The sequence below is a fragment of the Rhizobium sp. SRDI943 genome, assembly GCF_057653695.1.
Genome location: NZ_JBYGKN010000002.1, coordinates 740576 through 966092 on the forward strand (window position 1 = coordinate 740576; position 225517 = coordinate 966092).

The following is a 225517-nucleotide window of genomic DNA, read 5'->3' on the forward strand; positions in this document are numbered from 1 at the left end:
CCCCCATCCTCGATGTGCTACGCGTTCACGGCCGCGACATCCTGATCGGCGCCTTCGTGCCGCTCGCGAGTTTTGCCATGTTCCACCTCGTCACCATCTTCCCGCTCGGCTGGATGAGCCTTTACGGCAACCAGCCGATCGGCGCCTTCATGGTGGTGCAGGTGGTCGGCGCCGCGGTCGGCATCATCACCATCATCGCCTCGGGCCTGATCGCCGACCGTATCGGCCGGCGCGCCCAGCTTGCAATCTGCGCCGTCATCATCGCCGTCTTCAGCTTTATCGGGCCGAGCCTGATTGCATCCGGCAATAGCGGCCATGACGCTTTCGTCATCATCGGCTTCGGCGTGCTCGGCCTTTCCTTCGGCCAGGCGACGGGCTCGATCTCGTCCCGCTTTGGCCGCGGCTATCGCTATACGGGTGCAGCCTTCACCTCGGATCTTGCCTGGTTGATCGGCGCCGGTTTTGCGCCGCTGGTGGCGCTCAGCCTTTCCAGCCGCTTCGGCCTGACCTTCGTCGGCTACTACCTGCTGTCCGGCGCCATCTGCACGCTTGCAGCCCTCGCCTTCAGCAGGGCACTGGAACAGCGCGAATAGACGGACTTGCATACCGGCCTGCATGGAAAAACATGCAGGCTTTCGTTTTCGGGCAGCGCGGTTCTAATTATTGAATGCATTGCAATCTATAATTAAATGCATATCCTTATCGGCCTGAACGAGGATATGCCATGACCGCGGAAACCATCGATCATTCGACCCTTTCGCGCCTTGTCGAAGCAGGATCGGTCGATGCCGTGCATGTCGTTGGCAAGACCGGCGGCTGGTCCGTCGTCATCCGATACGGCAAGGCCGAGCGCCCGCTTGCCGCCCAACGCAGCCGGCAGGTGCGCGTGTTCAAGCGCATGGATACCTTGGTGTCTTATCTCAAGGATGTCGGCATCTCGCGGTTCGATGTCGACGCGGCCGATTATGCTCCGGGGATTGCATCGCGGCCGGATCGGGCCGCGGCTCTGCGTCGTACTCATAAGGCGGCGGAATACGACAAGTGGTTCCGCAAACAGGTCGAGGAGGCGATCCGGGAAGCCGATGATCCGAACGCTGTCTGGATAAGTGCGCAGGAGGCCGAAGAGCGAATGGACAAGCTTCGGGCCGAACTGTTCGCGCAGTTGGAATCCGGAGATAAGGCTTCTTGATCGTCAAATGGCTGCAGCAGGCTCTCCTGGATCGGGAAGGTCAGATCCGGCACATCTTTGCTGAAAATCCAAAGGCTGCAATCGCATTGGATGATGTCATCCGACATCAAGCCCAAATACTTGGCGATCATCCCGAAGCAGGACGCGGTGGCCGTCTCGACGGAACGCGGGAATTGGTCATTCCGCGCACTGCATTTCTGCTGATCCATCGCATCGACAGAAACGCACAGAAGGTAGAAATTTTGCGCCTTCTCCATGGTGCCGAGCAATGGCCGCCGAAACGCTGAATGCGTTTTTACTGCGCCATTTGCGGCTGTTTCGCCGCCCGGGCCGCGGTCAGTTCCGCCGTGGTGTGGTTCAGACGGTCGGCCAGCACCCGCATGATTTCCACGGCCATCTCCGGAAAATCGCTGAGCAGCTTCAGAAAGTGCTCCTTGCTGATGCGCAGCACTTCGAGCGGCGAGGTGGCGCGCACCGTTGCCGTGCGCGAGACATCGCAGAGAATGGCGATTTCGCCGACGATGGAATTGGGTTCGACATCTGCGACCTTGATCTCGCCCGCCGGCGAGGCGACGACGATATCGGCCGTACCCGTGAGGATGACATAGGCGGCATCACCGACATCGCCCTGATGGAAGAGGTCCTGTCCGGCCTTGTAGGTCATGCGATCGGAGGTAAAGGCCAAAAGCTTGAGCTTTGCTGGCGCGATCCTTGAAAAGATCGGCACCCTTCGCAGCATTTCGACTTCGTCTCTCAACAGCATGAGCGTTTCAATCCCCTGATGCAGGGTCCACAGGACCAGGCACCTTCAAACTCCGAGGCGTTCCCATCGGGAACACCCACCATCGCCGCCCCTATAGAATATTACGATAACAGTTCCTTGAACATCCCGTTTTTCTCGGAAAGTTCCGGAAAGTTTCCGGCTTCCGCCAATCCGCCGCGGTCGAAGAGCAGGATCCGGTCGAACATCTCCGCCAGCCGGGCATTGGAGAGCACCCAGATGATCGCCGGCCGATGGCCTTCCTCGTGCAGGTTCTCGATGATGTTGCGGGTGATCTGATCCTGAACGCGCTGGTCGAGCGCCGACAGCGGCCGGTTGAAGATGAAATAATCCGAGCGCTTCAACAGTGCGCGGGCCAGGTTCAGCTTCTGCCGCTGCACCATGGTCAGCCGTTTGCCGCCGGAGCCGACGTCGAATTCGAGGCCGATCGACAGCACGTCGTCATAAAGATCGAGCGCATCGAAGAGTTCGCCCATGATGCCGCGGAGGCGGTCGGAGGCGTCAGCCTGCTGATAGGCGATACGGCCGAACAGCACATTGTCCATTAGGCTTGCCGACGGGGTGAAACGCTCGGCATCGTAGCGCTCGATCAGCTCGGCAAGATCGGCCGGAATATGCTCGTGGAACTGCTTGCGGGCGCTGACGATCTTGTCCATCAGCTCGTTCGTCAGCAAGCCGAAGCGGTGGCGCGGCTCGATATAGGCAAAACTCAGCCGGATGATGGCCGAACGCTCCTCGGGCGTGGCGTCCTCGAAGCGGCGGCTTTGCAGCTTCTGCAGCAGCGCCTGGTAGGTCGGAATGTCGTCGGCCGTCATGAAGGTCAGCTGCTGGAAGAAAGGATGGTCCGGTGGCAGGTCGTGGAAGAGTTCCACCGCGTTCTCGGCGATCTCGAGGCCCATGTCGTAGAGATCGGTGCTAAGCCCGGTCTCACGGAAGAGCTGCTGGAAATAGGGATGCGCGGCAAGCCTGCGGTTGGTCATCAAAGGCCGCTTCATCGTGCCGAAGAGCAGGTTCTCGCCGACCGTCGCCTGGGCGTTATAGGCATCGAAATCGAATGGCACGACGATGGTGTCGAGCCCCTCGTCGCGCAGCCGGTCCCTGAGCGAGGCGCGTAGCGCCACGACGTGGTCGCCGAGCGCCACATGCACGTCGGTGTTGACGGTCGAGCGCAGCGCCAGATCGAGGATGTCCTGCGAGATCAGCACGGCGTCGAGCACCGGGCGGATCGCTTTTAGAATGTCCTCGGGCCCGCTGGCGCCGGCGGCCTTGTAGTCCACCCAGTCGCTGTTGAGGTCGAGCGTCGGGTTGCCGGCCTTCTCCGCCTCGGCGGAATGCCATTTATACTCCAGCGCTTCCCGCTCGTCGTAAACGGGATCGGTCATCGGCGCATGCTTCAGGCCGTAGAGCAGATTGCTGGCGAGCGTGCCGTGGAAGAAGAAGGTGTCGGACGAGGCATAGGAGATGCGCCGGCCGGTGATCGATTCCGGCATCTCGAGGAGATCGCGGCCGTCGATGGTGATGCGGCCGGAGTCCGGCCAGACCATGCGGCCGAGCGCTTCGGCGAAGGCTTCCGCGCCGCTGCCGTTCGGCCCGACGATCGCCACCGTCTCGTTCGGCTTGATCTCGACGGAAACGTGGTCGACGAGGCGGGCGCCGCTGTCGTCGGAGAGCGACAGGTTGGTGACCACGAACGCGCCCGTCAGCGCGCCGACCGGGGCGGTTGCGAGTTCCTGGATGCGGCTGTCGATCAGCGGCTCGACATTGAACTGCTCGTAGACCTGCTGGTACTTCACCTGCACGTCCTGGCGCATCTGGTCCCAATCGATCAGTTCCTTCAGCGGACCGGGCAGGTCCTTGTAGGCTGATATGACGGCGACCAGCTGGCCGATGTCGAGCCGGCCCTGCAGCGCCAGATAGCCGCCGATCGCGTAAAACAGGAAAGGCGTGACCTGGGCGAGGAAATTGTTGATGAATTTTACCAGGAACTTCCACTGGTAAAGGTCGTAGCGGATCGAGAAGATCCGGCCGAGCCGCGAGGCGATGTCGGCGCGTTCGAGGTTGGATGTGTCGTTGCCGTGGATCGTGCCGATGCCCTCGACGATTTCGCCGACGCGGCCGGAGAGTTCGCGCGCCGTCAGCTGCCGCTGGCGGCCGAGTTCGAGCAGGCGCTTGCGCATGCGCGGAATGACGATCGCCTGCACGCCGACAATGCCCGCGGCGATCATGCCGAGCCAGAAATTCTGGACGATGATGAAGGCGAGCGCCGTGATCGCCTGGCCGCCGAGAAGGGCAGGGGAGACGAAGGCATCGCCGGTGAAGCCGCCCATCGGCTCCACCTCGTCCTTGATCATGGTGGCGATTTCGGCCGATTTTACCCGCTTGAAGTGAATGGGCGGAAAACGCAGCACCCGGTCGATCAGCTCGAAGCGGATACGGCGCAGCATGCGCTCGCCGAGCCGGCCCTTATAGGTGTTGATGTAGAATTTGAAGAGGCCGTTCAGCACCACCAGCGCCAGAAACACCAGGCTGAGGGCCATCAACATCTGGAAGCGGTTGAGCTGCAACCCTTGAAAGAATTCGACATGGCCGATCAGAGGCAGGTCGTAGGCAATATGCATGAAGGTCTGCGTGGCGCCCGGGCCCTCGAAGCCGTCACCCTGGATCGGTCCGTTGACGATCTGCTTCGGCAGGTCGAAGGACAGGAAGTAGGGCACCATCGAGGCGGCGACGACAGCCAGAATCCACAGCTGCTGCAGCCGCGTGTTCTTCCAGATGTAGCGGGCGAGGCTTTTTTCCATGGCTAACCGTCAGCTTGCTGGGAAATTCCGGGGGCGCGATCCGGGCGCCGGGACGGGGAGGAATTCTAAGGACAGGATCATGCAGCCGGACCGCCGATATCGCAATGAAAACAAGGCGAAAGGACCGGCTGCAAAAGTGCCGATTCTCGCCGGAACATTGCTTATACCACAGGAATTTTGGATTAGGCGAGGGATTCGGCAATCATGGAGCGAATGATGGAGGCGGTTTTCTCCGCCCCGTCGAGGTCGAGCGAGACCGGCCCCCGTGGCTGAGCGGCGAGCGCCTTTTCGACCGCCTCTTTCACATGGCCCGCCGTCAGGCCGGTTTCCGGCAGGATATCGGCAAGGCCGAGCGCCTGCAGCCGTTCGGCACGCACCGTCTGCTCGGTCTCGCCGCCGGCGACGAAGGGAATGAGGATCGCCCGGCATTGGGTGCGCAGGAGATCGCCGACCGTGTTGTAGCCTGCCTGTGAGATCGACACCTTGGCGCCGCGAAGCAGCGAGGGAAAATCCCTGCGGAAGCGCACCAGCGTCACATTCGGGCCCACGCCCTCCAGCAGCGCGGCGAAATCGGCCTCAGGCAGGTTCGGGCCCGCGACCAGCAGCCAGCGAAGATCGTCGGGCAGCAGCGCTGCCGCCTCTTTTGCCGCGCCGATCAGCGCGGCGCCGACCGCGCCGCCACCCGCCGATGCGATGATGTCGAATGTCTCGGTCGGTTCGGGTGCCGGCGGGGCTGCGACGAGGCCGGTATAACGCAGCCTGTCGGCGATCTCTGACGTCAGCGGGAAGGTGTCCTCAAGCCTGACGAAATCCGGATCGCCGTGGACGAGCACGGCATCGAAATGATCCTTGACCAGCGTGGCGGTCTCCGCGTCGCGGCCGGCCTTGCGGTTTTCCTGCAGGATGTCGCGCACCGAGCTTAGAAGTTTCGGCCGCGGTTCTGCCTTGTCGATCGCCTCGAGCAGCGGCAGCAGTTCGAAGCGCATCTGTCGCCGGCCAAACGGGAAGGCTTCGATGATGACGACATCGGGCCTTGCGGCATGAAAGGCATCGAGTAGCAGCTGGCGGCGGGCATGGAGGAAATCCTCGTCGGCCGGCCGGCCATCGGCATCGGCGAGACCGGAGAAACCGGCATTGCTGGCAACGACCGCCGGCAATGCCACGGTCTTTACGCCTTCGCCCGGAAAGCCCGGCACCGGCAGGCCGCCAGTCACGACCGTGACGTCGAAACCGTCCTTGATCAGCGCGTTGGCGATGCGGCTGGCGCGGGCGATGTGACCGATGCCGAGCAGGTGCTGGACGTAGAAGAAGATACGCGGTGCCGTCATGACGCCTTCTGCCATTCGGCCTCGAACAGGCCGGTGAGCTGTCTGATGCTGGAGTGATAGTCGAAATATTGGCGCACCTGGCGTTCGGCGGCATCGCCGAGCCGCTTGCGCAGTGCCGGGTCGCGGATCGCCGCCTCCAGCGCTACGGCGAGCTTCGCCGGGTCGTCTGGCGGGACGACGAGGCCGTTTTCACCGTTCTTCAGCAGTTCCGGCACACCGGATACTTCGGTCGACAGGGAGACGAGCCGCTGGCTCGAGGCCTCGACCAGGACGTTCGGCAGGCCGTCGCGGTCGCCGTTGGCGGCGATCCGGCACGCAAGCGCGAAGAGGTCGGCGCGGCGGTAATGATCGAGCACGTCTTCCTGGGCCATGGCGCCCTTCCAGACGATGCGGCCGGAGATCCCGAGGTCGGCGGCCAGCGCCTTCAGTTTCGCAAGCTCCTCGCCGCCGCCAATATGGTCCATGCGCCAGTGAAGCTCGGCGGGCAACAGCGCCAGTGCGCGCAGCAGCACGTCGTAACCCTTCTTTTCGACGGCGCGGCCGACGCTGAGGATGAAGGCCGGATCGTCCGGGTCGCTGCCGGTCCGGTCCGAACGCTCGCCGGCAAAGTGGCCGAAGCGGGCGAGATCGAGACCGTGGTAACTCAAATGCACGGCGTCCTTGCGTGACGTCAGCGTGCGCATATGGTCGTAGCCCGTCCTGGTGCAGGTGACGGTCCAGCGGGCGCTGCCGAGTTTCTCGTTCAGCTCCCAGTCTGGCGACGTCCATATGTCCTTGGCATGCGCCGAACAGGTCCAGGGCGTTCCCGTGAGGATGCTGGCATATTCCGTCACCGAGGCCGGCGTGTGGATGAAATGGGCATGCAGCCATTCGCCCCTATCCGGCCATTCGCGCCCCAGCACCAGCGCCTGGCCGAGGCGGCGGAAGCGGTTGCGGGAGACGTCGCGCACGAGGTCGGCGAGGAAGCGTTTCATCAGTGCCTTGAAGCCGGGTTTGGAGAGGCCGGCGATGAGGCCCTTCAGCACGCGGATCGGCTCCTCGTGCAGATATTCCGGCAGATAGACGACACGCGCCCGGATCTCCTCATGCACGGGATGGCGCTTCTTGTCGGTCGGCCGGCGCATGGAAATCAGCGTCAGGTCGAAGCCGGCCTTTTCGAGGCCGAGCAGCTCCTGGGCAATGAAGGTTTCCGAAAGGCGGGGATAGCCCTTCAGCACGACGAGGATCTTGCGGCGTGGCGGCAAGGCCGTGCCCTATTCCGCGCCGACGAGGGAAAGGTGGCTGCCGCGGCCGTCGATCCAACGGCCGACGGTCTGGGAGATATGGTCCAGCCCTTCGAGACGCATATTGCCGCCGCTCTTCGACGGCGGCTGGCGCGAAGGCAGACGCTTCAGCGCTTCGGCCATGATCGTGGGGTCGACCGACTGATCCGGCAGCAGCATGTCGACGAGGCCGAGCTCGCTTGCCCGCAGGGCGCGCAGCAGCTGCTCTTCGCGCGGCTTGACGCGCGGCACGATGAGGGCCGGCTTGTCGAAGGAGAGGATCTCGCAATAGGTGTTATAACCGCCCATGGCAACGACGCCGGTCGCGCCGTCGATCAGCTCTTCCATGTGGTTGTCGAACTCGATCACCTCGATATAGGAGATGGCTTCGCCCTTCTGCACCAGCTTGGCGCGCTCGGCGGCCGGCATATAGGGCCCGAGCACGACGAGCGCCTTTTGCGTCAGCGTCGGATCGGCCTCGTAGGCGTTCATGACGTCATGAACGAGATCGGAGCCGTCGCCGCCGCCGCCTGTGGTGACGAGGATGTAATTGTCCTTGCGGGCGTTGATCGAGGTCTTGCCCTTGGAGACGCTGCGCTGCAGGAAGCCGACGAAATCCATCTTCCGGCGCAGGCTGGCCGGGACGTCGAGGCCGATCAGCGGATCGTAGAAATCCGGCGGACCATAGACCCAGACGCTGTCGTAATACTGGTCGATCTTCTGCATGACGCTGTTCTTCTTCCACTCGGCCTCGAGCAGATGCGGCGCGTCCATGATCTCGCGCAGCCCCAGCACCAGGACGGTGCCGCGGGCCTTGAGATAGGCGAGCGTATCCTCGACCTCACCCTTCAGTCCCATCGGCTCCTTGTCGACGATGAAGATATCGGGCTGGAAGGTCTCGGCCGTGTGGCGAATGCTCGATTCGCGCATCTTCAGCGTCTCGTGCAGGTCGATATGGCTGGCGAGCGAGGTATATTCGCCGTTGCGGAGCTTGATGACGCTCGGGATCTTCACGAAGTCTACACGGGCGCGGTAGTCGAAGGCGCCGGCGATGGTGGCACCGGAAATGATCAGAATATTGAGGCCGCGATAATCCTCGACCAGCGCATGGGCAATGGCGCGACAGCGGCGCAGATGGCCGAGACCGAAGGTGTCGTGGCTGTACATGAGGATGCGCGCATCTTCGAGACGTCTGGACATGGGCATCCCTTCTGGGGTCAGCAACATAGTTAGTAACCCCACCGTCCGGAGGCCAAGAGGTGGGGGCGGTGCGGTGATGCGCCGCCGCGTTTCCTGCTATTTGTAGGGATCTGCCGCGTCACGCAAGCCGTCTCCCAGAAAGTTGAACGCCAAAATGACAAGAACAACAGGAATGATCGGATAGAGCAGCCAGGGATAGAAGGCGATGACGCTGACGCTTTTTGCCTCGGTCAGCAGAATGCCCCAGCTGGTGATCGGCGGACGAAGGCCGAGGCCGAGGAAGGAGAGCGCGGTCTCCCCAAGGATCATGCCGGGGATTGAAATCGTCGCCGAAGCAATGAGATGCGACATGAAGCCCGGCACCAGATGCCGGCCGATGATGCGCGGCGTGCTGGCGCCCATCAGCTGTGCGGCCTGGACATAATCCTCCTCGCGCAGCGCCAGAAGTTTGGAGCGCACGGCGCGCGCGAGCCCCGTCCAGTCGATGATGCCGAGGATGACGGTGATGCCGAAATAGATGACGATCGGGCTCCAGGTCACCGGCATGATGGCAGCCAGCGCCATCCACAGCGGCAGGCTCGGCAGCGATTGCAGCACTTCGATCAGGCGCTGGACGATGAGATCGAAGACGCCGCCGCGGTAGCCGGCAAGGCCGCCGATGACGATGCCGAGCACGAAGCTGATCGAAATGCCGATCAGGCCGATCGTCAACGATATGCGCGCGCCGTAGAGGATGCGCGAGAGCACGTCACGGCCGAGCCGGTCGGTGCCGAGCAGGAACATCTGGCCGCCGATCGCCGGGCAGACCAGATGATAGTTCGACGTGACGAGACCCCAGAATTTATAGGCATCGCCGCGGCAGAAGAAACGGATCGGCTGCACGTCGTTCGGCCTGTCGGAATAGACGCGGTGCAGCGTGTCGAGATCGAGCGTCATGCCGCGGCCGTAGACGAAGGGACCGACGAAGCTGCCCTTGTCGAAGAAATGGACGGCCTGCGGCGGCGCGTGGATGAAATCGACGTTACGCGTGTGCAGGCCGTAGGGCGCCAGGAACTCGACGATCAGGATCATCAGGTAGACGGCGGCGAGAAAGATGCCGGAGATCAAGGCGAGCTTGTGCTGCTTGAATTTCCACCACATCAGCTGCTTTTGCGAGGCGAGATGGATGCGCGATTGCGCCGACGTCATCGATTCGGTCGCAAGCGGATCGAAAGGAGCGGTCGAGACGTAGTGCGGAAGCGGCGCGCCGGGTGCGGGAAGGGGCGACATTATTTGGTGCTCCTGCCTTGCAGACGGATGCGGGGATCAAGGAAGCCCAGCGCGATGTCGGAGATCAGCACGCCGATGACGTTGAGGAAGGCCAGGAACATCAGGAAGGAGCCGGCCAGATACATGTCCTGGCTCTGCAGCGCCTTGATGAGCATCGGCCCCGTCGTTTCCAGCGACAGCACGATCGCGACGATCTCGGCGCCCGAGATGATCGACGGCAGGATCGAGCCGATATCGGCGACGAAGAAGTTGAGCGCCATGCGCAGCGGATATTTGACCAGCGCCTTCAGCGGCGGCAGGCCCTTGGCGCGGGCGGTGACGACATACTGCTTCTGCATCTCGTCGAGCAGGTTGGCGCGCAGCCGCCGGATCATGCCGGCCGTGCCGGCCGTGCCGACGATGATCACGGGGATCCACAGGTGAGAGAGGATCGACCGCGCCTTCTCCCAGCTCATCGGCGCCGAGATATATTGCTGGTCCATCAGATGGCCGATCGAGATGCCGAACCAGATATTGGCGAAATACATCAGGATCAGCGCCAGCATGAAGTTCGGAACGGCGATCCCGAGCAGGCCAAGGAACGTCAGCCCGTAATCACCCCAGCTGTACTGGTGCGTGGCCGAATAGATGCCGATCGGAAAGGCGATCAGCCAGGTGAGCAGGATCGTCGTGAAGGAGACGAGCATCGTCAGCCAGAGACGATCGCCGACCACGTCGGAGACCGGCAGCTGGTATTCGAAGGAATAGCCGAAATCGCCGTGCAGCATGCCGCCGACCCAGTAGAAATAGCGCACGATCTCCGGCTTGTCGAAGCCGTATTGTTGGCGCATCTCCTCGATTTCCTGGAGGTTGGCGGTCTCGCCGGAGGCACGCAGCTCGGCGATCTGGCTCTCGAAGAAGTCGCCGGGCGGCAGTTCGATGATGGTGAAGACCAGCGCCGAAATGACGAAGAGTGTCGGCACCATGGCGGCGATGCGCCAGAGAATGTATCTGAGCACGCCTCAGGCCTCCTTGTACCAGAATGCATCCGGCATATAGACGCCGAGATAGGAGGTGGGATCGAAGCCGTAGAGCGCTTTCTCCGGCAGGTTCTGCAGTTTGGCGGCGCAAAGAACGGGCTGCAGCGTGCTGTTGATGAGACCGATCGAGAACACCTGCTGCGTATAGAGCGCCAGCATCTTGTGCCAGATCACCTGGCGCTCCTCGAATTTCGCCGTCGAGCCCCATTGGCTGAGCAGGTCGACCAATTCCGCAGCCTCAGGCAGATCCGGTGCGACCCCCTCCTGGCCGGCGGAAAGGTAATGCATGCCCCAGAGCGGCCATTGCAGCTGATCGTCGAGCGTCGGCGCAAGGCCGGCCGGCGACATGTCGGCCGTCGGCACGCCATTGTCGAGGCCGTACCAGATCGACATCATGATCGAACCGCTCATGGCGCGGTTGCGGAAGACGTCGCGCTGCGAGGTCCGGGTATAAAGCGCCAGGCCGATATTGGCCCAGTGGTCGTGCACCAGCTCCAGCACGTCGGTGTCGAGATTGCTCTCGCCGGCGGTCTCGACGGTGATCTCGGCGCGCCGCCCGTCGGGCAGAAGCCGCATGCCGTCGTCGCCGCGTTTGGTCAAGCCGAGCTCGTCGAGCAGACGGTTGGCTTCGTCGGGATCGAACTTCACGAAGGCGTCGGCATATTCCTGCTTGAAGAGCGGGCTGTCGGGCAGGACGGTGTCGGCGCTTGGCGTGCCGAGGCCGTAAAAGGCCACCATGTTGACCTCGTGCCGGTCGATCGCCAGCGACAAAGCCCGGCGCAGTCGCACGTCGCGGAAGAGGCCGCGCCATACCTCGTCGGCGCAGTTGAGGTTCGGCAGCAGCGTGATGCGCGAGCCGCGCGCGAGCTTCCAGAGATTGACCTTCACCGGGAAGCGCTTCTCGGCCTCCTTCAGGAAGGTATAGTCGTTGAAATCGATGCCGGTTACCTGCAGGTCGGCTTCGCCCGCACCGGCCTTGGCGGCGATGATCGACGAGGAAGAGACGTTGAGGATGAAACGGTCGAGATAGGGAAGCTGCCTGCCGGTCTCGTCGACGCGGTGGAAGAACGGGTTACGCTCGAAGACGAACTGCTCGGACGGCAGCGGCGTCGTATTGCGCCAGGGATCGAGCGTCGGCAGGTTCGGATTTTCCGGACGGTAGGAACGCGCCATCTTGATGTGCAGATCCTGCCATTTCTTGACGCGGTAGGTCTTCATCATCTCGTCCATCTTCGCCTGGTCGGGCTGGAATTTCTTGTGGAACTGCTTGAGATAATGACCGGGGCCGAAGATGACGAGCGGCTGCGGGCCGGCCAGCGTCGGCAGGAACATCGGGTTGGGTTTTTCCCAGGTGTAGCGCACGGTCAGCGGATCGAGCATTTCGAAGCGCGGCAGGCTGCCGTGCGGACGAAGCTCCAGCGCGCCGCCGCCGGGCGTCAGCTTGTCGTTCAGAATGACGTCTTCCCACCAGTAGCGGAAATCGTCGGCCGTGAACGGCTGGCCGTCGGACCATTTATGGCCCTCGCGTAGCGTGAAGGTGAAGACGGTGTCGTCCTCGGACTGGAAGGAAGCCAGGATGTCCGGCTGGAACTGCAGGTGCTTGTTGTAGCCGACCAGGCGGGCATAGCCGTAGATCGTCATGAAGCGGATGTCGCGCTGGCTGCCGATGATGGTGCGCACCGTGCCGCCGTAGGCACCGGGTTCGAGCCCCATCTCCTTGAGATTGACGATACGCGGGCGGGCGGGAATGCGCTCGGCCATCGGCGGCAGGCTGCCTGATGTCAGCCGCTCCTCGAGGAATTCCGGCTCGCTGGCCTGTCCGGCGCGAAGCGCAGCTGGCGCGATCGCAGCACCGACGAGGCCGCCGAGAAAGACGCGACGCGTCACCATCAGCGCAACTCCCTGATATCGGCGCCCTTGCGGGCGCGCACCAGATGGCCGTCGCCGAGGTCGGCATAGGCAAGCTCGGAAGCGTCGTCGTGCTCGGCGGTGAAGGTCACGCCCCAGTTCTGCTTGTCGGCGGCGCCGTTTTCCCTGAGCGCCTTGAAATCGAGCGGCCGGTCGAGATCGGGGAAGGGGACGGCGGCGAGCAGCGATTTCGTATAGGGGTGCACCGGATCGCGCAGGATGATCTCGCGCGGCGCGATCTCGACGATGCGGCCCTTGCACATCACCGCGATGCGGTCGGCCATGTAATCGACGACGGCGAGATTGTGCGAAATGAACAGATAGGTAAGCCCCAGTTCCTTCTGCAGGTCCTTCAACAGATTGAGGATCTGCGCCTGCACGGAGACGTCGAGCGCCGAGACCGGCTCGTCGAGAATGACGAGCTTCGGGCCGAGCGCGAGTGCGCGCGCGATACCGATGCGCTGGCGCTGGCCGCCCGAAAAACTGTGCGGGTAACGGCTGAGATAACGCTTGTCGAGGCCGATTGCCGCCATCAGCCCCTCGACCTTGCGCTTGCGCTCGTCGCTGTCGCCGCGGTCATGGATCTCGAGCGGTTCACTCAGGATGTTGCGCACCGTCATGCGCGGCGAGAGCGAGGAGACCGGATCCTGGAACACCATCTGGATCTTGGTGCGCATGTCCTGCAGTTCGGAGCCCCTGACGGAGAGGACGTCGACGACCTCCTTGCCGTCGTTAAACACCACCGCGCCGCTATCCGGCGTGATGGCGCGCATCAGGATCTTGCTGAGCGTCGTCTTGCCGCAACCGGACTCGCCGACCAGACCAAGACATTCGCCGCGGCGGATGTCGAAGCTGACGTCGTCGACGGCCCGCAGGACGGTGGCTTCGTGCTTGCCGAAGAAACTGCGCTTGCGCGTCTTGTAGGTCTTCGAGAGGTTGGCGACGGATAGCAGGATGCCCGGCGCCTCCGCCTGCAGCGGCTTCTTCTTGCCGACCAGGGCTTCGAGATTGACCGTTACATCGCGCAGCGCTTTCAGCCGCTCGCCGGGTTTCATGTCGAAATGCGGAACGGCGGCCATCAGGCCCTTGAGATAGGGATGCTGCGGATTGCGGAAGATCGCCTCGACCGGTCCCGCTTCCATGATCTCGCCGTGATAGATGACGACCACCTCGTCGGCCATGTTGGCGACGATGCCGAGATCGTGGGTGATGAGCAGCATCGCCATGCCGAGCTTGGCCTGCAGCTCGCGGAGCAATTCGAGGATCTGCGCCTGGATCGTCACGTCGAGCGCCGTCGTCGGCTCGTCGGCGATCAGCAGCGCCGGCTTGCAGATCAGCGCCATGGCGATCATCGCGCGCTGGCGCATGCCGCCGGACAGTTCGAACGGATACATGTCGTAGGTGCGATGGGGGTTGGAAAAGCCGACCAGGCCGAGCATCTCCTCGGTCTTTTCACGGGCTTCCCGCTTGTCGGCTTCGGTGTGGATCAGCAGCACTTCGCTGATCTGGTTGCCGATCGTATGCAGCGGCGAGAGCGAGGTCATCGGCTCCTGGAAGATCGTCGCCATGCGCCGGCCGCGCAGGTCGCGCATTTCCTCGCTGTCGCGCGGAAAGGACAGGATATCGGTCGTGGAGCCGTCGAGCGGATCGGTGAACAGGATGCTGCCCGTGGCCTTGGCCGGATTGGGCAGGATCCCCATGATCGACTGGCTGATCACCGATTTTCCCGAGCCGGATTCACCGACGAGAGCGGTGACCTTACCCGGAAGAATGCGAAGATTGGCTTGTTTTACGACCCGTAACCGGTCACCGAAAACCGAGAAGGAGACGTCGAGATTTTCAATACGCAACAGATCCGCTGCAGACGCCATGCCAATGAAATTCCCCAGTCTTCTATGTTCCCGTTAAGTCACACTATCGTACCGCAAACGGGGTGTCTAGCTGATGACAATCATAGAAAAACCCCCACGTCCCGCCGAAGTTCCCAAGGCGTGACGCGCGGATTATGACAAGGGTTCTAGGCTGTTACTGGATGAATTTCTCCATGCTGGTGCGCTCGACATGTTTCTTGGCGTCGCGATGCAGGAGAATGACCTGCTCGGCTTCCGAAAGTCCGTTCTGCACGGCCTCGCGGAAGCTCTCGTCGACGTTGATCGCCGGCGCCGGCGCGCGCGGCTGCAGCACCGTCACCTTCTGGCGGATGCCGCGCAGCTTCTCTTCGCCGAGCGTCGTCCACTCGCCGCCGCAATAGCCGGCGAAGGCCTGGCTGGCGACGACCTCGCGGCCATATTTCTTGGTCAGGATCTGCAGACGTTGGACCTCGTTGACCGCCGAGCCGAAGGCCGAGAAGGTCAGGCGGTCCTTGAGGCCGACATTGCCGAACATGACGTTGCCGACATGCAGGCCGATGCCGTAGCCGACCCTGGTCAGGCCCTTCTGCTCGCGGTCCCTGTTGAGTTCGGCGACCCGCGCCTGCGCCTGATGCACGGCCGAAAGCGCCGCCTCGCAGGCAATTTTCGATGGGTCCTTATGGCGTCCGCAAGGATAGACGGCGAGAAAGCCGTCGCCGAGGAAACTCAGGATCTCGCCGCCATTGCGGTTGAAGGGGGCGGCGATCGCGTCGAAGAACTGGTTCAGCGTGTCGATATAGGCCTGCCGGCCTTCCTTTTCGGCATAGACGGTGGATTCGCGCATGTCGCCCATGACGAGGGCTGCGCGGATCGTCTCACCGTCGCCGCGGCGGATTTGGCCGTTCAGCACCCGCTTGCCGGCGTCGCCGCCGAGATAGGTGGTCAGCATGTTGTTGGCGAGCTTGCCGAGCACCGCCATCTTGGCGGCGACCGCCAGATGGTTCTGCATCCTGAGCAGCGCATCGATCATGTCGTCGGAAAAGCCGGTGTTGTGGTCCGTCGACCAGGAACCCATCATGCCCTGCACCGAGCCGTCGCCGAAGGGCTGCACGAAGGCGAGGTAATCGGTGATGCCGTCCTTGCGCAGGTCCTCGAAAATCGGAAATTCGTTCGGCCCATCCTGGATCAGCCGGCGTCGGATGTGCTGCAGATTGTTGTCGAGCAGGTAATAATACGGGCTCTGCAGGAAGCGGTCCGGCTTTTGCCCCGCGGGCATGCGAAAGCCCTCGATGGTGACGCCGCTGGCGCGCCGCCAGGTGAAGCTCAGCGCATCGTAGAGCGGGTGCAGCATCGAAAAGGAAAGATGCACGCGCGCGAGCGGCAGGCCCGCGGCAGTCAGCCTTTCGCAAAAACCGCGGACAATGTTTTCAAGCTCGTCTCCGGCCAGCGAAGAGTTCGTCAGCCATTCAGCGACCCGGTCCAACAGGATGGACGACACGCTGGATTCGATCGTGCTCATTCTCGGTATGATCCTCATAAGGCACGCCATCCCCAAGAGCCAAAAGTCCCCCCGGCCGGCCCATTTTCATGCGCAGGTCACAAGGAAATCAGGATGTACGAGCGGTATTACTGTGTCAACGGATCCGCCGAAAGCCCGGCGGCGGCGCCCCTCGACTCCCCATGGCGGGATCGGACGGGTAATCCTTTCCAGGTGGTTCAATATCGAAAGTCAAAATAGGGATGCTGCAAGTGCGAAACAATGGGATCTATATTTTTTTGTGCGCTGAAGTTGCAGCAAACAGCATGGCCTGAGTCATTTCCGCAACACCCGACCAAGGGCGTTGTGCTGTTAGGAGATCGGCTGACGAGGGGCAGTCATCGACGCGAACAGGACAGCAGCACCGCCAGCGTGAGAGGAAGATCCGCGCCTGGGTTTAATTTGCCTGGATCATGCATTAGATCAACCTTCTCTTCCCCGTTTGAAAGATCCCGCCTTGGCCAGCTCCTCCTTCGATACGCTTTTGCAGAAGATCGAAACTCGCACGGCTCGCGCCGGCATCATCGGGCTTGGCTATGTCGGCCTGCCGCTGGCGATGGCGGTGGCGCGCAGCGGCTTTGCTGTCACCGGCTTCGACATCGACCCGGGCAAGATGGTGGCGCTCGATGCCCGCCGCTCCTATATCGACTCGGTGACCGACGCAGCACTTTCGGCCGAGATCGATGCCGGCCGCTTCAAGGCGACGAACGATTTCGCCGGACTTGCCGAGTGCGACGTTGTCATCATCTGCGTGCCGACGCCGCTCACCAAGCATCGCGATCCCGACCTTTCCTTCGTCGAGGCGACGTCGCGCTCGATCGCCGCGCATTTGCGCCCCGGTCAGCTCGTCGTGTTGGAATCGACCACCTATCCCGGCACGACCGATGACGTGGTGAAGGTCATTCTCGAAGGCACCGGGCTGAAATCCGGCTCGGACTTCTTCGTCGGCTTCTCGCCGGAGCGCGAGGATCCCGGCAACCAGCATTATCATACCGCCACGATCCCGAAGGTCGTCGCCGGCGACGGGCCCGAGGCGCTGGCGCTGATGAAGGCATTCTATGGTGCGGCGGTATCCTCGGTCGTTCCCGTCTCTTCGAATGCGACGGCCGAGGCCGTGAAGCTCACCGAAAACATCTTCCGCTCGGTCAATATCGCTCTCGTCAACGAACTGAAGACCGTCTACGCGGCCATGGGCATCGACGTCTGGGAAGTCATCGACGCCGCCAAGACCAAGCCCTTCGGCTACATGCCGTTTTATCCCGGCCCCGGCCTTGGCGGTCATTGCATCCCGATCGATCCCTTCTACCTCACCTGGAAATCGCGCGAATACGAGCTGCCGACCCGCTTCATCGAGCTCGCCGGCGAGATCAATTCGGCAATGCCGCGTTATATCGTCGGCAAACTTGCCGAAGCACTCGACATCCGCGCCGGCAAGGCGCTGAGCCGCAGCAGGGTGCTGGTGCTCGGGCTTGCCTATAAGAAGAACGTCGCCGATATCCGCGAGAGCCCGTCGCTGCGGCTGATCGAGATCATCGAGGAGCGTGGCGGACACGCGGACTACCATGATCCCTTCGTCGCCGAGATACCGCCGACGCGCGAATACCAGGCGCTGAAAGGCCGCAAGTCGGTCACGCTGACGCCTGATACCATTGCCGGCTATGATGCGGTGCTGGTCTCGACCGATCACGACAGGGTGGATTATACGGCGCTCGCAAATAGCGCCCCGCTGATCATCGACACGCGCAACGTATTCAACCGGCTCGGACTTTCGGCCGATCACGTCATCAAGGCATGATGGAAACGCCTTTGCTCGGAATCAATTCAAGGGCGAAAGATCCGAGCCAAACAAGCGAGCAGAGCGGAAAGGGCGAACCGGAAGTCTTTCCGTTGTCGATGGTTTTGCGGGGCCTGCCCCGAGATAACCGCATATGGGCCAGGCGGCTCGATCAGTAGCGGGCGGGACATGATGGCGGCTGCCGTCACCATCCGGCAAATGTTGGGGTCAGCCCATCGGCCTACGAGGAGGCCTGTGAAGCCCCCGGGCAAGTCGGGGCGGCGAACGCAATCGCCTGCATCCACGAACGGGCGGGCCACATCAATTCGGCTGGCGGCCACCTTCGGGATTTGACAGCGAAGGCGCGGCGAGTTTTCGCAAGAGCCGATGTGTTTACGCAGCCAAGGCATCGCAATTCAAAACGTCTCCCGTTGGCAGGCGTCTGATCATCTCGGCGCCAGCCTCTGTCCTGAGGTTCCGTTCCGCCTTCTCTGCCATCCGCGGCCGACGGCCGTCTCATTCAACGCTTCGCCACTGCCCATGGCGACCCAGCGCAATCGATCCGGGAACATTTCGGACAGGATTGCGATCAGGTGAGCCAGCACCAGCTTCCCGGTATGGCGAGGCTCCCGAACGGGACTGTTGTTTTCGCCATGACTGCGCCGAGCGGGGCCCAGTTATTCCCGGAATTCCCCTGCCTCGAGCTCCACGGCGCAAGGTGATCCGAGGTTATCACAGCCTGAAATCCGGCCCCCTCCGCTGCCTGGACGCGCTCCAGGAGCTGCCTAGGAGAGAATTGCTCGTGCGAAGCGTGGTAGCCGATCAGCATAGCTTGACGAAGAAAAAGCCCCCGCCATACTAGGACTAATCGACATTCACCGCAGCCAGATCATTGCGGCGAGGAGATAGACGAATCCTTCGAAATGGATTGTTCTGCGGTCGTATCGAGTGGCGAAACGTCGGAAGTGCTTCATACGGTTGAAGCATCGTTCGATGCGGTTACGATCTTTGTAGGCGGCTTCGTCGTGGGGGATGATGATCTTGCGCGAGCGGTTTGACGGGATGACTGCTTCGGCTCCCATGCTGGTGATTGTTTCCCGCAAGGCATTGCTGTCATAAGCTTTATCAGCCAGCACGGCATCGCCGCTCTGTCCCTTCAGAAGAGCCGGCGCTTGCGTGATGTCGCCCACCTGACCGGCGGTTACGATGAAACGCAGCGGTCGGCCAAGGGCATCAACCAGCATATGGATCTTGGTGGTCAGTCCGCCTCGGGAACGCCCCAACGCCTGATCCTTGGCCCCCCTTTTCCGGAGGCGGCTTGCTGATGGGCGCGAACGATCGTGCTGTCGATCATCAGATACTGGTTGTTGCGGTCTGCTGTCAGCGCCTCGAACACCCGCTCCCATACGCCGGCATGGCACCAGCGGCTGAAACGCTTATGCACCGTCTTCCATTTGCCATAGCGCTCCGGCAGGTCGCGCCAATGTGCGCCGGAGCGCAAAACCCACAGGCAACCATTGATGAACAGACGGTTGTCCGAGCCGCTACGCCCCGGGTCGCCAATCTTACCAGGCAATAAGGATGCAATCTTGAGCCACTGAGCGTCGCTCAGTTCATACCGCCTAATCGACATCATCGACCTCCGTGACTAACACGGTGCTCTATGAATCAGCGATCAAGCGATTTGGGAATCCTGAATGTCGATTGGACCTAGCGGGGGCGGGTACACGATTACTTGTTCAGCTCCGTTGCCATCTGAAGATGATGCTCCAAAGCCGGCCGGGTTTTTGCCGCCCAAGCCTTCAGCTCGGCATTTTCACCCTCGTCGCCGTAACGCTTGAATAGATCGACCGCGTCCTCATGCACGTCTTCCTGGTCAGAATGATACTGCTTGGTGAAGTCATCGCCCTGAAGTTTCGCCAGATCGTCCAGCATTCCCTGATGAGAAGAGGACATGGCTGCGGGGATCGTCCCCTTCACCTTTCCGGATGTGACCATAGCCTTCAACTCGTCCGACGTCTTCTGGTGGTCGGTCAGCATCTGCTGTGCAAATGCCTTGGTCTTGTCGTCCGACCGTTCCAGGGCGAGCTTGCTGGATTCAATCTCGAACATGTCGCTGCTGGCCGCCTCGACGACGAAATCTTCGGTCTTCGGTGCGACACCCATGACGGAGTTGACGCCGGTTTTCTCGGCTGTGGACTGGGCGAAGGTAGCGGATCCGGCGGTTGCCATGAGGATAGATGCCAGAATGAGGGTTTTTTTCATGCAGGATGCTCCCGTTGTCGATCGCCCCATAAACTTTCGCGACGCAATCGAGTTCCGAAAGAAGGAACAATTTCATATCCCCATGGTTTGCAGCGCAAGCAGGGAGAGCAGTAATGGTAGCCAATGACATTTTGAACGAGGACGTTTCGGATTTCGCGACCCGGCTTGAGGCGATGACGAGCGATGAGGTTTTTGCTGCCATGAGCTCGCTGGAAAAGCATAGCGAGCATGACATCAGGGATAGGGAGGAAACCCTGTCACGGATTACGCTCGTGGAAGAAGAGATCGAGCGGCGCTTTCCTGGGCAAATGCTGACCCCTTACCGGGACTGGAAGAAAGAGCAGCCTCTGCTGTCCTGAGTTACCTCGGCAGATAACGATAAGCCAAACAGGCTACGGATCAAATGGACCAAGACCAGCTGTCAATATCTCGGACACTCGGGGTCACCGCCGATTTCGATGCGGCGCTTGAGGTTCGGCGTCGCATCGATTTCCTGGGCCGTTATCTGCGCCAGGCTTCCTGCCGAACTTTCGTTCTTGGGATAAGCGGTGGCGTCGACTCGCTTGTCGCCGGTCTACTCGCGCAAGCCGCAGTCTCGGAAGTTCGAGCGGATGGATGCGATGCGCAGTTCATTGCAGTTCGACTGCCGTATGGTGTCCAGGCCGACGAGACAGACGCGCAAAAGTCGCTAGACGTCATTGGCCCGGATCGTGTCGTCACGGTCGATATACAGCCAGCAGCAGACGCCATGCTCGACGCGGTCATGGCCGAGGGAGAAGATCTGGTGGAGCCGGCTCGCAAACATTTCCATCTCGGCAACATCAAAGCACGCCAGCGAATGGTCGCGCAGTACGCGCTGGCTGGGTCAACCAGAGGATTGGTGATCGGGACTGATCAAGCGGCCGAAGCTCTCATGGGGTTCTTCACGAAGTTCGGCGATGGAGCAGCTGACATATTGCCGCTTGCCGGCCTGACCAAGCGACGGGTGAGGGCCATGGCCGAGCATATGGGCGCTCCGCGGGAACTGGTATTCAAGGTGCCGACTGCGGACCTTGAATCTGACGCGCCTCTTCGTCCCGATGAAGATGTCTATGGCGTCACCTACGACAACATTGATGATTTTCTCGAGGGGAAGGCGATCGCCGAGCCAGCAAGGAAGCGTATTCTCAAAACTTACTGGGCAAGTGCGCACAAACGCGCGCTGCCCGTGGCGCCGATCGACGAAAGAGCGGGGTGAAAAGCGTCGGCCGCCGTTGGGAACCGCAGTCTGTGATGTTGGTTCGTGTTGGAGGGAGGAGACGATGAACGACAGCCACTGGATTCACTTGTGCATCGATATGCAGCGGATGTTCGCGGAAAACACGCCCTGGCATGTGCCGTGGATGAAGGAGGTCTCGCCTCGGATCCAGGAAATTTCGCAGCGCTATCCGCAGCGCACGGTGTTCACGCGCTTCGTGCCGCCCAAGCGGGCAGAGGACATGCATGGCATGTGGCGGAGCTACTACGAGAAATGGGACACCATGACCCTCGAACGACTGGGACCAGACATGGTCGATCTCGTCCCGTCACTCAAGGCGTTGGTTCCACCCGCCCGGATCTTCGACAAGATGACCTATTCTCCGTGGACCACCGGCGAGCTTCACCGCGTCCTGGCAGGGGAAGGGGTTCAGACCCTTGCGATCTCGGGCGGGGAGACGGACGTATGTGTGCTGGCCGCAGCCCTTGGAGCTATTGACCTTGGCTATCGTGTCATCCTTCTGAAGGACGCCGTTTGTAGCGGTGCCGATGATACTCATGACGCCTCGCTCGAATTGTTGGGGGATAGGTTCTCGGTGCAGTTGGAAATCTCGTCGACGGAGGACGTTCTCCGCCAGTTATGAACAAGCGCTGGAATCTTCCGGCGCGCAGCTACCTTCTCTTGCCGGACAGCGAAGTCAGATCTCCCATCCCTACAAGGACCGTAGATTCGCGGCGCGTCGCGGACTTTTTGACACGGGAACTCACCATGTTCAGTCACATCATGATCGGCGCTCGCGACCTTGAGACAATGGTTTCATTTTTCGACGATGTCTTGGCACCACTCGATCCGCGGCGAGTCGTCGAGTTAGAAGACGTGGCAGGTGTCATCCGGCGTAAACGCGAAAGGCGTTGGCCGCGGTTCGCTCTTCGGCGCCCGATCAATGGTTTGCGGGCGACATGCTACCTTGACAACACGCACGACCGTCGTCTGTCCGGTATCGTCAACACCGGCCTTTCGACCAGCCACCACCTTAATCAAATCACGAAGCTTTCTGGCAAGCCTATAGCTACGACGCCAACCGCAATCTTCTCCGAGGGTGAGCGGACTTACTCCCTTTCTGTTGTTAAGGCAGATTTCATCACCGCGCTCTAAGCTGCTGATCTTGCCACAACCATTTCGGGGGCGGATTGGATGAGTTCTAAGGGAGGACTATCTTGAAGAGTTTTGTTGCCGCGGCTATCGCAATCGGTGTCATGTGCTCCTGCGCTTCTGTCGCATCCGCGCAGACCAAAGGCGACTGGGTTCTCGGAAACTACAAGGGGGCCGGTTATTGGTTCCCTGGCGTTATCGACAGCGCCTTGGGCGGGAAGGTCACGATCCGATATGATGACGGCGATAAGGAAACTGTTTCCTTGAGCGATGTGCGTCCTTACGACTGGGTCATCGGGATGAAGGTAGAGTGCAACTACAAGGGTGCTGGCGATTGGTATGCGGGCAAGATCACCTCGCTTGGCGGCGAGAAGATCGGTATTGCCTATGATGAGGGCGACAAGGAAACCACGCGGACCGGTCGCTGCCGTTCACGATAAAGTCTTTGCTTGAACCAATGCGAGATCAGCCCGTCGCCGTCAAAGCGATGGGTTTATTTTTCTTCGGGCGATCACGTTTGATGCGGCGCCGTCGCAAGCACCTTGCCGGTCATCCGGCTTGCGGCCACCGCATAACCGCCGGCCGCGCCGTCGATGAAATGCATGTGGTCGCGTGAGATCGGCGTCGGCACGAAGCAGGTCATCAGCGCCGAGGCCTGCCGATGCAGGCCGTAGCGGGCAATGCCCTTGGCGCGTGCCGCTTCCAGCAGCGTCTCGATCCGCTTCAGATGTTCGGCGTCGACGTCGATCGTCATCTTCAGCCCGTCATCGAACTTGCGGAAATCGGAATTGCCGGCGACGTCGCGCTTGTAGCGGCGGGCGTCGAAGCGGCCGAGCGGAATGCCGAGCTTGTAGAACACGACGGTGATGGCGAGCTGCAGGAAGATGATGAGCTTCTGTCGCAATCGCCGCCCAGCCGGCGCGGTGGCCTCGGCCTCGCGGTTGATGCCGTGCAGCGAGAAGGCAAGGTCCGGACCATCCGCCGGCACCGGGTGGCTGTCCCGGTTCTGCTCGGTGGTGATGGCGACGATGCCGTTGACGAGGTCCCGGAATTCCTGCCCTGGCCGGCCTTCGCCGGGCACCGCGATGATCGAGACGATCTCGCCGTGCCTGGCGTCGATCGGGCTCCAGCGGCAGGAAAGGCCGGTCAGATCCGGGCGCGTCCCCGGCGCCGCGCGGGCAATGCCGTACCGGTCGAGCTTCATCTGTCTTTCGGCCCAGCTGGTGCCGCCGCCCCAGAACATCGCATAGGTGACATAAGGGCTTACGGAGTAACGGGCGACGCGAACGTCGAGGCCCTCGGCGCGGGTATCGGCGACCGGCACGATGGCGATGCGCAGCATCAGGCCCAGATCCTCCTCGACCCAGGTCTGCACGGCGGCAAGGGCGTCGCGCGCCTGCTTTTCCAATGATCCCGGAAGCGCAATCAGCGCGCCGTCGCCGCCGAAGACGAAGGGATAATCGCCCTTACCGACGGAATTCAACACCGCTGAAATGACGCTGGCGCCCGCCATGTTGACGTCCTTGTAACGGCCGGCGGCGATCGCCGGCGTCGAGCCGACGATGTCGGCCAGCGCCAGCACCCAACCATCCGGCAGCGGCCGGTAGTTGGCGGCGTCGGTGACGCCCTCGAATTGGCTGAAGAGCGGCACTTCGGCAAAGAAGGTTTCGTCGGTCACGGTTTTCATATCGTCCAGCTTAGCACAGACCCATGTCGCCACTGCAACGCCAATTCCCATTTACGGCAATCGACGTGGCAAGGTTTCATGTGCTAGAGCATTTCGTGCTTTTTCGGACCCACGGAAACGCTCTATCTTTTTGTTTTTACGCAATTCCGGACGCAAAACCGCTCTCGCACTTTTGCTGGAATTCCACCAGGACCGCCGATGATTTCATGACGGATATAGATTAGATGAGCCGCCTAGACAGCTTCATTCGCCGGTTGACGGCCCAGCGAGACATTTTGAACTCGATCATCGATCTGGTGGGGGAAACGCCAGGCCCGGTGCTGGAGTTCGGACTTGGCAACGGCCGCACCTATGATCATCTGCGCGAGAACTTTCCTGGCCGGCGCATCGTCGCTTTCGACTGGGAAGTCCGTTCCTATTCGGCCTCGACACCAGCGGCAGAAGACATGGTGACCGGCAATATCCGCGAGTCCGGCCAGGCCTTCGTCGGCATCGGCGCGGCCCTTGCCCATGCCGATATCGGCACCGGCCATGACGAGATCGACGCGGTGACGCTGACCTGGCTGCCGCAACTGATGGCCGGCGTGCTTGCCCATAACGGCATCGCCGTCAGCGGGCTGCCGCTGGAGCATCCGGAGCTGGTGGGGCTGCCGCTGCCTGACGGCATCAAGGAAGGCCGTTATTTCCTTTACCGGAAGACGTAAAGGACAGCATCGGCCTGACTTGCATGATCCCTGAAATCGCCATCGATTGAGGGATAAAATCATGCAGCCATTCAAAGTACTACAGCGCCGCGGCTCTCGAAAAGACGCGGCGCTCTCGCGTTTTGGTTCACGCCACCAGACCCTTGGTCAGTTCCAGCGCCTGGCGCTCGAACAGCCGGCGATAGATACCGTTATTGAGCCTGATCAGCGCCTGGTGGTCGCCTTCTTCAACAATCTTTCCCTTGTCGAAGACCAGCAGCCGGTCGAGCGCCCGCACCGTGGACAGCCGATGGGCGATCACCAGCGTCGTGCGGCCGTTCATCAGGCGTTCCATGGCCTGCTGGATCTGCACTTCGCTTTCGCTGTCGAGGCTAGATGTCGCCTCGTCCAGGATCAGCACCGGTGCATCGGCCAGGAAGGCACGGGCAATGGCGACACGCTGCCGCTCGCCGCCCGACAGCTTGACGCCGCGTTCGCCCACCATCGTCTCATAGCCCTTGGGAAGGTCCATGATGAAGTCGTGGGCGCTCGCCTGTTTTGCCGCCTGTTCGATCTCGCGCCGCGAGGCGTTCGGCCTGGAATAGGCGATGTTTTCCGCCAGCGTACGGTGAAACAGGATGGGCTCCTGCTGCACGATCGCGATCTGGCCGCGCAGGCTTGATTGCCTGACCGCTGCGATATCCTGTCCGTCGATGCGGATTTGGCCCGAGTTGACGTCATAGAGGCGCTGGATGAGCTTGACGAAGGTCGTCTTGCCGGAACCCGAATGTCCCACCAGGCCGACGCGCTCACCCGGCTTGATGGTGACCGAAAAGTCGTCATAAAGCGGCGTGGGATGGGCGCCATACTGGAAGGTGATGCGATCGAAGACGATCTCGCCCTCGCCAATCCTGATCGGCGTGGCGTTGGGCTTGTCCTCGATGCCGAGCGGCATCTTGTCGAGCAGCACCAGTTCTTCCATGTCGTTGACGGCACGCTGCAGATTGCGGATGTCCTGGCCGACATTGCGCAGATAGCCCTGCAGAACGAAGAACATCGCCAGCACGAAGGTGATGTCGCCAGGCGTCGCCAGCCCCTGCCGCCACATGACCAGGCCCGTTCCCAGAATACCTGCCTGCATGGAAACCATCAGGAAGCCCTGGATCGTGCCGCTCAGCGTGCCGCGCTTCCATGTCCGACGCGTCCGGCTGTCCCATCTGGCCATCACCTGGCGCAGGCGTGCCTCTTCGCGGGTCTCGGCGCCGAAGGCCTTGACCACCGAATTGCAGCTGATCGCATCCGCCAGCGCGCCGCCAAGCTTGGTGTCCCAGGCATTGGCAAGCCGTGCCGCCGGCGACACGAAGCCCATGGAAAGCGCCACGGTCACGCCGATATAGATCAGCGAGCCCGCAGCCACGATCAGGCCCATGATCGGCCAGTAGCTGCCGAGCACGATACTGGCGCCAACCAGCATGACGATGGAGGGCAAAAGGGCCACCAGCAGCAGGTCGTTGAGCTGGTCGAGTGCCCACATGCCGCGGGTGATCTTGCGCACTGTCGAACCGGCAAAGCTGTTGGCGTGCCAGTCGGTCGAAAACCGCTGCACCTTGTGGAAACCGTTATTCGTCACATCCGCCATGGTGCGCAGCGTCAGCCGGATGATGCCGTTGAAGATGAACCAGCGCAGTGCCACGCTGGTCAGGGCGAGCGCCACGACAACGACGAAGGCGCGCAGCGCCCGCTCAGCCGCATTGCCGCCGGCGATGGCATCGACGATCTGGCCGGAAAACACCGGCACCATGACTTCGGCCAGCGTGCTGGCAATGACCAGCACGATGATGATGCCCACCAGTACAGGCCGATGGCGCCAATGATGGAAAACAAAGCCGAGCACATGGCGATAGGCATCGGCGCGGAAATCGAGCTTCTTGCGAGTCATTTTAATCGCTCGGCGCCGTGTCGGCAGCCGGTCCTCAGGATAGAGAGTTGGATGGCACGGCCCAAGCGGGAGACGAAATAACCCCGTCAGATCAATCGGGCTATGAATTAAGGGAAAACCGCATGTCGGGCGCGCTTGCGGCGGGCCGCGAATGGAAATGACCTAGTGTCGGGACATTCCGCAAGGGAAGGTTTCGATGATTGCTGGCATGCAACGCCTCCCTATGTTTGAACTAAAGCGGTGAGCGTTTTGTACCGAAGCATTTCGCCCTTGCCAAGCGGATATTTGCAACCTTACAGAAAGTGATGCGGAAACGACACAGCTTGTGCGCTTGCAAGATGACGGTGCGGCCGGCCCGTTCGCCCAAAACGGCATCGACAAAGACCGTTATTCCACTACCGCAGGACGTAATCGCCGCTTAGGAAGCGCAGGAATAGGATGTGGCCGGGCGCGCGGACAGTTTTGCCTCGAAGTCGGCGGCGATCTTGTCCAGCGTGACGCTGTCCAATCGCTGCAGCAGCAGGGCCTGGGCCTCCTTCATCGCGTCGCCGAGAACGACATTCACCGCCTGTTCCACCAGGCATTCCGGCTGGTCGTCGGCCGGGCCGATGGCGAAGAGGTGCGGTTCGCCGATGGCACGGTAGACGTCGAGCAGGGTGATCTCGGACAGCGGACGCACCAGCGTCCAGCCGCCGCCATGGCCCTTTTCGGAGCGGACGTAGCCCTGTTCGCGAAGGCCGGCCATGGTGCGGCGGACGACGACGGGATTGGTGTTCAGCATCTTGGCTATCATGTCCGAGGTCGCCGAATGCTGGTGCTTATCCATGTGGATCAGCACGTGTAGCATGCGTGAAAGGCGGCTGTCATTGCGCATGATTCTCTTCCTGTCGATCGGGCGGGTCATTATCGCAAGCCGATCGTAACAAGACAAGTAACATGATGCTTGACGGCGTCATGTCATGTAACTTATGTTGAGTCATGAGTTCAATATCCAAGGAGAGCCCCATGTCGTTCGACGCCATCATCATCGGCGGAAACTTCGCCGGCCTTTCGGCCGCGATGCAGCTCGCCCGGGCGCGGCGGCGGGTTCTGCTCGTTGATGCCGGCGCGCCGCGCAATCGGTTTTCTGAAGCCTCGCACGGGTTCTTGGGCCAGGACGGCCAGACGCCGGCGGCGATCATGCGGGAGGGCAAACGGCAGCTTTCGCTTTATCCGACGATCACCATCCGCCAGGGGAACGTCGTCCGGGCGCGGGGCGATGGTGACGCCTTCATTGTCGGCACCGAAGACGGCGGCGAAGAACGAGCCGCGCGCATCGTGCTTGCAACCGGCGTCAGCGACACGCTGCCCGAAATCGCCGGCCTGCAGGAGCGATGGGGCCGCTCCGCGCTGCACTGCCCTTATTGCCACGGTTTTGAGGTCAGCGGCGGCAAGCTCGGTGTCCTTGCAAACCATCCGCATTCGGCCCATTCGGCCGTAATGATCCCGGACTGGGGAGCGACGACCTTTTTCACTCAAGGGCTGTTCGAGCCCGATGAAGAGCAGTTGGTGAAGTTGACTGGCCGTGGCGTCCGGATCGAGCGCAGCCCAATCGTGGACCTGTTGGGCGACGATCCGAAGCTTGAGGCCGTTCGCCTCGCCGATGGCCGCATCCTGCCGCTCGACGCCGTATTCGTCGCGCCAAAAACGACGATGGCGAGCCCGGTTGCCGAACAGCTTGGCTGCGCCTTCGACGACGGCCCGTTTGGGCCGGTCATTCGCACCGGTGAGAATAAGGAAACCACTATCAAGGGTGTCTTCGCCGCCGGCGATGCGGCAAGCGCCATGCACAATGCCACACTCGCCTCCGCCTCAGGCGTGCTGGCCGGCGTGCATTGCCATCAATCGCTTGTCATGCAGTCGGTCGCATAGGGCGCAAACATCACGTTCGGGCGGCTCGGGCAGTTGGCCGGTCGAGAGGCCATTCGTGCCAAGCGGGCAAGTTCGGGAGAGGGTGATAAACCGCAGCAATGCCGCAATGTGCGTACGCGAAAGACATGCTGGCCTGCCTTCCGCTCGCCGCGCTCTTAGGCGCGGTCTTTTATGCATTGACATGGCGAGGCGTTCGCCTGTTCCAGCAGCGAGGAAAGCGGCGGAGAAGGTGGGATCCAAAGAGGCGAGGCGCGCAGACCCCTGCGAAGATCTTAATGTCCACGAGTGCCGTCGCCGCGAACTCGTAGATGACTACGACCGGCTGCTTTTCCGCCGGCTCGCCATCAGAACCGCGGATCCGGCCACGCCAGAGATCGCCGAACCGAGCAGAATGCCGATCTTGACCTTGTCCTGTACGGCTGGGTCATCGAAAGCGAGAAGACCGATAAAGAGACTCATCGTGAAGCCGATGCCGCAAAGAAGCGCGACACCGGTCATCTGCGTCCAGTTCGCCATTGCCGGAAGCTGCGCAAAACGTAGCTTCACCAGGAGACCAACGACGGAGAGAACCCCAAGCAACTTGCCAGCAAACAGTCCGGCGGCGACGCCAATTGTATGAGGGTCTCCCAAACTCGAGATGGACGTGCCGCGAAGGGAAACGCCGGCGTTGGCCAAGCCAAAGAGTGGGACGATGATGAATGCCACTGGTCGATGAAGCAGGTGTTCGAGCCGGTGCAGCGGAGATTCTTCGTCGCTAGCCTCCGGAGCGCCGGGAGAAAGCTTAACCGGTATCGTCAAGGCCAGCAGCACGCCCGCAAGCGTGGCGTGGATCCCGGAGGTGAACATCAACACCCACAAGGCGACGCCAAGGCCGAGATAAAGCGTCAGCGTCTTCACGCCGGCTCGGTTCATGAAAAACAGCAGGGCAAGGACCGCGGCGGCTCCGGCAAGGGCCAGGAGGTTGAGACCGTTTGTATAGAAGAGTGCGATGACGAGGACGGCGCCGAGGTCGTCGATAATGGCAAGCGCCGCCAGAAAGATTTTCAGGGACGCCGGAACCCGGTTGCCAAAGAGCGACAGCACTCCGAGCGCGAAGGCAATGTCGGTGGCCGTCGGGATCGCCCAGCCGCGGAGGCTTGCTGGCGTCCCGGCATTGAAAGCCAGATAGACGAGGGCTGGGGCGAGCATTCCTCCGGCCGCGGCGGCACCCGGAAGGATTCGCCTGCTCCAGGTCGAGAGCTGGCCGTCGAGCATCTCCCGTTTGATCTCCAGACCGACAAGCAGGAAGAACACGGCCATCAGGGCGTCATTGATCCAGTGCTGCAAGCTCAGTGGCCCGAGGTAAAGATGGAGGGCATGAAAATATGCGCCCGCCAGCGGCGAGTTCGCCACCGCAAGCGCCATCGCCGCGGCAGCCATAAGAACGAGGCCACCAGATGCCTCGCTATCAAGAAATCCGCGCAGAGTGGATTGAATGCGACCGGTCGTGATCGGCAAGGACATGGTTCGCGCTCCCTTCTGGAAGGTTGATCTTCGTCTCCGTCGATTTCGGGGAAGCCCGCGGCGCACGCAGCACACGCCATCCGGAAAGGGATACCTAAAAGCAGCAGGGATTTCCAGGGGCCCCCCGACATCGTTCCAGTGTCGTAACGTTCGACGATGATGGACATCCAGTGTCGATGAGCGCTTCTCATAATAGGCGATGGAGCTTGGGATGCCGCGTCTATCACTGCCTTATATCGTCAGTTCTTCCGAGATGATCGGCAGAAAAAAACCCGCTCCAGCGGGGGAACCACGGAGCGAGCCAGGTGCCCTTGGCGTTCAAACGCCTCAGGAGAGCATCCTCAGATTACACCCACGGTCATGCGAAGTAAAATTATCGGCGGCTCTGATAGGTCCGAAAGCTCCCTCGAGAGATGAACATGGCTTGCCGCGATCGTCATTGGATCCGTTGACGAAAATGTAGGCTGGCTGCCTGCTCTCATGCGACGAGGTCCGACCTAGGGAAGCCTGGACGGAGGCGGTTGAACGTGAGCCTCCGTGCTCGGCGCGCGCGCCCGCAGTCGTGCCCGCGATCGACCTGCTGCAAAGGGGGTGATCTTCGGGCGCGATAGCGCTAGTAAAGGACAACCCCGCCCCGCATCGCCGAGCCCGACATGCCGCCATCCTATCGATATTCCAAGCTCTTTCGCCGCTCCCGCGTCTTATGGGGCTCTTTCTCAATTTGGCGGCCAAGACTGGTGTTTTGGTGCGGGGCCTTGGCAATCGGGGTGATCAGCGTCGGCTTTGCGAAGCTTGCGGATCTGGCGCAGAAGGGCTTCGGGTCTCTCACCTCGTCCGGTGAATGGGCCTTCCTGCTGCCACTTGCGCTGACCCCGCTTGGCTTCATGCTCTCGGCCTATCTGGCGGCGAGGCTGTTTCCGAACTCGCAGGGCAGCGGCATTCCGCAGGCGATTGCCGCCAGGCACCTGAGGGACGACGAAGACCGGACGCGGCTGCTGTCGCTGAAGATCGCCTGCGGTAAGATCGTACTGACGGTGCTCGGGCTCTTCTCCGGCGCCTCGATCGGCCGCGAGGGACCGACTGTCCAGGTCGGCGCGTCGATCATGCTCGCGGTTGCCCGGTTCAGTGGCATGGCGCAGGCGCGCGGGCTGATCCTAGCCGGATCGGCGGCGGGCATTGCGGCCGCCTTCAACACGCCGCTCGCCGGCATCGTCTTCGCGATCGAGGAAATGAGTCGGACCTACGAGTCTCGGGCCAACGGACTGGTGCTGACCGCCGTCATCCTCTCCGGCCTTGCAGCGCTCGGGATTTCGGGAAGCTACAATTACTTCGGCATGGCATCGGCTGCACCCACGGAGCTTCGCGACTGGGGACTGGTTCTGATCTGCGGCGTCGGCGGCGGCGCGCTCGGGGCAGCCTTCAGCGGTTTCGCGCTGCACTTTGGCCAGAAGATCCGCCGCTGGGCGCAGCCACAGCCGCTGAAGCGCATGCTGGCTCTTGCAGGCACCTGCGGACTGACGATCGCAGTTATCGGAGTGGCATCAGGTGGCACGACCTTCGGTACCGGCTATGAGCAGGCACGAACTGCGGTCGAAGGCAACGCCCTGCCTCTGCTCTTCTTCGTCGAGAAGTTCGCCGCAAGCTTCCTGTCGATGCTGTCAGGTATTCCGGGCGGCATCTTTGCGCCGTCGCTCGCCGTCGGCGCCGGTTTCGGCAGCACCGTCGGCTCCCTGCTCGGCACCAGCGTCGCGCTGGCGGCCATCCTCGGCATGGCCGGCTATTTCGCGGGCGTCGTGCAGGCCCCGATGACGGCCTTCGTCATCATCCTGGAAATGACCGGCGACCACCAGGCAGTCATCCCGATCATGGCGGTGTCCATGATCGGTTACGTGACTTCGCGCATTCTTTCGCGCGAACCGCTTTATCATGGCCTTTCGCGCGTCTTCATCGCCGCGGCTATCCGGGCGCGGCGTGCGGTCGAAAGGGAGTCGGAGTAACCTTTAGTTCTGCACGGACGACCCGGCGAATACGCGCGATCATCTGCCGAGTAGTTTGCTGCATGGACCTGACACCTGATGGCACTGTTCGATCTGTCCGGCGGCCTGGCGGCGGCATCCAAAACAGCTACCAGGTGCGTGCGGTTGCTTTCGCGGACATCATTTTAGTGGAGCACGGGAATGAAACGAGCAGCCAGTTGTTCATGCGGCCAGCTTTCGATCACCGCCGACGGAGAACCTGTCAAAATCTCCGCCTGCCATTGCCGGGCCTGCCAACGTCGCACCGGCAGCGCGTTCGGAGTAGCCGTCTTCTTCCACGCCGATCAAATGGAGACGTCCGGGGTGTCGACCAGCTACGTCCGATGGGGCGACAGCGGCAAATCGGTCGAATTCAGCTTCTGCCCGGCATGCGGGTCGACAGTTTTCTGGATTCCGGAATTCAGGAAAGAGCTGGTAGCCGTCGCATTGGGATGCTTCGCCGATCCCTCATCGCTCGCGCCAACGCAAAGCGTCTACGAGGAAAGTCGTCTGGAATGGGTGTCGTTCGATTTGACCTAGATGCCGAATACGGAATGACACGTTAACAGATACTGCCCCGAATGCCGGTAACAAGCAGCCTCTAAGGCAGAAACAGCACGTTGTACTGATCGAATTCGCCCGGCAGGTCGCGGACCTTCATTTCCTCTTCGCGATCCTCGAAGATGACGAGGCAATTCTCGTAGAAGCCTGATAGCATTGATATGAAGGCCTTCGTTCCCTCCGGGCCGTAAAAAAGCGGCGTGAACTCCATGTAGAGCGGCACGCGGCGGGCAAGCAGTGGCCGCATCGACCGGCAGGCGACCGGCTCGTATCCCTCGATGTCCATCCAGACGAGGCCGATCGCGGCCGGGTCGATCGAAAGTCCGGCAAGGATCTCGGAAACCGGCTTCACCGGCACGCTGATCTTCTTGTCTGTCGGGCTTTGACGGATGGCGCTGCTCTTGCCGTGATTGTTGAGGTTGAGAAAGAAGTCGATCTCGCCTTCGTGCTCGCCGGCAGCGCAGTTGACGAGGCGGACCTTCTCCTCCAGCCGATTCTGGCGGATGTTGAGGGCAAGCAGCGGGAAATTGCGCGGATCGGGCTCGATGCTGACGACGTGGGCATAGGTGTCGCTGAGGGCGAAATAGACGGTCTGGGTGCCGATATTGCCACCGATCTCGAGCAGCGTTGCGTCCTTTCGCAAAAGGCCGCGCTCGCGCAGGATGAAGATCAGCCGGTCGACGGCCTCGCGTTCGAAATGGCCCTTCCGGAAGACCTTGCGGCCGATATAGTCCGAAGGCGAGAAAGTCATCAGATGGTCGCCGGCGTCGACCGTCATCGAGACCACCCGCGTGCCGATATTTTCGATCAGCAGACGGCGGCCGAAGCGGGTGTCGAAGAAGCGCGAAGCGGCGGAATTGCGCGCCTTGCGCAGGCGGCGGTTCCAGTATTTGGCGGTCAGCCAGGGCTTGCCGGGCATCAGGCTTTTCCTTCGAGCGGCTCTGCCGCTTTCTCTCTTGGAATGACGTAGACTTTCAAGGGCAGGGCCCGGCCGCGCACGCTGATTTCACGGCTTTCGATGCCGGAAAGGTTAGCACCCGAAAGGCTCGCCACCGGTTCGGAGATGACGATCGCCGCTTCGAATTCCTTGGCAGCTGTTTCCAAACGGCTCGCAACATTGACGGTATCGCCTATCGCCGTCATGCTGCGCACCCGGCCGTATCCCATCGTGCCGACGACGGCCGGGCCGGTGTGAATGCCGATCGCGATCCGCAGCGGCAGCGCCAGTTCGTCGGCGAGTTCCGCTGCGAGTTTCTCGATCTCGGCGACGATCGCTGCTGCAGCATTGAGCGCCTGGCGGCAGGCTTCCTCCGGCGCGGTGTTGAGCCCGAAGAGCGCCATGGCGCCGTCGCCGATGAACTTGTCGAGCCGCCCGCCGGACTGCTCCACCGCCTTGCCGATGATGGCGAAATAGCGGTTCAGCAGGAAGACGACGTCGAAGGGCAGGCGGGTTTCCGTCATTGTGGTGAAATGGCGAATATCGACGAAGAGCACGGCGATCTCGCGCTCGCGGCCGGGGCTCGTCTCCTGGCTGTTTGCGGGAAGGGCCGTCTCGATCGCCGGCACGAGAAGTGGCGCGACGGCAACGTCGCGGTTCGGACGAAGCTGGCAGGCGAGCCGGACATCCGGGCCGGCATTGATGCGCTTCAGCGTCGTCTGCTCCATCTTGTCGGGGATCGGCAGGCTGTCGTAGTCGCCAAGGATCTGCACGCGGCAGGTGGAGCACTGGCCCTTGCCGCCACAGACGGCATAATGCGGCAGGCCGCCGAGCCGGCTCGCTTCCAGTACCGAGAAGCCGCGCGGCACGCGGATCACCTCGCCGCCCGGATAGTTCACGGCGACCTGGTCAAGCCGCTCCTTCAGCTTGCGCCGGGCACGCGCGATGACGACGATGAGCAGCGAGGCCGAGAAGGCGCCGTAGAGCCCGGCGCGGATCATGGCGACCTCGCGGTGAACTTGCGGGTTCGAGGCGTAACGGGTGTTGACGCCCTCCTTGTAGGCGCTGACCGTCATTGACTGCTGGTAGGAAGGGTCGGCGAGTGTCCGGCCCATCTCGACGAAGCCGAGCAGCGAGAGCACCGGCACGAGGATCGCAATCGCCAGCAGCAGCGGCGCGAAGTCCGGATACCAGGAGCGATAGCGCAGCCAGAAATGGATGCCGATACAGCCGTGGATCCAGACGGCGACGACGGCGAGCGCCTGCCGCATGCCGTTCGCCGGGTTCTTGATCCAGAGCATGCCGACAACCGTCTCGTAGTCATCGATGTAGCCGTAGAATTCGTGGGCGATGCGTGTGCCGATGACATGATCCATAAGCAACAGCGGGATCATCAGGCCGAGCACGATCTGGGCCATTTCCCCATTTGGCATGACCAGGCTGCGGCGCATGTGGATGGCGCGCAGCACCAGCGCGATATGGATGAGCACCGATGAATAGAAGATGGCGGTCCCCAGAGGATTGCGCCAGATCGCCAGAAAGAGGTGGGCGGCTTTATCGGCGGCGGCGACTGAAATCAGGCCAATCGCATGGTTCGACAAATGCAAGAGGACGAAGATGAAAATGACGAGGCCGGAACCGAGCCTCGCCCTTCTGATCGTACGTTCCGAAAAAATCCCTGTGGCCGAGACCGTCGTCATTCATTCCCGTTCTTGTCGATGTAACCGCAGGCCCATAGAGATTGAGAAAGAGGCGGAATTGCTTCGATCGCGATCACATTCCATATGCTTATGCGCAAGTTTTCGGCAAAGGGACAATAGCGGAATTTTCCCGACAGGCGTGAAAGTTGTAAACAGTGTGGTCTTACCTGAGGTGTCCCAATGCGGGTGGCTTTCTACGCGCCGATGAAATCGCCGAACCATCCGGTGCCGTCAGGCGATAGGCTGATGGCGCGGCTGTTGATCCGGGCACTGGAGCTTGGTGGGCATCAGGTCGACATCGCCTCAGAATTCCGCACCTATGCCTCGACACCGCAAGCCGCAGCGGCGCTTGAACCCGCCATCGGCGCCGAGCTGGAGCGGCTGCGGCTAAGATGGAAATCCGCGCCGCGGCCGGACCTCTGGTTCTGCTACCACCCCTATTATAAATCGCCCGATCCCTTCGGGCCGGCGATATCTGCCGAATTCGCCATTCCCTACGTCACCGCCGAAGCCTCCTATGCGGCAAAACGCGATCGAACCGGCTGGGCAGCTTCGCAGAAGCTGGTGGGCGAGGCGATCATGGGGGCGGCGGTCAATATTAGCTTCACCGGGCGCGACCAGGACGGGCTTGCCGCCGCCTTTGCGCAGGCGCGCCTTGCCAGGCTTAACCCGTTCATCGACACGGCGATGTTCGAGAAGGTGTCGCCGGCGCCTGATCCGCGCCGGCTGATGACGGTCGCGATGATGCGAGCCGGCGACAAGATGGACAGTTATGTCATGCTTGCAAATGCGTTGCGGCTGATCGAAGACCGGCCCTGGACCCTGGCCGTCATCGGCGATGGTCCGATGCGGCAAGAGGTGCAGGTGCTCTTTGCCGACTTTCCCGGCCGCATCGAATGGTTGGGCGAGCGCAATGCCATCGAGATCGCCGAATTGCTCGGACGCGGCGGCCTCTATGTCTGGCCCGGCTGCGGCGAGGCCTACGGTCTTGCCTATCTGGAAGCCCAGGCCGCCGGCCTGCCTGTCGTTGCGCAGGAAACGGCAGGCGTGCCAGCGGTGGTCGAGGCTGGCGTGACCGGGCTGTTGACGCCGGAGGGCGATTTTGCCGGCTATGCCGAGGCCGTGGCCGCCCTGCTTGACGACGGGCAAAGGCGCGACGCCATGGGGCAGGCGGCGCGGCGCTTGGTGCTTGGGCAACGCTCGCTTGCGATGGCGGCGCAGCGATTGGACGGAATTTTGCGCGACAGCGCAGCAACAGGAGTGACGTGATGACCGACGCGATAGCCTGGGACCCCCTGCGCCGCGAGCTTGACCGCTGGCAGGCCGCCGGCCGCGTGGCACGGTTCTGGCTGCGAGATGACGACGCCGTCGAGCCGACGCAGGCGCTGGAGACGCTGATGGCGCTGGCCGGTGAAAACAATGTTCCGCTGATGCTCGCGGTCATTCCCGGCCTGACCGGTGAGGCGTTGGCCGTGCGGCTGGGGGAGGAAACATCCGTCGCTGTCGCCGTGCATGGCTGGTCTCATACCAACCATGCGGGGCCGCAAGGCAAGAAGCAGGAACTCGGCGGCGAGCGGCCGGGGGAGGCCGTGCTCGGCGAGTTGGGTGAGGGGTTCCGACTGCTGCAGCGGCTGCATCCGGCCCGCTTCCTGCCGGTGCTGGTGCCGCCGTGGAACCGGATCGACGCCGCCCTCATCCCGGCGCTGCCAGCGCTCGGATTTGCAGCCCTTTCGGTCTATGGGCGAGCAAAGCAGGACGGCCCGATGCCGCTCCTCAACACCCATGTCGACATCATCGACTGGCATGGCACGCGCGGCGGACGGGGCGAGGCGGAATTGGTGGCCGAACTGGTGGCCGAGCTTTCCGACCGGTTTGCCGGCAGCGACGAGCCTGTCGGCGTGCTCACCCACCATCTGGTGCATGACGTAGCGGCATGGGATTTCCTGTCGGCGTTGTTTGCGGTGACGACCCGACATCCGGCCGTCCGCTGGTCATCGGCGTCGGAACTGCTAGAGCATATCGCGTGAAACTGTGCCGCGGTGTTGCGATAGCGCATGCGCAAAAGCAAGACCTGAAGCGCGAGGAGCGAATCTCAAAGATCGCGACACGATTTAGGGCATTAGACATTGTCGATCAGGTGGCATGAACGCGCCCGAGGAAGTCTCGCATGAGTGCGACGACCTCTTCGAGATGTGTCTCGAGCAGCCAGTGGCCGCCGCCGAGCAGATGCAGTTCGGCGTCCGGCAGATCCCGCAGGTAGGCTCGCGCCGATTTTTCCGGCATGTAGTGGTCGTTCGGACCCCAGACGATCAAGGTCGGAGGCTGGTATTCCTGGAGGTATTTCCGGTGTTCCGGGAACCAGGCCCGGTTCTCCTTCAGTCCAACGATCAGGTCTCTGGCGATGTCCTTGCGCCGTGGCGTGATCAGCGACCAATGCAGCTTCCAGAGGTCTGGCGGGATCGCATCGGCCAGAGGAGGCGGCAGATCGTTGAGGAATTCCTCCTTGAAAGTCTCCTCGCTGACCGCCTCCGCCAGCACCTTCCTCATCTCCGATCTCGGAAGCGTCCAGGTCGCCTCGATATCCGCATATTTTGGTCCGAGGGCATCTTCATAGGGAATGTCGCCATTCTGGATGATCAGCGCCACGATGCGTTGAGGGGCTCTGATCGCCAAGCGGGTACCGATTGGCGAGCCGAAGTCGTGGAGGTAGGGGACGAACCGGTCGACACCTAGGGCGTCGACGAAGGCCTCCAGCCAGGCAGCGTATCCATCGAAACTGTAGTCGAAATCTTCAGGCGTGCCACTATAGCCCGCGCCCGGGAAATCCGGCGCGATCAGGCGCCACTGGTCGGCAAGGCGCGGCATGAGATTGCGAAATTCATGGGACGAGCAGGGATATCCGTGCGGCAGCAACAAGACCGGAGCATCTTCCCGGCCGGCCTCGCGGTAAAAAGTCTCGACGCCTGCAACCGTCATCCAGCGATGTCGGACGAGAGTGGTCATGGACAAGCTCCTCGGAACCGTTCTTCACGTTCGGTCTTCGTCATACTGCTTTGCGCCTTCGACCGGTCGCAGCCAGGGCTCGCGGCGTTTGATCCAGAGTTCGTAGCTCGGCACAAGAGGCGTCGGGGCCTCGGAAAGGATGCCGAGCTTGATTTCGGCCTCCTGGTCATCGGCGGAAAACAGCCGCGAGCCGCAACCGGTGCAGAAATGTCGACCCTGGAACTCGCCGGTTTTCCCTGAATGTTCGAACTGGCCGGCGGGCCAGATCCCATAGAAGGTAAAGGCCGAACCGCTTTCTTGCCGGCAGTCGGTGCAATGACAGATTCCAACGCGCAAGGGTTCGCCCCGGACAGAAACATGCACCTGCCCGCAAAGACACTTTCCGGAAAGCGCGGTCATGACGGATCCCTGTTTCGTTGATTTTTCGCTGCCGGGAAAACGGTCCGGCCGGGCAACTGTTCCGTCGTGACGTCGCAGGCCTGCTCGGCTCGACGAATAGGATACTCTGTCGAAGAGCGTCAGACTGGACAAGATGAAGGCGGCTTCAGCGGCCTGCTAGATCATCACGATCTGATTGTCGCGCGCGGCAAAGGATTCAGGGAAGGCCGCCTGCGCCTGCGTTTCCATCTGCGCCAGCTGTTCGTCGGTGCGGGAGGGAGCGTGGTGGAAGAGCGCGAAGCGCTTGGCGCCCGCGATCTTCGCGAGCTCGGTGCCGTGCTGCCAGGTCGAATGGCCGAAGCCCTTGAAACGCTGCATCTCGTCTTCATTGTAGGTGCAGTCGTAGACGACGAGATCGGCGTCCTGCATCATTTCGAGCGAGACTGGATCGTAGTTGCCGGGATCATGTTCGATATCGTAGATAAGCGCGACCGAACGGCCCTGCCATTCGATGCGGTAGCCTATGGCGCCGCCCGGATGGTTCAGCATGAAGGTCTTGATCTTGACGCCCGGGCGCGGGTTCAGCACCTGGCCGGCATGGAAATCGCTGAAATTCATCGTCGCCTGACAGATGTCGGTCTTGACGGGAAACCAGGGCGGGCTGATGAACTGCTCGACCATTTCCCGCGTGCTCATCTTGCCATCGAGATGGCCGGACCAGATGTTGACGTTGATCGAGGGATAATAGATCGCCTTGAAGAAGGGCAGGCCGATGATGTGGTCGTAATGGCAGTGACTGAAGAACAGGTCGACGTCGGTGACGCTGTCGGCGAGCAACGACAGCCCCGCCTCGCGCAGGCCGGAGCCAGCGTCGAAGATCATCCGATGTTCTCCGCAGCGAATCTCGATGCAGGAAGTGTTACCGCCGTAGCGATCGAACTCGGGGCCAGACACGGGAATACTGCCGCGGACGCCCCAAAATTTTACCTGAAACAGTTCTGTCGTCATCGTTCTTCAAACCGGCCTTCCCGCATCGCCATCGTAGTCATAGTTCGTCCCGATGCGAAGCAGCAGAATTCCACGGGTTTGTCTGTTCCCCTTTGTATTCTCCCAACCGATAGCGGAAGAAGAAGTAGATTTTCCTAAGCAATCGGCTTTCGGTTCGGAAAGCAAGCCGGTATGGTTGGTTTTCGGTATACGCGCTGCTCAGGGCGGGGACATTTTCCCGTAAGTCATGCCTATTAGATGGTTGCGCGCGATTGAAAAAACAATTGCCGCCCTGTCGAGCCGAAAATCCAGTTCCGAAGGTTGGGGGGACCGCTATATCCGACGACGGCTGACTGGGCTCTGACAATCAGCCTTCTTTCATTTTGCATCTCGCGGCTTTGTCTGGAACGTCTGGTCTAAGTTCAACTATAGGGCGGGCCGCTCTGCGCTATCGTGGAATCCTTCGGGCGGTCGTGTAGGCCGGTGCTGACCTTCGACATCGTCACTCGCGGTTTGCCGTCTGCGGCGCGGGGATGCGCGTCTTCGCATCGGACCGACCAGTCTCTGGTTCGGCGTCGGCGACGCCGTCACCGGCCTCGCGGCTGTTGCCCATGTTCACGGGCGGGGCGCGCTGTTCGTCGACGTTGATCTCTGGAAGCTCGTCGTCCTGCGTGTCTTCGTTCAGCGACTTTGGAGGAAGCTTGGCGGAACTGGGGATTGAGTTCGTCGTCATGTTGGTTCTCCTTCTGGAGAAGGAACTCGCAGACGCCGACGCGGTTCCACCCGCCGCCGTCGTGATCCTGCCATCCTTTTTCGCGATCAACAGCCGCCACGCCGAGGCGTGATTCTGAATGAAATGAGGAGTTTGATATGCTGAAGACCACATTGGTCGCGACGACAACGTTGCTTGCCCTTACCCAGTTCGCCAGTGCTTCCAGCGACAGCGCATGGAACGCACTGTTCGCGAAGGCGAACGGGACCTGCATCGGTCAGTCGCGAATGGTGTCACCGGAAGCGACCGCGCCGGTGGTCTTCGACGATGCGACTGGCAAGGTAGCAGTTCTTCTCCGCGAGAAGAGCTCGAAGTCGAAGAAGCTAGTGAACCTCATCTGTCTGTACGACAAGAAGTCGGGCAAGGCGTCCATTGCCGAGTATCAGTGGCTCGGACAGTAGGGACCGGCGGCCAGGGCGATGTCAAAGCGGCGGTTGAACGCTCAGGTGATCTGTAGAGTATAGCGGGGGCCTGGCTTACCTACCGTGCTGTTCTGTTTAACGATTGCGGGGACTATCATGGGCGGCAATATTCGCGCATGCGTTTCCACCTTACGATCGGCAAACGAGGCCGATTCACGATGGTTATGGTTGCGAAGAAAATCAAAGGCGTTCGATTTCAATCACGCGAATGACGATCTCCTCCTGACGGAACCGCGCCTCCAGTTTCTTGCGGTAGGACGACCACCAGGCGCGGTCGAGATCAGGGGTCATTAACTCGGCGACAACGATGCGGTCCTGCTCGATTTCGCCGTCGTCGCGCCACAGTCCTTCGGCGGGTGAGTCGACGTGAAGGGTGACCCCGCCGAACTTCGCCATGAGTTCGTCCCGGACAAGGTTGACGTTCGGCCGGCTCCCACGAGGGTGTGAAACTGGAAGGAGGATTTCGACGAGATACGGCATCCTGGTTAACCGGCGTCGCGACCGGAAGTTCCTGGTTGCCGGCGCCGTCGGCGATCCATCCTGAAAGTGTGAATCGAGCGCCGCCATCGGCGAACATGCGGTAGAATGACGCTGGACGACATCAACTCGGCTGTCTTATGAGATTGATCAAGGCGTCAGCCGGTCAAACCTGAATGTCTTGGTGCCTGGTTTTCTCTCGCCGCAGCGTCCAGCTTTTTCAGTAAGTCCCCGAAAACATCTTCGCAGTCGGTGGGCAATGAGAATTCTGGCAGCCCACGCAAACGTGGTCCCAAGCGCTTCAAGGTATCGCGCTGGATGATTCCTGCTGTAGTTGTTTCAGACGTTTCAGACATGATGGCACAACGAGGGCGCCAGTGTTAGGTTCCGCAATATTTGTATTACTATTTGATGACTCGCGGGGGCAGACGCCGTCTCCATGCAAAGCTTTCACCGCCAGTCCGCGGTAATTCTCAGATATTCCCGGTTAGTGCCACTTGCGGGTTACGCAAAGAGCCTAGCCGAAACGACTTATGGCGCGTGTATTAGCGTTTTCCACCGTTTGCCTGGTTCTCCGGTTAAACCACCATCATATGAGAAAATTGTGCATCCCATTGTGGGAATGCTTCCTTGCTTTAGGGTGCCAGAAAGCGATATATCCGACGATACGGGAAATATAAGAGACTCGCGATGTTGCAGCCGGTTATCAACGAGACCATTGCCGAAAGCAGCTACAGGCGCATTCGGGCCGACATCATTTTTGGCCGGCTGGCTCCCGGGCAAAAGCTAAAACTGGAAAGCCTGAAGGAGTCCTACGAGACCAGCATCAGCACACTTCGGGAAGTGCTGAACCGGCTCTCCTCCGAGGGGCTTGTCGTCGCCGAGGGGCAAAAAGGTTTCGAAGTGTCTCCGGTGTCGGTTTCAGACCTCAAGGAGACGGCGGCGCTGAGGCTTCTCTTGGAAACACATGCGCTGGAGCAGTCGTTCGCGCATGGCGACGTGGAGTGGGAAGCTCCGCTGGTATCGGCGCATTACAAATTGGCGCGGATGGAACAGGTGATGGCAACCGGCGACACCAGCAGGGCTGAGGACTGGAAGCGCTACGACTGGGAGTTCCACCAAGCCCTGATATCTGCCTGCGGGTCGAAACTGCTGATGGAGACGCATTCGGTGATCTTCGACAGATATCTCAGATATCAGATGGTTGCCTTGTCCTATCGAGGCGATGTCGCAGCCAATGAACATCAGCAGCTTTTGGATGCGGCATTGCGACGGGACGCGGTGACGGCCAAGCGGGTGCTTGCCCTGCATATTCAAGGCGGGGTCGAACATGCGCTGGCGAGAGGGACGCTGAGATAGAAATTGTCCGGACGTTCCTCTTCGAGCTTTAGGTCCACCACGTAAATTGCATTTCGGCGAAACCAGGAAAAGCCATGCTCAAGCAAGTCCACGACCCGGCTGAAACAGTAAGCGATGTCGTCTTCCGGCAGATCCGCGAGGATATCATATCGGGGACATTGCCGCCGGGGGCCAAGATCAAGCTGGAGCAGGCCAAGGAGCGTTACTCCATCGGCATTTCATCGCTGCGCGAAATCCTGAGCCGTCTGACCACGGAAAACCTCGTCGTTGCCGAGGGGCAGCGCGGTTTTGAAGTCAGCCCTGCTTCGCGCCGCGAACTTCTGGAGCTCGCCGACCTCAGGATTGTTCTTGAAACACATGCGATCGGCCTTGCCTTCGCTGCGGGAAATCTTGAATGGGAGGGGCGCATCGTCGCCGCCCATCACCGGCTGGCTGCCGCGGAACGCAAGCTCCTTGCCGGCGACGTCTCACGGACGGTCGACTGGGTTCGATACGACTGGGAGTTCCATCAGGCGATCGTCTCGGCCTGCAATTCAGCGACGCTGATGGCGACATTGTCGTCCGTCTTCGACCGCTTTCTCCGCTACCATATGCTGGCCGAAAGTTTTCGCGGAAAGCCCGTCGTCGATGACCATAAGCTTTTGTTTGAACTTTCCATTCGGCGCGACGTCGCTGGCGCGACCGACGTCGTCAAACGGCACGTTCAAAGCGGCGTGGACCATGTGCTGAATAGCGGCCGGATTACATAGAGAAATTCCAGCAAAAAGTGCGACGCGGTTTTCCGTCCGGAAGCGCAAAAGAAAAGGTTAGCGCGCGGCTCTGCGCTTTCATGAAAAGCTGAGCCGCCCCTAACCATGGCTCAAAAGGCGTCTTTCGGAATTCCTTCCGGACGCATGTGTTTCTTCAGGGCGGCGATCCGGAAAATCGCGTTCGGGGCGCCGTAGCCGCGGTAGCCGCGGCGCTCGACGATCTCGAAGAAGAACCCCTCTCCATAGGTTCCGCTATAGAGCTGGAAATATTCGCCATGCTCGTCGCGGTCATAGAGGATGTTTTCCGCCTTCAACCGCTCGGTCAGGGCCGGATCGAGGCCGAAGCGTGCTTCGACGTCGTCGTAGTAGTTCGGCGAAATGTGCAGCGATCTGAAACCGCAAACACGAAGGCTTTCTGCGGTTGCAAAGATGTCGTCGGTCAAAAACGCCAGGTGCTGGATGCCGGCCCCGAATTTTTCAGCAATGAAATGGCCCGCCAGAGTGCGGCGATTCTCGGCGCCGTTCATGGTAATGCGCAGCGCCCCGGTGTCGTTCTCGACGACTTGGCTGCGCACCACTCCGGCCGGATCGATGATATCGACCATTGGGGTCTTCCGCGTCTCGAAAATCGACGTGTAAAACAGAAGCCAGGTGAGCATTTCATCGTAACCGACCGTCTGGGCGACGTGATCAATGCGCAACAGCCCTGCAGACGGCGCGTCGGTATCGTCGGTGACCGGCTGAAAGTCGATTTCGGAGAAGCGACCCAATGCGCTCTTGTCGTCGATGAGATAGACGATCCCGCCCCCAACACCCCGAATGGCAGGCAGCTCGAGTTCACCGTCTGCGACAGGCTGGGTGAATGGCTCGGCATCCAAGGCGAGCGCGCGCTCATAGGCCTTTGCGGCATCGTCGACGACCAGCGCCATGGCATAGGCAAAAGTGCCGTGAACGGCGTAAGCGGCGTTCGCGAATCCTGCCTGATCAACATTGACGAGGATGCGGATCTCGCCCTGCTCGAAAAAAGAGACTTTCTTCGTGCGGTGGATTGCCGTCCTTTTGAAGCCGAGGGTGCGCAGCAATGCAACCAGCTCGACCTCGTCTTCCTCGTCCGTGGCAAACTCGACGAAACCGACGCCCTTGACGGAGGGCCTTTCCGGCATCGCCGCTCCGGTCATGCTGGCGATGCCGAGATGGCGTCGGACCTGATCGCCAAGATAGATCAGCGAGCGGTGGCCATCGGCGGCAATCGCCCGCGACAGACCGCCTCGAAACTGGTCGTTGAAGATCTCCAGGGAGAAATAGCCATCATAACCTGTTGCCGCGACGGCTTCGGTAAACGCCGTGACGGGAAGATCGCCTTCCCCTGGCATGTTTCGGAAGTGGCGGCTCCAATAAAGCAGGTCCATATCGATCAGCGGGGCGTCGGCAAGCTGGACGATGAAGATTTTCTCTTTGGGAATTGAGCGGATCGAATTGACGTCGATCTTGCGCGACAAAGTGTGGAAGCTGTCGAGGATAAGACCGATATTCGGATGATCGGCGCGACGGACGATCTCCCAGGCGTCGCGGTGGTCGCTGATATGGCGGCCCCAGGCAAGCGCCTCGTAGCCCACCCTCAGTCCCCGCCGGGCGGCACGCTCGCCGAGTTCGTGAAAGTCCGCCGCCGCCCGGTCGATGCCGCCGATGGCTGCCGGCGAGACGTTGGAGCAGACCAGCACCAGATCCGTTCCGAGCTGCTGCATCACGTCGAACTTCCGTTCCGCACGATCAAACGTTCGGCTTCGCAGCGGCTCCGGCATGCCCTCGAAATCACGAAACGGCTGAAACAGGGTGATCTCCAGGCCATGATCGCGGACGAGTTTTCCGACATCAGCCGGGCTTCCGTCGAAGGCGAGGAAATCATTTTCGAAGATCTCGACGCCGTCGAAGCCCGCTCGGGCGATCGCCTCGAGCTTCTCGGGAAGTTCGCCGCTGATCGTTACAGTCGCAATCGAGGTCCTCATGTCAAAGCCCTTCCGATATCGGTGCGAGATAAAACGAGCGCCGAACACGATGATGCGTTCCAGAAAACCGCTCGCTACTATTATGGCAAATGTCGTGAGGAATTCAAATAGCGTGTCTTATTATAAATTCTCATATGATTTTGAAAAACTCTGTTGATTTGCGCGTCCGTCTCTGGCAATCATTCCTCTCACAGTCAAAAGGTGAGGTTGGCTGTCCGGTCCATGGACCGTTCCAAGGAGGAGAAATTACATGTTCAAGTCTATGCTAACGCGTCGAAACGCGATGCTCGGAGCCGCCGCCCTCGTGGCAGCCGTCACCCTGGCGCAGCCGGCCGCCGCCGTCACGCCCGATGAAATCAAGGCTCGTGGCAAGATCATCGTCGGAATTCAGGGCGACAATCCGCCTTGGGGCTTTGTGACCAGCGGCGGCAAGCAGGACGGCCTCGACGCCGACATCGCAACGCTGTTTGCCAAGGAACTCGGCGTTTCCGTCGAGTTCGTGCCGCTTGAAGTCAACAACCGCATTCCGGCACTGACGGCCGGCCGAGTCGACGTTCTGTTCGCAACGATGGCGATGTTGCCGGATCGCGCAAAAGCCGTGCAGTTCAGCAAGCCCTATGTTGCCAATGCCATCGTCCTGATCGGTCCGAAAAAGGCTGAGATCAAAACCAATGCCGACATGGCCAAGTTCACGGTCGGCGTCGCCAAGGGAGCTGCTCAGGACACGCAGGTCACCAAGAACGCGCCGCCGAGCACCACCATCCGCCGCTATGACGGAGACGCCGCAAGCGTCCAGGCGCTGGTGTCCGGCCAGGTCGAGACGCTTGGCGGCAACATCTTCTACATGGACCGGCTGGAGAAGGCCCGTCCGGGCGAATTCGAAAACAAGCTTGAATTCCAGAAGCTCTATAACGGTGCTTGCACGCGTCTCGGCGAAAAGGAAATCAATGCGGCGCTGAACACCTTCATCGACAAGATCAAGGCCAACGGCGAGCTCAAGGCCGTCTACGACAAGTGGATGAAGGTTCCGGTTCCGGAATTCCCGGAAACGCTGGAAGGCATTCCGTTCGCGGCGAAGTGAAAGCTCATAAATCGAGCGTTTAGTCGAGGAGGTGGGCATCCCTGGGGATGCCCACCAACGCTACCATCATGTTTCGAGACCGGCTTCGGCCCGCGTCCGGGAGCGCGATCATGAACAAGCCAATTTTTGTGCTCAATGGGCCGAATCTCAATCTTCTCGGTCAGCGCGAGCCGGCAATCTACGGGACCACGACGCTGGCCGACATCAACAAACGATGCGTCGCCAAGGCAAAGTCTTTGGGGTTCGACGTCGAGTTTCGGCAGACCAATTTCGAGGGCGAACTGGTTGAGAGCGTGCACCAGGCCCGGACCGATGCTTGTGGCATCATCATCAATCCTGCCGGTTATACCTTCACATCGATCGCTCTTCTCGATGCCTTGAAAATGTTCGATCCGCCGAAGATCGAACTGCACATCTCCAATGTCCATGCGCGCGAGAGCATCTACCACAATTCGCTGATCTCGCGCGTTGCCACGGCGATCATGATCGGCTTTGGGGCCGATGGCTACGAACTGGCTATCCAGGCGATGGCTGGAATGGTCAAGCGGGACTGAATTTTCAGGAAGACGGACCGGAAGGATCGCCATGAATTATAAGTTGGATTTCACCCCGGTCATAGATGGCCTGCCGAACCTTCTGCTCGGCTGCCTTGGGACATTCCTGCTTGCCATTTGTGGGATGCTGCTGGCGATCGTCATCGGAATTGGCGGTGTTGCGCTGCGCGACTCTGCCCTGAAGCCAGCACGATGGCTGGTCATCGCCTTCGTCGAATTGATCCGCAACACGCCGTTTCTGGTGCAGATCTTCTTCATCTACTTCGCGCTTCCGCTGACGGGCATCAGACTGGATCCGACGCCAACGGCGATTATCGCGCTTGGCATCAACGGCGGCGCCTACGCAATCGAGATCATCCGCGGCGGCGTCCAGTCGATCCCGAAGGGTCAGATGGAAGCGGGTCTGGCGCTTGGTCTGCACAAGGCCAAGGTTTTCCGGCTGATCATCCTCAAGCCGGCACTGCGGGCGATCTATCCGTCCTTGACCAGCCAGTTCGTCCTGTTGACGCTGACCACCAGCATCGCGTCGGCGATCTCGGCCTACGAGCTGACGTCCGTTTCGCAGCGCATCGAATCGGAGAGCTTCCGCAGCTTCGAGGTCTACTTCACCGTCACGGTTTTCTATTTCGTGATCTCCTGGCTGATGATGCGCATCTTCGCGCTGTTTTCGGCGCGCTACTTCAAATATCCGGTCAAGTAGGAGGAATTCCATGGGTCAAGAAGAATTCGTCTTCCTCCTGATCGGCCTGAAATGGACCGTGCTCCTGTCGGCCGTCGGCTTTGTCTGCGGCGGCATTGCAGGGCTCGGCGTCGCTCTTGCGCGCGCCTCGGGCATCCCGCTGCTGGAACGTCTGACGGCCGGCTATATCGCCGTCTTCCAGGGAACCCCGCTGCTGATGCAGCTTTTCGTCGTCTATTACGGCCTGGCGCTGGTGGGGCTGATGCTCGATTCCTGGGTGGCCGTCGCCATCGGACTGACGCTGCATGCCAGTGCCTATCTCGGCGAGATCTGGCGCGGATCGATCGAAGCGGTTCCGCGCGGCCAGACGGAAGCGGCAAAGGCTCTCAGCCTCAGATACATCTCGCGCATGAAGGATGTCATCCTGCCGCAGGCGCTGCGCATTTCGCTGCCAGCCACGATCGGCTTCCTGGTGCAACTGATCAAGGGCACCTCGCTTGCGTCGATCGTCGGCTTCACCGAGCTGACGCGGGCCGGCAACATCATCTCCAACCAGATCTTCCAACCGCTGACGGTCTTCGGCGTCGTCGGCATTCTCTATTTCCTGATGTGCTGCCCACTGACGATTCTTGGTGCTCGCCTCGAACGAAGGTTCGCCGCCTCCGCGCGCTGATCCGCATCCCTCGTCTTCGATGCGGTCCAGCCCGCCAATATGGAGTTCTACCGATGACCAGTCCCAGTCCCGCTCAAGGCGCGGAAACCATGATCACCATGGAGCGGGTGGAGAAGTGGTATGGCGCTTTTCAAGCCCTGCGCGACATCAACATATCGGTTCGCAGCGGCGAGAGGATCGTCCTGTGCGGGCCCTCCGGCAGCGGCAAGTCGACGCTCATTCGCTGCATCAACCATCTCGAGACCTACGAGAAAGGTGAAATCCGCGTCGGCGGGATTCTTCTCGGCAATCAGGCCAAGACCATCGACGCGATCCGTCGCGAGGTCGGCATGGTCTTCCAGCAGTTCAATCTGTTTCCGCATATGACCGTGCTGCAGAACTGCATGCTGGCGCCGATGAAGGCAGCCGGCATCAGTAGGGCGGAGGCCGAGGAACGGGCACGCGGGCTGCTCGAGCGGGTCAAGATCCTGGAGCAGGCCGACAAATATCCGGTGCAGCTTTCGGGTGGCCAGCAGCAGCGCGTCGCCATCGCCCGCGCGCTTTGCATGCGGCCGAAAGTGATGCTGTTCGATGAGCCGACCTCGGCGCTTGACCCGGAGATGGTCAAGGAGGTGCTGGATACGATGATCGGGCTGGCCGATGAGGGCATGACGATGATCTGCGTCACCCACGAAATGGGCTTTGCCCGCCAGGTCGCCGATCGCGTGATCTTCATGGCCAGCGGCGCGATCGTCGAGGAAGCCCCGCCGGCCGAGTTCTTCACAAACCCACAGCATGAGCGAACCAGGAAATTCCTCGGAGAGATCCTGCGGAAATAAGGGGCTCAAGGTCGATGCGTCAAACAAATATACCTCTGGCAGATTCCAGGAGCCGGCAATGAAGCCGCTGGAGATTGCAGTCATGGGAGCCGGCCTGATCGGCAGGCGCCACATCGAGCGCGTCGTGTCCGAGCCCGGAACCGTTCTCTCGGCGGTGATCGATCCTTCTGCCGCCGGTCGCGACTTTGCCGAGACTGTCGGCGCGCGATGGTACCAAAGCTTCTTAGACATCCGCGTCGAAGACAGGCCTGACGGCGTGATCGTCGCAACGCCGAACCAGCTCCACGTCCAGCATGGAATGGAGATCGTCGCTGCGGGCATCCCTGTCCTGATCGAGAAACCGATCGCCGACGATGTCGATGCTGCCGCAGGACTGGTTGCCGCCGGCGAGAAGGCGGGCATACCGCTTCTGATTGGCCATCACAGGCGCCACAATCCGATGATCCAGGAGGTCAAGCAAATCGTCGACGGCGGAAGGCTTGGCCGGATCATCACGGTGCACGGCACGTTCTGGGTCGCCAAGCCCGACGACTATTTCGACATCCCCTGGCGGCGCGAAGCAGGCGCCGGCCCGGTCTTCGTCAACCTGATCCACGATGTCGATCTCTTCCGATATCTCTTCGGCGAGGTCGAAGCCGTCCATGCGATGGAATCGCGTGCCGTACGGAACCATGCCGTCGAGGATACGGCCGTCGTCACGCTGCGTTTCGCAAACGGAGTGCTTGCCACCCTTAACGGTAGTGATGCCGTGGCCGCGCCCTGGAGCTGGGAGACGACCACCGGCGAAAACCCCGCTTTTCCCCATTACGATCAATTCTGCTACCAGATCGGCGGCACCAAGGGTTCTCTCGGAATTCCAGATCTGACGCTGTGGACAAGCCTTTCGAGGCCCGATTGGCTGGAGCCGCTCGCCGAGGCGCGCGTGCCCTACGCAGCTGCCGATCCCCTTTGCGTTCAGCTCAGACATTTTTGCGAGGTCATTCGTGGCGATGCCCCGCCTCTGGTGAGTGGCCGCGAGGGCCTTGCCACGCTCAGGGTCGTCGAGGCGATCAAGAGATCGGCGGGCGCGGGACAGATGATCCACCTCTCCAACGCCAGCGCCTCTTCCGATCCCCAGAAAGTCTGACCACATGATCACCGGGACGACCAAACTCATCGCGCACCTCGGCTATCCGACGGAGTCCTTCAAGGCCCCGCTGATCTACAATCCTTACTTTCAGAAGAACGGAATTGATGCCGTCGTCGTGCCGATGGGCTGCAGGCCGGCGGACTATCCAGTATTTTTGAAACTTCTGTTCCGACTATCCAATATCCACGGCGCTCTGATCACCATGCCGCACAAGATTTCGACGATGGCGCTGCTCGACGAAACGTCGACCAACGCCAAAGTCGCCGGTTCGTGCAATGCAGTGCGTCTCGGTTCGGACGGCAGGCTGGTCGGTGACATGTTCGATGGCGAGGGCTTCGTTCGGGGCGTCTTGCGCAAGGGTAAAAAGGTTGAAGGAGCGCGCGCGCTCATCGCAGGCGCCGGCGGCGTCGGCTCGGCAATCGCGGCGTCCTTGGCGCAGGCGGGCGTGGAGCATCTGGCGATCTTCGACGCCAATGAGGCGACCGCGACCGCGCTGCTGGACAGGCTGAGGAAATATTATCCGCAGCTTGAGGTGACAGTCGGCTCCGCCGATCCTGAAGGTTTTGACATCGTCGTCAACGCGACACCTCTCGGCATGCGGCGCGGTGACCCGCTGCCGATCGATATCGACCGCATCTCGCCCTCGACCTTCGTCGGCGAAGTCGTGATGACCAAGGAGATAACCCCTTTTCTCGAGGCCGTGCGGGCGCGCGGCTGTGCATTTCAGGTTGGGACGGACATGTTGTTCGAACAGATCCCCGCCTATCTCGAATTCTTCGAATTCCCGACGACGACGGCCGACAATCTGCGGGCGATCGCCAAACTCGGATGATGCGAATTCAGCACGATGCCAGGTGTGAGCGGTTTTCGGACGACAGCCTGTTCTAGAGCGAGACGGTGATGCCGCCATCGACGGTCAGCATGTGTCCGTTGACGAAGGAGGAGGCATCCGAGGCGAGGAAGACGGCGGCGCCGACAAGCTCCTTGACCTCGCCCCAGCGGCCGGCCGGCGTGCGGGTTTCCAGCCAGCCAGAAAACTTGGGATCGTCGACAAGCGCCTGGTTGAGCGGCGTGCGGAAATAGCCGGGCGCGATCGCATTGACCTGGAGGCCGTGTTTCGCCCAATCGGTCGCCATGCCGCGCGTCAGGTTCTTCACCGCGCCCTTGGTCGCGGTATAGGGCGCGATGCCGGGACGGGCGAGTTCGGCCTGGACGGAAGCGATGTTGATGATCTTGCCGCGGCCGCGCGATATCATCGCCTGGGCGGCCGGCTGACTGACATAGAACAGGCTGGAGACGTTGGTCTTGAAGATCTCGTCCCATTTGTCGACCGGGAAGTTCTCCAGCGGTGCGCGGAATTGCATGCCGGCATTGTTGATGAGGATGTCGATCGGGCCGATCTCCGCCTCGATATAGGCGATGGCGGTTCGGCTGGCCTCCGCATCGGTGACGTCGAAGGCGGCGCTGACGGCATGGCGATGGCTGCGACGGATATCTTCAGCGGCGGCCTCGGCCTTCTGCGCGTTGCGGCCGTTGATGATGATCGAAGCGCCATGCTCGGCAAGCCCGACCGCCAATGCGCGGCCGATGCCCTGGCTGGAGCCGGTGACGAGGGCGCGGCGGCCGGAGAGGTCGAAGAGGGGAAAGGTCACGAGGCTGCTCTCATCGTAGGAGGTCAACTTGAAGAACATAGCACCAGGTGCTACTTAGAGGCACGGCGGAACGGCTTTCAAAACCGGCTGGATTATCAAGGCAGCTCGCAAAGCGCGGATATCGGATTCCGAATTATTGAAAGCTATCAGGCAGGTTGCGGAAGGCAAGGCCGATGATCTGGGCGGCGTCTGGAGATCGAACATGGCAAAAAGCATTCAGTACAAGAGCGATGCGTTTGAGGCGATTCACACGTCCGCGGAGGCTATGCATAAAATAGGAACGATCGACAAGGAAACGATGCGGTCCTTCGATGAAAGCTGTCTGGTTTCGCCGCACGCGCTTGGTCCCGAGGCCATCAAGGCATTGCGGGAAAGCAATCGCGTCAGCCAGCCGGTTTTCGCCCGATATCTGAATACCAGCGAATCCACCGTGCAGAAGTGGGAAAGCGGCGCCAAAAGGCCAAGCGGGATGGCGTTGAAGCTGCTCTCGATCGTGCAGAAGCACGGACTTCAGGTTCTGAGCTAGGCCGTTCCAAGCCTCTTGATATTTCCCGTGAGCTCCTTGGCCAGACGCAGGCTGGCGGCGGTTGCCATCGCCATTTGCGGCAGCAGTAGCCATTCGAGCGTCCAGGCAGCACCCGAGCGTTCCTGTTCGTGGATGAGGGACTGGTGGATGCCCGATAGGAGAGTGGCGTTGAAGCGGGCGAGCGAGATAAGGACCTCGGCGGAAACGGGGTTTTGCTTGTGCGCCATCGCCGACGAAGTGCCGCCGCCTGAGATTTCGATTTCATCGCCGGCCTGTGCAAGAAGCGCGATATCCTGGCCTATCTTGCCGAGACTGCCCGATATCGACGCGAACAGGCCGGCAATATCGGCGATCGGCAGACGCCCGCTCTGCCATTGGGGTGCATCGGTGAGGCCGAGTTCCTGGGCGAGAGAGGCACGGATGGCGGCAGCCTGCGATCCGAAGTTGTCCAGCGTGCCGGCCGCACCACCGAACTGGACGGGAAAACCCTGCTCGGTCAGGCGGTCGCGATAGGTCGCCAGCGGTGCGCGCCACGCGTTGAGGCGATCGGATACGGTGATCGGGATCGCCGCCTGCATGCGGGTATGACCCATCAGCTGGTTCCGGCCGAACTGGCCGTCCAGCGCATCGAGCCCCGCGGCAATGGTGGAAAGCCGGCCGGCAAACAGGAAGACGACGGCCTTCAGGCGGATCATCAGGCTGGTATCGATGACGTCCTGGCTGGTCGCGCCGAGATGCAGGCTCTTGGCCGCTTCCTCGCCGACGTCAGCGCGCAGCTGCTTGACGAGGTCGGGAACGACGACACCGTCCCTTGCCGTTGCCGATCGAAGACCGGACATATCGGGCGAGAAGGCGGCACAGCTGTCAGTGATGCGCCTTGCGGCTTCGGTGGGAATGAGGCCATGAGCGGCTTCAGCCTTGGCGAGCGCGGCCTCGAAGGAGAGCATGGCCCGGATATCCGCCTCGGCGGAGAAATAGGGCGTGATTTCGTCGTCGCCGAGCAGGCCGGAAAGGAAGGGGTGGTCGAAGGGCGATGCGGTCATGAGCGTCTCGGTTTGTGGTGGCGGCCCGTCATCCGGCTGCCGCCACCTTCTCCCCACCGGGGAGAAGAGACTCGAGGCGGCGTCCGCGCTTTATGGGCAGGTGATCTCGTGGCACGTCCCCCGCCACGGGGAGAGGGTAGGGTGAGCAGGAGGCTACTTGCACGAAGCCCTGTGAACAAGCGACTTGCGCGGCCGCCCTCAGATATCGAGAAACACCGTCTCCTTCGGACCCTGCAGATGGATGTCGAAATGACAGGTTGCGCCATCGCGGGTGGCGATCATCGTTGCGACGCGCTCGCGATGTTCGATGCGCGAAAGCAGTGGGTCGGCGGCATTGGCCTCCGTCTCTTCCGGGAAATACATGCGCGTGTGCAGGCCGATATTAATGCCGCGGGCGACGATCCAGAAGGTGATGTGCGGGGCTTGTCTGCGACCGTCCTTGAACGGAACGCGGCCGGGCTTGATCGTCTCGAATCTGTAGACGCCGTCCTCGGCGCGGGTCGGGCAGCGGCCCCAGCCGGTGAAATTGGGATCGGCAGCACCGCGCATTTCCGACGGGCTGTTGTAGAGGCCGGCACTGTCGGCCTGCCAGATCTCGATGACCGCATCGCGCACCAGCGCGCCAGCACCATCGAAGATCCGGCCGGTGACGGTGATGCGTTCGCCGAGCGTCTTGTCGTTGACCATCGCGATGCCGAGATCGCTGTCGTAGACGCCGGATATGTCGCAGAAATTCGGCGTCAGGCCGATATGGACATAGGGGCCCGCCGTCTGCGACGGGGTTTCCTTGAGATAGCCGAGCTGCTGCATGGTCAGTTGCCCTCCGGTCTGTTTTCGAACATCGTCGAGCGGCGGCCGCGCAGGACGATATCGAATTTATAGGCGCGTGAATCCATCGGGATGGTGTTGCCCCAGTCGAGCGGCGCGATCAACTGCTCGATCGCTGCCTTGTCGGGGATGGTGCCGACGATCGGACATTTCCAGATCATCGGATCGCCTTCGAAATACATCTGGGTGATCAGGCGCTGGGCAAAGCCATGGCCGAAGATCGAGAAATGGATATGGGCGGGACGCCAATCGTTGATGCCGTTCGGCCAGGGATAGGCGCCGGGGCGGACGGTGCGGAAGTGATAACGGCCATCCTCGTCGGTGATGGCGCGGCCGCAGCCCCCGAAATTCGGGTCGATCGCCGCCAGATAGGTTTCCTTCTTGTGGCGATAGCGGCCGCCTGCATTGGCCTGCCAGAACTCGACCAAGGCGCCTGCAACCGGCCTGGCGCGCTCGTCAAGCACGCGGCCATGGACGATGATGCGCTCGCCGATCGCGCTTTCGCCGGGCTGCGCGTAGTTCAGGATCAGGTCGTTGTCGAGTTCGCCGATCATCGAATGGCCGAAGACCGGGCCGGTGGTCTCGGAAATCGTGCCGTCGAGCGACAGCAGCGCGCGCTGCGGCGCACGTAGCACCGAGGTCTTGTAGCCAGGCGTCAGCGCCGGCGCATGCCAGGCGCGGTCGCGGGCGAAGAAGCCGCCGGTCTCGGGCTTGCGGTTCGGTCGTTCGGACATGTTCCTCCCTCAGGCCGCCTTTTCCGCGTCCATCTGTTCAAAAGCCTGCTTTGCGATCTTGATCGCGTGATTGGCGGCGGGAACGCCGGCATAGATCGCCACATGCAGCAGCGCCTCGCAGATATCCTCGCGGGTCGCCCCGGTATTGGCGGTGGCACGCACATGCATGGCGACTTCGTCGTCCTGGCCGAGAGCCGCGAGCAGAGCGATCGTGACGATCGAGCGCTCGCGCTTCGTCAGCGCCGGGCGCGACCAGACATGGCCCCAGGCGGCTTCGGTGATCAGCTCCTGGAAGGGACGGTCGAACTCCGTCGATGTAGTGGCGGCGCGGTCGACATGGGCGTCGCCGAGCACGGCGCGGCGGGTCGCCATGCCCTGGCGATAGCGCTCGGAAGTGGACGCGGTTTCATTCATGGGCTGACTTCTCCGGGCGGAATGGATGTGAGGAAGGCGCGGATGATCGCCGTCAGTGCCTCCGGCTGCTCGACGCAGGGAATGTGCGCGCAATCGGGGATGATCTCGTAGCGGCTACCCGATATCAACTTGGCGGTCGAAAGCACGAGATCGGGCGGCGTCGACCCATCCTGGTCGCCGACGATGCAGATCGTCGGCACGGTGATCGTCTTTGCGACCTCGGTGAAGTCGGCATCGCGGATCGCGGCGCAGGCGGCGAGATAGCCTTCGACTGGCTGGCGCGTCAGCATGTTGCAATAGCCGGCATAGGCGGTACTCTCGGGCCGGCGGAAGGCGGGCGTGAACCAACGCTCCATGACCGCGTCGACGATGCTGGCGATGCCGTTTTGCTCGACGGCGGCGATGCGGGCGTTCCAGCTCTCCGCCGTGCCGATCTTGTGGGCGGTGTCGCAGAGGATGAGCGCACGAACCAGGTCCGGCCGGCGGTGATAGAGCGACTGGGCGATGAGACCGCCAACGGAGAGGCCGCAGATGACGGCATCCTTGACTGATAGCAGATCGAGAAGTCCGGCGAGATCCGTCGCATGGTCCTCGATTGATGAGGGAAGCTGGCCGACATCGGAAAGGCCGTGGCCGCGCTTGTCGTAAAGCACGATGGCGAATTCACCGGCAAGCTGAACCACGACATCACGCCAGATGCGGAAATCCGTGCCCAGCGAATTGGCAAAGACGATTACCGGCCTATCGGCAGGAGCACCAATGATCTGATAATGGATCGTCACGTCGTTTATGCGGGCGAATTGCACGTCACTCTCCTCCTGAATGGTGAAATTGACTGGTTGATCCGGTTAAGTAAAATGATATTTATTGGCGTTTCGATAACCCTGGAGTTATGCGAGCGATGATCGACAGCCGGGTCAAGTTCCGCCATCTGCAAACCTTTGTCGAGGTGGCGCGGCAGAAGAGCGTCATGAAGGCCGCCGAACTGCTGCATGTCAGCCAGCCGGCGGTCACCAAGACGATCCGCGAACTGGAACAGGTGCTGGGTGTCGATGTCTTCGAACGCGATGGCCGCGGCATCAAGATCACCCGCTACGGCGAGGTCTTCCTGCGCCACGCTGGTGCGGCGCTGACGGCGCTGCGCCAGGGTCTCGATTCCGTCTCGCAGGAGCAGTTTTCCGATGCGCCGCCGATCCGGATCGGCGCGCTGCCGACGGTGTCATCGCGCATCATGCCGCGGGCGATGGAACTCTTCCTCAAGGAAAAGACCTGGAGCCGGGTGAAGATCGTCACCGGCGAGAACGCCGTGCTCCTTGAACAGCTCCGCGTCGGTGATCTCGACCTCGTCGTCGGACGTCTGGCCGGCGCCGAGAATATGGCGGGCTTTTCCTTCGAGCATCTTTATTCCGAGCAGGTGGTGTTTGCCGTGCGCGCCGGCCATCCGCTGCTCGACGGCCGGCAATCGCCGTTCGCCGGCTTCGGCAACTATACGGTGCTGATGCCGACGCGGGGTTCGATCATCCGGCCGGTGGTCGAAAATTTCTTGATCGCCAACGGCGTCTCCAGCCTGCCGAACCAGATCGAGACGGTGTCGGATTCCTTCGGCCGCGCATTCCTCAGGGCAAGTAACGCGATCTGGATCATTTCCAACGGCGTCGTTGCCGGCGATGTCACCGACGGGCGGCTGGCGCTTCTGCCGATCGATACCGGCGAGACCAAGGGGCCGGTCGGCTTGACGATGCGCGCCGATGCGGTGCCCTCTCTGCCGCAATCGATCCTGATGCAGACGATCCGGGAGGCGGCAGGCGAGGTGGCCTGAAGCAGCGAAGGTCGGATCGATGGAGGATCAGAATAAGGATCTGGGCCGGCGCGCAACGGACGCGACGGCGAAATTCGTCGTGACGCTTTCGGTCTGGGTGAATAAAGCGCATGCTGCAAAACAATGCGTCCGAGCCGTCATGGTGAATGACGCCGGACGATCGTTCCACAGGGCGAGAAGATACCAGGCTCTGGAAGGTCGGTTCGCGACCGCAATAACTTGGTACTCGTCCGGCTTTCAGGCCATGGCGTGCGATGAGGTCCGGCTCGATCGGGATGGCCTGCATGGTCATCAGCTCTCGAAAGCCCCGAGCGCGGGTTCCGCTCTTTAGCCTTTGTCGGGAAGGCGCGCGGCAGGAAAATGCTCGCCATCAACTGCGGGCTGGCAACTACTCAGCTCGGGAAAAGCAGCTGTGCTTAGAACTTGTAGCCGACCTGCAAACCGGCGCGCGTCATGCCGTCGTTCGGCCCGCCGCAGAGATTGGCGTGCGATGAATGGGCGACCTGGGCCATGACATTCCAGTGCGGGTTGAAACGGTAGCCGGCGCCCAGATATTCGTGGAAAAGGACGCGACAGCCGAGTTCCGGACCGTCATCATCGCCGTCGAGCTCGCCGGTGTGAATGACGCCGCCGAAGCCGGCTTCGGCAAAAAGCTTCTCGTTGAAATCGACCGTCCAGGTGAATCCGGTGAAGAACTGGTTGGCCTCGCCTGACGTGCCGATCGAGGTGCCGAGATGCACACGAGGATGCAGCAGCTGTTGCTGCCAGCCGACCGCCGTATCGTAGCCGAAGGGATCGAAGAGAGCGGTAATCTCCGGAAAGACGCCGTCTTCCCTGGAATGGCCCGATTGTACCGAGGCCGAGACGCCGAAGCGCAGTTCATCGAATATCTGCTCGCCGGCAGTCGCCGAGCCCGCGACCGAGATGGCGGCTGCCGCTGCCAATGATGCCATACCCAAAAAACGCAACGCGATCTTTCCGAAGTCGACCCTCATTTGCTGTCCTTTGATTCGCGTCGGGCGGGAATAAGGAAGAGGTAACATTGGCGCTACGGTTTGCCAAAGACGTTTTGGGGGAAAAGGCGTGGTGATTTGCCAACTTATATTCCGCCACGGGCTGCTGCTTGGACTATACGAGCCATCGGAGCCATCAGCAGGGGCGTTTGATCAGATGCGCTTGAAAAAAGACCAGATCTGGACTAAGTCTAGTTCAAGACAGGAGACTTATCATGCGGCATGCGCCAAGGGTGCAACGAGAGGGCGGGGAAGAACAGCGGTTGGAACCGGAGCGGTTCGCTCCGGTCAACCGCAAGAGGCTGAGCGCCCCGGCACTGCGGACCTTTCTGGCGATCGCCGATCTCTGGGGGCTGACCGAGGAGCAGCGTCTGCTCGTGCTGGGTTACCCCTCGCGCTCGACTTACCATAATTGGGCCAAGCAGGCGCGCGAGCACGGCTCCTTCACGCTCGATGTCGATACGCTGACCCGGATCTCGGCCGTGCTCGGCATCCATCAGGCGCTCGGCGTGCTGTTTTCCGATGAACGCGCCGGCGTCGCCTGGCTGCGCGCACTACATCATGCGCCGGTATTCGGCGGCCGCCCGCCGCTTGATATCGTGACCAACGGGACCCAGGACGGGTTGATGACCGTCCGTCGGTTTCTCGATGGCGCGCGAGGTGGTCTCTACATGCAGCCAAATATCCTCGACGACGCGTTCACGCCTTACGAAGATGCGGACATCGTCTTCCGGTGAGAGATCGTTTTGGCGAGGCGCCGCGTCCGTCGTTCCGGCTGATTCCGTCGCAATTTCCGCCGATCGGACTTTTTGAGACGGTGACGAGGGCGGCCGATCTCGAAGCCGTGATGGAGTTGGTCGGCTGGACCAACGACCGTCTTGTCGCCGACCGCATCCGGCGGCTTCCCGAGGCAGAGTGGGTTTATGGCACACCCAACTCCAGTATAGTGATGGCGGCGTTCCTGCATGTCGCATCCGGCGGAATGCGCTTCAATGGCCCGGATCTCGGCGCCTGGTATGCCGCCGACAATCTGAAAGCAGCCGCCGCGGAGGTCGGCCATCACCTGAGGCGCGAGGCCGTCGCGCGCGGAGTTACCACGATGGCGCGCATCTATCGAAGCTATTCGGCCAATCTAGCTGGTGATTACCTCGATATTCGCGGAGAGCAGACGCTAAGGCCCGATGTCTATGACGGCACCAGCTATGCGGCCTCGCAAGTGCTGGGAGAAGAGGTGCGCTCGAGGGGCGGCGCCGGTATCCTCTATGACAGTGTCCGGCTGAGAGGCGGCGTCAACATTGTCGCTCACCGGCCGCGCAATATTCGCGACGTGGTGCAGGTCGACCACTTCGAAATCACGGTCTCCGCCACCGACCGGCGCATCGATGTGAGGAAGCTTGCAAGTAGGCGGCGACCAAGAGGCAACGCCTAGACTGGGAGACGCTCGGCCCATGCCTTCACCGCCTTCGCCATCGTGGCGAGGTGGTCGGCAGTGGAGAAGCCGGAGATCGTCTTGCGCGGCTTGAGATCGTGGTCGCCATCCTCGAGCCAGAGGATCTCGATCCTATCGGACAGATCGTAGCCCGGCACTTCATCCCGCGTACCGAATTCGTCGCGGGTTCCCTGGCAGATCAGCGCCGGCGTCGTCAGTCTCCTAAGATGGCCGGTGCGCAGCTTCCTAGGCTGGCCGGGCGGATGGAAGGGATAGCCGAGGCAGAGCAGGCCGGCGATCTTTCCTCGACGATGGAGATCGTCGGCCACCATGCTGGCGACCCGGCCACCCATCGACTTGCCGCCGATGATCAGCGGGCCGCTAGCGCCGAGCTCGGCAATCGCCCCCTCGTATTCGGGATTGAGTGTTTCGGCCCGCGGCGGTGGTTTACGACCTTCCGAGGTACGGCGGGCCGCCATGTAGGCGAATTCGAAACGGGCGACACGGAAGCCGACGCCGGCGAGCGCATTTGCCGCTGATGTCATCGATGCCGAATCCATCGGCGCGCCGGCGCCATGCGCGAGAAGGATCGTGAAGCGCGCGTCCTCGGGCCCCAGCAGCAAAAACCTGTCAAGCATCAGTAATCCTCCATCCCATCACCGGAACCATGTCGATGGTCGTGACTTCCTCCTGGAAAGGAGACAGACAATGTCGACGAATGATCAAAACGTAAAGCCCGAGCAGCGGCGACCCAAGGATGTCGGGGCCGTTCCCGAGAAACCGGAGCCGGCCGACGCGGAATCGATGGCGCCGCCGGTGGTGCAGCCGGCTGGGGTCAGGGACAAAAGCGAACGACCCGTGGTCAATCCGATCACTGGTGTCGCCTCCTGATCGACCGCGGTCGATTATCGTGTGGAACCGCCGAACCGCCTCTTGAAACCTCGGAGGAAAGGGTCCATATACCCGTCCTGCCTGAAAAATGGATGCGCGTGGTATCGACGTCGTCGAGCTGCTCGTGTCCGACAGGATAAGGGCGCTCCCCGCAAGGGTCGAGCGCCCTTTTTGCTCTACAGCCATTGTGCTCATCGCCGCTACTTGCGTTCGCCTTGTCCGCCCAGTCTGGAGGGAACGGTGTTTAAGGCGTCAGCCCGCCTCGCGCGACCTCAGTGCGCTTCTTCGACCGATTTCCGTCATACCGATTGAGTTTTGCCTGAAGTCGCGCAATTTTCTCAATCAACGTTCTCGACGGAGAGCTTTTAGGCTTTCAGAGAGAGACCTGATGAGTCGGATGTTTTCCTTGATCGCCATTCCCTTGGTGTGAGAATGCTGGTGACGTGCTCTGCGTCCAGTTCTTAATGGCAACCCGCTTCATCGATGACGGCTCGCATCGACAACAAAATGCAAACGCGGTATTCGCAGGCTCCGACGCGGGAGCCGAGCATTGGGCGACAAACTCCTCCCCTGGCCGCCATAAACACTATCGTGAAATGATTACTTCCGCCTGGGGGTATTCCCGCTCTTCCTTGTAAAGAATAATGTAGCCGGGCAAGGCCGTGGCTTGCCACCCGCCGGGCAGGTGGCTCACGATGCTTTTGATCGCCTCTCGTGGTGTCATCGGCCCGCCCTTGGCGGGGAGGGACACGGATGCTAGGTCCATATGGGGTTTTCGGCTCCCACCGCCCTTTCCTTGATATCGGAAAGTGTAAGGCAGGGCATCCTTCAGCCGTGCGAGCGCGCTCGCCGCGGTCTCATTCTGATCGATGGCGAACGCCATCTCCCTATCGATGTCGATTGGGAACTTTGCGTCGAAGTTCCTTGGATCGACCCTGGTTGTGTCTCGCTCGCGGCCCGGATCGTTCGATCCGAAGCCACTACCATTCCAATCAATAGCCTTGACGCCGCCGTAATGACGGATCAGGTCAGATTCCAGATCCACGGCGGTAAACACGAACACGCGCACCGCCTTAAAGCTTACACGAGCAGGGTCGAGGCCGACGCGATGCATCACCTTGCGCGCATGGCGCGACAGGCGCTTGTGAAGGCCGGCGTCGGCATCGGTTTTGCCGATGTAAACAAGCTGATCGTCCAGAAAAAGCTGATAAACGCCTTGTTCTTCCGGAATGGCGGCGAGGTTGGTGGTGTTCAAGGGCACGGCACCCAAGCCGTCCAAAACTTCGATCAGTCGAACAAGCAGGGCTCCAGGAAGATCGAACTCAAATTCGACATAACCTGTCATGCGGCGATTCCGGAAGCCTTGAACTGCAAATGCGCGTTTACGCTCGACGCCACGACATGCGCTAGCTCAACCGGCACGGCATTACCAAGCTGACGCATGGCCTCGGACCATGATCCATGCAAACGGAAGTCGTCGGGGAAAGTTTGAAGCCGCGCGCTTTCGCGCACGGTGAAATATCGGACGCTGCCATCGGGACGCAGCAGCATGTTTTCGCCACCAGGCACGCCATGGACGCCCGCCTTGAGCGTCTTCGCCGGCTCGTCGAGCGGACTGCCCGTATGCCCCGGATATGATCTGGCTCCGGGCTGGAAACGGTGATTGAGGTAGGTCATGGATTGCTTTGGCTCGCGCTCCGGATCCGGCAGGTCGGCGATCGCGTCGCGCGTGGTCCGCCACGGCAGGGTATCCGGCTCCCGACCCAATCGCGCCACGCGTTGACGATAGCGGTCCCCTATATCCCGATCGGCCTTTCGAACTCGATGCCGATCCCAATAATCACCGTGAACCTGGTCCCACAGAAGGGCGTCCAGGGAATGAGTTTCCGCGGGAAATGCCCACTTGATATCAAGGTCCGACCGGAAGCCCACGAAGACGACGCGCTCCCGGCGCTGCGGCACACCATGGTTGGCGGCGTTGAGCACGCGATACACGACGCGGTATTCTAGCCCGGCGACCCGCCGGCGGCTGGTATGGTGGCGCTCTAGCCGCTGAAGGTGACCTTCCCAGCCCTCCTCGGATTTCGCGACAATGTCCGGGTAGGTCATTTGCAGCACGATGTGAGAGACGTAGGTCGCGAAACTCTCGCGGGTTAGGCCCTTGACATTCTCGAAGATGAAGGCGCGCGGCCGGGTCTCCCGGACCGCGCGGACGGCCTCTGGCCACATATCGCGGCGATCGGCGTGAGCCTGGTGCTTTCCCCCCAGGGAAAACGGCTGACATGGCGGACCGCCAGTCACAAGATCAAGCTTGCCCTCGAACCCGCGGAAGTCGACGCTACGGACGTCGCCCTCGATCGGCATGGGCCAGCTTGCGAGAGAAGCGATCCCTTTCTCGCGATTCTCGCGGATCGTGTCGCAGCACCAGCGATCCCATTCAACGACGGCTTGCGGGGTGAAACCAGCGCGGCTCACCCCCATGCCTAGGCCGCCCGCGCCGGCGAAAAGTTCGATTGCCCGCATTATCCCTCCAGGAATTGCCTTAGTTTGTTCTCTAATGGTTCACTATTCCGCAATTCACATTCCCAGACAACTAAAACCTGCCAACCCCGGCCCTGAAGATTGGCTTCCGCCCTGGCATCTCGCGCCACGGTCGCCTCGAATTTCGGTTCCCAAAACTCCAACCGCGACTTCGGCAGTCGCGCGAGGCGGCAGGTGGGATCGTCGTGACGATGCCAAAAGCAGCCATGAATGAAAATGACCTTGCGACGTTTTCCAAAGACAATATCGGGCTTTCCGGGCAATCCCTTGCCATGCAAGCGATATCGATATCCCATCCGATGGAGGAGGCGTCGGACGACCATTTCCGGCTTGGTGTCCCGGCCACGCACCAATCCCATTCGTAAACTGCGTTCTTCTGGTGTCAGGCTGTCCATGCGACGGCGACTCTCATCTGCTTGCCCGTTCAAAATCGGTCTTCAAATTTTACCTGCCGAACTAGCGAGATAACGCCAGTGAGTGCAAGGCAGTGAACCCGCACGCCGAGGTTCTATCCCACCTTGTCGTTCCTAGGCACGGATCACCGCTCCCGAGTGACGGGTGCAATCGCGGCGATTAAGCAAATCGTTGAAAAAATGCATTATGAGCAATGGCGGAGAGGGTGGGATTCAACCCACGACACCCTCTTAGGTATGCCACATTTCGAGTGCGGCGCATTTCAACCACTCTGCTTCCTCTCAGTTCGGATCTTTAAACCTAACGCCCACTCCCCCACCGTTCCTGGTGATGAACTGAATCCCGGCGTTTTCCAGTGTCATTCGGATTAATTTCGAATTTGCAGCTGTGATCGATGGCGGACCGTCCTCCGCTTCAGCACGCCGTATCGTCGACAACCCTACGCTGGCCGACTCTGCAAGATCTTCAGCTGTCCATCGTAGTAGAGCCCTCGCCGCCCGAATCTGAGCCCCGGTTAATTCGCTCATTATTTTCGATTTCTCATTGAAACTTTTTAGTTCATGTGCAATATTTTGGTTCATATCAGCCGCATCCGGTGTTTGAGCCACCGAACACGGCCTGACCACAACCTAAGCTGTCAGGAGCTCGGATCATGGCTGATTCCGACAATAGCAGAACTTTGTCTGGCGTCACGCTGGGTGAAGTCCATACACGGTTGTGAGATAGGGGAGCTCTCCACATGGAACTACGCCAGCTCTCCTACTTCGTCGCGGTGGCCGAGGAACTGCATTTCGGCCGGGCGGCCGCCAAGGTGCGCATCGCCCAGCCGGCGTTGTCCAATCATGTGCAGGCGCTGGAGCGCGAACTTGGCTGCGCGCTGTTCATCCGCTCGACCAGACGGGTGGAACTGACCAGGGCAGGGGAGATCTTCCACGAGCGCTGCGTCGGGATCCTCAGCGAAGTCGATCTGTCTGCCGAGATCACCAGGGCGGTGGCCGGCAAGACGATAAGGCAGATCAGGATCGGCACCGTCTATCCGGCCACCACCGGCGTGCTGCCGGCGTTTCTGGCAAAGATCGCCCGCAAGTATCCGGATATCCGCATCCATATATCAAGCGGCAATACCGGCGACATCATCCGCGGCCTGGAGAACGGCCAGATCAATCTCGGCTTCATCCGGCCGGTGGAAAGCATCGGCTCCTTGCGCTTCTCCTCGATCGCCCATGAGCGCTATCTGCTGGCGGTGGCGAGGAGCAACCCACTGGCGGAGCAGGCGGAGATTGGTATCGACGATCTGCGCGGGGAGAAGATCATCGCCTTCAATCGCAAGAACCTCTCCTACACCGAGCGGTACTTCAACGAGAAGTTCGAGGAATATGACCTGACCCGCAACATCGCCTATAGCTGCGACGACACCTATTCGCTGGTGTCGCTGGTCTCGGCCGGGCTTGGCATCGGCTTTGCGCCGGAATGGACCGAGGGCCTGCCGAACCGCGCCTTCGAGCTGAAGGCGGTGAGGGGCATCGATTTCCGGATCGGGCTTGGTGTTGCCTGGAGCAAGGACGACCCGACCGCCTCGCGCGATGACATCGTCGATATCGCCCGCTCACTGGCACGCGCCTCCAAGTAAGGCGAGGGGCACCCAGGGGTGGCGGGGCGCTGAGCGGGAGACGCGCAACAGAGCATTGCGCGAGCAGTTTTAAACTAAAAGTCTGCATTTGCGGGGCAATGACAAACGGAGCCGCGGAGTGCTATAGCCCTACCGCCTTCCGCAGTGTCTCATTTATCCGGCTTTGCCAGCCTTCGTCTTTGGCCGTGAAAGCATCGACCACTTGTGGATCGAGCCGAATGCTCACGGCGACCCGTCCGAGCTTCTTTTCCTGGTGATCGCGCGGTAACGATGAGGGTCTCCGCGACCGATTGAGTGGACGGAGGTCTGGATATCGAACAGTCGGTCGCCTTTGCCCAGGCGATGGAAGGCAAGGGGTGCGATGCAATCCACGTATCAAGTGGCGGTCTTTCACCCGCGCAGTCCATTCCGATAAGCCCGAGTTACCAGGTACCGCTCGCACGGACTATCAAAGCTGCCGTCAACATTCCTGTCGTGGCGGTTGGGCTTATAACAGAGCCAACGCAGGCGGAAACTATTGTTGCGACGGGCGACGCCGATCTCGTCGCTCTCGCCCGTGCGATATACTCTACGATCCGCGCTGGCCATGGCATGCAGCGGCGGAACTTGGCGGGCAGGTCACCGCACCGAACCAATATCTTCGGTCGCAGCCGTCCAAGTATAAGAGCTTGTTCGCGCCATGCGCGCGAAAAGGCTCCGTTCCTATCGAAGGTGATTGGCCCGCCACTCCGCTAGTTCCAGCGTAAGCGGGACTTCGCTCAGCAATGCGGTCGGCCACCAAGTTCCTCCGCATGCTTGATCGTCGAGCGAAAGCGATATCCGGCCGCCGTGGATGGCGTTGCCCGTCGAGTTAAAGCCGCGTTGGAGCCCGCCGACGGTTTAGCAGCCAAGCGCAATGCATTTCCAATGCCGGGTGACTGATGAAGTGCAACTTTCAGACTTGACGCGGCTTACTCGCATCGTGACGCGATCTATTGCAGGGCTGCAAGCGATCGCTTTGCTCTTGTTTCCCACACTACCGCTCCTTGGAAAGCGGCGTATTCGAGAGCTTCTTGCATCATCTTTCCGGCTTCAAAGCGAAGGCCGGCTCTGGCAAGAACCTCACCGCGGAGGCGCATCAGCTCGGCCGTGTAGTAATGCTCCCCGGTGCGGGTACCGAGTGTCATGCCCTTTCCGACTGCGCCAGTTGCTTCGGAGAGATCGCCGACTTGAAGCAGACTGTCCGCCAATACGCCGAGGTAACAGGTCTTATCGACCTCCTGATCGCCCATATCGTCGCAGATGTTTTGCATCTGTGCGATGCCGGAGGGGTCATGTGATTCCGTCACCTTCAGCCAGCCCGAAAAGAAAATTGCCATCTTGAGCCAGAGCTGAAACCCGTTACGGGTAGCAAGCGGGACAAGTTCGTCTACCAATCGGTTAAGCGTCGCGGTATCCTGTCTAAGGGACATCAGAATGCAGCCATTGCCGAGACACGCGGCAACTCGATAGTCGCTCTGGCTTCGAGCATCTTCCTCTGCCGCAAGGAAGAGCTCAAAAGCACGTTTATCTTCGCCGAGCATCTGGAGCGTCCACGACAGATACACCATCGTCATGCTCGGAAAGTCGCTGCCGATCCTGTTGGCGCTGGAATTGTGTGATAGGGCTCGTTCCAACGCCTCCCGAGCCTGCGAGAATCGACCGCGGACAAACGCACACATGCCCGCAAATTGCAGCCCAAGCACCAGCGCCTTGAGATTGTTTTCTCGGACGCCGATCTCCTTCAACTGGTCGCTCGCCCATTCCGCGTCCTGAAAGCGCCCCGAATTGAAGGCTATTCCGAAAAGGCCGTCCAACGCGTTGATCGCCGCTTCGGGGTCGCGGACGGTTTCGCTCAGGCGCATGACGTTGCGGTAGGCGGAGTTGCTGTCCGCTATTAGGTAGCCGTACGCGGCGTAGAGGACATCGCCTCTTTCCAATTCTAAGGCGAGTTCCTTTCTATCACGAGTGGTCGAGGCAGGCATCCGTCGAACGCACTCAACGCCCTTGAGGAACATATTTGCGGCTTCCACCTTGGCCCATGTCGCTGCAAGCTTCCTAGCCGCGCTGAGCCAATAGTCGGCGGCGCGCTCGAACAGGCTGGCCTCGTCGTAGTGTTGTGCAAGCACCTCCGGATGCTCGACCACTGTGCGCGGTTCAGTAAGTTCGATCGCTTGCGCCACCAGGGCATGAAGCTGCCGTCGTCTGTCGCGCAGCAGCGCGCCGCGCGCCGCCTCCTGGAGCAGACTGTGGGAAAAAGTATAACGTGGCCAATTGCTGAAGGGCTGCGGCGCAACCAAGCCTACGTCTACCAGCTGCTCGATCTGGGGCCGGAGGACATCCGTCGACACTCCGACAACATGGGCAAGCGTGTTCAAGTCGAACTCCCGTCCGATCACGGCCGCCGTCTGGGCGACGACCTTTACTCCCCCGAGCTTGTCAAGTCGGGAAAGCAGGGCGGACTGCAGCGAAGCTGGAATGGTTGCCCGCCTGTCGCCATTTTGAAAGCTGTCCTCGCGCGCTTCCGCCGCGTCTTCGAGTGTCGAACGCGCGAGTTCCTCGAGAAACAAGGGAACACCTTCGGCCTTTGCCAGGAGCCTGTTGACAACCTCTGGATCAAGCTCGGTCTCGCATGTCAGGCTTCCAATCACGTTTCCGGCTTCTTCCCGGGAAAGCCTTGTCAGCTTTAGGTGGTCGAATTTCCCGTTAAGCACCGGAATATTGCGAGATGTCACGAGAAAGAGGATAAAAGCTTCCGACGAGGCTCCCACGAGCGCCTGCAAGAGCCTTCGTGAAGACGGGTCGATCCATTGTTCATCCTCGACGACGCATAGTATCGGTTCCTCGCTCGCCAGATGCTTGAGCCAGCCGACAAAAGCAGCCGTGATCGTCTGCTCCTGTTGGGCGGAGTCGAGTTCGGACGGTGGGAACGAGGGATGCTCCAGGGCCAGCAATCGCGCGAAGATTGGGTAGCTGACCGACAGTGGTACTCCCGTCAAAGACAGGAACGAGGTCAGTTTCTCGGACGCCAAGTTCGGGGGTTCGCCATCAGCGAGGCCGGCCTCCTGCTTGAGCAGCCGGAGGAACGGATAAAGGGCGCTGTTCGAAAAAGCCGGAGAACATTGCGCTATCAAAGTCTTTCTCTGTTGAAGCCCTCTTCGCAATTCGAAAACGAGCCTGGACTTGCCAATACCGGGCTCGCCGCTGATGGCGGTCACCCCGCCGGTTTCGGCGAGTTCCACTGATCGCCAGCTAGTCAGCAGCCGTTGCAGTTCGGAGTCCCGGCCTACCAGAGGAGTCAGTCGTGATTGCGCGCTAAATCGGTACGTACCAGACAACTCCTTGATCGCACGGCGGACGTGGATCGCGCGAGTGAAACCCTTCAGGCTTTTCGGCCCGAGATCCACGAACTCGAAATTGGTAGCCGTTGCTTCGTACGTATTCTGATCAACGAGTATGGTGTCTGGCTCTGCTAGCGTCTCCAGCCTTTGTGCAAGGTTCGGAACGGGACCGAAGGCAACGGTGGAAACGCCAGCCGGAGCTCCTTCGATATCACCAACAACAACGAGGCCCGTGGCAATTCCTATACGCACGTGCAGGGGTGTTCCATCAGGAGACTCCAACTGCGCGACGGCAGCCTGAACATCGAATGCTAGCTGCAACGCGCGCTCGGCGTTGTTTTCTTCCGAGGTCGGATAGCCAAACAGAACTTGAAACGCATCACCCACATAGTTTGCTACGTATCCTCCATGGGAACGGGCTATGGCGCTGCAACGCGCAAGGTAAAGCTGGGTTAACTGACTGAAATCCTCCGGATCGAGACGCGCCGCGAATTCCGTGGATCCGACCATGTCACAAAAAAGGATGGTCAGCTGACGTCGCTCGACAGGATTTTTCTCTTCCCTCGCCATGGGCGTCTTCATTGCCGCAATCGCGGCAAGTAGGGTGCGTCGCGGACCCACGCGCACGCCCATTTCGATTAAATCATGTTCCGTGATCAATGGCAGATTGTTCAGATCGATTTGGGCATAGGTGAACTGTTCCGCAAGATGCTCTAGTCCGATTTTCGCCAGCCAATGCCCGACATCACTCATCGCCGCCCCGTATAATGTTTAACCGCCGGCTACTACTAGAACTTGCGCATTATTTTAGTTGAAGCTACAATAGCACAGGGCAATATTCAACAATCGAACGATTTTCACTGTATTGTCAGCTTCGGCGGACAAGGACGTCTTTATAGACGAGGCTTCGGTTTGGTCCGCAAATGATGAAAGCTTATGCCAACGGTCCGAACCCCCTGTAATCATCAAGGAGGGACCTATGACTGCGCTTGTTAAAATTGCGACGTTGGCATTTGCCATAAGCATCGGCTTTTCAGTAAGCGCGTTCGCCCAAACTCCGCAATGCCCCGCAGACATAGCGGGGGACGGAGACGAATTCTTCAAAAAATCCAGAAGCTATGCCGTCCCGACCCCAGAAGAACGGCATGAAGTGGAGGATTTCATATCGCATTACGCATGGCTGATGGACAACAAAAATGCGGTTGGGGTGCGGGAGCTTTTCGAGCCGGGAGCCACCTATTTGCTGTGTCAGACGGGATCGAGCGATGAAAAAGATTCTGGGAAAGACGAAACACTCGAAGACTTGCTCAGGATGTCATTCACCGGGTTAGGTGACAAACGCGCGCGCCGTTTGTTCAGCAACATTCTCATCCGAAAGAACACCGCAAATCAAACGTACGAAGCGCTGATTTCGTCTGTCGTATTCACCCAGGGTCCGTCAACCAGTATGGAGCCACCAAAAGTCGATTACATGGCGAGTCTCTACGCGACCATCGTCAGGGACTCTTTTGGCAACACCTTGAAGTTCGGGTCCCTGGTCGTTCTGACGGATCAGAACGGAATTAGTATCAGAGCTCGCTGAACCTTGATACCTAATTCGAAAAGGCCGCGTCCATGACGCACTTGGGGCGACTGTTCGCAATTCCGTTGATCGGACTGGCGGTCCAATTCGGCTCAGTAAGACTGGGGTTCCAGGATGCGTATACGTCGCAAACAAACGTCTTCGCCGTCACCTCGGGATCATTGTCGGCGAGATTGACGTTGCCCGGCGACGCGGCGCTCTTCGATGACCTCGTGCTCAAGTGGAATGGTGACTATTCTTGGGGCCCGGCGACGGGCGGCAGCGATCCCGTGACCAGGTTCGGAGATGAGGCGAGATCCGTGTTCGGACCCATACCCGACGGTGCCTGCGCGGGACCGCAATCGAGATCACTCGGCCTCGAGGTCGACGGAAACTCGGTCGGAGTGGAACCAAATGTCGCCAAGCCCGGATCCCCGCTTGAGTTCGCCCACCGGGAAGCGGGTGGCCAGATAGTTAAATGGACAAGCGCTGTGGCCAAGTGCGACAAACCCTCCCTCGCTGGCGGCGTGACATTCTGTGGGCTGAACTCCCGCATCGCCAGAGTAAAACGGAACCGTGTAGAATGGCTGTTCCTTTGCAGGAAGTCCTCCGACGATCTCGAAGTCCATGCGCAACCCTATTGGACGCAGACCGATCCGCGTTTCTCGCGCTACAGCGCGATCGGCTACAACGAGATAACAGGCGAGATAGCCTTTATCGACGGGCGCAAGGACCGCGGCGTCTTCGATTGGTCAGAGCGCTTTCCGCCGCCGGGCGGACAATCGTATCAGGACGAAATGGGAAGGCGGGAGGCGGAAGAGCTTTACGACAAGACGTTTGAGGTTAACTGCGTATCCTGCCATGACAACAAGAAACCCGCGATCATCGACCCGCATATGCAACAGGCACGAGTGGGGTTCTCGGGCGACAGGCATGATGCGCGGACCACCGCGTTCAGTCTCGGAAGTTTTTTCCCGGGCAGAGTAGCCAACGTTGACGCGCCGTTTCGCGTGATCGGCTCGGGCTATGCCTTCGCCCATAGGGGAGCGATGCGAAACGCGAATGCCTTCGCGATAAAGGGTCACCCGTGCTTTGCCTGTCATAGTCTGACCACGCTGGAGTCCGGAAGGCGTTTCGCCGCGGATGCAACAGGGATGTCCCCCAAGGTCAGAGACCCGACAATAGGGCAGACCGTAGCGATCGCACAGGAAAAGGCGGCTCTTCAAATGGTCCGAGATCACCGGACAAAATGGGCATCCGAGTTCGGTGAGGGAGGGATCATGCCGTGGATGTTACCAAATCACGGCGGAAGACTCTCAGAGGGGTCGGGGCAACTAAGTGCTTCGGAATGGGAACAGCTCAGTGCATGCGCATGGGGAAGCGGCGGCGATATCTGCGGCTTCCGCCCCCTGTTCACAAGCTGCCCGATACCAGGCGAGAGCATCGACACGTTCGTACCCTTCGACTTCTCTGTCGCTTCCCAGCCGACGGTGAACGGCAACGAGCATAGCGCAATTAGGCTGACTTGGAGATATTTGAACGGATACGGAGCGGTCCCCGAAAGGGACGATGTACGGTTCGACGTGGCGCTGAAGCTGGAAGACATACCGTCTTCGAGAGTTTCGCCCGACATCAGCGACTACCCGGGCGTGGACGAATCCAAATCCGCCATTGCTTTAGGCCCTGGCGTAGTTGTCAGTCGCACAGCAGAAAATTACCTGTTGATACGCAACGTGTCGTTTGAGGGGCACCGCAGATGGACCGATGCTCCAGCAACGAGTGAAACGCGCCGCTACTCGATTGCCATCCCGGATGTTTGTGGGAAACGCTACCTTTTTCGCATCTTGCCGAAACGCTTTTGTTTCGAGAACTCTGGAGTCGTTTCCGGCAAACGGGACTATCTAGCCTTTTACGATTCCGGCTGCGGCGAATAATCTCATTAAGTTGAGTGGGGTATCACGTGCCGCTAGAGCAACGCGACAAGATTTCCGTTCTGCGTCGGATTGGAGGGGAGAAGCCTTCGCCAGCTAATGCCGGGTGTCCAGAAGCGGTTCGTCGTCGTCGAAATTGCCGTTGCTGACGGCTTCGCATGAGTTGAAGCTACGGCCCCCACCTCCGGTTCCGTATGCGGTCAACTGCACCATCACGGCCTTCGCTCTTTCAAGGGCTTCATCAGCGCTGACTGCGTGCTCGTCGGCGACCTTGTCAGAGACGGCGTCGCCGTCATCTCCGATGAAATCGATCTTCCAACCGCCAGCTTCGTGCTCGATCCTCGTATCCGCCAGATGCATGTCATCCAGCCTTCTTGTTCTTGCGTGATGCGGCCATCGAGCTCTACAACGAGGACTGTCGCTCGGTAGAGGAGATGGCGACCGTTCTGATCGGCACTTACGTCGGGCTTGCCGCCACGCGCGTAAACGCGCCTTCTTCGAGCTCAGTGCATTGACAGGCCAATTCAGATCGGGCTGAACTCGACGAATTCGCACTGCATGTGATCCGACCGCGTCTTCATCCAGTCGTAGACATTTTCCCCCTGGTCGATTGCCGAGCAGCTTATTCCAGGCAACACGGTACCGGATGGATTGGTCGCCGCTTTCCGAGCGATGTACCGCCATAACATGCCCGAGGTATCGGACCGGTCCTTCTCGATACGAGAGAGTTGGACGACACCGCATGGATCTTCGGGCTGGGATGATACGACCCAAGCACCACCATTCGCGAAGTCGGAGACCCAGACGAACTCCTGCGTGAACGGGTTCGAGCTGACCTGGCAGGTCCGAAGATGCTTCGCGTGGTCGGCCCTGGTAATCTTCAGGGGCGATGATCAACATTCCCGTTCCATCGTGACAGGTGCATGCACCAATCTCCTAAAGCGGCTGTGGCAACCTTATTCATGAGCCGTTTCGGGCAAGAAGTAGTTCCTCTCCCTTCACAAACAGCTGATTTTCATCGGAAGGTCTTCTCGTTGTGTCCGTTCCTGACGACCGTGGCTTAAAGGCTTGCCTTTCTTTTCCGTGCACTAGGTTTGGCTTGGATATCAAACGCTGATTGGACCCCAAATGTCTGTTTCCGACGATCTCACGCTACAAGTTGCAAATACTCGGCCCCAAGATGCGGGAACGGGGATAGCCAGGCTCTCAGCGGCAGCGATGAACAAAATCGGAGTGAGCGAAGGGGAATTAATCGAGTTGGTTGGCAAGCGTCACACGGCTGCTGTGGCCGTGCGACCGTACCCCGAAGACGAGGGACTGAACATCATCCGTCTCGACGGTCTCCAGCGGGTGAACGCTGGTGCCACGAGTGGAGACCACATTGAAGTTCGAAAAGCTGAGGCCCGACCAGCCGCGAGGATTGTACTGGCACCAGCTCAGAAGAACCTTGTGCTTCAAGGATCGGGCGATGCTCTGCAGCGCGTCTTTTTGCGTCAGCCGATGGTCGCGGGGGATGTGGTCTCGACCTCGGTCCAGCAGAGGAGCCGAGATCCCCGAATGCTTCAGGCCTATGGCCTCCAGGAAATCCGGCTGGTGGTTGTCTCGACACATCCCCGCGGCGTTGTGCAAGTCAACGAGCAGACCGTTGTGGAACTGCGACCACAGTACGAGGAGCCCAAGGAGGCGCGGCGGGCGGATGTAACATACGACGATATTGGCGGGCTAGGCTCCTCGGTTGAGCAAGTCCGCGAGATGGTGGAGCTTCCATTGCGCCACCCCGAGCTCTTTCAACGCCTTGGCATCGATCCGCCGAAGGGTGTCCTGCTTTACGGGCCGCCCGGCACCGGAAAGACGCTGCTCGCTCGCGCGGTCGCCAATGAAACTGAGGCGAATTTCTTTCACATCGCCGGCCCTGAGATTATGGGGAGCAAATACGGGGAATCCGAAGAACGTCTTCGGCAGGTCTTTCAGGAAGCATCACAAAACGCACCATCAATCATCTTTATCGACGAAATCGACTCCATTGCTCCGAAGAGGGAACAGGTCACAGGAGAGGTCGAGCGACGGATCGTTGCGCAATTGCTGACGTTGATGGACGGCCTGGAACCGCGTCAGAATATCGTTGTCATTGGTGCAACGAACCGGCGCGACGCCATTGACGAGGCTCTACGCAGGCCGGGTCGCTTCGACCGGGAAATCGTCATCGGTGTGCCGGACCAAAATGGCAGGAGGGAAGTCCTCGCAATCCACACACGCGGCATGCCGCTCACCGAAGATGCGGATCTTGATGAAATAGCACGGACGACATATGGTTTCGTCGGCGCAGATCTCGGTGCTCTCGTGCGAGAGGCCGCAATGGATGCCCTACGGCGGGTCTTGCCCGATATAAATCTCAAGGAAGGCATCCCGCCTGAGATCCTTGAAAAGCTTATCGTCTCGCACGACGACTTCATGTCTGCAATGAAGCGAATTCAGCCGTCTGCGTTGCGCGAGATCATGATCCAGGCACCGAATGTGCGCTGGGAGGATGTCGGCGGTCTAGATGACGCACAAATGAAGTTGCGGGAAGGGGTGGAGCTTCCCCTCCGCGCCCCACAGTCATTCAAACGGATGGGTATTCGACCCGCCAAGGGCTTTCTGCTGTTTGGTCCTCCGGGCACGGGCAAGACGCTGCTCGCAAAGGCGGTTGCCCGCGAGGCCGAGGCAAATTTCGTCGCGACCAAATCCTCGGATTTGCTGTCAAAGTGGTACGGCGAGTCCGAGCAGCAGGTGTCGCGCCTCTTCGAACGAGCACGTCAGGTCGCTCCGACGGTAATTTTCATTGACGAGATCGATTCCCTAGCCCCTGCAAGAGGAGGTGGCCTCGGAGAGCCTGCGGTCACAGAGCGTGTGGTGAATACGCTATTGGCGGAAATGGACGGCTTGGAAGACATGCAGGGGGTCGTGGTCATGGCCGCCACCAACCGTCCCAACCTATTGGATCCAGCCCTGCTGCGGCCAGGCCGGTTCGATGAGCTTGTGTATGTGCCCGTGCCTGATACCAAGGCTAGATTGAAAATCCTTGGAATTCACACCAAGAAGATGCCTCTCGCCGCTGACGTGGACCTGGATGACCTTGCGGCGAAGACTGAACGCTTTACTGGCGCTGATCTGGAAGACTTGACACGTAGGGCCGGCCTGATCGCGCTTCGTCAGTCCCTGGACGCCGAGATCGTGACAAGTGCGAACTTCGCTAAAGCACTCGAAGAAGTTCGGCCGTCCGTAACACCCGAGGTCGAGCGCGAATACGAGGAAATGCTTCGGACTCTGAGACAGGAAAACCCCCAGCGAATGCAGATCGGATTTACACCGTTGAAGATTTCAGGAAAATAGCACGCAGACGACAACAAGCCGGCATTCGCGTTGCTGTTGCCGCCTGAACTGGCGACCGTTTGTAGTCAAAGGTTTGGGAAGCTTCGTCACCTGGCTATGAAAACCGGGCGCGAAAAACTGGTAGGAGGCACTTCGAGGCTTGCCCGACGTTGGGAAACGAGGATGCGGACGCCAGCAAAAACCAACAGGAGCAACCAGGGCATTTAGTATAACGGCTGGGATAGTAATTCACCTGACCTTGCCCCGTTGAAATAATCCATTTTGAAGTAAGCTCTGGCCCTTGAGAGGACCAGAGGATGAAGCGCAATCGTTTCACAGACGAACAGATCATCGGCATAGGAGCACGAGGCAGGCACGCCGGTCTCGGAGCTTTGCCGCAAGCATGGCGTCAGCGATGCCAGCATCTATAAATGGAAGGCCAAGTAGGGCGGCATGGAGGTGTCCGAGGCCAAGCGGCTGAAGACGCTTGAGGACGAGAACACGAAGCTGAAGCGGCTTCTGGCGGATGCGATGCTCGACAATGCTGCCTTGAAAGACCTTTTGGGAAAGAAGTGGTGACGCCCGCGGCCAACGGAAAGCTGTCGCGCATCTGATGAGCCATCATGAGATGAGCGAACGGCGGGCGTGTAAAGCCATTGGTTTTTGCCGAATGACGGTCCGTTACGAGACCTGGCGCGACGATGATCATGAGCTTCGCGAGCGAATGAAGGCGTTGGCGCATGAACGTCGCCGTTTCGGATATCGACGCATTCACCGGTGAGCGGCTGATGTCGACTTCCGCGCGTGTTCCGCATGATAACCGGCAGCCGCTTGCTGAAGCTTTGATGGCGCGGCAGGCAGGGCAGGGCGAGCGGCTTGCGAACAATCTCGCGGAAGGCTTCGATACGGGAAGCGACAAACGTCGCCATCTCGACGACCTCGGCACTCTTGGCGATTTCGGTACCCAATGGTGCGAAAGTCGAGGCGAAAATCCGACTGATGTTTTCATCTAGCGCCACGACCAACTCCGCTCTCGTCCATGACCCGGCCAAAGGTGTGCTTGTCGCTGGTGGCAATGACTCGGGTGGAAACGTGGGCACTATGCAGGTCGCAAGCGGCTTTGCGGTCGGGGGAGGCGATGTCTGGACGAACACCAGCAGGCAGGTTCGATACGTGGCAGGTGCTGGTGGCAGTATCTGGGTTTGGAATGTGTTTAAGCATGGAATGTTGACCCCTCTGGCGGGGTAATACTTATCCAATTTTGACCCCCCTTGGATTTCATCCGACCATCCGGCTTTTGCCAGTGGATGGGGTGGGGAGTTGAAGAGAGTGGATACGATTGCCCGTGTCCGACGAGCCTTCCATGTTCAGGGCTGGTCGGTGAAGAAGATCACCAGAGAGCTGAATGTTTCGCGTAATACGGTTCGCAAAATCCTGCGTTCTGATGCGACTGATTTTGTCTACAAACGAGAACATCAACCGTTGCCCAGGATCGGAGCCTGGAAGGGTGATATTGAACGGTTCCTCATTGCCAACGAAGGCAAGGCATCGCGCGAACGGCTGACGCTGATCCGGATTTACGAGGAGGTCCGGGCACTTGGCTACGACGGCAGTTATGACGCGATCCGGCGATATGCCAAGACCTGGGCGATGAACCGGGGAGCCGTGACGGCGGAAGCCTATGTGCCCCTCTATTACGCGCCAGGCGAAGCCTACCAGTTCGACTGGAGCCACGAGATCATTCTGGTCAACGGGGTGACTACGACCGTGAAGGTCGCGCATGTCCGGCTCTGCCACAGCCGGATGATGTTCGCCCGAGCCTATATGCGTGAGAGCCAGGAGATGGTGTTCGATGCCCATGACAAGGCCTTCGCCTTCTTCCGTGGCACCTGCACGCGCGGCATCTACGATAACATGAAGACTGCGGTCGAGGCGGTGTTCGTCGGCAAGGAGCGACAATACAATCGCCGCTTCCTGCAGATGTGCAGCCACTATCTGGTCCATCCCGTTGCCTGCACGCCCGCATCCGGATGGGAGAAGGGACAGGTCGAGAACCAGGTCGGACTGGTTCGAGAACGCTTCTTCACACCACGTCTTCGGGTTAAAAGCCTGGATGAGCTGAATGTCTGGTTGCTCGATAAGTGCATCGCTTACGCCAAGGCACACCGTCATCCTGAACAGACCGAGCGAATGATCTGGCAGGTGTTCGAGGAGGAACGCGGCAGCCTCGTGCATTACGTCGGGCCGTTCGATGGTTTCCACAGCGTCCCGGCCTCGGTGTCGAAGACCTGCACGGTCCGTTTCGACAACAACAAATACTCCGTCCTCTCGACTGCGGTCGGCCGCCCTGTTGAGGTTCACGCCTATGCCGAGAAGATCGTCATCAGGCAGGACGGCGTGAACGTCGGTGAGCATCCGCGTTGCTTTGGCCGTGGCGAGACGATCTACGATCCCTGGCATTATGTCCCCGTTCTGGCTCGCAAACCCGGCGCTTTGCGCAACGGCGCACCGTTCAGGGACTGGGTGTTGCCAGCGGCGATGGAGAAGGTCCGCAAGCGCCTGAAGAGCGTCCACGACGGTGATCGGCAAATGGTCACAATCCTTGCATGCGTTCCCACCGATGGTCTGACGGCCGTCGATGCGGCCTGTCAGGAGGCGCTGGACCAGGGCGTCTGCTCGGCCTCGGTGATCATCAACATTCTGGCTCGTAGTCGTGACCCGGCTCCGGCCGCAACCCTGCAAACCCCGGATGCGCTGCGGCTGACCCATGAACCGGTCGCCGACTGCGCACGCTATGACAGCCTCAGGAGGGCAAGCTGATGGAACGCACACAGGTTCTCGAACTGATGAGCACGCTGAAGCTCTATGGAATGCGCAGCGCCTACGACGAGGTCATGGGCAACGGCATCAAACGGCAGCACGAGCCGCCGCGCATTGTCGGTGATCTCTTGCAGTCGGAGATCGCCGAGAAGCAGGCCCGCTCCATTCGCTACCAACTCAGCATCGCCAAGCTGCCGCTGGCCAAGGACATCGACGATTTCGACTTCACCGATACGCCGGTCAATGAATCCCTGGTGCGGGAGCTGGCTACCGGCACCTTCGTCGCCGATCAGCGTAACGTCGTCCTCGTCGGCGGCACGGGAACCGGAAAGAGCCATCTCGCCATCGCGATTGCCCGTGCACTGATCCGCAACGGAACACGCGGGCGCTTCTTCAACGTCGTCGATCTGGTCAATCGGCTGGAAACGGAAACGCGCAGCGGCAAGCAAGGGCGGACGGCCGACTATCTCAATCGTCTCGACTTCATCATCCTCGACGAACTCGGATACCTGCCTTTCGCCCTGGCCGGCGGCCAACTCCTGTTCCATCTGATCAGCAGGCTCTACGAGCGCACGTCGATCATTGTCACCACGAACCTGGCGTTCGGTGAATGGCCGACGGTGTTCGGCGATGCCAAGATGACGACGGCACTTCTCGACCGCCTGACCCATCACTGCGAGATTGTCGAGACCGGCAACGAGTCCTGGCGCTTCAAGAACCGCTCTCAAAGCTAAAAGCCGAAGAAGATCATCACCCGCACTTGGCCTACCCTCTGCAACCCCGGCCAGCGCCGGGCAGGCCAAGCGCTGATCTACAGCACAGGGGGGTCAAAATTGGATAAGCAAAAGGGGTCAATGTTCGGTGCTGATTGACACCGATTTTCTCGGTGCGTGCTTCGTCGGTCAGTTTCCGGGGCGCAGAAGTAGGCGTTCAGCGCCGCGACGCTCCTACTTGCTCCTTACCCGTCGTTCCGCACCTCGATTATGTGAAATCGAAGAAGTCCGCCAGTATTCGAACGTTTCCTGCCTCAACGGGATGGGTGCTCTTTCGAGCATCGATGGTAAGCAGTTCCACGTCGAGGGCGCGAAGACGATCTACCTCGTCATTATTCAGTTGCGCCGTCCTTAGATCCCAGACATTGGGCGCCAGCAGCACTACTCTGATACGTTCTGGCCAGAACTCCCTATGCAGCACGTCACAAACATCGGCGATATCCGGCATGTTATTGGCTGCGCGGGGCTGCACTGCCGACACGTAGTTCAGGCGCCAGAACCCATCTTCCCAAGCGTTTTCAGTGGCCTTGTCTATCTTTTGGACGAACTCGGCGGGGGTTTCGCCCATCTCATGAGGAGAAGTAACTCGCACCGCCAGACGTCTCTCGCGCGATAGCGCTCGGGGAGGAATGACTGAAGAGGTGGGCAGATTTCCGCCAAGGCGGAGATCACTAAGCATGTGCCTGATCAGGCGACTCTTGCCCGCATTTTGTTCGCCGCAGACCAGCAGAACCCGCTCAATATGTGCCCGTTTCCGTGTCGCTTGCTCCAAAAGTCCTGTCCCCCAAAATGCGACCAGCAATTAGATCGCGACAACTTACCGGACTTATCTGCCGGGATCATACCCCAATGCTCTCAAAGGCGGTCTGCAAATACCTGATGCTCGCTCCGGAGCCATATTCCCCCGTTAGCCGCGTGACCATCTCGTTTGATCGCAAGCGCGTTTCGAAGGGTAGTCGACGAGGCGTCCAAGCGCTCTGACACCAATTCCGATCATAAAATTGTCATCCGCCCGCGCAAAATTTGCCCCGGCTGCGGTAACCGCGATCGTTAGAGCGAAATATTGAGCCGCGTGTTTCATCTGCGTGCGCGATTTTAACTAGCAAACGAACAGTAAAGCAGCATTTTTAGGTTTTACAATTCGTCAACATCACAGGCGATTGGCATATTCAACCAACGTTACTGTCCCTTGATTGCCGCCGCGACTGCACTGCCGATCTGTGCCGCGAGTTGCGCGTTGAGTGCCGCTTGCGAGGGTCCACTTACCACGGAGGATTTTCCGGTCTTGTCTTTTTCGAGTTGGAAGGAGCCCGGACCCACCGTGATGATCAGTTCGTGGGTTTTCGTTCGATTCAGATCCAAGAGGGCCGCGTTGTTAGCCGTTACCCTAACAAGTGTCCAAGTCGGTGTGATGTTGCCACTCGTGACTATGACGAACTTATTGCTGTAGGTGGCGCTATCGGAAGTGTCCGGCCCAAGCGCTTTACCTTCACCATTCTCGGCGGCTCGAGAGGATCGGCGAAAGTTAACGACGGCGACTGCTCCGGGCAGCCACTCCTTGACCCCCAGTCCCGCGCCATTCACGAAAGGAGAACTTCTACTTTTCGGTCCCAGCAGTTCCTTCGGCATGGGATTGCACTTTTCTCCTCCAGCAGTCAGCTGCGCGGCCGTCCAGTAGAAGTCATACTTATCGTAATTGACATTCTGGGTGGAGAGAGTGCCGCCGAAGCCGAAGTTAAAGCTCCTGCCAACTGCTCCCGCGTTCGATACGCCGGGGACGCGTGGGTAGTTCAACGTCACGCCGGGTGTCAGGGTTGATGTTTCATCAGTCGTCAGGTTGAAACTGACTTGAGCACCCCAAGTATCCGGAAAAGGCCCGTCGTCAGGCGAGGTCACCTCGGATTGTTGATGAAAACGCCTCACACTATTCTCTGTTCGCGCGTCGAAAGCGCCTTTTTTTAATTCACAAAATATCGCTTGCTTGATTTGGAGTTCCAGGTGCGTCCTGGCTTTAGGATCGCTCCGATCGATAATATCGGCGACCTCGGCTACACCAAAGCCGCAACCCGACTGTAGCCCCGCGACTACAACTGTGATCGCGATATTTAGAATCCTGCCCATCGCGAACTCCGGTTACTTCTTTTGTTCGAGAAGTTCTTGGATCTTTCTCGCGGTTTCGGGCGGCATATTTGAAATATGCAGGTCAAACGGCGCCGACTTTATAGCCGCGTCAATGTTTGGCACTTGTAGGGACGCGCAGTACGCGCTGCATTCATTGCCAAAACGCTGGATTGCGCACAGACCTTGTGGGCAATTTGTTGGACACTCCACGTTCGCGCATGGATCTTGAGCGAAAGCATTGGAAGCAGTTAAAAGCGAAGTCGTAATTGCGACCGAAGCCAATAATGCACGCATGCCGCCAACCCCCTCAGCGATATACTTATGTTGTCCGCCTATAAATCCACACTTCACGTCTGGTTGCAATATCATACCTTCGCCACCTTGAATAAAGCGCTCACCAATAAGAAAGCCGTGTGAAGTTGCGACAGTTCCGTCTGGCGCGTTGCGATGATAGATCAGCGAATTACGAATCGCAGGGGAAGAGCATGCCGTTTTACAGAGTGACTTCTCGTACCTTGCTCATTGAGGCTGACGATCCTGTCGAAGCTGCGATGACCGCCTACAGGATGTTCGAGGATCGGACGCCCACTGAATTTGAGGTTGTTGGCCCCGATGCGGAGGTCAACGACGTTCATCTGTCCGCCGAGCAGCAAGAGCGAGCGATCACGATAGCATCTCAACCGTCCGACGCCCTAGCCAGCGAAGCCCACTCCGATAGAAGCTAGGCACTAGCTAGGCGACGCTATCTGACGCAAGTTGCGTTTCTTGACGGCCCCAAATCGAGAGGATCATTAATGAGCAGGCAGCATGCGACACCGCTTATCATTTCCGCAGACGGTGGGACGGTATCTCGGGCAGTGCCTCTCGGGCTTGGACTGGGCGGCCACGGGATGAGCGAAGGCGACATACAAGAGCTTATCCATCGCCATCCACTCTGCCTGCCGATAGGCGAAATAGATCCCATGTTCGCTGGCGCGATTGCTATCTGTCGGGAGCTTACGACACCGGCCGGACCAATCGACAATTTCCTCATTACACCGTCCGGACTGCCGGTTATCGTCGAATGTAAGTTGTGGCGTAATCCGGAGGGCCGCCGTGAGGTGATTGGCCAGATCCTAGATTACTCGAAGGAACTGACAAAATGGTCTTCGTCCGATGTGCAGAGGGAGGTCAGTAAGCGAACAGGTCGAAAGGGCAATGTCGTACTCGATCTCGTACGTGAGGCCGGATACGAAGTGGATGAAATCGCGTTCAATGACGCGTTGACGTTCAACCTGCGTCGCGGTCGGTTCCTCCTTCTCATAGTTGGAGATGGCATCCGCGAGGGAGTGGAGGCAATCGCGGATTACCTTCAGACACACGCGGGCCTTCATTTCACATTGGGCTTGGTAGAAATGCCGGTGTATTCGACCCCATCGGGAGAGAAGCTTGTCGTTCCGCGTGTGCTGGCGAGGACGCAGACGATTTTGCGGACGGTCATCAGTGTTCCAGATGGGGCAGCTATAGCCGACCCCGACGATGATGAGGGGGAAACAGCGTTCAACTCGGCTGAAACACCGGAAAGGCGCGAGGCGCGAGAGCGACGCCGAGATGTTCGGTACTCGTTCTGGACCGAGTTCCTTGGTGGACTGGAGCTTGACGATCCCGAACAGATGTTGCCTTCGCCCTCACTAGGTGGCCACGTTGTTTTCAAACTAGGTGCACCGGGTGGGTCGAGCTGGATCACGGTCTACCGCGACGTCCGCTACAACGCTGTTGGGGTGACGTTGTCGTCAAACGCAAATTCACCGGGCGAGCGAGCGTCTAGGTTGTTGTCAGACCAGGCTGATGAAATATCGAAAGAACTCGGTGGCGCAACTGTGGATTTTTCGGGGGATCGCCCAGATATCTCGCAGCGCCTGGTTCTGCGCGATCTCAATAATGCAGACGATCGAGGAAAAGCCATCAAGTGGCTTCGAGAGCGAACGAATGCTTTTGTGAATAGCTTGAGACCCCGGATTCGTTCTGCCCTCAGTGAAATTGAAAGGGGTTAGTATCGTAGGTCGTGAGAAGCTCCAATGTAGTCTCCATGGAGAAACTCCCGTTGCTCGTCCATGGATGCGATCAAAGATTAGGATCAGCAAGACAACGTGGGAGCGGAACACCGGTTACGATGAAATGTCGCTGGGGCGACAATTTTATGAAGCGTAACAGGAGCCGGTGAGCCAAAGAGAAACTGGGGTTCCGATTTCGTTTCCACTTAACGACGACGCCTCGTAGCGACTGGTTTCGATGTAGGCGAAACCCGTTCGAACGCTGAACCCGTCTTTTTTGTTGCGGTTCCTATTTTCGTAGCAGGCGAGTAGCGCCCCTACCGAAAGACCTTTGCTTGATAGCGGGGAGAGGATGAATCGCACACCGCCGAGTTCAGCAAGACTATCCTCATAGCGTTCCATCGCCGCGAGCAAATTCCGATAAAGCTGGAACGGATTGTCTTCGGTTGCGTATATCAGGTCGCGTGGGTCGACCCTAAACCGGTCGAAAAGGAGTTCGCCAATTTCACCTACAATGTTGTCTGCACGTCGCGCATCGCGTGTCTGAAGCGGAAGTATCGGGCACACGTCAGCTGGATTAACTTGCATGTGGATCCGCTCGAGTGCCTCGCGATTGCCTTCCCCTAAAACAGGAAACCAAATCTTTGGCCAAGCATCAGCCGCTTCCTCGTCGAGGCGGATGGACAGTCCTTGGATTGTTGCAAGCTCTGGCTCCAATTCTTTTTTGACGATCTTGGCATCCAAAGACGCGGATTCCGCGAAGATGACATGCAGATTGGTGGAAGAGGCAAGCGGCCTTCGGCCGCTCGGATGGACGAGCCGACCAAGGAAATTGTTCAGGATAGTGAGGTAAATGATCCGCGGAAGTGAACTTATGTCGACTACAACGTCTGAAAAATCTGCCAAATTGATGTCGCTGAGCAAAGTAATCGTGTTCCTAGAAATACTCCGCATGCCATCGCTGTCATTCGGAAGAAGATCGCGAACGTCCAGTCTTTGACCGAAAAGCTCTTCCAGGCCGACTTTGTTTTTGCTCCGAAGGACTGCCGATTGTTCATCGCCCGTGAAGCCGCTTTCGAAATTGATGGCAACGCAAGCAAGGGATGCTGATGTTGCTTGGACAACGATGGTTCCTAGCGGCTGGAGTGCCCGAGGATCAAAACCTAGACCGACAATAAAGAGCACCTTGCGATCGGGGGCAAGGTGGTCACCCCAAAACTCGGAAAATGCATCGCCACTGAAGCGATTGTAATCGTGCCACCAGTTCATCTAAAGCCTACAAAAGTTTTCGGAAGTCAGAAGCGGTGCCTCGACCATTTGCCCAATTGATGAGTGTCCGAAGGGGCACGCGCTGCCATCCACCGTAATGATAGACAAGGTCAAAATGTGCGCACAGCATGCGGTTGAGGTAGAACACGGTAAAGGTTCGACTGCCCTGTCGCACCTCGCGCATGTCGAGGATATTCTGGGCGACACAAGCGGTGATCACTTGAGCCAAGTCATGATATACAGCCGAGCTTCCTGCAGCCACGGCTCCTGCTAGCTGCACACGTTCCTCAGGAGATATGGCAAAACCGGTCACACCCGGTGCGTATGGCGCGGTTGCCGAATAGGTCTTTTCTTTAGCCATCATGCCGACAGCCTCCACAAGACGTTGGGCAAGCTCTCCATAACGAACTCCCCGTGAAAGCTCTTTGTAGCGCCGTTCAGCGAGCTTTTTTATCACGCTGTGCTGTGCGCTTGCTGACACGGCGGAAGAGGTGTTTCCCCTGATGACGCGGTTCGCATGAATGGTTTCAAAAAGACCGGCGCAGATCTGGAGAAACTCTTCGATGTTGAAAGTGGCGAGGCGTGCGATCCGTTCGACGCCATAATAGTAGGGCAGACCATAGTCCCTGGTGACAAAGCGCTCTGCTGCCTGCGAAACACCCGACGGAATGGGATCAGGGCCAATGATCGCCTCAAACTCCATCGACGCCGTAGACTTCCTGCTATCTCTGGCAATCAATATTCGTGTTTTTCCAAGCTCCACCGCGAGACGGAACGGATCGTCATTGTCCGCTTCTAAGACCGAGTCGATCCATGCCTCGTATTTTGGGATGGAGGAGGGGCCGTCGAGCAGATATCCTTTTAGCGCAGCAACGGCGTTTTCAATATCCGGCAAGAGTTCGCGATCAAGGGGAGTTGAACTTAGCACCGCATCGAATTGAACTTCGATTCCAGCCTGACGAAGCCGCCGGTCGGCGATCGCCATAGCGAACTGATGGAACTTGGATGTCCTGTCTGCCCAGACTCGTTCCAACTGGATGACTTGGTGATCACGCTCGTGTCGGCTGGCAGTGAGCATGCCACTGGGGTCAAGGACCTTTGTCTGTTCAGCAATCCACAGAATAAGAGTCGTCCGATGCTCCATGCTCTCGGAAAACAGAGCGTCGCGCTGCCAAGGTCTCAATCGCTGTACATCGTCGATCATGAGCAGCGGACTGCAGGCAAGAGGTGCATCGTCAACGAAAATGCTCGCCGACGCGAGCCATTGTATCGCATCAATTCCAATATGAGCAGGAAGATCAGAATCACCAGCTTCCGCCGTCAACGTATCGAGATAGCGAAGGCAACGCATCTCAATGTCTTCTGCCCAAGCTCGAAACTCCGGCGCCAAACCCTTCGCTGGGATCTGTCCTTGCTCTCGTAAAGAGTGTTTTGACCCGATCCGAATACGGGCAAGCGACCCTTGATCGTCGTAATCGATCCCCGCCAGGCGCGAGACCGCCCGAAGGGTACGCAGGATAATCCGGGCGTTGAGCAAAGCTTTAAACAGCCCGGCCGCTGCTTCTTTCGAAAGCGGCGGGCCGATTTCAGGGTACCCACCATTCGACGAAATGTAGACGCCCAGGAGCTTGGGTTTTGCGCTCCCGACAGCCCCGATTTCCTCCAGCCGCTGATAGATTTCATTGAAAGGAGCGTGGGTCCTGTTTCGCGTAGCTTGCTCAAGAGGACCGGGCGTGAACATTCTCAGCAGAGACGTCTTTCCGCCCCCTGGTGCGCTTCGAATGATAAGCGCTCCCGGACCGAATGCGTTTCCTGGCAGAACCTGCAATGCATCCGCAGCAAAATTCTGCGCGAACTCTTCGTCGGGAGACGATAGTTCGGAGTTGCGCGTAGCAAAGACGTTCTGCACCAACTTCAAGCGTCCTTATGTCGTGTAATCCTTGGGAACAGACCCCTTACAGATTTTGGCTCGTTTGCCCATAGCAGATACAGAGAGTTGTTCGGCGTATTATGGACTAGCACTACGGGGAGGGAGCATCCGGCATACCCTAGCTTCATATCTGTGGTCTTACCCTTGAGTTCATGAGAATCCATTGGCCGCTCGCGATAATATTTATCGCCCAGGACGAGATTCATAAAAGCCTGATCAAATTCTTGGTCGGCCTCGACAACGGTTTCCTCAGCGAGAGTATAGACAGCTATCGGGATTGGTGGCCTCCTGCCCATGCTCTCAAAATAGGGGGTCAGCTCTGTCTGGAGATAGTCCAGCGACCTCTGCGTGGCTACGTACAAGATCAGGTAGAACTGACAGTCGGCCGTCGTGAAGTTTGCCTGCTCGTGCTTGCGGACCTGATCGATCGCTTTGAAGACCTTGCCTTTCGGCTTCCCGTCCTCCATCCGGAAATAGGAGGTACCGCTGGCCGTGAAATCGTCGATCAGGAACACGTTTTCGAAGCTTGCCGTGTCGTCCTCTTCCGCTTTCCGCAAGTCCTCAAGGAAACTTGCCGCCTTGAAGTCTCCAATCTCGTACGCTTGCCAGACCTGTTCATTATCAAGCCCTGCGGATCGTCTGAAAGTATCCATTCGCGATCCGTCGCTCAAACCAAGGAACAGACTTCGGCGCTTGGCGCTTTTAAACTCGGGACTTCCGGCAATCTTCCCTACCTCGAACGAACGGCAGCCAATTTTCGCCGCGGCAGCGTCGATTAGCCTTGGTCTTGCAAAGTCGTGGTAGCTCGACTCCACCAATTGTCGCATTTCGATGCTTGAGATGAAAACGAGACGGCCGATCATCCACTCGTAGGCCACGTCTCTTTCGCCCGCCGTCTCGAATTGACGTAGCCAAAGACTTAAGCTCTCGATGAATTTTCGGCCGGGGGAGAATTGCTGATACTCGTCGTATTTGAGAAGTGCGAGGCGGTTTAGCCGAGCATACTCCTCACCAAACTTGACAGTATCCCAGTCCATAACCTTCGCGAGAAGGCTCTCGGCTAACTCTTGGCGCATGAATCATCCACTGGCGCGTCTATTTCGACGCCAAAGTGCACGAGTCACCCGCTAACGTAAAGTTGTGATTTAGGGAGATCTTACGCCCATCAGGGAAGGGCCGATCCGGCCAGTTCGAACTAAGATATCAGGTTGTCCGCCGGACCTCGTTGACGACACCGAGCAGGCGTGTGATGCGCTCGGCATCAACACTGGTGCCATCCCACAAATTTAGTACAGCTTCTTGAATTCGGACGAAGTCGGCAGGCTCGTCGAGTTTCGCATCCACGCCCAGCATCATGCAAATTTGCATGACATTACCGCTCGCAGTTTTAAATTGCCCGCGGCATATGCGACTGACTTGCCCTTGGTTCACCGCCGAGATACGCGCAATATCGCTGTAGCTGTAGCCTGACGCGAGGCGTTTAGCTTCGATGCGATTAGCGAGACTCTCGATGTCTTCGGGCTTGAGTTTCATGCTAATTTGCATAGAATAGTTTCTAAGGGATGACAAGGAGCAATGGTGATGACCAGTGAGACGGACATTCGGTTTTACCGAGCGAGCGAAAAGCCCTATGGAGCATTCAGCAATCTTTACCGGCGCGAGATCGAATTCGAGGGTGAGTTGTTCCAGACGTCGGAGCATGCTTACCAGGCAGGCAAGGCTCGGAAGCCCGACGTGAAGAAATGGCTGATGCAGGCGCCATCGCCATCGCTCCTCGCGATGGCGGCCCACGGCCTATACTATTGGGACGTCGCTCCGGGCTGGTCGAGAACAAAGTTCGACCGCATGCGGGGCGTCCTGAGAGCGAAGTTCACCCAGCACCTAGACCTTCAGAATATGTTGCTCTCGACCGGTGACGCTCGGCTTGTCGAATGCGCTACCGTGGACAATGAGGTCAACAGACTGTGGGGAGAGGTGAACGGCGTTGGGAAAAACATGCTCGGGGTCCTTTTGATGGAACTCCGAAGTCAGCTTCGTGAAGAACACGCTGACTGGACGCCTATGGAAGCCGCCGAGTAAGGGGGCTTAGTTCACTGCTTCGTGCAGAATGCTACGAGCAAGTTGCGGGCTCGCTTGCTCGAACAGGCCGCGGGCGCCCAGGAACGAGCAATTGGCAGCGGCCAGCCTCTGGCCAGCGCGAACTCCCTTAAGTACGGCGTGCAAGCCTACGGTCGCTGCTGTCTGTCCGGTTTCCACCAAATGATTGATGAGCCCTACGCTCACCATGTCGCCCGATCCGGAAGTGTCTTTGACCTCTGGAATTGAGATCGCTTCCGACCAGACGTGATTGGAGCCTTGGATCACCTCAAGGCCTTTAGCTCCATGTGTCATGATCGCAATGGAGTTCTTGCTACTGAGCGTAGGCAGTAGCTCACTGCCAAGCCGATCGCTGGAGAACTTGATTATCGTGGCGCATTCCACGGCTCGATTGAAAAGAGTCCGGTCTGAAACTGCAGATGGCTCGAAGAACACGATGCCATTCTGCTTTGCGACGGTCTCCATCGCCGAAACGATCGCTGGGCTCAACCTGTCTGCGTAAAACACAGAACAACCTTCGATAACCGTCGCAGCGGCTTCAACCTCTTGGTGATCTATTGGCTGATATCGAGGGAATTCGGCTTTCGTGTCGGGACACATGAAGCTGAATGAATGAGTACCCAGCTGGGTGTCCGTGAACTGGACCAATATGGGTGACGATATACTGTCATTCTTTGCGATGAAACGAGTGTCCGCCCCCGCGCACTTGAATTCAGCGATCAGGTGTTCGCCAACCGCGTCGGCGCCAAGTCGGAGAACAGGGATCACTTGGCGATCAAGCATCGCGAGCGACCAGAGAACGTTCGCGCAAGAGCCGCCAAGAGCCTCAAATGCCTTGCGGTCATTTTCATAAACGCGATCGAGGACCACAAACCCAGTGCCCACGACATCAGTCTTTGCTGCTCGGTTCACCATCGTTTTGTTCCTTCAGGCCGTCTCAGTTCTCAGTCAGGCCCAATTTTTGCACATCGAGTTGAAAGATCCCATCACTAACTACGGTTAATGCCCGCAAAATCGTGTGCAAGGCATCTGGACCATCGATCACGGCATCAAACATCGACCAGCAGACGTCTTGCCGATGGCAAACGTCCCGAACACTGACACCATGAGCGTGACCAAGAAGCTCAAAATCATTGCCATGAGGGGCACCGCTATCGCCAATGCAAAGGATATGCGAGGGATCGCTGGAAGTAGACGCACCAAGCGCGGACACGACATTGAGTTTACTATTCCCTGGCAAGCCAATATCGACTGAATGCTCAGAGAAAACGATGCCGACTTCTTTCGACAGAATAAGTGGAGCGTTTTTCAGTTCGTCCACAAACTGCTGTGAATTCTCTGAGTCGTCAATCGATATCGAGATCTGAACTTTGTTGTCAGGCTTTATCGGTTTGATCAGCAGGCGGCTTCTCTCGTTCACCCATTGGGTCATCTGCCTGATGGGCGGCGCCTCCGGTGGCGGATACTCCTCGATATTGTCATCCAGCGGCCGCAGATATCCCCCGTTGTAGTACCCAACCATTATGGACGGATGGAACCTTTCATCGATGGCTTCGCGAAGCATATCTCCCACAGAACCGCCTCGTCCTGTGGCGAATCCAAGCTTCAGACCGCCATCCATGAGACGTTCGAGTTCGTCTATGAGCTTCCTCGCCGGACGGTCAAGCCGCGCAACCGTTGACACTACCGTACCGTCGTAGTCTAGGACAAGGCCGTGAAATCGCGCTGAGCGCAGTCGCTCAGAGAAGCTTTGGAACCCCGTGATCGGATCCCATTCTACATCGGAAGTACCAAACTTCCTTAATGCCCTGAGTTTCGCTCTGATCGGGCGCGTGAACTCGCTCGCAGCAGTCTTCAGCGCGGAGCCGTCATAGATTGCTCGTGCAAATGGTCCGACACCAGGTTTTGCGGGATCAACATCGCTGCCAGATCCGATGGCCTCGACGATCATCAGCGCGTCGATTATCGAAACGGCCTGCTGGAGGCGTCCCGTATTGCCGTACGCGATCTGATGGCGCCTCAAACCGTCTGGGAGATTGATCTCGATCTCAGACCAACTTGCGGCGGATTGGCGACCTGTCAAAGCAAGCACGAACGTTTCGTTGGGGCGCTTGTGGAGCCAGACGTGTCGACCGTGCGCAAAATTTCTGAAATCCGTGAGCTGGACCGGGCAAAGCGCCGTCTCCCAGAGTGAGGTTTCCAAGGCAACTGCCGCCGCTTTAAGCCGAGGATCCGCCAGTACGATCAAAGTGTCATCGGAGGCTACTTGTCCAAAAGCCTGGGTATATTCCTGGACGCGCGAGGGCTCGCGACGCAACCTCAGTTCGTTGGCGAAGTCAGTTAAAGGCGAATATTCCGCCTGGACCCCGTGCAGATAGTGATGACTCGATTGCAGGAGTGCCGCGATGACTGCGATCAGCGAATGGGTTGAAAGAAAGCCATCCTTCTCATCGAAGGTCCGAAGGACGTGCTTCCGAAACGACCGGTCAGGAATCTGCTCGAAAACTGACGCTTGCGCGTTACTCGTAACAATCTGGATATCCAGACATCCTCGAGTTCGGGCTGCGATCGCTACGGCGTGGGCGTCGGCGTTCTCCCCTCGACCGGAGAATAACCAGACCTGGCTCCCTGCCAAGTCTCGGTCATCCAAGACGAACTCCATAGGCGTTTGGACAATTGTCGGCTGATCCATAATGTCCGACCGGCAGCTTGCGAAGAACTGGGCGCTGATCATCGAGCCGCCTGATCCGATCGTGTATGCCGTCTTTTTGGCACCCAACCGCAGAGCCCGCGTCAAACTGGAAAGGTCGACATTTCTGATGATCTCAACAGTGTTGCCGAGCGCATCGAGCTTATTTGAGAAAATTGAGTTCTGAACCATTTCGGCCCTCACTGCTGTGCGTAGCCGTTATAAATTGGACCATCCAGCCAAACGTGTACGATATCCATTTTGGGTGCTTTAGGAGCCGTTTCGTCGATCTCATACCGAAGAACCTCGACATATTGAACTGTCAGATCGTATTTGATCGCAGCCATCATAGCCCCAGCTGCCATAACCTTGCTCCCCACTGGTGAGAGGATTAGCTGCGGATCGAAAGTGTCTTTCACGGTCTTGTCGTATCGCTTCTTGAGCATTTCAATCGATCTGAATGAGTCCAAAGGGTTCTTCTCAGAGGCGTAGATGAAATCTCTGGGGTCGACCTCCCACTCCTCTCTGATCTCTTCTCCGAATTCCTCAATCAACCGATCTGCGCGTCTTGGGTCTCGTGCGGGAAACGGCAGAATTGGGCAAACCTTGTAAAGATCAGTCAGAGAGGCTTTGATGCGTTCGAGAGCAGCCCCGCGCTTCTTCGCCAGCTGCGGGAGCCATATACGGGCTTTTGGAAGCGTCGTTTCTCGACCTGCGTTACCGGCGAACCCGCGAACGGCTTGTACCTTTTCACCCGGTTCACCGACGATACTGACGTCCATTTCTGGATTTGAAGCGATCATCAAATGAAGGTTCAGGCCTTCCGACCGTTCAGCGATCTCAAGCAGAATTCTTGCAGCAGGAAATGCTATGCCCATCGATAGGGCGCTCATATCCAATACGATATCTGTCGTGCCATCGGGAAGCGCCATTCCCCGCAGCAATGCCACAAGGCGATTGCCGCCGACGGGTGCATTGTCGGCCGGGTCAAATATTGTAATCGGCTCTACGCGAGAATTAGGAATGCCCTTGCGCAGCTCGGCTTCATTCTGATCCGCGGACTCGCGCAAGAACTCGTCCGTTGTTTCCCCTCGCTCCTCCCGTATGAAGAGGGCGTGAAGGTTGTCGCGAAGTGCCGTGGAAAGTAGGTTCGGAATGATTGGTGAGCGCGGATCAAACCCGGCCGCTGCCATTAGGAAGCACCGACGTTGTCCATCTCCAAAATACTCATCGATGAAGCGCGTCGCATCCTGATCGAAGTGCGTGACACAGTTGTCCCAGTGGTCACGCATCCTGTGGCTCCGCGATAATGGCCTGCAGATCGCTCACCTTTCGTTCTAAAAAGTTTCCGCGGTCGAAACCCAGCCCATATTTGATGCGAACCGGACCCGACAGCTCTAATAGGCACCAGGACTTCCCACCTTGACCGTAGTCGCGAACGGCGTTCATCGCACCATAGGCGATCGCGTACTTCAAAATAAGCGCCAGTTCGTCGTTGCTCGTCAGCAAAGATTTCATCTCGCTCTCGAGAACGCCAATCGTGTTCGCCCCCTCCTTCAATGGGGCGTTTGGCAGTAAAGCGTTCTCGACGCATTTAGAGGCTAGCTCGTCCACAAGGCGTGTCACCTTCCTGGCGTATGGGAAAGACCACTTCTTGATGATCTCTTTGGCCTTGTTGCGCAACTCGTCCTGTTGCTGACTAGGGGTCAACGTCGGATCCTGGTTTCGGATGGTTTTGGTTTCCATCCGGCTGACAAGTGAACCGGCTAATTGAAGAAAAAGCTCCGCGTTTTCGCCACTGGCGTCGCACAAAGCGTCCATACCGTAGTGAAGCGGGCGGTCGAACCGATGATGAAGGTGGACACGGGCGCCATCGGCAACACCACTGCTCGCCTTAACCGGTTGGGCGGGCTCTGGGTCACCGAAAAGTTCGAGGGTTTGGGTGGAAACGCGGTTTGCATATCGGTGCATGAGGATCCGTACCATTGCGAGGCGCATGTCCTGGCTCAGATCGTAAGACTTTGCACCTTTCGCGTACGATTCAACCTCTTGTTCGAGAGCGATACGGCGCGAGGCTGATATGGACAGCTGTCGCTGTTCACGGGCAATTGTCGTTTCCAGCTCTTTGAGTTTTCCTTCCGGAAACGAAGGCAACACCTCTCCAAGCAAACTATGCATGGTCTGGTGGCCACGGTCATTCAGGGAATCAACAAGCTTGAGATACCGGTTGGCCATATCGTTGGCCAATTTACGGAAGAGCTTGCGATCATCCTTCCTGCTTGTCGTGCCTTCCATCACAACATCGATAAAATCTCTGTCATGTTTCAGCCCGGGCAACGCTTCGTCGTCCGATGTCCGAAATACCGCGCTCGGGCTAAGCGCATCCATTCGCATCATCATCCACCGGCCGATGCGGATTTCTCTCTTAGATAAAGCCCTGAACAATGCGGCATACTGTTCCGGATGAAGACTGTGGACATCATCGAGGATCACGAGGGGCCGGAGCCTAATCCGCTCGCCGCGCCATGTGATCTCGATCTCCCTTATCGTTTCAAAGGGTTGGTAGGGTTTTTGAACTTCGTCGGGAATTTGATCTAGGCTGGGGGGAATAAGGCTCGCACCGATGTTATAAACAAGGGTTTCCACCTCACGAGCCCGCTCTCGAATTTCTAGGCTGTCATCGCCGCCAATCTGCGTTTTCTGGGCTTCCGCTTCTGGACGAGTGATGAACTGAACATCCTCAATTTCGCGCTGCTTATTCGCAGTGAGAGTCCGAACAAGCCCAAGAACGGCACGAGCTTGGATCAATGACAGTACGAGCTTTGTCTTCACGGCGGGTTCGTAGGGAAGTTCCCAAAACTCTCTGTATTCCGACTCCATCGGAAGCCGGATCGCCGCCACGAGGGGTTTTTCCCCGTCCGAAAATTTCGCGGCAGCCAACGCCGCGGCTAATGTACGATTGCCTTGACTGCTCTGGTCTTGGAGGATCGCTTCGATCAGGCGAAACTCTACGAGCGACGCCATCATCGTCTTCCCTGTACCTGGACTGCCTATGATCCGGACAGGAAAATCAAACAGATCATTCACACGCCTATGGTTGGCGATAAACGTCTTGATTGGTTCGGGACTCGTGATGGCGAGAAACGCCGTCGTGTCGCGAATGTATTCGGTCGCTCGGCGAAGAAAAGGATTCATGACGTCATCTACCCGTGACGATCTCGGCGTCGAAAAAGAGGTTGCATGGAGTGGTTGCCGGGCAGGGCTTCAGTTTCTGCCCAAAGCAAGGGAATGCTGTTGTTGGGTGTATTGTGATCCAGAATCAACGGAAGAGCGCAGTCGGCGAACCCAAGCTTGACTGTCGTCTTTCCCGCGGCAGCCAGATGTTCCTTCAGTCGCTCATCAAGGCCGGGATCGTGATAGCGCTCACAAAGGTCGAGTATGCTGCCGTCCGCGTCTGGATCCAACTTAAGTTCGGGCGGAAGGCGAATACCTTCAGTGACGGTGACACTTCCGAACACCTTGTCGTCCCAATTGCTCTCGGCGAACGCGATGCGCTCATCAAGGCTCACGCGAGCCTGGTCACTCGATATATAGTGGTGGATGTGAAGGTCAAAATCCTTCGCTAACGGAAATTTTTTGCCCAGTCTTTCCCTGGCAAGTAGTACAGCCTCGTTGAATTTCGCCAACTTCCCGTCCCACTTCCCGTCGCTTTCTTGGCGGATGAAGGTAGTTCCGGAGCCTGTGAAATCCTCGATCAGGTATACGCTGTCGAAAGAGGCCTCCGAGCCAAGTTTCTTGCGAAGCTTTTCGCCCAGGCTTTTCCATTTCGCATCATCGACAGTCAGAGTGGTAATGACTTGTTCTTGATTTACCTTCCCGACGTTGGCTCGACGAAACACGTCCATCCTGCTGCCGTCGCTCATGCCAACGAAAAGTGTGGAGCGAAGGCGATTAGAAAAGCACTCCATGCCCTTCTTGGTGCTCCATACTTCATAGGGTTTGATGCCCAATTGTCGTGCGACAACCTGACGAAGGTGAGGGGTAACCACCTCGGGAACAAAAATCTCGATCAGGCACTGCAGCTCGGCGGGTGAGATGTACACCAAACGCTCTTTGAAGAATGCATACGCGGTCTGTCGGTCAGCTGTGTCGAACTGCCTGAGCCATATCGCGAGACTCTCAATGAAGCGGACACCCGCACGGAAATCCGCGTAGCCATCGTACTTGATGGAAGACATCATCTTCAGCCATGCAAATTCCCGATTTGCGATGCTGGATTCCCCTTCTTCCCTCCATCCCATCACTTCCGCGATGAGATTCAATGCCATGCTGTTTGCCAATCGACCCTCATCATCTCAGACACCAAACGAAGAATCGCTGATGCGTCCCGACTCCAAGCTATAATCTGCAACTAAAAAGCGCACTATGAATTCGGAACCACGCGCGGATTTTTTGCATTGCAGCTTCCATCGGCCGCTCGGCCACCCAGCCAACCGAAGGTTTTGGTGCCAGCTCTCATCTAGCACCTTTATATGAGTGTGCCCGAACTCTAGCGCCCGTAATGTTGAGCCTGCGGGACTGGGGTGAGCGGTACAGGCTTGAGCAGCAAAAGCTGCCCCCGCTCGAACCTCACTGTCAGGCCTGAACACAGTCCGGCATTCTTATAAGTGTAGCGCGGATTCCACATGGGCGAGGAGCGCCTTGACGTCGACGGGCTTGCCGAGAAATGCAAATGCTCCGGCTTCCATTGCCTGAGCTTTCGTTCGCCCGTCATGATACGACGTGACGAAAATGATCGGCGGCCGCTTTTGATCGGTGCTTAGGATCTTCTGCAAATCTAAGCCGCTCAAGCCGCCGGGCATGTCGACATCCAGAAGCATACAATCAACATTCTCGCGATCAGGCGCCGCCAGATAGTCCTCGGCTGATGAAAATAACCGGCTCTTGTATCCACAGGACACCATGAGGTCGTCGAGTGCCTCGCGGATGGCAATATCGTCGTCAACGACCGCGATGGTTTTGGACTTGGACAATTTCGGAAGCCTGAATGCAAAGGTTGGACACGGATTGAGTTATGCGCTCTCGCCGAGCGCTTCGATACCACACCTGGGTCTAGGTTCCGGTGAGTTGGTGCATCTTTTTAAGCAGATCGGGAAGTGTTCGGACCTGCATCTTCCTCATAACGTTCCCGCGATGCAGTTTCACCGTCACCTCACTGATGCCCAGCTGGTAAGCGATTTGTTTGTTCATGAATCCCTTGTTCACTGCTGTTAAAACCTCGCGTTCTCGCGGTGTCAGACTTTCCAGCAGCCGCCGGACATCCTGGGTGGCGGCGACCGCTTTTCGAGCTGCCGCATCCCTCGCCAATGCGACGGTCACCGCGTCAAGGACGTCCTGGTCGCGGAATGGCTTGGTGAGGAAGTCGACGGCTCCGTCCTTCATTGCCTGGATGCCCATCGGAATATCGCCGTACCCGGTGAGGAAAATCACGGGTAGCTTGCTACCAATGCGATTGAGTTCGCGATAAAAATCCAGACCGCTGACCCCAGGAAGTCGGACATCAAGCAGGATGCAGCCAGGCGCTGCGACGTCTGCCCCCTCAAGGAATTCCTTAGAAGATCCAAAACTTCGGGCAGGGATGCCTACGGATAGAAACAGGTCGCTCAAAGATTCACGTATCGAGTGGTCGTCATCCAACAAATAGACCGTCGGTGCGACCTGTTCATGCGTATTGCGTTTCATGCTTTTTAGCTCCGACCAGTGGAAGAGAAAGTTCGAACACCGCGCCGCCCGAAGCGTTGTTTCGAGCGGTCAATCTTCCGCCTATCGCCTCTACGAAGGTCTTGCAGACAGACAAGCCAATTCCCATCCCTGTCTCTTTGGTGGTGAAGAAGGGCGCGAAGAGCTTATCAACGGCGTCTTCCGCGATGCCGGGACCATTGTCGGCAACCGAGATCACGACCTGATCGCCATCCCCGGGGCGGACCTCGATATTCACCTGCGGATTTGCCTGCCGGGAGTTGGCAAGAGCCTGGATCGCATTCGTTACGAGGTTTATCAGAACCTGCTGGAGCTCGATCCGCATGGCGATGACCTGCGGAACGGACTTGGAAGCGATGATCTTGTGCTTCACCCGATGCCCGTCAAACTCCGCGTCCATAATCGCGCATGTCTCCTCGACTAGATGCACGAGGTCCACGCTCGTTGGTTCGCTCTGTGTCTGTTCGATCCTGTTCCGTGTTTGCTTTATGATCTCGCTTGCTCGCTCGCCATCTCGAACAATCCGGTCCGTTGCCCGCTTTGCGGCGGCAAGATCGGGTGGATCGCGGTCCAGCCATCTGACCAGCGTTTGTGCACTCACAATTATCGCGCCAAGCGGCTGGTTAAGCTCGTGGGCCAAAGATGTCGAGAGAGCGCCGATCGCGGCTGTTCTCGACGATGCCGCAAGTTCTGCTCGCGCATCCTGCAACGCCTTTTGAGCAAGCTCACGCTGTGTGATGTCTACCATGCCCGTGACCACGCGGTTGAACGCGGTGGCATCCTCCGGAAAGCTGACCGTTAGAAGAACAAGCTTCCTTTCGCCATCGTCACCGACCACGGTCACGCTGTCGGAAAATGAACGGCGGCCCAGGAATATTGCTTCCATCAGGTCAAGGAAGGTCTCATCGCCGGGCGGCAGGATCCGTCGTAGCGAACCCGGCGTCTGATCAATTGCATTTCGACCCAATAGTTCGACCGCCGCCTCGTTCGCCGCCACGGTACGAACCGCGGCGACGCATCTATCGACGATTTCTGGCTGTTGTCGCGCATATTCTCGAATGTCGTCGACCCCCTGCGCCTTCAGCGAGAGCAAAATCTCTCGAACAGAGGAGTAGTCGCGTTCCCAGAGTGCAACTTTCGTGCGGTCAAAGATAGCTCGATATCTACTCTCGCTCTCGCGAAGTGCGGCGTTAGTGGCGATTAGCTCGGACCGTGACGCTTCATTTCGCATCAGCAGAGACGTCGTGATGACAAGTGCGGCCAGAGCGACGCTCAGCCGAAGCAACGATTGCAGGTCGATAAGCGCGTCGCTGTGAGCGTAGACGTACGACGCGGCGGCAAGCCCAACTGCCACCGCGCATGCGGTCACATGGCCGCGGGGAGTTAGGATATCCCCAAGCAGAAGGAGGGCGATTACATAGAGGACCGCGATTGCGCCCTCGATGTTGGTGAATGTGTCAATGTAAAAGATGGTCCCAGCAAGAGCCAGCGCCACAGCAGCAAGAACCGTGCTGTGGCCGTTGTCCGTTCGACCATTAAAAAAATGTGCTGATGTCATCCCGATCGCAAAGCCCCCAGTGCGCAAAAACCGTACCACCCTCAACAGCGATGTCACCTGTACTCTGGTCTAAGGTAACGTTTCGACGTCGCGATCGGTGGATCGGTAATGGGCCGTCTCTCGGGGTATTGTAAGATCCGGCAGTCATCAATCACGGTGTGGTGTCCTCTCAAGTCTTTGGATGCGCAGAACGTCATGAAGGAAGCTGATAGATTATTTAAGCCCGCCCTTGTAGTTTTGATCTCGGGTGTGCTTGGGAGAAACGACGTTGCCCAATGATAGAAAGTAACCGCCCGATTGCTACCGCGGCGATTTTGCTTTGATGCGAGCGACGAGCAGCTCGTCGTCAACAAAGCTGTCGAGGAAGTCGTTCCATTCTTGGGGTGAGCGGCGGGCGTCTTTGAGCATCTGCTCCAATTCGTCCATGCCGTCGTCCGTCAGTGCGGTCACGGATTCGTCGTCTCCGGTGTACACGGAGATGATGCTGCCGTAGCTCAGATTATCATCGTTGGAGACGATTGCCTGAAGAAGTTCCGGGTCCTCTTCGAGAATTTCGGCAACAAATTTGATCGTACGGACGTAGGTGACTGTCGCCATCAGGCTGCCTTTGCGTCGATTGCGGTGATCGTCGACCAGTTCCACGGAAGGAGTTCGTCGAGTCGATTGATCTTGTGATCGTGGATGCGATCGAGCACGTCAGTCAGATAGGCTTGCGGGTCAAGACCATTCATCTTTGCCGTCTCGATGATCGTCATGGCGCGTGCCAAGGTCTCCGCTCCCGTATCGGCTCCCGCGAAGAGCCAGTTCCGTCTTCCCACGCCTATCGGCCGCAGTGCCCGCTCGGCGGCATTGTTGTCGATCGCAACGCGACCGTCTTCGAGGAACAGACAGAGCGAAGACCATCGGCTCAATCCGTAGCGGAAAGCTGTCGCCAGATCGCTTTTGCCCGGAATGCGCGTGAGTTGAGCTTCAGCCCAGTGGCGGAATGCATCGACCTTAGGCTTGCTCTGGGTCTGACGCGCGGCAAGCCGGATCTCAGGAGGCTGCCCATTGATGCCACGCTCGATGTCGTAAAGCGCTCCGATGCGATCGAGAGCCTCTCGCGCGATCTCGGACTTGTTTGATGTCCAGATATCGTGGAAGTCTCGTCGCCAATGAGCCCAGCAGGCGGCTTCCTTGAAGCGAGATGTTCCATTCTCTCCAGGCGAGTATAGCTTGCCATATCCTTTGTAGCCGTCAGCCTGAAGGATGCCGCTTGATTGCTTGAGGTGGCGGTGGACGTGCTCTTCTTTCCAGTCAGGAGCAAAATAGTAGACTGCACCGGGCGGGGAAGTCCCCACCCATGGACGTTGATCCCGGACATACGTCCAGATCCTGCCCTTCTTCACACCCTTGCCCAACCCCTTGTCTCGCAGCGAGCGATCCAGCACTCGGATCGGGGTGTCGTCGGCATGAAGGAGGTCACTTGCCATAATCGCCGTTTCGATCCGCTCGATGAGAGGCTGAAGCACCTGCATGGCGCGACCACACCAATCAACCATCGTGCTGTCGGGAATGTCGGCGCCCATGCGGGCGAAGATCTCGTTCAGACGGTACAGTGGCAAATGGTCGTCGAACTTCGAGACCAGAATGTACGCCAAGAGGCCAGCGCCGGCCATGCTGCCCGGTATCGGGCGGCTGGGTGCTGCCACCTGCACCATTTTCTCGCAGCAGCGGCAGGACTTCTTCAGTCGAGAAACTTCGATGACTTTCATCTGCGCGGCGATCATGTCGAGGATTTCGCTGACGTCCTCACCGACAAGACGCAATTCACCTCCGCATTCCGGGCAGCAGGAGCCAGGATCGAGCTCTCGGCGCTCGCGAACCGCCTTGTCCGAGACGCGTGGGCGCCGGCGCATGATCTTTTCAGATGTATCCGCCAAGGGAACAACAGACGCCGCCTCATCAGGTTCATCGATTGGCGCCGTACTGCCTTCAGCGGCGGCGATCAACAGATCCTCAAGCGCTAGTTCCAACTGCTCGATTTCACGCTCAATCTTTTCGGAGGACTTGCCGAAGACCTGTTTCTTCAGCTTGGCAATGCGCAGCCGCAGCGTTTGGATTAACTGATCATGCGCTTGCAATGTGGCCGACATCTTCGCGTTTTCCGCCTGCAAAGCGGCAATCATTGCCTTGAGAAAGGCTGGATCGTCCGGAAGATTTGTCGTCGCGCTAGACATGATCCTGACTACCACGAGCCAGGATAAATTTCCATAAAAACCAGTGGTTTCAGTGGGATAAAATCACCCGACACGGGCCGGTGGCGCACCCCAATCAGGTCGACGCCAATCGATCCCTTCCCACAACATCGCCAGTTGGGCCGACGTCAGCCGGGCAGTCCCGTCGGATGCCGAAGGCCAAGGAAACCGCCCCTTCTGCAAGATCTTGTAATACAGGCAGAAGCCCTGGCCATCAAAATACAGCAGCTTCAAACGATCGCCACGCTTGCCGCGAAAGGCGAAGACCGCGCCGCCAGTCGGCTTCTGACGCAAAACATCCTGCGCAAGCGCGGCAAGGCCTTCTACTCCCTTGCGCATGTCCGTGATCCCGCACGCAAGATACACCCGAACGCCGGTCCCAGGCCCAATCATGCTGCTTCCACTGCCCGGATAATCTGCGTCAGGACATCGGGAGCCATAGAACTCTCGAAACGAAGCGTGCGGCCGCAGATCAATCGTAGCTCAATCATCCCGGAGCAGCTCTCCCTCAATTCAGGGGCATCGTTCTGCACGGCATTCAGATCGACGGGAATGAACAATGCATTCGAAGACACCGGGAGCAGCCCCTTCTTCTTGAGCTCGCTACGCCAGGCGTATATCTGCTGCCGCGTTACATCATGACGATGAGCAATCTCTGTGATCGTGGCTCCAGAAACCCCAACCGACATGACAATCGCAAGCTTGTCGTCTTCGCGCCACCGCCGTCGACGTTCCTGCCCAAGAATTTCAACGCGCATCGCAATCCTCGCCTAAGACACGTCGCTAACGACGTCGTTAAACACGTGTCTTAGGCCATCAGGGCGCTAGGCGGCAGGCGGTGCCAATCGGGCGGTTACGATAGAAACTCACACGAAGTCATGATGCGCGAACGGCTCTTACGGGCAATCGATAGACGGGACCCGTGGAACGCTGCCGATTTAATGGACTGGTTGCGCTTTCATTTTCCCGAGTATCTAATGCGGGGGGACGAACGCCGAGCGGCAGCCGATTTTGCTGAAGAGCTTGCCAGTGACTTGGCTAACGATCCTGCTTTCCCACTTGTTGTACGCAACCTGCGCGATATCTCCGCTGAATTAAGTCGATGACTACCGGATCTGTAATGTCAGCGTACCCTTGCCGACGCCAAGAACTTCGTGCGGTAGATTGACCCTTTTTAAGCCGCGAGAGTTCGGAAACAAGCGGGTCCGGGTTGAGTTTTCACTGCACTGCTACGACAAGGGGGAGGGTCTATCTCCGGGCTTGTGTCTACACGGCTACAGCTCAAAGCTGGCGCCCCAGCTTTTGACTGGCCAATGGTTTTCGGCGCCATGGCCGACGTTGAAATGGAAGTTGTTCAGGAGTTTCTGGCTAAAGAGCCACACCATTTCGGTAAATTGCTGCCTTGTGACCTCAAGCCCAAGGTTGAAGGACGGCATGTTTTCTGACTTGAACATAAACCCAGCTTCGACGCGCTGCGGCGTCAGCGGAGTGCGTACCCAGAACGAAACGACCGCAGGCCACAGCATTTTTGTGCGAGGCGAGATCACGCCCGCGCCCACTATGAGGTATGTAAATTCGACTGACATCTCCGGAGGTCCAGGTTGAACGTGCTGGCCGATCGATCCGGATGGACGTTGGGCAAATTCTCCAGCCCAATCTCCCACTTCGACCTCCGTCCAAGCAAATTTCGGCAGCTCCTTTTTTGTGCTTTTTGGCATCGGGAACCTCTCCGGCAATCAACGTCAGCAGACAAAGGACAAAGTGCGGCGACTCTTCGCCAAGAAGGCCCAAGGTCCTGCATCCGGATCGATGGGTTATGGCGTCGGTTCATGTCGACGGCCCCAGCCTTTTCTCAGCCGCGATCGGAGTGCCCTCCTGAGATAAAATAGTCGTCGAGCCACCTGTGAGTTAGGCGAATGCCTTCAATGCAGCGTGGATTTGGGATACGACGGCTGCGCCTTCACCGACAGCGGCAGCGACGCGCTTCGTTGAACCGGACCTGACGTCGCCAATCGCGAAAAGATTTCGAAGGCTAGTTTCGAGAGATGTGCGTTGACCGTCGTCAGCGCCGGTAGTCTCGGGGCCTGTGAGAATAAAGCCAGAGCGATCCCGCTTCACATGCTCGACGAGCCACGCGGCGTTGGGATCTGCCCCGATAAAAAGGAACATATGGCGCAACTCGAGATTTCGTTTTTCACCCGTTGCGTTGTTCCTGACGACGGCTCCTGAAAGCTCAGAGCGGGTGTCGCCGGAGACAGCATCGATCTCGCAACCCATATGGATTTCGACATTTGGTAGCTGGCCTATTCGGTCCACCAAATACTGAGACATTGTTTCTTCCAGGGGGCGGCGGGCAACCAGATGCAGCTTCTTTACCTGCGGCGCCAGGTAGGCGACCGCCTGTCCCGCGGAATTGCCGCCGCCAACGAGCGCGATCTCTTCACCTTGGCAGAGGCGGGCTTCAACAGATGTGGCCCAGTAGGAAATCCCCGATCCCTCGAATTTATCAATGTCCGCGACGGCTGGTCGGCGGTACCGAGCACCTGACGCGATTACGACAGTTTTGGCCCGAACGGACCGACCGTCATCCAGTTCCAAGGAGTGATAACCATCTGACGCGGGCACGAATTTTCGAACTTCGATTGGCAGCGCGATCTCTGCACCAAACTTGAGGGCTTGGTTGAACGCTCTGCCAGCGAGAGCTTGTCCCGATATTCCCGTTGGAAAGCCAAGGTAGTTCTCGATCCGAGCCGACGCCCCGGCTTGGCCGCCGACAGCTCGTTCATCCAAGACTATCACTTTCAAGCCTTCGGATGCGGCGTAGACCGATGTAGCCAATCCAGCGGGGCCTGCCCCGACGACTGCGACGTCGTACAGAACGTCCGTGTTGATGTCCGGTGTGATCCCAAGGCAAAGAGCGGCTTCCTGATTGCTTGGATTGTTAAGCACGCTGCCGCTAGGGCAAACCATGACAGGCAAGGCGTCGGCCGAGACGCCAAGCTTTTTGACGAGTTCACGGCCACTCTCGTCGGCGGAGGCGTCGAGAACCAAGTGGGGATAGCCGCTGCGCGTGAGAAATCCCTGCAGACGAGTGATTGCGGCACTTCCAGGGGTGCCAATTAGGATCGAACCAGCACCTCCGGTGTCGATCAAAGCAACTCGACGAAGGATAAAGGCTCGCATCACCAATTCGCCAATGTCGGCTGAACCAATAACCAACGCCCGGAGGTGTGATCCGTCGTAGGGTAGCGCAATGCATCCCTCCGCACCGGCGACGCCTCTCACCAATGAAGGTCGGCCTGCAAGTTGACTGACCTCGCCTGTGAACTGGCCGGGCGAATGGGTCACCACATTCAGTTCATGCGCAAGGCCGTCGTGTCGAAAGACGTCCAAGCTTCCTTCAAGCACGAGCCAGACTGGCGCGTCTTTTTCACCGAAATGCACCACTATCTCGCCTGCAGAGAAGTGGTGAGGTTCCCCGCTGGCGAACCTCCGGGCCGATATCATCTGCGTCGGGCTCAAAACCGGAAACATCTGTTCCGCGCGATTATTCGAATTTGCCATGAGAATGCTCCGCCGGTCCGGCTTCAATAGAATTTGGGAATAGGTCCCGGATGTGGTGTCTGATCGGGAAGTTCGACGATGGTCTCGTCGACAAAGCACCAACCCCAGCCTTCGGGAGGATCGTAGCCCTCAATTATCGGGTGGCCGGTCTGCTGAAAATGCTTGGTGGCATGGTGACCGATGGAGTCATCGCAACATCCGACATGGCCGCATTCCCGGCAGAGCCTGAGGTGTACCCAGCCTTGTCCAATCTCCAGGCATTCCTCGCAGCCCAATGTGCGAGGTTTCACTCTGTGTACGCTAGATCCATGATTGCACGTACTCATGGGGACCCCCATCCGATTGGTTGTTGTGATTGACCGGGAGATTGTATCGTAGTGCCTGCTTCTAGCAACGGGCGGGAGATCCACCCGGCTAAACACCCGATAAAAATGCCCGCCACCGCCCCAAGGACAAGCGCCGTCTGTCGCGGCTGATGATATCCTGCATTATGGAGTGCGACGTTTAGGCTCGCGGGAACATCTTCAGCCCCGACGGGATCAAGCGTTCGACGAAGAGCTTCGGCCTGCCGTTCATAGGCGCCTACACGCTGGGCGGCGCCCAGATCGTTATGGAGATATTTATCGACTTCGAGTTTTTTCTCCGGAGCGAGACTGTGATCGATGAAGGATTGAAGGTCTGCTTCTGTGATTACCGGAACTGTCACTTCACCCTCCGCAGGTAATGCCCTTTGATGAGCGTTTGGCGGAACGGCGCTTCGACAATGAGCCTGAGCTGCTCCCGCGCTTGCGGCAGCAAACGTAGAAGCTCGCCCTCCGAAATATCCAGGACCTGCGCAGCCTCGCGATGAGAGAGCCGTTCGACCGACGTTAAAAGGATCGAGCTTCGTTGGAACGGCGCCATTTTTGACAAAGCGGTCGCTGGTCCGATGACTTTTTGCCCATGGTTCTCAGAATGGTCAGCAGACGGCGTTGCCGACAGCTGCCCGTCCACCAGGCCACACATCAAACTAAGAGCGCTGAGTCGTACATTCGAGTGTCCCATCCACAGCCACCGAGCTCGCAATTTCTTTAGAGTGGTGAGCACGAGGAGATCCGCTGCATCCACGTCTTGACAGTGGCCTCGCGCAAAACGCCTCAACGACGGAAGGTGTGGGAGAACTGCTTCGCTAAAGTTTTTCATAGGTTCTCCTCTAATCGCCGGACGGGGTTAAATATTGGATGATTTCGCCGCCGCGTCGTTGATGCTTCAACTCGCGAAGCGCCTGAGTGGGAAGTCAAAGGATCGGATCGTCAAAGAATTGGCCGCGCAATTGGGTACATTCGTCTCATCAGCCGCCCGGGACCGCCCTCCCGCTAGCCGCTGGTCGTAAGGGCAAGGCCCTCGCGGCGAATGCTCTCCAACCCGCATTCGCGTCGCGGCCCCTCGTTTTGGATCCCCTCATCAAAACGAGGGGCCGCAAAATCTTCGAAGTATCTTGCAGTTAGAAGCCGCGTCGATCTTCGGGAACCGGACATACCGGCTCCCTTTTGCCGTCTAGTCATTGGACTTCTTCTGCTAGTTTGGGGTTGGAAGAGCTTTCAGCGCGGCTTCAGCAACCGCGATATCCTCATCGATTGAGCCGCCGCTGACGCCAACGGCTCCTGCCACGTTGCCATCGAGAAGGATCGGGATGCCCCCACCAAGGATGACGAAAGTCCCGCCATTGACCGAGCTGACGGCGAATAGCGATTGTCCTGGTTGGATCATCGGAACGAAGACGGCGGACGGGGCGTGGAACGCTCTGGCTGTCCGGGCTTTGCCGATCGCCAAGTCGAATGCTCCTGGCCAAGCCATGTCCATCCGCGCCATGGCGACCAGGTCTCCACCACCATCGAGAATGACGATTGTGGACTTAACGCCGATCTGTTTGGCCGCATGTTCGGCTTTTTCGATCATGGCTCGGGCGAGGGAGAGGTCGACGACACCCATGCTGTTATCCAATGCTTTGAGGGATCGGGGCGACACTGCACTCAGCAGTGGCTGGGTGCGGTAGCGCGATTGTAAAGTCGGGTACGGTGATGACTCGTGCGGCTTGTGACGAGCGACCGATTGCAGGTCGAACACCGCGTGCGACCATTTGAGGACGGGCGAGGGCGGTGCCTCGCCCGCCGAACGATCAATTTAGTTTGATGTCAGAGAGATCGATGGAAACGACCAATGGCTCGGCCATCGATTGTCCATCGGGCTGGCGCGGAAAGATGCGGCGCACAGTCGGGAACTTGATGCCATGAACTTCGGTATAGTCGCTGATGTAATGCGCACCAGGTGTGTTACCAGCAATCTCGACGTCGTAGTCGTGACGCTTCAGCAGACCGGATTCATCGACGTAGAGCGTCTGAACGGTGCTATGGGTCGCGATTTCTTTCGGGAACGTCACCCTCAGGCGCTTCCAGGTCTCTCCTTTCTCCGTCCAGTCGCCGAGCTCTTCGGTTTCGACACCCGGCGCCGCGAGCAGAAACGGCATGTTGAGATAGGTCCACATGGCGATCCCGGCGAAGTAGGCAAGCTGCTCTTCGGACCATGGCGTTTCCAAGGTGTGGCCAGCGAACGACGCGCGAGGGCTTTCGAGTTCGCCAACGATATTCCCGCCGTTGTCCTTGATGGTGACCTTGCCTGGTTCGAAGCGTGTGACCTTGGCCTCGGGACCCAGAGGGGAGTGCGATGCCCATTCATCGCCGAGACCGACGGTGACGTTCGTTTCGTCAAGCTTTCCAGCCTGGCCCTTCAGTGTCCAAAGGGCGCCGCCTTGAACGAGGTGAGCGGACAGCTGAGAGAACTTTTTCCACTGATCGAGACCGCCGTGGGCGTCGATAATCTTCTGTGCGAGTACGTTCATGGTATTTCTCCTTGTGTGTGGCGCGATCAGGCGTCCAGGAATGTCTTGACGTGGGCGACGAAGGTTTCTGGATACTGGAAGAGTGCACCGTGGCCCGAGTCCGGGTAGATGATCAGGGTGGCCGCACTCATGTTTTTGAACATCTCGTACGCGTTGATCGACGGGAACATGGTGTCGTCGCTTCCGTGAACAATCAGAGTAGGCTGCTTGATGGCTTTCAGGGAGGCATGGTCCGGGTCTTGCTCAGCGCACCAGCCGATAATGGACGCGGCCTGAGGATTGCTGACGTCGTCGCCGCTCTCGGGGTCACGATCGTTTTTGCGGACAGTAGCTCGGGCAACGAATGCTCTCGCTGCGGCCTGGCTTGCGTCTGACGGCGGGAAGAAGAGGGGGAGGCGCACATCAGGAGCATTCTTGGAAAACGCATCCTCGACGACCTCCATGAGGTGCTCTTCCCCGCCCTTTGGCGCGGTGCCAGCCAGGATGATTTTGCGGACCTTGACGACGGGACGGGCGGCCATGATCTGCGCCAAGAAACCTCCGAGCGAGAAGCCGAGGAGATCGACTTCACCGAGGCCAAGTGCGTTGATGAACTTCTCAGCGTCGGTCGCCATCTGATCGACGTTGTCGGGCGTCTTGCCGCCGGATGTGCCGACGCCTGCGTTGTTGAAAATCACCACCGGGCGGTCCGCTGCAAGTGAATTGGCAACGATCGGATCCCAAGCATCCATCGTTCCGGTGAAATGCTGCATAAAGACGAGCGGCACGCCGGTCTTGGGCCCAAGACGGCGATAGGCGAACCGAATGCCCCCAGCCTCGACGTATTCGGTAGGTGCTGTTTCCAAAGTGATGGACATGCTGTGTTCCTTCCTCGGTGATGCGGCTTGAGCCGTGTTTGTTTCGAGGAGATACTGCCTGCCGGGTGCCAACCACGCGAGTTAAGGCATATTAAGTGATGTTAAGGTCGAAATAGCCGGGGGCAGCCGTCAAATTGCGGGCCAAGGGGAAGGCGTTGGCACCTGACTTGACGCATTCGGAACCTGTTCAAAACCCGCTAGGCTGTCCAGATGACGGTGCTCGGGGTTTGGGCCTTGCAAGGGATCGTGCGCCCGCGCTTCATTTCGAGCAAAGATGACGCCAAGCTCGTCAGCGATCGCGACTCAGACAAGGATGCCCGTCAAGCTAAACTAAGCTTCATGGGCATCCTTAAAGGCGAGGATGTTACTTTCGTGCGCCTGAGTTCTGAAGAGCCGACGGCAGCATGACGTCCGGGAAGTCTTGATAGGAGACCGGGCGCAGGAAGCGATAGATCGCGAGTGTTCCAACTGACGTGGAGCGGCCATCGGATGTTGCCGGGAAGGGGCCTCCGTGGACCATTGCGGGTGAGACTTCGACGCCGGTGCCAAAGCCGTTGATCAGCAATCTCCCTGCCAACTGTTGGAGGCGCGGCACGATCATTTGGGCCGCGGGATAGTCCGCCTCGTCAACTTGCAGCGCAATCGTCAGCTGACCCTCCAGATTATCGAGGACCTCCGAGACTTGACGTTCATCCGAGCATTTGACGACCAAGCCTGCCGCGCCGAAAACCTCTTCCTGCAACTCAGGGTGAGCGAGGAACGATGAAGCGTCGGTCTCAAACAGTGCCGTAGCGGCCTGAAATTCCTTGCCATCCTGTCCGCGAGCAAGCTCCGCCACCGAAGAGTGAGACGCCAGTCGCCGTACGGCTTCACAGTAAGCTTTGAAGATTCCGCCGGTCAGCATTGTTTGCGCCGGTGTCTCCGCAAGTGCCGCACGCGCCGCATCTTTGAAGGCGTCAAGGCCGGGACCGTCAATCGCGATCAACAAACCGGGGTTCGTGCAAAACTGGCCAGCACCCAAGACGAGCGATCCTGCGAACGCCTTCCCAATGTCCGCCCCCCTTTGCTGCAAGGCATTGGGAAATAGGATGACTGGATTGATGCTGCTCATTTCGGCGTATACCGGAATCGGCTGCTTGCGCTCTGAGGCGATCTTCACCAGTGCCATACCACCGCGTCTGGACCCCGTGAAGCCGACCGCCTTGATCCGATGATCGGCGACAAGCGCCTGTCCGACTTCAAAGCCGGTATCGAAGAGCATCGCGAAGGTCCCCGGATGCAGACCACTGTCGGATACAGCCTTTTGTACGGCATACCCAACCAGCTCGGAGGTTCCGGGGTGCGCAGAGTGGGCTTTGACAATAACCGGGCAGCCAGCCGCCAGCGCGGATGCCGTGTCGCCGCCTGCAACAGAGAACGCCAATGGAAAATTTGACGCACCGAAAACAGCGACTGGCCCCAAGGCGACGTTTCGAAGTCTCAGGTCAGGCTTGGGAACGGGCTTCCGGCTCGGATCGCCAGCATCAAATCGTAGTTCTTGGAAGCGGCCAGCCCTTACTTCCTTGGCGAACAGTCGAAGTTGACCGACGGTCCTGGCCCGCTCGCCTTCGAGACGACCTCTTGGGAGGCCGGTCTCAGCCATGGCCCGCACGATCAAGTCGTCACCGATTGCCTCAATTTCTAAAGCAACACGGTCAAGGAAAGCGGCTCGCGTTTCGAGGCCAGTTTCGCTGAAGCTTGGAAATGCTTCCCATGCCAGGGCCGAAGCTTCGTTGACCTCATCGAGCGTGGCACCTGCGAATTCGACGGGCAAGCTGTTGCCGGTCGCAGCCTCGACTGCAAAGAACGACTTTCCTTTGCCCATCCGGGCGGTTCCACCGATGAGCAAGCTACCGTTTAGCATTTTGGGGGCCTTTCTACAGTTGATGCGGACCTACATTGCTGAGCAATGCAAAGGCCATTTTGAAGAAGTCATCCAGCGGACCACGGTCGCCGGTCAGCTTGGTGCGGAGTTCACAACCTTCCCAGCTGCTGACCAAAAATCGAGCGAGTTCACTCGCCTCGATATCGGAACGAACTTGTCCAATTTCTTGTGCTGCTTTCACGGCTGCTGCCAAGCTCTCTGTCCATCTGTCGAGATCCGACCGCAGAGCTGCTTGTAAATCAGGAACCGCCGTCGAGCTCTCCGCGGTTAGATTGGCAATCAGGCAACCGCGGTCAAAACCGTTTTGCTGATGACGCGCCAGGCAAAATTCGAAGTGGCGTCGTATCCGATCTATGGGTGCGAGATTGGCGTCGAGGAGAATTTCCCTTTGAGAGGAAGCCGCGTATTGGTCCAACACCGCGATCGCCAACTCCTCCTTCGATTTGAAATGATTATAGAAGCTCCCTTTTGGAACTCCTGCGGTGTCAGAAATTTCCTGGACGCCACAACCATCATATCCAAGCGCGTGAAAGCGCTCCAGACCAGCCGCCAAGATCCGTTCCCTCACAGACGGTGCCATTGTCGTCTCCCTTTTCAAGAGGGGATACGAACGCAGCCGTCAGCCTTCAAGCCCCGCGAGCTAATAGTAGCTGAAAATTGAGGGGTGGAGGTTCATGAATCTGAGCCGATTGAATCAGTTAGGCCTTGGTCCCGAACCCATTTCAGGCGTTGGATGCGGGCTACGGCCAGGCATTCCCGGCATTCCGAGGTTGTCACGACCTTGCTTCGCGACTAATTCGGCGGCGAATTGTGCCGATGCCTCAGATAGAAACCAAGCATGGGATCCAGAAGAAAACTTCAGCAGGGACTTCGAAATCAACCCTTCCATCGCCTCGTCGTCGATGCGGCGATGCCGTGATCCAGTCGTCTCAGTGCCAACAAGCGTGCAAAACGCGTCCCGTTCTTCTGAAGTCAAAGACCTATAGCTCCAGTCCAAATTCGCACGTAACGACTTGTGTCTCTCGGGCGCAGTCCGGCGGCCAAATCGAAGAACTGCCAGGGGCTCATGTAGTGCTGCGTCGAGACCAGAAATGCCCAGGTCCCTTACGCGGTGCGCTGCGAGTTCGAGCGCAAGTGGCAGGCCATCCAATCGACGGACAATATTGGCAGCAAGCCTCATTGTCTCGGGGTCCGAGGTGTTGATTTCGGCGCCCGCAGCAAGGGCTTCTTCCAGGAAGTAAGCTAGGGCCGGAGAAGGGTCGGAGCATTCTTCGTCGCCATTTCCTGGGACGTCGAGCCCGGCTAGGTACCTCACGCGTTCGCCGAGGCTGCGTAGTGGTTCGCGACTGGTCGCGAGAACCATGGCAGAGGCCGTGCGGGCGACAAACGTTTCGGCGAACGTCGCGACGTCGTCCACTATGTGTTCACAGCCATCCAGAATAAGCATGATGTCGTCATCGCCTACCGCCTCAGCGATTCTCGCGACCGTCAATGTAGTGCACGAGCGCTGCAGTAGCGCCTTTCCTACAGCCGAGAGTAAGTCTGCTTGGTCGCGAGCCTCAGTTAGGTCGACATGGAACACCTTCTTTTCCAGTCGCAGGAGGTTCCCAATCGCGATCGCAACCGCGGTCTTTCCAGACCCTCCGGGGCCAACGATGCTCGCCAAACGGTGACGCTCATGTGCCCACCGTGCCAAAACGGCATCGCGACCGACCAAAGGTCGGCTTGGCCACGGCAGGTTGCCCTCCTGAGCCTGCTGCACCGGTGTATCCAAGGGAGGCTTGCGCGTCACAGAGGCGGCAAAAACGTAACCCTTCCCCGCGACGTTTTGGATGATCCCGGTGGCGCCCTTGTCGTCGAATGCCTTTCTAAGGGCGACTAGGTGAACGCGCAGCGCTCCCTCGTCCACATGAGTGCTGCCCCATACCGACTTGATGATCTCGTCTTTCGTTATGATCTCGCCCGGGCGGCTTGCGAGCGAAGCGAAGATATCGAACGCCCGTGGCCCCAGGCGCACGCGCTCTCCCCGATGGGTGAGCTGTCGAGCTTGGAGGTCGAATGCGAATTCGCCGAAAGACGAGCTGTTCATTGTGTTCCCCCAGGTCATTGTCGATATGCGACCGTTTCAAAATGGCGATCACGGTACCGGTGATGACGTGAGAGGCTACCCGATGACAGGGATGGTTCAATCGCAACCAAGGTGCAGTCACCCTATACGCCGGTATAGGTCGGCGTCGCTTTGAAGCCCACGCAACAGGAGATTTCTGCCGCGGATACCGGGCGTTGTTCTGAATAAGGGCGGTGACATGAAGACGCAGATCTCACGATCAGCTGCTCATCCCATACGATGGTTTGGGGTGTCAAAACCACTGTTCAATCGAAACCAGGACGGGAACAGGGCATCTTTGGCTCATTCACAAATCAGGCCAAGGAATTTTAATTATGAATCTCTATCTCGGCACCATCGCACGCTCTTCCCGCATCATGAAAGCTGCAGCCTACGGGAGCGGCTTGGCTTTTGATACGGCCTCCGAGACCGCATACGAGCGCAGCCCGATGCATTTTCCAGACCTCACCGACGAGATCGTCTATCAGGGCATTCTATCTCCGTTCCAGAGAAGCAAGATCATGCGGGCCAGAAGCCGTTCTCGCAACGATGTCGGCTGCGAAGTGATTGGTGCAACTGTCAGACATCAGCGTCCGCGCGAGTGGGTCGTATCCGTTGGCGGGAATACGCTTCATTAGCAATGCGTGAAATACAAACCATCGTATGATTCCAGAGGGCCTGGAAAAGTCCTACTGTCGTCGGGAGGCTGCACCGGCAGCCATGAAAGGAAAATCCAGTGTCTGCCCTTAAGAAATCCGTCGCGATCGTCGATGACGACGAAGTGCTCCTTGAGGCAACAAGCGGCTTCCTGGAGGCGATGGGTTACGAGCCGTTGCCGTTCCCTTCAGGTGAGTCATTCCTGACCTTCGACCAAAAAGAGGGTCTCACCTTGCTCCTGTCAGACATCAACATGCCCGGCATGAGCGGTTTCGAACTTTTGGACATTGTTCGAAAGAAACACCCCGACATGCGAATAGTGATGATGACGGCCCTGAAGGACGAAAGCATCATTCGGAAAGCTCTTGCCGGTGGGGCGCAAGCGCTACTACAAAAGCCTATCCTCGCAGATGACCTCATGAAGTGTATCGAAGGCTGAAGGTGTGAGCATTGCGCTGACTGCTCCGAAACTGCCTTCGGTCGCGGTTGTCCTGCTCGCCGCTGGAACGGCCAGCAGGATGGGCGAGGGCGGAAAGCACAAGCTCCTGGCGGAGTTTGACAATGTTCCCCTCGTTCGCCGCTCGGCCATTGCGGCGCTCGGGAGCGGGGCCAGCTTGGTTGCTGTGGTGGTGGGTCATCGGCACGACGAAATCTCTGCCGCCTTATCAGGTATCCCAGTTGAGACTGTCTACAATCCACATTACCGTAGCGGTATGGCGACCTCATTGATCGCCGGATTTTCGGCCTCCGAGGTTATGTCGGCTGATGGGGTTCTCATCATGTTAGCGGACATGCCGGGCCTTACAGCCGACCACCTTGCGACGCTGATCCAGGTCTTTGAGAATTCTGGCGGCAAGGCTATTGTCCGCGCCACTTTTCATGGCAAACGCGGAAATCCAATTATTCTCCCGCAGTCGCTGCGTGTCTCTGTGATGGAGTTGAAAGGCGATATCGGCGCCCGTCAGATCATTGAGAGTTCTGGCGTCCCGATCATTGAAGTTGAGATCGGCGCCGCGGCCAGCCTCGACGTGGACACCGTGGAAGATCTTATCAAAGCAGGTGGAAAACTCACTCGCTAGATCTCGCTAAGCGACGCTGGCAGGTTGCAGGCTGTCTACCTTACGAATCAGATCGGCGATTGATGTGGCTTTCATCTTCCGCATGACGTTTCCACGGTGAATCTTGACCGTGATCTCACTAAGTCCCAGCTCGTGAGCGATCTGCTTGTTTAGAAGGCCCGTGGCAACGGCCGCCATCACCTGCTTTTCGCGGGGGGTGAGCGTTGCGGCCAAGGCGGTAACTTCAGAGTTCGCCGAAACCTCTGAGCGTCGGGCCCGATCCTTTTCAATGGCAATCGCCACGGCGTCCAGCATTTCTTGGTCGCGAAAGGGCTTGGTCAGGAAGTCGACTGCACCAGCTTTCATTGCCCTGACGCTCATTGGAACGTCCCCATACCCTGTCATGAATATGATCGGCAACTGATTACCCAATGCATTGAGCTTGGTTTGCAGATCGAGCCCACTTAGGCCCGGCAACCTGACGTCGAGGACGAGGCAGCCTGGACGATCAGGAAGTGCTTCTCCCAGTAGTTCCGCAGTTGATCCAAAGCCAAGGGTCTCAATTCCCACCGACTGCAGGATCTCTCGGAGACCTTCTCGCATACCATCGTCATCATCGACGACAATAACCAACGCGGCCGAACTATCGGCTGGGCTAACCGCCGCGGATTTTAATGGGCGCGTTGTCATCGGTTGAACCCTTCAAGAAGCATTTCGTGTCCAGCTCGACACATAGCTTCTGCGGATCGAACCCGTCAATATGAATTGGCCGCTGACCGTAGCAAGCCAACCCTATCCAATGGTATTGGATTTGAGCGTCGGACATTGACTACAAAAAATCCGGAGCCTACGGGAACCAACGACGCATTTTGCCGACAACTCCAGGAACGGCTTAGAATTTTATGATCGATAGCGCGATTTTGACGCCCGCGAGGAGTTTCCATCCAAGCATTGACCGGCCAATGACGGTCCGGGTCCTGTTATCCAGCCTCATCGGGACTTCTGTCGAATTTTACGACTTCTACATATACGCCACAGCTGCCAGCTTGATTTTCGGTCCGCTGTTTTTCCCAGCTTCCGTCAGCTCTTTGGAGCTAATAGGCGCTTATGCCAGCTTCGGCATCGCCTTTATTGCCCGCCCGCTCGGCGGAGCCGTTTTCGGACATTTCGGTGATCGGGTCGGCCGTAAGACCACCTTGATGGCATCGCTACTCATGATGGGGATCTCCACAGCGGCAATCGGCCTGTTGCCGACTTATGCAGTGGTTGGTTGGCTCGCTCCACTTCTTCTGTGCATGCTTCGGTTCGGACAGGGCCTGGCACTCGGCGGCGAGTGGACAGGCGCTGTTTTGCTGGCGCTGGAGAACGCGCCTCCTGGTTGGAAGGCTCGATTCGCTATGTTTGCGCCGCTCGGTGCACCGATCGGCTTCGTTCTAGCCAATGGATTATTTCTGTGCCTAACCCTCGCTCTATCACCGGAGCAGTTCGTCGACTGGGGGTGGCGAGTACCCTTCCTTGCAAGTGCTCCTTTGGTCGTTATGGGGCTTTGGGTCCGATTCAATCTCGTAGAGACGCCGGAATTCCAGGAGGCAATGGCCGAGGCGCAGCCAGCAAACGTGCCGTTGGTCGAGGTCCTTCGCGACCACATGGGCGCCGTCGTTGCTGGCGTTTTCGGCGTCGTCGCATGCTTTTCGCTATATTACACCGTAACAGCCTTCGCGCTTGGCTACGGAACATCCACGCTCGGCTACTCTCGACCAACCTTCCTGATGGTCGAGCTGGGCGCAATCGGCTTCATGGCCGTCGCGATCGTCCTCGCTTGTTGGCTGTCAGATCGCATGGAGCCTGAGCGCGTTCTCATCTACGGCTGCTTCGGAACGATTGTCTCGGGTATTGCCTTGTCTCCAATGCTGGGCAGCGGATCGCTTTTCGTCATTTTCCTGTTTCTTGCGTTCTCGCTGTTTTCGATGGGCTTCGTGAACGGGCCGTTGGGAGCTTGGCTTCCAGGCCTCTTTCCGGCACGGGTTCGGTACACTGGAACATCGATCGCTTTTAACATTGGTGGCATTATCGGCGGTGCTTTCTCGCCAGTGGCGGCCCAGGCGCTCGCTGATTACAGCGGTCTCGTTGCCGTTGGGTTCTATCTCGCCATCACCGGCGGAATGAGTTGGGTCGCGTTCGATGCCAGCGCAAGGCGCCGTACCCTTGGTGCGCTCGCGCAGAGTGAAAAGCGCTACCGTTCGATCTTTGAACAGTCGCACGTCTCGCTAGGTGAGGTTGAACTCGCCGAACTATATCAACGCATTGAAAAACTGCGGAATGATAGGGTTGATATCTCCGCACTTCTTGTGTCGGATCCTGCCTTCGGCAATGAATGCTCACAGCTGATACGCTTTGTTGACGTTAACGAAGCAACGGTCCCGCTACTCGGCTGCGCGTCCCGTCACGACGTTCTGGGATCAATTGACCGTTTCCTGCCGCCTAGCAATGATCTCGCTGTTTCGATCGTTACAGCGATGTCGAACCAGGTTCATAATCTCGAGATCGAAACCAAGCTTTTGCGCCACGACGGACGTGAAGTTATCGTGGTTTTCTACATCGCTTTCCCAGATGATGCCGCGGCATATGACCGTGTCGCCTGCGCGATGATCGACGTGACCCAACGCGAACAGGCGAAGGAAGCACTGCTCGTTGCCCAAGGAGAACTCGCACGCGCCAGCCGTGTTGCAACTGTCGGCGCAATTTCGGCATCGATTGCTCATGAGGTCAATCAGCCGATCGGTGCGGTTGTCATGTTTGCCCAAGCCTGCGTTCGGTGGCTTCAAACGAGCCCGCCCGATCTTGCGGCGGCGACCAAGGCCGCGGAAAGAGCTGTTGAACACAGCGTCAGGGCTAGCCAGATTATCCAGAGAACCCGCGAGAGGCTGAAGGGTGGTGGTAAGCGGCCTGAGATCCTTGATCTGGGCGAACTCGTCCTGGATGTCGTGGGCTTACTCGAGAGGGAAACGACCAGCAGCGCGACGACGGTTCGGATTGATTTTGCGAGGAGCGGCAGCGTGGTCGCCGATAAGGTCGAGCTACAGCAGGTCATCGCAAATCTGATCACGAACGGCCTTCATGCAATGAAGGATGTGCCTGACGCATCGCGCGAGATCACCCTGCAAATCCATGGCGATGACTCAGAGTTTTTAAAGGTATCGGTGAGGGATCACGGCACAGGCATAGATGAAGCAAATATCATGAAGTTGTTCACTCCGTTCTTCACAACGAAGGGTGATGGAATGGGGATGGGCCTCGCGATCTGCAAGACGATCGTTGAGGCTCATGGTGGGTCGTTGTCTGCTAGGAACCACGGCGAAGGTGGCGCGATATTCGAAATCGTCCTTCCAATCGCAACCTCAGGCGACCCTGCCGCGGCTTCCGAAATTGTGCACGTTCCAGCTCAGTAGGGCGTTAAGGACCCTAATATCTCTTAGCAAGCCTTAACTCGCAATTTCGCGCCCGTTGCTCGATCTTGATGTTGTCGAGCCAACACGGATTGCAGCGACGGCGCACGGGCCAGCAGACCTAAGCGCCTTTTCTCCGCCAGATTGGTCGATCCCAACGCTGCGCCGGTCCTGAATAGGGCCGGGCAGCATCGCTCAATTTTTCAGGGAGAATAGCAATGAACCTTAAGGGAAACACGATTTTCATCACTGGTGGCGGTTCCGGCATCGGTCGCGGCCTCGCTGAAGCGTTCCACAACCTCGGGAACCAGGTGATCATTTCAGGACGCCGAAAGTCGTATCTCGATGACGTCATCACCGCCAATCCTGGGATGGCGGCTTACGAGCTGGACATAACCGATGTCGAAAGCATCAACTCGGTGACACAGCGCATTGTTGCGGACTACCCAGACCTCAACGTCCTGGTCAACAATGCTGGCATCATGCCGTTTGATGACGCCGCGCATCCCATCGAGGAGACAGTTCTCCAAAGCATCGTAAACACCAACCTTCTCGGTCCCATCCGGATGACGTCTGCACTCGTCGAGCATCTCAAGACGAAGGCAGACGCCGTGATCATCAACAACACGTCGGTGCTCGCCTACGTGCCGATCGCCTACAATGCCGTTTACTCCTCCACGAAGGCAGCATTGCACTCCTATTCGCTGTCGCTGCGTTTCGCACTTCGCGAGACCTCTGTATCGGTGCAGGAGATCGCTCCGCCGTGGGTTGACACCGATTTGATCAAGAAGAGCGGTGATCCTCGGGCGATGCCGCTGGAAGCTTTCATCAACGAGACGATGGCGAAGCTTGCGAGTGAGTCGCCCGAAATTGTCGTCGACATGGTCAAACCGCTGCGCGACAACCCCGGTTCCGGCGAACATGTTTTCTTCACGCAGTTCAACCAAAGCCTGATCGACAATCCGATTCCCCGCTGAGCCTGATCGTCGTGTTTCTGGCGGGCGGTCGACCCGTCCGTCAGAGATCACCGAGGTCGAGAATCTCCCGTGCCTTCGCAATATCGGCGGTCAAATAGGCTCCATCGACTTTATCGAGAGCGCTCTTGACCATTTTACGCGCTTTGATCTCCTGATTAGGCCCCGCCAGTTCATAGGCTGTGTTAGCCGCCCTAAGTTCCCAGAAGGGGGCTTCCATCCGACGCGCGTCATCCAGGGCAGCTTCGATCAGCGACTGGGCTTGAATTGGGTCGGACTCGTTTAATACCTTGGCCTTTATCCGGAGTAGTTCTGGACGGCACCAGCCGCCTTCTCCTTTTATGCCTCGATCCAAGGCCTCTAACGGCGCCCGAACGCCCGCCAAGACGAGCAGGTATTCCAACCTCATTCCGACTGCCGAACGGAAAATTTCTTCTGTCTCTGGCTGTTGAATGCCATCAGAGATAAAGGACCGATAGGCAGCCACCCATAGCGACCATCTGTGGAGGTCATGCTTTTTGGTGAGTGTCTCGGCTATATCTAGATACTCACCCGCTCGCTTTTGATCGCCAGACAAGAACGCGATCGGCGATGCCGTCAAAAACAAAAGTAAACACGTTGATATCGAATAATCGAGAGCACGGGCCTCTTCCAAGGCGGAGTCGAGTTCCCCGAATGCTTCAGAGGTTTCACCCTGCAAGAATTTCACGAAAATGAGCACCGCTCGTGAAATGATGCGCTGATCGAAACCGACACCATCGTTTAGGGTCCGTCGCAGAGACCCCTCAGCATCCCGAAGAGATCCGTTCACATGTTCAGAGGCTAGCTTGAGGTTGCCATGGAAGAAGTATCCGTGCTCAAGCATCCGGCTGAAAGATCCCAACGACATCTGGGGAAAACGAATTCCGAGTTTGAGCGCCATATCAATAGCTTCAGCGTATCGCGCGTTTGAAACCCAAATGGAGGCTCGGCCCGCCGTAGCTCTTATGAATGTGGGCATGTCGCCCAGCGATTCCGCAATCTCGGCACTGCGATCGAATTCCTCCAAGGCTTCAGGGTCGGCAGGGTAGCCTCGGACGTGGAATAACGCTCCACCCCTCGATATCCGAAGCTCCATTTCGACGCGCGTCCCTACGTGTTGTGAACCCGGAAGTCTGGCTAAGGCTTGCTCGACCACCTTCGTCTGTTCGTTCATGAGGCCGAGTTGCGCCCACAGAACCGTTGACTTCGCCGAGAGACGGATCGCGAAATCGGCGTCGCGTTCGTTGTCGAAGCTCCACTGTATCGCAGCTCGGACGTCATTAATCAGAGATGAGTAGCGTCGCATCCACTGCGGAGTGGCCAGAACCTTCCAATCGGCTTCCGCGCTTTGCAGCTCCTTTTCACAATAGACAGCGTGCGCGGATCTGATCGCATCCGACTGACCGCTCTTCTCCAGCTTCTCAAGACCATAGCGCCTAGTCGTTTCGAGAAGTCGATAGCTTCCGTCTCCGGCGCTCACGGATAGAAATGACTTCAGGAACAGACCGTCAAAAGCTTCGTAGAAGTCGTCCTCGGAGAGACGGCCTCCGCTAACAGAGAGAGCTGCATCCGACGAGAATGAACCGGCAAACACGGCAACGTATTCGAAAAGCGTTTTCTCTGTGGGCGTCAGGCTATCGAAGCTCCAGTCCAGCGTGGCTCGCAGGGTCTGTTGGCGGGGTGGGGCGGTACGGCGCCCCCGTCGCAACACGGTCAGCGGGTCATCCAGGGAATTGGCAAGATTGACAAGGCCAAGGTGGGCGACGCGGGAGGCTGCAAATTCGATCGCCAACGGAATTCCATCAAGCCGCCTCACGATTGACGCAGCGGTCTCAAAATCCTCAGGCCGATCAAAACTTTCGACGTCAGATGAAAGCATCATCCTGTCGATAAGGAGTTCCATGGCTGAAAAGGAGGACCAATCAGCGTTGGTGACGTCCTCCGGCGGAATGACCAGCGAGGGCAGTTGCCGGATCCTTTCGCCTGAAACGCGCAGAGGTTCACGGCTGGTAGCCAAGATCGAAACGTTAGGCGTAGCAGTCAGAATGTCTTCGGTCGAAGACGCGGCCTCCAGAATCAGGTGCTCGCAATTGTCGAAAACAAGCAGAACATTGCTATCTTCCAATGCCCGCAAGACGCCGGGCTCGGCATCGTCCGAAAACACTGTGACTCCAAGCAGCGAAGCAAGTGTCGGCATGATGAGCCGCCCGTCGGTGAGTGCAGCAAGATCTACAAACAGGACAGGCCGTGACTCGCTCAGGATCTCGCCAACAGCAAGAGCCACGGACGTTTTTCCAATTCCTCCGGCACCAGCGATCGTGACGAGGCGGTTCGAGGCCACAAGTCGTGCGGTCTCCTCAACAAAAGTCTCCCGGCCTATCAATCGTCCTGCAAGACGGGGCAAACTGCTTGAGATGTTCGCCTTTGGAACCGCAACCGGCTGCACGTCACTGCTGCTCTCACCATCTTCAACAGATTGGACCGGCATGACAAAGGCGTAGCCACGTCCAGGGATATTTTCGATATATCGCCCGGCCTCTCTATCCCCCAACAACTTTCGAAGCGTCACCATATGGACGCGCAGAGCGCCTTCGTCGACGGTCGTAGTCGTCCAAACGGCTTTAATCAGTTCATCTTTACTGATGATCTGCCCAGCTCGTGCAACTAAAACGGCCAAAATGTCGAAAGCACGGCCGCCAAGGTGAAGGATTTTCCCCGACTCGGAGAGGCTGCGATGAGCGATATCGAGTTCGAAACGACCAAATCTCAGTACAGTCATTAGTCGCGAGACCTGATCGGCCGAGAGACTACAAAAATGCGGTCGTTTTCACCTGCTGCTGAAGCTGAAAGGTCCAACGCTTGTACGGATGCCACTCTCATGCTCAGCCCATTCTTGATATCTGAATGGTCTATAAACCAACTGGTTCATGGGTTCAATGAACCTCTGCGTGAACAAGCGGGCTATGCGTTATACCCGCCGTCGACGTTCAACACGCTGCCTGTGATGAAAGAGGCGCTCGGCCCAGCAAGAAATGTGATTGCACTTGCAACTTCCGACGGCCTTCCAAGCCTCTTGAGGGCAGTTGACGCGCGTTCGGATTCGATGATGTCCGGTGAAACTGCAACTGCGTCGAATGCGATGGCGCCCATCTGGACGACGTTGATTGATATTCCGCGCGGCCCCAGATCATGCGCCGCGCCCTTGCAGAAGGCGGCCAACGCGGCGCGGGTTGCCGCAAAATCGGCGAGGCCAGGGGTTCCGACGCGATCAGCCAGGCTCGACCCAAGTGCAATAACGCGTCCGCCGTCCGTCATCACTCTGATCACGGCTCTTATGAGAGCAATATTGGATTTCACGTTCATGGAATATTGGAACTCAACTTGGTCCTCATCGAGGTCATCGTCGTCAACTTGCCATTGAACACGATACTCAGAGTTAGCAACCAAGACGTCAATCCTGCCGAATTCCGCCATCACCTGTCGAACCAGCTGGGTATGCTGTGTTGAGCTCGAATCCGTCGGCGCTCTAAACACGACGACTTTACAGCCGATGCCACGGAGTTCGTCTAGCAAAGCAGGCTCAACTTCCGTGTCGAGAAGCGTCAATGCCAGATTGGCGCCGCATCGAGCCAACGCGATGGCTGTGGCCATGCCGACCCCTTCATCCGCTCGGGTCAAAAGCGCTACTTGTCCAGCTAGGGGCCGGAGACTATCAGTCCGTCCATCCAAAGTGACGTCATTCTGTTGCATTTGGTGCTTGGAGCTCCCTATCCGCCTCGCTTCACATATAGGCTCGCCCTAGAACCGTTTATTGTATCATCGGGCGCCCACGCGAACCTTCAAATAGCAGGCAACCGTGGTGGCGAAATCGGTATTGTTAACGGAACGCGCTCCGGGTCGTTGACGCCCTAACATCTCTTAACATCGCTTAGCTCGTGTTACGGGGCAGCCTGCAGCTACCTTTCAGCCATCGAAGCAGAAAGGACACTGCCATGACACGAACGGTTTCATTCATACCATTCCTCGTAGGCCCGGGCGGTGAACGCGTCTGGGGTCTAGGACCTCAAGACACTGCAATCGAACTACGTCCGGAAAGTCGTGTTCGGCTCGCGGACATGGCCCACGGCTCCCTCCGAAATTCCCACAAGACCGTTGCGGGCCTTTCCGATTGGCAAAAGAACAAGGTTGTCCGCTATATCGATGAAAACATTGATGGCTGCATCCGTGTCCAGGAACTGGGCGACCAAGTCCGCTTGAGCGCGAGCCGGTTCTCGAAGGGTTTCAAGGTCTCCTTCGGCCGCTCGCCCTATGACTACGTTTTGAGCCGCCGCGTTGATGCCGCGAAATATCTCATTTCTTCGACCGATGAGCCGCTGAGCCAAATCGCACAGGCGTGTGGTCTGAGTGACCAAGCGCATCTCTCGAAGGTGTTCAAGCGTCTGGTTGGTGTCACCCCGCTCAAGTGGCGGCGCCTGAGCGCTGGCAAGTGCACCACTCAACACACTCCGGCTTCGTGGCGTCGCCTTGGCTCGGCAGACGTACACGCATCCGCAAACGCCTGATTAGAGGCGCTAATCTCCTGACGAGAGGAACGAAAATGTCCAATGAATTTCTCATCAGCCGCCGCGATACGCTGCTGGCCGGTGCCGCCGTAACCGCAGCATTTGCAGTCGGCTTGCCGCGAGAGACTCAAGCTGCAGCCAAAACAAAACAAGGAAACCATCACATGAACTTTGTCACGACCAAAGACGGTACCAAAATCGCTTACAAGGACTGGGGCAAGGGGCAGCCGATCCTTTTCTCGCACGGCTGGCCACTTTCGAGTGACGCCTGGGACGCACAGATGCTGTATTTCGGCATGAATGGCTTCCGGGTCATTGCTCACGACCGTCGTGGCCATGGAAAGTCTGATCAGCCCTGGACCGGTAACAATATGGATCAGTATGCAGACGACCTCGCTGAGGTCATCGAGCATCTCGATCTGAAGGACTTGGTCATGATCGGCCACTCCACCGGTGGCGGCGAAGTCGCGCATTACATTGGCCGTCACGGCACTAAGCGGGTTTCTAAAGTGGTGCTGGTCGGCGCAGTTCCGCCGCTGATGCTCAAGACCGATGCCAATCCTGAAGGCACTCCCATTGAAGCCTTCGACGGCATCCGAAAGGGCACTGCGACCGATCGCTCGCAGTTCTACAAGGATCTGACGATGCCTTTCTATGGCTTCAATCGCGAGGGCGCCAAGGTCAACGAAGGCCTCCGTGAAACGTTCTGGCTGATGGGAATGGAAGGCGGTATCAAGGGCGAATACGATTGCATTCGCGAATTTTCGGAAGTCGACTACACCGACGACCTCAAGAAGATCGACAAGCCGACCCTCATCATTCATGGGGATGACGATCAGATCGTGCCGATCGCAGCAGCTGGCCTCAAGAGCGCAAAGATCGTCAAGAATGCAACGCTCAAGGTCTATCCGGGTGCGCCTCACGGTCTAGCTCAGACCCAGGCTGAGAAGTTCAATGCAGACGTGATGGCCTTCATCAAGGCAGCGTCATAACTGCAGGCTGGCGCAGAGGCGATCCAAATGACTTCTATTTCCAGCGAACGCGCGGCAGGTCAGTCGCTCGCGCCAGCCTACATCATGGCATTAGGTACTTTTGCTATTGGCACGGAGGGGTTCATGATTGTTCCCCTTCTGCCAAAAATGGGCGAGGATCTTTCACTTCCAGTCTCGGCACTAGGTAGCCTGGTCACCGTCTTCACCCTTACCTTGGCGATCACATCGCCGCTCCTAACCATCCTGTTCGGAAGGGTCGACCGCAAACGTCTGCTCGTCCTGACCATGGCGGCTTTCGCGTTGGCTAATTTAGTGGCCTGGGCATCCCAAGGATACTGGGGAATTTTTTCTGCCCGTGTCCTGCTTGCCATGGCGGCGGGACTTTACACCCCGAACGCCAACGCCTTGATGGGCGCCTTAGTTGTGCCAGAGAAACGCGGACGGGCCCTTGCCATCTTGAATGGTGGTTTGACGATAGCAATCGCAATCGGGCTGCCTATTGGCTCACTCGTTGGAAACGCCCTTGGGTGGCGGGTGACTTTCCTTGGCGTCGCAGCCCTGTCGATCATCGCAGTGGTTGCGCTGGTTGCAAGGCTGCCTCGTACCGATGCCACCGAAATGCACGTTGCGTCGGTCTCCGACCGCCTCGCGATCGTTAAACGCCCCCTAGTCTTCCGGGAACTGGCTGTGATCTTCTTCTGGGCGCTCGGTACCTATTCGGTCTGGACCTACATCGCTCCATATCTGAACCAGGTCGATGGCCTCGGGCCAAATGGAATTAGCGCGGTTGTCTCGGTTTGGGGGATCGGCGCTGCAATCGGCATCGTACTTGGTGGCACCCTGAATGATCGCATGGGAGCAAGACCGGTCGTCGCCGCAAGCCTGACCCTCGCGGTGTTAGTTTTCCTCTCGCTTATATTCTTTGCAAGAGTTCTGACGCCCGATCAGGCCATTGCTCCGACGGTCATTGCGGTTGCTTTTTGGGGTATCGCGATCTGGGCGTTCTATCCAGCACAGATTGCCACATTGATTCAGGTCGGCCAGCCCGCGGTCCCAATCGCAGTCTCACTCAGCACGTCGTTCATGTACCTGGGCTTTGCCGTGGGCAGCGCCATCGGATCCGTCGTGCTTTCGAGAGGCGGTGTTGGTGACCTGGGCATCACCGGCGTGATTGGGGAAGGTATCGCTCTTCTCATCGCTACCTACGCGAGTTCGAGGATTGGGCAGCCTCGAAGTGCAACTTAACATTCGAATTCAACAAGGGTGGCAAGATTGCTGCCCCTTTCGCCATTCCGATTTTCCGAAGGAGGGAACCATGGAAAAAATGAGGGCCGTTATGATTGCCGTGGGGGTGATCGTGCTTGGGGCCTCGTCGGTACAAGCCGATGGAGATCCAGACAAGGGCAAAAAGGTCTTTGCCCGCTGCAGTGCCTGTCACGCGACGACCGAGCAAAACAAGGTCGGCCCGGGTCTTTTGAATGTTGTCGGTCGACCCGCTGGAAGCATTGCTGGGTACAACTATTCCGCTGCGTTGAAAGGGTCTGGTCTCACTTGGGATGAGCCTACTCTCGACGCCTTCCTTAAAGCGCCAGCCGCCTTGGTCAAGGGGACCCGCATGAGCGCGTCAATCCCGAAAGACCAGGATCGAGCAGATGTCATCAGCTATCTGAAAACACTGACAGCGCAATAGTGAGCCAGGAAGGTTAGACCAATGAAGACGATCACCATCAACGGCAAAACACATGAAGTCGATGTCCCGGACGACATGCCACTGCTCTGGGTTTTGAGAGACGTGCTCGGCATGACCGGAACCAAATACGGCTGCGGCATCGCCCAATGCGGAGCCTGTACCGTCCTGATAGACAACATGGCAGTTCGATCCTGTCAGACGACCATGGATATGATCGATGCTCAACAGATCACCACGATCGAGGGCGTCGGTGAGACCGAAAACGGGCGCAAAATCCAGACAGCGTGGCTCGAAAAGGAGGTCGTCCAGTGCGGGTACTGTCAATCCGGCCAGATCATGTCGGCAACCGCGCTTCTTAATACCAATGCAAAGCCGACAGACTCCGACATCGATGAGGCAATGGCAGGCAATATTTGCCGTTGCGGCACTTATGTCCGGATCCGCGATGCGATCCACACGGCAGCGGCATAGAGGGGACGGACATGATCAACAATCTTCATTCCCGTCGCGGCTTCCTCAAAGGTACCGTTCTGGCGACCGGAGGTCTTGTGCTGGCGGTTCAACTGCCACGGATGGGGCGAGCAACCGGCGCAGCGAGTTCCTCTGAAGAGGCCGCCTTCACGCCCAACGCCTTCGTGAAAATTGATGAAAGTGGCATCACCCTGATCATGCCACACACGGAGGTAGGGCAGGGTATCTATACATCCAGCGCGATGTTGATGGCTGAGGAGCTCGAGCTACGCCTTGACCAGTTGAAAGTGGAAGCCGCTCCGCCGGACCTTTCGAAATATATGGATCCTATCCTGTACGATCAGGCGACGGGTGGATCGACATCCACTCGTTCCGACTGGATGCGGCTACGGCAGGCAGCCGCTACGGCGCGTATCATGCTTGTTGGAGCGGCGGCCGCCAGATGGCGGGTCGATCCGGCCCAATGTCGGGTCCACGAGGGGACGATCTATCACGACGCTTCAAATCAATCGTCGACCTACTATGATATTGCCGCCGAGGCGGCAAAGCTGCCCGTTCCCGCCGACGTTCCATTGAAGGACCCATCTCAGTTCAAAGTCATCGGAACGCGAGCGAAGAGGCTTGACACTCCCGGCAAAGTCAACGGTTCGGTCGTCTACGGTATGGATATCAGGGTCCCCGGCATGAAATATGCGACGCTGGCGATATCTCCGGTGACCGGCGGCCGTTTCACAAAAATGGACGAAGCTGCGGCTCGTGCCGTGAAGGGCGTCCTCGATATCGTTACAGCCGATAATGAGGCCGTTGCGGTGATCGGCGAACACATGTGGGCGGCGAAGCAAGGCCTGGACGCCCTCAATATCGAATGGGACCCGGGTGAAACCGGCGCCGTCACGCTGGACACTATTGTCGCCAAGATGGACCAGGTATCGCAACAGCCCGGGGTCGTCATCCGCGACGAAAATAAAGCGGTAGACGTAATAGCAAACGCCGCAACAAAGCTTTCGGCAGTTTATCGGTCACCTTTCCTGTCCCATTCACCGATGGAGCCCCTAAATTGCACCCTGCATATTCAGGACGATCGGGCAGAGGTCTGGGTAGGCACACAGGTGCCTGTCCGCACACAAAAGGCGGTCGCCGACATCACAGGGCTGCCGGTCGAAAAAGTCACCGTGAACAATCAGCTGATGGGTGGAGCGTTTGGACGCCGGTTGGACGTCGACACGATTGAGCTGGCGGCCAAGCTCCTGAAGGACATCCGCTACCCGGTCAAACTGGTCTGGACGCGCGAACAGGACATGACCCACGACTATTACCGGCCATATTACTACGACCGGGTGGCGGCAGGCCTCGACAAGGACGGCCGCTTGATTGGCCGCACGCATCGGGTGACCGGGTCCTCCATTTTCGCACGGTGGGCGCCAGCAGCGTTCAAAAATGGCGTCGATCCTGATGCCGTCGATTGCGCGTCGGAGACCCCCTACGATGAAGAGGCCGTTTTTGCGGATTATGTTCGCGACGAGCCTGCGGGTGTTAATACCAGCTGGTGGAGAGGTGTCGGGGCATCGCACAATCTCTTTGTAGTCGAGAGCTTTGTGGATGAGATGGCGACCGCGACAAAGCAGGACCCGCTTGAGTTTCGCCGGAAGATGCTCACGAAGAATCCGCGAGCACTTGCGGTACTGAACCTTGCCGCGGAGAAAGCAGGCTGGGTTCAAGCATTGCCGCCGGGAAGGGGCAAGGGCATCAGCCTTCAAGTGGCTTTTGGAAGCTATCTCGCCCACATCCTGGAAATTGAGATCACCGATGAAAAGGAGGTGCGCCTCCTTCGCTCGGTCATCGCGGTCGATTGCGGCGTTGTGATCAATCCAGACACCGTTGTCGCCCAGATGGAGGGTGGAGTGATCTTTGGACTGAGCAGCGCGATGTTCAACCAGGTCACCTTCACTGATGGAGCCGTCGATCAGACAAACTTCGACACCTATCGGGTACTTCGTATCAACGAGGCACCCAAGGTCGAGGTCTATCAGATCAAGAGTGGCGAAGCGCCCGGAGGTGTCGGCGAGGCAGGAACGGCCGCTGCAGCTGGGGCACTTGCCAACGCGATCTTTGCCGCAACTGGAAAGCGGATTCGCTCCTTACCGCTCGCCGAGGCACTTGGCTAATGTCGCAAGACTGTAGGCCGCGCGTTCGAGCGCGGCCCGCAACACCCTCTACGAACTTTCTGGAGATTGGAAATGGATCCGTTGCGTTTGGCGGAGGAGTGGTTTCTTTCTGGCCGACAGGTTGCTGTCGCGACAGTTTTGAAGACATGGGGATCTGCACCGAGACCAGTCGGCAGCTGTTTGGTTATCGATCAGGACGGCAACTTTGAGGGGTCAGTCTCGGGCGGCTGCGTTGAGGGCGAGGTCATCTCGCAAGCGATGTCGGTGATTGAGACCGGCCGTCCCACTCTTCTTGATTTCGGCGTGGCAGACGAAACTGCGTGGCGGGTCGGCCTTTCATGCGGGGGCAGAATCGAAGTCTTTTTGGAGAGGGTCGACTGATGCAATTCTCCGAACTTACAAAGGCAAACAAGCTCAGGGCCGGTCGTACGCCGATTGTGGAGATTGTAGACCTAAGATCGGGCAACCAAACTCTTCATCTGGATCGAATTCCAGATAACGATCCCCTTCGCTTCGAGATCGAGATCGCCTTGAATGACGGGGTCTCTCGGCGCGTCTCGGTGGGAACGGAGAACTACTTTCTCAGAGTTCACGTCCCCAAAAAGCGCATCGTCGTCGTCGGGGCCGTCCACATAACCCAGCACCTCGCTCCGATGGCATCTGCGACAGGGTTGGAAGTTCTAATCATCGACCCTCGTGAAGCGTTTGCTTCCGCTGCAAGATTTCCCGATGCGGCGATATATTCGGCTTGGCCGGAGGAGGCGTTCGCTGCCATTCAACTCGATAAATCGACTGCAGTCATTACGGTCACCCACGATCCGAAAATCGATGACCCGGCGATTATTGCCGCGCTCGCGCACGGTTGCTTCTATATCGGCGCCCTCGGAAGCAGAAAGACGCACGCTGCTCGTCTTGATCGATTGCAAAGTTACGGGTTCTCTCACGAGCAACTTCTGTCTATCCGAGCGCCCATCGGCTTGGACATCGGTGCTCGCACGCCAGCGGAGATCGCTGTCTCGATCCTCGCCGAAGTCATCGCTTTTCAGGCGGGCAGGGTAGGTAGGGAGCTGATCTGATGTTCGGTATCATCGAAACCAGAACAGCTCTCGGAGCTATCTTGGCACACAAGGTCAGTGCGGAAGGCAGGACTTTTCAAAAAGGACACAAGCTTACCCGGGAAAATCTGAGTTTCCTGGGCTCTTTGGGAATCTCACAGGTCACGGCACACCGTATCGAACCCGACGAGGTTGACGAGGAGAATGCAGCAGATCTCGTTAGTAGGGCGATTGGTGCAGAACACATGTGGATTGCCCCGGCCGTGGGTGGTCGGATGAACTTTTACAGCCAGGCGGATGGACTATTCATCGCCGACAAAAAAATAGTCGACATTTTCAACAGCATTGACCACGCCATCACGTTCGCTTCCTTGGCAGATCGCATGTCCGTAAAGGCGGGAGAAATGATCGCCACCGTGAAAATCATCCCGCTCGCGGTGTCAAGGTCGGCGGTCGAAGCTGCAGCGTCGGTCGCAAAGATAGGGTGCATGATCAAGGTCATGCCGTTCCGTCGCCACACGGTCAGTTTGATCGCCACTCAGTTGCCTAGCCTATCCGAAAAAACGATGAGCAAGACAGCTCGCATCCTTAGTGGTCGGCTCATGGAGAGGAACAGCCTCCTTCTGTCCGAAACACGGGTGGCTCATTCCGCGGACGCAGTTGCTGCGGCGTTGAAAGTAGAGATCGAGACGCGCCCGCGCGGTGACCACATGATTGTCATCTTTGGGGCTTCCGCCGTTGTCGACAATAACGACGTAATTCCGGAAGCCATACGTTTGGCAGGTGGTGCGGTCGAACGCGTTGGCATGCCTGTAGACCCAGGTAATCTCCTGGTTCTCGGCCGGGTCGGCGATATTCCTGTGATCGGTGCGCCTGGTTGCGCTCGCAGTTCGTCGGAAAACGGACTGGATTGGGTCCTGGACAGGTTGATCGCGGGCGATCATCTCGATGGCTTGGAAATCAGTCGAATGGGGGTGGGAGGTTTGCTCAAGGAAATTTCGGCACGCCCGCAACTACGTGAAGAGCCAGTTCGAGGCGCTCATTTTCTGGATGGAGAGGCGGCAAGCGCGTAAATTGCGCGACACGACGGGATTCGCCAATTCGCTCGCGGGCGAGGAGAGTACGAGACCGAATGGTTTTCTTTCAGACGCATCCGCTATGAAGTCACTCGATCCTCTCGCCGGTGTTTCGGTATTTCTGAAGGTTGCCGAAACACTCAATTTCTCGCGGGCAGCCGAACAGCTTGGCATGTCAAAGGCGACGGTCAGTGTGCAGCTGCAAGAGCTGGAGAAGCGATTGGGTGTGCGCCTCTTCCAGAGGAACACCAGGAGCGTGGCTCTCACTCAAGCGGGTGACACCTATCGGCAGTCCCTTGGTGACCTGCTTGGACAGGTAAACGAGGCTGAAATCAATGCAAAGGCTCTGCAAGACGGGACGTCAGGGCAAATCCGGCTCTCTGTCTCACCTGATCTCGGGCAGAGGTATCTATCGGGCGCCGTTGCCGATTTTTCTCAGCTTTATCCTGAGATCGACATTTTTATGGACTTCTCGCTCGAGCCTGTCGATCTGGTTGAACGTGGAATGGACTTGGCCGTTCGGAGTACAATCGCCAATGAGCAGAGCTTGATCGTACGTCGGCTCGCGACGACGAGCTTGGTGGTCTGCGCTTCTCCGACCTATCTCAATGACCGACCTGACATTGTCGTGCCGACCGATCTTCTAGACCATCGGCTTCTCCATTTTTCCCCTTTGCGTTGGGGCAGGGAATGGCACTTTCAAAAATCTGAACAGCACGAGAAAGTTTCGATCCTGCCTCGGATCGAAGCGAACGATAGCACTGGACTGAAAGAAGCAGCGATACGGGGCGCAGGTATAACCCTACTGCCTCGATACTTGGTAACCGACGAGCTTCGTAACGGCCAACTGGTCCAGATCTTGGAGGACTGGGTGACCGCCAAACTAGAGATCAACGCTGTTTTTCCCGCCAATCGGCACATTAGTGCAAAAGTGAAAGCGCTTGTTGCGCACCTTTCAAAGGCTCTTCGTCATGCATTCGAGCCTCTATGACGATCATGCAGGACTATTTCATCAGGCCGATAGTCGTCAAAAGTGCCTTGGCCACCAAGTCCAACATCAGGCGAGCTTCGTTAACAGCGCCCTCTTCGTGTATTTTTTCTACCGCCTCCACAGACATGGGCGGCTCCTTGCCTAGCTGAGAAGAAACGCGTTGCAAAACGGGGATCGTCTTTTCAAATGTTTCCTGCAGGATCCCGTCAATGACGTCCCTCGGCAAGGGGGACGTCTGCCCGCTCAGGGAAATGATTCGCGATTCCCGTGAAGGACGTTCGTGGGCGTGAACAACGCGATGGCGCTCACGAAGCCTACGCTCGAAGGTCTTTTTAAAGGCCTTTTCAAAGGTCTTTGTCTGATCCGCAATTGTGATGCCGCAGTCTCGCCCGACATGGCTTAGAAATTTTAGGAACTCGCAAGTCCGATCTTGGACGATGTAAAGCTCACCCGACCGAAGGCTCTGGCTGTGGATCTGCCAGGCCATCGAAAGCTCCTGCGGACCGGAATTAAGGATTTTCCGATATTTAACAACGTACTGATACGCCAGAATTCGGTCGAGAATCTGGGAGAGTTCATCAAGAAGGACGACCCAGTATCTCTCGAGGCTATCAAAGTTGAGAGCGTTATTGGGCGAGACCCGCTTTAGCAGAAATTTCTTCGTCTCGTCGGACGGCATGAGCCCAGAAGCTGAGGCTCGTTCACAGGCCGTCTGTATAACGTCCGTCATCAGTTGCGCGAGCTTCGCCGTGCTCTCGGACGTCAAAGGTGGCAGATCTCCGCTGCCGCCCGCGTCATTCGTATTACCGCCTATCGGGTCTCCACTCTCTGTCATTGTGCCCTGTTTGCTTATAGCGGCCCTAACGGTAGGACGAGAATCGCTGCGCCATTACGGCTTCTTCCTGCCGGATGCGGATCGTAAGTGGTATTAGATAAAGTGGAAGACCGATAGTGAGCGTCCAGAAGGCGTTGAGCGCAAGCCCGAACCCGACTAGCTCTGGGAGGATGTTCAAGAAGTAGTTCGGATGCCGAACGAACGAAAACAGGCCGCTCTTCACCAAACGATGTGTCCCGCTGAGGATAATCTTGATCGTCCAAAGATCGCCGAGTGACCGTATGACAGACACCAACACCAACGCCGCTGCGATGTAGATGGTTACCCCAACAATCGACAATGTCGAGTTTATGTTGCCCGACCGCAGCGATGCCTCGAAGATCGCAGAGAGGTAATACAGCACATGGGAGACAGCCAGCATGATGCTGTTCAACGCGCCGTATTCAATCGCTCCGTGAGCTTTTAAGGCTCGTTCGTGACGGGCAGAGATGAAGACTGTCGCGATCCGCCAGCAGAAGGCGAGAACGATGAATGCTACGAGTGGAAGAGACATTTAGGTCCTTTGGCGCGGCAAGTTCGATTAAAGAAAACGCAGGCCAAAGCGCTCTGCAATTGTTTCGGGCGCTTCACCGGAATCTGAAGCGATTTCGACGAAGAATTGCTCGAATCCTCCAGGTGTCAATATGACCATAACCCTAGCCTCGTCATTGCCGACATTCTCTATCCGATGGGGAATTCCGCGGGGAGAAATACGATCCCATCCGTTGCAAGCCTCTGATGGTTGTCACCGCACCAGAAGCCGACGGTGCCGCTCAAAACACGAAAGGTCTCGTCTTCCCGTTCATGAAGGTGGAGAGGCGTACCGTCGCCGGGACGGAGTATGACTTCCATAATCGACATCGCGGCTCCGCTAGCTTCGCCTGGTATCCTTATAATGTTTGTGCCAAAGGCTTCGACCAGCACACCGTCGAGCGGATTTGAAAAGATAGCGGCGCTTTTTTCAGACATCGATTACTCCATGACTTTTTCCGGACCATAGAAGGTCGGCTCGATGTCGATAAGGACGCTTTTCTAAACAGTATGTTTACGAGAAGCTCGGCCTTCGGCCTTGAATTTGTTGAGAAATATGTTCTTCTCTCTGAGAAGAAACGCGCGAGAACCGAATGAACATCATGCTGAGGGAAATTCAAGCAAACACCTCCGGGAGAATCCGCGCAATAGAGGCGGAAGCATGGATGGACATGCTGGATGCCGCACCACTGTCGGTTCGGAAGCAGTTGGGGATCGAGACTTTCCGGAGCGACAATGCGTGCTTTCTAGCCTGCCGTGAGCTTCCTGCCGTGCCCTTCAATCGCGGATTTGCCGTTGGACCGCAGTGGTCGGCTAACGATAAGGAGATGGCAGAAGGGTTGCGATGGCTGGATCGCAACGCATCGAAAATGTGGGTAATTCAAGTTGACGAGGCGGGCTTCGACGCTTCCAGTGCCGCTCTGTCCCGCATGGGGATCACCCAGAAGGACAGTGGTTGGATAAAATTCTTCTCCAGACCGGTCGATCACATTGTGCCGAACGAACCCCGGATCGAAATCGCCGACGGCGGCCGCAAGGCGACCGACTTCGCCAACGTGATCAACGCGGCGTATGGCTTCCCAACGGCGACCTTCGAGTGGTTCAAGGCGCTCGCCAGGCGGGACAGATGGACCTGCTATGTCGCGTATGCCGATGATGAGCCTTGCTCAGCAGGAGCGGCTTTCTTCGGATCTGCTGGGGCATGGTTCGGCATCGATGCGACTCTTGCCACCGCGAGAGGGAAGGGCCTCCAGTCAGCAATGATAGCGCGGCGGTTACGCGATGTAGGGGACAAGGGAGCCGTCATCGCAATGGCCGAGACTGGCCGACCTGCAGCCGTCGATAGTCCGTTGGGCACGAGCTTCAGGAATTATCAGCGGGCGGGCTTCGAGGTTCAGCACTATTCGGCGAATTTTGCTCGGGATCCGAACGCCCCGCGCAGTGCAACGCCCGTTTTTATGATGTGAAGAAGCGCACCCTGACGGTACGCTTCTTCTTCGACCGGTAACTACTGAGCGGGCTGACGCATTGGCTTCAGGGCGACCGCCCACTTGTGCAGTTCCCCCAGGAGCGTGGTCGTTCCAGAGGTCACTGCTTCGTTAGGGGTGAAAATTCCTTCGTCATTGATGAACTGGGTATAGAAAGGCACCGGAACCGGCTGGTTGATTGCCACCACGTTCACGTTTCCCAGCAACTGACGAAGTTCCTGGGAGCCGCGTAGGCCGCCGGAAACGCCGCCATAGCTGACGATTGCTGCTGGCTTGTAGGTCCACTCGTGGAAGAGGCACTGGATTGCATTCACGAGGGCTGCCGAAACGAAGTAGTCATACTCCGGCGCAACAAACAAAAACGCGTCAGCTGAGGCTACGCTTTCGCTCCATCGCTTAGTATGTTCGTGCTCATACTTTCGCATTGCCGGATGGGCTGGTTCATCCAGAAGCGGCAGGGCGAAATCTGCGAGATCCACCAGCTCGACGTCGAACTGGCTGTGTTCCTTGGCGAATTGTTCGACCCATTTTGCCACCGTCGGACCGTTGCGGCCCGGCCGAGTGCTGCCGATTATAATGTTCAACTTAAGTGCCATGTGGTTACCTTTCTGGCGTCAAAGGACCTTTAAGGTCCGGTTCGGATTTTCTGAAGGGTGATCTCGCTAAAGAGGAATCCTGTAGAAACCAAGGGCTTCTTCCAGCTCCGTCTGTTCGTAGCTAAAATGCGAGCGAATTGTCTTGTCGAGGACGTCAAACGTCGTTTTGGCCATGGAGAAGGTGTCGGGGCCGGGTTGCGTCAAAATCAGCGCAACATTGGCCGAGAGCTCGTCCAGGATCTGGCCAATTATCCGATGCTCGTCTGCAAGGCGTTCGACAACTCGCTTCAGTTCCTCGTCGCCATTCGCATGGAGAATCGGAAAGAATTCCTCGTCCTCTGCTCGGTGGTGAAAATCCAGGAACTGGCATTCGCGGCCGCAAAGATTGCCGAAAGCTCTGTAGTTCTTCAAAAGCTCGATCGAACCGATGTGCTCGGCCAATTCTCCAGCAGCAATTTCACCAGCTTCGACCATGTCCATCATTGCCCTGGTCTCGTCCAGAGCAACAACGTGCATTTCGTGAATCATCGCCAGCTTCTTGCCTGTCATTCGATGTGCGAGCGTCGCGCCGGGAATTGGTGGGGCCTTTGGTCGTGTTTTATCGTCGAGAAGATCGAACACTTTCATGAAATTCACTGCCGTTCATTTCGTCGTTGAACCAGATGGTGCAGTTCGCCTGCAACCAACATTCGGATGTCGGTATCCAAATGATCCCATTGTATCGCTGGGAAACTAGAACCATATTTAGCCCGTCTTGAATACGGCACAAGAAGGCACTTTCAGGCTACGGAGGTATCCTTGACTATACCGCATATACTAACTGAGCATCCTGCTTGCTGGCCTGTCAGGGATCTCTTGTCGACCATAGGAAGCAAGTGGGCGATCCTGCTCATTGGCCTGCTTCAAGAACGCCCCAAGCGGTTCTCAGAATTGAAGAGGGAGGTCGGGGACATCACCCAGAAGTCGCTAACCAGCGTGCTGCGCGAGCTGGAGAAGGACGGCATCGTCGATCGCATAGTGACGCCGACGATACCGCCGCGCGTAGACTACCGCCTGACGCCGCTGGGCCATTCGCTGTGGAAAGCCCTGGAGGCTCTCAGCAGCTGGGCAATCGAAAATCACACTGCCGTTGCCGAGGCCCGTCGGCGCTACAACGCTCCCTCGACTGTCGAGGTCAAGTAGAGAAAGGCCGATGGCACCTCGCGTGCCGGATTGTACTATTTCGCTAAATCCGCCGACGCTAAGGCTGATGCGTTGGTTCGAAGCGGAGATGGATGCAAATGGGGGATGAAATTAGCGGGAGCTTGCCCGCGACCATTTCCATGCGGTTGATGGGCGCGATGGAGTCTATCGCCACCGCGCGAACATACGAGGACACACTTAGTCGCTTGAATTCCGCCGCCAGAGGTCTGTTGTCAGCGGATTCTGCGGCGTTGATCCGCCTGGAAGGGGACGTCTGTCTATGTGTTGATGAGGACGCCTTCGATCCGCTCTGGATCGGCCGTCGTTTCCCCGTCGATGCGTGTGTGAGCGGCCTTTCCATAGCGTCAAATGAAAAGGTGATCGTCCACGACATCGCACAAGACGAACGTACTCACAATACTATCTACGAAGGTACTTTCGTCCGCGCGGTCTCGGTCGTGCCGCTTTCGTCGCCGGGGCTTTCCGCAATCGGCTTTTATTGGGCCGAACCCCATACCCCAACTGATAACGAGCTCGAAATGGTGGAGGTCTTGGGTCGCGTTGCATCGACGACTCTTTCACTGTTAACCGAAAACACGCGAGCCGCGCTCGCGCAACGCGATGCTGAGCTCGCTCGTGATGAACTTCGGCACCGTCTGAAGAACGCCCACGCAAGCGCCATCGGAGTTGCATCCTTGACGCTCCCTAAAGAGATGGCATCGGAATATGCGGGAAGGGTGCGGGCCCTTGTTTCCACATACGATGCGATTGATGGACCGGCTTCAGCTCTGGCGCCGCAGCAATTGAGCACCTGTATTGCAAACGCTCTGAGCCCCTATCAGCGAGGGCCTGACGTGCCCATCTCACTTGATGGACCGATCGTTGCCTTGAAAGGCGATGCGATTGGCGCAATTGGCCTTCTGATGAACGAGTTTGCCACAAACTCAATCAAGTATGGGGCGCTTTCAAGCGAAACTGGTCGAATCGACGTCAGCTGGAGAACAAATGACACGGGAATGGTAATGACTTGGGCGGAACGTGATGGGCCGCCGGTCGATGTCTCAGGATCGCCTAGCGAAGGGTCGCGTCTGCTGCGACGGATCGCTGAGCGGTACCTCAGGGGACGGATAGACTGCCGACCAGCCATCGCGGGGATCGAGTGGGTAGTCGAAATCCAAGCGGGCGTCACGTCCCACTAACGTTCGTCGAGCCAGGTTGGTGCTTTTTGGGCTGTGCGTGCCGCTTCTTTGGTGCAAGTCGGACAGTCTTCAAACAAATCGTCCCTTGCGATGTAATAATACGGCAGAAGAATCGTCATTCCGTCGATTTCTATGGCGTCGTAGCTCATCACATCGTTTGGCTTCATGAGCAATCCGGTTAGCGGAAAACCGTCCGGATTGAATATCCGAACCATACCTGGTTGGCGCTCGTAGGCCCCTTCATTGTTTCCTTCCCCGCCACTTGCAAGATCAAGTGCTTTGATCCAGTTGATCCGTTCGGCGGTACGTGAGAATTCCGCAATTCTCGTCAAATCTCGCTCCGAAATACGTTTCAAATAGGCGCCATGCTTCGGACATGTCAGCATTTCAGCAGTTGCCCCATGAGAGAACGAATAGGAGAGCGAGCCGCTCGTAAGGGGCATTCGCCAATATGAGGTCAAATCGGGAGAGCCTGCTGGCGTGTCCTTCAGAAGCTCGAGTAAAATGCCGTAGAATTCGAGTAGGCAGGACGCAGTCAGATCCGGGTGCCCGTGGACCATTGGAGTTTCAATCTTCAGCTGATCGCGGTTCTTCCACGCATAGCTTTTGTCGTCACCCAGAACCATGTAACCTTTATCGAGGACAACGACCAAGTTCGGCCAGACTTCGGGAGGGTTCTGACGAGCAAAATCTTCCAGCTCTCGACATACCGCCTCCCACTTCAATGATCCTTCGTAGGCGAACAGCACGCCAAACCGCCTGAACATACCCGTCGCCAAGGTGAATCCGCCGAGGTTCTGTTCCAGTTTGTTGGAAGGCACCAGGCTCTTGAACCGCTTCAGATTGTCCAGCCCATCCAACAGGGCCTTCTTCGTCAATTTGGATTTCACCTGGATCGCACCATGTATGCACTCAATGGGGAGATAATCGACGGTGCCGTCCAATCGCCTTAATACGATTGAGCCATCTCTGTCGTGTATGACGATATCCAACTCTGGGCTAATGTGGCCACTTGGAGCGACGGCTCGAACCCTGTTTTGCGCGACCGAATAACGATTGGGCAACAGGCCATGTTTGACGAGAAATTGTTTTAAGATCTCCTCACGAAAGTCACCCTTGTCCCGCGGATGCTTCAGTTGGACAGAGCGCTCATAGGCTGTCAGCACGTCACGCTGAAGCTCACGCAGTTCCTGCTCCAGGCCATGGAACTCGGCGATCTTGCTTCGTTCAGCAATGACGTCATCGGTAATCTCACGTAGCCAGCGATATCGCTGTTGCAGATCATCTTGTTCAGAGGGCTTTTTGGGCAATCTCGTCTCTTATTTGCTTCCGTGGACTCGTTTTGTCTGCCCGGTTTTGGTTGAGCTTCGCACGCGAACAATGGACGCACGATTCACTGTTGAATAAGAATAGCTGCAACGAAAGGCAGCGCAACCACAAGTCATCATCCTAATTTTGTTTTCCTGTGCGGTCTTCTGTGGATGCAGGGCCACCGGGTCAAACCACGTTTGCGCTTTGGGTGCTTCATCACTACGTTTTGATTTTGGAGGACCCATGACTAAGTATCTGCAATATTTTCCCAAACCATTGCTTGACGATCTAGCCAATGGCAGGTGGCTGCCTGTGATAGGGGCAGGGATGTCATTGAATGCCTCTCTCCCGGCGGGAAAGGCCATGCCACTATGGGGCGACTTGGGAAAGGCATTTGAACGAGACCTCGCAGATTTTTCTGCAGTCGGACCAGTTGACGCCATGTCCGCCTACGAACATGAGTATGGGCGAGCGCGTCTCATCGAACGACTATCTGAACTCCTCCATCTTCGCGACGCATTGCCGGGTGAGGCGCATCGAGCGTTCTGCTCAATCAAATTCGATCTTGTGTGCACGACGAATTTTGATTTTCTCCTTGAGCGCCAATACGAATCGATCCCGCGTTTCGTGAATCCAGTCGTCGATGAAGAGCAGCTTTCGTTGAATGTAGCGGCGGACGGGACCGTGTTGCTGAAGCTTCACGGCGATTTGCGACACCCATCGCGGCTCGTGGTTACGGAGGCCGACTATGATGCCTTCCTTACACGATACCCCCTTATCGCGACCTATCTTGCCAACCTACTGATTACAAAGACGGCCGTCTTGATCGGCTATAGCTTAGATGATCCTGACTTTCGCCAGATCTGGCAGGTTGTGAACCAACGTCTGGGGAAAACGAGGCGGCAGGCTTATGCTATCGCAGTCGGGGCACAGTCGGCTGACGTCGCACGCTATGCACGCCGCGGCGTCACGCTGATTAACTTGCCCAAGAGCAAAAAGAAGTACGGGGAGGTTCTCGCGGCCGCCTTCGATGAGTTGGCTGCGTTTTGGCGGAACACCGTTCTCGAAGTCAGCACGGTTACGGAAGAGGCTCCACTTCGAGAGCTGAAGCTACCAAGGGAGGCGAGCTCGCGATTGATTTTCTTCGCCGTTCCTTTGCATCGCCTCCCTATATATCGCGAAAGGGTGTTTCCTTCGGTCGAGGGAATTGGGCTTGTTCCAGTGACCGCAGATGATGTCGTATCACCTGGCGACTCGATCAGCGCGAAAATTGACGCCTTGATGGACCGTGCTGTCGCAATCGTAGTTGAAGTCGGCAGCAGTTGGACTGCTGCGGAACTGCGGCTCGCGCTGAGCCGATCGAGAGAGGTCGGTTCGTCCGCTGGTCGGGCACCACTTGTTATTCAGGTTGGAAAAACAAGATCTCCTATAGTTTCCTCTGAACCGAGCCTGTCGCTTCTGTTGACCATCGAAACGGTGACCGACGACGAGCAAGGACTTCAGCGATTGTTGGATGCTCTGCGGGATGTCGCTCCATCCGTGGAACAGCAAGGGCTTGAACCCGAGCGTCTCCTTGGAGCGGGGGAGCATCGAGCCGCAGTTATTTCTGCGATTAGCCTCTTAGAGGGAACACTGCGGCGTGCACTCGACAAGCCGGACTGGTCACGGGTTCGTCGCCCGATGTCCATGACACAGCTTCTTGAACTGGCAATGGCCCAGCAGCTAGTTGATTTACCGGATCCAAGCCTGATCAAAGATTGGATACGGATCCGGAACAACGCGGTCCATACGAACACCGGTGTAAGCCATGAAGTCGCCAAAACGATTGTTGACGGTGTGCTTGGTCTCGTAGCGCAAATCGCTCCGGAGCTAAGGTAACTGCTGCCGAATCAGTTAAATATGTTCCCTGTTTGTACAAAGTTCGGGTCAGTTTGGATTGGAGATTCAAATGTCGCTTACCATCAATGGACGGCCATTGAGCGCCGGAGGTTTCGCCAACGAGATGGAGAACATGATTCTTGAGAGCGCCAAGGAGCAGCTAAGAGATCAGTTTTCGGCGATACGCCATCCTGAAACTGGTGAATTTCCGACGGTGATCGTACACGGTGAGGCGCTGGACGACCTCCGCTTGAGCGTCGAGGGTTCCCCGGAACTAATTGCATTTGTTAAAGAGCGCATGAGCCCTGAAATTCAAAAAGGGACGTCGTTTGTCCCTGTTTCGAGCGGCCCGCCGAAAGCTTTCCTCAGCTATTCGTTTGAAGATCGCGAGACCGCCAAGAAAATCGCAGAGGGTCTGATGGCGAATGGCGTTGATACTTGGTGGGCTGAATGGGAGATTGGGGCAGGGGATAGCCTTCGCCGCAAAATCGACGAGGGGCTAGGTAGGTGCACGCATTTCATCGTCTTACTTACGCCAAGCGCCATGGAGAGACCTTGGGTTCAACAGGAGATGGACGCTGGACTTGTGCGTCGCATCACAGGCCAGGCTCGGTTCATTCCCTTGCGCCACGGTCTTTCGACGCGAGACCTTCCACCGCTGTTGTCTGGGATGCTTTCGCCCGAGGTTGAATTATCTCAGCTCGACAAGAACATCCGAGACCTCGTCAATGACATCCATGGCTTATCGGAGAAGCCTAAGCTTGGGCCACCGCCAAGTTCGACCGAGCTACCCTCGGCCGATTTTTCGAAAACCGCAACCGCCGTTGCGAAAGTCTTCGTAGACGAGACGAGAACGGCGATGTTTGCGGACCCTCAAAAAACGATCGAAGAGCTCGCCCAAGCGGTAAACGCTTCCGAAGACGATATTGAGGACGCTATTCACGAACTGCGCGATTTCGTTCAGGAAAGCTTCGGCCGGGTTTTTCCAAAAGCGAGCCTTTTCGCGCAGTTCGACAAACATTTCATGGAATGGTCACCGGAAGACGACGCGCTTCGCATTGCAGCCGACCTTATCAATGACCCAGAATTCCCGCACGACACCGGCGAAGTGGCGGCTCGGTACGGCTGGGTACCCCGCCGCATGAACCCGGCGCTTGCGTATCTGCAGGCACGGCAACTGATCGTCGACTACAAGGTTCTGTCGAGCGATTTCAATTCCATGCGGATTGTCAAAACTGATGCCACTCGTCGGTTTGTCAAAAGCAGGAGCTAAACGGTATCCGATCGGATCGATGACATTGATCGGCGATGGTACGGTGTTCGACCCGATCGCAGGTGCCCAAGGATTGCTCCAAGTAGCAGCCAAGACGCGCAGCTAATCAGCAAGGTCGTGAAAACGAACTGAAGATGAAGAGCGGAGGGAACCTTGGTGCTGACGTTTTCCAGGTGCGGTGCCCCGACGAGGAACGGTGTTGTGAATAGCGCTGCAGCAATCAGCCACTTCGTCTTTCCCGCTGAAAGATATACCGTGGCGATTGCTGCGGCAGTCGTAAACGCGGTTCCAATCCACCAGACCTGGCGAGATCCAAGGTCCGCAGCAGGCATGCCGGGCAATTCCGGTGGCAGCCCAATGGCCGGGACGAGACTGAAAACCAAGAACCCTGCCGCTCCCCAAAGAATGCCACGTTTCCACGTTGCCAAGCCACCGAGAAACTCGCCCGATGCATTCATGAGCAAGGCAAATCCCACGTAGGCGAGTACCATCGCGACAACTGTGCGCGAGTTGCGGTTCAGAGCCGAGGGCGCAACGTCTTGGTGATCGGCCGCATGCTCGTGTTCGGCATCGTGATGTCCGGCTGCCTCCGCATTCTCGTAGACCTCCGCCTTCAGAATGAGCGGAACTGTCGTCGTGAGATGAAGCACGGACGCGAAAATTCCGGTGAAAGCTCCGGCCAGCAAAGCGGAGAATACCAGCGATCGAAACAAGTTCATCGAGGGGACCTCTCAGTGGCAGGGAAAACTGAGCGTGTGGCGGACATCGTGCGTCGCGTCATGCACCGCGGGCATACTGGCGAAACCGACGCCTGCAATTAGCAGAACACCCAGCAAGGCCGTACCGAGCAGACCGGCTGCACGGGATGCTGTTGAGGGGTGTGAAGTTGCGGTGATGGTGGTCATTTTCTTACTCCTATGGTGCTTTCGTCTGACACGGGCGGGACGGTGTTGATGGCTTCATCAGCGGCGCCCGCAAGCGCCTGGCTCATTTTGAGGATGACGGCTTTTGCATCTAATCCGTGCCGCTCGGCGACGAATGACGGCTCGTTATACGAAAACCAATGGCCATCGGGGGTGCTCCAAGCCAATGCCTTCAGTGGCAGATCGATGCCCGCCCGCTGGTCGCGCTGGAGCAATTCGGTACCTACTTTGGGATTGCCAAATATCGTCAGCAAAGTGGGGCCTAACTGCAATCCCACGGCTTCCGCGTCGGCAGCGAAGTCTATTCGAGCAAAAACCTTCATCCCGCGTGCGACAATTGCTCGCTCGAATGCCGCCATAGTATCGGCTGGGCTGGTACGGGCCTTCAGAACAGTCAGCCCCGGCGTCATGTGAGCTTCTCCTGAGAAGAGCCAGCGAGTGCGGCGTTTCCTGCAGGCTCAGTGGTGGAGCCGAAGGCGATCCTATTGATGCCGATCGCCACGACCATCCCCATCACCTGGGCCGCGACGAAAGCGACGGCAGTAACGGGTGCCAAGGCAACAGGCCCTGAAGCGAAGGCGGCAGCTAGCGTCACCGCTGGGTTGGCATAAGAGGTGGACGGAGTGGCGAGTATCGCGGCGACCAACCAAGAGCCGACTGCAAAGGGGCCGGTGTCCCATCTGCTGCTTCGGGCGCATCCAAAGACGACTGTCATCAGTCCAGCAGAGGCTACTAGCTCGCTGAGGAGCATGCCGAAGGAGGGAAATTCAGGCGAGACCGTCCGAAAGGGGCTTCCAAACATCTGTCCGGCTACCAATGCCCCGACAACGCCACCAATAATTTGAGCGATGACGTAGCCTATGGTGCAGTCGCCCTTGCGCTCCCCCCCAAGCCACTGTGCGAATGTTATTAGCGGGTTGTAATGGCCGCCGGAAACCTTCCCCAGGGCAACGATCAGGCCAACCAGGGATCCAGCGATCGCAATCGCAATTACGAGCGATGCTGCCAACGGCTGAGCTTTCGCGTATGTTGAGACCGCGAGGCCGGATCCGACCATGGCAATCGCAAGAAGCCCGGTTCCCACGCTCTCCACAAAGGCCCGCCTAAAAAGAGACAGGGCGGGGTCGCGTTCAAAAAAACACCGGACGTCTGCGGAGAGAGAGGTCTCGGCCATTTTAGGATGCCGATTGTTGACTTGTGAGCCAACGCCCTTCGACCTCTTCCATTTTGACTGCGAGTTCCCCGGGCGTCAGAATGCCCTTCTGGAAGAGAATGTTGGCAAATGCCGCGATCCATCGTTCATAGTAGGAGAGCTTGCCGACCATTTCAGAGCCGAGTGCCTCAACACCGCGGCGCTTTTCCTCAGTGTTGATTATTTTGTGAAAGTCGAGGACGTCAGCCAGGGCATGGCAACGCTTCTCCCAAGGAAGTAGCTCGTGCTCAATGCGTTCGACTTTTCCGGCAGACTCGCCACCAATATCGTTCGGTAGTTTTTTGACGAGTAGTTCTGAGCCCATCACGCGGCTTCCTTTTCGTAGCTTACTGGGATCACGCCGATCATGGCGTCGCGTGTGACGAGGTCGGCTAGTTCTTCCTCGGTCAAAGCTTCTGTCCCCGCTGGGCGCAAAGGCAGGACCAGGTAGCGGACGACAGCCGTCGAGTCGCTGACGCGGATTTCGACGTCATCCGGAATATGAGTGCCGAACTCCTCCAGCACCGCTCTCGGTTCATGCACGGCGCGAGCTCGGTACGGCTTCAGTTTGTACCAGTCTGGCGGCAGACCAAGGACGGGCCGGGGATAGCAGGAGCACAAGGTGCAGACGATCAGATTGTGGATGTCCGCCGTGTTTTCGAGCACGATCAGTTGGGTATCGTCGTAGAACGTGATGCCCAGTTCTTCGCAGGCAGAGCGTCCGTTTTCCAGGAGCCGTTCCCTGTAAGCGGGATCCGTCCAAGCTCTGGCGACGACCTTGGCGCCGAGTGCGGGAGTTCGAGAGTCGAGGACTTCGATCTGCCTTCTGATCTCGTCGGCACCGAAAAGCTTGCGCTCAACCAGCAGTTCTCTGACTGCGGTTTCCATTATCTCGTAGTATCCAGGATGCTCGTCGGCCGTGATAGCCTCGTGAGGGTGATCATGATCATGATCGTGGCCGTGGTCGGTCATCTCAAATCCTTTCCAGCCAATTTTCGAAAATCTCAATTCTCAAGCCGTCGTTGGGCGAGCCCACGTAGTCGGACCAAATCTCCGTCATCAGGATGGCGATGCGGTAGTAGTGCCCTTTGGAACCGGCGTTGCGTCCATAGGCTTCTTCTTCGTTATCGACGGCCATCGTAGGGATGACTGCCTCTACGGTTCCGAGTTTCCCGCGCAGGTAAGTTGGCATGCGGTAGTGCCCAACAGGCGAGCGGGTAGCGATCGTTACGCGATCGCCTGGCGCGAAAGCGGGTACCTCGCCTAGCGCTGGCACGACTCCGCCGATATGCGTTGCCGCAGTCTGCATAAGGATTCTCCTTGAGAGCAATTGGCTTCAAAATGACTGAGCGCGAGCCACATTCTTGTAAGATGCTGTCGCCGCGGAATTCGGATCACAAGGTGGGTGAAGAACGTCGGCAACTCAAACTTGCACGCTCCATTTATACCGACCTGTAACCGTCCATGATCCAGCTTGAGACCAGTCGTGCATAGTCCGCCGAGGCATCTTCCCAAACGAAATGACCTGCCTCGACGATCTCGGCCCGGCTGTGGGGAAGAAGTCCTGCCAGGAAGTCCCCATTTGATGGGGGAACAAGCGGGTCATCTTTGCCGGAAATAACCAAAACTGGCGTCTGAATGTCGGGAAGGAGCTTTTCGAGCCGGGGCAAATCGGTGGAATAGGCCCGAACGAAATCTGCAGCTTCGTTCCAGCGTTGGCCCTCAGAAGACAGTCGGTAGTCTTCGAGGATCTCCGTTGGAATCGTAACTCTCGCTGAACCTGAAACGAATTTCACGACCTGTTCGCCGCCGTCCGAGCCGACATATGCGGCTTTTTTCGATGCCACCACCTGTGCCAACGACTCGCCCAGTAGGGTCATGCTGGCGCCGCCGCTGCCTGCAACGATGCTCTCGAAAAGGTCTGGCCGGTTGGATGCGGCGAACAGCGCGGCCAAGGTACCCACGTCGGGTGCGATAACGTGCGCCCGCTCGATTCCGAAGGCAGCCATGAGTTTTATCACAAAATTACCCATCGCGTCCGGCGACATCAAATCTTCCCGGGCTTGAGATTGACCGAATCCCGGGAGATCTACCGCGATAACGGGTCCGAGCTTGCAGAGGTCGGACCAAACGAGATTGAAAGCAAAGATACTCTCCGGCCAGGGAGCCGTCAGAAGCAACGGGACGCCATTTTCCTTCCCCGCCTTCACGTATCGTACCGACACGCCATCGACGGACAGGTGGTCGATCTTCTCTTTGATAAAGATGCCGTCAGCCATGTGAATACTCCTCATTTTCGGCGCCTTGGCCGCGACTGAATTCCCCCCAAACTCGCAGGTGAGCCCGCTCCGTTCTTTGACGATCCGGCTTTTGTTTTGAGGAGGGTATGCTTGTCTCGGCGCTGATGGCTATGAACGCTTGGTCGCGGCTAGAGATCGAATTTTACAAGACCGCGTTCTGAGATTTCCGCTTCATAGGGGCATCAACGTAACGAGGTGCACCATGAATTCGGTCGACAAATTCGACATTTTGATCTTTGGCGGTGGCAAAGCTGGCAAGACGCTGGCCATGGACCAAGCAAAGGCGGGCAAGAAGGTAGCGGTCGTTGAGGCGGGTCTCATCGGTGGCTCGTGCATCAACATAGCTTGCATTCCCAGCAAGACACTTATCCGTAGCGCCGAAGTCGCGCATTCCATGAAGGGGATTTCCGAGTTCGGGATCACCGCCGACAACGTCCGCAGCAGTCTCGATCTTGTTCGCGATCGCACCGCGCGTGTCGTGGCAGAGATGGTTGCCACTAACCAAGCCGGTTTCGACGCAAGCGGGTTCGACCTCGTATTGGGCTGGGGTAAGTTCATCGCCCCGAAAACAATTGAGGTTGAAACCGCGTCTGGAACGAGAACTGTTTCGGGCGAGCAAGTTTTCATCAATTTGGGAACGACAGCAGACGTGCCAGACCTTCCGGGTCTCGCGGACGCAGCTCCTATCACCCACGTCGAAGCTCTGCAGCTTGGCGACCTTCCAACGAAGTTGATCGTAATCGGCGGTGGCTACATTGGAATGGAGCTGGGCCAAGCGTTCCGTCGCCTGGGTTCAGAAGTCACCATACTGGAGCGGGGACCCCGGCTTGCTCCGCGGGAAGACATAGACGTCAGCGAAGGCATTCTGAAGATCCTCAGTGGCGAGGGGATAGAGGTGGCGCTCAGCGCCTACGACCTCTCCGTTAGCGGGCGCTCAGGCGAGAGTGTCACTGTCCGCAGCGCGGATGGTCGAGTATTCGAGGGATCGCACATCCTCGTGGCCTCGGGCCGACGTCCCCGAACAGCGGGCATCGGGCTCGAACTGGCAGGTGTCGAGGTCGACGATCGAGGTTTCATCAAGGTTGACGACCATCTTCGGACGACCGCCGACGGCGTCTGGGCGATGGGTGAGGTGGCCGGAACTCCTATGTTCACCCACGCGTCCCTCGACGACTACCGCGTGGTTAAGAGCACGATGACGGGCGGCAACCGAACCACAGAGAGTCGAATGATCCCGTACTGCGTCTTTATCGATCCGGAATTTGCTCGGATCGGAATGAACGAAGCGGAAGCGCTCAAGGAAGGCATTGAGTACCGGGTCGCGAAGCTTCCGATGGATGTCGTGCCGCGAGCGAGAACCCTCTCACAACGCAAGGGGTTCATGAAAGCGCTCGTTGCGGTCGATTCCGACGAGATCCTTGGTTTCAGCATGCTCGGCGTGAACGCAGGCGAAGTAATGAGCGTCGTTCAAATGGCGATGCTTGGTGGTCTGCCCTTCACAACGCTTCGCGACGGGATATTCGCCCATCCAACCATCGCCGAGGGGCTGAATATGCTGTTTGCGAACGTATCGGCATCAGCTGTGGTTCGCAAAACCGCGTGACATCGATTTAATAGGACAGAGATCAATGACCTTGGAAAACGCTACAAACACCGAGACGAAATACGCAGACTTGGACGGGCGACGCATTGCCTACCGTTTGATCGGGCAGGGAACGCCACTCGTTCTTGCGGTCCGTTTCAGGGAGACACTTGATGCCTGGGATCCCCTGTTTCTCGACGAGTTGGCCAAGGACTTCACTGTTATCACCTTCGATTATACCGGCTTGGGTGCATCCACTGGAGAACCAACCTACGACCGAGCATCGCTGGCGAAGGACGCCAAGGACCTGATCGATTTTCTTGGATACAAGAAGGTTGTGATGGGCGGCTGGTCGCTCGGAGGTGTCGTAGCTCAAGTCTTCAGCCTGACGTATCCGGAACTGGTCTCTCATCTGGTTTTGATCGGAACTGCCCCTCCAGGCCATTCCAAGATCAGCGGAGACCCACTCTTCATGAAGACCGCCATGAAGCCTGTAAACGACCTCGCCGACGAAGCAATCCTGTTTTTCGAGCCTGAATCTCCCCGGAGCAAAGAGGCAGCACGATTGTCTCACGAACGTATAGCGGCTCGAAAAAATGACCGCTCGCCCATGATTCAGGAGGCAACGTTCATGAAGCTTCTGAGTGAAGCGAAGGACCGTACCACCATTTTCCCGGACCCGAATGGGCAGCAGATGGAGGATATGGCCGCTGGACGCCATCCGGTCCTCGTCATCAGCGGCGACCACGACATCGCCTGCCCGGTCGACAATTGGTTCGAGGTATCGACCTTCTGGCAGTCGCTTCACATCGCAACAGTGCCGCAGGCCGGTCATGCACCCCAACATCAGGCGCCTGAATACGCTGCAGAAGTGATCGCGTCCTTCGTGAAGCGAATCCGATAATCAACGCTTGCTGTGAGCTTCTAATCGGCCTTCTTCTCACCGGGGAGACTTAAAATGCCGTTCTGAGCTGTCCATTAGCTCACCCTGGCTTTGCCATTACTATGCCGTTGTCAGAGGTGCCAAGCACCTCGCGATGAATCCGCCTTCAGATTAATCCAAGCCTAGACGCCATTGCCACCGCTTGTGTGCGCGTTACCGCGCCGAGCTTTTCCATGGCGGCCCTGAGATAGCCATCGATTGTGTGATTGGAGAGCGCAAGTATTTGCCCGATTTCGCGGCTCGTTTTACCCGCGCTTGCCCATCGGAGGCATTCTCTCTCGCGAGGTGTCAAAACGTCAGTTGCCCGCGAACGCGAACTATATGAGTCTACCGCTCCCATAAGCGCCATCATAAGCATCGCCATCTCTTCGTGGCGTTCGATCTTTCGCCGACCAGACAATAGACAGACGTAACGTCGCTGTTCTGAATCTGAGAGTGCAACCGCGAACGTGAACGAGAAACCCTCGTTGATGAAAATCCCGTCTTGAGGTCTGTGACCAGGGTGAGGGGCTCGGGCGAGAAGTAGTGGCATCGTCGGTACTGGAAGGACGGTTCGCTCAAGCCTCCTGATCAAGGGGCTTTCAGTCAAAAGGTTTCGAGCTTTGTAGGCGTTCAGCAGATCGGTGGGCCAGTTGGTCGCCAGAACGTTGTCGGCAAACAGTGGGCGCCCTGGCGCCGGGAAGGTCCCGAACAGAAAGTAACGAAAGTTATAGCCCTTCAACATCGAGCGGAAACGCGATTGCAAGGCGTTAAACCGGGCAATCTCGCTTACGATACGAGCTGGATCAGAGCTCTTGGTCTTTCTATGTTCCCAACGAGCAGGCATCTTGCTAGCCGTCGACGACCTCAGTCTCTGGTCTGTCGGTGCCAAGGGAATATTCGCGATGCCATTTGCCGTCGGTCGTCTCAAAAGCAATTTCGGTGTCGCGGCCTGCTATCTGCTGTCGCTGCGCGGCAATCCTTGCAGCCGCCAAGGCATCGTCATGTGTATTGAAGGGCTCTGACCAAACGTCATCAAGACGGTACGCAAAGCCACCGTCATGGGAGCCAATGTGATAGGTGATATGCATTCGAAATTCTCTCTAAGTCGCTGGAAGTCATCGCCGATTAATTAAGAAGGTCTCGGTAGCGGGCGGGAACCTGGGTGTGGTGCGCACCTGCCTTTCCGAGGATTGCATCGAGCGCGATTGAGAACACTGCTGATCTGATGATCAGCAGTGGGGAACCGGTCGAATAGCCACCTCGGAATATGCTGTTGATCGTGTCGCATTTGCTAATCCGGATCGAGTGGTGATCCGATAATGCGCCGCGGATGCTTATACGATCTTGTAAGTTTCGGCTGTGACAGATGGCTGGAGACTACGCGAATTTACGTGCTTCAGAGACGTCCAAGGACAAAGCTTCACCCTCAAAAAAGGAAAGTGTCTCCGCTAGCCTCTCGCGCTCTGCCTGACCATGAGGTTCCGCCGCGTGTTTTGCGAGACTGGTCGCAGATCTGAGTTCCCAAAACTTTGCGCCTTGTTCGGTTGCAAGATCGTATCCACGACGTATCAGTTCCCGGCCATCTTGAGCATTTTCAAGAAGAAGTCGCTCTCCCTTCAATCGGTACAATTCCGCACGGCACCACCCTGCGTTCTTTGAAAGCGCACGATCCAACGTCTCGTCGCTGGCGAGGTGACCGCCTGCCATAAGGCAATTTTCGAACCGAGCACCCTTCGCATTCCTAAGGCTTTGATTGAACTCGTCCGAGTTGCCCGACTGGACGGCTTTAGCGACATGATGGAACGTCGTGGCCCATTCTTGCCACCGAAGGAGGGAGTTTTTCGTTGCTTTTTCGGCCAGATCGCTGAGAAGCCGAACTCCGAGATCATGGTCTCCCATGCCAAACGCAGTTGGACATGCGGAAACTGAAAGGAAGAGGCAGTACGAGATGGCGTGATCTAAAGCGCTAGCTTCCTCAAATGTCGAAGCAAGCAAGGTCCTCGCCTCTGAAAGCTTTCCCTGGACCCACAGAGTCTTGACGACCGTCGATAAGGCACTGATGCGCTGATCATAACTCGCCCCGTTGTTGAGAGTCCCCCGGACACCTCCCTTTGCGAGTTCCAGTGCAATTTTCGCGTGTGTCAACCCGGCATCAAAGTTTCCGATGTAATGGAAGTTGTGAGCAAGGAGGCGGCTCGCTGCATTCGGCAGTTCGTTCCCAAAGAGGTCGTTGAAACGGAGTGCAAGTGATATCGCCTCGACGTAGTCACCATTCATGGTGTGTATTGCCGTCATTCCTCCGACCGCGCGGAGCGTGTTCATGTGGTCACGCAAATTCTCGGCAATGGATTTGGCTTTGGAAAACTCTTCGATTGCTTCCTGGTCACGTTCGGAGCTCTTGATGTGGTAGAGGGTGCCGCCATGAGAGACTCGTAGGTTCATCTCGGTAAGCGCGTCGACCTCGTCTAGCTGATTGAAGTAGGCGAGGGCGCGTTCGAGGTGCGTGAGCTGCTCAGCCATCAGGCCAAGCTGGGTCCAAATGATATTGGAACTGGCCACAAGATCAATTCCGGCCCGCGTCTCACCGCCCTTGGAAAATGCCCACTCTAGTGCGCTTCGGAGTTCGTGAACCAAGCCTCCGTGTTCGTTGAGCCAACTACCGGTATCGAGAACAGTCCAATCGCGCTCAGCTTCAGCAAGCCGAGCGCGGCAAAGCTTGGCGTGAGCCAATTTGCAGGATTGATCAAAACCGGAGTTGGCGAGTTTGGTCGCCGCATATTCCCTTGTGGTGACCAAGAGCCGATAGTTGCCGCCTGCGGCGGAGACGTTGAGCAAAGACTTTAGAAACAACCCGTCAAAGGCATCGTAGAATTCTTCGTCGGAGACATCCTCAGCAGCAACCCACCTTGCGTGGTCCGCAGTGAATGTACCGGCAAAAACAGAAAGCCGGTCTAACAAGTCCTTTTGGGTGGGCTCTAGCGTGTTGTAGCTCCAGTCCAAAGCGGCTCTTAGCGTTTGTTGCCGGGGCGGTGCGGTACGACGACCTCGCCGTAACAGAGCCAGCGGGTCCGCGACCGAGCGATGAAGACTTTCCAGATCCATATCGAACGCCCGCGCAGCCGCGAGTTCGATAGCCAAGGGTATTCCATCGAGCCTGCGGACTATATCGGCCGCCAAAGTCATTGCTTCTGGGCGTGCAAAGTCACTTTCATCGGCCACGAGGCCTGCGAGAGAAATGAAAAGTTCTAATCCAGCATATTCTGATGGGTTTACGGCCGATGAACCCTCAGGGGGAACCTCCAAAGGTGGAAGTTGCCGCACGCGCTCAAGAGACGCCCGCAATGGCTCCCGGCTTGTCGCCAAAATAGTGGTCAACGGCGAAGCCTTCAAAATTTCCTCGGCGGCACGGGCGGCTTCGTCGACGACATGCTCGCAGTTATCAAAAACCAAGAGGGTGGCGCTCTTTTGCAACTCGCCGATAATCGCTGGGAGAACATTCGATCCGTAGACGCTTAGCCCCAGCTGGCTTGCCAGCGATGGCAGCAATGTCTCGCCAGTGGAGTGTGCCGCGAGATCCAGGAACAGCACCCGATACTGCTCGCTTAGCAATCTGGCTACGGCTATTGCGACCGATGTTTTGCCAATGCCGCCAGCACCAGCAATCGTAAGGAGCCTCGTTGTCTTAAAAAACTCAGCGGTCGTCCGTATAAAAACTTCCCTACCAAGGAGCTTGGTAGCCGTTCTCGGCAAAGTTGACTTATCGATCGGATTCGCTGGACGGTTTGTCGTCGCGCGAGGGCTTACTCTGACATCCGGCAGAAACTGGTATCCCCGGCTAGGCACGTTTTCGATAAATTTCCGAGCTTCATCCCCGAGTGACTTCCGGAGCGAGACCAGATGGACTCTCAGCGCACCTTCTTCCACGATCGTGGTTGGCCAAACCGTCCGAATAAGCTCTTCTTTACTGACGACCTGTCCCGCCCGCGTGGCAAGTGCCGCGAGAATATCAAAGGCTCGACTACCAAGGCGAAGTGCTTTCCCATCCGCAGACAGCCTCCGATTTTCGATATCTAGCTCGAAACTATCGAAATATAAGACTGACATGCTGCCCCCAAGATTCAGCTTGGCTCACTTTTTCCGTTTTCGGGTTTTGCACCGCCGCGTCCGCCCTTACAGGTCTTAGCCCGGTCTTTCAAGAACTTCTAATTCATAGTCTTCGATCGAGTTTTCCCTCTTCAGTTTTGTAGAATACTGACTCATTTCTCATCAGCTCACCAGAGGTCGATGTGGTGGAACCATAAACGGCCCTGTTATAAATATGCGCCTCCAAATCGATGTCTGAAATCGACTTGGAGCCGTACCGCGAGCAATAACCGGCTCCGCACGCGAAACGATGACAAAAAAACGCTGGGCGGCTGTGGAGTAGGGTCTCCGAAGCCCCGATCGAGATCCCGCGCTTCGCAGGATGTGTGGAGCGTTAGAAAGCCCTCAGATAGCAGGATCGCGGGTGACGAGCGCGAAGAGCTCTCGGGCAAGGTGGTAGAAATGCTCCACCCTCAACCTCCTACTTGCGATGCCATAATGCTGGCCCAACCTGGCCGGAACCCCTGTATTTATTCAATTTCTGCGCAGCCTCATCGAGCAGCTTCACGAAACTCCTGGGGTCGATACCATCGGCTCGGTTCAGCAGTGCTATTAATGGATCTGACCTCATCTCAGTAATTGTAAGCGTTTCGGGCATCGGAGCCTCCTTTGACGCGTTGGAGGCTAACCGAGTGGGTGGAGAATTCTTGTCAAAATCGAGTGCGGCGTGTGTGTTTGCTCGCTCCTGCCGGATCGTCCAATAAATGGAGAGACCAACCCCTTAATGACGATGACACCGCACCGTTGAGGTGGTGGCGAATTGGTTCGCGAACTGTGTGGCAAGAGAAGGTACCAGAATGCGTGTCCTAGTTCTGTTTGCGCATCCCGCACAACGGAAATCGAGTATTAATCTCGCAATGGCCGATGTGGCCCGTAGAGTCGACGGTTTGACGTTCGTTGATCTCTATGAGGAATATCCTCGCTTCCAGATCAATATCGATCGAGAGCAGGAACGCTTGCTGGACCACGATGTCATTGTCTTCCAATTCCCGATCTACTGGTACTCGACGCCTTCGCTTCTGAAAGAGTGGCAGGACCTCGTGTTGGAGTACGGGTTCGCCTATGGTCCACAGGGGAAGCTGCTGGCTGACAAGTTCGCGCTTGTTTGCGTCACCACAGGTGGTCGCGAAACCGACTACTCGACCACTGGAGGCAATAACTACCCCCTTCGCCAGTTCCTGCTGCCTCTGCAGCAAACCGCGACGCTCTGCGGAATGAAGTTCCTGCCTCCATTCGTTCTTCACGCCGCCAATCACATCGGCACGCTGGAGGCGCAGCGACATATTGCATCATACGGCGCTCTCTTAAGCGCGATAACAGACAACCAGCTTGATCTTGATGAGGCGCTGGCCCGCGACTCGATATTCCCGGCTGATTTGCACATCACGGCGGAGCATTAGGCTATGGAGGGTTTAACGTTCTATGCCCTGGCATATCTCGCCGCAGCCGTCTTCGCCGTCATCCTCTCGCGGCGGCTTGGGCTCGGTTCAGTTGTCGGCTACATCGCCGCTGGCGTGATTGTCGGTCCCATCCTTCACGTCTCTGGGGCGGGATCTGAATATCTCGAACAATTTTCGGAATTCGGCATCGTGATGATGCTCTTTCTGATTGGGATGGAGATCGATCCGCAGATGGTCTGGCGGCTCAGAGGCAAGCTCATCGGCTTGGGCGGCCTGCAAGTCATTGTGACACTCTCGGCGGTGAGCATCATCGGAACGTTGTTGGGTTTCTCTTGGCAGCAAAGCGCATTGTTCGGCTGCGTCGTCGCTTTATCTTCTACGGCAATTGTTCTGCAGACCCTTGAAGAGAAAGGGCTCCTGGAGTCCGACGGTGGAAGGGCGAGCTTCGCAGTCCTGCTTTTTCAGGATTTGGCAGTCATTCCTATGCTGGCCTGCATTCCTATGCTTTCTTCGGTCACCAATGTAGCTAACAGTGCTCATGGAGAAGCATTTTTTTCAGCGCTACCAGGGTGGGCATCTGCACTCTTGACGCTGGGAGCAGTTGTCTTCGTCGTGGCCGCCGGACACTACCTTTCGCGGCCCGTCTTTCGCGCCATAGCACAATTAGGTCTTCGGGAAGTTTTCACAGCTGCTGCTCTGCTCGTAGTCGTTGCAATAGCGGCCCTTATGTCCGCCGTTGGCCTTTCCCCAGCTCTAGGTGCCTTCCTCGCAGGCGTGGTGTTGGCAAATAGCGAGTTCAAGCACGAACTTCAAAACGATATCGAGCCCTTCAAAGGGCTTCTGCTCGGCCTTTTCTTTATGACGATCGGTGCAAAAATCGATCTCACGATACTGCTGCAGCATTGGGCGATCGTCCTCGTTGCGACGTTGGCGATGATATTGGTCAAGGTTGGCGTTCTCCTACCATTGGCATGGCTATTCCGACTTCGGGCGACGGCAGCCTGGCTATTTGCTCTCGGCCTCGCCCAAGCGGGAGAATTCGGCTTTGTCTTGCTCTCATTGGGACGAGAACGAAATATCTTCTCGGAGGAGATGGTCTCGATTTCGATACTTGTTATCACGTTGGGGATGGTCCTGACGCCCGGTCTATTCATCCTATTTGACCGCATCGTGACCTTGCTGGACAGTCGCGGTGCGACCCGGGCCGACGACGAGCCCGAAGAGGGCACTGTCATTGTCGCTGGACTTGGACGCTTCGGCCAAATTGTTAACCGGATGCTGCTGGCGAACGGACACAAGCCGGTCGTGCTCGACTTCCGCGCAGACGTGGTTGATGATCTGCGAAAGTTCGGAATACGGTCATTTTTTGGAGACGCGGGGCGGCCTGACCTCCTTGACTCTGCAGGCCTCGCGAAAGCGGACGTCATCGTTGTTGCAATTGACGATCCAGATCGCGCGGTTGAGATCGTGACCTACGCCCGACGAACCAACCCCAATATCAAGATTGTCGCCAGGGCTTACGATCGGCTGCACTACTATCGCCTTTCCGATGCAGGCGCGGATCACATCGTTCGAGAACTTTTCGGTAGTTCTTTGGAGGCTGCGGTCCTGACATTGCGGTCGCTAGGCATGCACCCCTATGAGGTCGAAAAGAGAAGAAACGTGTTTATCGAGCAAGACCTAGCTGGATTGAAGCGGATGGCGCCACTTTTTGATGGCGTCACGCCCGTATCTGACAATCCTGACTTCATCGCCGGGTTTAATGACATCGGGAAAGTCATCGAAAATGCGATGCTCGGCAACCGCGCGGCGTACACCGACTTGGTTCGACGGGGTTGGACTCCACCCGTACTCGACGATAGTCACGCTCTGAAAGCTGAGCAATCGCGGCGGTAAATTGCCACAGGAGCGGTTGGAATGAAGCGTTTTCAAAAACTGATAATTGCCGCTGTGGCTCTGGTATGCGTGGGTGGGGTGGGCGCCGGTTTCTTTTTCTTCTGGCCACATTCCCTGCCAGATGTTTCGGCGAGTGCACTGCAGCCCACCGGCGCAGCCCTGATTGCACGAGGCGAACATCTTACGATCGCGGCGGATTGTGCTGCCTGTCACACTACGAAAGGCGGGAAACCGTTTGCCGGAGGCTTGCCCTTCAAACTGCCGTTCGGGACTATCTACTCATCGAATATAACGACAGATCCAGAGCATGGGATCGGTGCCTGGAGTGACGCCGAGTTCGTCCGTGCGGTGCGGTCCGGGGTAGGGGCTCACGGCGAAAACTTATATCCCGCTTTTCCGTATGCGTCCTACGCCCTGATGACGACTGACGACATCTTGGCGGTCCGGGCGTATCTGCGCACACTGGCACCTGTGAGCGAGGACGCGCCATCAAACTCGCTTGCGTTTCCCTTTAATCAACGTTGGCTTATGCGCGGTTGGAACCTCCTCTTTCTCCCGTCTCGTCCTTTCGAGAACGACCCATCTAAGGATGAGCAATGGAATAGGGGGGCATATCTTGTGGAGGCGCTCGAGCACTGCGGCGAGTGCCATACACCGAGAGGTCTGATGTTCCAGCGCAAACAGAGCGAAGCGTTGTCGGGCAGCGAAGTGGATGGCTGGAAAGCCTGGAACATCACGTCCGATCCAGATAGCGGGATCGGCCTCTGGACCAACGATGAGATCAGTTCCTTCTTATCAAAGGGGCATGCCAACGGGCACGGGCCTGCGGGCGGTGCGATGCGTGAAGCGGTCGACCTGAGCTTGAGCAAGCTCCCAACGTCGGACATCGAGGCTATAGTCGCATATCTACGGACAGTTCCTCCAGTAGAGAGCGACGAGAAGGTTCGTGTGAAGCGCACGAGCTCGATCCAGAACGCTTCGTCCAAAAATTCGGACGAGAGCCTTGGCTCGCGGATCTTTGCTGGTGCGTGCGCGAGCTGTCATGGGCTCGGCGGTAACGGATTGGTGAACAGCCGGGCCAATATTGTTGGCGCCCACGCGTTGGCTGATGTCGACGGTAGCAATTTTATCCGGGTTGTCCTTCAAGGATCTTCAGACAATATGGCAGCGCCGGGTCGGACGATGCCCGCGTTTGGGGCGATCTACAATGACGCGGAGATCGCAGCGTTGACGAACTTCGTCATTGGCGAAATTGGTAAGAAGAAAGGCGCAGTTACAGCAGAAGATGTTGCGAAGGCACGGGAGTGAACTATCAGGTCGTTTTGACCAAGTGGATTCCCAAATGAGCGGAAGCATGCTTTAAGGCTGCCGTTAGGAGGCGGGTTGGCTCGCTGCGTTCCTTACTCTGGCTGTCGTTCGCGTCTGCCATTATTCACCGGGACGATACAAACGCCATGATGTAACCGGGGCCTCCCCAGTTCGAACGTCTTTGTATGTCGCGGAAATCTTATTTAGAATCGTCTCGTCGTCCGTATCGATCTCGTAGAACGTGCCGTCGACCGCCCGGATGATAGTCCAGGTCTCGTCTGGCTGTTTGGGTGCCGAGGCGACAAACTCCCCCCAGATAACCTGGCGCGTATTATCAGCCAGAGCTGCTAAATCGGAGCCTGAAAGCCGGGCATTGTCCTGCGCCAAATCTTCCAGTTGTTCGCCGCCTTCACCCGTGGCCTCAAACCATTCGTGCTCAGGTTCCGACGACTTGACTGTCGAGACGATCCAATTCGCTTCCAAAGATCGAGGTGCCAAAAGCCGCAGCAAGTCTTTGAGATCAAGCGCAAGGGCATGTTCCTTGAGATCGTAAATCCTAAGTGTTGCCATGGCGTCCCCCGAGCCAAACCTCTCATTGGCAGCAACAGGTTGTCAACACGACCTAGTTCATTTACGTCGGCGGTGTCTCCACATTCGCGGTGAGAACGATCAGCGTTGACCGAGTGCTGGCACTCAGTTCAATGCTCGCTGCTGGATCTTGCAAGCGGCGCAAGGGGGCAAGCGATTGCCGAACGAATATTGCAGTGCCGTCTCGCGAACCACGCCTCAAAAAACTAGCCTGTCAAGGACATGCCGTGCTGCTATTTGCAAATCGCCAGGTCATCTACGTCGCTCGTTGATGTGCGGGCTTCAGGATCGGACGCGGACTCAGTGGACTGGGCGGTGAAGCCTTCATAAACGCTACCAGGACCAGCCCAGCGACGGAAAACCAGAATGCAATGATGAAGCAGTCGCTGTAGGCCAAAACGTAGGCTTGCGATCGGACGGACGCGGACAGTGTACCGACAGCTTTCGCGGTTCCACCGCCGTTGTGACCGAGCGCGTTGTTTAAAGCGGCTAGACTTCGCTTATACAGCGGGTTGTCATTTGTCAGGTGAGCGCCAAGAACATTTGAATGGAACTGCTCCCTTCGGCGAATCCACGTCCCCATCAGTCCAGCCGCAAGCTCAGCGCTTCCAAGACGAGCGACCTGAATGTATGCCGACATCGCGGTCGAGCGTTTTGGATCCGAATTTCCAACCAGGAAGACAAACGATGCGTAGAACGTCATAACCTGGCCGGTCGTGTGCAGTAGCACGATCAGTCCGAAACTGTCGGGGTACCAATCCGAGGTGACCTCTGATCCGATAAGAGCAGCGACGCCGCTTGCGGACAAACCCACGATCAATGCCACTCGCGCATCAACGTACGTCAGAACAAATCCAGAGAGCATGACGATCATTGCCACGGGAATAACCGCGTAAAGGATAAAAACGCCGCTTATCTGAAACGGCCGCAGACCTCCCACGGTCTGCATTATTCCCGGGATGAGGGTGCTTCCAGCACTGCTGGCAAACGTAAAGACAGTGACAACGGCCAGGCCGAGAATAACGTTGCGAGAACCGAGAACGCTGGCATGCGCCCACGGCCTCAACACGATGCTTTCGTTTATGAGGAAGGCGACAAATAGAAGCCCTCCGGCGAGAAACAATGCCTCGATCAGACCCGATTCAAACCAGTCCAACCGGTTTCCTTGGTCCAGCGCGATATAGATGAATGTCATCGACGCGCCGAGTAGGAGCATTCCGCCCCAATCTGCATTCGCCAAAAGTGACTTGTCGATCGGCTCCCTTGGAGCGCCCAACACCAAAAGCAAAGCGATCAGCGGAGCGACAAGTACATCCTGCCAGTAGAGCCACTGCCATCCCAGGACGTCCCCGTAATATCCGACCAGTGCGAACCCCAAGCTCTGGGACAGCGGAATACGAAGTGTGTAGATCCCAAGGCCGATGATCCAGTATTTAGGAGCAAGGTTGCGGAAGATGATCATCAGCGTGGCCGGTACGAAGACGCCAAGAAGCAACGCTCGAACAATGTGTGCCGCGAACAAAAGGTCGTGGTTGTGGATCGATGGAATTGCACAAGAGAGCGCCGCGTAAACCAGGCTTGAAGGTATCATCACCCTGCGAACGCCATAGACCGTCATCAACCAAGCGACGGCCGATGCGATAAATATCTGGGGCGCGTTGGCTGCGGTGGCTAACCAAGCACCTTCGTCGGTGCCAAGACCGTATGCTCCCTTTAGATCTGGGAGACCCACAGTAAAGACGCGGGTATCGAAACCCACCACAAATGCCGCCAATAGAAGAGCCGCAACGATGAGTATCGGCCGTTTCGTCATCGTGCCTTGCGATGAAGGCCCCAGAACATTCTGGGCGGTGCCATTCATTGGGTGGTGTCCGGAGTATAGACCTTCACGACAGCAGACATCCCCGGGCGTAAGGATTGAACGAGTGGTTGACCGCTTTCAAATTCGATCCGAACAGGAAGCCGTTGGACAACTTTCGTATAATTGCCAGTCGCATTGTCTGGCGGAAGCAGCGCGAACGTCGAGCCGCTCGCCGGTGACAGCTTTCCGACTTTACCCCGCAGAATCTTGCCGGGAAAAGTGTCAATGCGGACATCAACGAGTTGCCCCGTACTCATCCTCCCCAGCTGCGTTTCTTTGAAGTTTGCGGTTACGTACACATTGGGGACTGGAACGACGGCAACGATACTGCCGCCGATGCTCACGTAGTCGCCAAGGTGGACCGACTTTTTACCAACCACGCCATCGAACGGTGCGTAGATGCGCGAGTACCTTTGGTGCAGCTGGGCGGTAGTGAAATTGGCTTCCTGCGCATCTATCTGCGCATCCAACAATGGCTCTTGACCTTGCAGGACTTGGAGTTGAGCCCGTTGCTGTTCGATCGCGGCGGCTGTTGACGCGACAGAGGCTTGCGCCTGGAGAAACGATGCCTGAGCCTGCTGGAGGCGCTGCTCCGTGCTTGCTTGGCCAAGGTTCTTCTGTCGTTCAAATTCGAGGCGGGTCTGTTCCTCCACCGCAAGTGCGGATGCGTTTTGCGCCTCAGCGGCCTTGATCACGGCGCGTTGCAGGTTTTCCTGGTTGCCAAGGTTGACGCGTGACGCTTTTGCCGCCTCTAAATTTGCTGTCGCAAGGGCGAGTGCCGCGTCGTATTCGCTGGGATCGATCTCTACTATCAGGTCCCCTTTTTTGACCGGCTGATAGTCATCAACGGCGATCGACCGAATATTTCCGGAGACCCGTGCGCTCATGGTGCTGAAATCTGCTCCAACGGCAGCGTCATCCGTCGCCTGCGTTGCCGCGGAGGCAGTCCAGCTATTCCAGTTCGCGTTTGCGTACGCAATACCAGCCACAGCCAGGATTACTGCCGTGGCCGGTATGAAAAGCCTCGCTAACAGGCTGGGCTGGCTTGGAGGAAGGTTCGAGACAGGTGATGGTGGCGCCTTGGCTGACGTCGGCGACAAGGTCGTTACGTTGTCGCTCATTCGAAGATCCGCACGCTTTCTGCGGGAGGGTTCCGTAGTTCCCTGCGCGTCAATTCAATTTCGGCTGGCCCGGTCGCCTGAACCGCCAAAAAGGTTGTCGCTTCAAATCGCATTGTCTTCTCCGCTCGACATACGAGGATGAATTCTGATTGTAAGTGGACCTTGATGCAGTGCTGTTTGGATCGATTGTAATATCCGGCACCCCAACGACTGGTTGGCTGTCCATGCGAACCCAAACGCTCCAATCTTACAATAAAGCCCCGGCCAGCGCCTGTACGAGGGAGGGAGGCGCCTGTCGGGCAGTCGAAAATCGTCGCAATTGAGAGATCTCAGCTATGTCAGATAAGAATTCAAATGCAGCCGAAGCCGGAACCTTTGCTATAGGCTCGACGGTAGTCAATCGGTTGGGTTTCGGCGGAATGCGGATCACCGGTCGAGGTGTTTGGGGTCAGCCGCAAGACCCAGCTGAAGTCGAACGGACACTCAAGAAATTACCAGAGTTGGGCGTCAACTTTATTGACACGGCCGATTCCTATGGGCCTGGCGTGTCAGAAGAACTGATCCGAAAAGCTCTCCACCCTTACAGTGGGCTGTTGATTGCCACGAAAGCCGGGTTGACCCGGCCCGGCCCCGATCAGTGGGCACCGGATGGCCGTCCCGAAAAGCTGGTGGCCCGTGCTCACGAAAGTCGCGAGCGACTTGGTGTCGAGAAAATTGGGCTGTGGCAACTGCATCGGATCGACCCGCGTGTCCCCCGCGATGAACAGTTTGTCGCCATCCGAAGCCTGCTCGACACCGGCGTTATTTCGAATGCTGGCCTCAGCGAGGTCTCAGTCGAGGAGATCGAGGCGGCTTCTAAATATTTCAAAGTTGCTACGGTTCAGAACCGATACAATCTCGTCGATCGTTCCAGCGAGGATGTTCTGGATTACTGTGAGGAGAATGGGATCGGCTTTATCCCGTGGTTCCCTCTGGCAGCTGGCCAACTCACCAAACGTGGCTCCGCGCTTGATGTTATTGCGGAGAACCACGGGGCAACTCCGAGCCAGATCGCACTGGCGTGGGTGCTGAAACGAAGCTCCGTAATCATTCCGATTCCGGGCACGTCGAAGGTAAGCCACTTGGAAGAAAACGTCGCTGCGGCAGGCATCAAACTTAGCGACGAGGAGTTCGCATCCCTCGATGCAGCTGGTCGCCAGTGACACAGCAATCGGCCCGACAAGCTCGGTTGAGTTTGTCGGGCCGACAGGCAAAAGCCTGATGTTTTTGAATAACATCATCAGGGAGAGATGTCCCCAATGCCAGCTTGCTCGGTTCTATTTCCTCGCGAAAAGGTAGTTTAGCGTTAGCGAGGCTGCTTCTGCGACAGCAGCTGCAACCCCAATGGCCCACACAGCATCGAGGCCAATAATCCCCGCACCCAGCGCACTTCCGATCGAGAAGCCCAGATACATTGTCGAAGTGTTCAGGGATAGCGATACCGAAGCCTGAGAAGGAGACGATGCCGCAATCAATCTGGCCATCTGAGCGGGGAAGAAGGACCAGACGCTGAAACCCCAGACGCCGATAGCCACTAAGGCAGGTATTTGAGCCGCTGCTGGACCAAGGACAGTCACTGCTGCCAAAACAGCAAACGAGCAGCCGAGCAGAATGAGCGACGCCGCCACGACCCTTCCTGATCCGAACCGGTCGTTCAGGGCGCCACCAGTGGTCACACCTATCGCTGCCGCAAATCCCCACATTGAGACCGTAGCGCCAATCCCTGAGGTACCAAAACCCAAGACAGTAGTGAGGTATGGTGCGATGTAAGGGTAGGCGGTATAGGCGCCAATTGACCAGAACAGAGTGATGGCAAGCAATTTGAGAATTGGCGCTTGCCGAATGACGCCCACGCGCTCCGACAAACTTGCGACGGACATGCCTTCTCCTGCCGTGCGGACGATCCCCGCGATAATACCGAAGATCGCCACAAGACCCATCATAGCGACGGCGAGAAACGTCGTCCTCCATCCAAAGGCGTGACCGACCAGGGCTCCAAGCGGTAACCCCAAAGCGATCGCGATGGTCATGCCACCACTGACGATAGCAAGCGCTCTTCCTCTTCGAGCAGGCCCGGCGATTGCCCCAGCCAGAGCGTTCGCGTTCGGAACGAATAGTCCTGCTGCGACGGCCATAAGTAAGCGAGCAACCAGAAGGGTGGAAAACGTTGCCGAGAATGCTGCCACGAAGTTGCCCACGGCGAAAATAGTCATGGCAACTAACAATGTGTCGCGGCGATGTAGACGCCCAGTGATCACCGTGGTGATCGGGGAACTTATGGCCAAAGTGATCGTGAAGACAACCACGAGCATCGCGGTCGCTGACAGGCTCATGCCGAGATCAGCGGCAATTGTCGGCAACAGAGGCGCGATCATGAAACCCTCTGTGCCTATTGCGAAGGTTCCAAGCGCTAGAAAATAGGCAGGCATCAAAGATGGCGTTGGCTCAGGGGATCCCAACGTCGAGGAAAGTGTCTCAGTGGGAATCTTCGGTGTCAGATTCAGGCGGTCAGACATGATGGGGGTACCCTTAACTGCGTTCTTCTCGGCCTTCCCGTCTAACCGGCGGGAAGGCCGATGGTTTACTGTCCAATATTCAAACGGGGATTGGGTCTGCTACGAGGGCCGCGTTGAAGTCGTGAACGAGTTGATGTTCGTTCAGGCCCGGGTTATCGCGAAGAGCCGTGATTTCTTCGACGAAGACCTCTGGAGCGTCGGTGGCGAGGCCCGCCATCGTTTTTTCGATAAACACATCCAGCGGCATTGCCCGTGGATCGCCGCTCTTCTTAACGAGGTCTGTGTCGACCCACGGCGGAGCGATCTCTTGAACCTTCACGTTGGTGTCCCGCAACGCAAAACGCTGGGACAGTGAGTAGGAATGCAGCGCAGCCTTGGTCGAGGAGTACACCGCGTTTCCAGCAAGCGGCACGAACGCAAGAACGGACGTGTTATGAATGATAGTCGCGTCCGATTGGGTCTTGAGGTGGTCGACAAGTGCCGAGGTCAGGCGAATTGGACCCAGAAGGTTTGTCTCGATGATATTCTGCGAGACGGAATCGTCGATTTTGCCTGCCGGATCGTCGAACGGCATAATACCCGCATTATTGATGAGCACGTTGAGTTTCGGATATTCGGAGATCAGCTTTGTCGCCACCCGCTCGATATCCGCTGCGTCGGCGATATTCAGCTCGATTCCGTCGATCCCTGGATTGGCGGCCGAAACCTCATCAAGCAGCGCCTTGCGGCGACCGGCGATGATCACCTTGTTGCCAAGCTTGTGAAACGCTTCAGCAAGGGCGCGGCCAATCCCCGAAGTGCCGCCCGTGATGAAGATTGTGTTGCCAGTCATTTTCATAAGTCGCTCCATCTATTTTCGGTGCCAACTTTCTGGCTGGGCAACCGTGTTTCGATGGGAGAATGATGGCGGAAAATCGTGCTGGCTCAAATGCCATTGAAACGGCGATTTCGGACATTCGATGTCTCGTTACGCTTCGAGGAAGCGCGTTGCGTCCTCAACGAATTCTTCGGCATGTTGAAAGAGCGACGCGTGACCCGAGTCTGGGTAAACGATGAATTTCGCGTCAGGAACCTGCTGAGACAGGACAAACGAACAATAGGCGGGGGCCACAATATCTTGTGCGCCTGCCACGACGAGTATTGGCAATTTAAGTTCTCTTGCTCGATGTAGTATCCCTGGCCAGCGCGTGAAGGCTTGAACTTGCTCCATAAAGGCGAGGGCGCTTACTCCTGGAGATCTGTAGGGCTGGTTTGCGATCCGGCGAATCGAGGTTCGACCGCATGACACCGCGGCTTCCGTCTCGGGATAAAAGAGGTAGAGAAAGTCTTGTTCGTCGTTTTCCTGCTTCGCCAAAACGGTAGCAACACGGGGTTGTTGGCGCGGCCCTTCGGCGATTGCGCCTGGCGTCGCTCCGACAAGGATCATCCGACGCAATAGGTGGGGATAATCCAAGGCAAGCTGCTGGGCGACCGCGCCCCCGAGAGACCAACCCAAAACATCAGCATGACGCGGTGCGACTTGGAGAATTACCTCGGCGGCAACGCTGGCCATGGATTTTATGCTGTTGAGCGAACTGCCCTGAGACAAACCGACGCCCGGATTGTCAAACCGCACGACTTGGTGGTCGCCGGAAAGCAATTTGATGAACGCCGGATCCCAATCGTCCATTGTGGCTCTGAAACGAGGAAGGAGGACAAGCGGCGTGCCCCTTTCTGGGCCATTGGTCCGGATCGCAATTTCACCATGCTTGGTTTGGACTGAGTGGATCTCTGGCCCTGAAGGCATTTATTGGCTCCCGACGTACCTATTGCTGGACCCATTGTAGCCAAAGTCCAGTTTGTCTCATATGACAGGTATCCGTCGTTTTAGGACTTTGACTCATGCGTCCGCTAACTCGACATCTTCGCCATCCATGAGCTTTAATGCCCGCTTCAAGCTTTGTGGTGGTTGTCCCAGTGTGCGAAGAAACGCGCGGCGCATCCTGTCTCGATCGGAAAATCCCGTGTCGCGAGCTACAATCTCCATTGGGTGGCGACCGTCTTCCAACATGGCTTTCGCGGCCTCGAGACGTAACATCTCGACCGCTTTCGCTGGCGATTGGCCAGTCTCCTCCCTAAAAAGGCGACTGAACTGTCTTGGGCTCAAACTGACGGCCTCCGCCAGTTCCTCAACCGTCAATGGATTGCGGAGATGTTCCTTCGCATAAATCAAGGCGCGACGAATTCGGTCGGACCTTGGCTCAAGCTCCAAGAGCGCCGAGAACTGCGACTGGCCTCCAGGCCGCCTGTGATAGACCACGAGCTTCCTCGCAATCGACCGTGAAACGGCCGCGTCAAAGTCGTCCTCGATCAGAGCCAGCGTGAGATCGATCGCCGAACTCATGCCTGCGGATGTCCAGATGTTTCCATCGTGTGTGAAAATTCGATCCTCATCGACATGCGCCAGGGGAAACCGTCTCTGGAGGTCGCGAGCGTGTGCCCAATGTGTAGTCGCCACCTTCCCATCCAGCAGTCCCGCTTCGGCCAGCAGAAAAGCTCCGGTGCAAAGCCCGGCAACTCGCCGCGATTCTGTGCCCGCCTTGGAGATGTAATCTCGCAACACTGGGGAAGAGGAGCTTGGGGTCAGCTCGCCAACAACCATTAGCGTGTCGGGAAAATCACCAAGGGGTTCGGTCTCCACGCCAATCTTCAGCGACGATCGAACGGTGCCTCCCTTCTCGGACATTACCGTCAGCTTATAGGCCTCCGTACCCTGATCCTGATTGGCGAACTCAAACGCCGAAAGGGCAGCAAGCCCCATGACCTGAAAACCGTCTTCGAGAATAAAGCCCACAGATCGCATCAATTGCTCCGTCTTAAAGTGCCGCATACACCATATTTGAGACATGGGCCTGTCTTGGTCAAGAACGCAGTTCTAGGACCGGACATTAGTCGTTGATTGTACAATAACTGGCACTGCTGTGCTGTCAGTCTGCTTTCACAATGCCAGACCCGCATTCATGCGAGGTCGGCGTCAGCCCTTGTTACGCTGCAACTTGTGAGGTGGAAAATGAAAGCCCGAATTCTTGTATTATCGCTTTGTATGGCCGGATGGACGGTAGCTCTGAGGGACTTCGTCAATGCCCAAGAGGCAGCTCCGCAGGTGGTTGTAGCGAAGCCTCTGGTTCGCGACGTGACAGATAGGGATGAATTTATTGGCCGGTTTCGAGCCGCCGAACAGGTCGATATCCGTTCGCGCGTCGGTGGCTATCTGCAGAGCATTGCTTTCAAAGACGGCCAGTTGGTGAAGGACGGTGATGAACTGTTCAAAGTCGACCAACGCCCCTTTGTGACTGCTTTGAGCCAAGCTAAGGCCAGCCTCGCTGTAGCAAATGCAGGCTTAACCTATGCGCAGGCCCAATTCGATCGCGTTAACGCTCTGGTTAAGTCGGGGAGCCAGACGGTTGCGACCCTCGACGATCGGCGGAGGGAACTGGACTCGGCGCAAGCAAATCTCCAAGGGTCTCAAGCGAGTGTCGACCGCGCTGAGCTCGACATGACCTACAGCCGGATTGTTGCGCCACTGAGCGGCCGCATCGACCGCCATATGATTTCTGTCGGCAACCTGGTCACCGCAGATCAGACAGTCCTCACGTCGATCGTCATGCTTGACCCGATCGACTTCTATTTCGACATCGATGAACGTCGCCTTCTTAGCTACGCCGAAACCGCCCGCAAAAACGGCTCCGTCCTGCAGAGCGGTGGCGGAGGTTTGAAGGTCTCGGTTAGGCTGGGCGACCGGGACGGGACGGCCTATACCGGCACGCTCGATTTTGCTGAAAATCAGGTCGACGCGGCAACCGGAACCCTTCGCGCCCGCGCCAGGTTTGCAAATCCTGATTTCGTGCTTCAGCCAGGGTTGTTCGGCAGGGTCGAGCTTGAAGGTTCAAATTCATACAAGGCGATCTTGATACCGGACGAGGCTATTAGCTCCGATCAAGACGAACGTGTTGTCTTCGTCGTTGGCAAGGACAATGTCGTGTCGACAAAAGCGATCCGGCCAGGTCCGAGAATCGACGGATACCGTGTTGTCAGAAGCGGCCTCGACGGTAGCGAGAGTCTAGTTGTGAAGGGCGTCGTACGCGTCCGCCCAGGCGTTAAGGTCGACCCGAAAGAAACTACCCTTCCGCATGAAAACAAAGATCCGGTTGAGTCAGCACCGCTGACCGCCGTGAATGCGGAGTAGCTGAGATGCGGTTCGCACACTTCTTTATCGACAGGCCGATCTTTGCGTCAGTCATTTCGCTCCTGCTGATTATCGTGGGTTCAATTGCCTATTTCGAACTGCCAGTCGCGCAGTATCCGGAAATCGCGCCCCCAACAATCGTCGTCCGCACCTCATACCCAGGCGCAGATTCACAGACGATAGCTGACACGGTGTCCACGCCGATCGAGCAGGAAGTCAATGGCGTGGAAGACATGCTGTACATGTCGTCCTATTCGAGTGCCGACGGCGCGATGACCCTCACAATAACGTTTGCGTTGGGTACTGATCTGGATAAGGCGCAGGTCCTGGTCCAAAATCGCGTTGCGATTGCGCTCCCAAGACTTCCGCAAGAAGTCCAGCGACTGGGGGTGACGACGAACAAGAGCTCGCCTGACCTCCTGATGGTGGTACACCTGCTTTCTCCCAACGGGAGGTACGACCAGCTCTACACCTCCAACTACGCGAGAAACCGTGTTCGAGATGTGCTGGTACGCCTGCAGGGTGTCGGCGACATTCAGATCTTCGGCGAACGCCAATACGCTATGCGCATCTGGCTGGATCCGGAAAAACTGTCCTCTTACGGTATGACATCGAACGATGTTGTGAGTGCTCTGCGTGACCAGAACGTTCAGGTGTCCGGCGGCTCAATTGGAGCTCCTCCGGCAGCGGTCGACAATCCGTTTCAGTATACCGTCAGAACAGATGGCCGCTTCTCAGATGCTCGACAATTTCGATATGTCATCGTCAAGTCGACACCCGACGGGCGCCTCGTGAAGCTCGAAGATGTTGCTCGCATTGAGCTTGGAGCCCGCGACTACGTTACCAACGCCTATGTGAACAACAAGCCAGCCGTCGGTATGGGCATCTTTGCCCGGCCAGGGACGAACGCGCTGGAAACGGCAGCTCAGATCAAATCTATCATGAAGGACCTGTCAGCTCAGTTCCCGCCTGGTCTTGAGTATCGCATCATCTACGACACCACCGACTTCGTGGCTTCTTCGATCGATGAGGTTTACCGCACCATCGGCGAAGCGATTGTCCTCGTCGCGCTCGTGGTTCTCATCTTCCTCCAGTCCTGGCGAACCGCGATAGTGCCGATCGTTGCCATCCCGGTCTCTCTTGTCGGTACGTTCGCCTTCCTCGCCGCGTTTGGCATGTCTCTGAACATGCTGACACTGTTCGGCTTGGTGCTGGCAATCGGCATTGTGGTCGACGATGCGATTGTCGTAGTGGAAAACGTTGAACGAAACCTCGCCGCCGGTATGAGCCCGCAGCGGGCAGCTCATCGGACGATGGACGAGGTCGGGACGGCCGTCGTCGCTATCTCGCTCGTGCTTATCGCCGTGTTTGTGCCGACGGCCTTCATTCCCGGAATTTCCGGACAGTTCTACAAGCAGTTCGCAGTGACCATCTCGATCGCAACGGCGATCTCGGCAGTCAACTCGCTGACGTTGTCTCCCGCTCTGGCAGCACTGGTGCTGAAGAGGCATGAACACGAATCTGCAAAGCGAAGCATCGCGGGAAGAATCGGTCATAAGTCGGCCGAGCTCTTCAACCGCGGCTTTGACAGAGTGAGTAGTGCCTATTCAACGAGCATCCGCCATATCGTTAGCACGAAAACTGGACTGACTTGTGCCTTGATCGTCTTTCCATGTTTGTTGGTCGCCACATGGTTCTTGAGCACGAAGGTGCCAAGCGGCTTCATCCCGATCATGGACCAAGGCTATGCAATCGTCGTAGTCGAGCTTCCCGACGGAGCTTCGCTGGAACGAACCGATGCTGTGATCAAAAAAGCGGGTGAAATCGCGAGGGCTACCCCAGGCGTTGCTAACGCCGTTCAGTTCGCCGGGTTCAGCGGCGCAACATTCACTAACGCATCCAATGCAGGCGTGATTTTCACCCCGTTCAAATCATTCGACGAGCGATTGAAGAGCGGAGACACATCAACGAAGATTATTCAAAATCTTTACAAAAATCTCCAAGCGGTCGACGAGGCCTTCATCATCGCCATTCCGCCGCCGCCAGTGCAGGGCATCGGTAATTCCGGTGGCTTCAAGATGCAGGTGATGGACCAGGACAGTTCCAGCATGACGCGTGCGCTCGCGCTGGCAAGACAGATGATGGTGATGGCCAACAAGACGCCGGGCTTGACTGGAGTCTTCACAACATTTTCTGAATCGAGCCCGCAATATTTCCTGTCGATTGATCGGGATAAGGCACAGTTCTTGAATGTTCCGATCCCCAATATCTTCGAGACCTTATCGAGCAACCTTGGTGTATCATACGTCAACGATTTCAATGCTTTTGGCCGCGTCTATCAAGTCCGAGCTCAGGCCGACAAGAAGTTCAGACTTGAAAAAGATGACATGCTTGATCTGAAAGTGCGCTCCGCAACCGGCGCTCTGGTGCCGCTCGGAACGCTCGCAGATATACGGGAGGCAAGTGGGCCTACTTTGGTGCAGCGGTACAACATGTACGTTTCCGTCCCGCTTCAGGGAAATGCCGCTCCCGGTGTCTCGACAGGGGAGGCGATTGCCAAGATGCAAGGCATTGCGGCGCAGGTTCTTCCGCCAGGCACTACATTCGAGTGGACCGAGCTCGCTTATCAGGAAACGCATATCGGAGGCAGCGCGATCTGGATCTTTGCCCTTTCCGTGGTGTTCGTTTTCCTGGCGCTGTCGGCGCAGTATGAGAGCTGGGTCCTTCCCTTGGCGATCATTCTGATCGTTCCACTTGCGGTTCTCGGAGCTCTCACGGGTGTTTATCTGAGAGGCATGGACAACAACGTCTTGACGCAAATCGGCTTTGTTGTGCTGATTGGTCTCGCGGCCAAGAACGCAATCCTGATCGTTGAGTTCGCTCGTCAGGCCCAGGAGAACGGGAAGACTGCGGTTGAGGCCGCAGTGGAGGCCAGCCATCTCCGCCTCCGGCCGATCTTGATGACCGCCTTGGCGTTCATCTTCGGCGTACTGCCGCTAGCCATAGCGGAGGGCCCCGGCGCAGAGATGCGGCAGTCACTTGGAACAGCGGTGTTTAGTGGCATGCTCGGTGTAACAGTGTTTGGCCTGTTTCTCACGCCAGTCTTTTATGTGGTTCTTCGATCGAGATATTCGCCGCGGACAGCGGAGGAAGATGACGACGTGATCATTGAGCATCAACAAGCAGCCGAGTGATTCCCCCTATCGCACCTTTCCATGCGGCGCCCTCTGGGGGCGCCGCTTTTTTTGCCCTGTAAGCGGCCCCAAAAAGGATGGTTAGCTTGCTGGTTCGAGATAGCGATCTGGTCGCTCGGTGCCGCGACATCCTAAATGGGCGGCCAGCTATCAATCTTCGAGATTGATAGGCGCCGTTGCAGACCGCGCAGGAGCTGGAATGTCCAAGATATTTTCGTTGCATTTCGCAAAGATCACCAAAGGCAAAAGGAGATCTAGAAATGGACAGCAAAAATCTCGACAGTCGAGCCGAGGTCCGCGATGGCATCGAAGTCATGCCCGAGATGGCCGATATGCCACTTGAGATGCCCCACGCAAAACGCACCACTGCAGATGAACTCGTTGATGAGGCGCTGCTGGAGTCATTCCCAGCAAGCGATCCAATGGCATCGGGCAGAATGGAATGAACTCTAGAAACGCAAAAGGAGTTTTCAATGGACCAGATCGATAACTTGCACCGCGCCGCTGCGCTTAAAACGCCGACTGGGTTCGGCGAGGAAGCGGTGAAGGACATTTCTGCTGCTGCCACAACGCTGCTAGCTGACGTCTTCGCGCTTTATATTAAGACCAAGAATTTCCACTGGCACATGTCGGGGCCGAATTTTCGGAGCTATCACCTGCTCCTTGATACCCATGGCGAAGAACTCTTTGCCATCACGGACCCCTTGGCCGAACGAGTTCGAAAGCTCGGCGGTACGACACTGCGTTCCATCGGCGATATAGCGCGACAGCAGCGTATCACTGACAACGACGCAGACTTTGTTCACCCGCATGAGATGCTCGCCGAGCTGCGCGAGGACAACGGCAGTCTCATCGCCCGGATGCGGGCCTTGCATGAGCTCTGCGACGAATATCGCGATGTTGCGACCGCCAGCCTACTCGAAAACTGGATAGACCAAGGCGAGATGAGGGTGTGGTTCCTCTTTGAGACCCTTCGTTCCACAAACGGGTGACCTTGAGCCGCAAAGCAAGGTCTGCCTCACCGAATAACGTTCCCCAAAAGCAAAAGGTAATTCCCATGATTAAGTTGATAACTGCCGCGCTGCTCGGCGCCGCGGCGCTCGGTATGACCGGTTCGGCGAATGCTGCCGAAAAGCCAGCAATCGTCCTCGTCCACGGCGCGTTCGCGGAAGCGTCAAGCTGGAACGGCGTGATCAAAAAGCTGGAAGCTGATGGATACTCCGTAACAGCGGTCGCGAATCCTCTCCGAGGTGTTAAATCCGATGGCGACTATGTGCGCCATCTCGTCGCCAGCTTTAAGACGCCGGTGGTTCTGGTCGGTCACTCGTACGGCGGATCGGTCATCTCCGAGGCCGCGGACCCGTCCAAGGTAAAGTCGCTGGTCTTCGTCTCCGCATTCGCGCCAGACACTGGCGAATCCGCCATCGACCTCTCAGGTAAGTTTCCTGGGAGCACGCTTGGTGGCACGCTTGCGGCACCTGTAGCGCTGAATGATGGAGGCGAGGACCTTTATATTCAGCAGGACAAGTTCCACAGCCAGTTTGCCGCCGATGTTCCGGCAGCTGCAGCGAAGTTGATGGCGGCAACCCAGCGCCCTGTTACGTCGGCTGCCCTCGGGGAGAAGTCCGAAAATGCCGCGTGGAAGAACATCCCGTCCTGGTTCATCTACGGTGACGCCGACAAAAACATCCCGCCGAAAGCAATTGCTTGGATGGCGGAACGCGCCAAGTCCAAAGATACCGTCGTTGTGAAGGGCGCATCGCACGTCGTCATGGTTTCCCATCCCGACAAGGTTGCGAAGATCATCGAAGAGGCGGCGACAGCCAAGTGAGTTGACGCCTTCGAGATTCGAGAATCTTCACACATTCCGACGTCGTCGGCATTTATGAAGTCGGAGCGTGATCGAATTTTCAATGACTAAATGACGTGCGGCCGCTAGCTCAGCGGCCGCATTTTTCAATTGACAGCATGATTTTTGTTCCGTATTTGTTCATCATGAAGATGATCGCTCGGACCCAGATACGAATAGCACGCTGAACCGCTCCGCAATCGCGGAGGCTGTTGTTTCGTGTGTTTTCGAGGGTTCATGATGAGCATCTCTTCGTCGCGCGATTTCGCGCAAAATAGTCCTGTCCAAATTTTCTATCCGCTCAGCACGGTTCGTTGCGTGGGAGCAGTGCTGTTCAGAGATCAGCTGGCAAGAGACATCGCGTGCCTGCTGGACGTCGACGACGATGTTCTGTCGTGGTCATGCCGGTCCCTTTCGCTGTCCAACGATGGGCAGGTCTACAAACCGGATTTTATGGTCGAAAGAGCTGATGTGCGGTTTGCTATCGATGGTGTCCGAGATGACGGAGCACCGGATTGGGCAAAGGCAAAATCTATCGATGCGGGTTTCCCGTACGAGGCGATCGCGGCGTCTGCGCTCCCACGTATCCGATTGAAGAACGCCAAGGATCTATTGCGATACGCCAGGTACGAGGCGCCTTTATCGGACCGGATCCGACTACTCGCAGCTCTAGACGAATGCTCTAGGTTAACGGTAGCGGAAGCGCTCATCGTCTTTCGAGAGATCAAGCCAGTAGCTGGCCTGGCCTCCATGGTGCTGCACAGGTTCATCGAAATGGACCTGGACGAACGTTTGATCGGGCCCGAGACCATAGTCCGCCGCAGGCGCGACTAACTCCCCAAAACCTTCCGGAACCATTCACGCTGCCTCGTGCAGTTGAGGACGAGCTATGCCTATTGGCACCACAAATGCGAAGATCAATTCGTCGGTCAAACACTATGCGCTCTATCGAACATTCGAACGAGCGCTTGAGCAATGCAAATATTTCAAGTTGGGCGGCCCGGGTATTATCGCCCTTGTAACGCCCGAAGGGAAAGCCGCCGATGACTATAAGGCTTGCGCGGTTGCCTTCTTGTATGAGGGCCTAGAGCGCGACGATTGGGACCATGTCGGATTTGCATGCATCGCGGCGACAGATAAGCCGCAGCATGTGAAAGACGAATTTTACGAAAAATGCGGAAAGCGGCAACGAGCTGTCCTGTTTACGGAGACGCGGAGCCTGCCGCCGATCGTCACCGTCGCCATCGATACCTTTATCGACCTGCAGCCCATCAATGAAAACGACCTGCGAGAGGCGTGTGCTCAGGTTCTAAAGCTGAGGATGTCGGCCAAACAGGCTCGGCAACTTTTGTCCTTCCCGCCTGATCTGATGTTTGCGGCCTTGCGGCGGAATAGTACCGCCGCAAATGCGATCTTTCGGCTGAGGTCAGTCCCTCCGAGCAATCCAGAAGCGGCGCCGATTGAAGAGCAGGCTCCGCGTCTGGAAGATCTACATGGCTACGGTGCGGCCAAGGAGTGGGGACTGCAGCTTGCCAAGGATTTAAAAGCTTGGCGGTGCGGACGGCTGAAATGGTCGGAGGTTGATCGCGGTCTTCTTTTGGCCGGGCCTCCAGGCGTTGGGAAGACGATTTTCGCCCGGGCCCTTGCAAAAACATGTGGCGTCAATTTCGTGGCGACCTCCATCGGCCAATGGCAAGCGAAGGGGCATCTGGGCGATCTTCTTAAGGCGATGCGGGCCGATTTTGCGTCCGCCGTCGACAAAGCGCCCAGCATCCTTCTGATCGACGAACTCGACTCGATTGGCGACAGGAGCAAGTTCAGCGGTGAGTATGCGCCATACTCCATCCAGGTCGTGAATGCGTTGCTGGAGGCATTGGATGGCTCCGCAAAGCGCGACGGCTTGGTTATCATCGGTGCCACCAACTTCCCAGAGAAGATCGACCCCGCAATTCTTCGCCCTGGCAGGCTCGACAGACATGTTGTTATTGGACTGCCCAACCTAGTCGATCGTGTCGCCATTATTGACCAAATGCTTGGTGAACAAGCCGTGGAAGGTATCGATAAACTCGGTCCGCCAACGGAAGCGATGTCTGGCGCTGACCTCGATCGAATGGTTCGGGACGCCAAGAAGCGGGCCAGGCGTGAGAACCGGCCGGTGATTCTCGGTGATTTGATGTCTCAGTTGCCTGAGCTCCTCAAAATCAGCGGGGCGTACAGACACGCCATTTCAATCCACGAGGCTGGCCATGCCGTGGTCGGCCGGGCGCTGGGGCTCGGTGTTTTTCTTGGCGTCAAAGTCGCCAGCCAGATCAACCCCAGACTTGAAGTGCAATCGGCGGGGGGAGCCAGCTTCGAGTTTCCGGTCCTGGAAGTCCGCAACGAGCAAAGGTACCGAGACGAAATCTGCCTTCGGCTGGCGGGCATTGCCGCCGAGAGATCGATCTTAGGAAGCCACGGCGATGGTTGCGGCGTCGGGCCGACAAGTGATCTTGCAATCGCTACTGACCTCGCGGTCCAGATTGTCAATCAGCACCGAACATTGACCCCTTTTGCTTATCCAATTTTGACCCCCCTGTGCTGTAGATCAGCGCTTGGCCTGCCCGGCGCTGGCCGGGGTTGCAGAGGGTAGGCCAAGTGCGGGTGATGATCTTCTTCGGCTTTTAGCTTTGAGAGCGGTTCTTGAAGCGCCAGGACTCGTTGCCGGTCTCGACAATCTCGCAGTGATGGGTCAGGCGGTCGAGAAGTGCCGTCGTCATCTTGGCATCGCCGAACACCGTCGGCCATTCACCGAACGCCAGGTTCGTGGTGACAATGATCGACGTGCGCTCGTAGAGCCTGCTGATCAGATGGAACAGGAGTTGGCCGCCGGCCAGGGCGAAAGGCAGGTATCCGAGTTCGTCGAGGATGATGAAGTCGAGACGATTGAGATAGTCGGCCGTCCGCCCTTGCTTGCCGCTGCGCGTTTCCGTTTCCAGCCGATTGACCAGATCGACGACGTTGAAGAAGCGCCCGCGTGTTCCGTTGCGGATCAGTGCACGGGCAATCGCGATGGCGAGATGGCTCTTTCCGGTTCCCGTGCCGCCGACGAGGACGACGTTACGCTGATCGGCGACGAAGGTGCCGGTAGCCAGCTCCCGCACCAGGGATTCATTGACCGGCGTATCGGTGAAGTCGAAATCGTCGATGTCCTTGGCCAGCGGCAGCTTGGCGATGCTGAGTTGGTAGCGAATGGAGCGGGCCTGCTTCTCGGCGATCTCCGACTGCAAGAGATCACCGACAATGCGCGGCGGCTCGTGCTGCCGTTTGATGCCGTTGCCCATGACCTCGTCGTAGGCGCTGCGCATTCCATAGAGCTTCAGCGTGCTCATCAGTTCGAGAACCTGTGTGCGTTCCATCAGCTTGCCCTCCTGAGGCTGTCATAGCGTGCGCAGTCGGCGACCGGTTCATGGGTCAGCCGCAGCGCATCCGGGGTTTGCAGGGTTGCGGCCGGAGCCGGGTCACGACTACGAGCCAGAATGTTGATGATCACCGAGGCCGAGCAGACGCCCTGGTCCAGCGCCTCCTGACAGGCCGCATCGACGGCCGTCAGACCATCGGTGGGAACGCATGCAAGGATTGTGACCATTTGCCGATCACCGTCGTGGACGCTCTTCAGGCGCTTGCGGACCTTCTCCATCGCCGCTGGCAACACCCAGTCCCTGAACGGTGCGCCGTTGCGCAAAGCGCCGGGTTTGCGAGCCAGAACGGGGACATAATGCCAGGGATCGTAGATCGTCTCGCCACGGCCAAAGCAACGCGGATGCTCACCGACGTTCACGCCGTCCTGCCTGATGACGATCTTCTCGGCATAGGCGTGAACCTCAACAGGGCGGCCGACCGCAGTCGAGAGGACGGAGTATTTGTTGTTGTCGAAACGGACCGTGCAGGTCTTCGACACCGAGGCCGGGACGCTGTGGAAACCATCGAACGGCCCGACGTAATGCACGAGGCTGCCGCGTTCCTCCTCGAACACCTGCCAGATCATTCGCTCGGTCTGTTCAGGATGACGGTGTGCCTTGGCGTAAGCGATGCACTTATCGAGCAACCAGACATTCAGCTCATCCAGGCTTTTAACCCGAAGACGTGGTGTGAAGAAGCGTTCTCGAACCAGTCCGACCTGGTTCTCGACCTGTCCCTTCTCCCATCCGGATGCGGGCGTGCAGGCAACGGGATGGACCAGATAGTGGCTGCACATCTGCAGGAAGCGGCGATTGTATTGTCGCTCCTTGCCGACGAACACCGCCTCGACCGCAGTCTTCATGTTATCGTAGATGCCGCGCGTGCAGGTGCCACGGAAGAAGGCGAAGGCCTTGTCATGGGCATCGAACACCATCTCCTGGCTCTCACGCATATAGGCTCGGGCGAACATCATCCGGCTGTGGCAGAGCCGGACATGCGCGACCTTCACGGTCGTAGTCACCCCGTTGACCAGAATGATCTCGTGGCTCCAGTCGAACTGGTAGGCTTCGCCTGGCGCGTAATAGAGGGGCACATAGGCTTCCGCCGTCACGGCTCCCCGGTTCATCGCCCAGGTCTTGGCATATCGCCGGATCGCGTCATAACTGCCGTCGTAGCCAAGTGCCCGGACCTCCTCGTAAATCCGGATCAGCGTCAGCCGTTCGCGCGATGCCTTGCCTTCGTTGGCAATGAGGAACCGTTCAATATCACCCTTCCAGGCTCCGATCCTGGGCAACGGTTGATGTTCTCGTTTGTAGACAAAATCAGTCGCATCAGAACGCAGGATTTTGCGAACCGTATTACGCGAAACATTCAGCTCTCTGGTGATCTTCTTCACCGACCAGCCCTGAACATGGAAGGCTCGTCGGACACGGGCAATCGTATCCACTCTCTTCAACTCCCCACCCCATCCACTGGCAAAAGCCGGATGGTCGGATGAAATCCAAGGGGGGTCAAAATTGGATAAGTATTACCCCGCCAGAGGGGTCAACATTCCATGCTTAAACACAGGTATCCCATCTCCCAGCCAGCGAACTCTGGGTGCAGGGAGCGCCCGCCATTTTCCATCGGGGCACTCGACATATTGCCTGCCGCGAAAACTTGCGACGGAAGCGGTGAACCCCCTGCGCCGAAACTCATGTTCGGTCCACCCTTCGCCCCATCCGAAGCCCGAAGCGTGCTCCACAAAGAGAGGACCACGTTCTGCAACGTCACTTGCCTTTTCTTTCCGTCCGGCGTCATCCCCGAGAGGCTCGTGCCGCTCGGAACGCTCTGGCCGCCACTCGGCGTTGTCGTAGTCGGCCACAAACCAATAACGATCTCGGAAGTGTTCCGCACCCGCGCTCGCGGCTTCCAGCGGGATTGCCCCCATGGCGTAACCCATGGCTTCCAAATCACTTCGCACGAGGGCGAGCCAGTCAGCAGCGTTCGCAGATTGCTCTCCAAACACGACTGAAGGCTGTCGCTCCGCGATGAGCCGCTTGAATTCCGGCCAAAGATGCCGGGGATCGTCGAAACCTTGCTGCTTTCCCGACACAGAGAACGGCTGACAGGGGCAACTGCCTGTCCAAACGTGCCGGTCGTCGGCCCATCCGGCAAGGCGGAGGGCTCGTGACCATCCACCGATACCGGCGAAAAAATGACACTGGGAATATCCGGTGAGGTCTTCTGGTTGGACATCGGTGATTGATCTTTCATCCACATCGCCGGGGGCGATCAAGTTGCGAGCTACAAGGTTGCGAAGCCACTGCGCCGCAAACGGATTATTCTCGTTGTAATAGGCGGTCATCAGGCTGACCGCCGCGTGTCGTGCCACGGGCCAGCGGCCGCTGGAGAAAGGGTGTCGCTTAGGGCACCCCATGTGTTGTTCTCGTCACCTAAGGTCTTAATATAGGCTTTGATTACCGCTGCGGCCGGGCGCGGGTCGACCGCATTCCCGAAGCCGCTGATTTTTCCCATTCGGGCGGGTACCCCATGAGCCATCCAATGAATGCTGGGGTCAACGCGCCGCAATCTGCCATCTTGCCCCCGACGCCAGTTGTCTTCTCTCCCAGCATCGAAAGGATGTGCGACCGGATCAGGTTCAAGTTCCTGCTGTTCCCGGGTTGGTGACTCGCCGCAAAGCTCAGTGACGTCGGCCGAGGCCACAAACCAAAATCGGTCTCCAAGGACGTCCGCACCCGCGCTCGCGGCCTCGATAGGGATTGCCCCCACGGCGAAGTCCATGGCTTCCAGGTCACTTCGCACAAGTCTGAGCCAGTCAGCAGCGTTCGCAGATTGCTCTCCAAAGATGACTGAAGGGCGTCGCTCCGAGATGAGGCGCTTGAATTCCGGCCATAGATGACGCTCGTCCTCGAAGCCTCGTCGGGCTCCGATGGCTGAGAACGGCTGACAGGGGCAGCTGCCCGTCCATACGTGCCGGTCGTCACCCCATCCCGCAAGTCGGAGGGCTCTCGACCATCCACCGATCCCGGCGAAAAAATGACACTGGGTATATCCTTTGAGGTCGTCTGGTTGGACATCGGCGATTGATCTTTCATCTACATCGCCTGGAGCGATCAAGTTTACGGAAATGAGGTTTCGGAGCCATTGAGCGTGGTAGGGGCTGATCTCGTTGTAATAAGCGGTCACAGGTGAGCCCTCCCGCGAAGGGGAGCTTGGTCACTGCTATTTGAGGAAGCGGTCGCCGGGAACGGGTTCGCGGCTGGCGGCGCGATGCCGTCAGTGAGGCGTCCATCGCACGCGATGGTCGCATAGGTATAAAACTGCATGTGAAGGGAGCCGGTTAACTTGTTAAAATTGTCAGGTCAAAAGCTCGGTGGTGGCAAGTGGAAAAATGATCGATGGAGCAAATTTTTTTGGAGCTGGCGCCGTCGGAGCTACAGGCGACTTGTAGCTCGGGCAGGGAGCGAGTGGAGACCTCGGCCCCGTCCTTGACGTGATGCCGCTTCGTCATCGCATGGATGAAGCGACGATACATGACCCCGGCAAAGCACCCTGAATGGGCAAACGACGTGGAATCGATGTCGGACAAGTCTAACGGAGCGATTAGCCCTCGCCGATGCCTACTGGCGACGAACCAGTGGAGCGAAAACACCACCGTTACCGCTATCGCTTTCAATTTTTGATGTCAGGCGCACAGCTATGGCGACAAAAGTTGCAGATCAGCGGATTCCGGCGCAGACCAAGGCGGCCCAACCAATTAGCGCAGGTAAAACAAAGACTTATGATGGAACAAATGGCGCACCCGACAGGATTCGAACCTATGACCTTTGAAATTGCACCAAGGATTTCCGGAAGCTAAGTTGCGAATAAACGAGGTTTACTCGGCTCAATCAAGCGTCATCAATAGAAGAACGAAGCCGCACCCCGATTCCTCCTCCGGTGACTTCGCCATCAGCCTGAAAGATGATTCCTGCGGCTTCGAAGGTGAGCGTCAGAAGGCGAAGATTGCTTTCACGCATATCTCCACCTTTTTCAAAGGCGCGTATCGAAACCGCGCTTATCGATGTTCGCTCAGCCAGGTCCCCTTGGGTCCAATCCAAAAGCGCTCTTGCAGCGCGACATTGCGAGTGCTTCAGCATAAAACTTTCGTTTTTAGAAAGTTGGGTATTGAAAACAAAACTTCAGACTGCTATTCTGGCGCAACTTACCTTTTACGAAGCATCGTTGCAACAAATGCGACGTGCGGCGGAGCTCGTTCATGGAACTACGGCAGCTCTCCTACTTCGTCGCGGTGGCCGAGGAACTCCATTTCGGCCGGGCGGCCGCCAAGGTGCGCATCGCCCAGCCGGCGCTCTCCAATCACGTGCAGGCGCTGGAGCGCGAGCTCGGCTGCGCGCTGTTCATCCGCTCGACCCGGCGGGTGGAGCTGACGCGGGCAGGGGAGATCTTCCACGAGCGCTGCGTCGGGATCCTGAGTGAGGTCGATCTGTCGGCCGAGATCACCAGGGCGGTGGCCGGCAAGACGATCCGGCAGATCAGGATCGGCACCGTCTATCCGGCGACCACCGGCGTGCTGCCGGCGTTTCTTGGAAAGATCGCCCGCAAGTACCCGGACATCCGCATTCATATATCAAGCGGCAATACCGGCGACATCATCCGCGGCCTGGAAAACGGCCAGATCAATCTCGGCTTCATCAGACCGGTGGAAAACATCGGCTCCTTGCGCTTCTCCTCGATCGCCCATGAGCGCTATCTGCTGGCGGTGGCGAGGAGCAACCGGCTGGCCGGGCAGACGGAGATTTCCATCGATGATCTGCGCGGGGAGAAGATCATTGCCTTCAATCGCAAGAACCTCTCCTACACCGAGCGGTACTTCAACGAGAAGTTCGAGGAATACGATCTGACCCGCAACATCGCCTATAGCTGCGACGACACCTATTCCCTAGTGTCGCTGGTCTCGGCCGGCCTTGGCATCGGCTTTGCGCCGGAATGGACCGAGGGCCTGCCGAACCGGGCCTTCGAGCTGAAAGCGGTGAGAGGCATCGACTTCCGGATCGGGCTTGGGGTTGCCTGGAACAAGGAGGATCCAACCGCCTCGCGCGATGACATCGTCGATATCGCAAGGTCACTGGCTCGGCCGGCCAGGTGAGGCGAGGGAGCCCACGGGTCCGCCCAAAGCGGAACGGCTTGCCGGGGACGGGGGATCAGGCGAGTAATGGGAGTCAGGCGGTTCTGGCGCAACTGCCTCGCTGATCATGCCCCTGCGTCATCTGCTGCCAGATAGATCGACTCCTCGATCTAGTACCCTTCGATCGCAGTGAAAGCCTTCAATCGCCGCGCAACAGCAAGCCTGCCTAAACCGATCGACTTATCATAGCGCGCCCGGTCGCTTCGAGGGGATTGGTTGCGAAGATGCAAGACGTCACGCCGCAGGGTTGGGAGCTGGGTTTCCGATAGCGACGGGGAAGGTGAGGTTGTCGAGCGTGTGGGTGCTGTGACATTAGCACCACGTTCGGGACTCGGAGGCGTAACGCTGATCGGGACGTTCTTTGGTGCGATTGAGGGCGTGGGACCAGAACTCGCCGGAACTCGACTCTCTGAGAGCTGCGTACGACCGCGACCCGGATCCAAACTGACGATCCCGTCGACGAGATCGATGAACCTTTGGACGACTGGCCCGCTGCCCAAGACTGACCACGCCGTGGGTGTGAGGTTGATACCTTGTTCAAAATCCATGAGCACTGAATTTCTTTGCTCGCAAGGCTGCTGAAATGCTTTTGACCACGAATGTACTGGCACTGGTAAGAAGGCGATGATGAGGAGGGTCGGTTCGGTTTCGCCACGGCCCTTTTTTGTTTGAGAGGCTGGAGTTTCCTCGGGCGGATCAGTGCCACGTATCCAGCAACGGCTCGTCCTCGTCAAAATTTCCATTGCTGGCGGCATCGTACGGGTTGATGCTCCGGCCGCCGCCACGCGTGCCATATGCCGTCAACTGCACCATGACCTCTTTCGCACGCTCGATGGCCTCGTCTTCGCTTGCAGCATGACCGTCCGCGACCTTGATCGACACCAAATCGCCGTCGTCGCCGAGAAAGTCTACCCGCCATCCTGTTGTCTCGTGAACAATCTTCGTTTCCAGCAAGTGCATCTGACTACCCTGACTTTCTACCTTTGAGATCTGCCTCGACGCTCTTGCGGAGCGCGTCCATGATGCTGACCACATTCGACTTCGGAGCGGATTCGCCCGCCTTCCCCTTCGCCGCCTTTTTCGGCTTCAGCGCCTTCTTCTTCTCAGCGATGAGCTTGAGCAGGCTTTCCTGGATTGGATCACTCACCATGTCCGGAGACCAACGCGCGGTCTTCTGCTTGATAAGCTGCTGCACAAGGGGAATGAGATCCGGATCGGCCTGCTCGTCGATGTCTTCGAAATAGTTCTCTTCCGGCCGAACCTCGTCGCCGAAACGCAGCGTCCAGAGCACGATCCCTTCACCGCGCGGTTCCAGGACGACCGCCCGCTCTCGGCGGCCCATCACGAGCTTCGACACGCCGAAAACCTTATCGGCCTTCATGGCATCCCTGATCACCGCGAATGCCTCGTTACCGACGGCGTCGTCCGGCATCAGGTAGTGCGGCTTCTCAAGATAGATCCACTCGATGCTGTCGGCCGGGACGAACTTGTCGATGTCGATCGTCTTCACCGTGTCGAGCGCGACGGCATCCAGATCGTCCTCGGTGAGGATAACGTAGTCATTCTCCCCGCGAGCGTAGCCCTTGGCTTCGTTCTCGTCCCTGACAGGCTTGCCCGTGACGTAATCGATGTAGCGGGAGACGACGCGGTTGCCCGTCTCCTTGTTGAGTGTATGGAAGCGAACCTTCTCGCTTTCGCTCGTGGCCGGGGTCATGGCCACGGGGCAGGTGACGAGGGAAAGTTTGAGATAGCCTTTCCAGTAATATTTCGGAGCCATGACCTATCCCCCTAGCTGGCCTTGCGCCGCGGAGCGGCCCCGGAAGAGGCGGCTTTCGAAGCCACTCCGCGCGCGGCGCGCTGCCTGCCAGTGCCTTGATTGGCATTGGCCGCAGTGCGTTTCGGTTTATCGTCAGCGGCCTTCATCATCCCAGCACTCTGGCGGAGCGCGGCCAGAAGATCGTTTGGCTTCGAGACCTGCACCTTCTTCGGCTTCGGAAGCGACTTGCCTTCCAGCTTCGCCTTCACCAGATCCGCGAGGGCGGCTTCGTAGCGGTCATCGAAGGTCGCCGGATCGAACTCGCCCTTCTTGGTGCTGATGATGTGCTTGGCCAGATCGAGCATCTCGCCCTCGATCTTGAGCTTGGGCATCTCCTCGAAAGCCTTTTCGGAGGAACGAACCTCGTAGTCGTAGTTGAGCGTGCTGGCGATCAGCCCCTTGCCGTGCGGCCTTATCAGCACCGTACGCATTCGACGGAATAGGACAGCGCGGGCGATGGCCGCGACCATCGACTTCTTCATCGCATCGCGCAGAGCAGCGAACGCGTCTCCGCCCATCTTGTCGGGCGTAAGGTAGTACGGCTTGTCGAAGTAGACGTCGTCGACGTCGGAGCAGGGGATGAACGCCTCGACCTCGAGCGTCTTGTTGCTCTCGGGGATCGCGGCGGAAATTTCCTCGGGATCGATGATGAGGTACTGGCCGTTCTCGATCTCGAAGCCCTTGGTCTGGGCTTCCTTCGGCACCGGATCCTCGGTCTCGCTGTCTATGAAGATGCGGTTGACGCGGTTGCCCGTGGCCTTGTTGATGGTGTTGAAGGTGATGCGCTCGCTGGTCGAGGCTGCCGTATAGAGAGCGACGCCGCAGCTTACCTCGCCGAACTTCAGAAAGCCTTTCCACTGCGCACGCTGTCCTGACGGCATGACAAATACTCCGAATCACTGATACGCGACTCAAAGACGTGTCAGGGTGATTCGTTCCGACTCAAAACGAATCATTTTTCAATACTTTACGGAAATTCTCTCCCAAATTGATTCCGCCGTCTCCGCTGGTCGAATTGCGCCCGGCAGTAGTGGAAAGCGGTGGAGATTGTTTAGTTCGAGAGCCACAGCAACCTGATTCCTCCAGCACCATGCCGGGCAGCTTCGGGAATTCCGCGGCCGCTTCAAGCGCGGCATCATCCACTATCTCCCGGGAACCACCGGAATCGTTATGAGTTTCTACTGCGGACGTTCATTTGAAGGAGAAACCCGATGGCACAGACACCGACATCCCGAGGCCGCGCGCAGGATCGAGCCCGCGTGGCCGGCGGCCAGGATCACGAGGTCAAGTACGAAGCAAAGAAGGAGGGCGTCTCGAAAGATGCCGTCAAGAAGGCCGTGAGGAGCGCTGGAAACTCAAGGAGGAAGGTCGAGGCCGAAATTGACCGCCGTTAGGCGGCCCGAACGAAGTTGCTCCGTCCACGGAGGAGGCAGGTCCCGTGGGTGTTCCTGGCTTTCCTAATCCGGGATAATGGCGACGCCGGTGTCTCGTAACGAGAAGCAGTCATAGCCACGCAAGCCTGCCGCCTCCATGTCTGGGGTAAAGCATGTCCAAGTGCATAGAGAACGACCACCTGCTGATGTCGAAGGCGGTCCGTGAATGGTATCGGTACTACGAGGTGGAGTGGGACGATCAAGCCTCCTCGTTTTTGTGTGATGCCGCCATCGAACTCTACAACGAGGGCTGTCGCTCGCTAGAGGAGATGGCGACCGTTCTGATCGGCACTTACGTCGGGCTGGCCGCCACGCGCGTAAACGCGCCATCTTCGAACTCAGTCCATTGACAGGCCAGATCAGATCGGACCGGACTCGACGAATACGACCTGCTAGCCGTTCAACGAGTCCTTGCTGCGACTCTTGGTGTCTTAGCTTTTCGGTGCTCGCGCTGTCGCGCCGTTGCATGGGCCGCTTCGGCCCATCGTTACTGGCATCGATCTGCTCGATAACACCCGCGCTGCCCGTCGATGGGTTGGCCCAAGCAAGCGCAGTTGCTCCTACGGCACTATGACCCACCGTATCTGCGATCACCGCTTGATCGGTCAAAGGCGACTGGTGCGGGATTGCTGACTGGGCGAGGGGCGTCTCAAGCGGCTCGATATGCGAGCATGCCGCCAAAGCCACGATACTGATTGCCGAGATGGGGTGCTTCAGATTCATCGGTCGGATAATGCGGTTTGCTTGTCGTGTTTCAAGTTACTAATGGTTCACAATGTTGCGAGGTCTGAAGAAGGGGCGCGGTCGCTTTGAGACGGCGCGAACGTGTTCTCCAAAGGGGTCAAGAGACCTTCAATGAGAACGGCCGGACAATGATCTCTACGCGTTTTCAGCCGTTCGTTACGATCGCCGCAAAGCGGGTGGGTTCCCGGTCCGGCTGAAGCCGGAAGACTGGAAGAGTGGTGACATCGTTTGGCTGCTCGACGTGATCGCGCCAACGCGCGAACTGGCAACGATGGTGCTAACGAATTTCCACCAGGTTGCGAAGCAAGACAACATCAAGATCCATCCGATGGTCGCGCACCTCGTCGATCCTGAGGTTCTTGCGAAGCTCTCCAAAATCGCCCAAGCGTCGACCCATGGCGAGCAACACGCGAATAACCCTGAACTGACACCCGCAGGGCGTCAGTGTCTCCGATCCTTTTGGGCGTTGGACAGGCATGTCGATACAGTGTGGCTGTTGCGCCTAACGAGGAGCGGAGTAGTATTCAGTCCTGACGCCTAGCTTAGGATGTCGTGCTGAAAGCAGATGGTTCGATCTGATCGAGAAGTAACTGCAACAATATAATTTCTTCTTCGAATTTGAGCGGAAATATGGGCAACTCCAAGATTGTACTTCCCACACCAAATGAAATCAATGAAGCGTTTTCATATATAAAGCAGAATGCACCAGAACTGATTGAAAATTACAGAATCGCAGCCCTGCAGCTTTCTAAGGCGCCGAAAGATTACAGCTTAAGTGACGAAGAAAGAGCAGCTAGCATAATTGTGCCTGATGATTACATAAATCTGCGAAATTTCATAAACGATGCGTACAAGGGAAGAGATCCTGTGTATTTGTCGCGCCTATATGCAGGAATACATAAAATTATTATTTCATCCGAGGCGTAGAGATGACCGACTTTATCGTGGATGCAGCTAAATTTCGCACGCTCGCTCGCATGAGCGATTCCTCCGGTCTGGAGGTACTTCAGACGCCGGTTTCGCTCCGCGCCGACGACCATGCGGGCGAAGACACCGCCATGTGGCCCGGCCAGCAGGCGGTAGCAGAGTTCGCGCTTGACGCCGGGATAGAGCAGCGGGATTGCCTGCGGCTCGCCAAGCAGGCTGACGGCGCGCGCGGCGCAGCCGAGGATCGCCTCGTTGAGTTCCATAACGAAGGCGGCGGCATGCTCGTCGGAGGCCGGAGTGGGCGGTGCCTCCATGCTAACTTCGCGTAGGATCGCCTGGTCGAGTTCGATGACGGCGCTGAGATAGGGCGCATCCGGTGCGCCGTGCACCACCTGGCTTGCACCCGGCATCTCGACGCTGACGACCATGGCCTGGCTGGTGCGATAATGGAGCCTTCGTTCGCCAAACGTCGTCCATTTCGCGCCCTGCACCACGATGCAGAGCGCCGGCCGGTGGATGATGAACAGACGCACATTTTCGAAAACTTTGCTCGTCGGTGCTGCCACGTCACTTGTTGCGACACATGCCGGCCTGGCCGCCACCACGCCTCCAAAGGCGCGCAATGTCGTTCTCGTGCATGGACTTTTCGCCGACGGATCATGCTGGACCGAGGTTATCGCCCTGCTGCAAGCGAGGGGCCTAAACTGCACGGCGGTCCAGAACCCGCTCACTACGCTGCCCGATGCCGTGGCGGCCGCCCGGCGCATTCTCGACCGGCAGGACGGTCCGACCGTCTTTGTCGGCCACTCCTTTTCGGGGATGATCCTCTCCGAAGCAGGCGTACATGCGAACGTCTCTTCACTGGTTTATGTCGCTGCCCGAGCACCGGATGCAGGTGAGGACTATGCAGCTTTGGCAAAAACCTACCCGACACCAGCCGCAACCGCGGGCATTGTCTTCGACGGCGACGAAGGACGGCTGACGGAGGAAGCGTTCCTGCGCGATTTCGGGGGCGACCTTCCCGAGGCCAGGGCGAGGGTTCTCTATGCCGTTCAACAACCATTCCAAAAGGTGTTGCTCAACGGCAAAACCTCAAACGCTGCTTGGCGTTCCAAGCCAAGCCACTACGCCGTTTCGACACAAGATGGAACGATTAATCCAGACCTGCAGCGTTTCATGGCCAGACGCATGGGCGCTAAAGCCATCGAACTCGAATCCAGCCATCTGTCGCTCATTTCACATCCGAATGAGATACCGAGCTCATTCTGGAAGCTGCCGGGCAATCATGACATTGAATCCCCTGACGCCGCGCGAGCCGACATTCCGAGCCTAATCGCTGCCGGCAAGGCCAACGGGGAGACCGCCGAGGCACAGGTCGGCGAACGCTTTGCGGCACCCAATGGCGGCGTTTGGTGGTCTGCGCCATGCGTATCACTTGCCAAACAGCCAGCCAAGCAGGCCTCTGCGAGCAGGCTGCTGGCGGGCATCTGGCATGACTGGGGGAACTGCGGCGCTCGTGGTTGTTCACGATGTTTGCGAGGTCTGAAGAAGACGGTCGCTTTGAGATGGCGCGAACGACGGCCTTACAATGATCTCTACGCGTCAGCCGTTCGTTACGATTATGGTGATGACCAAGTCTTCGTTGCTGGCCCAAGCGACACCCAGTAATCTCGCCTTCTCATCGACATATCGGCAGTGGCAGGCAGCGATTTAATGGCAATTCTCTTCAAAACAACAATCAGCGAAAACACCGCATTCGAGATGATCGAGCGGTCACTGTCAGGCGTTTACCAATATGACGGTTACCTCAATGTCGCGAGCGATGCGGGCGAGACGGCATTGTCTTGGGGTCCGGCAATGCATGCCGAAGAGTTCAAGGCAGAGGTCAGTCAAATCCTACGGCAGACTTGGGATGCTGCCCGCTTCTGGGTCATCTATGAGCGCCGCGAAGACCGGAAGGATCCGGTAGGGACTGACATCCGCAACGCGGCTTTCCGCCTGACGCGCGGATACAGCGGCGTTATCGTTGTCACGCTAAGCCTCCTTGGGAAGCGCGACAGCGCCAATGACCTGGAGCTCATCTTCGTCTGCTTCGAGCAGGATTTTCACAGAAGGAATTTTCGCGTGCGCTACGAGGGGAAGCCGTTACCAAACCAGGATTGACGCCGAGCCGAGATCTCGCGACGGCAGGGAACAAAACATCCACAAGAAGATGGGACAAGTTATGGTTGCGGTAGGATTTCCGATAAAATTATACGAGTTAATTCGAGCCGACGATGAATCTGTACCGGGCACCTGCACGACAGTGTAGCTCTCGCCGCAAGCGTCGCGGGGAAGGGGTCGGAAACAAGCCTTCGCTGCCGACGTCGGGTAGCGTCATCTTCTGGTCGCGCAGCATCGCCGCCGTCATGGGGATCACCGGGGTTCCCGCCGTTTCGCTTATGCGTCCCAGTGCCTCGACTTGACTCGTTGATGCTCGCGGGCGAAGATGCTGCCATGAAGACCCGCGACATATACTCCTGCTCTTGCATCCGGATCTGCTCTATCGCGGAGCACTAGACCCGGACCGGGTTCTGTCGCTCCCGCGTCTTGGGTTCAATCTATATAGCTCCTGCTTTTGTACGCGACGAGTTTGCGAAACCGCAACTGTGCTGGAACATTCAGCGATCTGCGGTCGCGAAGAACGTAGCCATGCGGTCGGCAAGGCCTGCCGCCGACGTGCCGGACCGCATCAAGCGACCGACGCGTCTCAGATCATGGGAATGGAAACATGTTCAATCCTTCACTGGATGTGTCGGGCGATGCAGTCGTCAACCAGATACCAAGCCATATTGTTTTCGCCACCGACTTCACGGCGCGATGTGATCGCGCGCAGGATCGCGCGGTGCAGCTTGCCATCGAATGGAGTGCCAGTCTCACAGCTGTTCACGCAATCGACGATGCCGGCATAGCTGCCAACGCCTCGATCCGCCATGCTCATCAGATCGCTGCGCGCCGAAAAGCCAAGCGCCTGCGCGAGGATCTGGCAGGGATCGAGGGTCTTCGTTCGTCCGTTCTCGTCAAAAGCGGAAGACCGGCAACAGTGGTTCAGGCACTGGCCACGAGAGAGCGGGCTGATCTGATCGTCACCGGCCTGGCCGGAAGCATGATACTGGGCGTGCTGCCGATGGGCAGCACTGTCATGGCGCTGGCGCGGTCATCACGTGTTCCGGTGCTCGTGGTGAAGAAGAAGCTCCTGGACACAAGGTCACGTACATTGGTGGCTACCGACCTGACGGCGTCGTCTAGCGCCGCTCTACAGGTTGCCCTGAATTGGTTCCCCAATGGCCAGCATGGTCTTTTTCATGTAATCGATCCGCCTCACCGGATGTGGGCGGAGGACCAAGCGGCTTACACACGCCAAGTTGAACAGTTCGCGATCGGTGAATGCGCGAGGTTCGCCGTCGAGGCCGCTGGCGCGGCCGCGCGGAACAGGTTCGATATCACGGTGAGAGATGGTGACGTGGTGGACGCCCTGCGCCCAGTGGTAGACCAGGGGGACCTCGACCTTGTCATTGTTGGGACCCATGGCCGCACAGACGTGATGAATTTCCTCCTGGGCAGCGTGTCATCTCGAATTGTGAATGAGATCGAGAGTGATGTGCTGGTGGTTCCTCCCAGTTTTTAGTGGGCTCCGCTCTGGAATGCCGACGTTGGGCTGAGCTGAATAGCGATGAGTTTGCTGAGTTCATCCTGGAGACGTGACCTTGCCCCGTTGAAATAATCCATTTTGAAGTAAGCTCTGGCCCTTGAGAGGACCAGAGGATGAAGCGCAATCGTTTCACAGACGAACAGATCATCGGCATATTGAAGGAGCACGAGGCAGGCACGCCGGTCTCGGAGCTTTGCCGCAAGCATGGCGTCAGCGATGCCAGCATCTATAAATGGAAGAAGTTCGGCGGCATGGAGGTGTCCGTGGCCAAGCGGCTGAAGACGCTTGAGGACGAGAACACGAAGCTGAAGCGGCTTCTGGCGGATGCGATGCTCGACAATACTGCCTTGAAAGACCTTTTGGGAAAGAAGTGGTGACGCCCGCGGCCAAGCGAAAGCTGTTGCGAAAGCGACAGGACAGCTCAATGAATCAGTTCCGCGGCATGTTCATCACCGGTGCGTCGCTGGCCGCCGAGGGAGAAGTGACAAGGACGTCATCCTCAGGTCCGGTCATGGCGGGCGGTTCATCGGTTTCAGAAGCATCGTCGTCGCCGAACGTCGCGATCTGAACCATCAAGGCCTTCGCCCGACGCACGGCACCGTCGCCGTCGACGCTGCCGTCGGTGGCCATTCGAACGGAGACCGCTTCATTACCTTCCCCGGTGAATTCAACGGTGATCGTGCCTTCGTGAACATTGCCTACGCGAGTGTCTAAGATCTGCATTCTATGTCTCCTGTTCGAAAACGTTGAAATGCACAGATGCCGAGCGGGTTCCCGTCCACTTCATCATAACTGGCGCGGGTTCAGGTATAGGGCTGGCAACTGCACGGCTCCTCGCGTCGCGCGGACATGACCTCGCTCTGTTCGACCAAGACCTCGAAGCCTTGAAGTCGATAGCGACAACTCTCGTGGACGGTGAACGCGTGCTTTGCATAGGTGGCGACGTCTCGTCCGAAGCTGACATGGGCCGCGCAGCCGAGGATATCGCTACGCGGTTTGGCCGGCTGGATGCGGTCGTGGCCAACGCCGGCATTAACGGCGTGTGGGCGCCTGTCGACGATCTGACGCCTGACGAGTGGGATACCACTATCCGGGTCAACCTGCGCGGCACGTACCTGGCGCTCAACAAGACTGTTCCTCTCCTCAAGGCGAACGGCGGCGGGGCGATCGTCGCTGTGTCGTCCATCAATGGTGTCAGGACGTTCACCAATCCCGGTGCGACAGCCTACAGCGCCACCAAGGCCGCTCAGGTCGCGATGACCGAGCAGCTTGCGTTAGAACTTGGACGTCACCGCGGTTATCGAACTCTTCACGCGCTAACCGGAGAGGACGATCTTCACGCGGTTCGTGCCCGCCGCCGAACTGCGTAGCGGCAATCTCGATGAGATTCAGCGTCAATCAGGATGAGACTCGCGCCGGGGTGTGACGGAGGGAGGGCGTAGCCCGATCGTAGTCATACCCCGGCGTGGCGCAGATTTTCGGCGTCTCACGATCGCGGTCGGTCCGGTACATTTGCGGTTTTCTGGATTGGAGAACCAGTTTGTGCCGGGTCGCCATGTAACCGATCATCAGATGAGACTCTTCATGAAGTATCGACAAACGCATTCCGTCGAGGTCGCCGCGGCAAAAGCGTCAATCAGCCGGGCCACGGCCTACCGTCTCGGCAAAGAGACGCAACTTCCATCTCAAAGCAAAGCGCCACGCGAGCGCCGCCGCCCTGATCCTTTGGAGCCGATATTCGAGACAGAAGTCATCCCGCTCCTCAAGGCAGCACCTGGCATCCGCGCTGTCGCCGTCTACAATGAGATGCTGCGCCGACATCCAGACCTTTCTGAAGGTATCCGCCGCACGCTCGAGCGACGCATCCGGTCGTGGCGTGCTGTCCATGGCGAAGCGCAGGAAGTAATCTTCCGCCAGACGCACGAGCCAGGCCGGCTAGGCCTTTCGGATTTTACCGACGCTAGCGGCCTTGGTGTGACGATCGCCGGCCAGCCGCTTGATCATCTGTTTTATCACTTCCGGCTTGTCTGGTCAGGCTTCGAACATGCCCACGTCATTCTCGGCGGAGAAAGCTTTGTCGCGCTGGCTGAAGGGCTTCAAAATGCCCTGTGGTCTGTCGGCGGCACGCCGCTTTATCATCGAAGCGACAGTCTGTCGGCGGCCTTCCGCAACCTCGACGCCGATGCCAAGGTCGATCTTACACACCGATACGAACAGCTTTGCGCCCATTATCGAATGACGCCGACACGCAACAATAAAGGCGTCGCCCATGAGAACGGCTCGATCGAAAGCTCCCACGGTCATCTCAAGAACGCCCTTCATGATGCCCTGCTGATGCGAGGCACCACAGACTTCGATGATCTCACCTCTTACCGCGCCTTTGTCGACGAGATCGTCAGCCGTCGCAATGCTGCCCATGGCAGCGCATTGATGCGGAGCGATCCCATCTGCAGGCGCTGCCTGAGCGTCGAACCACGGACTTCGAAGAGATCGTCGTGACGGTATCCCGCACCGGTGGCTTCACCTTGCGCAAGGTCTTCTACACCGTGCCGTCCCGCCTGATCGGCCACAGGCTAAGAGTTCGCCTGTTCGATGATCGGCTGGATGTCTTTGTCGGAGGTACGCACCTGATGACGTTGCGTCGAGGACGTGGCCATGCTGATGGGCGGCACGACCAGGTCGTCAACTACCACCACGTCATCCATTCCCTGCGCAAAAAGCCGATGGCGCTCCGGGGCCTCGTTTATCGCGACAAGCTCTTTCCGCGGGAGGAATATCGCAGAGCTTTCGAGGCCCTCATCGAACAACTTCCTGACAAGCAGGCTTGCAAGGTCACTGTTGAGCTTCTGGCGCTGGCTCATGACCGCGGCTGCGAACGCGAACTTGCCGAAGAATTGGCCAGGACACTCGACGCCGGTGACCTACCCGATCTAGCCGCCATGCGAACGCTCTTCGGCCCGGATCCAGCCAGGCTGCCTACCGTTCATGTGCAGCTCGCATCGCTCAACGGTTATGAGGCCTTGATCGGGACGGGAGAAGCCGCATGAAGAACACCCACGTCATCGATGAAGCACGGCTCGGCATCATGCTCAACGAACTTCGGCTGCCGACAATCAAAACTCTATGGCCACAATTTGCCGAACAGGCGGATCGGGAAGGATGGCCAGCAGCTCGCTTCCTGTCGGCGATTGCCGAGCACGAGCTGGCAGAGCGTGCCCATCGCAGGGTTGAACGGCATCTCGCCGAGGCACACCTTCCGCCCGGAAAGACATTGGACAGCTTCGCCTTTGACGCTGTCCCCATGATCTCGAAGGCGCAGGTCATGGCAATTACCGCCGGCGACAGTTGGCTCGCCAAAGGAGCTAACATCCTCATGTTCGGTCCGCCCGGCGGAGGAAAGAGCCATCTCGCTGCCGCTATCGGCCTTGCGCTGATCGAGAACGGATGGCGGGTCCTGTTCACCCGGACAACCGATCTTGTGCAGAAGCTCCAGGTCGCCCGCCGGGAACTGCAGCTTGAGTCTGCAATCGACAAACTCAACAAGTACGATCTGCTCATCCTCGATGACCTCGCCTACGTCACCAAGGACCAGGCGGAAACGAGCGTGCTCTTCGAGCTGATCTCAGCGCGATACGAGTATAGATCGATCCTGATCACTGCCAACCAGCCGTTTGGAGAGTGGAACCGGGTCTTTCCCGATCCTGCCATGACGCTCGCAGCAGTCGACCGGCTCGTACATCACGCCACGATCTTCGAGATGAATGTCGAGAGTTACCGGCGCAGAACTGCACTGGAGGAAAAGCGCCAACGGGGTCGACCAGCTTCCTTCGCGACAATCAGAACCTCGGCGCAGTCTGTCGCGGAGCGGCAATCAGAAAACGAAGAAGAACTTGTCAGCGACAATCAGCGTGATAACTTGATCTCGACCGCGACCTAAGAATCTCATCCAGATTGTCGCCAGCGTCTCATCCTGATTGCCGCGCAATAGCCGAACCCTGCGGCGGCACGTGGAACGTGGAGGGCCTACTATGAGAAGTGGTGGATGATGACGGGCGAGCACCTGCACTCGGAGCTTGTCCACCTCCTGCCCGAATTGCGCAGTCTCGTTCCGCCCGCGCGCGTCTTCGACAAATCGGCATACTCGCCCTGGGTGGACGGAAGGCTGGATGGCCAGCTTCAAAGCGAGCGCGTCCGAACGCTGGTTGTGACCGGCGGTGAAACCGACGTCTGCGTAAGCGCCGCGATCTAGGGAGCCATCGACCTGGGCTACCAAGTCATCCTGCTGAAAGACGCCGTCTGCAGCGGCGCCGACGAGACTCACGACGCATCCAAGAAACTGCTGGGAGAGCGGTTCTCCGTCCAGTTAGAAATCATGGAGACGGCTGCTTTTTTGTTTCAGGTCCGCTAGATGAGACCTCTTTCCCGGACCTAAGTCCCTGGTGCGGAACTCCTTTACGCTTGACCACGTTTTCCTGAGCAGGGAGCACAGGAGATACCATGTCGAAGTTCTTTTCAAAATTCGCCACTGCCATCGCAGATCTCTCCGGCAAGCCTGGCACCTTCGTGCTGGCGGTCGCGCTCGTCCTTGCCTGGGCGGTCTCAGGCCCTTTCTTCGGCTATTCCGAGACCTGGCAGCTCGTCATCAACACCTCGACGACGATCATTACCTTCCTGATGGTGTTCGTCCTTCAGAATTCGCAGAACAGAGACGGCAAGGCGCTACAGGCCAAGCTGGACGAACTGATCCTGACGTCGCAGGCTCAAAACAAGTTTGTAGGCATCGAAAGGCTCGACGAGGAGTCCTTGCGCGAGATGAGCAGGACGCTTGCCGAAAAGGCGGAATGCGTCGAGGACGTCGCGGACGAAAAGGCGCAGCGCAACAACGCGTCTGCCTGACGCGCCTGGCGTTCGCAATTGCTGGGATTGACGTCGTATGAGGCATCGCGTGATCCGTGATGACGACGTCCGGCAACGGACCTAGCTCGAGTACCTCGTCGAAGTCTTTGTGCTTGGAGACACATGTAGTGGATCGATGCGCCCAAACAACCGGAGACAAGCGCCTGCATTTGCGCCACTAATCGGTCTCCGCGACCCTCGGGATCCGATCTCGCCCGCATAATCATCGACCGCTACCCCGGAATTCCGGTGATCCTGGCGACAGGCTACGGCGATCTTCCAAGCGATGAGGAATCGACGCTGCCGAGGCTCGCCAAACCGTTCGGACAGGCACAGTCGCAAAGGGCGCTCGTTGCCGCCGTCGCCGAAAGCTAGATACCGAAAGGCCGGGAACTGGTCCCGGCCTTGGCGCGTGGTGCCAGTACATCCGTGGTCACCGACGCTCATGACAGTTGGATTGTCAACTCGCGAAGAATTCAGCCCGCCTTCGGCTTCAGCGTGTCGAGATGATCGATATGCTCCTTGATCTGACCGCGAGCCAGCTTGGTGACGCTGAGGTGCACTCTGTCCTGACTAACTTTCAAGTAGTCCTCCTGGATCGTCAGCAGCTTCTTGTGTCCGTCGAGCTGCGCGGTAAGGTAGCGGCGTCGAACTGCCGGCCGGAAGCGTTCTTCAACTCGTCGAGAGACGCCTTCGGCGTCGAGCATCTTCTCGACATCCTCGTTCGACGGTGGCTTCAATGTACCTTCGGCCTTGCCGCCCATCTCCATGGACTTCAGGATGTCGGCAATCGTCTCCTGCCCCACTTCGCGAACGTGCGACGGCTGCGATCTTCAGCATGTTACGGCGGTTCATCGGATTCTCCCTGCTTGACGCGGTTGCTAATGCGCCGATTAACCTCCACGTCCGCGGTTCGTTCCGACCGCACCCTGGGAGCGCACCATGCTCGCTTCAAGGCCGTCCAGAGGCCGGCAGGGCAAACGCCAGGAGTAAGGGCGGACACCAGGCAGAAATAGGAAGGCGAGGCGGGACCGACGCGGCCAGAAGCGGGTTCAGTCATGGCAGCTTCCGACCGGCTCCGAGAATATCGGGTCCACATTGCTTCAGTCGGATGAGGACGCAGGCCAGAGCGAGGAGCGCCGCCATGCCGATAGCGGTTGCCGCTACATATGTTCCAGACTGGACGAGTCCGGCGAATAGGAACAGCAGCCCTGCGATAGCGCCGATAACGGAGAGTCTTGATAGCATGGGAACCTCCCGGTGACATTCCATGGGAACGTCGGAGAGACGAGAGGGTTTCCGTACGGCGCCGGACGAAGAGGATCGGAACGTCCTTGCGGTCGCGGGAAGCAGGATAGTCCGGGTATCGTGTGTAACTTTACCGGCGCGCGCGACTGGGAGACGCTCTGCTCTTGCCACATCCTTGGGGGGCATCGTCATCCTTCAGTCCGAAATTCGAAATGATCTTCTCGTCTCTTTCCGTCGATGCCTGGGCGCTGGTTCCACCTCCAGCCGATCGATCTACCTCGGGACTTTCAGATCGGTCACAAGGACAGCGCGATCGCCTATGACTACTTCCCGGAGGCCGGCGTCGCCTCAATGGTGCGGTGTCCCCTGTCGGCGAACGAGCGGAAGTCGGCCTTTGGCCGTGAGGGCGTCACCCCCTTGGCAACGATGGCCGACGCCAGCCGGCAGCCCTTCGAGTTCATGATGCAGGTTTCGGGTGGATGCTCTCCGGCGCTTGGTTGAAGAAAGCCGGTCATCGAGAGAGACGCTCGAGTCCTTCACCGCGCGTCTCTTCACGCAGACCGCATATACGGCGCTGTCAAATGCAGTGCACCACGTCGATGCGCGACTCGCTCGGTGGATCTTGATGATCGACGACCGTGTCGATGGCAACCACATCGACGTCACGCATGAGTTTCTGGCTGTCATGATAGCGTCCGGTCGCTCGGGCGTCACGGACGCGCTGCATGTACTCGAGGGAAAGCGCTTGATATACTCCAACCCGAGTTTGGTGACAGTCCGCGACAGGGCAGCGCTCGAAGAATTTGCGGGACCCGCATACGGACCGGCGGAGCGAGGCCTCGTCCATGAGCTCGCCTCATAGGAACGGGTCGGAAGCGATCCGCCGTTGCTGTTGTCAACTCCCGACGCTGTCGAACGGTCGTCTTCGAAGAAGGCCAGGTCGACGCTTTGGCACACCGTGCGCGACTGCATGATCGCGGCAAGCGCGTCTAGGAAAGCTTCCACTGCGTGCTCAAGTTCGAAACCAAGTTCGAGTCTTTACCCAATGCTGATCGCGGGCATTTTCTACGGAACGACGATGTTGGACAAAGCCGGCGAGGCATGCGAGACCATGGCGAACTTTACGAATTAGACGCAAATCGGCTCCCGGTGCTCGACAAGCTCGAGGACGTCGGCAAGCCTGGAAGCTTCAGAAGAATTCGCCAAGTCGCTCTGATAGGCGGCGGCGTTCCCATTTTGCGATCGGCTATTTGAAAGCGAGGATTGGCTGAAACCGCTGCATTTCGAGGTAATGCTTGGTTTCGTGATTAGGCATTTTTGCGATACGCGGGTCCGGTGTCGCGCTCGAGACAACCGAGCGCGTCTCACGCGAGAGCGTGGTCAATACGTGCGAGGTGGTTTTGAGGAACCTCCGCGCCAGGTTTCTCCGCAGCCGCGAGTTCCGCCAGAGTGAGGCCAGTTGCTACAGCAAGGTCTTCCAGACTGTAGCCTTTGGCGAGCCGCGCCTCGCGGCGATGAGATGCCGCGGTCTTGGGAGTGGAGATCTGCTCCATGTCTCGTCCGTTTCCGTTGTAAAATGGTCTTCAGTTTTCAGAGGCGACGCGTAGCTGTCGGAGGCGTTCGTTCTTCTCCTCGCGTCGTCTGCGTTCCTCTTCAGCGGCTTCGGCCGCGGCCTTGTTTGTTCGCTCGAATGCTTCCGCGCGTTCCTGCACGGTCAGAGTGCGTCTGATCCTGCTTACCATTGGAATGTTCCTTGAGGGTTTTCCCATATATGGGTGGATTGCCAAGCCGCTTCAACACCTTGAGCGAAGTGTCTGGTAGCGTACCGCCCTTGAGCGGGCGCTTGCGAAGGGCGCGATCGGCACCCATCTATGTCGGGCCACCCCATAATCGCGAAGCTCCGCAGATGTCCGCCGGCGTCCGCGTCGATGCTCGAGCGTCGGGTGAGAGGGCGGCTCCCCTTCTTCGGGTGAGCCCCCTCGGTCCATTTCAGCAATCCACGGAAAACCATGGCCTCTCACGATCACCTCGTCATATTCTTGCACGGCATCGGGGCGTCTGGCGCTCAGCTCATGCCATTAGCGTCATCATGGCGACCAAAGCTTCCGAACACCCGCTTCGTCGCTCCAGAAGCCCCGATGCATCATCGATATGGGCACCAGTGGTTTTCGACCGAGGGAAACCCTCTCGATGCAGCACGTATCCGAACCGCGCGCGAGGCCTTCGACGTTCTCATAAGCGACGTCGTCCGCAGGGAAGGTTTTGCCGAGGCTCATGACAGGGTTGCCTTCGTCGGCGTCTCGCAAGGTGCCATCGTCGCGCTCGACGCGGTTGCCTCCGGCCGCTGGCATGCCGGCGCGCTCGTCGCGTTCTCAGGTCTCCTTCCGCCGCAGCCGATTTCGCCCTCAGGCAAGAGCACGCCGATCCTGCTCGTTCATGGAGAGAACGATACGATCATACCGCCTATCGCTTCGAGGCTCGCCGCCGCGCAGCTCGGAACGGCCGGCTTCAAGGTCGAGCTGGACGTCGAGCGCGGAACGGGACACACGATCTCCAGCGCTGGCGCACAGAAAGCCCTGTCTTTCTTGAAGAAGAACCTTCCTTGAGCGAACCGCATGCCAACTTGACCGTTTTCCTTTGATGACCGACGAGCAACGCCAGCAATCTGGAGCAGACGAACCGTTACAGGAAACGGTGGCCTTCGCGTTCGACCGGATGACCGTCGCCAGGTTCCGGGAAGTCTTCCCGAACGCGCGGTGGAGCGACACACTCCAGGCATGGACGGTGCCCGGCAAGACGGCGCGCCGCCGCATCGATCGCTGGCTGGCCTCGGAAGATGCTCGGCACTCGCCCTTCGAAGAAGAAAGGGGGCGCGACGCCTATCAGTTCGAACCGATCCTCAGTTCATACCTGCAGGTCTACGACCGCGGCTTCCGAATCAAGACGCCGTTCTCCCGGACGGTCGTTGACGAGCTCCGTCAGATACCTTTCGCTCGCTGGAACGGCGACGACAAGGTTTGGGAAATTCCGTTCGCATCGTACGACGATCTTCAGCACCGGTGGGAGGCGATCGAAGAGGCGGCCAGGAGGGCAGAGCCCGAGGAGCGGCGCAAGCGTGCCGAAGCGCGTAAGGGCACCGAAGAGGAGGCGAAGGCACGGCGTCGCACTCAGGAGCGAAAGAAGCGTCGGTTGCCGGTGTCGAGGGACGACCTTCCTCCCATCAGCAGGCCCGTCGCGACCTCGGCATTCGGAATCGTTGTCATCACCGAAGTGACGGGCGAGATCGTCGATCCGGAAGAAGTCATTGAACACCACCCCGATGCGAGCGATGAACACGTCTGGGCCGAATGGCGCGCCGCCACGCTCGAGGAACTGGTGCACACCTGGCCGCTACGAGATCCACCGGGAGAATATGAGAAGATCCGTGGCTGGTGGCAGCCGACGCTAGACGAACTGCGGGATGCCAGAAGAACAGCGAAATCCCGCGAGCGACGAAAGTCCATTTCCCTGAGACCTGGCGAGGAAGCGTCCACAGGTCCTGAGTGACGTACCTTTCCCAGGCCTTTCGGGAAGCGACCTTCGAGGTCCGCCGGCCGCTTCCCGACTCCGAGCGTCCCGTCGCCTGGCGCTCAAGGAGTTCGTCACGATACGCCTCAACAGCACATCACTGTATCGGGGTGATGAAACTCGTATGAAGAGTTGCAGTACGGCCGCACCCAAAGTTCGTTTGATCGGGTGAAAAGCGAGACGGTCCGGGCGGTTAGGCTGTGGGCGGGCTGTGGATATCCTGTGTGCATAGAAAGATGAATGAACCCGTCGTTCCGGCTCCGTTCATGACGCGCTTGCTCGACCACTCCGACTCGGACGAAGTTCTCCTCAACCAATCTCTGGCCTCCGCCGCAAACGTCGCCGGGATGGTCAGGGCGCTCCCCATCGGGTCGAGCGCCCCTTTTTTTAACCGCTTCCTGGTGACACGCTCTCGTCGCACTTGTCGGGCAACGCTCCGGCGCCGGGCGTCTTGCTCTCGTCTTGCAAGTGCTCCTTGTCATGAGGACCCGCAGCCGGTTGATCCTGACCGTCGACTGGTTTCTCGCCGGTCTCCTCGATCGCCTGCTGGGCTTTCGTGTCCTTGTCCATCTCGCTCTCCTTGCCGTGGTTAGAGAAAACCCGCCGCGCCAGAGAGAGTTCCTGTCGACAAGCAAAAGCGCGCGTATCGACGGTTAAATGAACCCGGATCGGCGCCTTGACGCCCGCCGGTTCGGGGAGGTGGGACGTTCCCGCCGGACGCCGCTTCAGTCACGCGGTTGGCGGTTGAAGGCTCGCGCTTCAACCTTCTTGACGAATACCCGCATTCACTCTGATCTGAGCGTATCCGATATGAACGAGATGCGCGGACCGCGTCGGAGGACACAGCCTCGCCCGCCGAACTGTCTCATTCCCGGCGAAACGGAAGGCCCTGACTGAGGACGCCCCGAGTTGACGCCGGGAAGTTTGCTCGCGATTGAACGTTTCTTCCCCTTGCCCCACCTTGCTTGGTTTCCACGGGCCACTCGATCACACAGGTGTTGACTCCAGTTGGGATTAGAACAAATAAAGAACACTATCATTGTTGGTGCGACATCATGTTGGACAAAGTCAAGAAACCCGCAACAACGAAAACGGCTTTCGACATGGTCGGCGCTTTCGTTGGAGGTCCGGCAGATCAACGACTTGGCATTTGCAAGACGTTGCTTCCGCGCCGGTCACGTCGCAGGAGCGAAGCCAGGCAAAAGTAAATTTACTTTTCTTGCGGGCCGGCTGGTCATCTCCGCGTGGGCGACGAACAGCAAAGACGCGGCGAGGGACGCCGCCATCGAACTTGACTACCGGATGGCAAAGGCTGGCAAGCGGCCGCCAGCGACCGGTTGGAAGTTGACGCCCGTCGCTGACAACGCCTGAAATCCATCCCTTCAAACGCTTACGGCTCTGGACGGTAAAAGCCGCGGCCGATCAGGGACAGGTTCTCGTCGTGACCTGCAACTTATGCAGGGTGACACATAACTATCTGCCGGCGGATATCGAGGAACTATGCGGCAAGGTGATGCCATTCGGGATGATACAGGTAGAGGTTGACCATCAGGCCCCTGGCTTCTCGCAGTTCTTCCTCCCATCCCGACTTATGAATTATCAGCGTTTGTAGGACGCTTTCGGAAAACCCAAGATCGACGGCTAGATCAAGATCACTGTCCTCCCGTGCGGTGCCTCACTCGACTATCGAAGAGGTGGACGGCTTCTACGAGTGGATTCCGTTCGGCCCACCGTGCAACAGCGGCGAGCTGTTCGTCGTTAATGTCCATGTCCGCCCCCTGCTGAACTTAGCTGCCCGGAACGGGCGAATTGCAAAGGGTGCCCATTGCTGGGCACCCTCCGGTTACCAGAAAACGTGAAGGATAGCTGCTATACCGAACAGGCAGGCTGCTACGTTCACGTTGACCTTCACAGTCACAGAGGTGCGTTTCCACATGGGAAAGCCCTTTCTGGACCACGCCGGCGCAGCCCATGAGGGTTGCGGTTAAGCACCGTCGAAAGACTTGTACCCGGCTTTCACGGCAGCATCGGTCCATCGTAGACGACTGCAGACCGTCTCAGATGGGCCGCGTTCGACCTGGCACGGTTTCACTTGGCTGTCGGGCACCGCCCAAGGGAGCTGCTACATCGGACCAAACGGCCCCTGCGGTGGTGTCCAAATCGAGTATCCACCTGGTCGATCAGGACGGGGTCGGCATGGCGGCAGGGTGAAGATGTAAGGTATCACGGCAGTTCCGAATCGCGGGTCGGATTCAGACTGCCGGCAAATTCAGGCGCTGGACGCTTGCCACATCAATGGCAGTGATAGTCGCCTGTCTTGTGGTTGGTATGGCACCCGTTCTTATCGAGGCCGCCGCCGTGCGCAAAAGCGCTGACTGAAGACAAAGTGATTGCGGTCGCCGCGAGAGCGATTTTTAACGTTTTCATCGGTTGAGTTCCCCACCCAGTTACACCTTCAGTGAAGCACGCGCTCGACTAGAAGTCGAATCGATATCAACCGCTGATACACGGTGTGTTGATGGATGGTAAACGGTCGGCGGAGAAGATGCCCCGCTATCTCATCTGCCTGAAAGCTGCCCACCCGCACGCCGCACCAACAGCTATTCCCATCGCAAGGCCGATCCGACTAGTGCCGAATAAAGTTGTTCCGAGAACCACACCTAGACCGACGCCTATACCAATACCTAAAGCCATCGTTCGTTGCGGTTATTGGCCGCCCTCACTTTCGGTTGGTGATCTCGGCGGTCCTGGCTCGACTTGCCCCGGCGTAAAGAAAGCCATGTACGCCACCGCTATGATCATCGCGACAACGAAGATAGTCAGCACGAATTTGATCATGCCGTGCGTGGCTTTTTGATCTGTGTTGCTCATGCGACTACAACATAGCCGCAGTATAGAAGTTCCGGCCGTTCGACATGCTAGCTGGTTAGCTGCTTAACGACGTCATCGATCGACTCCCTGACGGGATAATAGCTCGGCGAGGCATCTTTCCCCAGCACACTGACGTAAATGTGGGTGCTGCTGGTGAACGCCCTGATGGCGACCACATGCTCCGGATTGATGAAGATAATCGGATCGTTAGTGCCCGCGTAGTGGAACGGCACAAGTCTCATCTTGTCCTCCCCAGGTTAGCCCCATCCGCACTGAACGACCAAATGCACTGTTTGTTGCTGCGCATCTGAATTTTAGAAGGACAAAAATGATGGACCCTTCGATTGCTCCGGCCTCGCGGGCCGCAGTGGTGACGCCGAACGATACCGCCATGGTCGGTGCGCGCGCCCTCTACATCGGTACGGCGGGTGACGTAGCCATTGCGCCGCGTCGGGACATGGATCCTGTCATCTTCAAGAGCGTGCCGGCCGGGACGATCCTGCCGGTTCACGCTGCCATCGTGGCGCTGACCGGGACTACGGCATCCAACATCATCGCGTTATTCTGATGGAGAACGGCAAGAACGTCCCGCTGAACGAGATCGGGATACTGGGTAGCGCCGCGAAGGTGTCGCGATCCATCTTCATCACCAACCATCCCGCCGATCAGAGGGCAGGGGCTCATGACAGGCAGACCAACCGAAAGGAGGGCGGTGACCATAGGCGGCTCGACGAGCAGGCAAAGCAGATCCATCTGCTCGACATGACTGTAACAGTCAGCAGCAACGTCGATGGGCAGATCCGCGAGGAAATCAAAACCCTAAAGGACACCGTCGAGAAGAACCACGAAGCTGTCGCCCCCACTCTTGAGGAGTGGAAAAAAATGAAGACCCTCGGCTATGGCATTCCAGGGGCTGATCGCGTTCGCGGGCCTGACCATTGGCGGCATCATTGCCTATGCCAGCGATGGGGCAGTGGCGGCGCTTCGGCATTGGTTGAAGATTAACTGATTGCTCGCGATTTGCCCGGCGGATCAAAAAGAAGCTCCGTCGAAACGGGGCAGTTTGGGAAAGGGCGGATCGCACAGGCTGAAGGAAGGGATGGCGGCCGGCCCCGGGATTGGGGCCACCTGTGCGATCCTGTGGCCTAACAATAAATTGCCGGAAATGTTCCGGTGCGGTTCCGTACAAGAGTTAGAGAGCGGATCACCCCCGACCTGGCGTGGCTGAGGTTTATTCCCGGGGCGCTGTTCAAATCATACGGTTGTGGTGATTTTTGTTTAAATGCACGGGAAGAACCGACGGCTGTCCCGGCGGTGCAGCTCATTAGGACGCCCGACCGCCTGATGCTCTTGCGAATGCCAGGCCGCACGGGGGGAGAACCCTTATGCCTAAAGGGGGTTACATCAGCGCGGAGGAGCCATGGCTCGGTAAACGAGTTTGATCTCGTTGATCAAAAAATGCCCCGCCGAGGCGGGGCAAGTTCGGTGGCCTTAGAGGAACACACCATTGCGTTCCTTCCAGTCTAACAACCAAGGGGCACGCCCGGTTCCCGATACGCTTTTGTACCGATCCTCCAGGGCTTAACTGCCCAGAGAAAGAAAATCCCCGAAAGAACGGGGCTTAGGTAGGGGTGTGGTTTCTAGGCAGAAACGCATCGTGGCGTTGCTACAACTACATTGCATGATCGGGGTATTTTAGCAATTAATAATACTTCGATTCCCCAGCTCTTCGCTGAAATTAAGCATAATATGTGCGGTTGCGCGCTGAAGGAAAAAGTAACTTCAAATTACAGTTATGCTGAGTATTATTCGGTAGGCCCCTCAGCGATTACTTGCTAACCCCAAGCATAATGTCTCCTGTGCGTTGGGCGGCCTCCTACATCGCCTCGGGCTCCGTGCGGTCCCTTGTCGACCATGTTTTCGCCGACCATGCAATTCTACCGTTCAAAAAAGCCCCGCTTTAGAGCGGGGCTAAGGTTGAGGTTTACGACCGGCCGCACGGCGAAGTGTCGGTGGCTGGAGTTATAACAAATCTCCGCACGGCCTACGCTCCTACGATCAACACCTGCCATTTGTTCCCGCCCCGACGATTTTTATCGGCCTTTTGGCCGACCATGCAATTCCAACAATTTTTCGTAGTGCTCCTCGACCCTCCGGCATGCCTCCCGGGATGTTGTCTCCCATCCGCTGTGAGGCACGATATGCTCTCGCACCCAAGGGACGTGAGTGGCGTTCCACTTCCACATCCCCATCTCGCCGTGGCTCGTTTGGTCTAGCTGGATGCGGCCGAAGGACTGCTCGCCGTCGAACCCGCTGAAGTCTTGGTGTCCTTCTCCCGGCCAGGTCTCGCGCCATTTGTATTTTGGTTGATACTGATCTGGCACCGGGTAGCCTCCGACCGTCGAGCGTGTCGCTAAATGTTCTCGACTTAGGCGGAGTCAATAACACGAATTGGGCAATTGCTTTTTAAGGCATTGCTGATGGGATGGCGGCATGACAAAGCCGCCGAAACCAAAGCCGCTCCTGCAGTATGCTGACAAGCCGGTTCGATCCCGGCCTCGCAAGCCACGAAATCCCGCACAGCCGAACCTTCCCCTCGACCCCATGCCGGATCGCATCGATCCATGCCTTGCTCTCCTGAAGCCGAAGCCGCCCAAAGGGCCGCAATGGGCCTTCGAAGTGAAATGGGATGGCTATCGCCTGGCAGTGCACATCGAGCCGACGGGCATTCGCATCTTGACGCGCGGCGGCCACGACTGGACGGATCGCTTCCCGGCAATCAAACAGGCGGCATTGTGGCTTCCCGTCGGTTCTGCAATCCTCGACGGGGAGGCTGTGGTTTGAGAAAGGCCGGTCGGATTTTGGCCTGCTGCAACAATCGCTCGGCGGGCGGGGCGGCAAGAAGAGCTCAAGCGACGCCATCTTCATGGCCTTCGATCTGCTCTATTTCGACGGCCATGATCTCAGAAATTCCGAACTCGACGTGCGCCGGCATCTGCTTGAGGATCTGGTGCCGGCCTGCGAGCAGGGCAATATCCGGCTCTCGGAGGAGATCGTGGCCGATGGCGATCAGCTGCTGGCAACGCTTGCGAACACGGGTTGGAAGGGATCATCGCCAAGCGGCGGGACGCACCCTATCGCTCCGGCCGGCTCGGTGACTGGCTGAAGATCAAATGCATGCAGAGCGACGGCTTCGCAATCGTCGGATACGAGAAGTCAACGGGATCGTTCGGAGGCATCGGCCGATTGCTGCTCGCCGCGCGCCAGGGAAACGAGCTCGTCTATTTCGGGGGAGTGGGGACCGGCTTTAACGAAACGATCCGCCGCCGAGATCCGCGAGCAAATGGACAAGCTGATCATTGGCAAGCCCGCGGTCGATACCGGCAGGAAGCGAAACGCAGTCTTCGTCCGGCCGGAGCTTGTTGCCGAGATTGAATATCGAGCCTGGACCCACGACGGCAAGCTCTGGCATGCGTCATACAAGCGGCTGCGCAACGAGCAGGATTATGCGGCCGTTTATGAGATCGAATAAGATGTGAAGCAGGGCGATTCGATGGGCTGCGCCGTGGGATCACGAGGGAACAATCTTTACCCCCACCACATGGCGCGGAGCCGTGCGTCTTCGGCAAAAGCGGGAATGGCGCTTCCGGCACCAAGGGCGAGACCGGCGGCCGCACCGGCTGAACCAATCAGGAATGAACGGCGATTAACCTAAATTGATAATCCTCCTTGTCCCGATTCCCCGCTGCCATCCTCCAATGGCGTTATCGGGCACTTTGTGGAGATTACGAAAAAAAATTCGGTGAAAGCAAATGTGGATTGCCGGAGCAATAGGACGTTAATGGCCACATCCAGAGGCTGGGGAGTATGGCCAAGCGCATTTATGCGTAGCGATGTGATTTCATTGTCTCAAGTCCAATTGCTCGAGGCAAACGGCCGCAGCGGCTTGAATTCCACCGCCTGCACAGCGCCCGACGAGGTCATCATCTTCGCCCGCTTTTGGGCGAGATTCGCCCACCACTTCGAGGTGGTCCGGATCTGATCAATGCCATCAAGTATACGAAGCATGTGCCGGGCTTCCGCAGCCTCCATTGTTACGAGTGGTATGCCATCCAGTCGTGCCGGTGCATCAGTTGCATTATCGATTATGGCCCAACTGGTATCACTCGCGTTCAAACGATAGTTGCTCGCCATTTTGTCCCTCCGGTGAAATGGCAAGATTGATGCAAAATTCCCGATGCGCACATCTGGCAAAAGGGATTGGCTCCACCACCAAAAGGCGAATCGGCTGTTTGAACGTTAAATCGCCGGTCCAGCAGGGTCTCGTTTCAACCCGCGACGTGATGCGGTGCCGCGCAGTCGAAATGGCTCCGCACCGCAACCCGCCGCTAGCGAACCAACAACAGCAACCAAAAACCGCTGGAGCGAACTCAAAACTGGATAAAACTTGGGGGCAAGGTCAACGACAATCGCGAATTGGCTGACAACCACGCGCTCATGCTTGCCGCCAACGCCGACTTCGACAGCGGGCTGACGGTCCTGAAGAAAAAGCGCCCTTGACTCCTTCACCAAAAAGAACAAAATAGCAACATTCCTGCGGCAACCTGATATTCCTATTCCAGCGTGGAGGATTTGGCATGCCCACCATTGTGTACAGAAACGATCAGAAAATCTCGCCACGCGATGTCATGAGATTCGCGGTCTACGCGGAGCACGTCAGCAGACAGTGCTATGACGTTTTCGAGGAAGACGGGTCGAGGTCTCGATCAGAAGCTCTTTCCCGTCGAGCGCAGGCCGTGTCTGATTCACTCGATTTTGGAGATGAACCACACTTCTTGGCGGAGGCGACGAAGAAGGTTCTCGCCCTTCGAGATATGGTCTCTGGCATGTGCTTCGATACGTTCGGAGAGCGCGGCCATATGGGCAAGTCCATGGACCTTCTCGGCATGGCCCGGGACGTGGACGAAGTGCTTGAAAAGTTCGTTATCTACCATCTTTCCCCGGAGGAGTTGGAAGCGGCAGAGACGGAATGGGCACATGAATCCCAGTTCCATGCGAAGATCGAAGGGGACAATTTGACGCGCGATGGGCCGGGCACCGGGGCGAGCGCTGGAAATCCTGCCGCCTCATGATCCCCAGACTTTCGGCATGAGAGCGGCGGCCGGCAGTATGGACTGCAGGGCTGGCCAGAAAAGCCCTCAGATATCAGCTGGCCGTGACGCGAAGGGGATCTCTGTAATAAAAAAAGCCCCGCCTGGGCGGGGCAGTTGACGGGCCTTAGAGGAACACACCATTGCGTTCCTTCCAGGCCAACAACCAAGGGGCAGGCCGGTTCCCGGTACACTTTTGTACCGATCCTCCAGAGCTTAACTACCCAGAGCAAGAAAAATCCCCGCAAGAGCGGGGCTTAGATAGGGGGGTGGTTTCTAGGCAGGAACGCATCGTGGCGTTGCTACAACTACTTTACATAGCCCTCCTACGTGAGCAATGAATAATATTACTTTCCACAGGTTCGCTCAGAAATTAATCAAATATCGTACGATTTCGCTCAGAAGGACAAAGTCTCTTCAAATTACACGCGCACTGAGTATTATTCAGTAGGCCGCTCAGCGATTACTTGCTAACCCCAAGCATAATGTCTCCTGTGCGTTGGGCGGCCTCCTAACCTCTGATCGGCTTCGCTGTCGCGAAATCCATGCCTTGACCTGCCCTTCCTTGAGTAGCTTCTGACGGATCTCTTCATCATTCTCGCAGTGACGCCGATGACCGCGCGCAATGCGCCTTCTTTAGAACGTGATCACATGCGATGATGGGACATCATCCGCCATCGACCCAGGCGCGGATGGCTAAGAGAACCCGATTGCTCTTGCCTGTACAGGAGCAATGGCTGGATGGCTCGCTACTTTTTCAACGTTCATGACGGCATCTCGATTCCGGACACTCTGGGCTCGGAGCACCCGGACCTGCAGAGCGCCCGTACCGAGGCTGTGGAGACCATAGCCGAGCGGCTGCGGGGCGCTCTGTTGACGAAGGGTGACGTTTCTGCGTGGCTTATGAACGTCACCGATGAGCGCGGCTTTACCGTCATTGTTCTATCCTTCACGGCAGCCGTCCAAATCGTGGATCATGTAAATGTCGCTGTGCAAGTGCCTGGCGCATTGTAGAAATGTCAAAACCGCACAGACGGCTTAGCCCCTCTTGGCCTGTACTAGTGCTTTGACCCATAAGCTTAACATTGCTGACGCGTCCCCGTGACGTCGACATGAGATCGGGCTCAATCCCGCCGGAGGCTGGGCTATGTCCGACTTTTCGCAGTCTGATGTTCGAAACCTACTTCTGAGAGCGCTCGAGCCCGAAGCGTTCGATCTGCTGCGGGCCGCGATGCAGCCGGTAGCGCTTCCGGTGAAATTGGAAGTGATCGCGTCGGATGTGCCAAGTGAGGCCGCCTACTTCCTGGAAAGCGGCTTGGCATCAGTCGTTGCCACCAACTCCGATGACGAATCCGTGGAGGTCGGGCATGTCGGATATGAGGGCATGGCAGGGTCTCATGTGCTGCTGAAGGTCAACCAAACTCCGAACAGGACCTTCATGCAGGTCGAGGGGCACGGAATTTCGGTGCCGGTATCCGCGCTTCTTTCCATGGCGGAACGGGTTCCGTCGGCCAACGACCTGCTTCTCAGATATGCGCATTGCTGCGATTTGCAGCTTGCCCATTCCGCCCTTGCCAATGCCCGCTACAACATGCCTGAACGGCTGGCGCGATGGCTGCTGATGTGCCACGACCGGCTGCGGGACAAGAATCTGCCTCTCACCCACGAGTTCCTCTCGCTTATGCTCGGCGTCCGGCGTGCGGGGGTCACCAATGAAATTCACATCCTCGAGGGCGTGCACGCCATCAAGGCCACGCGCGGGAATATTCGGATCCTGGACAGGCCGAAGCTGGAGGAGATAGCCGGTGGCTCCTATGGTGTTCCTGAGCGCGAATACGAACGGCTCGTCGGATTTCCCATCAGGCAGGCTTGAGCTCAGAAAAAGCTGCAGCTTCTCTCATGCGTCGCTGCAACTGGTTAGGCCTGCGGGACGGGGACGAGCTGACATCAGCCATAGCAGATAGTTCAGCGATAAACATTTCCCGAACGTAGTGCTGCCGTTCGCAATGCCTCGATTTGATATCTCTCGCAGAAGTACGCCGCCGTCTTGTTGTAGATGTAGCGGCCACAAAACTGGTACGTGACAGCCGCCAACTTGTGGTTCATATGAATTGGATGACAATGTTGCTTGTCAAAACTCGGAGAGAATGGCGCATGCGTAGAATTCTATTAACTGGACTATCCGTATTGTTTCTCGGAGCGCAAGCTATTGCTGCTACCGCGATGACTGGAAAAGAGCTTCAAGCTCTGCTTTCGGACGGCAAGGTGATTGTGCTGGGCGGGCCAAAAGAAGGCTACAACGGCGAGCTTTCGGTTCTCAAGGACGGTACCGCACATGGTTCGGTCAAACTCGATTCCGGAGATGTGATCACCATTGACGGCGTGTGGCACATTACTGGCAACAAGTTCTGCCGCACGTGGAAGGGCGGAACGGACGCTGGGAAAGAGGTATGCGAGACCTGGAATAAAACAGGTCCTAAGTCGGTTACCGTGTTGAACGGAAAAGAGAATATCGGCAAGAACTCCTGGAAGTAGTGTCGAGCAAAGGCGCTATCAAAGCTCGGCCGCCTCTAGCTCCACCTGAGCACCTGTTCCTGTTCGTAAGATTATGAGGGAAGTGCTCTAAGCACCACCAACGAGTCGGCCCAGAAGGGGGCGGGATTGTCGGTGTCGCTCATCCAACCTCCTGGAGTGTCGAAGCCGATGGGCCGAAACGCCAAAAAAAGCCCCGCCTTAGGTAGGACGGGGCGAGTTTGGGTTGCGGTGGGCCGCACATTGAAGTGTAGGGTGGCTGCCATATCAAATCTCTGCACGACCCGACTCCTTACGATCGGCGGAGCCGAATTGTTCCCTCCCGACAGATTTTTTATCGGCCTTGCGGCCGGCGATGTGATTCCAGCAGTTTTCATAATACTCCTCGACCCTCCGGCATACCTCCCGGGACTGCACTTCCACCGCTGGCAATACATCAAAAGGACGCCCCCTGATCGTCCTTTGAGCAATCTGGCAAAAGCGCATCGTCAGGACTAAGCTGTACGAGTTCGTGTTTTGGAGCAGCGCCATGGAGCTGGTCGTCGAATACTGCCTGCACAAGCTTGGAGGCTTTTTTTACAAAACTTACTATCTCAATGGTGAGGCAATGGCGCTCAGTTTCGCCATTTCCATTGGCCTGGTTCTGACGGTTTTCGCGGTGGAACTCACCTATGTGGGGTTCGGCAATTCGGGATTCCGTCGGGTTTTCTTCGAACGCAGCAAATCCACAATCACCGATATCGTCTATTTTGTCCTTCAGGCGACGGGAATGATTACGCTATTCGCGGCGCTTGCGTCATTTGGTCTGTCCTATGCCATCACCCGCGCGGCTCGGGATGCCCCCCACCTGGACCTTGCCGGGAGGCTGCCAAGCTGGGCACATGTTCTCTTGTTCCTAGTCCTGTCGGACTTCTTGAGCTACTGGCAGCATCGGTTGATGCATCGGCTGCCCGTACTATGGCGGCTGCACGAATTTCACCACGCAGCCGAAGAGTTCAACGCGCTGACTTCGTCGCGGGAGCATCCGCTGGAGAAGGCCATAAACATGGCCATCATGGTCGTTCCGGCGCTGCTTATCGGCCTGCCAACGGCCGAATTCGCCTTCGTGACCATCACCTTTGGCGCCATTGGCCTGGTCAAGCACAGTGCCATTCCCTGGCATGGCTGGTTTGGCAAATACGTGATCCAGTCACCACGCGACCACTTCATCCATCACTCCCGAGTGCGGGAACATCACGACAAGAATTTCGCCAATTATTTCCCGATCTGGGATCATTTGTTCGGCACCTATTACGAGGGCGATGCAGACGGTGCAAAGCTCGGTCTGGACCGCGACTACTTCAACCAAACCGATCCGTTCCGTGAAAGCATCGCCACAGAAATCCGTTTCTTCCAACGCGCGGGGCAAGCTGCCAAGGCCAAGTGCGGCATAAGCCTCATAAGCGGAAAACCTGCCTCGCCGCAGGGGCTGTCGGGCCCGGAAGAGCGCCGGTAGCGCGAAGTTGGCATCGCTCTGTTGTGATAAGCGGCAGCTTTCGGGAATCCAGGAACTGGCTCCGAATGACAGGAATGGGTCGATTCCAGCCGCCGCTTCCGCTCCAACGAACCCGGGTTTAATGCGTTGATGTGGAGCCGATCGCAAAGCCGTTAGAAGGGCCCGCATAATAAATACCCGTGCAGAAACCTATAGCCGATAAACTGTCGGCCCTCGGGCTCAAACATATCAACATGGTCGGTAGATACGCACCACACTGCCGGATTTGTCGCACGTGGGGAACTCCGACCGCTGCGCGATCCGTCAATCCCCGATGGGCATGGCGCGTGAAATCTTATGCAGGTATCTGCTCCGTTGCTACTCAGACCCCTTCTCGTCTTAGCCGAATGTCAATAACACTTATTAGGCAATTGCTTTTTAAGGCATTGCTGATGGGATGGCGGCATGACAAAGCCGCCAAAACCAAAGCCGCTCCTGGAGGATGCTGACAAGCCGGTTCGATCGCGGCCGCGCAAGCCGCGAAATCCTGCCCAGCCGAACCTCCTCCTCGACCCCATGCCGGATCGCATCGATCCATGCCTTGCTCTCCTGAAGCCGAAGCCGCCCAAAGGGCCGCAATGGGCCTTCGAAGTGAAATGGGATGGCTATCGCCTGGCAGTGCATATCGAGCCGACGGGCATTCGCATCCTGACGCGCGGCGGCCACGACTGGACGGATCGCTTCCCGGCAATTCAACAAGCGGCCCTGTGGCTTCCGGTTGGCACGGCAATCCTAGATGGCGAGGCCGTGGTTCTCGACGAGCAGGGCCGGTCGGATTTCGGCTTGCTGCAACAATCGCTGGGCGGGCGGGGCGGCAAGAAGAGGTCAAGCGACGCCATCTTCATGGCCTTCGATCTGCTCTATTTCGACGGTCACGACCTCAGAACTTCCGGACTCGACATGCGCCGGCATCTGCTCGAGGATCTAGTGCCGGCCTGCGAGCTGGGCAATATCCGGCTCTCGGAGGAGATCGAGGCCGACGGTGATCAGCTGCTGGCAAGCGCCTGCGAACACGGATTGGAAGGTATCATCGCCAAGCGCCGGAACGTGCCTTATCGCTCCGGCCGGCTCGGCGACTGGCTGAAAATCAAATGCGTCCAGAGCGACAGTTTTGTGATCGTCGGCTATGAGCGATCCACAGTTGCGCGAGCTGGGATCGGGCGGCTGCTGCTCGCCGCGCGCAAGGGAAACGAGCTCGTCTACGTTGGGGGCGTTGGAACCGGCTTCAACGAACGTTCCGCCGCGGAGCTCCGGGAGCAGATGGACAAGCTGATCATCAACAAGCCCGCTGTCGATACCGGGAGGAAGCGAAATGCCGTCTTCGTCCGTCCGGAGCTGGTTGCCGAGATCGAATATCGGGCCTGGACGCATGACGGGAAGCTACGGCACGCGTCTTATAAGGGGTTGCGCGAAGCCGCTGATCAACTGGCGATTTATGAGTTGGACGACATACGCTAAGGTCCAACACCGGCCAGTCGAATGCGTCTCGTCGCTCGGCAAACAGCCCCTCAGTCGTTGCTAGTAACTTCCACTTGATCGCTTCTGTTCGGCCTTTTGATTCTCTTGGCTAGCAAAACGGTCGACGAGATCCCACCGCTCAGCATCTTTAGAAAAAGTATATTGAAAAAGGTGAGGGAATACGCATTTCCGACAACTGTTGTCGAAGCGCCTGCACCGTAGATCGGCAAAGGGATGAGAATAATTAAAACAACGAAGGTGAGCAAATATACCAAGTCCGTTTTAAAAAAGTTTTTTAGATCGGCAACTATAATCTCTCGGCTCAATTGCGAGGAAATTATATAAACCGAAAACAATAGTGTCTTCACGACCGTAAAGGTGATCAGAGAAAACGAAAGACATGTGTAAAGGGCGACCTGTTCTGGATGGTTTTCGGCCAGCCATGGCAGTTCATAGTAGTATTTGGGTAGAATAACCAACATGTATCTTAGTTGCGGGGCGATGTAATCCAGTACGGATCCTCTGGTCAGCCAAAGAAACAAGATCGACATAGACAAATAGCCATATCGAGGGGCGGACCGCTAATATGGCTCTCATATCGTTTGATAAAGTTCTGATTTTGAAGGCGAAAGAAAAGATCAACCCCGGCAAAACTTTTAAACATCATTTACGTTCAGCCTTTTGCCCCGAAACAATGCCTGAAAAACTCGATCGGGGGCGGGCACTTCGTAGTGGGGGTGGGCGGATTCTGTCAAGTATAACGCCCGTCAACCATTCCCATCAACATCGCCGTCCTCGTCGAGGCTGCGCACCGGCAGATAGGTGTTCTTCTCCATCCACTCCCGAACGATAAACCTGATCGTGTCGTTGCGCGTCATGCCGAGTTCGCCGGATAGGTCTCGCAAAGCTGCGTCCGTATCATCTTCGAAGGTGATCGATCCTGCATTGCGCAATAGGAGCGCGGCGCGACGAAGCAGGATTTGTAAGTCCGGCCGGGAGATGTCCGCAATCCGGTCGGCGGCGTCCTCAAGCAGAGCAGCGGTATCAGGTGTTTTCATGTGCGCCTCCAGCCACGTCATCTTGCCGCTTGTTGCTGCCAAGCATCGAGCCCAGCCTCGGTGAGCATGTATTTGCGAGTCACGGGAGACTCCTTGCTTAATACCCGTCCATGCGCAAAATTCTGGACACAAACTGGCGATATGGCCATTTAAATGAACAAAACTTGACTTCACACCAAGCGCCATGGCATGATGTCCGCAAGGACGGGAGCAACTCTTGTCCACTCAGATGAACAACATGGGTCATAACAGTGCCCCGTCAGAGAAGCTACTCCAGAGTGACGCATCAGGCGCTCGCCATGCTCGGCAAGCTGATCCGCGTCGGGCGCGCCGAGCGCGGCCTGACCGCGCAGGAACTGGCCGACCGTGCCGGCATCAGCCGGACGACATTGTCCAGCATCGAAAAAGGTGCGCCCGGTCCTGAGATCGGCATCGTCTTTGAAGTAGCGTCCCTCGTGGGCATGCGCCTGTTCGACTATGACGAGCGCAGTCTCCAGATGCACAATACCCGTCTCGATGAAAAACTGGCCCTGCTGCCCAAGAGTGTCCGCCACACGGTGAAGGAGGTCGATGATGACTTCTAAGGCGGACGCCACGGAAGCCTTTGTCTGGATGTGGCTGCCGGGGGCAACGGAACCGGTGGTGGCGGGCCGCCTCGACCAGAATGGCGAGCGCCTGCTCTTCACCTATGGCGCCAGTTACCGCCGCCGCGAAAACGCCATTTCCGTCTATGAGCCGGAGTTACCGCTCCAGGAAGGCATTATCGCGCCGATCAACGGCCTGTCGATGGCGAGCTGCATTCGCGACTGCTCGCCCGATGCCTGGGGCCGCCGGGTTATCATCAACAGACTGACGGGCAAGAAGCCCGACGCTGCCGGCGTGCCTGAGATCAGCGAACTTACCTATCTGCTCCAGTCCGGCTCCGACCGGATTGGTGCTCTCGATTTTCAGGCCTCGGCAACTGAGTATGTCCCCCGCCATGCCGCACAGGCATCGCTCGACGAACTCATGGAAGCTGCCGCCCTCATCGAAAAAGGCGTCCCCCTGCCATCGGCGCTCGAAATAGCCCTCAACCATGGCACCTCGATCGGCGGCGCGCGCCCCAAGGTGCTGATCAATGACGGGGCGAAGAAATTCATCGCTAAATTCTCGGCAACCAACGACACCTACAGCGTGGTGAAGGCCGAATTCATCGCGATGAAGCTGGCAGCCGCCTGCGGGCTAAACGCGGCGTCCGTGGCGATGACCCGCGCCGCGCAAAAGGACTTGCTGCTGATCGAGCGCTTTGACCGCACGCACACAACGGATGGCTGGAGGAGGCACGGCATGGTCTCGGCCCTGACCATGCTGGGCCTTGATGAGATGATGGCGCGCTATGCCTCTTACGAAGACTTGGCCGAGCTGATCCGTCGCCGCTTCACGGCACCCAAGGATACCCTCAAGGAACTCTACGGGCGGATTTGCTTCAACGTGCTGTGCGGCAACACCGACGACCATGCCCGCAATCATGCCGCCTTCTGGGACGGCCGAATGCTCACTCTGACGCCGGCCTATGATATCTGCCCCCAGAGACGCACGGGTAACGAGGCCACGCAGGCCATGCTGATCAAGGGCGATGGCCGCGCCAGCACCCTCGCCACCTTGCTAGCTAGCGCGCCGGATTATCACTTGAAAGAGGCGGAAGCTGCCGCGCTGATTGAAAACCAGGTCACGATGATTGCCGCAAACTGGCCAGCGGTCTGCGCGGAAGCCGAGCTGAGCCCCGTGGACCGCAACCTGTTCGCCGGACGTCAGTTTCTCAATAGCTATGCCTTTGAGGGGCTCGAAGGTCAAAAAGCGCTGAAGGATGCCTTTCGCGCCGCACGGGATGCGCTGATCGCGGCCGGAGGCGCTTGACGATGACAGCGCGACAGCAGCTCAAGAGAGGCGATTGGCAGGGCCTTTCTCCGCTCTCTTGGCCATGTGTCATGGGCTGCGGAGCAGACTGCCGCGGGCATCAACTTCTTGGTGGCCGCCATTCATGACGGGCTGATCGGAGCGTTCCCTCTTCCCTCGGCGCTATCTCGCTTAAATTTTCCTCACCCTTGTTGAGAGGACACCAGGGAGTTTGTTGCTGTATCCGGTCAGAACCTCCCTGGTGAATGTCGATCCATGTTGGGCGTCGTGGGGAGTTCCCCGAGGGGAGCCTTCGTTGAAAAATTCGAGCATAGCCGCTTCATATGATTGCGGAGTGGGGAGGTGCATCTTTGACCGACGAAGGAATAGTGTCGGCAGTATTGGGTTCGGGTGGAGGAAACCGATCAACCGCGCCTCAAGCGTTCAGCGGAAGGTGGGCCTGCTCGCGACGCAATGCTTTCTTGCATTCTTGGCTGCCATAGACAACGCGTCCACTATTCTTTCGGGGCTCGCCCGTTTGGTGACGACAGCTCGGCCCTCCGGGTTTTCGACAAGGCCGGGGTTCAGGGTGAAATACACCACACCAAGTCCGAACCCGGAAAAGAGGGCGCGGGCAATGGACGGCCCGGTCAGTCCATCCCCAAGCCGGATGTCGATGATGGCGATGTCTGCTTCGGAACCGAGCTCCAGAGCCTCTGACATGTTCCCCGCTATGCCAGTGATTTCGAATCCGGCGTCGATCGCGACATCCTCGATCACCAGAGCGATTCCCGGTTCGTCTTCAACGATGAGCAGACGCATGTTTCGTCTCCAGGGCGGCTACAATCGGCGCGGCGCTCTCTGGCGTCGCAAATCGAAAACACTCCCCGCTACAAGCCGTTCCATGTGTAGGACTTCAGTCTCAAGCATGCCTAACTAAGGTCCGAGATCCGGATGCCTCACCGAGATCGCGCGCCCGCTCCCCGGCAGCGACCAGCGTGAACGAAGTGTCGAAGGACCAGATCTTGACGCCAGGCCCGAACGCTTCAGTTTTTCACCAACGTGCGGCTGACAGATCTACCCTCTTCTACGAAAGTAGAGGGTCTACGTCGGATCAAAGTCCGTTTGCGCCCGCAGAACAAAGTTAGAGCGTAGGCTGGCAGACGGCGTTCCAACAATGTCGGCGGCGGGGAGTCGCGAGCTCCGAATTGAATGTACGAAACGGGAGAAATCAAAAAGCAGTCCCTTCACCTGTACGAAAGTAGCTTTCTGGATGACGTGGCGAGAGATCTGCAATGCTTTCAGATGAGGATCGACGCGACACGTTTCATTCTGACCGGCCTCTGGTCTCAGTAGTTATCCCAGCCTTCAATGCTTCCACCTATATTGAGCGCACGCTTCGGTCCGCCGTGCGCCAGACCTACGACGCCCTGGAGATTATCGTTGTCAACGGCGGTTCCACGGACCACACGGCAAAACTCCTCGAGCAGATGGCGATGTCGGACTCACGAATCCGCCTTCTGTCTACCCCCAACTGCGGTGTCGCCGCCGCGAGGAACACTGGGATCGAGGCGTCATCAGGTCGATTCGTGGCATTCCTTGATGCGGACGATCTCTGGCACCTAACGAAAGTCGAAAAGCAGGTGAGCGCTCTCAACCGGTTGCCCTCGCACTGGGCTGCGGTTTCGGCGGGCCGCATATTGAAGTGTATGGTAGGCTGCCATAACAATCTCTGCACGGCGTCGGTGGCATTCCACTTCTGAGCTCTCATGAAGCGCAGCACGCACTCTTCGCTGCGCTCGCGCCTCCGGCCGGGCCGACAGGAAACACTACCGAACGCGTCTACTGTTCATCCGAGCAACGCCATGGCTATATTCCCTGGCATCCAGGAGACTACCAATGAGCCATAATACGCCAAATGGCGGTGCATCTGTGATCACTGCGACAGCAGTGACAGCCTTGTCCCTTGCTAACGCGATCTTCATAGCCAACACGAAGGCCATGCTCAAGAAAGGCCTGATCACAAGCCGGGAAGCCCAGGTCCTTGTGCTTGAGGTCGTAGAGCTCGTGCGGCGGTCAACGGATACGTCGCAGTCGATCGCTTTCGCGGACACGCTGTGCCGAGACCTGGAACGGTTCGCTCAGGATCTCGGCGGTTCAGACGGCTAGGTTAGCGTTAAGCGCAATTCTCAGGATCGAAGCCAGCAACAGGCGTCATCCACTCGCAAAAAATGCATATAGTTGGATGAGGTTAATGGCGCAGAGGGTGGGATTTGAACCCACGACACCCGTGCAGTATGCCGCTTTCGAGTGCGGTACACTCAACCACTCTGCTTTGGTCGGTCGGCCAAAGCCGGAGGGGGCGACGTCCTGTTGCAAACCGGAGATCCCTGTAGCCTTGCCGATGATACGGACGTGAAGCAGCAACTATCCGTCTGGCGGTGAGGGACTTGGTATTGTTAAATGATCCTCCCATGATCGACTTCGTGACCATTACGGCGATTACCTGAATATGGTGTCGCAGGGATTGTTTAATTCGCGCCATCCAAACACCGCCGGCTACGGGCTGTTGAGGTTCAGGGTTTCTTCTGGGGCTTGTTTGTGATTCAAGCTGCAGATGGAACGATTTGTGCTGACGGACGCCCAATGGGCGAAAATGGAACCACATTGCCACGGCAAGCCGTCTGATCCCGGCCGAAGTGGCAGCAACAACCGGGCTTCATCGAGGCAATTCTTTGGATTGTGCGTACAGGAAGCCCATGGCGGGATCTCCCCACGGTTTTTGGAAACTGGAACACGATCTACAAACGGTATCGCGATTGGGTCAAAGCCGATGTTTTCACAAGGCTTTTTGAGGTCTGCTCAGATGAGCCTGACATGGAATATGCCATGGTTGACGCCACCATCGACAAGGTCCACCGCCACGGACAGGGCTCAAAAGGGGGACTCAGAGCCAGGCTATAGGTCGTTCGAAGGGCGGCATGACGACTAAGATCCTTGCGTTGACTGATGCACTTGGAAATCTCGTACGCTTTGTTCTTCTGCCCGGTCATCGCTTCGACACGGTGGGCATTGCTCCGCTCATCGATGGCATTGGTTTTGACGGGCTGATCGCTGACAAGGCCTTCGACAGCAACCAAATCGTCGCTGATTTAAACGAGCGTGGAGCTAAGGTCGTCATCTCCCAGCATCCACGACGAAAAGCACCTCTTCCACTCGACAGCGAAATCTACAAATGGCGGCACCTCATCGAGAATTTCTTCTGCAAACTCAAAGAGTTCAAACGCATTGCAATGCGAGCGGACAAAACCGACCAAAGTTTCAGCGCAATCATTCACCTCGCTGCAGCCGTCATAAACTCAAGATGATTCTCAACAGCCCCTAAGCAAGCATCGCGAATTTCGTCGCCGATACAATATTGCTGTTCGCTGTATAGCAACACACGCCACTTCTAAACGCCCTCTCCTTGATCGGGAGGGCGCTTTTTTCGTTTGTGACATAGCAGCCAAATGACGACATAACCGGACGAAAAAACGCTGAAAACTGGCGGAACTTCCGCCCCCATTATTTGTTCTTGCATTTGCAAAACACACTGGGGTTACTACCAATGACGCAAATCCGTGAACCGGAGCGCCGGAGCAGAATGCTGCGCGGCCGCCCCTATACCCTTGATGAATTCGCTACCAAATATGGCTTGAAGGACGAGCAGGCAAAAACCCTGTTCGCCCGATTCGGGCCGTCCTCGATCGAACTTGACTTGCTGATGGCAGCCAAGCGCCGCCTACGGGTTCGGCAGGACCGACTGGTCCCGCAGGATAGCATTGCCGAAGCATCGAATGGAATGGATAAATGAGCGACAGACGCCACGAATGGATCAGCAAAAGAGCTTACGCGATTTGGGAGGAACAGGGCCGGCCTGATGGCCGCGACGCCGAGCACTGGCGCCAGGCGGTTGCCGAACGCGACGCGCTCGAGCGCACGCAGGCTTCAGTTGATGGCCGCGAGGTGCTGGTGAAGTTTCGCCCGAAACCGCAATGTCCGGCAATGCCGCGCCATGCCTGGGGCAATCCATCGACTAAGGCCGGCTGAGCGGCGTAACGCGTTTTTACGCGGTTACTCGTGTGATCATCACACGACGAAGCACCACGCTCAAAGACGTTGGCTGTGAAACGAAGATGTCCGTCACTTCCCCGCAGGCGTTTTTTATGGGCTGGTAGACGAAGTCGACATATCTGTCGAAAGAGGCGCCGCCCGGCCCTTTGATCGTTAGAAGCGCACCGAGTGCGGAATGTGGTTCTCCGGTCTGCCCGATCTCGGTCAGAGCCGCGGCGAAGCCCTGTTCCACCGCTTCCGGCAGAACCTCTGCGACAGTCCTTCCTACCGCCTCCCGGAAACCGATCAGCTCCGAGTAAGCCAGGTTGACGTATTGGAAAACGTGTTCCGGTCCGCTCAACATCGCCATGAAACCCGGCGCGTTCTCGAACATCTGGCGATAGCGCTCGGACTCCGACACAAGGCGCTGGCGCGCTCGCACGATTTCCGTCGTCTCCATCACGGTGTCGATCATGCCGAGAACCTTGGCGTTCTCATCACGGATCGGACTGTAGCAGAAGGTGAAATACGCAGTTTCAGCCTGCCCGTGTCGCGTGGTTTCGAGCGGAAAGTCTTCGTGGTAGACGGTTTCGCCCGACATTGCCTTTTCGGTGATCGGCCGCAAATCCTCCCAGTTCTCGCTCCAGGATCGTCGAAGGACTTCACTCCCTGTTGATCTCCGTCCGCTCGATGCCAGCGGTGCAAAACCTCAACGCAGACGTCTGCAGCGCGTCACGGGGGTGTCGGCGCGATGCGGGTTTCGAAAGGCTAGGCGGCTCCGGAGGATCACCGGCGCCATCGCGCGATGGTCAGCCGCCGCCGGGAGAAACGCTTTCGTCTTCACGGTCGGGAAGTGCGCCCGTGCCAGGCGTCTTGCTTTCGTCCGTCTGTTCCTTAGTCGCGTGTGGACCGGCAGCCGGTAGCCCCTGCCCATCGACCTGCTTCTTCCCTGTCTCCTCGATCGCCTCCTGGGCCGTCTTGTCCTTGTCCATGCTTGTACTCCATGCCTCGGTAGGAGGAAATCCGCCGTGCTCTCGATGGTTCCGGCCAACGGCCCAATAGTTGCGGATCTGTTAGCGGCGTGCCAATCGGCGTCATCGGCATGGAACGTCAAGCAGGAGCTACAGAACGCCCAGTATCCGCAGGCACGGCCAGACTAGGGGGGGCAATGTGCGGCTATGCGATGATTCTTCCTTATGTCGAGCCGCAAAAGCGGTCTCTCCCGCGCCTGAGGAATTGAGACGCCCGCTGACAGGCCGACCGATCGGTTCTATGATGGCGGCGACAAGGACTGCCGCTTCCCGACCTCCTCGTCCCCCCTCCTTGGTAGACCGCTACGGTGCAGATATTGACTCCGGAGTGAATTGGAACAAATAAGGAACATTTCTTTGTCGGAGCGATGCCATGTTGGACAATGTCAAGAAACCCGCAAAAAAGAAATCGGCCTTCGACGCCTGGTGGTCTGCGCTTCCGCTGACTATTCGCGAGAGCAACGACGAGGCGTTTGCACGGCGATGTTTCCGCGCCGGCCAAGCCGTAGGCTCCCGACCCGCCAAAAACAAGTATAAGCTTCGAGCGGGCAGGTTGGTCGTGTCCGTCTGGGCGACCAACAGTAGGGACGCGGCGAGGGAAGCGGCCATCGAGCTGGATTACCGGGTCGCAAAAGCGGGCAAGCGGCCGCCGGGTTCGGGGTGGAAGTTGACGCCCGTCGCCGACCATGCCTGAGATCCATCCGGTCAAGCGGCTGCGGCTCTGGACGGTGAGGGCCGCCGCGGATCAGGGGCAGATACTTGTGGTGACATGCAATCTCTGCCGGGTGACCCACAACTATATCCCTAGGGATATCGAAGAGCTTTGCGGCAACCTTTCCCTCGACAGACTGCTTCAGAAGTTCAGGTGCGACGGCTGTGGCAAGAAGAACTACCTGCAAATGAAGCTACATTTCCCGCACGGGAGCGAGTACGGAACGCTGAAGGTCCGCAGGCTGAAGCGGATTCGCACGGTTGCGGTGCCGGTCTGGAACGACGAGTTTCTCAGCTAGAATGGACTGCACCCGACGCGCCGGATTTGCATGCGGTCAAGTGCTTTTTCGCGTAGGATGTCGTAGCCGTTCGATGCCCCCGAGATCCGGCGCCCCGTGCGCCCAACCAGCGTCGGAGATGCGACTGAAGTTTGATAAGGCCGCCGGTGTCACCTCGACGACAGGTTGACCGAGGCGATCGGAAGCCCCTTCTCGTCGAGACCTACCGCGGCTCGCCGTCGGGTGGAGGGAGGGTGATGGTCTCCTCGTTTGAACGCGACACCGAACCTTGGGTGGGCGCTCAAAGTTCCGGCGTGGCGACGAGGAGAAGGGAACATCCATTGACGACGAAGGTTACCTAGCAGAAGGAGTAAGCATCATGGGAATGAACAAGCCGAAGGACGGTGCACCGGGCACCACGGACCAGTCGCCGCGATGGGAAGGTCCCCAGGAAAACACGCCGCGAGGATATCTGCCCGCCAAGGACGATCCCGACCGTGCGGAAGACGCCAATGGCGAGACCAATGCAGACCCCGAGGTCAAGAAGATCTCGGACGGGCTGAAGCAGAAAGGCGAGTGAGATGTCCGACGTCGAGAAGGATGCCAAAGGCCAGTTCGCCAAGTCGATCGGCGACAGAAAAGCGACGGGCGTGGCCAGTGCCAAGCCGACAGTCCTCACCGGATCGGAAGATGCGACGGAGCACAAGACGCCGCCAGGTAAGAAGCCGGTGAAAGAATGGGATCTGAACTACGATCCCGGTGACATGAACGAAGGTCAGACGCGGTAGGCGAGGATGCCGGATGAGCGCGAGGTCGGGGACGACACGAAGACCCGGCGTTAAACGACCCCAAGCGGAATCAGCGGCGGGACGGGCAGCTCGACGACAACGGCGTCGCCGGGCGCGACCACGCCCCCCTTGAGAACTATCGTCATCACACCCGTCTTCCTGACGAGTTCGCCGTTCGGCCCTTTGCTGACAACGGTTTTGAGCAGCCCCGGCTGGAACGTGTCGATCTGGGAGCACGGGTTGCGCAGACCCGTAACCTCAAGTTCGACGTCCGCACCCAGCTTCAGCACCGTCCCGCGTGGAAGCCCCAGTAGGTCGACGCCGCGCGCGGTTCCGTACAAGAGTTAGAGAAGCGGATCGCCGGTGACTTGGCGGAGGTTCGCGGCAACCGTCCGCAACCGTACTGATGGTTGGCCTTGGGAGGTTAATGCACTACCGTTTCCTTATCGCGATCCGGGCGAGCTGTTGCGACGCTCAAGGAGAATGATATGGCTGACTTCAATCTCTCACTCCAGATGGACGACGTGAACGTGCTTTCGGATGCCATTCGGATTTGGTGCCGGCACAATCGCGCCGCGCCAACGGAACAATCAATGCAGCTGCTTTGCAGCGCGGCGGTCGACCTCTATAATCAAGGACACAGGACGCGCGAGGAGTTGGTCACGCTTCTGATCACGAAGTTTGATAGCCCTCACTCGCTGCAGGTAAACGCGCCAACGTCCACGTCTCATCATTGAAGGTAATATCGGCCGTGAATGCGGAACGCCGGCTTGCCGGTGTCGCTCAGCCCATCTCCTGGAACGTCGAAGCCAATGGGCCGAAGGCCAAAAAAGCCCCGCCTTAGGTAGGACGGGGCTAGTTTGGGTTCGGCGGACCGCATATTGAAGTGTATGGTGGCTGCCATAACAATCTCTGCACAGCCCGACTCCTTACGATCGGCGGAGCCAATAGTTCCCATGCCGAAAAATTTTTATCAGCCTTTCGGCCGACCATGCAATTCCAACAATTTCTCGTAGTGCTCCTCGACCCTCCGGCATGCCTCCCGTGACATTGCCTCCCATCCGCTATGAGACGCGATATGCTCTCGCACCCAAGGGATGTGGGTGATGTTCCACTTCCACATCCCCATCTTGCCGTGGCTCATTTGGTCCAACTGGATTCGGCCGAAGGACTGCTCGCCGTCGAACCCGCTGAAGTCTTGGTGTCCTTCTCCCGGCCAGGTCTCGCGCCATTTGTATTTTGGTTGATACTGATCTGGCACCGGGTAGCCTCCGACCGTCGAGCGTGTCGCAAAATGTTCTCGACTTAGGCGGAGTCAATAACACGAATTGGGCAATTGCTTTTTAAGGCATTGCTGATGGGATGGCGGCATGACAAAGCCGCCGAAACCAAAGCCGCTCCTGCAGGATGTTGACAAGTCGGTTCGATCCCGGCCGAGCAAGCCACGAAATCCCGCACAGCCGAACCTTCCCCTCGACCCCATGCCGGATCGCATCGATCCATGCCTCGCTCTCCTGAAGCCGAAGCCGCCCAAAGGGCCGCAATGGGCCTTCGAAGTGAAATGGGATGGCTATCGCCTTTCGGTTCATGTCGAGCCGACGGGCATTCGCATCCTGACGCGTGGCGGCCACGACTGGACGCATCGCTTCCCCGCAATCCAACAAGCGGCCCTATGGCTTCCTGTTGGCTCGGCAATCCTCGACGGCGAGGCTGTGGTTCTCGACGAGAAAGGCCGGTCGGATTTCGGCCTGCTGCAACAGTCGCTCGGCGGCAGGGGCGGCAAGAAGAGGTCAAGCGACGCCATCTTCATGGCTTTTGATCTGCTCTATTTCGACGGTCCCGACCTCAGGAATTCCGAACTCGACATGCGCCGGCACCTGCTCGCGGATTTGGTGCCAACCGGCGAGCAGGGAGATATCCGGCTCTCGGAGGAGATCGAGGCCGACGGCGATCAGCTGCTGGCAAGCGCCTGCGAACACGGGTTGGAAGGGATCATAGCCAAGCGCCGGGACGCGCCTTATCGTTCCGGCCGGCTTGGAGACTGGCTGAAGATCAAATGCATCCAGAGCGACAGTTTTGTGATCGTCGGTTATGAGCGATCCACAGTAGCGCGCGCCGGGATCGGCCGGCTGCTGCTCGCCGCGCGCAAAGGAGACGACCTCGTCTATGTCGGAGGAGTGGGGACCGGCTTCAATGAACGATCCGCCGCCGAGCTCCGGGAGCAGATGGACAAGCTGATTATTGGCAAGGCTACTGTGGATACAGGACGGAAGCGAAATGCAGTCTTCGTCG

221 protein-coding genes and 17 pseudogenes (2 of these 238 cut by a window edge) are annotated in these 225517 nt (G+C 58.0%); 117 read left to right on the plus strand and 121 right to left on the minus strand.

The genetic code is table 11. The features are described 5' to 3' along the window. The 3 genes from AC245Y_RS27550 to AC245Y_RS27560 form a co-directional block, all read left to right on the plus strand. Nucleotides 1–593 carry the final stretch of an MFS transporter gene (locus AC245Y_RS27550; RefSeq protein WP_003553508.1) on the plus strand. It extends 739 nt beyond the left edge of the window, so 593 of the gene's 1332 nt are visible here — the last part of the coding sequence; its start codon lies off the left edge, out of view; it ends in the stop codon at nucleotides 591–593. Between the two features lie 131 nt (nucleotides 594–724). Beyond that, complete coding sequence (locus tag AC245Y_RS27555; RefSeq protein ID WP_017996827.1) at nucleotides 725–1189, plus strand: hypothetical protein; 465 nt, start codon at nucleotides 725–727, stop codon at nucleotides 1187–1189. Further along, nucleotides 1186–1476 (plus strand): type II toxin-antitoxin system RelE/ParE family toxin, encoded by a 291-nt coding sequence (locus tag AC245Y_RS27560; RefSeq protein WP_017996826.1) that lies wholly within the window; start codon nucleotides 1186–1188, stop codon nucleotides 1474–1476. Before AC245Y_RS27555 ends, AC245Y_RS27560 begins: the two co-directional genes overlap by 4 nt. Before the next feature lie 8 nt (nucleotides 1477–1484). Here AC245Y_RS27560 and AC245Y_RS27565 read toward each other — a convergent pair whose 3' ends face one another. The 10 genes from AC245Y_RS27565 to AC245Y_RS27610 form a co-directional block, all read right to left on the minus strand. Continuing rightward, a complete protein-coding gene (locus tag AC245Y_RS27565) occupies nucleotides 1485–1952 on the minus strand; it encodes a cyclic nucleotide-binding domain-containing protein (protein WP_012763550.1) in 468 nt (155 codons plus the stop codon). 101 nt (nucleotides 1953–2053) lie between these two features. Further along, entirely contained in the window at nucleotides 2054–4768 is a 2715-nt protein-coding gene (locus AC245Y_RS27570; protein WP_012763549.1) for an ABC transporter transmembrane domain-containing protein, read from the minus strand. A 182-nt stretch (nucleotides 4769–4950) separates the two neighbouring features. Further along, nucleotides 4951–6096: a glycosyltransferase family protein gene (locus AC245Y_RS27575; protein WP_026157657.1), complete on the minus strand. Its 1146-nt coding sequence runs from the start codon at nucleotides 6094–6096 to the stop codon at nucleotides 4951–4953. Further along, on the minus strand, nucleotides 6093–7340 hold the full coding sequence (locus AC245Y_RS27580; RefSeq protein ID WP_017996824.1) for a glycosyltransferase: 1248 nt from the start codon (nucleotides 7338–7340) through the stop codon (nucleotides 6093–6095). The genes AC245Y_RS27575 and AC245Y_RS27580 overlap by 4 nt, the downstream gene beginning before the upstream one ends. A gap of 9 nt (nucleotides 7341–7349) precedes the next feature. Then, nucleotides 7350–8558, minus strand: a complete 1209-nt coding sequence (locus tag AC245Y_RS27585) for a glycosyltransferase family protein (RefSeq protein ID WP_003553521.1) — start codon at nucleotides 8556–8558, stop codon at nucleotides 7350–7352. Between the two features lie 96 nt (nucleotides 8559–8654). Further along, nucleotides 8655–9827: an ABC transporter permease gene (locus AC245Y_RS27590; protein ID WP_003553523.1), complete on the minus strand. Its 1173-nt coding sequence runs from the start codon at nucleotides 9825–9827 to the stop codon at nucleotides 8655–8657. After that, on the minus strand, nucleotides 9827–10825 hold the full coding sequence (locus AC245Y_RS27595; protein WP_003553525.1) for an ABC transporter permease: 999 nt from the start codon (nucleotides 10823–10825) through the stop codon (nucleotides 9827–9829). The genes AC245Y_RS27590 and AC245Y_RS27595 overlap by 1 nt, the downstream gene beginning before the upstream one ends. 3 nt (nucleotides 10826–10828) lie before the next feature. After that, nucleotides 10829–12736, minus strand: a complete 1908-nt coding sequence (locus AC245Y_RS27600) for an ABC transporter substrate-binding protein (RefSeq protein ID WP_017996823.1) — start codon at nucleotides 12734–12736, stop codon at nucleotides 10829–10831. Then, complete coding sequence (locus AC245Y_RS27605) at nucleotides 12736–14625, minus strand: ABC transporter ATP-binding protein (protein WP_017996822.1); 1890 nt, start codon at nucleotides 14623–14625, stop codon at nucleotides 12736–12738. Before AC245Y_RS27605 ends, AC245Y_RS27600 begins: the two co-directional genes overlap by 1 nt. Nucleotides 14626–14779: 154 nt before the next feature. Then, a complete protein-coding gene (locus tag AC245Y_RS27610; RefSeq protein ID WP_003553531.1) occupies nucleotides 14780–16123 on the minus strand; it encodes an adenylate/guanylate cyclase domain-containing protein in 1344 nt (447 codons plus the stop codon). 475 nt (nucleotides 16124–16598) lie between these two features. On the opposite strand from AC245Y_RS27610, the gene AC245Y_RS27615 reads away from it, so the two are divergent. Next, a complete protein-coding gene (locus tag AC245Y_RS27615) occupies nucleotides 16599–17936 on the plus strand; it encodes a nucleotide sugar dehydrogenase (protein WP_017996820.1) in 1338 nt (445 codons plus the stop codon). 38 nt (nucleotides 17937–17974) lie between these two features. Next, nucleotides 17975–18286: pseudogene (repC, locus tag AC245Y_RS27620) on the plus strand (replication initiation protein RepC); the annotation flags it as partial. Nucleotides 18287–18504: 218 nt separating this feature from the next. Here the strand turns inward: repC and AC245Y_RS27625 are convergent. From AC245Y_RS27625 to AC245Y_RS27635, 3 genes are all read right to left on the minus strand, one after another. Continuing rightward, nucleotides 18505–18744 carry an LLM class flavin-dependent oxidoreductase gene (locus AC245Y_RS27625; RefSeq protein ID WP_017996819.1) on the minus strand — a complete coding sequence of 80 codons (240 nt, stop codon included), beginning with the start codon at nucleotides 18742–18744 and terminating at the stop codon, nucleotides 18505–18507. 46 nt (nucleotides 18745–18790) lie between these two features. Beyond that, nucleotides 18791–19548 (minus strand): IS5 family transposase gene (locus tag AC245Y_RS27630; RefSeq protein WP_204328682.1). Its coding sequence is split into 2 segments (ribosomal slippage): nucleotides 18791–19206 and nucleotides 19206–19548, totalling 759 coding nucleotides; the frame shifts between segments, so codons are not numbered across the junction. A gap of 98 nt (nucleotides 19549–19646) precedes the next feature. Then, nucleotides 19647–20180: a DUF4142 domain-containing protein gene (locus AC245Y_RS27635; RefSeq protein WP_003553535.1), complete on the minus strand. Its 534-nt coding sequence runs from the start codon at nucleotides 20178–20180 to the stop codon at nucleotides 19647–19649. Nucleotides 20181–20293: 113 nt separating this feature from the next. Here AC245Y_RS27635 and AC245Y_RS27640 point away from each other — a divergent pair, with 113 nt between their 5' ends. From AC245Y_RS27640 to AC245Y_RS27660, 5 genes are all read left to right on the plus strand, one after another. Then, the gene (locus AC245Y_RS27640) at nucleotides 20294–20539 is read left to right on the plus strand and encodes a hypothetical protein (RefSeq protein ID WP_003553537.1); all 246 of its coding nucleotides are present in this window, start codon (nucleotides 20294–20296) and stop codon (nucleotides 20537–20539) included. A gap of 44 nt (nucleotides 20540–20583) precedes the next feature. Continuing rightward, nucleotides 20584–21417: an NAD(+) synthase gene (gene nadE / locus AC245Y_RS27645; RefSeq protein ID WP_012763542.1), complete on the plus strand. Its 834-nt coding sequence runs from the start codon at nucleotides 20584–20586 to the stop codon at nucleotides 21415–21417. Between the two features lie 64 nt (nucleotides 21418–21481). Further along, nucleotides 21482–22060, plus strand: a complete 579-nt coding sequence (locus AC245Y_RS27650; RefSeq protein ID WP_017996818.1) for a cysteine hydrolase family protein — start codon at nucleotides 21482–21484, stop codon at nucleotides 22058–22060. Between the two features lie 125 nt (nucleotides 22061–22185). Continuing rightward, nucleotides 22186–22572, plus strand: coding sequence for a VOC family protein (locus AC245Y_RS27655; RefSeq protein WP_245274059.1), 387 nt, complete (start codon nucleotides 22186–22188; stop codon nucleotides 22570–22572). A gap of 62 nt (nucleotides 22573–22634) precedes the next feature. Then, nucleotides 22635–23009 carry a tudor domain-containing protein gene (locus AC245Y_RS27660; protein ID WP_017996816.1) on the plus strand — a complete coding sequence of 125 codons (375 nt, stop codon included), beginning with the start codon at nucleotides 22635–22637 and terminating at the stop codon, nucleotides 23007–23009. Nucleotides 23010–23080: 71 nt separating this feature from the next. On the opposite strand, the gene AC245Y_RS27665 is transcribed toward AC245Y_RS27660, so the two are convergent. Continuing rightward, a complete protein-coding gene (locus tag AC245Y_RS27665; RefSeq protein ID WP_017996815.1) occupies nucleotides 23081–24307 on the minus strand; it encodes a DUF3095 domain-containing protein in 1227 nt (408 codons plus the stop codon). Between the two features lie 173 nt (nucleotides 24308–24480). Between AC245Y_RS27665 and AC245Y_RS27670 the strand changes: the two genes are divergently transcribed. Then, a complete protein-coding gene (locus tag AC245Y_RS27670) occupies nucleotides 24481–24960 on the plus strand; it encodes a class I SAM-dependent methyltransferase (RefSeq protein WP_012763538.1) in 480 nt (159 codons plus the stop codon). A 127-nt stretch (nucleotides 24961–25087) separates the two neighbouring features. Here the strand turns inward: AC245Y_RS27670 and AC245Y_RS27675 are convergent, their stop codons facing one another. Together AC245Y_RS27675 and AC245Y_RS27680 are read right to left on the minus strand one after the other, a co-directional pair. Then, nucleotides 25088–26878, minus strand: a complete 1791-nt coding sequence (locus AC245Y_RS27675) for an ABC transporter ATP-binding protein (RefSeq protein ID WP_017996814.1) — start codon at nucleotides 26876–26878, stop codon at nucleotides 25088–25090. 418 nt (nucleotides 26879–27296) lie between these two features. Next, a complete protein-coding gene (locus tag AC245Y_RS27680; RefSeq protein ID WP_017996813.1) occupies nucleotides 27297–27752 on the minus strand; it encodes an Rrf2 family transcriptional regulator in 456 nt (151 codons plus the stop codon). A gap of 131 nt (nucleotides 27753–27883) precedes the next feature. Here AC245Y_RS27680 and AC245Y_RS27685 point away from each other — a divergent pair, with 131 nt between their 5' ends. Next, nucleotides 27884–28789: an NAD(P)/FAD-dependent oxidoreductase gene (locus tag AC245Y_RS27685; RefSeq protein ID WP_017996812.1), complete on the plus strand. Its 906-nt coding sequence runs from the start codon at nucleotides 27884–27886 to the stop codon at nucleotides 28787–28789. Between the two features lie 312 nt (nucleotides 28790–29101). Here the strand turns inward: AC245Y_RS27685 and nhaA are convergent, their stop codons facing one another. Continuing rightward, nucleotides 29102–30292, minus strand: a complete 1191-nt coding sequence (nhaA, locus tag AC245Y_RS27690) for a Na+/H+ antiporter NhaA (RefSeq protein WP_017996810.1) — start codon at nucleotides 30290–30292, stop codon at nucleotides 29102–29104. A 653-nt stretch (nucleotides 30293–30945) separates the two neighbouring features. Between nhaA and AC245Y_RS27695 the strand changes: the two genes are divergently transcribed. Both AC245Y_RS27695 and AC245Y_RS27700 read left to right on the plus strand, forming a co-directional pair. Further along, nucleotides 30946–32289, plus strand: a complete 1344-nt coding sequence (locus AC245Y_RS27695; RefSeq protein ID WP_017996809.1) for a chloride channel protein — start codon at nucleotides 30946–30948, stop codon at nucleotides 32287–32289. 180 nt (nucleotides 32290–32469) lie between these two features. After that, complete coding sequence (locus tag AC245Y_RS27700) at nucleotides 32470–32847, plus strand: GFA family protein (RefSeq protein ID WP_012763532.1); 378 nt, start codon at nucleotides 32470–32472, stop codon at nucleotides 32845–32847. Between the two features lie 61 nt (nucleotides 32848–32908). Here AC245Y_RS27700 and AC245Y_RS27705 read toward each other — a convergent pair whose 3' ends face one another. Together AC245Y_RS27705 and AC245Y_RS27710 are read right to left on the minus strand one after the other, a co-directional pair. Next, nucleotides 32909–33787, minus strand: coding sequence for an FkbM family methyltransferase (locus AC245Y_RS27705; protein ID WP_017996808.1), 879 nt, complete (start codon nucleotides 33785–33787; stop codon nucleotides 32909–32911). Next, a complete protein-coding gene (locus tag AC245Y_RS27710) occupies nucleotides 33787–35505 on the minus strand; it encodes an adenylate/guanylate cyclase domain-containing protein (RefSeq protein WP_017996807.1) in 1719 nt (572 codons plus the stop codon). Before AC245Y_RS27710 ends, AC245Y_RS27705 begins: the two co-directional genes overlap by 1 nt. Nucleotides 35506–35685: 180 nt before the next feature. On the opposite strand from AC245Y_RS27710, the gene AC245Y_RS27715 reads away from it, so the two are divergent. Next, entirely contained in the window at nucleotides 35686–36774 is a 1089-nt protein-coding gene (locus AC245Y_RS27715) for a glycosyltransferase family 4 protein (protein ID WP_017996806.1), read from the plus strand. After that, on the plus strand, nucleotides 36774–37532 hold the full coding sequence (locus AC245Y_RS27720) for a polysaccharide deacetylase family protein (protein ID WP_017996805.1): 759 nt from the start codon (nucleotides 36774–36776) through the stop codon (nucleotides 37530–37532). Before AC245Y_RS27715 ends, AC245Y_RS27720 begins: the two co-directional genes overlap by 1 nt. A 106-nt stretch (nucleotides 37533–37638) precedes the next feature. Here AC245Y_RS27720 and AC245Y_RS27725 read toward each other — a convergent pair whose 3' ends face one another. The 4 genes from AC245Y_RS27725 to AC245Y_RS27740 form a co-directional block, all read right to left on the minus strand. Beyond that, nucleotides 37639–38508: an alpha/beta fold hydrolase gene (locus AC245Y_RS27725; protein ID WP_017996804.1), complete on the minus strand. Its 870-nt coding sequence runs from the start codon at nucleotides 38506–38508 to the stop codon at nucleotides 37639–37641. A gap of 24 nt (nucleotides 38509–38532) precedes the next feature. Next, a complete protein-coding gene (locus tag AC245Y_RS27730; RefSeq protein WP_017996803.1) occupies nucleotides 38533–38907 on the minus strand; it encodes a GFA family protein in 375 nt (124 codons plus the stop codon). A gap of 156 nt (nucleotides 38908–39063) precedes the next feature. Further along, a complete protein-coding gene (locus AC245Y_RS27735; RefSeq protein WP_017996802.1) occupies nucleotides 39064–39894 on the minus strand; it encodes an MBL fold metallo-hydrolase in 831 nt (276 codons plus the stop codon). 481 nt (nucleotides 39895–40375) lie between these two features. After that, nucleotides 40376–40606, minus strand: coding sequence for a hypothetical protein (locus AC245Y_RS27740; protein WP_012763524.1), 231 nt, complete (start codon nucleotides 40604–40606; stop codon nucleotides 40376–40378). A 137-nt stretch (nucleotides 40607–40743) separates the two neighbouring features. On the opposite strand from AC245Y_RS27740, the gene AC245Y_RS27745 reads away from it, so the two are divergent. Further along, on the plus strand, nucleotides 40744–41046 hold the full coding sequence (locus AC245Y_RS27745) for a hypothetical protein (RefSeq protein ID WP_017996800.1): 303 nt from the start codon (nucleotides 40744–40746) through the stop codon (nucleotides 41044–41046). Between the two features lie 201 nt (nucleotides 41047–41247). Here the strand turns inward: AC245Y_RS27745 and AC245Y_RS27750 are convergent, their stop codons facing one another. Continuing rightward, the gene (locus AC245Y_RS27750) at nucleotides 41248–41547 is read right to left on the minus strand and encodes a hypothetical protein (RefSeq protein WP_017996799.1); all 300 of its coding nucleotides are present in this window, start codon (nucleotides 41545–41547) and stop codon (nucleotides 41248–41250) included. A 687-nt stretch (nucleotides 41548–42234) separates the two neighbouring features. Here AC245Y_RS27750 and AC245Y_RS27755 point away from each other — a divergent pair. Both AC245Y_RS27755 and AC245Y_RS27760 read left to right on the plus strand, forming a co-directional pair. Beyond that, nucleotides 42235–42903, plus strand: a complete 669-nt coding sequence (locus AC245Y_RS27755) for a GntR family transcriptional regulator (RefSeq protein ID WP_017996798.1) — start codon at nucleotides 42235–42237, stop codon at nucleotides 42901–42903. A gap of 74 nt (nucleotides 42904–42977) precedes the next feature. Then, a complete protein-coding gene (locus AC245Y_RS27760) occupies nucleotides 42978–43652 on the plus strand; it encodes a GntR family transcriptional regulator (RefSeq protein WP_017996797.1) in 675 nt (224 codons plus the stop codon). 110 nt (nucleotides 43653–43762) lie between these two features. On the opposite strand, the gene AC245Y_RS27765 is transcribed toward AC245Y_RS27760, so the two are convergent. Further along, complete coding sequence (locus AC245Y_RS27765) at nucleotides 43763–45658, minus strand: bifunctional sugar phosphate isomerase/epimerase/4-hydroxyphenylpyruvate dioxygenase family protein (protein ID WP_017996796.1); 1896 nt, start codon at nucleotides 45656–45658, stop codon at nucleotides 43763–43765. Nucleotides 45659–45908: 250 nt separating this feature from the next. On the opposite strand from AC245Y_RS27765, the gene AC245Y_RS27770 reads away from it, so the two are divergent. The 7 genes from AC245Y_RS27770 (at nucleotide 45909) to AC245Y_RS27800 (ending at nucleotide 51424) form a co-directional block, all read left to right on the plus strand. Continuing rightward, nucleotides 45909–46739 (plus strand): transporter substrate-binding domain-containing protein, encoded by an 831-nt coding sequence (locus AC245Y_RS27770; protein WP_017996795.1) that lies wholly within the window; start codon nucleotides 45909–45911, stop codon nucleotides 46737–46739. Nucleotides 46740–46849: 110 nt separating this feature from the next. Beyond that, nucleotides 46850–47293: a type II 3-dehydroquinate dehydratase gene (locus tag AC245Y_RS27775; protein ID WP_017996793.1), complete on the plus strand. Its 444-nt coding sequence runs from the start codon at nucleotides 46850–46852 to the stop codon at nucleotides 47291–47293. 31 nt (nucleotides 47294–47324) lie between these two features. Further along, nucleotides 47325–47993 (plus strand): amino acid ABC transporter permease, encoded by a 669-nt coding sequence (locus tag AC245Y_RS27780; RefSeq protein WP_017996792.1) that lies wholly within the window; start codon nucleotides 47325–47327, stop codon nucleotides 47991–47993. 10 nt (nucleotides 47994–48003) lie between these two features. After that, entirely contained in the window at nucleotides 48004–48645 is a 642-nt protein-coding gene (locus tag AC245Y_RS27785; protein ID WP_003553651.1) for an amino acid ABC transporter permease, read from the plus strand. Between the two features lie 53 nt (nucleotides 48646–48698). Beyond that, a complete protein-coding gene (locus AC245Y_RS27790) occupies nucleotides 48699–49463 on the plus strand; it encodes an amino acid ABC transporter ATP-binding protein (RefSeq protein ID WP_017996791.1) in 765 nt (254 codons plus the stop codon). 58 nt (nucleotides 49464–49521) lie between these two features. After that, nucleotides 49522–50589 (plus strand): Gfo/Idh/MocA family protein, encoded by a 1068-nt coding sequence (locus AC245Y_RS27795; RefSeq protein WP_017996790.1) that lies wholly within the window; start codon nucleotides 49522–49524, stop codon nucleotides 50587–50589. Between the two features lie 4 nt (nucleotides 50590–50593). After that, nucleotides 50594–51424 (plus strand): shikimate dehydrogenase family protein, encoded by an 831-nt coding sequence (locus AC245Y_RS27800; protein ID WP_017996789.1) that lies wholly within the window; start codon nucleotides 50594–50596, stop codon nucleotides 51422–51424. 52 nt (nucleotides 51425–51476) lie between these two features. Here the strand turns inward: AC245Y_RS27800 and AC245Y_RS27805 are convergent, their stop codons facing one another. Next, nucleotides 51477–52244 carry an SDR family oxidoreductase gene (locus AC245Y_RS27805; protein ID WP_026157656.1) on the minus strand — a complete coding sequence of 256 codons (768 nt, stop codon included), beginning with the start codon at nucleotides 52242–52244 and terminating at the stop codon, nucleotides 51477–51479. Between the two features lie 136 nt (nucleotides 52245–52380). Here AC245Y_RS27805 and AC245Y_RS27810 point away from each other — a divergent pair, with 136 nt between their 5' ends. Continuing rightward, entirely contained in the window at nucleotides 52381–52770 is a 390-nt protein-coding gene (locus AC245Y_RS27810; RefSeq protein ID WP_017996787.1) for a helix-turn-helix domain-containing protein, read from the plus strand. Here AC245Y_RS27810 and AC245Y_RS27815 read toward each other — a convergent pair. From AC245Y_RS27815 to pcaD, 5 genes are all read right to left on the minus strand, one after another. Continuing rightward, nucleotides 52767–53813, minus strand: a complete 1047-nt coding sequence (locus tag AC245Y_RS27815) for a 3-carboxy-cis,cis-muconate cycloisomerase (protein ID WP_017996786.1) — start codon at nucleotides 53811–53813, stop codon at nucleotides 52767–52769. The genes AC245Y_RS27810 and AC245Y_RS27815 overlap by 4 nt on opposite strands. A 198-nt stretch (nucleotides 53814–54011) precedes the next feature. After that, complete coding sequence (gene pcaG, locus AC245Y_RS27820; protein ID WP_017996785.1) at nucleotides 54012–54623, minus strand: protocatechuate 3,4-dioxygenase subunit alpha; 612 nt, start codon at nucleotides 54621–54623, stop codon at nucleotides 54012–54014. Between the two features lie 2 nt (nucleotides 54624–54625). Next, complete coding sequence (gene pcaH, locus AC245Y_RS27825) at nucleotides 54626–55375, minus strand: protocatechuate 3,4-dioxygenase subunit beta (RefSeq protein WP_003553667.1); 750 nt, start codon at nucleotides 55373–55375, stop codon at nucleotides 54626–54628. Between the two features lie 9 nt (nucleotides 55376–55384). Then, nucleotides 55385–55789 (minus strand): 4-carboxymuconolactone decarboxylase, encoded by a 405-nt coding sequence (pcaC, locus tag AC245Y_RS27830; RefSeq protein WP_017996784.1) that lies wholly within the window; start codon nucleotides 55787–55789, stop codon nucleotides 55385–55387. Next, on the minus strand, nucleotides 55786–56595 hold the full coding sequence (gene pcaD, locus AC245Y_RS27835) for a 3-oxoadipate enol-lactonase (protein WP_017996783.1): 810 nt from the start codon (nucleotides 56593–56595) through the stop codon (nucleotides 55786–55788). Before pcaD ends, pcaC begins: the two co-directional genes overlap by 4 nt. Before the next feature lie 95 nt (nucleotides 56596–56690). Between pcaD and pcaQ the strand changes: the two genes are divergently transcribed. Next, on the plus strand, nucleotides 56691–57608 hold the full coding sequence (gene pcaQ, locus AC245Y_RS27840) for a pca operon transcription factor PcaQ (protein WP_017996782.1): 918 nt from the start codon (nucleotides 56691–56693) through the stop codon (nucleotides 57606–57608). 416 nt (nucleotides 57609–58024) lie between these two features. Here pcaQ and AC245Y_RS27845 read toward each other — a convergent pair whose 3' ends face one another. Further along, nucleotides 58025–58603, minus strand: a complete 579-nt coding sequence (locus AC245Y_RS27845) for an acyloxyacyl hydrolase (RefSeq protein WP_017996780.1) — start codon at nucleotides 58601–58603, stop codon at nucleotides 58025–58027. A gap of 233 nt (nucleotides 58604–58836) precedes the next feature. Here AC245Y_RS27845 and AC245Y_RS27850 point away from each other — a divergent pair, with 233 nt between their 5' ends. Both AC245Y_RS27850 and AC245Y_RS27855 read left to right on the plus strand, forming a co-directional pair. Further along, nucleotides 58837–59358 carry an MbcA/ParS/Xre antitoxin family protein gene (locus tag AC245Y_RS27850; protein WP_020487124.1) on the plus strand — a complete coding sequence of 174 codons (522 nt, stop codon included), beginning with the start codon at nucleotides 58837–58839 and terminating at the stop codon, nucleotides 59356–59358. Continuing rightward, nucleotides 59355–60050, plus strand: coding sequence for an RES family NAD+ phosphorylase (locus AC245Y_RS27855; RefSeq protein WP_017996778.1), 696 nt, complete (start codon nucleotides 59355–59357; stop codon nucleotides 60048–60050). The genes AC245Y_RS27850 and AC245Y_RS27855 overlap by 4 nt, the downstream gene beginning before the upstream one ends. Here the strand turns inward: AC245Y_RS27855 and AC245Y_RS27860 are convergent. Beyond that, nucleotides 60047–60688: an alpha/beta hydrolase family protein gene (locus AC245Y_RS27860; RefSeq protein WP_017996777.1), complete on the minus strand. Its 642-nt coding sequence runs from the start codon at nucleotides 60686–60688 to the stop codon at nucleotides 60047–60049. The two genes, AC245Y_RS27855 and AC245Y_RS27860, sit on opposite strands and share 4 nt — an antisense overlap. A 70-nt stretch (nucleotides 60689–60758) precedes the next feature. On the opposite strand from AC245Y_RS27860, the gene AC245Y_RS27865 reads away from it, so the two are divergent. Beyond that, complete coding sequence (locus AC245Y_RS27865) at nucleotides 60759–60941, plus strand: hypothetical protein (RefSeq protein ID WP_003548476.1); 183 nt, start codon at nucleotides 60759–60761, stop codon at nucleotides 60939–60941. 586 nt (nucleotides 60942–61527) lie between these two features. Here AC245Y_RS27865 and AC245Y_RS27870 read toward each other — a convergent pair. The 4 genes from AC245Y_RS27870 to AC245Y_RS27885 all read right to left on the minus strand — a co-directional run bounded on the left by AC245Y_RS27870 (nucleotide 61528) and on the right by AC245Y_RS27885 (nucleotide 64423). Then, on the minus strand, nucleotides 61528–62286 hold the full coding sequence (locus tag AC245Y_RS27870) for a GIY-YIG nuclease family protein (protein WP_017996775.1): 759 nt from the start codon (nucleotides 62284–62286) through the stop codon (nucleotides 61528–61530). Next, nucleotides 62283–63464 (minus strand): DNA cytosine methyltransferase, encoded by a 1182-nt coding sequence (locus tag AC245Y_RS27875; protein ID WP_017996774.1) that lies wholly within the window; start codon nucleotides 63462–63464, stop codon nucleotides 62283–62285. Before AC245Y_RS27875 ends, AC245Y_RS27870 begins: the two co-directional genes overlap by 4 nt. After that, the gene (locus AC245Y_RS27880; protein WP_017996773.1) at nucleotides 63464–63877 is read right to left on the minus strand and encodes a very short patch repair endonuclease; all 414 of its coding nucleotides are present in this window, start codon (nucleotides 63875–63877) and stop codon (nucleotides 63464–63466) included. Before AC245Y_RS27880 ends, AC245Y_RS27875 begins: the two co-directional genes overlap by 1 nt. 300 nt (nucleotides 63878–64177) lie before the next feature. Continuing rightward, nucleotides 64178–64423 (minus strand): helix-turn-helix domain-containing protein, encoded by a 246-nt coding sequence (locus AC245Y_RS27885; protein ID WP_003553687.1) that lies wholly within the window; start codon nucleotides 64421–64423, stop codon nucleotides 64178–64180. A 212-nt stretch (nucleotides 64424–64635) separates the two neighbouring features. Here AC245Y_RS27885 and AC245Y_RS27890 point away from each other — a divergent pair, with 212 nt between their 5' ends. Then, nucleotides 64636–65526 carry a LysR family transcriptional regulator gene (locus tag AC245Y_RS27890; RefSeq protein ID WP_017996772.1) on the plus strand — a complete coding sequence of 297 codons (891 nt, stop codon included), beginning with the start codon at nucleotides 64636–64638 and terminating at the stop codon, nucleotides 65524–65526. A 121-nt stretch (nucleotides 65527–65647) separates the two neighbouring features. On the opposite strand, the gene AC245Y_RS27895 is transcribed toward AC245Y_RS27890, so the two are convergent. After that, nucleotides 65648–65752: a BrnA antitoxin family protein gene (locus tag AC245Y_RS27895; RefSeq protein WP_348625840.1), complete on the minus strand. Its 105-nt coding sequence runs from the start codon at nucleotides 65750–65752 to the stop codon at nucleotides 65648–65650. A gap of 8 nt (nucleotides 65753–65760) precedes the next feature. Here AC245Y_RS27895 and AC245Y_RS27900 point away from each other — a divergent pair. Further along, nucleotides 65761–66272, plus strand: a pseudogene (locus AC245Y_RS27900) (oxidoreductase); the annotation flags it as partial. Between the two features lie 225 nt (nucleotides 66273–66497). On the opposite strand, the gene AC245Y_RS27905 reads toward AC245Y_RS27900, so the two are convergent. Beyond that, nucleotides 66498–69638 carry an adenylate/guanylate cyclase domain-containing protein gene (locus tag AC245Y_RS27905; RefSeq protein ID WP_017996771.1) on the minus strand — a complete coding sequence of 1047 codons (3141 nt, stop codon included), beginning with the start codon at nucleotides 69636–69638 and terminating at the stop codon, nucleotides 66498–66500. Between the two features lie 226 nt (nucleotides 69639–69864). Between AC245Y_RS27905 and AC245Y_RS27910 the strand changes: the two genes are divergently transcribed. Both AC245Y_RS27910 and AC245Y_RS27915 read left to right on the plus strand, forming a co-directional pair. After that, the gene (locus tag AC245Y_RS27910; RefSeq protein ID WP_017996770.1) at nucleotides 69865–70467 is read left to right on the plus strand and encodes a nuclear transport factor 2 family protein; all 603 of its coding nucleotides are present in this window, start codon (nucleotides 69865–69867) and stop codon (nucleotides 70465–70467) included. Between the two features lie 32 nt (nucleotides 70468–70499). Continuing rightward, a complete protein-coding gene (locus AC245Y_RS27915) occupies nucleotides 70500–72380 on the plus strand; it encodes a hypothetical protein (protein ID WP_017996769.1) in 1881 nt (626 codons plus the stop codon). Between the two features lie 93 nt (nucleotides 72381–72473). Here the strand turns inward: AC245Y_RS27915 and AC245Y_RS27920 are convergent, their stop codons facing one another. Further along, nucleotides 72474–72737: a hypothetical protein gene (locus AC245Y_RS27920; protein WP_017996768.1), complete on the minus strand. Its 264-nt coding sequence runs from the start codon at nucleotides 72735–72737 to the stop codon at nucleotides 72474–72476. Nucleotides 72738–73505: 768 nt separating this feature from the next. Here AC245Y_RS27920 and AC245Y_RS27925 point away from each other — a divergent pair. From AC245Y_RS27925 to istB (AC245Y_RS27950), 6 genes and pseudogenes are all read left to right on the plus strand, one after another. Continuing rightward, the gene (locus AC245Y_RS27925) at nucleotides 73506–75749 is read left to right on the plus strand and encodes a CDC48 family AAA ATPase (protein ID WP_003553701.1); all 2244 of its coding nucleotides are present in this window, start codon (nucleotides 73506–73508) and stop codon (nucleotides 75747–75749) included. 296 nt (nucleotides 75750–76045) lie between these two features. Further along, a pseudogene (locus AC245Y_RS27930) lies at nucleotides 76046–76503 on the plus strand (transposase); the annotation flags it as partial. Further along, nucleotides 76469–76741 carry a hypothetical protein gene (locus AC245Y_RS27935; protein WP_017996765.1) on the plus strand — a complete coding sequence of 91 codons (273 nt, stop codon included), beginning with the start codon at nucleotides 76469–76471 and terminating at the stop codon, nucleotides 76739–76741. The pseudogene AC245Y_RS27930 and the gene AC245Y_RS27935, both read left to right, overlap by 35 nt. Then, nucleotides 76641–76976: pseudogene (locus AC245Y_RS27940) on the plus strand (hypothetical protein); the annotation flags it as partial. The gene AC245Y_RS27935 and the pseudogene AC245Y_RS27940, both read left to right, overlap by 101 nt. Nucleotides 76977–77048: 72 nt before the next feature. After that, nucleotides 77049–78542, plus strand: a pseudogene (gene istA, locus AC245Y_RS27945) (IS21 family transposase); the annotation flags it as partial. A 5-nt stretch (nucleotides 78543–78547) separates the two neighbouring features. Then, nucleotides 78548–79282 (plus strand): IS21-like element helper ATPase IstB, encoded by a 735-nt coding sequence (gene istB / locus AC245Y_RS27950; protein ID WP_017996675.1) that lies wholly within the window; start codon nucleotides 78548–78550, stop codon nucleotides 79280–79282. Nucleotides 79283–79529: 247 nt separating this feature from the next. Here istB (AC245Y_RS27950) and AC245Y_RS27955 read toward each other — a convergent pair whose 3' ends face one another. Both AC245Y_RS27955 and AC245Y_RS27960 read right to left on the minus strand, forming a co-directional pair. Beyond that, nucleotides 79530–80093 (minus strand): hypothetical protein, encoded by a 564-nt coding sequence (locus tag AC245Y_RS27955; protein WP_157628376.1) that lies wholly within the window; start codon nucleotides 80091–80093, stop codon nucleotides 79530–79532. Between the two features lie 407 nt (nucleotides 80094–80500). Beyond that, complete coding sequence (locus AC245Y_RS27960; RefSeq protein WP_017996762.1) at nucleotides 80501–81442, minus strand: hypothetical protein; 942 nt, start codon at nucleotides 81440–81442, stop codon at nucleotides 80501–80503. 890 nt (nucleotides 81443–82332) lie between these two features. On the opposite strand from AC245Y_RS27960, the gene AC245Y_RS27965 reads away from it, so the two are divergent. Further along, nucleotides 82333–83475, plus strand: coding sequence for a hypothetical protein (locus AC245Y_RS27965; RefSeq protein WP_157628375.1), 1143 nt, complete (start codon nucleotides 82333–82335; stop codon nucleotides 83473–83475). Nucleotides 83476–83619: 144 nt separating this feature from the next. Here the strand turns inward: AC245Y_RS27965 and AC245Y_RS27970 are convergent, their stop codons facing one another. The 4 genes from AC245Y_RS27970 to AC245Y_RS27985 form a co-directional block, all read right to left on the minus strand. Next, on the minus strand, nucleotides 83620–84744 hold the full coding sequence (locus AC245Y_RS27970) for a hypothetical protein (RefSeq protein WP_017996759.1): 1125 nt from the start codon (nucleotides 84742–84744) through the stop codon (nucleotides 83620–83622). 7 nt (nucleotides 84745–84751) lie between these two features. Beyond that, complete coding sequence (locus AC245Y_RS27975; RefSeq protein WP_432431645.1) at nucleotides 84752–86653, minus strand: ORC-CDC6 family AAA ATPase; 1902 nt, start codon at nucleotides 86651–86653, stop codon at nucleotides 84752–84754. A 5-nt stretch (nucleotides 86654–86658) separates the two neighbouring features. Continuing rightward, nucleotides 86659–87750, minus strand: coding sequence for a phosphoribosyltransferase-like protein (locus AC245Y_RS27980; protein WP_017996757.1), 1092 nt, complete (start codon nucleotides 87748–87750; stop codon nucleotides 86659–86661). A 127-nt stretch (nucleotides 87751–87877) separates the two neighbouring features. Continuing rightward, the gene (locus AC245Y_RS27985; RefSeq protein WP_017996756.1) at nucleotides 87878–88207 is read right to left on the minus strand and encodes a helix-turn-helix domain-containing protein; all 330 of its coding nucleotides are present in this window, start codon (nucleotides 88205–88207) and stop codon (nucleotides 87878–87880) included. Between the two features lie 48 nt (nucleotides 88208–88255). Between AC245Y_RS27985 and ybiA the strand changes: the two genes are divergently transcribed. After that, a complete protein-coding gene (gene ybiA, locus AC245Y_RS27990) occupies nucleotides 88256–88753 on the plus strand; it encodes a riboflavin biosynthesis intermediates N-glycosidase (protein ID WP_157628373.1) in 498 nt (165 codons plus the stop codon). 6 nt (nucleotides 88754–88759) lie between these two features. On the opposite strand, the gene AC245Y_RS27995 is transcribed toward ybiA, so the two are convergent. From AC245Y_RS27995 to tnpA, 12 genes are all read right to left on the minus strand, one after another. After that, complete coding sequence (locus AC245Y_RS27995; RefSeq protein WP_017996754.1) at nucleotides 88760–89686, minus strand: PfkB family carbohydrate kinase; 927 nt, start codon at nucleotides 89684–89686, stop codon at nucleotides 88760–88762. A 22-nt stretch (nucleotides 89687–89708) separates the two neighbouring features. After that, nucleotides 89709–91652, minus strand: coding sequence for an HAD family hydrolase (locus AC245Y_RS28000; RefSeq protein ID WP_017996753.1), 1944 nt, complete (start codon nucleotides 91650–91652; stop codon nucleotides 89709–89711). Between the two features lie 8 nt (nucleotides 91653–91660). Next, nucleotides 91661–92752, minus strand: a complete 1092-nt coding sequence (locus tag AC245Y_RS28005) for a hypothetical protein (RefSeq protein ID WP_017996752.1) — start codon at nucleotides 92750–92752, stop codon at nucleotides 91661–91663. Next, nucleotides 92745–94655, minus strand: coding sequence for an ORC-CDC6 family AAA ATPase (locus tag AC245Y_RS28010; RefSeq protein WP_017996751.1), 1911 nt, complete (start codon nucleotides 94653–94655; stop codon nucleotides 92745–92747). The genes AC245Y_RS28005 and AC245Y_RS28010 overlap by 8 nt, the downstream gene beginning before the upstream one ends. 8 nt (nucleotides 94656–94663) lie before the next feature. Then, nucleotides 94664–95788 carry a phosphoribosyltransferase-like protein gene (locus AC245Y_RS28015; RefSeq protein ID WP_017996750.1) on the minus strand — a complete coding sequence of 375 codons (1125 nt, stop codon included), beginning with the start codon at nucleotides 95786–95788 and terminating at the stop codon, nucleotides 94664–94666. 333 nt (nucleotides 95789–96121) lie between these two features. Continuing rightward, complete coding sequence (locus AC245Y_RS28020; protein WP_017996749.1) at nucleotides 96122–96493, minus strand: response regulator transcription factor; 372 nt, start codon at nucleotides 96491–96493, stop codon at nucleotides 96122–96124. Between the two features lie 79 nt (nucleotides 96494–96572). Next, the gene (locus AC245Y_RS28025) at nucleotides 96573–97202 is read right to left on the minus strand and encodes a response regulator transcription factor (protein ID WP_017996748.1); all 630 of its coding nucleotides are present in this window, start codon (nucleotides 97200–97202) and stop codon (nucleotides 96573–96575) included. Then, a complete protein-coding gene (locus AC245Y_RS28030) occupies nucleotides 97183–98778 on the minus strand; it encodes a sensor histidine kinase (RefSeq protein ID WP_017996747.1) in 1596 nt (531 codons plus the stop codon). Before AC245Y_RS28030 ends, AC245Y_RS28025 begins: the two co-directional genes overlap by 20 nt. A 300-nt stretch (nucleotides 98779–99078) precedes the next feature. Beyond that, entirely contained in the window at nucleotides 99079–99375 is a 297-nt protein-coding gene (locus tag AC245Y_RS28035) for a hypothetical protein (RefSeq protein WP_003554972.1), read from the minus strand. After that, entirely contained in the window at nucleotides 99375–100997 is a 1623-nt protein-coding gene (gene tnpC / locus AC245Y_RS28040; protein ID WP_017995947.1) for an IS66 family transposase, read from the minus strand. Before tnpC ends, AC245Y_RS28035 begins: the two co-directional genes overlap by 1 nt. Nucleotides 100998–101060: 63 nt before the next feature. After that, nucleotides 101061–101408 carry an IS66 family insertion sequence element accessory protein TnpB gene (gene tnpB, locus AC245Y_RS28045; protein WP_003554417.1) on the minus strand — a complete coding sequence of 116 codons (348 nt, stop codon included), beginning with the start codon at nucleotides 101406–101408 and terminating at the stop codon, nucleotides 101061–101063. After that, nucleotides 101405–101773, minus strand: coding sequence for an IS66-like element accessory protein TnpA (gene tnpA, locus AC245Y_RS28050; RefSeq protein ID WP_003557134.1), 369 nt, complete (start codon nucleotides 101771–101773; stop codon nucleotides 101405–101407). The genes tnpB and tnpA overlap by 4 nt, the downstream gene beginning before the upstream one ends. A gap of 120 nt (nucleotides 101774–101893) precedes the next feature. On the opposite strand from tnpA, the gene AC245Y_RS28055 reads away from it, so the two are divergent. Then, nucleotides 101894–102121: a hypothetical protein gene (locus AC245Y_RS28055; RefSeq protein ID WP_487762869.1), complete on the plus strand. Its 228-nt coding sequence runs from the start codon at nucleotides 101894–101896 to the stop codon at nucleotides 102119–102121. Nucleotides 102122–102289: 168 nt separating this feature from the next. On the opposite strand, the gene AC245Y_RS28060 is transcribed toward AC245Y_RS28055, so the two are convergent. From AC245Y_RS28060 to AC245Y_RS28090, 7 genes are all read right to left on the minus strand, one after another. After that, on the minus strand, nucleotides 102290–102733 hold the full coding sequence (locus AC245Y_RS28060; protein ID WP_017996746.1) for a hypothetical protein: 444 nt from the start codon (nucleotides 102731–102733) through the stop codon (nucleotides 102290–102292). Between the two features lie 190 nt (nucleotides 102734–102923). After that, complete coding sequence (locus tag AC245Y_RS28065) at nucleotides 102924–104579, minus strand: FAD-dependent oxidoreductase (protein ID WP_017996745.1); 1656 nt, start codon at nucleotides 104577–104579, stop codon at nucleotides 102924–102926. Between the two features lie 23 nt (nucleotides 104580–104602). Further along, entirely contained in the window at nucleotides 104603–104905 is a 303-nt protein-coding gene (locus AC245Y_RS28070) for a UBP-type zinc finger domain-containing protein (RefSeq protein ID WP_003561719.1), read from the minus strand. A 376-nt stretch (nucleotides 104906–105281) separates the two neighbouring features. Next, a complete protein-coding gene (locus AC245Y_RS28075) occupies nucleotides 105282–105761 on the minus strand; it encodes a hypothetical protein (RefSeq protein ID WP_017996743.1) in 480 nt (159 codons plus the stop codon). 375 nt (nucleotides 105762–106136) lie between these two features. After that, the gene (locus AC245Y_RS28080) at nucleotides 106137–106685 is read right to left on the minus strand and encodes a GlcG/HbpS family heme-binding protein (protein ID WP_245274058.1); all 549 of its coding nucleotides are present in this window, start codon (nucleotides 106683–106685) and stop codon (nucleotides 106137–106139) included. 52 nt (nucleotides 106686–106737) lie between these two features. Continuing rightward, nucleotides 106738–107457: a hypothetical protein gene (locus AC245Y_RS28085; RefSeq protein ID WP_017996741.1), complete on the minus strand. Its 720-nt coding sequence runs from the start codon at nucleotides 107455–107457 to the stop codon at nucleotides 106738–106740. Between the two features lie 26 nt (nucleotides 107458–107483). Continuing rightward, nucleotides 107484–108314, minus strand: coding sequence for an alpha/beta fold hydrolase (locus tag AC245Y_RS28090; protein ID WP_017996740.1), 831 nt, complete (start codon nucleotides 108312–108314; stop codon nucleotides 107484–107486). A gap of 210 nt (nucleotides 108315–108524) precedes the next feature. On the opposite strand from AC245Y_RS28090, the gene AC245Y_RS28095 reads away from it, so the two are divergent. Further along, a complete protein-coding gene (locus AC245Y_RS28095; RefSeq protein WP_157628372.1) occupies nucleotides 108525–108722 on the plus strand; it encodes a hypothetical protein in 198 nt (65 codons plus the stop codon). Here AC245Y_RS28095 and AC245Y_RS28100 read toward each other — a convergent pair. From AC245Y_RS28100 to AC245Y_RS28110, 3 genes are all read right to left on the minus strand, one after another. After that, nucleotides 108679–110178, minus strand: a complete 1500-nt coding sequence (locus tag AC245Y_RS28100) for an aldehyde dehydrogenase (NADP(+)) (RefSeq protein ID WP_020487121.1) — start codon at nucleotides 110176–110178, stop codon at nucleotides 108679–108681. The genes AC245Y_RS28095 and AC245Y_RS28100 overlap by 44 nt on opposite strands. Before the next feature lie 52 nt (nucleotides 110179–110230). After that, nucleotides 110231–110818 carry a TetR/AcrR family transcriptional regulator gene (locus AC245Y_RS28105; RefSeq protein WP_017996738.1) on the minus strand — a complete coding sequence of 196 codons (588 nt, stop codon included), beginning with the start codon at nucleotides 110816–110818 and terminating at the stop codon, nucleotides 110231–110233. A gap of 114 nt (nucleotides 110819–110932) precedes the next feature. Further along, nucleotides 110933–112327 (minus strand): ATP-binding protein, encoded by a 1395-nt coding sequence (locus AC245Y_RS28110; protein WP_026157652.1) that lies wholly within the window; start codon nucleotides 112325–112327, stop codon nucleotides 110933–110935. A gap of 353 nt (nucleotides 112328–112680) precedes the next feature. On the opposite strand from AC245Y_RS28110, the gene AC245Y_RS28115 reads away from it, so the two are divergent. From AC245Y_RS28115 to AC245Y_RS28125, 3 genes are all read left to right on the plus strand, one after another. Next, nucleotides 112681–112983, plus strand: a complete 303-nt coding sequence (locus AC245Y_RS28115) for a hypothetical protein (RefSeq protein ID WP_017996736.1) — start codon at nucleotides 112681–112683, stop codon at nucleotides 112981–112983. A gap of 98 nt (nucleotides 112984–113081) precedes the next feature. Continuing rightward, nucleotides 113082–113441: a response regulator gene (locus AC245Y_RS28120; protein WP_017996735.1), complete on the plus strand. Its 360-nt coding sequence runs from the start codon at nucleotides 113082–113084 to the stop codon at nucleotides 113439–113441. 4 nt (nucleotides 113442–113445) lie between these two features. Next, complete coding sequence (locus AC245Y_RS28125) at nucleotides 113446–114081, plus strand: nucleotidyltransferase family protein (protein ID WP_017996734.1); 636 nt, start codon at nucleotides 113446–113448, stop codon at nucleotides 114079–114081. A gap of 6 nt (nucleotides 114082–114087) precedes the next feature. Here AC245Y_RS28125 and AC245Y_RS28130 read toward each other — a convergent pair whose 3' ends face one another. Continuing rightward, the gene (locus AC245Y_RS28130) at nucleotides 114088–114750 is read right to left on the minus strand and encodes a response regulator transcription factor (RefSeq protein WP_017996733.1); all 663 of its coding nucleotides are present in this window, start codon (nucleotides 114748–114750) and stop codon (nucleotides 114088–114090) included. Between the two features lie 212 nt (nucleotides 114751–114962). Here AC245Y_RS28130 and AC245Y_RS28135 point away from each other — a divergent pair, with 212 nt between their 5' ends. Together AC245Y_RS28135 and AC245Y_RS28140 are read left to right on the plus strand one after the other, a co-directional pair. After that, the gene (locus AC245Y_RS28135; RefSeq protein ID WP_017996732.1) at nucleotides 114963–117509 is read left to right on the plus strand and encodes an MFS transporter; all 2547 of its coding nucleotides are present in this window, start codon (nucleotides 114963–114965) and stop codon (nucleotides 117507–117509) included. A 215-nt stretch (nucleotides 117510–117724) separates the two neighbouring features. Next, nucleotides 117725–118483 (plus strand): SDR family oxidoreductase, encoded by a 759-nt coding sequence (locus AC245Y_RS28140; protein ID WP_017996731.1) that lies wholly within the window; start codon nucleotides 117725–117727, stop codon nucleotides 118481–118483. 40 nt (nucleotides 118484–118523) lie between these two features. On the opposite strand, the gene AC245Y_RS28145 is transcribed toward AC245Y_RS28140, so the two are convergent. Together AC245Y_RS28145 and AC245Y_RS28150 are read right to left on the minus strand one after the other, a co-directional pair. Then, the gene (locus AC245Y_RS28145; protein ID WP_017996730.1) at nucleotides 118524–121280 is read right to left on the minus strand and encodes an ATP-binding protein; all 2757 of its coding nucleotides are present in this window, start codon (nucleotides 121278–121280) and stop codon (nucleotides 118524–118526) included. A 182-nt stretch (nucleotides 121281–121462) separates the two neighbouring features. Then, nucleotides 121463–122152 (minus strand): SDR family oxidoreductase, encoded by a 690-nt coding sequence (locus tag AC245Y_RS28150; protein WP_020487120.1) that lies wholly within the window; start codon nucleotides 122150–122152, stop codon nucleotides 121463–121465. Nucleotides 122153–122616: 464 nt separating this feature from the next. Here AC245Y_RS28150 and AC245Y_RS28155 point away from each other — a divergent pair, with 464 nt between their 5' ends. The 10 genes from AC245Y_RS28155 to AC245Y_RS28200 all read left to right on the plus strand — a co-directional run bounded on the left by AC245Y_RS28155 (nucleotide 122617) and on the right by AC245Y_RS28200 (nucleotide 131503). Beyond that, complete coding sequence (locus AC245Y_RS28155; RefSeq protein WP_017996728.1) at nucleotides 122617–123063, plus strand: helix-turn-helix domain-containing protein; 447 nt, start codon at nucleotides 122617–122619, stop codon at nucleotides 123061–123063. 164 nt (nucleotides 123064–123227) lie between these two features. After that, a complete protein-coding gene (locus tag AC245Y_RS28160; protein WP_026157650.1) occupies nucleotides 123228–124055 on the plus strand; it encodes an alpha/beta fold hydrolase in 828 nt (275 codons plus the stop codon). A gap of 27 nt (nucleotides 124056–124082) precedes the next feature. Further along, nucleotides 124083–125300, plus strand: coding sequence for an MFS transporter (locus AC245Y_RS28165; RefSeq protein ID WP_017996726.1), 1218 nt, complete (start codon nucleotides 124083–124085; stop codon nucleotides 125298–125300). Nucleotides 125301–125370: 70 nt separating this feature from the next. Next, nucleotides 125371–125745, plus strand: a complete 375-nt coding sequence (locus AC245Y_RS28170) for a c-type cytochrome (RefSeq protein ID WP_017996725.1) — start codon at nucleotides 125371–125373, stop codon at nucleotides 125743–125745. 21 nt (nucleotides 125746–125766) lie between these two features. Next, nucleotides 125767–126216 (plus strand): (2Fe-2S)-binding protein, encoded by a 450-nt coding sequence (locus AC245Y_RS28175; protein WP_017996724.1) that lies wholly within the window; start codon nucleotides 125767–125769, stop codon nucleotides 126214–126216. Between the two features lie 11 nt (nucleotides 126217–126227). Next, nucleotides 126228–128381, plus strand: a complete 2154-nt coding sequence (locus AC245Y_RS28180; RefSeq protein WP_017996723.1) for a xanthine dehydrogenase family protein molybdopterin-binding subunit — start codon at nucleotides 126228–126230, stop codon at nucleotides 128379–128381. 72 nt (nucleotides 128382–128453) lie between these two features. Beyond that, a complete protein-coding gene (locus AC245Y_RS28185) occupies nucleotides 128454–128762 on the plus strand; it encodes an XdhC family protein (protein WP_017996722.1) in 309 nt (102 codons plus the stop codon). Next, entirely contained in the window at nucleotides 128762–129457 is a 696-nt protein-coding gene (locus AC245Y_RS28190) for an XdhC family protein (protein ID WP_017996721.1), read from the plus strand. Before AC245Y_RS28185 ends, AC245Y_RS28190 begins: the two co-directional genes overlap by 1 nt. Next, complete coding sequence (locus AC245Y_RS28195) at nucleotides 129457–130509, plus strand: molybdopterin-binding protein (protein WP_017996720.1); 1053 nt, start codon at nucleotides 129457–129459, stop codon at nucleotides 130507–130509. Before AC245Y_RS28190 ends, AC245Y_RS28195 begins: the two co-directional genes overlap by 1 nt. 1 nt (nucleotide 130510) lies before the next feature. Continuing rightward, nucleotides 130511–131503, plus strand: coding sequence for a LysR family transcriptional regulator (locus tag AC245Y_RS28200; protein WP_164070835.1), 993 nt, complete (start codon nucleotides 130511–130513; stop codon nucleotides 131501–131503). A gap of 13 nt (nucleotides 131504–131516) precedes the next feature. Here the strand turns inward: AC245Y_RS28200 and AC245Y_RS28205 are convergent, their stop codons facing one another. From AC245Y_RS28205 to AC245Y_RS28215, 3 genes are all read right to left on the minus strand, one after another. Further along, nucleotides 131517–132269, minus strand: coding sequence for a hypothetical protein (locus AC245Y_RS28205; protein WP_017996718.1), 753 nt, complete (start codon nucleotides 132267–132269; stop codon nucleotides 131517–131519). A 94-nt stretch (nucleotides 132270–132363) separates the two neighbouring features. Then, nucleotides 132364–132891, minus strand: coding sequence for an isoprenylcysteine carboxylmethyltransferase family protein (locus tag AC245Y_RS28210; RefSeq protein ID WP_017996717.1), 528 nt, complete (start codon nucleotides 132889–132891; stop codon nucleotides 132364–132366). 167 nt (nucleotides 132892–133058) lie between these two features. Further along, a complete protein-coding gene (locus AC245Y_RS28215; RefSeq protein WP_487762870.1) occupies nucleotides 133059–133346 on the minus strand; it encodes a cupin domain-containing protein in 288 nt (95 codons plus the stop codon). Nucleotides 133347–133501: 155 nt separating this feature from the next. Between AC245Y_RS28215 and AC245Y_RS28220 the strand changes: the two genes are divergently transcribed. Then, nucleotides 133502–134374: a GNAT family N-acetyltransferase gene (locus AC245Y_RS28220; protein ID WP_017996715.1), complete on the plus strand. Its 873-nt coding sequence runs from the start codon at nucleotides 133502–133504 to the stop codon at nucleotides 134372–134374. Between the two features lie 41 nt (nucleotides 134375–134415). Here AC245Y_RS28220 and AC245Y_RS28225 read toward each other — a convergent pair whose 3' ends face one another. Both AC245Y_RS28225 and AC245Y_RS28230 read right to left on the minus strand, forming a co-directional pair. Then, the gene (locus tag AC245Y_RS28225) at nucleotides 134416–134991 is read right to left on the minus strand and encodes an NADPH-dependent FMN reductase (protein ID WP_017996714.1); all 576 of its coding nucleotides are present in this window, start codon (nucleotides 134989–134991) and stop codon (nucleotides 134416–134418) included. Nucleotides 134992–135057: 66 nt separating this feature from the next. After that, nucleotides 135058–135618 (minus strand): hemerythrin domain-containing protein, encoded by a 561-nt coding sequence (locus AC245Y_RS28230; protein ID WP_245274057.1) that lies wholly within the window; start codon nucleotides 135616–135618, stop codon nucleotides 135058–135060. Nucleotides 135619–135846: 228 nt separating this feature from the next. Here AC245Y_RS28230 and AC245Y_RS28235 point away from each other — a divergent pair, with 228 nt between their 5' ends. Then, nucleotides 135847–136173 (plus strand): winged helix-turn-helix transcriptional regulator, encoded by a 327-nt coding sequence (locus tag AC245Y_RS28235; protein ID WP_225510274.1) that lies wholly within the window; start codon nucleotides 135847–135849, stop codon nucleotides 136171–136173. Between the two features lie 98 nt (nucleotides 136174–136271). Further along, nucleotides 136272–137372: a sensor histidine kinase gene (locus AC245Y_RS28240; RefSeq protein ID WP_157628371.1), complete on the plus strand. Its 1101-nt coding sequence runs from the start codon at nucleotides 136272–136274 to the stop codon at nucleotides 137370–137372. Here AC245Y_RS28240 and AC245Y_RS28245 read toward each other — a convergent pair. Then, nucleotides 137369–138682, minus strand: a complete 1314-nt coding sequence (locus AC245Y_RS28245; protein ID WP_017996710.1) for a DUF6602 domain-containing protein — start codon at nucleotides 138680–138682, stop codon at nucleotides 137369–137371. The genes AC245Y_RS28240 and AC245Y_RS28245 overlap by 4 nt on opposite strands. Nucleotides 138683–138926: 244 nt before the next feature. Between AC245Y_RS28245 and AC245Y_RS28250 the strand changes: the two genes are divergently transcribed. Beyond that, complete coding sequence (locus tag AC245Y_RS28250) at nucleotides 138927–140561, plus strand: SIR2 family NAD-dependent protein deacylase (RefSeq protein WP_017996709.1); 1635 nt, start codon at nucleotides 138927–138929, stop codon at nucleotides 140559–140561. A 70-nt stretch (nucleotides 140562–140631) separates the two neighbouring features. After that, the gene (locus AC245Y_RS28255) at nucleotides 140632–141834 is read left to right on the plus strand and encodes a toll/interleukin-1 receptor domain-containing protein (protein ID WP_017996708.1); all 1203 of its coding nucleotides are present in this window, start codon (nucleotides 140632–140634) and stop codon (nucleotides 141832–141834) included. Here AC245Y_RS28255 and AC245Y_RS28260 read toward each other — a convergent pair. The 8 genes from AC245Y_RS28260 to AC245Y_RS28295 all read right to left on the minus strand — a co-directional run bounded on the left by AC245Y_RS28260 (nucleotide 141831) and on the right by AC245Y_RS28295 (nucleotide 146228). Continuing rightward, nucleotides 141831–142553: a CbtA family protein gene (locus AC245Y_RS28260; protein ID WP_017996707.1), complete on the minus strand. Its 723-nt coding sequence runs from the start codon at nucleotides 142551–142553 to the stop codon at nucleotides 141831–141833. The two genes, AC245Y_RS28255 and AC245Y_RS28260, sit on opposite strands and share 4 nt — an antisense overlap. A gap of 12 nt (nucleotides 142554–142565) precedes the next feature. Then, nucleotides 142566–142739 carry a CbtB domain-containing protein gene (locus AC245Y_RS28265; protein WP_017996706.1) on the minus strand — a complete coding sequence of 58 codons (174 nt, stop codon included), beginning with the start codon at nucleotides 142737–142739 and terminating at the stop codon, nucleotides 142566–142568. After that, nucleotides 142736–143167, minus strand: a complete 432-nt coding sequence (locus tag AC245Y_RS28270; protein ID WP_017996705.1) for a DUF302 domain-containing protein — start codon at nucleotides 143165–143167, stop codon at nucleotides 142736–142738. The genes AC245Y_RS28265 and AC245Y_RS28270 overlap by 4 nt, the downstream gene beginning before the upstream one ends. After that, the gene (locus AC245Y_RS28275; RefSeq protein WP_017996704.1) at nucleotides 143164–143931 is read right to left on the minus strand and encodes an aquaporin; all 768 of its coding nucleotides are present in this window, start codon (nucleotides 143929–143931) and stop codon (nucleotides 143164–143166) included. The genes AC245Y_RS28270 and AC245Y_RS28275 overlap by 4 nt, the downstream gene beginning before the upstream one ends. Nucleotide 143932: 1 nt before the next feature. Further along, nucleotides 143933–144274 carry an SH3-like domain-containing protein gene (locus AC245Y_RS28280; RefSeq protein ID WP_017996703.1) on the minus strand — a complete coding sequence of 114 codons (342 nt, stop codon included), beginning with the start codon at nucleotides 144272–144274 and terminating at the stop codon, nucleotides 143933–143935. Then, entirely contained in the window at nucleotides 144274–144921 is a 648-nt protein-coding gene (locus AC245Y_RS28285) for a nitrile hydratase subunit alpha (protein ID WP_017996702.1), read from the minus strand. Before AC245Y_RS28285 ends, AC245Y_RS28280 begins: the two co-directional genes overlap by 1 nt. A gap of 1 nt (nucleotide 144922) precedes the next feature. Next, nucleotides 144923–145258 carry an SH3-like domain-containing protein gene (locus AC245Y_RS28290; protein WP_017996701.1) on the minus strand — a complete coding sequence of 112 codons (336 nt, stop codon included), beginning with the start codon at nucleotides 145256–145258 and terminating at the stop codon, nucleotides 144923–144925. A gap of 133 nt (nucleotides 145259–145391) precedes the next feature. Further along, the gene (locus AC245Y_RS28295) at nucleotides 145392–146228 is read right to left on the minus strand and encodes an alpha/beta fold hydrolase (protein ID WP_017996700.1); all 837 of its coding nucleotides are present in this window, start codon (nucleotides 146226–146228) and stop codon (nucleotides 145392–145394) included. 223 nt (nucleotides 146229–146451) lie between these two features. Here AC245Y_RS28295 and AC245Y_RS28300 point away from each other — a divergent pair, with 223 nt between their 5' ends. Further along, the gene (locus AC245Y_RS28300; protein ID WP_017996699.1) at nucleotides 146452–147852 is read left to right on the plus strand and encodes a dihydrolipoyl dehydrogenase family protein; all 1401 of its coding nucleotides are present in this window, start codon (nucleotides 146452–146454) and stop codon (nucleotides 147850–147852) included. A gap of 25 nt (nucleotides 147853–147877) precedes the next feature. Next, nucleotides 147878–148735, plus strand: a complete 858-nt coding sequence (locus tag AC245Y_RS28305) for an alpha/beta fold hydrolase (protein ID WP_017996698.1) — start codon at nucleotides 147878–147880, stop codon at nucleotides 148733–148735. A gap of 145 nt (nucleotides 148736–148880) precedes the next feature. On the opposite strand, the gene AC245Y_RS28310 is transcribed toward AC245Y_RS28305, so the two are convergent. The 3 genes from AC245Y_RS28310 to AC245Y_RS28320 all read right to left on the minus strand — a co-directional run bounded on the left by AC245Y_RS28310 (nucleotide 148881) and on the right by AC245Y_RS28320 (nucleotide 152860). Next, a complete protein-coding gene (locus tag AC245Y_RS28310) occupies nucleotides 148881–149600 on the minus strand; it encodes a helix-turn-helix transcriptional regulator (protein WP_032996937.1) in 720 nt (239 codons plus the stop codon). A gap of 4 nt (nucleotides 149601–149604) precedes the next feature. Then, on the minus strand, nucleotides 149605–149844 hold the full coding sequence (locus AC245Y_RS28315) for a DUF2188 domain-containing protein (protein ID WP_017996696.1): 240 nt from the start codon (nucleotides 149842–149844) through the stop codon (nucleotides 149605–149607). Between the two features lie 289 nt (nucleotides 149845–150133). Then, complete coding sequence (locus tag AC245Y_RS28320) at nucleotides 150134–152860, minus strand: ATP-binding protein (RefSeq protein ID WP_017996695.1); 2727 nt, start codon at nucleotides 152858–152860, stop codon at nucleotides 150134–150136. A gap of 836 nt (nucleotides 152861–153696) precedes the next feature. On the opposite strand from AC245Y_RS28320, the gene AC245Y_RS28325 reads away from it, so the two are divergent. Genes AC245Y_RS28325 through AC245Y_RS28335 form a run of 3 tightly spaced genes read left to right on the plus strand, consistent with a single transcriptional unit; the run spans nucleotide 153697 to nucleotide 157503 of the window. After that, the gene (locus AC245Y_RS28325) at nucleotides 153697–154299 is read left to right on the plus strand and encodes an NAD(P)H-dependent oxidoreductase (protein WP_032996935.1); all 603 of its coding nucleotides are present in this window, start codon (nucleotides 153697–153699) and stop codon (nucleotides 154297–154299) included. Nucleotides 154300–154302: 3 nt separating this feature from the next. After that, nucleotides 154303–156195, plus strand: coding sequence for a monovalent cation:proton antiporter-2 (CPA2) family protein (locus AC245Y_RS28330; RefSeq protein ID WP_017996692.1), 1893 nt, complete (start codon nucleotides 154303–154305; stop codon nucleotides 156193–156195). A gap of 21 nt (nucleotides 156196–156216) precedes the next feature. Beyond that, complete coding sequence (locus AC245Y_RS28335) at nucleotides 156217–157503, plus strand: c-type cytochrome (protein ID WP_017996691.1); 1287 nt, start codon at nucleotides 156217–156219, stop codon at nucleotides 157501–157503. Nucleotides 157504–157623: 120 nt separating this feature from the next. Here AC245Y_RS28335 and AC245Y_RS28340 read toward each other — a convergent pair whose 3' ends face one another. From AC245Y_RS28340 to AC245Y_RS28350, 3 genes are all read right to left on the minus strand, one after another. After that, the gene (locus AC245Y_RS28340) at nucleotides 157624–158073 is read right to left on the minus strand and encodes a hypothetical protein (RefSeq protein ID WP_017996690.1); all 450 of its coding nucleotides are present in this window, start codon (nucleotides 158071–158073) and stop codon (nucleotides 157624–157626) included. Between the two features lie 274 nt (nucleotides 158074–158347). Beyond that, nucleotides 158348–159952 carry an MFS transporter gene (locus AC245Y_RS28345; RefSeq protein WP_017996689.1) on the minus strand — a complete coding sequence of 535 codons (1605 nt, stop codon included), beginning with the start codon at nucleotides 159950–159952 and terminating at the stop codon, nucleotides 158348–158350. After that, a complete protein-coding gene (locus AC245Y_RS28350; RefSeq protein WP_017996688.1) occupies nucleotides 159949–161073 on the minus strand; it encodes an HlyD family secretion protein in 1125 nt (374 codons plus the stop codon). Before AC245Y_RS28350 ends, AC245Y_RS28345 begins: the two co-directional genes overlap by 4 nt. Nucleotides 161074–161408: 335 nt before the next feature. Between AC245Y_RS28350 and AC245Y_RS28355 the strand changes: the two genes are divergently transcribed. Continuing rightward, nucleotides 161409–162275 carry an aldo/keto reductase gene (locus AC245Y_RS28355; protein ID WP_017996687.1) on the plus strand — a complete coding sequence of 289 codons (867 nt, stop codon included), beginning with the start codon at nucleotides 161409–161411 and terminating at the stop codon, nucleotides 162273–162275. Nucleotides 162276–162389: 114 nt separating this feature from the next. Here AC245Y_RS28355 and AC245Y_RS28360 read toward each other — a convergent pair whose 3' ends face one another. The 4 genes from AC245Y_RS28360 to AC245Y_RS28375 form a co-directional block, all read right to left on the minus strand. Continuing rightward, nucleotides 162390–163628 carry an MFS transporter gene (locus tag AC245Y_RS28360; RefSeq protein WP_017996686.1) on the minus strand — a complete coding sequence of 413 codons (1239 nt, stop codon included), beginning with the start codon at nucleotides 163626–163628 and terminating at the stop codon, nucleotides 162390–162392. A gap of 79 nt (nucleotides 163629–163707) precedes the next feature. After that, nucleotides 163708–164466, minus strand: coding sequence for an SDR family oxidoreductase (locus tag AC245Y_RS28365; RefSeq protein ID WP_017996685.1), 759 nt, complete (start codon nucleotides 164464–164466; stop codon nucleotides 163708–163710). A 129-nt stretch (nucleotides 164467–164595) separates the two neighbouring features. Beyond that, nucleotides 164596–165297 (minus strand): alpha/beta fold hydrolase, encoded by a 702-nt coding sequence (locus AC245Y_RS28370; protein ID WP_017996684.1) that lies wholly within the window; start codon nucleotides 165295–165297, stop codon nucleotides 164596–164598. A 210-nt stretch (nucleotides 165298–165507) separates the two neighbouring features. Then, entirely contained in the window at nucleotides 165508–166470 is a 963-nt protein-coding gene (locus AC245Y_RS28375; protein WP_026157645.1) for a GlxA family transcriptional regulator, read from the minus strand. Nucleotides 166471–166710: 240 nt separating this feature from the next. On the opposite strand from AC245Y_RS28375, the gene AC245Y_RS28380 reads away from it, so the two are divergent. From AC245Y_RS28380 to AC245Y_RS28410, 7 genes are all read left to right on the plus strand, one after another. After that, the gene (locus AC245Y_RS28380; protein WP_017996682.1) at nucleotides 166711–167853 is read left to right on the plus strand and encodes an efflux RND transporter periplasmic adaptor subunit; all 1143 of its coding nucleotides are present in this window, start codon (nucleotides 166711–166713) and stop codon (nucleotides 167851–167853) included. A 5-nt stretch (nucleotides 167854–167858) separates the two neighbouring features. Next, entirely contained in the window at nucleotides 167859–171047 is a 3189-nt protein-coding gene (locus tag AC245Y_RS28385) for an efflux RND transporter permease subunit (RefSeq protein ID WP_017996681.1), read from the plus strand. A 260-nt stretch (nucleotides 171048–171307) separates the two neighbouring features. Next, the gene (locus tag AC245Y_RS28390) at nucleotides 171308–171493 is read left to right on the plus strand and encodes a hypothetical protein (protein WP_017996680.1); all 186 of its coding nucleotides are present in this window, start codon (nucleotides 171308–171310) and stop codon (nucleotides 171491–171493) included. A 27-nt stretch (nucleotides 171494–171520) separates the two neighbouring features. Further along, the gene (locus AC245Y_RS28395) at nucleotides 171521–172039 is read left to right on the plus strand and encodes a Dps family protein (RefSeq protein WP_017996679.1); all 519 of its coding nucleotides are present in this window, start codon (nucleotides 171521–171523) and stop codon (nucleotides 172037–172039) included. A gap of 65 nt (nucleotides 172040–172104) precedes the next feature. Further along, nucleotides 172105–172878, plus strand: a complete 774-nt coding sequence (locus AC245Y_RS28400; protein ID WP_017996678.1) for an alpha/beta fold hydrolase — start codon at nucleotides 172105–172107, stop codon at nucleotides 172876–172878. A 255-nt stretch (nucleotides 172879–173133) separates the two neighbouring features. Beyond that, entirely contained in the window at nucleotides 173134–173730 is a 597-nt protein-coding gene (locus AC245Y_RS28405; RefSeq protein WP_017996677.1) for a hypothetical protein, read from the plus strand. 55 nt (nucleotides 173731–173785) lie between these two features. Beyond that, the gene (locus AC245Y_RS28410; protein ID WP_017996676.1) at nucleotides 173786–175525 is read left to right on the plus strand and encodes an AAA family ATPase; all 1740 of its coding nucleotides are present in this window, start codon (nucleotides 173786–173788) and stop codon (nucleotides 175523–175525) included. 31 nt (nucleotides 175526–175556) lie between these two features. Here the strand turns inward: AC245Y_RS28410 and istB (AC245Y_RS28415) are convergent, their stop codons facing one another. From istB (AC245Y_RS28415) to AC245Y_RS28435, 5 genes and pseudogenes are all read right to left on the minus strand, one after another. Beyond that, a complete protein-coding gene (gene istB, locus AC245Y_RS28415) occupies nucleotides 175557–176291 on the minus strand; it encodes an IS21-like element helper ATPase IstB (protein WP_017996675.1) in 735 nt (244 codons plus the stop codon). A gap of 5 nt (nucleotides 176292–176296) precedes the next feature. After that, a pseudogene (istA, locus tag AC245Y_RS28420) lies at nucleotides 176297–177790 on the minus strand (IS21 family transposase); the annotation flags it as partial. Between the two features lie 72 nt (nucleotides 177791–177862). Further along, entirely contained in the window at nucleotides 177863–178681 is an 819-nt protein-coding gene (locus AC245Y_RS28425) for a DNA cytosine methyltransferase (protein WP_017996673.1), read from the minus strand. Next, a complete protein-coding gene (locus AC245Y_RS28430) occupies nucleotides 178681–179523 on the minus strand; it encodes a DNA cytosine methyltransferase (RefSeq protein WP_017996672.1) in 843 nt (280 codons plus the stop codon). Before AC245Y_RS28430 ends, AC245Y_RS28425 begins: the two co-directional genes overlap by 1 nt. 704 nt (nucleotides 179524–180227) lie before the next feature. Next, nucleotides 180228–180476: a helix-turn-helix domain-containing protein gene (locus tag AC245Y_RS28435; protein ID WP_003553710.1), complete on the minus strand. Its 249-nt coding sequence runs from the start codon at nucleotides 180474–180476 to the stop codon at nucleotides 180228–180230. 119 nt (nucleotides 180477–180595) lie between these two features. Here AC245Y_RS28435 and AC245Y_RS28440 point away from each other — a divergent pair, with 119 nt between their 5' ends. Continuing rightward, complete coding sequence (locus AC245Y_RS28440; RefSeq protein ID WP_017996669.1) at nucleotides 180596–181486, plus strand: LysR family transcriptional regulator; 891 nt, start codon at nucleotides 180596–180598, stop codon at nucleotides 181484–181486. A 735-nt stretch (nucleotides 181487–182221) separates the two neighbouring features. Here AC245Y_RS28440 and AC245Y_RS28445 read toward each other — a convergent pair. From AC245Y_RS28445 to AC245Y_RS28460, 4 genes are all read right to left on the minus strand, one after another. Further along, a complete protein-coding gene (locus AC245Y_RS28445; RefSeq protein ID WP_017996668.1) occupies nucleotides 182222–182485 on the minus strand; it encodes a hypothetical protein in 264 nt (87 codons plus the stop codon). Nucleotides 182486–182489: 4 nt separating this feature from the next. Further along, nucleotides 182490–183302, minus strand: a complete 813-nt coding sequence (gene ku, locus AC245Y_RS28450) for a non-homologous end joining protein Ku (protein WP_017996667.1) — start codon at nucleotides 183300–183302, stop codon at nucleotides 182490–182492. 11 nt (nucleotides 183303–183313) lie between these two features. After that, the gene (ku, locus tag AC245Y_RS28455; protein WP_017996666.1) at nucleotides 183314–184222 is read right to left on the minus strand and encodes a non-homologous end joining protein Ku; all 909 of its coding nucleotides are present in this window, start codon (nucleotides 184220–184222) and stop codon (nucleotides 183314–183316) included. A gap of 61 nt (nucleotides 184223–184283) precedes the next feature. Beyond that, entirely contained in the window at nucleotides 184284–184484 is a 201-nt protein-coding gene (locus AC245Y_RS28460; protein ID WP_157628370.1) for a hypothetical protein, read from the minus strand. Nucleotides 184485–184552: 68 nt separating this feature from the next. Here AC245Y_RS28460 and AC245Y_RS28465 point away from each other — a divergent pair, with 68 nt between their 5' ends. The 3 genes from AC245Y_RS28465 (at nucleotide 184553) to AC245Y_RS28475 (ending at nucleotide 186059) form a co-directional block, all read left to right on the plus strand. Continuing rightward, the gene (locus AC245Y_RS28465; RefSeq protein ID WP_003553719.1) at nucleotides 184553–184735 is read left to right on the plus strand and encodes a DUF3606 domain-containing protein; all 183 of its coding nucleotides are present in this window, start codon (nucleotides 184553–184555) and stop codon (nucleotides 184733–184735) included. Nucleotides 184736–184887: 152 nt separating this feature from the next. Next, a complete protein-coding gene (locus AC245Y_RS28470) occupies nucleotides 184888–185124 on the plus strand; it encodes a hypothetical protein (protein ID WP_012763477.1) in 237 nt (78 codons plus the stop codon). A 635-nt stretch (nucleotides 185125–185759) separates the two neighbouring features. Continuing rightward, entirely contained in the window at nucleotides 185760–186059 is a 300-nt protein-coding gene (locus AC245Y_RS28475; protein WP_017996665.1) for a hypothetical protein, read from the plus strand. A 274-nt stretch (nucleotides 186060–186333) separates the two neighbouring features. Here AC245Y_RS28475 and AC245Y_RS28480 read toward each other — a convergent pair whose 3' ends face one another. After that, nucleotides 186334–187050 carry an AraC family transcriptional regulator gene (locus AC245Y_RS28480; protein WP_487762871.1) on the minus strand — a complete coding sequence of 239 codons (717 nt, stop codon included), beginning with the start codon at nucleotides 187048–187050 and terminating at the stop codon, nucleotides 186334–186336. Here AC245Y_RS28480 and AC245Y_RS28485 point away from each other — a divergent pair. From AC245Y_RS28485 to AC245Y_RS28500, 4 genes and pseudogenes are all read left to right on the plus strand, one after another. Continuing rightward, nucleotides 186962–187734: pseudogene (locus AC245Y_RS28485) on the plus strand (alpha/beta fold hydrolase). The gene AC245Y_RS28480 and the pseudogene AC245Y_RS28485 overlap by 89 nt on opposite strands. A gap of 424 nt (nucleotides 187735–188158) precedes the next feature. Next, nucleotides 188159–188608, plus strand: a complete 450-nt coding sequence (locus AC245Y_RS28490) for a hypothetical protein (protein WP_003553728.1) — start codon at nucleotides 188159–188161, stop codon at nucleotides 188606–188608. A gap of 607 nt (nucleotides 188609–189215) precedes the next feature. Then, entirely contained in the window at nucleotides 189216–190112 is an 897-nt protein-coding gene (locus tag AC245Y_RS28495; RefSeq protein WP_017996663.1) for a universal stress protein, read from the plus strand. Between the two features lie 137 nt (nucleotides 190113–190249). Next, nucleotides 190250–190533: pseudogene (locus tag AC245Y_RS28500) on the plus strand (transposase); the annotation flags it as partial. A gap of 32 nt (nucleotides 190534–190565) precedes the next feature. Here AC245Y_RS28500 and AC245Y_RS28505 read toward each other — a convergent pair. Further along, nucleotides 190566–190859 carry a hypothetical protein gene (locus tag AC245Y_RS28505; protein ID WP_012763472.1) on the minus strand — a complete coding sequence of 98 codons (294 nt, stop codon included), beginning with the start codon at nucleotides 190857–190859 and terminating at the stop codon, nucleotides 190566–190568. Between the two features lie 62 nt (nucleotides 190860–190921). Between AC245Y_RS28505 and AC245Y_RS28510 the strand changes: the two are divergent. From AC245Y_RS28510 to AC245Y_RS28535, 6 genes and pseudogenes are all read left to right on the plus strand, one after another. Beyond that, nucleotides 190922–191428, plus strand: a pseudogene (locus tag AC245Y_RS28510) (SDR family oxidoreductase); the annotation flags it as partial. Between the two features lie 250 nt (nucleotides 191429–191678). Further along, a pseudogene (gene istA, locus AC245Y_RS28515) lies at nucleotides 191679–193183 on the plus strand (IS21 family transposase). After that, on the plus strand, nucleotides 193180–194073 hold the full coding sequence (gene istB, locus AC245Y_RS28520; RefSeq protein ID WP_017996660.1) for an IS21-like element ISRel5 family helper ATPase IstB: 894 nt from the start codon (nucleotides 193180–193182) through the stop codon (nucleotides 194071–194073). The pseudogene istA (AC245Y_RS28515) and the gene istB (AC245Y_RS28520) overlap by 4 nt, the downstream one beginning before the upstream one ends. 72 nt (nucleotides 194074–194145) lie before the next feature. Then, nucleotides 194146–194544 (plus strand): annotated as a pseudogene (locus tag AC245Y_RS28525) (cysteine hydrolase family protein); the annotation flags it as partial. 89 nt (nucleotides 194545–194633) lie between these two features. Continuing rightward, the gene (locus tag AC245Y_RS28530; RefSeq protein ID WP_017996659.1) at nucleotides 194634–195032 is read left to right on the plus strand and encodes a low affinity iron permease family protein; all 399 of its coding nucleotides are present in this window, start codon (nucleotides 194634–194636) and stop codon (nucleotides 195030–195032) included. Nucleotides 195033–195281: 249 nt separating this feature from the next. Beyond that, on the plus strand, nucleotides 195282–195407 hold the full coding sequence (locus tag AC245Y_RS28535; RefSeq protein WP_017996658.1) for a hypothetical protein: 126 nt from the start codon (nucleotides 195282–195284) through the stop codon (nucleotides 195405–195407). A 101-nt stretch (nucleotides 195408–195508) separates the two neighbouring features. Here AC245Y_RS28535 and AC245Y_RS28540 read toward each other — a convergent pair whose 3' ends face one another. Then, the gene (locus tag AC245Y_RS28540) at nucleotides 195509–195838 is read right to left on the minus strand and encodes a hypothetical protein (protein WP_017996657.1); all 330 of its coding nucleotides are present in this window, start codon (nucleotides 195836–195838) and stop codon (nucleotides 195509–195511) included. Between the two features lie 1067 nt (nucleotides 195839–196905). Here AC245Y_RS28540 and AC245Y_RS28545 point away from each other — a divergent pair. Beyond that, the gene (locus AC245Y_RS28545; protein ID WP_157628369.1) at nucleotides 196906–197142 is read left to right on the plus strand and encodes a helix-turn-helix domain-containing protein; all 237 of its coding nucleotides are present in this window, start codon (nucleotides 196906–196908) and stop codon (nucleotides 197140–197142) included. A 502-nt stretch (nucleotides 197143–197644) separates the two neighbouring features. Here AC245Y_RS28545 and AC245Y_RS28550 read toward each other — a convergent pair. Further along, entirely contained in the window at nucleotides 197645–197833 is a 189-nt protein-coding gene (locus AC245Y_RS28550) for a helix-turn-helix domain-containing protein (RefSeq protein WP_017996655.1), read from the minus strand. A 456-nt stretch (nucleotides 197834–198289) separates the two neighbouring features. Here AC245Y_RS28550 and AC245Y_RS28555 point away from each other — a divergent pair, with 456 nt between their 5' ends. Both AC245Y_RS28555 and AC245Y_RS28560 read left to right on the plus strand, forming a co-directional pair. Continuing rightward, nucleotides 198290–198886 carry an alpha/beta hydrolase gene (locus tag AC245Y_RS28555; protein ID WP_017996654.1) on the plus strand — a complete coding sequence of 199 codons (597 nt, stop codon included), beginning with the start codon at nucleotides 198290–198292 and terminating at the stop codon, nucleotides 198884–198886. Between the two features lie 34 nt (nucleotides 198887–198920). Next, entirely contained in the window at nucleotides 198921–199826 is a 906-nt protein-coding gene (locus AC245Y_RS28560) for a hypothetical protein (RefSeq protein WP_026157640.1), read from the plus strand. Nucleotides 199827–200234: 408 nt separating this feature from the next. Here the strand turns inward: AC245Y_RS28560 and AC245Y_RS28565 are convergent, their stop codons facing one another. From AC245Y_RS28565 to AC245Y_RS28575, 3 genes are all read right to left on the minus strand, one after another. Continuing rightward, nucleotides 200235–200417: a hypothetical protein gene (locus AC245Y_RS28565; RefSeq protein ID WP_012763465.1), complete on the minus strand. Its 183-nt coding sequence runs from the start codon at nucleotides 200415–200417 to the stop codon at nucleotides 200235–200237. A 1722-nt stretch (nucleotides 200418–202139) separates the two neighbouring features. Continuing rightward, nucleotides 202140–202274 carry a YHYH domain-containing protein gene (locus AC245Y_RS28570; protein WP_128407353.1) on the minus strand — a complete coding sequence of 45 codons (135 nt, stop codon included), beginning with the start codon at nucleotides 202272–202274 and terminating at the stop codon, nucleotides 202140–202142. Between the two features lie 491 nt (nucleotides 202275–202765). Continuing rightward, nucleotides 202766–202960 (minus strand): hypothetical protein, encoded by a 195-nt coding sequence (locus AC245Y_RS28575; RefSeq protein WP_003553092.1) that lies wholly within the window; start codon nucleotides 202958–202960, stop codon nucleotides 202766–202768. Nucleotides 202961–203049: 89 nt separating this feature from the next. On the opposite strand from AC245Y_RS28575, the gene AC245Y_RS28580 reads away from it, so the two are divergent. Beyond that, entirely contained in the window at nucleotides 203050–203286 is a 237-nt protein-coding gene (locus tag AC245Y_RS28580) for a spike base protein, RCAP_Rcc01079 family (protein WP_017996650.1), read from the plus strand. 41 nt (nucleotides 203287–203327) lie between these two features. After that, nucleotides 203328–203727 (plus strand): annotated as a pseudogene (locus AC245Y_RS28585) (DUF1515 domain-containing protein). A 1084-nt stretch (nucleotides 203728–204811) separates the two neighbouring features. Here the strand turns inward: AC245Y_RS28585 and AC245Y_RS28590 are convergent. Then, nucleotides 204812–205102 carry a hypothetical protein gene (locus AC245Y_RS28590; protein WP_003553088.1) on the minus strand — a complete coding sequence of 97 codons (291 nt, stop codon included), beginning with the start codon at nucleotides 205100–205102 and terminating at the stop codon, nucleotides 204812–204814. Between the two features lie 109 nt (nucleotides 205103–205211). Between AC245Y_RS28590 and ligD (AC245Y_RS28595) the strand changes: the two are divergent. Beyond that, nucleotides 205212–206250: pseudogene (gene ligD / locus AC245Y_RS28595) on the plus strand (non-homologous end-joining DNA ligase). A 59-nt stretch (nucleotides 206251–206309) separates the two neighbouring features. Here the strand turns inward: ligD (AC245Y_RS28595) and AC245Y_RS28600 are convergent. The 3 genes and pseudogenes from AC245Y_RS28600 to AC245Y_RS28610 form a co-directional block, all read right to left on the minus strand. After that, nucleotides 206310–206411, minus strand: a pseudogene (locus tag AC245Y_RS28600) (hypothetical protein); the annotation flags it as partial. Between the two features lie 216 nt (nucleotides 206412–206627). Next, a complete protein-coding gene (locus AC245Y_RS28605) occupies nucleotides 206628–206912 on the minus strand; it encodes a hypothetical protein (RefSeq protein WP_012763461.1) in 285 nt (94 codons plus the stop codon). A gap of 105 nt (nucleotides 206913–207017) precedes the next feature. Beyond that, nucleotides 207018–207299 (minus strand): hypothetical protein, encoded by a 282-nt coding sequence (locus AC245Y_RS28610; protein WP_080518594.1) that lies wholly within the window; start codon nucleotides 207297–207299, stop codon nucleotides 207018–207020. A 56-nt stretch (nucleotides 207300–207355) separates the two neighbouring features. Between AC245Y_RS28610 and AC245Y_RS28615 the strand changes: the two genes are divergently transcribed. The 6 genes from AC245Y_RS28615 to ligD (AC245Y_RS28640) all read left to right on the plus strand — a co-directional run bounded on the left by AC245Y_RS28615 (nucleotide 207356) and on the right by ligD (AC245Y_RS28640) (nucleotide 213392). Beyond that, the gene (locus AC245Y_RS28615) at nucleotides 207356–207850 is read left to right on the plus strand and encodes a hypothetical protein (RefSeq protein ID WP_017996649.1); all 495 of its coding nucleotides are present in this window, start codon (nucleotides 207356–207358) and stop codon (nucleotides 207848–207850) included. A 759-nt stretch (nucleotides 207851–208609) separates the two neighbouring features. Beyond that, complete coding sequence (locus AC245Y_RS28620; protein WP_017996648.1) at nucleotides 208610–208882, plus strand: DUF6894 family protein; 273 nt, start codon at nucleotides 208610–208612, stop codon at nucleotides 208880–208882. 133 nt (nucleotides 208883–209015) lie between these two features. Further along, nucleotides 209016–209741 (plus strand): Crp/Fnr family transcriptional regulator, encoded by a 726-nt coding sequence (locus tag AC245Y_RS28625; protein WP_017996647.1) that lies wholly within the window; start codon nucleotides 209016–209018, stop codon nucleotides 209739–209741. 281 nt (nucleotides 209742–210022) lie between these two features. Beyond that, on the plus strand, nucleotides 210023–210403 hold the full coding sequence (locus AC245Y_RS28630) for a hypothetical protein (protein WP_017996646.1): 381 nt from the start codon (nucleotides 210023–210025) through the stop codon (nucleotides 210401–210403). A gap of 526 nt (nucleotides 210404–210929) precedes the next feature. Beyond that, the gene (locus AC245Y_RS28635; RefSeq protein WP_017996644.1) at nucleotides 210930–211895 is read left to right on the plus strand and encodes a sterol desaturase family protein; all 966 of its coding nucleotides are present in this window, start codon (nucleotides 210930–210932) and stop codon (nucleotides 211893–211895) included. A gap of 444 nt (nucleotides 211896–212339) precedes the next feature. Continuing rightward, nucleotides 212340–213392, plus strand: a complete 1053-nt coding sequence (gene ligD, locus AC245Y_RS28640) for a non-homologous end-joining DNA ligase (RefSeq protein WP_017996643.1) — start codon at nucleotides 212340–212342, stop codon at nucleotides 213390–213392. A gap of 767 nt (nucleotides 213393–214159) precedes the next feature. Here the strand turns inward: ligD (AC245Y_RS28640) and AC245Y_RS28645 are convergent. Then, nucleotides 214160–214450 (minus strand): hypothetical protein, encoded by a 291-nt coding sequence (locus AC245Y_RS28645; protein WP_003554378.1) that lies wholly within the window; start codon nucleotides 214448–214450, stop codon nucleotides 214160–214162. 299 nt (nucleotides 214451–214749) lie between these two features. Here AC245Y_RS28645 and AC245Y_RS28650 point away from each other — a divergent pair, with 299 nt between their 5' ends. Together AC245Y_RS28650 and AC245Y_RS28655 are read left to right on the plus strand one after the other, a co-directional pair. Continuing rightward, nucleotides 214750–215034, plus strand: a complete 285-nt coding sequence (locus AC245Y_RS28650) for a helix-turn-helix transcriptional regulator (RefSeq protein ID WP_003554377.1) — start codon at nucleotides 214750–214752, stop codon at nucleotides 215032–215034. Beyond that, a complete protein-coding gene (locus AC245Y_RS28655) occupies nucleotides 215024–216346 on the plus strand; it encodes a type II toxin-antitoxin system HipA family toxin (protein ID WP_017996641.1) in 1323 nt (440 codons plus the stop codon). Before AC245Y_RS28650 ends, AC245Y_RS28655 begins: the two co-directional genes overlap by 11 nt. Before the next feature lie 423 nt (nucleotides 216347–216769). Here AC245Y_RS28655 and AC245Y_RS28660 read toward each other — a convergent pair whose 3' ends face one another. Continuing rightward, nucleotides 216770–217147: a response regulator gene (locus AC245Y_RS28660; RefSeq protein WP_003554372.1), complete on the minus strand. Its 378-nt coding sequence runs from the start codon at nucleotides 217145–217147 to the stop codon at nucleotides 216770–216772. A gap of 473 nt (nucleotides 217148–217620) precedes the next feature. Between AC245Y_RS28660 and AC245Y_RS28665 the strand changes: the two are divergent. The 5 genes and pseudogenes from AC245Y_RS28665 to AC245Y_RS28685 form a co-directional block, all read left to right on the plus strand. Next, nucleotides 217621–218010, plus strand: a pseudogene (locus AC245Y_RS28665) (glycosyltransferase family 2 protein); the annotation flags it as partial. A gap of 214 nt (nucleotides 218011–218224) precedes the next feature. Further along, nucleotides 218225–218494, plus strand: coding sequence for a hypothetical protein (locus AC245Y_RS28670; RefSeq protein WP_017996640.1), 270 nt, complete (start codon nucleotides 218225–218227; stop codon nucleotides 218492–218494). Between the two features lie 448 nt (nucleotides 218495–218942). Then, nucleotides 218943–219693: pseudogene (locus tag AC245Y_RS28675) on the plus strand (IS5 family transposase). A 239-nt stretch (nucleotides 219694–219932) separates the two neighbouring features. Next, nucleotides 219933–220178: a hypothetical protein gene (locus tag AC245Y_RS28680; protein WP_003554365.1), complete on the plus strand. Its 246-nt coding sequence runs from the start codon at nucleotides 219933–219935 to the stop codon at nucleotides 220176–220178. Beyond that, complete coding sequence (locus tag AC245Y_RS28685) at nucleotides 220175–220414, plus strand: DUF2934 domain-containing protein (protein WP_003554363.1); 240 nt, start codon at nucleotides 220175–220177, stop codon at nucleotides 220412–220414. The genes AC245Y_RS28680 and AC245Y_RS28685 overlap by 4 nt, the downstream gene beginning before the upstream one ends. Before the next feature lie 16 nt (nucleotides 220415–220430). Here the strand turns inward: AC245Y_RS28685 and AC245Y_RS28690 are convergent, their stop codons facing one another. Both AC245Y_RS28690 and AC245Y_RS28695 read right to left on the minus strand, forming a co-directional pair. Beyond that, the gene (locus AC245Y_RS28690; protein WP_003554362.1) at nucleotides 220431–221042 is read right to left on the minus strand and encodes a PAS domain-containing protein; all 612 of its coding nucleotides are present in this window, start codon (nucleotides 221040–221042) and stop codon (nucleotides 220431–220433) included. A 184-nt stretch (nucleotides 221043–221226) separates the two neighbouring features. After that, nucleotides 221227–221409: a hypothetical protein gene (locus AC245Y_RS28695; RefSeq protein ID WP_003554361.1), complete on the minus strand. Its 183-nt coding sequence runs from the start codon at nucleotides 221407–221409 to the stop codon at nucleotides 221227–221229. 412 nt (nucleotides 221410–221821) lie between these two features. On the opposite strand from AC245Y_RS28695, the gene AC245Y_RS28700 reads away from it, so the two are divergent. The 4 genes from AC245Y_RS28700 to AC245Y_RS28715 all read left to right on the plus strand — a co-directional run bounded on the left by AC245Y_RS28700 (nucleotide 221822) and on the right by AC245Y_RS28715 (nucleotide 223225). Then, entirely contained in the window at nucleotides 221822–222142 is a 321-nt protein-coding gene (locus AC245Y_RS28700; RefSeq protein WP_003554359.1) for a hypothetical protein, read from the plus strand. Further along, nucleotides 222135–222458: a hypothetical protein gene (locus tag AC245Y_RS28705; RefSeq protein WP_003554357.1), complete on the plus strand. Its 324-nt coding sequence runs from the start codon at nucleotides 222135–222137 to the stop codon at nucleotides 222456–222458. The genes AC245Y_RS28700 and AC245Y_RS28705 overlap by 8 nt, the downstream gene beginning before the upstream one ends. Before the next feature lie 358 nt (nucleotides 222459–222816). Next, a complete protein-coding gene (locus AC245Y_RS28710) occupies nucleotides 222817–223017 on the plus strand; it encodes a hypothetical protein (RefSeq protein WP_003554355.1) in 201 nt (66 codons plus the stop codon). A gap of 1 nt (nucleotide 223018) precedes the next feature. Further along, the gene (locus AC245Y_RS28715; RefSeq protein ID WP_003554353.1) at nucleotides 223019–223225 is read left to right on the plus strand and encodes a hypothetical protein; all 207 of its coding nucleotides are present in this window, start codon (nucleotides 223019–223021) and stop codon (nucleotides 223223–223225) included. Nucleotides 223226–223275: 50 nt separating this feature from the next. On the opposite strand, the pseudogene AC245Y_RS28720 reads toward AC245Y_RS28715, so the two are convergent. Beyond that, nucleotides 223276–223557 (minus strand): annotated as a pseudogene (locus AC245Y_RS28720) (MOSC domain-containing protein); the annotation flags it as partial. A gap of 156 nt (nucleotides 223558–223713) precedes the next feature. Between AC245Y_RS28720 and AC245Y_RS28725 the strand changes: the two are divergent. Next, entirely contained in the window at nucleotides 223714–223962 is a 249-nt protein-coding gene (locus AC245Y_RS28725; RefSeq protein WP_003554351.1) for a hypothetical protein, read from the plus strand. Between the two features lie 236 nt (nucleotides 223963–224198). Here the strand turns inward: AC245Y_RS28725 and AC245Y_RS28730 are convergent, their stop codons facing one another. Further along, nucleotides 224199–224486, minus strand: coding sequence for a hypothetical protein (locus AC245Y_RS28730; RefSeq protein WP_003554348.1), 288 nt, complete (start codon nucleotides 224484–224486; stop codon nucleotides 224199–224201). Nucleotides 224487–224595: 109 nt separating this feature from the next. Between AC245Y_RS28730 and ligD (AC245Y_RS28735) the strand changes: the two genes are divergently transcribed. Beyond that, a protein-coding gene (gene ligD, locus AC245Y_RS28735) for a non-homologous end-joining DNA ligase (RefSeq protein WP_017996637.1) crosses the window boundary here: on the plus strand, nucleotides 224596–225517 show its 5' portion. The gene runs 143 nt beyond the window's last position; only the first 922 of its 1065 coding nucleotides appear in the window; it begins with the start codon at nucleotides 224596–224598; its stop codon lies off the right edge, out of view.

Coding starts and splice junctions, on each gene's coding strand:
- AC245Y_RS27555 (WP_017996827.1), top strand. CDS start 725: ATGACCGCGGAAACCATCGATCATTCGACCCTTTCGCGCCTTGTCGAA.
- AC245Y_RS27565 (WP_012763550.1), bottom strand. CDS start 1,952: ATGCTGTTGAGAGACGAAGTCGAAATGCTGCGAAGGGTGCCGATCTTT.
- AC245Y_RS27570 (WP_012763549.1), bottom strand. CDS start 4,768: ATGGAAAAAAGCCTCGCCCGCTACATCTGGAAGAACACGCGGCTGCAG.
- AC245Y_RS27575 (WP_026157657.1), bottom strand. CDS start 6,096: ATGACGGCACCGCGTATCTTCTTCTACGTCCAGCACCTGCTCGGCATC.
- AC245Y_RS27585 (WP_003553521.1), bottom strand. CDS start 8,558: ATGTCCAGACGTCTCGAAGATGCGCGCATCCTCATGTACAGCCACGAC.
- AC245Y_RS27590 (WP_003553523.1), bottom strand. CDS start 9,827: ATGTCGCCCCTTCCCGCACCCGGCGCGCCGCTTCCGCACTACGTCTCG.
- AC245Y_RS27600 (WP_017996823.1), bottom strand. CDS start 12,736: ATGGTGACGCGTCGCGTCTTTCTCGGCGGCCTCGTCGGTGCTGCGATC.
- AC245Y_RS27605 (WP_017996822.1), bottom strand. CDS start 14,625: ATGGCGTCTGCAGCGGATCTGTTGCGTATTGAAAATCTCGACGTCTCC.
- AC245Y_RS27610 (WP_003553531.1), bottom strand. CDS start 16,123: ATGAGCACGATCGAATCCAGCGTGTCGTCCATCCTGTTGGACCGGGTC.
- AC245Y_RS27625 (WP_017996819.1), bottom strand. CDS start 18,744: ATGCTGATCGGCTACCACGCTTCGCACGAGCAATTCTCTCCTAGGCAG.
- AC245Y_RS27635 (WP_003553535.1), bottom strand. CDS start 20,180: ATGAAAAAAACCCTCATTCTGGCATCTATCCTCATGGCAACCGCCGGA.
- AC245Y_RS27640 (WP_003553537.1), top strand. CDS start 20,294: ATGGTAGCCAATGACATTTTGAACGAGGACGTTTCGGATTTCGCGACC.
- nadE (WP_012763542.1), top strand. CDS start 20,584: ATGGACCAAGACCAGCTGTCAATATCTCGGACACTCGGGGTCACCGCC.
- AC245Y_RS27650 (WP_017996818.1), top strand. CDS start 21,482: ATGAACGACAGCCACTGGATTCACTTGTGCATCGATATGCAGCGGATG.
- AC245Y_RS27655 (WP_245274059.1), top strand. CDS start 22,186: ATGTTCAGTCACATCATGATCGGCGCTCGCGACCTTGAGACAATGGTT.
- AC245Y_RS27665 (WP_017996815.1), bottom strand. CDS start 24,307: ATGGGAATTGGCGTTGCAGTGGCGACATGGGTCTGTGCTAAGCTGGAC.
- AC245Y_RS27670 (WP_012763538.1), top strand. CDS start 24,481: ATGAGCCGCCTAGACAGCTTCATTCGCCGGTTGACGGCCCAGCGAGAC.
- AC245Y_RS27675 (WP_017996814.1), bottom strand. CDS start 26,878: ATGACTCGCAAGAAGCTCGATTTCCGCGCCGATGCCTATCGCCATGTG.
- AC245Y_RS27680 (WP_017996813.1), bottom strand. CDS start 27,752: ATGCGCAATGACAGCCGCCTTTCACGCATGCTACACGTGCTGATCCAC.
- AC245Y_RS27685 (WP_017996812.1), top strand. CDS start 27,884: ATGTCGTTCGACGCCATCATCATCGGCGGAAACTTCGCCGGCCTTTCG.
- nhaA (WP_017996810.1), bottom strand. CDS start 30,292: ATGTCCTTGCCGATCACGACCGGTCGCATTCAATCCACTCTGCGCGGA.
- AC245Y_RS27695 (WP_017996809.1), top strand. CDS start 30,946: ATGCCGCCATCCTATCGATATTCCAAGCTCTTTCGCCGCTCCCGCGTC.
- AC245Y_RS27700 (WP_012763532.1), top strand. CDS start 32,470: ATGAAACGAGCAGCCAGTTGTTCATGCGGCCAGCTTTCGATCACCGCC.
- AC245Y_RS27705 (WP_017996808.1), bottom strand. CDS start 33,787: ATGCCCGGCAAGCCCTGGCTGACCGCCAAATACTGGAACCGCCGCCTG.
- AC245Y_RS27710 (WP_017996807.1), bottom strand. CDS start 35,505: ATGACGACGGTCTCGGCCACAGGGATTTTTTCGGAACGTACGATCAGA.
- AC245Y_RS27715 (WP_017996806.1), top strand. CDS start 35,686: ATGCGGGTGGCTTTCTACGCGCCGATGAAATCGCCGAACCATCCGGTG.
- AC245Y_RS27720 (WP_017996805.1), top strand. CDS start 36,774: ATGACCGACGCGATAGCCTGGGACCCCCTGCGCCGCGAGCTTGACCGC.
- AC245Y_RS27725 (WP_017996804.1), bottom strand. CDS start 38,508: ATGACCACTCTCGTCCGACATCGCTGGATGACGGTTGCAGGCGTCGAG.
- AC245Y_RS27730 (WP_017996803.1), bottom strand. CDS start 38,907: ATGACCGCGCTTTCCGGAAAGTGTCTTTGCGGGCAGGTGCATGTTTCT.
- AC245Y_RS27735 (WP_017996802.1), bottom strand. CDS start 39,894: ATGACGACAGAACTGTTTCAGGTAAAATTTTGGGGCGTCCGCGGCAGT.
- AC245Y_RS27740 (WP_012763524.1), bottom strand. CDS start 40,606: ATGACGACGAACTCAATCCCCAGTTCCGCCAAGCTTCCTCCAAAGTCG.
- AC245Y_RS27745 (WP_017996800.1), top strand. CDS start 40,744: ATGCTGAAGACCACATTGGTCGCGACGACAACGTTGCTTGCCCTTACC.
- AC245Y_RS27750 (WP_017996799.1), bottom strand. CDS start 41,547: ATGCCGTATCTCGTCGAAATCCTCCTTCCAGTTTCACACCCTCGTGGG.
- AC245Y_RS27755 (WP_017996798.1), top strand. CDS start 42,235: ATGTTGCAGCCGGTTATCAACGAGACCATTGCCGAAAGCAGCTACAGG.
- AC245Y_RS27760 (WP_017996797.1), top strand. CDS start 42,978: ATGCTCAAGCAAGTCCACGACCCGGCTGAAACAGTAAGCGATGTCGTC.
- AC245Y_RS27765 (WP_017996796.1), bottom strand. CDS start 45,658: ATGAGGACCTCGATTGCGACTGTAACGATCAGCGGCGAACTTCCCGAG.
- AC245Y_RS27770 (WP_017996795.1), top strand. CDS start 45,909: ATGTTCAAGTCTATGCTAACGCGTCGAAACGCGATGCTCGGAGCCGCC.
- AC245Y_RS27775 (WP_017996793.1), top strand. CDS start 46,850: ATGAACAAGCCAATTTTTGTGCTCAATGGGCCGAATCTCAATCTTCTC.
- AC245Y_RS27780 (WP_017996792.1), top strand. CDS start 47,325: ATGAATTATAAGTTGGATTTCACCCCGGTCATAGATGGCCTGCCGAAC.
- AC245Y_RS27785 (WP_003553651.1), top strand. CDS start 48,004: ATGGGTCAAGAAGAATTCGTCTTCCTCCTGATCGGCCTGAAATGGACC.
- AC245Y_RS27790 (WP_017996791.1), top strand. CDS start 48,699: ATGACCAGTCCCAGTCCCGCTCAAGGCGCGGAAACCATGATCACCATG.
- AC245Y_RS27795 (WP_017996790.1), top strand. CDS start 49,522: ATGAAGCCGCTGGAGATTGCAGTCATGGGAGCCGGCCTGATCGGCAGG.
- AC245Y_RS27800 (WP_017996789.1), top strand. CDS start 50,594: ATGATCACCGGGACGACCAAACTCATCGCGCACCTCGGCTATCCGACG.
- AC245Y_RS27815 (WP_017996786.1), bottom strand. CDS start 53,813: ATGACCGCATCGCCCTTCGACCACCCCTTCCTTTCCGGCCTGCTCGGC.
- pcaG (WP_017996785.1), bottom strand. CDS start 54,623: ATGCAGCAGCTCGGCTATCTCAAGGAAACCCCGTCGCAGACGGCGGGC.
- pcaH (WP_003553667.1), bottom strand. CDS start 55,375: ATGTCCGAACGACCGAACCGCAAGCCCGAGACCGGCGGCTTCTTCGCC.
- pcaC (WP_017996784.1), bottom strand. CDS start 55,789: ATGAATGAAACCGCGTCCACTTCCGAGCGCTATCGCCAGGGCATGGCG.
- pcaQ (WP_017996782.1), top strand. CDS start 56,691: ATGATCGACAGCCGGGTCAAGTTCCGCCATCTGCAAACCTTTGTCGAG.
- AC245Y_RS27845 (WP_017996780.1), bottom strand. CDS start 58,603: ATGAGGGTCGACTTCGGAAAGATCGCGTTGCGTTTTTTGGGTATGGCA.
- AC245Y_RS27850 (WP_020487124.1), top strand. CDS start 58,837: ATGCGGCATGCGCCAAGGGTGCAACGAGAGGGCGGGGAAGAACAGCGG.
- AC245Y_RS27860 (WP_017996777.1), bottom strand. CDS start 60,688: ATGCTTGACAGGTTTTTGCTGCTGGGGCCCGAGGACGCGCGCTTCACG.
- AC245Y_RS27865 (WP_003548476.1), top strand. CDS start 60,759: ATGTCGACGAATGATCAAAACGTAAAGCCCGAGCAGCGGCGACCCAAG.
- AC245Y_RS27870 (WP_017996775.1), bottom strand. CDS start 62,286: ATGACAGGTTATGTCGAATTTGAGTTCGATCTTCCTGGAGCCCTGCTT.
- AC245Y_RS27875 (WP_017996774.1), bottom strand. CDS start 63,464: ATGCGGGCAATCGAACTTTTCGCCGGCGCGGGCGGCCTAGGCATGGGG.
- AC245Y_RS27880 (WP_017996773.1), bottom strand. CDS start 63,877: ATGGACAGCCTGACACCAGAAGAACGCAGTTTACGAATGGGATTGGTG.
- AC245Y_RS27885 (WP_003553687.1), bottom strand. CDS start 64,423: ATGAGCGAATTAACCGGGGCTCAGATTCGGGCGGCGAGGGCTCTACTA.
- AC245Y_RS27890 (WP_017996772.1), top strand. CDS start 64,636: ATGGAACTACGCCAGCTCTCCTACTTCGTCGCGGTGGCCGAGGAACTG.
- AC245Y_RS27905 (WP_017996771.1), bottom strand. CDS start 69,638: ATGAGTGATGTCGGGCATTGGCTGGCGAAAATCGGACTAGAGCATCTT.
- AC245Y_RS27910 (WP_017996770.1), top strand. CDS start 69,865: ATGACTGCGCTTGTTAAAATTGCGACGTTGGCATTTGCCATAAGCATC.
- AC245Y_RS27915 (WP_017996769.1), top strand. CDS start 70,500: ATGACGCACTTGGGGCGACTGTTCGCAATTCCGTTGATCGGACTGGCG.
- AC245Y_RS27920 (WP_017996768.1), bottom strand. CDS start 72,737: ATGCATCTGGCGGATACGAGGATCGAGCACGAAGCTGGCGGTTGGAAG.
- AC245Y_RS27925 (WP_003553701.1), top strand. CDS start 73,506: ATGTCTGTTTCCGACGATCTCACGCTACAAGTTGCAAATACTCGGCCC.
- AC245Y_RS27935 (WP_017996765.1), top strand. CDS start 76,469: ATGAACGTCGCCGTTTCGGATATCGACGCATTCACCGGTGAGCGGCTG.
- istB (WP_017996675.1), top strand. CDS start 78,548: ATGGAACGCACACAGGTTCTCGAACTGATGAGCACGCTGAAGCTCTAT.
- AC245Y_RS27960 (WP_017996762.1), bottom strand. CDS start 81,442: ATGGGCAGGATTCTAAATATCGCGATCACAGTTGTAGTCGCGGGGCTA.
- AC245Y_RS27965 (WP_157628375.1), top strand. CDS start 82,333: ATGAGCGAAGGCGACATACAAGAGCTTATCCATCGCCATCCACTCTGC.
- AC245Y_RS27970 (WP_017996759.1), bottom strand. CDS start 84,744: ATGAACTGGTGGCACGATTACAATCGCTTCAGTGGCGATGCATTTTCC.
- AC245Y_RS27980 (WP_017996757.1), bottom strand. CDS start 87,750: ATGCGCCAAGAGTTAGCCGAGAGCCTTCTCGCGAAGGTTATGGACTGG.
- AC245Y_RS27985 (WP_017996756.1), bottom strand. CDS start 88,207: ATGAAACTCAAGCCCGAAGACATCGAGAGTCTCGCTAATCGCATCGAA.
- ybiA (WP_157628373.1), top strand. CDS start 88,256: ATGACCAGTGAGACGGACATTCGGTTTTACCGAGCGAGCGAAAAGCCC.
- AC245Y_RS27995 (WP_017996754.1), bottom strand. CDS start 89,686: ATGGTGAACCGAGCAGCAAAGACTGATGTCGTGGGCACTGGGTTTGTG.
- AC245Y_RS28000 (WP_017996753.1), bottom strand. CDS start 91,652: ATGGTTCAGAACTCAATTTTCTCAAATAAGCTCGATGCGCTCGGCAAC.
- AC245Y_RS28005 (WP_017996752.1), bottom strand. CDS start 92,752: ATGCGTGACCACTGGGACAACTGTGTCACGCACTTCGATCAGGATGCG.
- AC245Y_RS28010 (WP_017996751.1), bottom strand. CDS start 94,655: ATGAATCCTTTTCTTCGCCGAGCGACCGAATACATTCGCGACACGACG.
- AC245Y_RS28015 (WP_017996750.1), bottom strand. CDS start 95,788: ATGGCATTGAATCTCATCGCGGAAGTGATGGGATGGAGGGAAGAAGGG.
- AC245Y_RS28025 (WP_017996748.1), bottom strand. CDS start 97,202: ATGAAACGCAATACGCATGAACAGGTCGCACCGACGGTCTATTTGTTG.
- AC245Y_RS28030 (WP_017996747.1), bottom strand. CDS start 98,778: ATGACATCAGCACATTTTTTTAATGGTCGAACGGACAACGGCCACAGC.
- AC245Y_RS28035 (WP_003554972.1), bottom strand. CDS start 99,375: ATGGCGACAGTCACCTACGTCCGTACGATCAAATTTGTTGCCGAAATT.
- tnpC (WP_017995947.1), bottom strand. CDS start 100,997: ATGTCTAGCGCGACGACAAATCTTCCGGACGATCCAGCCTTTCTCAAG.
- tnpB (WP_003554417.1), bottom strand. CDS start 101,408: ATGATTGGGCCTGGGACCGGCGTTCGGGTGTATCTTGCGTGCGGGATC.
- tnpA (WP_003557134.1), bottom strand. CDS start 101,773: ATGCGCGTTGAAATTCTTGGGCAGGAACGTCGACGGCGGTGGCGCGAA.
- AC245Y_RS28055 (WP_487762869.1), top strand. CDS start 101,894: ATGATGCGCGAACGGCTCTTACGGGCAATCGATAGACGGGACCCGTGG.
- AC245Y_RS28060 (WP_017996746.1), bottom strand. CDS start 102,733: ATGCCAAAAAGCACAAAAAAGGAGCTGCCGAAATTTGCTTGGACGGAG.
- AC245Y_RS28065 (WP_017996745.1), bottom strand. CDS start 104,579: ATGGCAAATTCGAATAATCGCGCGGAACAGATGTTTCCGGTTTTGAGC.
- AC245Y_RS28070 (WP_003561719.1), bottom strand. CDS start 104,905: ATGAGTACGTGCAATCATGGATCTAGCGTACACAGAGTGAAACCTCGC.
- AC245Y_RS28075 (WP_017996743.1), bottom strand. CDS start 105,761: ATGAAAAACTTTAGCGAAGCAGTTCTCCCACACCTTCCGTCGTTGAGG.
- AC245Y_RS28085 (WP_017996741.1), bottom strand. CDS start 107,457: ATGAACGTACTCGCACAGAAGATTATCGACGCCCACGGCGGTCTCGAT.
- AC245Y_RS28090 (WP_017996740.1), bottom strand. CDS start 108,314: ATGTCCATCACTTTGGAAACAGCACCTACCGAATACGTCGAGGCTGGG.
- AC245Y_RS28095 (WP_157628372.1), top strand. CDS start 108,525: ATGACGGTGCTCGGGGTTTGGGCCTTGCAAGGGATCGTGCGCCCGCGC.
- AC245Y_RS28100 (WP_020487121.1), bottom strand. CDS start 110,178: ATGGGCAAAGGAAAGTCGTTCTTTGCAGTCGAGGCTGCGACCGGCAAC.
- AC245Y_RS28105 (WP_017996738.1), bottom strand. CDS start 110,818: ATGGCACCGTCTGTGAGGGAACGGATCTTGGCGGCTGGTCTGGAGCGC.
- AC245Y_RS28110 (WP_026157652.1), bottom strand. CDS start 112,327: ATGAACAGCTCGTCTTTCGGCGAATTCGCATTCGACCTCCAAGCTCGA.
- AC245Y_RS28115 (WP_017996736.1), top strand. CDS start 112,681: ATGAATCTCTATCTCGGCACCATCGCACGCTCTTCCCGCATCATGAAA.
- AC245Y_RS28130 (WP_017996733.1), bottom strand. CDS start 114,750: ATGACAACGCGCCCATTAAAATCCGCGGCGGTTAGCCCAGCCGATAGT.
- AC245Y_RS28135 (WP_017996732.1), top strand. CDS start 114,963: ATGATCGATAGCGCGATTTTGACGCCCGCGAGGAGTTTCCATCCAAGC.
- AC245Y_RS28140 (WP_017996731.1), top strand. CDS start 117,725: ATGAACCTTAAGGGAAACACGATTTTCATCACTGGTGGCGGTTCCGGC.
- AC245Y_RS28145 (WP_017996730.1), bottom strand. CDS start 121,280: ATGACTGTACTGAGATTTGGTCGTTTCGAACTCGATATCGCTCATCGC.
- AC245Y_RS28150 (WP_020487120.1), bottom strand. CDS start 122,152: ATGGCCACAGCCATCGCGTTGGCTCGATGCGGCGCCAATCTGGCATTG.
- AC245Y_RS28155 (WP_017996728.1), top strand. CDS start 122,617: ATGGCCCACGGCTCCCTCCGAAATTCCCACAAGACCGTTGCGGGCCTT.
- AC245Y_RS28160 (WP_026157650.1), top strand. CDS start 123,228: ATGAACTTTGTCACGACCAAAGACGGTACCAAAATCGCTTACAAGGAC.
- AC245Y_RS28165 (WP_017996726.1), top strand. CDS start 124,083: ATGACTTCTATTTCCAGCGAACGCGCGGCAGGTCAGTCGCTCGCGCCA.
- AC245Y_RS28170 (WP_017996725.1), top strand. CDS start 125,371: ATGGAAAAAATGAGGGCCGTTATGATTGCCGTGGGGGTGATCGTGCTT.
- AC245Y_RS28175 (WP_017996724.1), top strand. CDS start 125,767: ATGAAGACGATCACCATCAACGGCAAAACACATGAAGTCGATGTCCCG.
- AC245Y_RS28180 (WP_017996723.1), top strand. CDS start 126,228: ATGATCAACAATCTTCATTCCCGTCGCGGCTTCCTCAAAGGTACCGTT.
- AC245Y_RS28185 (WP_017996722.1), top strand. CDS start 128,454: ATGGATCCGTTGCGTTTGGCGGAGGAGTGGTTTCTTTCTGGCCGACAG.
- AC245Y_RS28190 (WP_017996721.1), top strand. CDS start 128,762: ATGCAATTCTCCGAACTTACAAAGGCAAACAAGCTCAGGGCCGGTCGT.
- AC245Y_RS28195 (WP_017996720.1), top strand. CDS start 129,457: ATGTTCGGTATCATCGAAACCAGAACAGCTCTCGGAGCTATCTTGGCA.
- AC245Y_RS28210 (WP_017996717.1), bottom strand. CDS start 132,891: ATGTCTCTTCCACTCGTAGCATTCATCGTTCTCGCCTTCTGCTGGCGG.
- AC245Y_RS28215 (WP_487762870.1), bottom strand. CDS start 133,346: ATGTCTGAAAAAAGCGCCGCTATCTTTTCAAATCCGCTCGACGGTGTG.
- AC245Y_RS28220 (WP_017996715.1), top strand. CDS start 133,502: ATGAACATCATGCTGAGGGAAATTCAAGCAAACACCTCCGGGAGAATC.
- AC245Y_RS28225 (WP_017996714.1), bottom strand. CDS start 134,991: ATGGCACTTAAGTTGAACATTATAATCGGCAGCACTCGGCCGGGCCGC.
- AC245Y_RS28230 (WP_245274057.1), bottom strand. CDS start 135,618: ATGAAAGTGTTCGATCTTCTCGACGATAAAACACGACCAAAGGCCCCA.
- AC245Y_RS28240 (WP_157628371.1), top strand. CDS start 136,272: ATGGGGGATGAAATTAGCGGGAGCTTGCCCGCGACCATTTCCATGCGG.
- AC245Y_RS28250 (WP_017996709.1), top strand. CDS start 138,927: ATGACTAAGTATCTGCAATATTTTCCCAAACCATTGCTTGACGATCTA.
- AC245Y_RS28255 (WP_017996708.1), top strand. CDS start 140,632: ATGTCGCTTACCATCAATGGACGGCCATTGAGCGCCGGAGGTTTCGCC.
- AC245Y_RS28260 (WP_017996707.1), bottom strand. CDS start 142,553: ATGAACTTGTTTCGATCGCTGGTATTCTCCGCTTTGCTGGCCGGAGCT.
- AC245Y_RS28265 (WP_017996706.1), bottom strand. CDS start 142,739: ATGACCACCATCACCGCAACTTCACACCCCTCAACAGCATCCCGTGCA.
- AC245Y_RS28270 (WP_017996705.1), bottom strand. CDS start 143,167: ATGACGCCGGGGCTGACTGTTCTGAAGGCCCGTACCAGCCCAGCCGAT.
- AC245Y_RS28275 (WP_017996704.1), bottom strand. CDS start 143,931: ATGGCCGAGACCTCTCTCTCCGCAGACGTCCGGTGTTTTTTTGAACGC.
- AC245Y_RS28280 (WP_017996703.1), bottom strand. CDS start 144,274: ATGGGCTCAGAACTACTCGTCAAAAAACTACCGAACGATATTGGTGGC.
- AC245Y_RS28285 (WP_017996702.1), bottom strand. CDS start 144,921: ATGACCGACCACGGCCACGATCATGATCATGATCACCCTCACGAGGCT.
- AC245Y_RS28290 (WP_017996701.1), bottom strand. CDS start 145,258: ATGCAGACTGCGGCAACGCATATCGGCGGAGTCGTGCCAGCGCTAGGC.
- AC245Y_RS28295 (WP_017996700.1), bottom strand. CDS start 146,228: ATGGCTGACGGCATCTTTATCAAAGAGAAGATCGACCACCTGTCCGTC.
- AC245Y_RS28300 (WP_017996699.1), top strand. CDS start 146,452: ATGAATTCGGTCGACAAATTCGACATTTTGATCTTTGGCGGTGGCAAA.
- AC245Y_RS28305 (WP_017996698.1), top strand. CDS start 147,878: ATGACCTTGGAAAACGCTACAAACACCGAGACGAAATACGCAGACTTG.
- AC245Y_RS28310 (WP_032996937.1), bottom strand. CDS start 149,600: ATGCCTGCTCGTTGGGAACATAGAAAGACCAAGAGCTCTGATCCAGCT.
- AC245Y_RS28315 (WP_017996696.1), bottom strand. CDS start 149,844: ATGCATATCACCTATCACATTGGCTCCCATGACGGTGGCTTTGCGTAC.
- AC245Y_RS28320 (WP_017996695.1), bottom strand. CDS start 152,860: ATGTCAGTCTTATATTTCGATAGTTTCGAGCTAGATATCGAAAATCGG.
- AC245Y_RS28325 (WP_032996935.1), top strand. CDS start 153,697: ATGCGTGTCCTAGTTCTGTTTGCGCATCCCGCACAACGGAAATCGAGT.
- AC245Y_RS28330 (WP_017996692.1), top strand. CDS start 154,303: ATGGAGGGTTTAACGTTCTATGCCCTGGCATATCTCGCCGCAGCCGTC.
- AC245Y_RS28335 (WP_017996691.1), top strand. CDS start 156,217: ATGAAGCGTTTTCAAAAACTGATAATTGCCGCTGTGGCTCTGGTATGC.
- AC245Y_RS28340 (WP_017996690.1), bottom strand. CDS start 158,073: ATGGCAACACTTAGGATTTACGATCTCAAGGAACATGCCCTTGCGCTT.
- AC245Y_RS28345 (WP_017996689.1), bottom strand. CDS start 159,952: ATGAATGGCACCGCCCAGAATGTTCTGGGGCCTTCATCGCAAGGCACG.
- AC245Y_RS28350 (WP_017996688.1), bottom strand. CDS start 161,073: ATGAGCGACAACGTAACGACCTTGTCGCCGACGTCAGCCAAGGCGCCA.
- AC245Y_RS28355 (WP_017996687.1), top strand. CDS start 161,409: ATGTCAGATAAGAATTCAAATGCAGCCGAAGCCGGAACCTTTGCTATA.
- AC245Y_RS28360 (WP_017996686.1), bottom strand. CDS start 163,628: ATGTCTGACCGCCTGAATCTGACACCGAAGATTCCCACTGAGACACTT.
- AC245Y_RS28365 (WP_017996685.1), bottom strand. CDS start 164,466: ATGAAAATGACTGGCAACACAATCTTCATCACGGGCGGCACTTCGGGG.
- AC245Y_RS28370 (WP_017996684.1), bottom strand. CDS start 165,297: ATGGACGATTGGGATCCGGCGTTCATCAAATTGCTTTCCGGCGACCAC.
- AC245Y_RS28375 (WP_026157645.1), bottom strand. CDS start 166,470: ATGCGATCTGTGGGCTTTATTCTCGAAGACGGTTTTCAGGTCATGGGG.
- AC245Y_RS28380 (WP_017996682.1), top strand. CDS start 166,711: ATGGCCGGATGGACGGTAGCTCTGAGGGACTTCGTCAATGCCCAAGAG.
- AC245Y_RS28385 (WP_017996681.1), top strand. CDS start 167,859: ATGCGGTTCGCACACTTCTTTATCGACAGGCCGATCTTTGCGTCAGTC.
- AC245Y_RS28390 (WP_017996680.1), top strand. CDS start 171,308: ATGGACAGCAAAAATCTCGACAGTCGAGCCGAGGTCCGCGATGGCATC.
- AC245Y_RS28395 (WP_017996679.1), top strand. CDS start 171,521: ATGGACCAGATCGATAACTTGCACCGCGCCGCTGCGCTTAAAACGCCG.
- AC245Y_RS28400 (WP_017996678.1), top strand. CDS start 172,105: ATGATTAAGTTGATAACTGCCGCGCTGCTCGGCGCCGCGGCGCTCGGT.
- AC245Y_RS28405 (WP_017996677.1), top strand. CDS start 173,134: ATGATGAGCATCTCTTCGTCGCGCGATTTCGCGCAAAATAGTCCTGTC.
- AC245Y_RS28410 (WP_017996676.1), top strand. CDS start 173,786: ATGCCTATTGGCACCACAAATGCGAAGATCAATTCGTCGGTCAAACAC.
- istB (WP_017996675.1), bottom strand. CDS start 176,291: ATGGAACGCACACAGGTTCTCGAACTGATGAGCACGCTGAAGCTCTAT.
- AC245Y_RS28425 (WP_017996673.1), bottom strand. CDS start 178,681: ATGACCGCCTATTACAACGAGAATAATCCGTTTGCGGCGCAGTGGCTT.
- AC245Y_RS28435 (WP_003553710.1), bottom strand. CDS start 180,476: ATGCTGAAGCACTCGCAATGTCGCGCTGCAAGAGCGCTTTTGGATTGG.
- AC245Y_RS28440 (WP_017996669.1), top strand. CDS start 180,596: ATGGAACTACGGCAGCTCTCCTACTTCGTCGCGGTGGCCGAGGAACTC.
- AC245Y_RS28445 (WP_017996668.1), bottom strand. CDS start 182,485: ATGCACTTGCTGGAAACGAAGATTGTTCACGAGACAACAGGATGGCGG.
- ku (WP_017996667.1), bottom strand. CDS start 183,302: ATGGCTCCGAAATATTACTGGAAAGGCTATCTCAAACTTTCCCTCGTC.
- ku (WP_017996666.1), bottom strand. CDS start 184,222: ATGCCGTCAGGACAGCGTGCGCAGTGGAAAGGCTTTCTGAAGTTCGGC.
- AC245Y_RS28465 (WP_003553719.1), top strand. CDS start 184,553: ATGGCACAGACACCGACATCCCGAGGCCGCGCGCAGGATCGAGCCCGC.
- AC245Y_RS28470 (WP_012763477.1), top strand. CDS start 184,888: ATGTCCAAGTGCATAGAGAACGACCACCTGCTGATGTCGAAGGCGGTC.
- AC245Y_RS28490 (WP_003553728.1), top strand. CDS start 188,159: ATGGCAATTCTCTTCAAAACAACAATCAGCGAAAACACCGCATTCGAG.
- AC245Y_RS28495 (WP_017996663.1), top strand. CDS start 189,216: ATGTTCAATCCTTCACTGGATGTGTCGGGCGATGCAGTCGTCAACCAG.
- AC245Y_RS28505 (WP_012763472.1), bottom strand. CDS start 190,859: ATGCAGATCTTAGACACTCGCGTAGGCAATGTTCACGAAGGCACGATC.
- istB (WP_017996660.1), top strand. CDS start 193,180: ATGAAGAACACCCACGTCATCGATGAAGCACGGCTCGGCATCATGCTC.
- AC245Y_RS28530 (WP_017996659.1), top strand. CDS start 194,634: ATGTCGAAGTTCTTTTCAAAATTCGCCACTGCCATCGCAGATCTCTCC.
- AC245Y_RS28545 (WP_157628369.1), top strand. CDS start 196,906: ATGATCGACGACCGTGTCGATGGCAACCACATCGACGTCACGCATGAG.
- AC245Y_RS28550 (WP_017996655.1), bottom strand. CDS start 197,833: ATGGAGCAGATCTCCACTCCCAAGACCGCGGCATCTCATCGCCGCGAG.
- AC245Y_RS28555 (WP_017996654.1), top strand. CDS start 198,290: ATGGCCTCTCACGATCACCTCGTCATATTCTTGCACGGCATCGGGGCG.
- AC245Y_RS28560 (WP_026157640.1), top strand. CDS start 198,921: ATGACCGACGAGCAACGCCAGCAATCTGGAGCAGACGAACCGTTACAG.
- AC245Y_RS28565 (WP_012763465.1), bottom strand. CDS start 200,417: ATGGACAAGGACACGAAAGCCCAGCAGGCGATCGAGGAGACCGGCGAG.
- AC245Y_RS28570 (WP_128407353.1), bottom strand. CDS start 202,274: ATGAAAACGTTAAAAATCGCTCTCGCGGCGACCGCAATCACTTTGTCT.
- AC245Y_RS28575 (WP_003553092.1), bottom strand. CDS start 202,960: ATGAGACTTGTGCCGTTCCACTACGCGGGCACTAACGATCCGATTATC.
- AC245Y_RS28580 (WP_017996650.1), top strand. CDS start 203,050: ATGGACCCTTCGATTGCTCCGGCCTCGCGGGCCGCAGTGGTGACGCCG.
- AC245Y_RS28605 (WP_012763461.1), bottom strand. CDS start 206,912: ATGGCGAGCAACTATCGTTTGAACGCGAGTGATACCAGTTGGGCCATA.
- AC245Y_RS28615 (WP_017996649.1), top strand. CDS start 207,356: ATGCCCACCATTGTGTACAGAAACGATCAGAAAATCTCGCCACGCGAT.
- AC245Y_RS28620 (WP_017996648.1), top strand. CDS start 208,610: ATGGCTCGCTACTTTTTCAACGTTCATGACGGCATCTCGATTCCGGAC.
- AC245Y_RS28625 (WP_017996647.1), top strand. CDS start 209,016: ATGTCCGACTTTTCGCAGTCTGATGTTCGAAACCTACTTCTGAGAGCG.
- AC245Y_RS28630 (WP_017996646.1), top strand. CDS start 210,023: ATGCGTAGAATTCTATTAACTGGACTATCCGTATTGTTTCTCGGAGCG.
- AC245Y_RS28635 (WP_017996644.1), top strand. CDS start 210,930: ATGGAGCTGGTCGTCGAATACTGCCTGCACAAGCTTGGAGGCTTTTTT.
- ligD (WP_017996643.1), top strand. CDS start 212,340: ATGACAAAGCCGCCAAAACCAAAGCCGCTCCTGGAGGATGCTGACAAG.
- AC245Y_RS28645 (WP_003554378.1), bottom strand. CDS start 214,450: ATGAAAACACCTGATACCGCTGCTCTGCTTGAGGACGCCGCCGACCGG.
- AC245Y_RS28650 (WP_003554377.1), top strand. CDS start 214,750: ATGCTCGGCAAGCTGATCCGCGTCGGGCGCGCCGAGCGCGGCCTGACC.
- AC245Y_RS28655 (WP_017996641.1), top strand. CDS start 215,024: ATGACTTCTAAGGCGGACGCCACGGAAGCCTTTGTCTGGATGTGGCTG.
- AC245Y_RS28660 (WP_003554372.1), bottom strand. CDS start 217,147: ATGCGTCTGCTCATCGTTGAAGACGAACCGGGAATCGCTCTGGTGATC.
- AC245Y_RS28670 (WP_017996640.1), top strand. CDS start 218,225: ATGAGCCATAATACGCCAAATGGCGGTGCATCTGTGATCACTGCGACA.
- AC245Y_RS28680 (WP_003554365.1), top strand. CDS start 219,933: ATGACGCAAATCCGTGAACCGGAGCGCCGGAGCAGAATGCTGCGCGGC.
- AC245Y_RS28685 (WP_003554363.1), top strand. CDS start 220,175: ATGAGCGACAGACGCCACGAATGGATCAGCAAAAGAGCTTACGCGATT.
- AC245Y_RS28695 (WP_003554361.1), bottom strand. CDS start 221,409: ATGGACAAGGACAAGACGGCCCAGGAGGCGATCGAGGAGACAGGGAAG.
- AC245Y_RS28700 (WP_003554359.1), top strand. CDS start 221,822: ATGTTGGACAATGTCAAGAAACCCGCAAAAAAGAAATCGGCCTTCGAC.
- AC245Y_RS28705 (WP_003554357.1), top strand. CDS start 222,135: ATGCCTGAGATCCATCCGGTCAAGCGGCTGCGGCTCTGGACGGTGAGG.
- AC245Y_RS28710 (WP_003554355.1), top strand. CDS start 222,817: ATGGGAATGAACAAGCCGAAGGACGGTGCACCGGGCACCACGGACCAG.
- AC245Y_RS28715 (WP_003554353.1), top strand. CDS start 223,019: ATGTCCGACGTCGAGAAGGATGCCAAAGGCCAGTTCGCCAAGTCGATC.
- AC245Y_RS28725 (WP_003554351.1), top strand. CDS start 223,714: ATGGCTGACTTCAATCTCTCACTCCAGATGGACGACGTGAACGTGCTT.